The 230,686-nt window shown below is 68.4% G+C and carries 196 protein-coding genes, 1 tRNA gene, 3 rRNA genes, 4 pseudogenes and 3 riboswitches (2 of these 207 only partly in view); of the genes and pseudogenes, 86 read left to right on the top strand and 118 right to left on the bottom strand.

Features of this window, described 5'->3' with window-relative positions:
* The 5 genes from ACQP1O_RS40515 to ACQP1O_RS40535 form a co-directional block, all read left to right on the top strand.
* Window positions 1–109, top strand: the end of a protein-coding gene (locus tag ACQP1O_RS40515; protein WP_433563541.1) for a VOC family protein. Its footprint begins 269 nt before the window's first position; the window shows 109 of its 378 coding nt (coding positions 270–378); its start codon lies beyond the left edge, outside the window; it ends in the stop codon at window positions 107–109.
* A 109-nt stretch (window positions 110–218) separates the two neighbouring features.
* A complete protein-coding gene (locus tag ACQP1O_RS40520; RefSeq protein ID WP_433563542.1) occupies window positions 219–806 on the top strand; it encodes a dihydrofolate reductase family protein in 588 nt (195 codons plus the stop codon).
* 3 nt (window positions 807–809) lie between these two features.
* Complete coding sequence (locus tag ACQP1O_RS40525; RefSeq protein ID WP_433563543.1) at window positions 810–1,166, top strand: YciI family protein; 357 nt, start codon at window positions 810–812, stop codon at window positions 1,164–1,166.
* Between the two features lie 29 nt (window positions 1,167–1,195).
* Complete coding sequence (locus tag ACQP1O_RS40530; RefSeq protein WP_433563544.1) at window positions 1,196–2,416, top strand: RNA polymerase sigma factor; 1,221 nt, start codon at window positions 1,196–1,198, stop codon at window positions 2,414–2,416.
* A gap of 134 nt (window positions 2,417–2,550) precedes the next feature.
* Entirely contained in the window at window positions 2,551–3,042 is a 492-nt protein-coding gene (locus ACQP1O_RS40535; protein ID WP_433563545.1) for a transglycosylase SLT domain-containing protein, read from the top strand.
* A 43-nt stretch (window positions 3,043–3,085) separates the two neighbouring features.
* Here the strand turns inward: ACQP1O_RS40535 and ACQP1O_RS40540 are convergent, their stop codons facing one another.
* Window positions 3,086–3,937 (bottom strand): SDR family oxidoreductase, encoded by an 852-nt coding sequence (locus tag ACQP1O_RS40540; protein ID WP_433563546.1) that lies wholly within the window; start codon window positions 3,935–3,937, stop codon window positions 3,086–3,088.
* A 109-nt stretch (window positions 3,938–4,046) separates the two neighbouring features.
* Here ACQP1O_RS40540 and ACQP1O_RS40545 point away from each other — a divergent pair, with 109 nt between their 5' ends.
* Window positions 4,047–4,445, top strand: a complete 399-nt coding sequence (locus ACQP1O_RS40545) for a winged helix-turn-helix transcriptional regulator (RefSeq protein WP_433563547.1) — start codon at window positions 4,047–4,049, stop codon at window positions 4,443–4,445.
* Between the two features lie 95 nt (window positions 4,446–4,540).
* Entirely contained in the window at window positions 4,541–5,020 is a 480-nt protein-coding gene (locus ACQP1O_RS40550; RefSeq protein ID WP_433563548.1) for a nucleoside deaminase, read from the top strand.
* A gap of 179 nt (window positions 5,021–5,199) precedes the next feature.
* On the opposite strand, the gene lpdA is transcribed toward ACQP1O_RS40550, so the two are convergent.
* Both lpdA and ACQP1O_RS40560 read right to left on the bottom strand, forming a co-directional pair.
* A complete protein-coding gene (lpdA, locus tag ACQP1O_RS40555; RefSeq protein ID WP_433563549.1) occupies window positions 5,200–6,603 on the bottom strand; it encodes a dihydrolipoyl dehydrogenase in 1,404 nt (467 codons plus the stop codon).
* Between the two features lie 176 nt (window positions 6,604–6,779).
* Window positions 6,780–7,781 carry a dipeptidase gene (locus ACQP1O_RS40560; protein WP_433563550.1) on the bottom strand — a complete coding sequence of 334 codons (1,002 nt, stop codon included), beginning with the start codon at window positions 7,779–7,781 and terminating at the stop codon, window positions 6,780–6,782.
* A gap of 115 nt (window positions 7,782–7,896) precedes the next feature.
* Here ACQP1O_RS40560 and ACQP1O_RS40565 point away from each other — a divergent pair, with 115 nt between their 5' ends.
* The 3 genes and pseudogenes from ACQP1O_RS40565 (at window position 7,897) to ACQP1O_RS40575 (ending at window position 11,845) form a co-directional block, all read left to right on the top strand.
* Complete coding sequence (locus ACQP1O_RS40565) at window positions 7,897–9,945, top strand: prolyl oligopeptidase family serine peptidase (protein ID WP_433563551.1); 2,049 nt, start codon at window positions 7,897–7,899, stop codon at window positions 9,943–9,945.
* Window positions 9,946–9,961: 16 nt separating this feature from the next.
* Window positions 9,962–10,303, top strand: a pseudogene (locus ACQP1O_RS40570) (cyclic nucleotide-binding domain-containing protein); the annotation flags it as partial.
* 66 nt (window positions 10,304–10,369) lie between these two features.
* On the top strand, window positions 10,370–11,845 hold the full coding sequence (locus ACQP1O_RS40575) for an aspartate ammonia-lyase (RefSeq protein WP_433567963.1): 1,476 nt from the start codon (window positions 10,370–10,372) through the stop codon (window positions 11,843–11,845).
* A 13-nt stretch (window positions 11,846–11,858) separates the two neighbouring features.
* Here ACQP1O_RS40575 and ACQP1O_RS40580 read toward each other — a convergent pair whose 3' ends face one another.
* From ACQP1O_RS40580 to ACQP1O_RS40620, 9 genes are all read right to left on the bottom strand, one after another.
* Window positions 11,859–12,707, bottom strand: a complete 849-nt coding sequence (locus ACQP1O_RS40580) for an alpha/beta hydrolase family protein (RefSeq protein WP_433563552.1) — start codon at window positions 12,705–12,707, stop codon at window positions 11,859–11,861.
* A gap of 88 nt (window positions 12,708–12,795) precedes the next feature.
* Window positions 12,796–13,428, bottom strand: a complete 633-nt coding sequence (locus tag ACQP1O_RS40585; RefSeq protein WP_245550798.1) for a TetR/AcrR family transcriptional regulator — start codon at window positions 13,426–13,428, stop codon at window positions 12,796–12,798.
* 712 nt (window positions 13,429–14,140) lie between these two features.
* Entirely contained in the window at window positions 14,141–14,749 is a 609-nt protein-coding gene (locus ACQP1O_RS40590; protein WP_433563553.1) for a peroxidase-related enzyme, read from the bottom strand.
* Window positions 14,739–15,302, bottom strand: coding sequence for a hypothetical protein (locus ACQP1O_RS40595; protein ID WP_433563554.1), 564 nt, complete (start codon window positions 15,300–15,302; stop codon window positions 14,739–14,741). The genes ACQP1O_RS40590 and ACQP1O_RS40595 overlap by 11 nt, the downstream gene beginning before the upstream one ends.
* Window positions 15,299–16,315, bottom strand: coding sequence for a putative FMN-dependent luciferase-like monooxygenase (locus ACQP1O_RS40600; RefSeq protein WP_433563555.1), 1,017 nt, complete (start codon window positions 16,313–16,315; stop codon window positions 15,299–15,301). The genes ACQP1O_RS40595 and ACQP1O_RS40600 overlap by 4 nt, the downstream gene beginning before the upstream one ends.
* Window positions 16,312–17,061: an ABC transporter ATP-binding protein gene (locus ACQP1O_RS40605; RefSeq protein ID WP_433563556.1), complete on the bottom strand. Its 750-nt coding sequence runs from the start codon at window positions 17,059–17,061 to the stop codon at window positions 16,312–16,314. The genes ACQP1O_RS40600 and ACQP1O_RS40605 overlap by 4 nt, the downstream gene beginning before the upstream one ends.
* Window positions 17,054–17,923: an ABC transporter ATP-binding protein gene (locus ACQP1O_RS40610; RefSeq protein ID WP_433563557.1), complete on the bottom strand. Its 870-nt coding sequence runs from the start codon at window positions 17,921–17,923 to the stop codon at window positions 17,054–17,056. The genes ACQP1O_RS40605 and ACQP1O_RS40610 overlap by 8 nt, the downstream gene beginning before the upstream one ends.
* A complete protein-coding gene (locus ACQP1O_RS40615) occupies window positions 17,904–19,739 on the bottom strand; it encodes an ABC transporter permease (RefSeq protein ID WP_433563558.1) in 1,836 nt (611 codons plus the stop codon). The genes ACQP1O_RS40610 and ACQP1O_RS40615 overlap by 20 nt, the downstream gene beginning before the upstream one ends.
* Window positions 19,740–20,900 carry an ABC transporter substrate-binding protein gene (locus tag ACQP1O_RS40620; protein ID WP_433563559.1) on the bottom strand — a complete coding sequence of 387 codons (1,161 nt, stop codon included), beginning with the start codon at window positions 20,898–20,900 and terminating at the stop codon, window positions 19,740–19,742.
* Window positions 20,901–21,062: 162 nt separating this feature from the next.
* Window positions 21,063–21,179, bottom strand: a riboswitch (SAM riboswitch).
* Window positions 21,180–21,272: 93 nt separating this feature from the next.
* On the opposite strand from ACQP1O_RS40620, the gene ACQP1O_RS40625 reads away from it, so the two are divergent.
* Window positions 21,273–21,755 carry an LOG family protein gene (locus tag ACQP1O_RS40625; protein ID WP_433563560.1) on the top strand — a complete coding sequence of 161 codons (483 nt, stop codon included), beginning with the start codon at window positions 21,273–21,275 and terminating at the stop codon, window positions 21,753–21,755.
* Between the two features lie 52 nt (window positions 21,756–21,807).
* Here ACQP1O_RS40625 and ACQP1O_RS40630 read toward each other — a convergent pair whose 3' ends face one another.
* Window positions 21,808–22,446: an HAD family hydrolase gene (locus tag ACQP1O_RS40630; RefSeq protein ID WP_433563561.1), complete on the bottom strand. Its 639-nt coding sequence runs from the start codon at window positions 22,444–22,446 to the stop codon at window positions 21,808–21,810.
* 256 nt (window positions 22,447–22,702) lie between these two features.
* Here ACQP1O_RS40630 and ACQP1O_RS40635 point away from each other — a divergent pair, with 256 nt between their 5' ends.
* Window positions 22,703–23,551, top strand: coding sequence for a GNAT family N-acetyltransferase (locus ACQP1O_RS40635; RefSeq protein ID WP_433563562.1), 849 nt, complete (start codon window positions 22,703–22,705; stop codon window positions 23,549–23,551).
* Between the two features lie 20 nt (window positions 23,552–23,571).
* Here ACQP1O_RS40635 and ACQP1O_RS40640 read toward each other — a convergent pair whose 3' ends face one another.
* From ACQP1O_RS40640 to ACQP1O_RS40670, 7 genes are all read right to left on the bottom strand, one after another.
* Window positions 23,572–23,985 carry a MarR family winged helix-turn-helix transcriptional regulator gene (locus tag ACQP1O_RS40640; RefSeq protein WP_433563563.1) on the bottom strand — a complete coding sequence of 138 codons (414 nt, stop codon included), beginning with the start codon at window positions 23,983–23,985 and terminating at the stop codon, window positions 23,572–23,574.
* Window positions 23,986–24,070: 85 nt separating this feature from the next.
* A complete protein-coding gene (locus tag ACQP1O_RS40645) occupies window positions 24,071–24,496 on the bottom strand; it encodes an SRPBCC family protein (RefSeq protein ID WP_357006344.1) in 426 nt (141 codons plus the stop codon).
* 157 nt (window positions 24,497–24,653) lie between these two features.
* A complete protein-coding gene (gene fusA, locus ACQP1O_RS40650; RefSeq protein ID WP_433563564.1) occupies window positions 24,654–26,654 on the bottom strand; it encodes an elongation factor G in 2,001 nt (666 codons plus the stop codon).
* 318 nt (window positions 26,655–26,972) lie between these two features.
* A complete protein-coding gene (locus ACQP1O_RS40655) occupies window positions 26,973–27,320 on the bottom strand; it encodes a YrdB family protein (RefSeq protein WP_433563565.1) in 348 nt (115 codons plus the stop codon).
* 315 nt (window positions 27,321–27,635) lie between these two features.
* Window positions 27,636–27,752, bottom strand: a 5S ribosomal RNA gene (rrf, locus tag ACQP1O_RS40660).
* A 121-nt stretch (window positions 27,753–27,873) separates the two neighbouring features.
* Window positions 27,874–30,979: ribosomal RNA gene (locus tag ACQP1O_RS40665) — 23S ribosomal RNA — on the bottom strand.
* A 321-nt stretch (window positions 30,980–31,300) separates the two neighbouring features.
* Window positions 31,301–32,817 (bottom strand): 16S ribosomal RNA (locus ACQP1O_RS40670).
* The 16S, 23S and 5S rRNA genes sit together here, the layout of an rRNA operon.
* A 604-nt stretch (window positions 32,818–33,421) precedes the next feature.
* Between ACQP1O_RS40670 and ACQP1O_RS40675 the strand changes: the two genes are divergently transcribed.
* The 3 genes from ACQP1O_RS40675 (at window position 33,422) to ACQP1O_RS40685 (ending at window position 36,482) form a co-directional block, all read left to right on the top strand.
* A complete protein-coding gene (locus ACQP1O_RS40675; protein ID WP_433563566.1) occupies window positions 33,422–33,595 on the top strand; it encodes a hypothetical protein in 174 nt (57 codons plus the stop codon).
* A 135-nt stretch (window positions 33,596–33,730) separates the two neighbouring features.
* Window positions 33,731–35,563 carry an ArnT family glycosyltransferase gene (locus ACQP1O_RS40680; protein ID WP_433563567.1) on the top strand — a complete coding sequence of 611 codons (1,833 nt, stop codon included), beginning with the start codon at window positions 33,731–33,733 and terminating at the stop codon, window positions 35,561–35,563.
* Window positions 35,564–35,615: 52 nt separating this feature from the next.
* The gene (locus ACQP1O_RS40685; protein ID WP_433563568.1) at window positions 35,616–36,482 is read left to right on the top strand and encodes an SDR family NAD(P)-dependent oxidoreductase; all 867 of its coding nucleotides are present in this window, start codon (window positions 35,616–35,618) and stop codon (window positions 36,480–36,482) included.
* A gap of 14 nt (window positions 36,483–36,496) precedes the next feature.
* On the opposite strand, the gene ACQP1O_RS40690 is transcribed toward ACQP1O_RS40685, so the two are convergent.
* Window positions 36,497–37,177, bottom strand: coding sequence for a DUF4386 domain-containing protein (locus tag ACQP1O_RS40690; protein ID WP_433563569.1), 681 nt, complete (start codon window positions 37,175–37,177; stop codon window positions 36,497–36,499).
* A gap of 236 nt (window positions 37,178–37,413) precedes the next feature.
* Window positions 37,414–38,364, bottom strand: a complete 951-nt coding sequence (locus ACQP1O_RS40695; protein WP_433563570.1) for an NAD-dependent epimerase/dehydratase family protein — start codon at window positions 38,362–38,364, stop codon at window positions 37,414–37,416.
* Window positions 38,365–38,513: 149 nt separating this feature from the next.
* Between ACQP1O_RS40695 and ACQP1O_RS40700 the strand changes: the two genes are divergently transcribed.
* Window positions 38,514–39,215, top strand: coding sequence for a TetR/AcrR family transcriptional regulator (locus ACQP1O_RS40700; protein WP_433563571.1), 702 nt, complete (start codon window positions 38,514–38,516; stop codon window positions 39,213–39,215).
* Window positions 39,216–39,368: 153 nt separating this feature from the next.
* Here the strand turns inward: ACQP1O_RS40700 and groL are convergent, their stop codons facing one another.
* The 10 genes from groL to ACQP1O_RS40750 all read right to left on the bottom strand — a co-directional run bounded on the left by groL (window position 39,369) and on the right by ACQP1O_RS40750 (window position 49,083).
* Window positions 39,369–40,991, bottom strand: a complete 1,623-nt coding sequence (groL, locus tag ACQP1O_RS40705) for a chaperonin GroEL (RefSeq protein ID WP_433563572.1) — start codon at window positions 40,989–40,991, stop codon at window positions 39,369–39,371.
* A gap of 225 nt (window positions 40,992–41,216) precedes the next feature.
* Window positions 41,217–41,519, bottom strand: a complete 303-nt coding sequence (locus ACQP1O_RS40710) for a hypothetical protein (RefSeq protein ID WP_433563573.1) — start codon at window positions 41,517–41,519, stop codon at window positions 41,217–41,219.
* A gap of 107 nt (window positions 41,520–41,626) precedes the next feature.
* Window positions 41,627–42,382: a Clp protease N-terminal domain-containing protein gene (locus ACQP1O_RS40715; protein WP_433563574.1), complete on the bottom strand. Its 756-nt coding sequence runs from the start codon at window positions 42,380–42,382 to the stop codon at window positions 41,627–41,629.
* A 65-nt stretch (window positions 42,383–42,447) separates the two neighbouring features.
* Entirely contained in the window at window positions 42,448–43,533 is a 1,086-nt protein-coding gene (locus ACQP1O_RS40720; RefSeq protein WP_433563575.1) for an NAD(P)/FAD-dependent oxidoreductase, read from the bottom strand.
* A gap of 125 nt (window positions 43,534–43,658) precedes the next feature.
* Complete coding sequence (locus tag ACQP1O_RS40725) at window positions 43,659–44,558, bottom strand: RNA polymerase sigma-70 factor (RefSeq protein ID WP_433563576.1); 900 nt, start codon at window positions 44,556–44,558, stop codon at window positions 43,659–43,661.
* Window positions 44,559–44,697: 139 nt separating this feature from the next.
* The gene (locus ACQP1O_RS40730) at window positions 44,698–45,132 is read right to left on the bottom strand and encodes a hypothetical protein (RefSeq protein WP_433563577.1); all 435 of its coding nucleotides are present in this window, start codon (window positions 45,130–45,132) and stop codon (window positions 44,698–44,700) included.
* A gap of 114 nt (window positions 45,133–45,246) precedes the next feature.
* Window positions 45,247–45,600 (bottom strand): UBP-type zinc finger domain-containing protein, encoded by a 354-nt coding sequence (locus ACQP1O_RS40735; protein WP_433563578.1) that lies wholly within the window; start codon window positions 45,598–45,600, stop codon window positions 45,247–45,249.
* A gap of 17 nt (window positions 45,601–45,617) precedes the next feature.
* On the bottom strand, window positions 45,618–47,087 hold the full coding sequence (locus ACQP1O_RS40740) for an ATP-binding protein (RefSeq protein ID WP_433563579.1): 1,470 nt from the start codon (window positions 47,085–47,087) through the stop codon (window positions 45,618–45,620).
* 10 nt (window positions 47,088–47,097) lie between these two features.
* Window positions 47,098–48,771, bottom strand: a complete 1,674-nt coding sequence (locus ACQP1O_RS40745; RefSeq protein WP_433563580.1) for an FAD-dependent oxidoreductase — start codon at window positions 48,769–48,771, stop codon at window positions 47,098–47,100.
* Between the two features lie 108 nt (window positions 48,772–48,879).
* Entirely contained in the window at window positions 48,880–49,083 is a 204-nt protein-coding gene (locus ACQP1O_RS40750) for a hypothetical protein (RefSeq protein WP_433563581.1), read from the bottom strand.
* A gap of 259 nt (window positions 49,084–49,342) precedes the next feature.
* Between ACQP1O_RS40750 and ACQP1O_RS40755 the strand changes: the two genes are divergently transcribed.
* Entirely contained in the window at window positions 49,343–49,801 is a 459-nt protein-coding gene (locus ACQP1O_RS40755; RefSeq protein ID WP_433563582.1) for an SRPBCC family protein, read from the top strand.
* Window positions 49,802–49,816: 15 nt separating this feature from the next.
* Window positions 49,817–50,515, top strand: coding sequence for an SIMPL domain-containing protein (locus ACQP1O_RS40760; protein ID WP_433563583.1), 699 nt, complete (start codon window positions 49,817–49,819; stop codon window positions 50,513–50,515).
* A 42-nt stretch (window positions 50,516–50,557) separates the two neighbouring features.
* On the opposite strand, the gene ACQP1O_RS40765 is transcribed toward ACQP1O_RS40760, so the two are convergent.
* On the bottom strand, window positions 50,558–51,586 hold the full coding sequence (locus ACQP1O_RS40765; RefSeq protein WP_433563584.1) for a beta-ketoacyl-ACP synthase III: 1,029 nt from the start codon (window positions 51,584–51,586) through the stop codon (window positions 50,558–50,560).
* Between the two features lie 293 nt (window positions 51,587–51,879).
* Here ACQP1O_RS40765 and ACQP1O_RS40770 point away from each other — a divergent pair, with 293 nt between their 5' ends.
* From ACQP1O_RS40770 to ACQP1O_RS40785, 4 genes are all read left to right on the top strand, one after another.
* Complete coding sequence (locus tag ACQP1O_RS40770) at window positions 51,880–52,596, top strand: phosphatidylserine decarboxylase (RefSeq protein WP_433567964.1); 717 nt, start codon at window positions 51,880–51,882, stop codon at window positions 52,594–52,596.
* Window positions 52,593–53,513 carry a CDP-diacylglycerol--serine O-phosphatidyltransferase gene (gene pssA / locus ACQP1O_RS40775; protein WP_433563585.1) on the top strand — a complete coding sequence of 307 codons (921 nt, stop codon included), beginning with the start codon at window positions 52,593–52,595 and terminating at the stop codon, window positions 53,511–53,513. Before ACQP1O_RS40770 ends, pssA begins: the two co-directional genes overlap by 4 nt.
* A gap of 69 nt (window positions 53,514–53,582) precedes the next feature.
* Entirely contained in the window at window positions 53,583–55,838 is a 2,256-nt protein-coding gene (locus ACQP1O_RS40780; RefSeq protein WP_433563586.1) for an AAA family ATPase, read from the top strand.
* Window positions 55,839–55,988: 150 nt separating this feature from the next.
* Window positions 55,989–57,326 (top strand): hypothetical protein, encoded by a 1,338-nt coding sequence (locus tag ACQP1O_RS40785; RefSeq protein WP_433563587.1) that lies wholly within the window; start codon window positions 55,989–55,991, stop codon window positions 57,324–57,326.
* Window positions 57,327–57,348: 22 nt separating this feature from the next.
* Here ACQP1O_RS40785 and ACQP1O_RS40790 read toward each other — a convergent pair whose 3' ends face one another.
* From ACQP1O_RS40790 to ACQP1O_RS40810, 5 genes are all read right to left on the bottom strand, one after another.
* The gene (locus ACQP1O_RS40790) at window positions 57,349–58,710 is read right to left on the bottom strand and encodes a DUF5933 domain-containing protein (protein WP_433563588.1); all 1,362 of its coding nucleotides are present in this window, start codon (window positions 58,708–58,710) and stop codon (window positions 57,349–57,351) included.
* A gap of 184 nt (window positions 58,711–58,894) precedes the next feature.
* A complete protein-coding gene (locus tag ACQP1O_RS40795) occupies window positions 58,895–60,043 on the bottom strand; it encodes a glutamate--cysteine ligase (protein WP_433563589.1) in 1,149 nt (382 codons plus the stop codon).
* Window positions 60,044–60,061: 18 nt separating this feature from the next.
* The gene (gene sodC, locus ACQP1O_RS40800; protein WP_433563590.1) at window positions 60,062–60,730 is read right to left on the bottom strand and encodes a superoxide dismutase[Cu-Zn]; all 669 of its coding nucleotides are present in this window, start codon (window positions 60,728–60,730) and stop codon (window positions 60,062–60,064) included.
* Between the two features lie 173 nt (window positions 60,731–60,903).
* On the bottom strand, window positions 60,904–61,458 hold the full coding sequence (locus tag ACQP1O_RS40805) for a LytR C-terminal domain-containing protein (protein WP_433563591.1): 555 nt from the start codon (window positions 61,456–61,458) through the stop codon (window positions 60,904–60,906).
* A gap of 91 nt (window positions 61,459–61,549) precedes the next feature.
* On the bottom strand, window positions 61,550–61,867 hold the full coding sequence (locus ACQP1O_RS40810; protein ID WP_433563592.1) for a DUF3263 domain-containing protein: 318 nt from the start codon (window positions 61,865–61,867) through the stop codon (window positions 61,550–61,552).
* Window positions 61,868–62,115: 248 nt separating this feature from the next.
* Between ACQP1O_RS40810 and ACQP1O_RS40815 the strand changes: the two genes are divergently transcribed.
* The 3 genes from ACQP1O_RS40815 to ACQP1O_RS40825 are packed head-to-tail and all read left to right on the top strand — an operon-like array spanning window position 62,116 to window position 64,563.
* The gene (locus tag ACQP1O_RS40815) at window positions 62,116–62,739 is read left to right on the top strand and encodes a peptide deformylase (RefSeq protein ID WP_433563593.1); all 624 of its coding nucleotides are present in this window, start codon (window positions 62,116–62,118) and stop codon (window positions 62,737–62,739) included.
* Between the two features lie 6 nt (window positions 62,740–62,745).
* A complete protein-coding gene (locus ACQP1O_RS40820; RefSeq protein WP_433563594.1) occupies window positions 62,746–63,696 on the top strand; it encodes an N-acetylglutamate synthase, CG3035 family in 951 nt (316 codons plus the stop codon).
* 51 nt (window positions 63,697–63,747) lie between these two features.
* Entirely contained in the window at window positions 63,748–64,563 is an 816-nt protein-coding gene (locus tag ACQP1O_RS40825) for an exodeoxyribonuclease III (RefSeq protein ID WP_433563595.1), read from the top strand.
* On the opposite strand, the gene ACQP1O_RS40830 is transcribed toward ACQP1O_RS40825, so the two are convergent.
* Entirely contained in the window at window positions 64,560–65,198 is a 639-nt protein-coding gene (locus ACQP1O_RS40830) for a hypothetical protein (RefSeq protein ID WP_433563596.1), read from the bottom strand. The two genes, ACQP1O_RS40825 and ACQP1O_RS40830, sit on opposite strands and share 4 nt — an antisense overlap.
* A 497-nt stretch (window positions 65,199–65,695) precedes the next feature.
* Between ACQP1O_RS40830 and ACQP1O_RS40835 the strand changes: the two genes are divergently transcribed.
* Entirely contained in the window at window positions 65,696–65,905 is a 210-nt protein-coding gene (locus ACQP1O_RS40835; protein WP_433563597.1) for a hypothetical protein, read from the top strand.
* Between the two features lie 51 nt (window positions 65,906–65,956).
* Here ACQP1O_RS40835 and ACQP1O_RS40840 read toward each other — a convergent pair whose 3' ends face one another.
* Window positions 65,957–67,783: an acyl-CoA dehydrogenase gene (locus tag ACQP1O_RS40840; protein WP_433563598.1), complete on the bottom strand. Its 1,827-nt coding sequence runs from the start codon at window positions 67,781–67,783 to the stop codon at window positions 65,957–65,959.
* Window positions 67,784–67,961: 178 nt separating this feature from the next.
* A complete protein-coding gene (locus tag ACQP1O_RS40845) occupies window positions 67,962–68,138 on the bottom strand; it encodes a hypothetical protein (RefSeq protein WP_433563599.1) in 177 nt (58 codons plus the stop codon).
* Window positions 68,139–68,294: 156 nt separating this feature from the next.
* Here ACQP1O_RS40845 and ACQP1O_RS40850 point away from each other — a divergent pair, with 156 nt between their 5' ends.
* From ACQP1O_RS40850 to ACQP1O_RS40865, 4 genes are all read left to right on the top strand, one after another.
* On the top strand, window positions 68,295–68,921 hold the full coding sequence (locus ACQP1O_RS40850; protein WP_433563600.1) for a TetR/AcrR family transcriptional regulator: 627 nt from the start codon (window positions 68,295–68,297) through the stop codon (window positions 68,919–68,921).
* A 69-nt stretch (window positions 68,922–68,990) separates the two neighbouring features.
* Window positions 68,991–70,196: a homogentisate 1,2-dioxygenase gene (locus ACQP1O_RS40855; protein ID WP_433563601.1), complete on the top strand. Its 1,206-nt coding sequence runs from the start codon at window positions 68,991–68,993 to the stop codon at window positions 70,194–70,196.
* A gap of 55 nt (window positions 70,197–70,251) precedes the next feature.
* A complete protein-coding gene (gene fahA, locus ACQP1O_RS40860) occupies window positions 70,252–71,430 on the top strand; it encodes a fumarylacetoacetase (protein WP_433563602.1) in 1,179 nt (392 codons plus the stop codon).
* Window positions 71,431–71,532: 102 nt separating this feature from the next.
* The gene (locus ACQP1O_RS40865; RefSeq protein WP_433563603.1) at window positions 71,533–73,899 is read left to right on the top strand and encodes an MMPL family transporter; all 2,367 of its coding nucleotides are present in this window, start codon (window positions 71,533–71,535) and stop codon (window positions 73,897–73,899) included.
* Window positions 73,900–73,938: 39 nt separating this feature from the next.
* Here ACQP1O_RS40865 and ACQP1O_RS40870 read toward each other — a convergent pair.
* Window positions 73,939–75,402, bottom strand: a pseudogene (locus ACQP1O_RS40870) (MFS transporter); the annotation flags it as partial.
* Between ACQP1O_RS40870 and ACQP1O_RS40875 the strand changes: the two are divergent.
* The gene (locus ACQP1O_RS40875) at window positions 75,401–76,333 is read left to right on the top strand and encodes a LysR family transcriptional regulator (protein ID WP_433563604.1); all 933 of its coding nucleotides are present in this window, start codon (window positions 75,401–75,403) and stop codon (window positions 76,331–76,333) included. The pseudogene ACQP1O_RS40870 and the gene ACQP1O_RS40875 sit on opposite strands and share 2 nt — an antisense overlap.
* 21 nt (window positions 76,334–76,354) lie before the next feature.
* Here ACQP1O_RS40875 and ACQP1O_RS40880 read toward each other — a convergent pair whose 3' ends face one another.
* The gene (locus ACQP1O_RS40880; protein ID WP_433563605.1) at window positions 76,355–77,029 is read right to left on the bottom strand and encodes a TetR/AcrR family transcriptional regulator; all 675 of its coding nucleotides are present in this window, start codon (window positions 77,027–77,029) and stop codon (window positions 76,355–76,357) included.
* Between the two features lie 98 nt (window positions 77,030–77,127).
* Between ACQP1O_RS40880 and ACQP1O_RS40885 the strand changes: the two genes are divergently transcribed.
* Both ACQP1O_RS40885 and thiC read left to right on the top strand, forming a co-directional pair.
* Window positions 77,128–78,519 (top strand): lipase family protein, encoded by a 1,392-nt coding sequence (locus ACQP1O_RS40885; protein WP_433563606.1) that lies wholly within the window; start codon window positions 77,128–77,130, stop codon window positions 78,517–78,519.
* Window positions 78,520–78,622: 103 nt separating this feature from the next.
* A riboswitch (TPP riboswitch) is annotated at window positions 78,623–78,733 on the top strand.
* Window positions 78,727–80,388, top strand: a complete 1,662-nt coding sequence (gene thiC / locus ACQP1O_RS40890; RefSeq protein ID WP_433563607.1) for a phosphomethylpyrimidine synthase ThiC — start codon at window positions 78,727–78,729, stop codon at window positions 80,386–80,388. (Overlaps the previous riboswitch by 7 nt.)
* 91 nt (window positions 80,389–80,479) lie before the next feature.
* Here thiC and ACQP1O_RS40895 read toward each other — a convergent pair whose 3' ends face one another.
* Together ACQP1O_RS40895 and ACQP1O_RS40900 are read right to left on the bottom strand one after the other, a co-directional pair.
* A complete protein-coding gene (locus tag ACQP1O_RS40895; protein WP_433563608.1) occupies window positions 80,480–80,884 on the bottom strand; it encodes a VOC family protein in 405 nt (134 codons plus the stop codon).
* A gap of 104 nt (window positions 80,885–80,988) precedes the next feature.
* Window positions 80,989–81,639, bottom strand: a complete 651-nt coding sequence (locus ACQP1O_RS40900; RefSeq protein WP_433563609.1) for a TetR/AcrR family transcriptional regulator — start codon at window positions 81,637–81,639, stop codon at window positions 80,989–80,991.
* Between the two features lie 84 nt (window positions 81,640–81,723).
* Here ACQP1O_RS40900 and ACQP1O_RS40905 point away from each other — a divergent pair, with 84 nt between their 5' ends.
* A complete protein-coding gene (locus tag ACQP1O_RS40905; RefSeq protein ID WP_433563610.1) occupies window positions 81,724–82,863 on the top strand; it encodes an epoxide hydrolase family protein in 1,140 nt (379 codons plus the stop codon).
* A 155-nt stretch (window positions 82,864–83,018) separates the two neighbouring features.
* Complete coding sequence (locus tag ACQP1O_RS40910) at window positions 83,019–83,645, top strand: NAD(P)-dependent oxidoreductase (RefSeq protein ID WP_433563611.1); 627 nt, start codon at window positions 83,019–83,021, stop codon at window positions 83,643–83,645.
* A gap of 16 nt (window positions 83,646–83,661) precedes the next feature.
* On the opposite strand, the gene ACQP1O_RS40915 is transcribed toward ACQP1O_RS40910, so the two are convergent.
* From ACQP1O_RS40915 to thiD, 4 genes are all read right to left on the bottom strand, one after another.
* Window positions 83,662–83,814 (bottom strand): hypothetical protein, encoded by a 153-nt coding sequence (locus ACQP1O_RS40915; RefSeq protein ID WP_433563612.1) that lies wholly within the window; start codon window positions 83,812–83,814, stop codon window positions 83,662–83,664.
* 174 nt (window positions 83,815–83,988) lie between these two features.
* Window positions 83,989–86,079, bottom strand: coding sequence for a glycosyltransferase family 39 protein (locus ACQP1O_RS40920; RefSeq protein ID WP_433563613.1), 2,091 nt, complete (start codon window positions 86,077–86,079; stop codon window positions 83,989–83,991).
* Between the two features lie 157 nt (window positions 86,080–86,236).
* On the bottom strand, window positions 86,237–87,481 hold the full coding sequence (locus tag ACQP1O_RS40925) for a glycosyltransferase (protein ID WP_433563614.1): 1,245 nt from the start codon (window positions 87,479–87,481) through the stop codon (window positions 86,237–86,239).
* A 136-nt stretch (window positions 87,482–87,617) separates the two neighbouring features.
* The gene (thiD, locus tag ACQP1O_RS40930; RefSeq protein WP_433563615.1) at window positions 87,618–88,469 is read right to left on the bottom strand and encodes a bifunctional hydroxymethylpyrimidine kinase/phosphomethylpyrimidine kinase; all 852 of its coding nucleotides are present in this window, start codon (window positions 88,467–88,469) and stop codon (window positions 87,618–87,620) included.
* A 186-nt stretch (window positions 88,470–88,655) separates the two neighbouring features.
* Here thiD and ACQP1O_RS40935 point away from each other — a divergent pair.
* Window positions 88,656–89,768, top strand: a pseudogene (locus ACQP1O_RS40935) (GTP-binding protein); the annotation flags it as partial.
* 9 nt (window positions 89,769–89,777) lie between these two features.
* On the opposite strand, the gene ACQP1O_RS40940 reads toward ACQP1O_RS40935, so the two are convergent.
* From ACQP1O_RS40940 to ACQP1O_RS40975, 8 genes are all read right to left on the bottom strand, one after another.
* A complete protein-coding gene (locus ACQP1O_RS40940; protein ID WP_433563616.1) occupies window positions 89,778–91,700 on the bottom strand; it encodes a peptidase in 1,923 nt (640 codons plus the stop codon).
* Between the two features lie 70 nt (window positions 91,701–91,770).
* Window positions 91,771–92,385 carry a TetR/AcrR family transcriptional regulator gene (locus ACQP1O_RS40945; protein WP_433563617.1) on the bottom strand — a complete coding sequence of 205 codons (615 nt, stop codon included), beginning with the start codon at window positions 92,383–92,385 and terminating at the stop codon, window positions 91,771–91,773.
* Between the two features lie 6 nt (window positions 92,386–92,391).
* Window positions 92,392–93,186 (bottom strand): enoyl-CoA hydratase family protein, encoded by a 795-nt coding sequence (locus ACQP1O_RS40950; RefSeq protein ID WP_433563618.1) that lies wholly within the window; start codon window positions 93,184–93,186, stop codon window positions 92,392–92,394.
* 86 nt (window positions 93,187–93,272) lie between these two features.
* Window positions 93,273–94,436 carry an acyl-CoA dehydrogenase family protein gene (locus ACQP1O_RS40955; protein WP_433563619.1) on the bottom strand — a complete coding sequence of 388 codons (1,164 nt, stop codon included), beginning with the start codon at window positions 94,434–94,436 and terminating at the stop codon, window positions 93,273–93,275.
* A 3-nt stretch (window positions 94,437–94,439) separates the two neighbouring features.
* The gene (locus tag ACQP1O_RS40960; protein WP_433563620.1) at window positions 94,440–96,551 is read right to left on the bottom strand and encodes an acetyl/propionyl/methylcrotonyl-CoA carboxylase subunit alpha; all 2,112 of its coding nucleotides are present in this window, start codon (window positions 96,549–96,551) and stop codon (window positions 94,440–94,442) included.
* Between the two features lie 8 nt (window positions 96,552–96,559).
* Window positions 96,560–98,164 (bottom strand): acyl-CoA carboxylase subunit beta, encoded by a 1,605-nt coding sequence (locus ACQP1O_RS40965; protein ID WP_433563621.1) that lies wholly within the window; start codon window positions 98,162–98,164, stop codon window positions 96,560–96,562.
* On the bottom strand, window positions 98,161–99,324 hold the full coding sequence (locus ACQP1O_RS40970) for an acyl-CoA dehydrogenase family protein (RefSeq protein WP_433563622.1): 1,164 nt from the start codon (window positions 99,322–99,324) through the stop codon (window positions 98,161–98,163). Before ACQP1O_RS40970 ends, ACQP1O_RS40965 begins: the two co-directional genes overlap by 4 nt.
* Window positions 99,325–99,412: 88 nt before the next feature.
* On the bottom strand, window positions 99,413–101,128 hold the full coding sequence (locus ACQP1O_RS40975) for an acyclic terpene utilization AtuA family protein (protein ID WP_433563623.1): 1,716 nt from the start codon (window positions 101,126–101,128) through the stop codon (window positions 99,413–99,415).
* Window positions 101,129–101,307: 179 nt separating this feature from the next.
* Here ACQP1O_RS40975 and ACQP1O_RS40980 point away from each other — a divergent pair, with 179 nt between their 5' ends.
* On the top strand, window positions 101,308–101,466 hold the full coding sequence (locus ACQP1O_RS40980) for a hypothetical protein (RefSeq protein WP_354843480.1): 159 nt from the start codon (window positions 101,308–101,310) through the stop codon (window positions 101,464–101,466).
* A 20-nt stretch (window positions 101,467–101,486) separates the two neighbouring features.
* Here ACQP1O_RS40980 and ACQP1O_RS40985 read toward each other — a convergent pair whose 3' ends face one another.
* The 6 genes from ACQP1O_RS40985 to thiO all read right to left on the bottom strand — a co-directional run bounded on the left by ACQP1O_RS40985 (window position 101,487) and on the right by thiO (window position 106,913).
* Window positions 101,487–102,488 carry an adenylate/guanylate cyclase domain-containing protein gene (locus ACQP1O_RS40985; RefSeq protein ID WP_433563624.1) on the bottom strand — a complete coding sequence of 334 codons (1,002 nt, stop codon included), beginning with the start codon at window positions 102,486–102,488 and terminating at the stop codon, window positions 101,487–101,489.
* A gap of 305 nt (window positions 102,489–102,793) precedes the next feature.
* On the bottom strand, window positions 102,794–103,612 hold the full coding sequence (locus tag ACQP1O_RS40990; RefSeq protein WP_379388622.1) for an ABC transporter permease: 819 nt from the start codon (window positions 103,610–103,612) through the stop codon (window positions 102,794–102,796).
* Window positions 103,612–104,580, bottom strand: a complete 969-nt coding sequence (locus ACQP1O_RS40995) for an ABC transporter ATP-binding protein (protein WP_433563625.1) — start codon at window positions 104,578–104,580, stop codon at window positions 103,612–103,614. Before ACQP1O_RS40995 ends, ACQP1O_RS40990 begins: the two co-directional genes overlap by 1 nt.
* 251 nt (window positions 104,581–104,831) lie before the next feature.
* The gene (locus tag ACQP1O_RS41000; protein ID WP_433567965.1) at window positions 104,832–105,590 is read right to left on the bottom strand and encodes a thiazole synthase; all 759 of its coding nucleotides are present in this window, start codon (window positions 105,588–105,590) and stop codon (window positions 104,832–104,834) included.
* A 28-nt stretch (window positions 105,591–105,618) separates the two neighbouring features.
* Window positions 105,619–105,831: a sulfur carrier protein ThiS gene (gene thiS, locus ACQP1O_RS41005; protein WP_433563626.1), complete on the bottom strand. Its 213-nt coding sequence runs from the start codon at window positions 105,829–105,831 to the stop codon at window positions 105,619–105,621.
* Window positions 105,828–106,913: a glycine oxidase ThiO gene (gene thiO / locus ACQP1O_RS41010; RefSeq protein WP_433563627.1), complete on the bottom strand. Its 1,086-nt coding sequence runs from the start codon at window positions 106,911–106,913 to the stop codon at window positions 105,828–105,830. The genes thiS and thiO overlap by 4 nt, the downstream gene beginning before the upstream one ends.
* Window positions 106,914–107,066: 153 nt before the next feature.
* Here thiO and thiE point away from each other — a divergent pair, with 153 nt between their 5' ends.
* Window positions 107,067–107,768 (top strand): thiamine phosphate synthase, encoded by a 702-nt coding sequence (gene thiE, locus ACQP1O_RS41015; RefSeq protein ID WP_433563628.1) that lies wholly within the window; start codon window positions 107,067–107,069, stop codon window positions 107,766–107,768.
* Here the strand turns inward: thiE and ACQP1O_RS41020 are convergent, their stop codons facing one another.
* Together ACQP1O_RS41020 and ACQP1O_RS41025 are read right to left on the bottom strand one after the other, a co-directional pair.
* Window positions 107,769–109,952 carry a molybdopterin-containing oxidoreductase family protein gene (locus ACQP1O_RS41020; protein WP_433563629.1) on the bottom strand — a complete coding sequence of 728 codons (2,184 nt, stop codon included), beginning with the start codon at window positions 109,950–109,952 and terminating at the stop codon, window positions 107,769–107,771.
* Between the two features lie 3 nt (window positions 109,953–109,955).
* Window positions 109,956–110,630, bottom strand: coding sequence for an NUDIX domain-containing protein (locus tag ACQP1O_RS41025; protein ID WP_433563630.1), 675 nt, complete (start codon window positions 110,628–110,630; stop codon window positions 109,956–109,958).
* A 155-nt stretch (window positions 110,631–110,785) separates the two neighbouring features.
* Between ACQP1O_RS41025 and ACQP1O_RS41030 the strand changes: the two genes are divergently transcribed.
* Genes ACQP1O_RS41030 through ACQP1O_RS41040 form a run of 3 tightly spaced genes read left to right on the top strand, consistent with a single transcriptional unit; the run spans window position 110,786 to window position 115,523 of the window.
* Window positions 110,786–112,117, top strand: a complete 1,332-nt coding sequence (locus ACQP1O_RS41030; protein ID WP_433563631.1) for a hypothetical protein — start codon at window positions 110,786–110,788, stop codon at window positions 112,115–112,117.
* Window positions 112,114–113,100 carry a glutamate ABC transporter substrate-binding protein gene (locus ACQP1O_RS41035; RefSeq protein WP_433563632.1) on the top strand — a complete coding sequence of 329 codons (987 nt, stop codon included), beginning with the start codon at window positions 112,114–112,116 and terminating at the stop codon, window positions 113,098–113,100. Before ACQP1O_RS41030 ends, ACQP1O_RS41035 begins: the two co-directional genes overlap by 4 nt.
* Before the next feature lie 2 nt (window positions 113,101–113,102).
* On the top strand, window positions 113,103–115,523 hold the full coding sequence (locus ACQP1O_RS41040) for a tetratricopeptide repeat protein (RefSeq protein WP_433563633.1): 2,421 nt from the start codon (window positions 113,103–113,105) through the stop codon (window positions 115,521–115,523).
* Between the two features lie 209 nt (window positions 115,524–115,732).
* On the opposite strand, the gene ACQP1O_RS41045 is transcribed toward ACQP1O_RS41040, so the two are convergent.
* From ACQP1O_RS41045 to fgd, 3 genes are all read right to left on the bottom strand, one after another.
* Window positions 115,733–116,929 (bottom strand): acetate kinase, encoded by a 1,197-nt coding sequence (locus tag ACQP1O_RS41045; RefSeq protein ID WP_433563634.1) that lies wholly within the window; start codon window positions 116,927–116,929, stop codon window positions 115,733–115,735.
* Window positions 116,929–119,007, bottom strand: a complete 2,079-nt coding sequence (gene pta / locus ACQP1O_RS41050) for a phosphate acetyltransferase (protein WP_433563635.1) — start codon at window positions 119,005–119,007, stop codon at window positions 116,929–116,931. The genes ACQP1O_RS41045 and pta overlap by 1 nt, the downstream gene beginning before the upstream one ends.
* 123 nt (window positions 119,008–119,130) lie before the next feature.
* Complete coding sequence (gene fgd, locus ACQP1O_RS41055; RefSeq protein ID WP_379388639.1) at window positions 119,131–120,138, bottom strand: glucose-6-phosphate dehydrogenase (coenzyme-F420); 1,008 nt, start codon at window positions 120,136–120,138, stop codon at window positions 119,131–119,133.
* A gap of 298 nt (window positions 120,139–120,436) precedes the next feature.
* On the opposite strand from fgd, the gene ACQP1O_RS41060 reads away from it, so the two are divergent.
* A complete protein-coding gene (locus tag ACQP1O_RS41060) occupies window positions 120,437–121,195 on the top strand; it encodes an HAD-IIA family hydrolase (protein WP_433567966.1) in 759 nt (252 codons plus the stop codon).
* Here ACQP1O_RS41060 and ACQP1O_RS41065 read toward each other — a convergent pair whose 3' ends face one another.
* From ACQP1O_RS41065 to ACQP1O_RS41085, 5 genes are all read right to left on the bottom strand, one after another.
* Complete coding sequence (locus ACQP1O_RS41065) at window positions 121,196–121,657, bottom strand: MarR family winged helix-turn-helix transcriptional regulator (RefSeq protein ID WP_433563636.1); 462 nt, start codon at window positions 121,655–121,657, stop codon at window positions 121,196–121,198.
* Entirely contained in the window at window positions 121,654–122,295 is a 642-nt protein-coding gene (locus ACQP1O_RS41070; protein ID WP_433563637.1) for a type 1 glutamine amidotransferase family protein, read from the bottom strand. The genes ACQP1O_RS41065 and ACQP1O_RS41070 overlap by 4 nt, the downstream gene beginning before the upstream one ends.
* 141 nt (window positions 122,296–122,436) lie before the next feature.
* Window positions 122,437–123,651 carry an O-succinylhomoserine sulfhydrylase gene (locus ACQP1O_RS41075; RefSeq protein ID WP_433563638.1) on the bottom strand — a complete coding sequence of 405 codons (1,215 nt, stop codon included), beginning with the start codon at window positions 123,649–123,651 and terminating at the stop codon, window positions 122,437–122,439.
* 34 nt (window positions 123,652–123,685) lie between these two features.
* On the bottom strand, window positions 123,686–124,108 hold the full coding sequence (locus ACQP1O_RS41080; protein ID WP_433563639.1) for a rhodanese-like domain-containing protein: 423 nt from the start codon (window positions 124,106–124,108) through the stop codon (window positions 123,686–123,688).
* A 14-nt stretch (window positions 124,109–124,122) separates the two neighbouring features.
* A riboswitch (SAM riboswitch) is annotated at window positions 124,123–124,238 on the bottom strand.
* 62 nt (window positions 124,239–124,300) lie between these two features.
* Window positions 124,301–124,747: an Rv0361 family membrane protein gene (locus tag ACQP1O_RS41085; protein WP_433563640.1), complete on the bottom strand. Its 447-nt coding sequence runs from the start codon at window positions 124,745–124,747 to the stop codon at window positions 124,301–124,303.
* 287 nt (window positions 124,748–125,034) lie between these two features.
* Between ACQP1O_RS41085 and ACQP1O_RS41090 the strand changes: the two genes are divergently transcribed.
* From ACQP1O_RS41090 to ACQP1O_RS41100, 3 genes are all read left to right on the top strand, one after another.
* Window positions 125,035–126,426, top strand: a complete 1,392-nt coding sequence (locus ACQP1O_RS41090) for an FAD-dependent oxidoreductase (RefSeq protein WP_433563641.1) — start codon at window positions 125,035–125,037, stop codon at window positions 126,424–126,426.
* A 91-nt stretch (window positions 126,427–126,517) separates the two neighbouring features.
* Window positions 126,518–127,390 carry an amidohydrolase family protein gene (locus ACQP1O_RS41095; RefSeq protein WP_433563642.1) on the top strand — a complete coding sequence of 291 codons (873 nt, stop codon included), beginning with the start codon at window positions 126,518–126,520 and terminating at the stop codon, window positions 127,388–127,390.
* A gap of 108 nt (window positions 127,391–127,498) precedes the next feature.
* Window positions 127,499–128,596 carry a CaiB/BaiF CoA transferase family protein gene (locus ACQP1O_RS41100; RefSeq protein WP_433563643.1) on the top strand — a complete coding sequence of 366 codons (1,098 nt, stop codon included), beginning with the start codon at window positions 127,499–127,501 and terminating at the stop codon, window positions 128,594–128,596.
* Window positions 128,597–128,677: 81 nt separating this feature from the next.
* Here ACQP1O_RS41100 and ACQP1O_RS41105 read toward each other — a convergent pair whose 3' ends face one another.
* Entirely contained in the window at window positions 128,678–129,214 is a 537-nt protein-coding gene (locus ACQP1O_RS41105) for a YceI family protein (RefSeq protein WP_364619874.1), read from the bottom strand.
* Window positions 129,215–129,316: 102 nt separating this feature from the next.
* On the opposite strand from ACQP1O_RS41105, the gene ACQP1O_RS41110 reads away from it, so the two are divergent.
* The 3 genes from ACQP1O_RS41110 (at window position 129,317) to ACQP1O_RS41120 (ending at window position 134,242) form a co-directional block, all read left to right on the top strand.
* A complete protein-coding gene (locus tag ACQP1O_RS41110) occupies window positions 129,317–130,138 on the top strand; it encodes a helix-turn-helix domain-containing protein (RefSeq protein WP_433563644.1) in 822 nt (273 codons plus the stop codon).
* 65 nt (window positions 130,139–130,203) lie between these two features.
* Window positions 130,204–132,825, top strand: a complete 2,622-nt coding sequence (locus ACQP1O_RS41115) for a LuxR C-terminal-related transcriptional regulator (protein ID WP_433563645.1) — start codon at window positions 130,204–130,206, stop codon at window positions 132,823–132,825.
* A gap of 343 nt (window positions 132,826–133,168) precedes the next feature.
* A complete protein-coding gene (locus ACQP1O_RS41120) occupies window positions 133,169–134,242 on the top strand; it encodes a hypothetical protein (RefSeq protein WP_433563646.1) in 1,074 nt (357 codons plus the stop codon).
* Window positions 134,243–134,314: 72 nt separating this feature from the next.
* On the opposite strand, the gene ACQP1O_RS41125 is transcribed toward ACQP1O_RS41120, so the two are convergent.
* Together ACQP1O_RS41125 and ACQP1O_RS41130 are read right to left on the bottom strand one after the other, a co-directional pair.
* Window positions 134,315–134,875 carry a methylated-DNA--[protein]-cysteine S-methyltransferase gene (locus ACQP1O_RS41125; protein WP_433563647.1) on the bottom strand — a complete coding sequence of 187 codons (561 nt, stop codon included), beginning with the start codon at window positions 134,873–134,875 and terminating at the stop codon, window positions 134,315–134,317.
* A gap of 52 nt (window positions 134,876–134,927) precedes the next feature.
* Window positions 134,928–135,230, bottom strand: a complete 303-nt coding sequence (locus tag ACQP1O_RS41130; protein ID WP_433563648.1) for a hypothetical protein — start codon at window positions 135,228–135,230, stop codon at window positions 134,928–134,930.
* A 62-nt stretch (window positions 135,231–135,292) separates the two neighbouring features.
* On the opposite strand from ACQP1O_RS41130, the gene ACQP1O_RS41135 reads away from it, so the two are divergent.
* Complete coding sequence (locus tag ACQP1O_RS41135; RefSeq protein WP_433563649.1) at window positions 135,293–136,786, top strand: PLP-dependent aminotransferase family protein; 1,494 nt, start codon at window positions 135,293–135,295, stop codon at window positions 136,784–136,786.
* Window positions 136,787–137,111: 325 nt separating this feature from the next.
* Here the strand turns inward: ACQP1O_RS41135 and ACQP1O_RS41140 are convergent, their stop codons facing one another.
* Window positions 137,112–138,401 carry an adenylosuccinate synthase gene (locus tag ACQP1O_RS41140; RefSeq protein WP_379388662.1) on the bottom strand — a complete coding sequence of 430 codons (1,290 nt, stop codon included), beginning with the start codon at window positions 138,399–138,401 and terminating at the stop codon, window positions 137,112–137,114.
* A 356-nt stretch (window positions 138,402–138,757) separates the two neighbouring features.
* Here ACQP1O_RS41140 and ACQP1O_RS41145 point away from each other — a divergent pair, with 356 nt between their 5' ends.
* Window positions 138,758–139,417, top strand: coding sequence for a hypothetical protein (locus ACQP1O_RS41145; RefSeq protein ID WP_433563650.1), 660 nt, complete (start codon window positions 138,758–138,760; stop codon window positions 139,415–139,417).
* A gap of 57 nt (window positions 139,418–139,474) precedes the next feature.
* The gene (locus ACQP1O_RS41150; RefSeq protein WP_433563651.1) at window positions 139,475–140,257 is read left to right on the top strand and encodes a site-2 protease family protein; all 783 of its coding nucleotides are present in this window, start codon (window positions 139,475–139,477) and stop codon (window positions 140,255–140,257) included.
* A gap of 282 nt (window positions 140,258–140,539) precedes the next feature.
* Here the strand turns inward: ACQP1O_RS41150 and ACQP1O_RS41155 are convergent, their stop codons facing one another.
* Both ACQP1O_RS41155 and ACQP1O_RS41160 read right to left on the bottom strand, forming a co-directional pair.
* Window positions 140,540–141,634, bottom strand: coding sequence for an FUSC family protein (locus tag ACQP1O_RS41155; RefSeq protein WP_433567967.1), 1,095 nt, complete (start codon window positions 141,632–141,634; stop codon window positions 140,540–140,542).
* A gap of 58 nt (window positions 141,635–141,692) precedes the next feature.
* Window positions 141,693–142,136 (bottom strand): DUF3151 domain-containing protein, encoded by a 444-nt coding sequence (locus ACQP1O_RS41160; RefSeq protein ID WP_433563652.1) that lies wholly within the window; start codon window positions 142,134–142,136, stop codon window positions 141,693–141,695.
* Between the two features lie 83 nt (window positions 142,137–142,219).
* Here ACQP1O_RS41160 and ACQP1O_RS41165 point away from each other — a divergent pair, with 83 nt between their 5' ends.
* The gene (locus ACQP1O_RS41165) at window positions 142,220–144,598 is read left to right on the top strand and encodes an Rv0361 family membrane protein (RefSeq protein WP_433563653.1); all 2,379 of its coding nucleotides are present in this window, start codon (window positions 142,220–142,222) and stop codon (window positions 144,596–144,598) included.
* A gap of 264 nt (window positions 144,599–144,862) precedes the next feature.
* Window positions 144,863–145,933: a fused (3R)-hydroxyacyl-ACP dehydratase subunits HadA/HadB gene (locus ACQP1O_RS41170; protein WP_433563654.1), complete on the top strand. Its 1,071-nt coding sequence runs from the start codon at window positions 144,863–144,865 to the stop codon at window positions 145,931–145,933.
* A gap of 206 nt (window positions 145,934–146,139) precedes the next feature.
* Here the strand turns inward: ACQP1O_RS41170 and ACQP1O_RS41175 are convergent, their stop codons facing one another.
* The 3 genes from ACQP1O_RS41175 to fbaA form a co-directional block, all read right to left on the bottom strand.
* Window positions 146,140–147,600, bottom strand: a complete 1,461-nt coding sequence (locus ACQP1O_RS41175) for a DUF4185 domain-containing protein (protein WP_433563655.1) — start codon at window positions 147,598–147,600, stop codon at window positions 146,140–146,142.
* Window positions 147,601–147,775: 175 nt separating this feature from the next.
* Window positions 147,776–148,894 carry a BTAD domain-containing putative transcriptional regulator gene (locus ACQP1O_RS41180; RefSeq protein WP_433563656.1) on the bottom strand — a complete coding sequence of 373 codons (1,119 nt, stop codon included), beginning with the start codon at window positions 148,892–148,894 and terminating at the stop codon, window positions 147,776–147,778.
* Between the two features lie 90 nt (window positions 148,895–148,984).
* Window positions 148,985–150,022: a class II fructose-bisphosphate aldolase gene (gene fbaA / locus ACQP1O_RS41185; RefSeq protein WP_354843373.1), complete on the bottom strand. Its 1,038-nt coding sequence runs from the start codon at window positions 150,020–150,022 to the stop codon at window positions 148,985–148,987.
* A 226-nt stretch (window positions 150,023–150,248) separates the two neighbouring features.
* Between fbaA and ACQP1O_RS41190 the strand changes: the two genes are divergently transcribed.
* Together ACQP1O_RS41190 and ACQP1O_RS41195 are read left to right on the top strand one after the other, a co-directional pair.
* Entirely contained in the window at window positions 150,249–150,902 is a 654-nt protein-coding gene (locus ACQP1O_RS41190) for a DedA family protein (protein ID WP_433567968.1), read from the top strand.
* A 7-nt stretch (window positions 150,903–150,909) separates the two neighbouring features.
* Window positions 150,910–151,617 carry a DedA family protein gene (locus ACQP1O_RS41195; RefSeq protein ID WP_433563657.1) on the top strand — a complete coding sequence of 236 codons (708 nt, stop codon included), beginning with the start codon at window positions 150,910–150,912 and terminating at the stop codon, window positions 151,615–151,617.
* A 4-nt stretch (window positions 151,618–151,621) separates the two neighbouring features.
* Here the strand turns inward: ACQP1O_RS41195 and ACQP1O_RS41200 are convergent, their stop codons facing one another.
* The 3 genes from ACQP1O_RS41200 to ACQP1O_RS41210 form a co-directional block, all read right to left on the bottom strand.
* Complete coding sequence (locus ACQP1O_RS41200; RefSeq protein WP_433563658.1) at window positions 151,622–152,764, bottom strand: glycoside hydrolase family 76 protein; 1,143 nt, start codon at window positions 152,762–152,764, stop codon at window positions 151,622–151,624.
* 63 nt (window positions 152,765–152,827) lie between these two features.
* A complete protein-coding gene (locus ACQP1O_RS41205) occupies window positions 152,828–153,511 on the bottom strand; it encodes a TrmH family RNA methyltransferase (RefSeq protein ID WP_433563659.1) in 684 nt (227 codons plus the stop codon).
* A gap of 18 nt (window positions 153,512–153,529) precedes the next feature.
* Window positions 153,530–153,937: a DUF4190 domain-containing protein gene (locus ACQP1O_RS41210; protein ID WP_433563660.1), complete on the bottom strand. Its 408-nt coding sequence runs from the start codon at window positions 153,935–153,937 to the stop codon at window positions 153,530–153,532.
* 91 nt (window positions 153,938–154,028) lie between these two features.
* On the opposite strand from ACQP1O_RS41210, the gene ACQP1O_RS41215 reads away from it, so the two are divergent.
* From ACQP1O_RS41215 to ACQP1O_RS41240, 6 genes are all read left to right on the top strand, one after another.
* The gene (locus tag ACQP1O_RS41215; protein WP_433563661.1) at window positions 154,029–155,363 is read left to right on the top strand and encodes a sensor histidine kinase; all 1,335 of its coding nucleotides are present in this window, start codon (window positions 154,029–154,031) and stop codon (window positions 155,361–155,363) included.
* Window positions 155,364–155,416: 53 nt separating this feature from the next.
* On the top strand, window positions 155,417–156,058 hold the full coding sequence (locus ACQP1O_RS41220; RefSeq protein WP_433567969.1) for a LuxR C-terminal-related transcriptional regulator: 642 nt from the start codon (window positions 155,417–155,419) through the stop codon (window positions 156,056–156,058).
* A gap of 225 nt (window positions 156,059–156,283) precedes the next feature.
* The gene (locus ACQP1O_RS41225; protein WP_433563662.1) at window positions 156,284–156,694 is read left to right on the top strand and encodes a hypothetical protein; all 411 of its coding nucleotides are present in this window, start codon (window positions 156,284–156,286) and stop codon (window positions 156,692–156,694) included.
* 54 nt (window positions 156,695–156,748) lie between these two features.
* Window positions 156,749–158,074: a purine-cytosine permease family protein gene (locus tag ACQP1O_RS41230; protein WP_433563663.1), complete on the top strand. Its 1,326-nt coding sequence runs from the start codon at window positions 156,749–156,751 to the stop codon at window positions 158,072–158,074.
* Window positions 158,071–159,183: a phosphotransferase enzyme family protein gene (locus ACQP1O_RS41235; RefSeq protein ID WP_433563664.1), complete on the top strand. Its 1,113-nt coding sequence runs from the start codon at window positions 158,071–158,073 to the stop codon at window positions 159,181–159,183. The genes ACQP1O_RS41230 and ACQP1O_RS41235 overlap by 4 nt, the downstream gene beginning before the upstream one ends.
* 161 nt (window positions 159,184–159,344) lie before the next feature.
* Window positions 159,345–159,866 (top strand): hypothetical protein, encoded by a 522-nt coding sequence (locus ACQP1O_RS41240; protein ID WP_433563665.1) that lies wholly within the window; start codon window positions 159,345–159,347, stop codon window positions 159,864–159,866.
* A gap of 108 nt (window positions 159,867–159,974) precedes the next feature.
* On the opposite strand, the gene ACQP1O_RS41245 is transcribed toward ACQP1O_RS41240, so the two are convergent.
* The 7 genes from ACQP1O_RS41245 to clpB form a co-directional block, all read right to left on the bottom strand.
* Entirely contained in the window at window positions 159,975–160,673 is a 699-nt protein-coding gene (locus ACQP1O_RS41245) for a lysoplasmalogenase (protein ID WP_433563666.1), read from the bottom strand.
* Entirely contained in the window at window positions 160,673–161,731 is a 1,059-nt protein-coding gene (locus tag ACQP1O_RS41250) for a beta-ketoacyl-ACP synthase 3 (protein WP_433563667.1), read from the bottom strand. Before ACQP1O_RS41250 ends, ACQP1O_RS41245 begins: the two co-directional genes overlap by 1 nt.
* A gap of 122 nt (window positions 161,732–161,853) precedes the next feature.
* Complete coding sequence (pyrE, locus tag ACQP1O_RS41255; RefSeq protein WP_433563668.1) at window positions 161,854–162,399, bottom strand: orotate phosphoribosyltransferase; 546 nt, start codon at window positions 162,397–162,399, stop codon at window positions 161,854–161,856.
* Between the two features lie 8 nt (window positions 162,400–162,407).
* Window positions 162,408–163,235 carry an SDR family NAD(P)-dependent oxidoreductase gene (locus ACQP1O_RS41260; protein WP_433563669.1) on the bottom strand — a complete coding sequence of 276 codons (828 nt, stop codon included), beginning with the start codon at window positions 163,233–163,235 and terminating at the stop codon, window positions 162,408–162,410.
* 148 nt (window positions 163,236–163,383) lie between these two features.
* A complete protein-coding gene (locus tag ACQP1O_RS41265; RefSeq protein WP_433563670.1) occupies window positions 163,384–164,511 on the bottom strand; it encodes a hypothetical protein in 1,128 nt (375 codons plus the stop codon).
* Window positions 164,512–164,597: 86 nt separating this feature from the next.
* Window positions 164,598–165,482: a DUF5666 domain-containing protein gene (locus ACQP1O_RS41270; protein ID WP_433563671.1), complete on the bottom strand. Its 885-nt coding sequence runs from the start codon at window positions 165,480–165,482 to the stop codon at window positions 164,598–164,600.
* Between the two features lie 163 nt (window positions 165,483–165,645).
* Entirely contained in the window at window positions 165,646–168,201 is a 2,556-nt protein-coding gene (clpB, locus tag ACQP1O_RS41275; protein WP_433563672.1) for an ATP-dependent chaperone ClpB, read from the bottom strand.
* Between the two features lie 189 nt (window positions 168,202–168,390).
* Here clpB and ACQP1O_RS41280 point away from each other — a divergent pair, with 189 nt between their 5' ends.
* From ACQP1O_RS41280 to ACQP1O_RS41290, 3 genes are all read left to right on the top strand, one after another.
* Window positions 168,391–169,368, top strand: coding sequence for an NADP-dependent oxidoreductase (locus ACQP1O_RS41280; RefSeq protein WP_433563673.1), 978 nt, complete (start codon window positions 168,391–168,393; stop codon window positions 169,366–169,368).
* A gap of 134 nt (window positions 169,369–169,502) precedes the next feature.
* Window positions 169,503–170,663, top strand: a complete 1,161-nt coding sequence (locus ACQP1O_RS41285; RefSeq protein ID WP_433563674.1) for an FAD-binding oxidoreductase — start codon at window positions 169,503–169,505, stop codon at window positions 170,661–170,663.
* A gap of 31 nt (window positions 170,664–170,694) precedes the next feature.
* Window positions 170,695–171,480, top strand: coding sequence for an FAD-binding oxidoreductase (locus ACQP1O_RS41290; RefSeq protein WP_433563675.1), 786 nt, complete (start codon window positions 170,695–170,697; stop codon window positions 171,478–171,480).
* Between the two features lie 14 nt (window positions 171,481–171,494).
* Here ACQP1O_RS41290 and ACQP1O_RS41295 read toward each other — a convergent pair whose 3' ends face one another.
* The 7 genes from ACQP1O_RS41295 to ACQP1O_RS41325 form a co-directional block, all read right to left on the bottom strand.
* Window positions 171,495–172,664 (bottom strand): globin domain-containing protein, encoded by a 1,170-nt coding sequence (locus ACQP1O_RS41295; protein ID WP_433563676.1) that lies wholly within the window; start codon window positions 172,662–172,664, stop codon window positions 171,495–171,497.
* Window positions 172,665–173,330: 666 nt separating this feature from the next.
* On the bottom strand, window positions 173,331–173,723 hold the full coding sequence (locus tag ACQP1O_RS41300; RefSeq protein WP_357005070.1) for a heat shock protein transcriptional repressor HspR: 393 nt from the start codon (window positions 173,721–173,723) through the stop codon (window positions 173,331–173,333).
* Window positions 173,723–174,901, bottom strand: coding sequence for a molecular chaperone DnaJ (gene dnaJ, locus ACQP1O_RS41305; protein ID WP_379388689.1), 1,179 nt, complete (start codon window positions 174,899–174,901; stop codon window positions 173,723–173,725). Before dnaJ ends, ACQP1O_RS41300 begins: the two co-directional genes overlap by 1 nt.
* Window positions 174,902–174,955: 54 nt before the next feature.
* Window positions 174,956–175,540: a nucleotide exchange factor GrpE gene (gene grpE / locus ACQP1O_RS41310; protein ID WP_433567970.1), complete on the bottom strand. Its 585-nt coding sequence runs from the start codon at window positions 175,538–175,540 to the stop codon at window positions 174,956–174,958.
* Between the two features lie 20 nt (window positions 175,541–175,560).
* Complete coding sequence (dnaK, locus tag ACQP1O_RS41315) at window positions 175,561–177,399, bottom strand: molecular chaperone DnaK (protein WP_433563677.1); 1,839 nt, start codon at window positions 177,397–177,399, stop codon at window positions 175,561–175,563.
* A gap of 295 nt (window positions 177,400–177,694) precedes the next feature.
* Window positions 177,695–178,465, bottom strand: coding sequence for a DUF1707 SHOCT-like domain-containing protein (locus ACQP1O_RS41320; protein WP_433563678.1), 771 nt, complete (start codon window positions 178,463–178,465; stop codon window positions 177,695–177,697).
* A gap of 9 nt (window positions 178,466–178,474) precedes the next feature.
* Entirely contained in the window at window positions 178,475–179,545 is a 1,071-nt protein-coding gene (locus tag ACQP1O_RS41325) for a DUF1707 SHOCT-like domain-containing protein (protein ID WP_433563679.1), read from the bottom strand.
* 163 nt (window positions 179,546–179,708) lie between these two features.
* On the opposite strand from ACQP1O_RS41325, the gene ACQP1O_RS41330 reads away from it, so the two are divergent.
* Window positions 179,709–180,602 carry an LLM class flavin-dependent oxidoreductase gene (locus ACQP1O_RS41330; protein ID WP_433563680.1) on the top strand — a complete coding sequence of 298 codons (894 nt, stop codon included), beginning with the start codon at window positions 179,709–179,711 and terminating at the stop codon, window positions 180,600–180,602.
* A gap of 11 nt (window positions 180,603–180,613) precedes the next feature.
* On the opposite strand, the gene ACQP1O_RS41335 is transcribed toward ACQP1O_RS41330, so the two are convergent.
* On the bottom strand, window positions 180,614–181,099 hold the full coding sequence (locus ACQP1O_RS41335) for an SRPBCC family protein (RefSeq protein ID WP_433563681.1): 486 nt from the start codon (window positions 181,097–181,099) through the stop codon (window positions 180,614–180,616).
* A gap of 124 nt (window positions 181,100–181,223) precedes the next feature.
* Here ACQP1O_RS41335 and ACQP1O_RS41340 point away from each other — a divergent pair, with 124 nt between their 5' ends.
* Window positions 181,224–181,706: a winged helix-turn-helix transcriptional regulator gene (locus ACQP1O_RS41340; protein ID WP_433563682.1), complete on the top strand. Its 483-nt coding sequence runs from the start codon at window positions 181,224–181,226 to the stop codon at window positions 181,704–181,706.
* Here ACQP1O_RS41340 and ACQP1O_RS41345 read toward each other — a convergent pair.
* The 3 genes from ACQP1O_RS41345 to ACQP1O_RS41355 form a co-directional block, all read right to left on the bottom strand.
* Window positions 181,695–182,540: an RNA polymerase sigma factor gene (locus tag ACQP1O_RS41345; protein ID WP_433563683.1), complete on the bottom strand. Its 846-nt coding sequence runs from the start codon at window positions 182,538–182,540 to the stop codon at window positions 181,695–181,697. The genes ACQP1O_RS41340 and ACQP1O_RS41345 overlap by 12 nt on opposite strands.
* A 109-nt stretch (window positions 182,541–182,649) precedes the next feature.
* Window positions 182,650–183,537 (bottom strand): haloalkane dehalogenase, encoded by an 888-nt coding sequence (locus ACQP1O_RS41350; RefSeq protein ID WP_433563684.1) that lies wholly within the window; start codon window positions 183,535–183,537, stop codon window positions 182,650–182,652.
* 69 nt (window positions 183,538–183,606) lie between these two features.
* Window positions 183,607–184,122 carry a MarR family winged helix-turn-helix transcriptional regulator gene (locus ACQP1O_RS41355; RefSeq protein ID WP_433563685.1) on the bottom strand — a complete coding sequence of 172 codons (516 nt, stop codon included), beginning with the start codon at window positions 184,120–184,122 and terminating at the stop codon, window positions 183,607–183,609.
* A gap of 114 nt (window positions 184,123–184,236) precedes the next feature.
* Here ACQP1O_RS41355 and ACQP1O_RS41360 point away from each other — a divergent pair, with 114 nt between their 5' ends.
* Entirely contained in the window at window positions 184,237–185,919 is a 1,683-nt protein-coding gene (locus ACQP1O_RS41360; RefSeq protein WP_433563686.1) for an MFS transporter, read from the top strand.
* A 123-nt stretch (window positions 185,920–186,042) separates the two neighbouring features.
* Window positions 186,043–187,203 carry a zinc-binding dehydrogenase gene (locus ACQP1O_RS41365; RefSeq protein WP_433563687.1) on the top strand — a complete coding sequence of 387 codons (1,161 nt, stop codon included), beginning with the start codon at window positions 186,043–186,045 and terminating at the stop codon, window positions 187,201–187,203.
* A gap of 10 nt (window positions 187,204–187,213) precedes the next feature.
* Here the strand turns inward: ACQP1O_RS41365 and ACQP1O_RS41370 are convergent, their stop codons facing one another.
* From ACQP1O_RS41370 to ACQP1O_RS41380, 3 genes are all read right to left on the bottom strand, one after another.
* A complete protein-coding gene (locus ACQP1O_RS41370; RefSeq protein ID WP_433563688.1) occupies window positions 187,214–188,821 on the bottom strand; it encodes a dynamin family protein in 1,608 nt (535 codons plus the stop codon).
* Between the two features lie 403 nt (window positions 188,822–189,224).
* Window positions 189,225–191,072 carry a dynamin family protein gene (locus ACQP1O_RS41375; RefSeq protein ID WP_433567971.1) on the bottom strand — a complete coding sequence of 616 codons (1,848 nt, stop codon included), beginning with the start codon at window positions 191,070–191,072 and terminating at the stop codon, window positions 189,225–189,227.
* 85 nt (window positions 191,073–191,157) lie between these two features.
* On the bottom strand, window positions 191,158–193,230 hold the full coding sequence (locus tag ACQP1O_RS41380; protein WP_433563689.1) for an IniB N-terminal domain-containing protein: 2,073 nt from the start codon (window positions 193,228–193,230) through the stop codon (window positions 191,158–191,160).
* A gap of 312 nt (window positions 193,231–193,542) precedes the next feature.
* Between ACQP1O_RS41380 and ACQP1O_RS41385 the strand changes: the two genes are divergently transcribed.
* The 6 genes from ACQP1O_RS41385 (at window position 193,543) to ACQP1O_RS41410 (ending at window position 203,386) form a co-directional block, all read left to right on the top strand.
* Complete coding sequence (locus ACQP1O_RS41385) at window positions 193,543–195,342, top strand: Hsp70 family protein (protein WP_433563690.1); 1,800 nt, start codon at window positions 193,543–193,545, stop codon at window positions 195,340–195,342.
* A gap of 22 nt (window positions 195,343–195,364) precedes the next feature.
* Complete coding sequence (locus ACQP1O_RS41390) at window positions 195,365–198,241, top strand: LuxR C-terminal-related transcriptional regulator (protein WP_433563691.1); 2,877 nt, start codon at window positions 195,365–195,367, stop codon at window positions 198,239–198,241.
* 46 nt (window positions 198,242–198,287) lie between these two features.
* Window positions 198,288–199,418: a hypothetical protein gene (locus tag ACQP1O_RS41395; protein ID WP_433563692.1), complete on the top strand. Its 1,131-nt coding sequence runs from the start codon at window positions 198,288–198,290 to the stop codon at window positions 199,416–199,418.
* Between the two features lie 117 nt (window positions 199,419–199,535).
* Complete coding sequence (locus ACQP1O_RS41400) at window positions 199,536–200,888, top strand: S1 family peptidase (protein ID WP_433563693.1); 1,353 nt, start codon at window positions 199,536–199,538, stop codon at window positions 200,886–200,888.
* A 150-nt stretch (window positions 200,889–201,038) separates the two neighbouring features.
* Window positions 201,039–202,385 (top strand): S1 family peptidase, encoded by a 1,347-nt coding sequence (locus ACQP1O_RS41405; protein WP_433563694.1) that lies wholly within the window; start codon window positions 201,039–201,041, stop codon window positions 202,383–202,385.
* Between the two features lie 164 nt (window positions 202,386–202,549).
* Window positions 202,550–203,386 (top strand): NRDE family protein, encoded by an 837-nt coding sequence (locus tag ACQP1O_RS41410; protein ID WP_433563695.1) that lies wholly within the window; start codon window positions 202,550–202,552, stop codon window positions 203,384–203,386.
* Between the two features lie 91 nt (window positions 203,387–203,477).
* On the opposite strand, the gene ACQP1O_RS41415 is transcribed toward ACQP1O_RS41410, so the two are convergent.
* A complete protein-coding gene (locus ACQP1O_RS41415; protein WP_354843250.1) occupies window positions 203,478–204,185 on the bottom strand; it encodes a hypothetical protein in 708 nt (235 codons plus the stop codon).
* Between the two features lie 375 nt (window positions 204,186–204,560).
* Here ACQP1O_RS41415 and ACQP1O_RS41420 point away from each other — a divergent pair, with 375 nt between their 5' ends.
* Together ACQP1O_RS41420 and ACQP1O_RS41425 are read left to right on the top strand one after the other, a co-directional pair.
* A complete protein-coding gene (locus ACQP1O_RS41420; RefSeq protein WP_433563696.1) occupies window positions 204,561–207,716 on the top strand; it encodes a heterodisulfide reductase-related iron-sulfur binding cluster in 3,156 nt (1,051 codons plus the stop codon).
* A gap of 205 nt (window positions 207,717–207,921) precedes the next feature.
* Complete coding sequence (locus tag ACQP1O_RS41425) at window positions 207,922–208,683, top strand: copper homeostasis protein CutC (protein WP_433563697.1); 762 nt, start codon at window positions 207,922–207,924, stop codon at window positions 208,681–208,683.
* Between the two features lie 593 nt (window positions 208,684–209,276).
* On the opposite strand, the pseudogene ACQP1O_RS41430 reads toward ACQP1O_RS41425, so the two are convergent.
* From ACQP1O_RS41430 to ACQP1O_RS41440, 3 genes and pseudogenes are all read right to left on the bottom strand, one after another.
* A pseudogene (locus ACQP1O_RS41430) lies at window positions 209,277–210,581 on the bottom strand (YibE/F family protein); the annotation flags it as partial.
* Between the two features lie 563 nt (window positions 210,582–211,144).
* Window positions 211,145–212,404 (bottom strand): pyridoxal phosphate-dependent aminotransferase, encoded by a 1,260-nt coding sequence (locus ACQP1O_RS41435; protein ID WP_433567972.1) that lies wholly within the window; start codon window positions 212,402–212,404, stop codon window positions 211,145–211,147.
* Window positions 212,405–212,472: 68 nt separating this feature from the next.
* Window positions 212,473–213,834, bottom strand: a complete 1,362-nt coding sequence (locus tag ACQP1O_RS41440) for an XRE family transcriptional regulator (protein WP_433563698.1) — start codon at window positions 213,832–213,834, stop codon at window positions 212,473–212,475.
* Between the two features lie 256 nt (window positions 213,835–214,090).
* On the opposite strand from ACQP1O_RS41440, the gene ACQP1O_RS41445 reads away from it, so the two are divergent.
* The gene (locus ACQP1O_RS41445; protein WP_433563699.1) at window positions 214,091–214,540 is read left to right on the top strand and encodes a hypothetical protein; all 450 of its coding nucleotides are present in this window, start codon (window positions 214,091–214,093) and stop codon (window positions 214,538–214,540) included.
* Between the two features lie 184 nt (window positions 214,541–214,724).
* Here the strand turns inward: ACQP1O_RS41445 and ACQP1O_RS41450 are convergent, their stop codons facing one another.
* From ACQP1O_RS41450 to ctaD, 3 genes are all read right to left on the bottom strand, one after another.
* Complete coding sequence (locus ACQP1O_RS41450; protein WP_433563700.1) at window positions 214,725–216,134, bottom strand: Hsp70 family protein; 1,410 nt, start codon at window positions 216,132–216,134, stop codon at window positions 214,725–214,727.
* Window positions 216,135–216,313: 179 nt separating this feature from the next.
* Complete coding sequence (gene dcd, locus ACQP1O_RS41455; RefSeq protein WP_379404272.1) at window positions 216,314–216,886, bottom strand: dCTP deaminase; 573 nt, start codon at window positions 216,884–216,886, stop codon at window positions 216,314–216,316.
* Between the two features lie 128 nt (window positions 216,887–217,014).
* A complete protein-coding gene (gene ctaD / locus ACQP1O_RS41460) occupies window positions 217,015–218,769 on the bottom strand; it encodes an aa3-type cytochrome oxidase subunit I (RefSeq protein ID WP_433563701.1) in 1,755 nt (584 codons plus the stop codon).
* Window positions 218,770–219,068: 299 nt separating this feature from the next.
* On the opposite strand from ctaD, the gene ACQP1O_RS41465 reads away from it, so the two are divergent.
* A tRNA-Gly gene (locus tag ACQP1O_RS41465) sits at window positions 219,069–219,142 on the top strand.
* A gap of 71 nt (window positions 219,143–219,213) precedes the next feature.
* On the opposite strand, the gene ACQP1O_RS41470 is transcribed toward ACQP1O_RS41465, so the two are convergent.
* The 4 genes from ACQP1O_RS41470 to ACQP1O_RS41485 all read right to left on the bottom strand — a co-directional run bounded on the left by ACQP1O_RS41470 (window position 219,214) and on the right by ACQP1O_RS41485 (window position 220,665).
* Window positions 219,214–219,636 (bottom strand): hypothetical protein, encoded by a 423-nt coding sequence (locus ACQP1O_RS41470; RefSeq protein ID WP_433563702.1) that lies wholly within the window; start codon window positions 219,634–219,636, stop codon window positions 219,214–219,216.
* Window positions 219,637–219,774: 138 nt separating this feature from the next.
* The gene (locus tag ACQP1O_RS41475) at window positions 219,775–220,107 is read right to left on the bottom strand and encodes a hypothetical protein (protein WP_433563703.1); all 333 of its coding nucleotides are present in this window, start codon (window positions 220,105–220,107) and stop codon (window positions 219,775–219,777) included.
* A 50-nt stretch (window positions 220,108–220,157) separates the two neighbouring features.
* Window positions 220,158–220,454: a hypothetical protein gene (locus ACQP1O_RS41480; RefSeq protein ID WP_433563704.1), complete on the bottom strand. Its 297-nt coding sequence runs from the start codon at window positions 220,452–220,454 to the stop codon at window positions 220,158–220,160.
* Window positions 220,441–220,665, bottom strand: coding sequence for a hypothetical protein (locus ACQP1O_RS41485; protein ID WP_040862373.1), 225 nt, complete (start codon window positions 220,663–220,665; stop codon window positions 220,441–220,443). The genes ACQP1O_RS41480 and ACQP1O_RS41485 overlap by 14 nt, the downstream gene beginning before the upstream one ends.
* 102 nt (window positions 220,666–220,767) lie before the next feature.
* On the opposite strand from ACQP1O_RS41485, the gene ACQP1O_RS41490 reads away from it, so the two are divergent.
* The 4 genes from ACQP1O_RS41490 (at window position 220,768) to ACQP1O_RS41505 (ending at window position 224,416) form a co-directional block, all read left to right on the top strand.
* The gene (locus ACQP1O_RS41490; RefSeq protein WP_433563705.1) at window positions 220,768–221,547 is read left to right on the top strand and encodes an alpha/beta fold hydrolase; all 780 of its coding nucleotides are present in this window, start codon (window positions 220,768–220,770) and stop codon (window positions 221,545–221,547) included.
* 9 nt (window positions 221,548–221,556) lie between these two features.
* A complete protein-coding gene (locus tag ACQP1O_RS41495; RefSeq protein WP_433563706.1) occupies window positions 221,557–222,315 on the top strand; it encodes a crotonase/enoyl-CoA hydratase family protein in 759 nt (252 codons plus the stop codon).
* Window positions 222,316–222,471: 156 nt separating this feature from the next.
* Complete coding sequence (locus ACQP1O_RS41500) at window positions 222,472–223,578, top strand: DUF4185 domain-containing protein (protein ID WP_433563707.1); 1,107 nt, start codon at window positions 222,472–222,474, stop codon at window positions 223,576–223,578.
* A 100-nt stretch (window positions 223,579–223,678) separates the two neighbouring features.
* Window positions 223,679–224,416 carry a class I SAM-dependent methyltransferase gene (locus ACQP1O_RS41505; protein WP_433563708.1) on the top strand — a complete coding sequence of 246 codons (738 nt, stop codon included), beginning with the start codon at window positions 223,679–223,681 and terminating at the stop codon, window positions 224,414–224,416.
* 46 nt (window positions 224,417–224,462) lie between these two features.
* Here the strand turns inward: ACQP1O_RS41505 and ACQP1O_RS41510 are convergent, their stop codons facing one another.
* Window positions 224,463–225,068 carry an alpha/beta hydrolase family protein gene (locus ACQP1O_RS41510; protein ID WP_433563709.1) on the bottom strand — a complete coding sequence of 202 codons (606 nt, stop codon included), beginning with the start codon at window positions 225,066–225,068 and terminating at the stop codon, window positions 224,463–224,465.
* Between the two features lie 290 nt (window positions 225,069–225,358).
* Between ACQP1O_RS41510 and ACQP1O_RS41515 the strand changes: the two genes are divergently transcribed.
* The 4 genes from ACQP1O_RS41515 to ACQP1O_RS41530 all read left to right on the top strand — a co-directional run.
* Complete coding sequence (locus ACQP1O_RS41515; RefSeq protein ID WP_433567973.1) at window positions 225,359–227,185, top strand: acyl-CoA dehydrogenase; 1,827 nt, start codon at window positions 225,359–225,361, stop codon at window positions 227,183–227,185.
* Between the two features lie 625 nt (window positions 227,186–227,810).
* Complete coding sequence (gene gnd / locus ACQP1O_RS41520; RefSeq protein WP_433563710.1) at window positions 227,811–228,839, top strand: phosphogluconate dehydrogenase (NAD(+)-dependent, decarboxylating); 1,029 nt, start codon at window positions 227,811–227,813, stop codon at window positions 228,837–228,839.
* Window positions 228,840–229,000: 161 nt separating this feature from the next.
* Window positions 229,001–230,170 carry a glycoside hydrolase family 3 N-terminal domain-containing protein gene (locus ACQP1O_RS41525; RefSeq protein ID WP_433563711.1) on the top strand — a complete coding sequence of 390 codons (1,170 nt, stop codon included), beginning with the start codon at window positions 229,001–229,003 and terminating at the stop codon, window positions 230,168–230,170.
* A gap of 174 nt (window positions 230,171–230,344) precedes the next feature.
* A protein-coding gene (locus ACQP1O_RS41530) for a TetR/AcrR family transcriptional regulator (RefSeq protein ID WP_356995924.1) crosses the window boundary here: on the top strand, window positions 230,345–230,686 show its 5' portion. 267 nt of this gene lie beyond the right edge of the window; only the first 342 of its 609 coding nucleotides appear in the window; it begins with the start codon at window positions 230,345–230,347; its stop codon lies off the right edge, out of view.

Below are 230,686 nucleotides of genomic sequence, written 5' to 3' on the forward strand. Positions count from 1 at the left end.
CGAAGGCGTGCCGATCGTGACGCCCATCGAGACCGAGCCGTGGGGCGAGCGCTACTTCCAGGCCCTCGACCCGAATGGGATCGTCATCCAACTGGTCCAGTGGGTCTGACCGGAACCCGCTGAAGATTCCTCCGTCGAACGTGTCGATTCGGGCCGGGCCCGTTCGAGGAGTAGTCGAGGGCCGAACGGCGGCCCGGCACTTCGACGAGAGGAATTCGATGCGAAAAGTGGTGGCTTTCGAGCACATGACCCTCGACGGCTTCGCGGCCTCACACACCGAACTGGGACTGGAATGGACATTCGGCAGCTACAGTCCGGACCTCGCCGCCTTCCACGACGAGCACATCCGGGCTGACATCGGAACCACGATCTACGGCCGCAAGACCTTCGAGGGCATGCGCGATCACTGGTCGAGCGTTCCGGACAATCCGGAGGCCACGGCACACGATCTCGAACACGCCGAATGGGTCACGAATATCGACAAGATCGTCTTCTCGACCACGCTCGAGTCGGCCGGCTGGCGGAACACCCGGATCATCGACGGCGACGGGGCGACCCGCATCTCGGAGCTGAAGGCGGAGGACGGCGGCGCGCTGGTCATCTACGGCAGCCCGACCCTGGTGCACTGGTTCGCCGACGCCGGGCTCGTCGACGAGTACCGCATCGTCATCCATCCGGTGACAATCGGCTCCGGCACCCCTATGTTCCGGGACAAGTCCGAACTGAATCTGAACCTGCTGGAATCGAAGTCGTTCGACGGTGGTGCCCTCTATGTCCGCTATGCAGTCGCCCAGCGAGAGGATTGAGCAATGCGATACCTGGCACTGATTCGCCTGGACCCCGCCCAGATGCCCGAGGAGGGGCCCGGCGACGACCTGATCGCCAAGGTCAACGAGATCATCGAGGAGATGACCAAGGCGGGCGTGCTGCTCGATACCGCGGGCCTGCGCCCGGTCGAGGAGGGCACCCGGATCCGGCAGGCCGGCGGCGTGCAGACCGTCATGGACGGGCCGTACACCGAATCCAAGGAGATCATCGGCGGATACCTGGTGCTGCAGACCCGTTCGCCGGAGGAGGCAGCCGAGTGGGCGTCCCGGTTCCTGCGGGTGCACGGGCCGGAGTGGGACATCGAGGTCGAGGTGCGACAGCTGGACGGCCAGAACTGAATCCGCGACAGGAGCGGACGCGCCGGGCCGTGGAGGCGGCCTGGCGCATCGAATGGCCGCGCCTGGTGGCCGGCCTGACCCGCCTGGTCGGCGATATCGCCACTGCCGAGGAGCTCGCGCAGGACGCCCATGTGGCGGCGCTGGAACAGTGGCCGCGCGACGGCGTCCCGCCGAATCCGGGCGGCTGGCTCATGCTGACGGCGAAACATCGCGCGGTGGACCGCATTCGGCGCGACGTGAACTTCGCGCGGAAGCTGGAGCTGCTCGGCCGTGAGACGCTCACGGCCGAGCAGCCGCCCGGCGAACCGGAACCGGCCATCGCGGACGACCTGCTGCGCATGATCTTCACCGCCTGCCATCCCGTGCTCTCGCCCCCAGCGCGGGCGGCGCTCACCCTGCGCATGGTGGGCGGCCTGACCACGGCCGAGATCGCGCGGGCCCATCTGGTCCCGGAATCGACCGTGGCGCAACGTATCGTGCGCGCCAAGCGCACCATCGCGGCCAAACGGATTCCCTACGAGGTACCCGAGGGTGCGGAGCTGGCCGCGCGGCTGGACTCCGTGCTCGAGGTCATCTACCTGATCTTCAACGAGGGCTATACCGCCACCTCCGGCGAGCGCTGGGTCCGGGCCGAATTGTGCTCGGACGCACTGCGTCTGGCGCGCATCCTGACCGGGCTGCTGCCCGAGGAGCCGGAGGCGCACGGGCTGGCGGCCCTGCTCGAACTGCAGGCTTCCCGCACCACCGCCCGCAGTGACGCGGACAACGCGCTGGTGCTGCTGCCGGATCAGGACCGGTCCCGGTGGAATCGGCTCTCGATCGAACGCGGCCTGACCGCGCTGGGCCGCGCGCACACGCTGAATCGGATGCGGAATCTACCGCCCGGGCGCTACGCGCTCCAGGCCGCCATCGCCTCCGTGCACGCCGTGGCCCCGACCGCCGCCGAGACCGACTGGCGGCGCATCGCCGGACTGTACGCCATACTGGCGCAACGGTTTCCGTCACCGATCGTGGAGTTGAACCGGGCGGTCGCGGTGGCCATGGTGCACGGACCCGCCGCGGGCCTGGAGTTGATCGACGCCATTGCCGCGACCGGGGCGCTCGACGAGTATCACCTGCTGCACGCGGTCCGCGGGGATCTGCTGGCGCGGCAGGGCCGGGATGCGGAGGCGCGGGCCGCTTTTCGGCGCGCGGCCGATCTGACCGGCAATGAGATCGAGCGGGAGTTGCTGCTCGGCCGCGCGCGCTGACCGGCAATCCACTCCGATCAAGCATTTCACCGCGTGTCGCTCACCCCTCCCGGGAAACGACAGGGCGTACGGTCGGCTTCTAGCTGAAGCCAGATGGGTCTGTTTTTTCGTGAACGACACGGAAGGACCAGGCGTTGCCCATTCTCGACAAGCGTCCGCTCCGAGCCACCGTCCTCGGACTGCTCGTGGCGGCCCTCGCCCCGCTCACCGTCGCCGTCGGAACCGCCGACGCGCGCACCGAAATCGCCGACCCCATCGCTCAATCCGCGCTCCCGGCCGCCCTGCCGGTGGACCCGGCGTCCCTGCTGCAGCTGGTCGGCGCGGCCCAGCGGTTCTCCAAACCGGCCTTGCAGACACTGGCACGTTTCATCGTGCCCGGGGACCAGTGGGGGTCGTTCAATCAGATCATCACGCACGAGAGCGACTGGCAGGTCTTCGCCATCAATCCGACCTCCGGCGCCTACGGGCTGGCCCAGGCCCTCCCCGCACACAAGATGTTCAGCGAGGGCCCGGACTGGCTGTTCAACCCGCTCACCCAGCTGCGCTGGGCCTACCGCTACATGGTCGAGCGCTACGGCAGCCCGAACGCCGCCTGGGCTTTCTGGCAGGCCCACAACTGGTACTGAGCCTGCCGGTCCCCGAACTCGATCGGCCCGGTACGTATCTCGATCAGCTCAGCGCGGCCCGGAAGACCTCGGCGACCGGGGTCGACGGGCGGCCCAGCAGCCGCTGCAGGTCACCGGAGTCGACGGCCAGGATGCCGTCGGCGATACCGGCGTCGGCATCGGCCAGGGCGGCGGCATAGCCGGCGTCCAGACCCGCGCCCTGCAACGCCGCGGCGTAGTCGGCCTGCGGCAGGTCCTGGTAGCGGACCGGCTTGCCGGCCACCTCCGAGATCACCTGCGCCAGTTCGGCATACGAGAGCGTCTCGTCGCCGCCGAGTTCGTAGACCTTGCCCTCGTGGCCGTCGGTGGTGAGGACGCGGGCGGCGGCCTCGGCGTAATCGGCACGGGCCGCGCCGGATACCTTGCCCTCGCCCGCCGCGCCGTAGAGCACGCCCGTCTCGATGGCGTGCGCCAGGCCGCCGGTGTAGTTCTCCCAGTACCAGCCGTTGCGCAGCAGCACGGTCGGGATGCTCGCTCCGGCCAGCGCGGCCTCGGTCCCGATGTGCTCCTGGGCCAGGATCAGCGGATTGCGGCCGGCCTGCGGAATGCTGGTGTAGGCCAGCAGTTTCACGCCCGCCCGCTCGGCCGCGCGCAGCACGTTGGTGTGCTGGGCGACGCGCTTGGTGAACTCGTTGCCGGAGACCAGCAGCACGCGGTCGACCCCCTGGAAGGCGCGCTCGAGCGCGTCCGGATCGTCATAGCTCGCCACCCGCACGTCGACACCCCGCGCGGCCAGATCGGCCACCTTGGCGGGATCGCGGACCACCGCCACCACCGGCTGCGATCCGTCCTTCAACAGCGCCTCGACGACCAGGCGACCCAGCTGTCCGCTTGCTCCGGTGACTGCGACGGTCATGACTACCTCCAGGTTTCAGGGAATGAACTGCACCGCTGACATGTACTAACTAATAGTAAGCACATGCTATTCCTGAACCGCTACCCGAAACACAGGTAATCTGAATCTCATGAACGCCCGGCCTCCCGACCGGTCCTACCCGGACGACCCCACCCTGGAAGCCGACGTCTTCGCCCGCAACTGCTCCTCGCGCCCGGTCCTGCAAGACGTCGCCAGTCGCTGGGGTGTGCTCGCCCTGGCCGCCCTGCGTGAGGGCCCCTACCGGTTCTCGGCCCTGCGCCGCCGCGTGGACGGCATCTCCGAGCGCATGCTCTCCCAGACCCTGCAGACCCTGGAACGCGACGGCATGGTCAATCGCGAAGTCCAGCAATCCATCCCGCCGGTCGTCGAGTACACCCTCACCGACCTGGGCGCGCAGGTGGCCGACCAGCTCGTCGGCCTCATCGACATCCTCGAATCCAATATCGCGAAGATCGAAGCGGCCCAGACCGCCTACCACCGCGAGTAAGCAACTCTCGGTGCTCTCAGGAGCTTCGCCCCCGAACCCCCATGAAGGATTTCCCGGGGCAAGCCCCGGACCCCCACACGAGAACAAGGAGCCGCATGTCCGCCGACACCGATCTGCAATATCTCGAACGCTGCGTGGAGCTGGCCGCCGAAGCCCTGGACGCGGGCGACGAGCCGTTCGGGTCATTGCTGGTCGCCGCGGACGGCGCCGTGCTCGCCGAGGATCGCAACCGTGTCTCGGGCGGCGACGCCACCCGCCACCCCGAATTCGAGCTGGCCCGCTGGGCCGCCGAGCACCTCACCCCCGAGGACCGGGCGACGGCCACGGTCTACACCTCCGGCGAACACTGCGTCATGTGCTCGGCCGCGCACGCCTGGGTCGGCCTGGGCCGCATCGTCTACGCCGCCTCCACCGCCCAGCTCACGGAGTGGCTCAACGAGTTCGGCGTCCCCGCGGGCCCGATCCGCCCCCTCGCCATCCAGGAGGTGGCTCCGGGCATCCCGGTCTCCGGCCCCTTCCCGGAACTGACCGATCGCGTCTACGCCCTCCACCGCCGCCTGCACTTGGCGGACTGACCGCTCGGAAGAACGAAAGCGACCCGGTGCCGGCGGAAATCGCCGGCACCGGGCCACTTCAGGGTTTCGGCGACGGAACCCTGCGATTCGCGGGACTCGCCTCCCCTTCCGGGATTTCGGGGGTGGCCCCCGAAATCCCTTGGGGTTTCAGGGGCGAACCCCCGAGAGGTCTTCCAGAGCTAGAAGTTGATCATGTGGCCGGCGAGGCCGTGGATCGCTTCCTGGAGGGCTTCCGACAGAGTCGGGTGGGTGTGGACGTTGCGGGCCAGTTCGTTGACCGTGAGATCCCACTTCTGGGCCAGGGTCAGTTCCGGCAGCAGTTCGGAGACGTCGGGGCCGATGAGGTGGCCGCCGATGAGCTCGCCGTACTTGGCGTCGGAGATGAGCTTGACGAAGCCCTGCGCGTCGCCGAGCCCGTGCGCCTTGCCGTTCGCGGTGAACGGGAAGGTCGCGACCTTCACGTCGTAGCCCTCGTCGCGGGCCTGCTGCTCGGTGAGGCCGAAGGAGGCGACCTGCGGCTGGCAGAAGGTGGCGCGCGGCATCATGCGGTAATCGCCCAGCGACATGGTCTCCGCGCCCGCGATGGTCTCGGCCGCGACCACGCCCTGTGCCTCGGCGACGTGCGCGAGCTGCAGGAGGGCGGTGACGTCACCGATGGCGTAGATGCCGGGGACGTTGGTGCGCATGTACTCGTCGATCGCGATGGCGCCGCGGTCGGTGAGCTGCACGCCGGTGTTCTCCAGGCCGTAGCCCTGCACGCGCGGCGCGAAGCCGACGGCCTGCAGCACCTTGTCCACGGTGACGGTCTCGATCGCGCCGGACTTGTTGTCCTTGATCGACACGGTGACCTTGGAGCCGTCGTCCTCGATGGACTGCACGGCCGCGGAGGTGGTGATGGTGATGCCGAGCTTCTTGTACGCCTTGGTGATCTCCTTGGAGATGTCGGCGTCCTCGTTCGGCAGTGCGCGGTCGAGGAATTCGACGATGCGTACGTCCACACCGTAGTTCTTGAGGACGTAGGCGAACTCCATGCCGATGGCGCCCGCACCCACGATGAGGATGGAACCCGGCAGGTCACGGGTGAGGATCTGCTCCTCGTAGGTGACCACGTTGGCGGACAGCGAGGTGCCCGGCAGCAGCTTGGTCTCGGTGCCCGTGGCGATGATCACGTTGTCGAACGTGATGTCCTCGGTGCCGCCCTTGGTGAGCGCGACCGAGAGCGACTTCGGGCCGGTGAAGGTGCCCTTGCCGTCGAACTCGTCGATCTTGTTCTTCTTCATCAGGAAGTGGACGCCCTTGACCCGGCCGTCCGCGACCTTGCGGCTGCGGTCGAACGCCGCGCCGAAGTCGAAGGTCGCGTTACCCGAGATACCGAAGGTCTTCGCTTCCTTGGTGAAGATATGAGCCAGCTCCGCATTGCGCAGCAGCGCCTTGGACGGAATGCAGCCCACGTTCAGGCACACGCCACCCCAGTATTTCTGCTCGACGATCGCTGTTCGCAGGCCGAGTTGAGCGGCACGGATCGCGGCGACGTAACCGCCGGGACCAGCGCCGAGAACGACGACATCGTAGTGGGAAGTCACGGCATCGAGACTAGACCTGTTGCCGGAGCCTCACTCAGCCATCCCCCGCCCCCGTGAGACGCGGAACACGTGAGAGCGGTCACGCTCGCGGTCTGGATGCGACCGATCAGTCCGTCGCGCCCGGTGGATCGGCCGAGATCTCCGACGGTCCGTTGATCCCACCGGACCCGCCGCGGCTAATCCCGCCAGACCTGCCGCGCCACGCGCGCGAAATTGCCGCCGAAGACGGCCGCCCGGTCGGCGGCGGAGAAGCCGCGCGCGTCCAGCACCTCGTCCAGCCCCCGAACCCCGGACGTGCCGAGCAGGTCTTCCGGTGGCGCCCACTGCAATTGGCCGTAGCGCGTGTACTCCTCGGAGTAGCTGTCCGGATTGCTGGCCAGTTCGGCGTTGAAATCCTCGGCGTCGAAGGAGTAGTCGGAGCCGATCCCGATGTGCTCGATGCCGACCAGTTCCGCGCCGTAGGCGATGTGGTCGGCCATGGCCTCGATGCGCCCGGCCGCGTCCGCGGGCTCGTTGCGGCCCAGGAAGATGCCGACGCCGTTGATGCCGATCACGCCGCCGGTGGCCGCGCACGCCTTGGCCTGGTCGTCGCCGATATTGCGCGGATGCGCCCACAGCGTCGCGAAATTCGAGTGGCTGTAGATCATCGGCACGGTCGTGGTCTCGGCGATGTCGAGTCCCGTGCGCCGCGAGCAGTGCGACCCGTCGGCGAACACGCCGACCTCGTTGAGCGTGCGGATCAGGTCGCGCCCGTAGGCGGTGAGCCCGGTGTCGTCGGTGTCGAGGCACCCGCAGCCGGCCGCGTTGGCATGGTTGTAGGTGGGCAGCAGCGACCGCAGGCCCAGTTCGTGGAACAGCTCGACATTGTCGAGATCGCCCCCCAGCGGCCCGGAGTCCTCCAGGTCGAAGGCCAGCGCGAGAGTGGCGTCGGTCTCCGCGGTGGGGACCTCCGGCCAGGCGTCCTCGATGCTGTGCACCAGGCGGAATCGGCCGTCGGTCAGGGCATCCCGCCGGAACTGGGTGACCAGTTCGAGCGACTCGCGAGTGGATTGCGGCGCGTAGCCGATATTGACCGAGAGGTACGAGCCCAGCGGGTACCGCGTCAGCTCGGTGAGGTCCGCGGTCGGCAGCAGCGGCAGGCAGCAGTGCTGTTCCCACAGCCGGGGCTCATACGACACGCCGAGGCCTCCTGGATCCGATCGGTATCGAAACCGCAATCCTACTGACCCCCCGGCAGGGTGCCCGGCAACACGTTCGCGACCGGCGAACGCGGCCCTCGGCAACAATGAGGGCATGACCGGTGTTGGACAGGACGTGACAGATCCCTACCTGTGGCTCGAAGAGGTCGAGAGCGAACGCGCCCTGGCCTGGGCGGAAGAACGTAATGCGGTGTCCCGCGAGCGGTTCGCGTCCACGGAGCGCTTCACCGACCTCGAGGCGCGCGTGCTCGCCATGCTCGACACCGACACCCGGATCGCCTATCCGGGCCGGCGCGGCCCGTGGCTCTACAACTACTGGCGCGACCGCGAGCACCCGAAGGGCCTGTGGCGGCGCACCACCTTCGCCGAGTACGCGAAGGACGAGCCGGACTGGGAGATCCTCATCGACCTGGACGCGCTGGCGGCCGCCGAGGGCGAGAACTGGGTCTGGGGCGGTGCGGCGGTGAAGCGGCCGGAGCAGCGGCGCGCGCTCATCAGCCTCTCGCGCGGCGGCGCGGACGCCAAGGTGGTCCGCGAATTCGATATCGAGACAAAGGCTTTCATCGCGCCCGAGGACGGCGGCTTCCACCTGCCCGAGGCCAAATCGGACTTCGCCTGGATCGATCACGACACCCTGTACGTGGGCACCGATTTCGGCCCCGGCTCACTGACCGACTCCGGCTATCCGCGGCTGGTGAAGCGCTGGCGGCGCGGAACCCCGCTGGAGGCTGCGGAATTCGTGTACGAGGGCGAGGTCACCGATGTGGCCGTCTCCGCGGGCTACGACCGTACCCCCGGCTACGAGCGGCACTTCCTGAGCCGCGCCACCGACTTCTTCAACGAAGAGGTCTACCTGCTGGAGTCCGACGGCACGCTGCGCTTCATCGATGTGCCCACCGATGCCACCGAGACCTGGTACAAGCGGTGGCTGCTGGTGCGGCTGAAGTCGCCGTGGGAGGTGAACGGCGCCACCTATCCGGCCGGTGCGCTGCTGGCCACCGACTTCGAGGCATTCCTCTCCGGCGCACGCGATTTCGAGGTCCTGTTCACCCCCGACGCGCACACTGCGCTGCACGGCTACGGCTGGACCGAGAACCACCTGCTGCTGGTCACGCTGGAGGATGTGCAGACCAAGCTGTACGTGCTCACCCCCGGCCCCGACGGCTGGGCCCGCGAGCCGCTGGCCGACACCCCGGCCATGGCCAGCACCAGCATCATGAACCTGGACCGCCTGGACGGCGGCGACGAATTCATGCTCTCCACCAGTGGTTTCACCCGCCCGACCACGCTGATGTCGGGGTCGGTGGGCGGCAGCGTGGAGGTGCTCAAGCAGGAGCCGGGTTTCTTCGACACCGACGGCATCGTGACCGAGCAGTTCTTCGCGCAGTCCGACGACGGCACCCAGATCCCGTATTTCGTGATCCGCCACCGCGATCGCCAGGGCTCCCCGGGCCCGACCGTGATGTCCGGTTACGGCGGGTTCGAGGTCTCCCGCACCCCCAGCTACAGCGGCATGGTGGGCATGGGCTGGCTGGAGCGCGGCGGCACCTACGTCATGACCAATATCCGCGGCGGCGGCGAATACGGCCCGGAATGGCACACCTCGGTGCTGAAGGCCAACCGGCACAAGGCCTTCGAGGATTTCGCGGCCGTGGCGCGGGATCTGGTGGCGCGCGGCGTCACCACGCCCGGGCAACTGGGCGCGGTGGGCGGCAGCAATGGCGGCCTGCTCATGGGCGTCATGCTGACCCGGTACCCGGAGCTGTTCGGGGCCATCGTGTGCCAGGTGCCGCTGCTGGACATGAAGCGCTACCACCTGCTGCTGGCGGGCGCGTCCTGGATCGCCGAGTACGGCGACCCGGACAAGCCGGAGGAGTGGGACTACCTCGCGAAGTACTCGCCGTACCAGAACACCAGCCCGGACCGGCAGTATCCGCCGATCCTGCTGACCACCTCCACCCGCGACGACCGCGTGCACCCCGGCCATGCCCGAAAGATGGCCGCGCGCTTGGCATCCGAGGGCCACGACGTCTGGTACTACGAGAACATCGAGGGCGGCCACGGCGGCGCGGCGGACAACAAGCAGTCCGCATTCCAGGCGGCGATAATCTACGAGTTCTTCACCCAGCAGCTGATGGACTGACGCCCCGGGAGTCGATGTGGACCAACTGGACGAGCTGATCGAGACCACCGCCGCCGCGACCGGGCTCGATCCGGACGACGTCCGGTCCTTCACCGCCACCGCCGAGCGACACGAATATCCGGCCGGCGCAACCCTGTTCCACGAGGCCACGCCGCGGGAATGGGCGGGCATCGTGGTCGAGGGCGAGATCCAGATCATCTCGGGCCTCACCGGTCACGAGATCCAGCTCGCGCGCCTGGGCCCCGGCAGCCTGGTCTCCGAGGTCGCGCTGGTGGACGACACCCCGCACACGGCCAGCGGCCGCACCCGCGACGGCGTGGTGGTGCTCGCGGTCCCGCGCGCCACCCTGCGGGAGCTGGCCGAGCAGCACCCGGATCGCTACTACCGCATCGTCGCCCGCGTCGCCGGGCTCATCGCGCATCGCATGCGCACCGTCTCCGAGCGGCTGGCGGCGGCGATCGCGGCCCAGCAGCCGCTGGGCGGCATTCGCACCGAACACGATTCGCTGGGCACCCGGGAACTGCCCGCCGACGCGTACTACGGCGTCCAGACCCTGCGCGCGATCGAGAACTTCCCGATCTCGGGGGTGAAGCTGCGCCGGTTCGGGCACCTGGTGTCCGCGCTGGCCTACGTGAAAAAGGCCGCCGCACTGGCGAACGCGGAATTCGGGTCGATCACGCAGGAGAAGGCGACGGCCATCATCGGAGCCTGCGACGAGCTGCTGGAGCCCGGCAGCCCGGCGGCGGTGCGCCTGCGCGAGGACTTCATGGTCGACATGGTGCAGGGCGGCGCGGGCACCTCGACCAATATGAACGCCAACGAGGTCATCGCCAACCGCGGCCTCGAACTGATGGGGCATCACAAGGGCGAGTACCGCTACCTGCACCCCAATGACGACGTGAACTGCTCTCAGTCCACCAACGACGTCTACCCGACCGCGGTGAAGCTCGGCGTGTACCTGTCCGTCCAGGACGTCGCCGCGGCGCTCACCGAACTGCAGAATGCGCTGCGCGCCAAGGCGGTCGAATTCGGCGACGTCATCAAGATGGGCCGCACCCAGCTGCAGGACGCCGTCCCCATGACGCTGGGCCAGGAGTTCGGCGCGTACGCGGTCATGATCGGCGAGGCCATCAGCCATCTGCGGCGGATCGCGCAGGACCTGCTCTCGGTGAACCTGGGCGGCACCGCCATCGGCACCGGGATCACCAGCCCGCCCGGCTATGCCGAGCTGGTCAACCGGAAACTCGCCGAGATCACCGGGCTGCCCATCCGCGAGGCCGAGAACCTGGTCGAAGCCACCCAGGACTCGGGCGACTTCGTGGCGGTGTCGGGCACCCTCAAGCGCGCGGCGGTTCAGCTGTCCAAGATCTGCAACGACCTGCGCCTGTTGTCCAGCGGCCCGCGCGCCGGACTGGGCGAGATCAACCTGCCCGCGGTGCAACCGGGTTCGTCGATCATGCCGGGCAAGGTCAACCCGGTCATCCCGGAGGTGGTGAACCAGGTCTGCTTCCAGCTGATCGGCTACGACATGACCGTCACCATGGCCGCCGAGGCCAGCCAGCTGGAATTGAACATGGCCGAGCCGATCATGGCCTACGACCTGCTGATGGGCCTGATGATGCTGCGCAATGCGGCCATCACCCTGACCAGCCGCTGCATCACCGGCATCACCGCCAACCGGGAACACTGCCGGGATCTGGTGGCGCACAGCATCGGCCTGGTGACCGCGCTGGTGCCCAAGCTCGGCTACGAGCAGTCGGCGGCGATCGCCAAGGAGGCGTTGCGAACCGGCGGCAGCGTCTACGACCTGGTGCTGGAGCGCGGCGCCCTCAGCAAGGACGAGCTCGACGAGCTGCTGAGCCCGGAGAAGATGACCGCGCCACGATCGCGCACCCTCTGAATCGGCCCGCGAATCAGCGGTCCCGGAGCCACTTTTCGACATAGTCGAGGGTGGACTCGGGATCGCTGATCCAGCCGTTGTGCCCGAGCGGGTCCGGATTGTGCCAGGTGGTGATGTCGGCCTCGGACAGCTTGGCGAGCAGCTGGCGAGCCGACCCGCGCGGGGTCAGCTCATCGCCGGTCATGGTGATCGACAGGACCGGCAGTTTCAGCCGCCCGATGCGCTCCTCGTAGTCGATATCGGCTCCGGCGGGCTGGAATCGGCCGGTGCGGGCCAGGCGCGCCCAGTCGGCGATGAGCGCCTTCGACTGCCGTCCGAAGCCGCCCGCGGTGATGGTGTCGCCGGGCCAGAACCCGGCCAGATTGGCGGTCAGCGACAGCGCCGCGCTGCCCACCGCGGCCAGGCCCGTGTAGCCGCGGAAATGCGGCGTGCCGGAGGCGATGAGGATCAATCCGCCCAGTCGCCCGCGGATCCGGGAGGCGTACATGACGCCGAGCTGGCCACCCATGCTGTGCCCCAGCAGGTATGGCGTGCTCTCGGGGAACCGCTCGCGCACCACCTCGAACATGGCGGGGAAGTCCATGGCCACCAGTTCCTGATAGCCGTGGGTGCTCGGGACGCCGGGTTTCGGTCTGCTCTCGCCGTTTCCGCGGATCTCCAGCAGCGCCACATCGAAACCCCGGTCCGCCAATGGCTTCCCGAACAGGGAGTAGTACTCGCCCGGTACGCCCAGGCCGGGCGCGATCACCACCACCGGCCGGGGGCTGTCGGCCGTAATCGGATGCCGGTGCGGGCCTTTCGCCGGTATCAAGCGCACCGGCACCGTCGTCCCGTCGGGCATCTGGATGGGCACGGTCTCCATGATCGGCACGCTACCCGTAAAGGTCGCGCCCGTCCGCGAGGAGCGGACGGGCGCGAAATCGAGTCGGTTGACGGAGGTTCGGACCGGGTCAGGCGCTGACGGCGCCCATGATGATGCGGCGCAGCACCCGGATCACGTCGTCGAGCGGCTGGCGCGGTTCCGAACCGCTCCAGGCGTCCACCACGTAGTTCACGGCGCCGATGATGGCGAGCACCCGCATTTCGTAGTCACCGGGCGGGATTTCACCGTGCAGGGCGGCATCCTCGGCGGCGCTGGCCAGCAGCGCGCCCCAGGCACGCCGCAGTTCCAGGCGGAACTTCTCCACCTTGGGTCCCGCCCCGACGACTTCGACGAGCGCGACTCTGGCCTTGCGCGGATCTCGCCCGATGGACTCGATATAGGCGCGTACGGCGGCGTCGATGATGTCGATGGCGCTGGCGTCGGAGTGCTCGGCGATGGTGGCCGCCACGGCTTCCCGGGATTCGCGATCGATCTGCTCGTAGAGCTCGAGCAAGAGCGATTCGCGTCCGGTGAACTCCTCGTAGAACTGTCTCGAGGAGAGGCCGGCGTCCTTGCAGATGGCTCCGACAGAACTATTGGCGTATCCATCGCGCGCGAACACCGTGAGCCCGGACTCCAGAAAACGCGCACGACGCTGCCGCTGCCGGTCTTCTACGGGCTGCCCGGCGTACATTCTTCCCGCGTTCGTTTCCTGTGACATTGCGCCAGACAATACCGAAGGGCCCGATCCCCTCGTCATGGATCGGGCCCTTCGTTTGAACCTTCGACTTACCGCGCGATAGCCGAAAGATGGCTCAGTGACTTCGGGCCGGGCGACGCACCCGGGACGGTGGGTATAGGCAGGGGAACCGTCCCGGGTTCGGGACGCGGGTCCGGGGGGAGAGACTCGCGGCCCGATGTCGCATTGACCCGAAAGTCACTGATCGTTTGCCGTTCAACACGATACAGAGCAGGCGAACTGGACGGAATACTTTTCTAGGATCTTTTTAGTATTAATTTGTCGGACCCTCGCGATGCCCGGCCGGACCAGGGCGGAAGCACTCGCTGCGAGCGGAGTACCCAGCGCGATACCCAGCGACACCAGGCGCGAAACCCGTCGACACGGACATAAAAAAGGACCCGATCCCCCCGTCGGAGATCGGGTCCTTCCACATCACCCCGGCTTCCGCGCAGTAGCCGAAAGATGGCGCTCGCGTGGCTACTTGGCGGAAATGCTCGAGGAGCCGGTTGCCAGCAGCTTGAGAATGGTCTGGACGAGAACATCCGAAAGGAAGTTCGCCATGGTGGTGCTCCGATCCGCCGGGGTGCCCGTGCTTTCACTGACTGTTTGCCCTCGGCACGATACCGATCCGGTACCCACGCAGGGAAGATTTCCGATGAACTTTCTAGAACTTTTTTGAGAGAGCCCTAGATTAGGCCGGGACCTCCGGCTCGCCCAGGGTGAGCATGAGCCGGTTGGCCCACGAGAAGGAGGCGGCGGACAGCACCAGATCGTGCAGCTCGGCGGAGTCGAAACCCAGCTCTCGCAGCCGCTTCGGATGATCGGCGGTCGCGCGCGGCGGATTGGCGGCCAGCGCGTCCACGAAATCGATGACGGCGTCCCACCTTTCGTCGATCCGTACCTCGTTGCCCTCGTCCAGCAACCGCTGCACATCCGCGACACGCTTGGACAGCGCAGAAGTGAAACGTGAATGAACGGATGCGCAGTACTCACACCCGTTGTGCCGGGAGGTAACGGTCGCCGCGAGTTCGCGCTCGGCCCGGGTCAATCCCCCTCGACCGTAGAAGATCGCTCGGTCATTCGCGCTGCGGTGCGCCAGCACCTCGGCATTGCGCGCGAGTAGCCGGAAGTAGGGGCCGACACCGCGATCGCCCTCGAGCAGGGGACGCTGCAACTCATCGGCATCGGCCAGCACGATGGGTTCCACCCACGGCACCCAGTCCAGCTGCTCCTGGGTGAATCCACGTGGCCGCCGGGATGTTTCGGCACTGCGCACCTCGCGCCCGGGCTCACTCATCATCCGCTCCGATCAGTCGCAGCCCGGCCAGCAGCCGGACCTGGAAGTGCACGAACCCGATGAGCTGCGCCACCGTCACGATGTCGCGCTCGGAAAGGCCGGCCGCGGCCAGCGCGTCGATGTCCGCGCGGGCGATGGACGCCGGCGCTGAGGTCACCCGGGCGGCGTGCCGCAGAATGGCCGCCAGCACCGGATCGCCCTCCGCCGGAGTGGTTCCCAGCGCCGCGTAGTGCGCCGCCAGCTCCGGCGCGCCGGCCAGCTCGGCGACGGCGACCGCCGCCGCGATCAGCCGCTCCCGTCCGACGCTCGCGGTGGCCGGGCCGTCGAGCAGCGCCTCGAATACACCCTGCGAATGTTCGATAACCTCCGGGCGTGTCGCGCGCACCGCGCGCACCGATTCGGCGCGCGCCCCCAGCACGGCATCGATGACATCGGCGTGGCGGCCCCCTGCGCCGCCGCGCGAGTCGGCCGGCTCGGCGGTGCCGGAAGCAGTCTTTCCAGCCACTTCCGTTGCGGCAGGTGGCGTGTCGTCGTAGGCAGTGGATGCCTCGGTCACCGGGTGATCCTTTCGTCGGGTCGCCAACCCAGTTGCGGCGCGACCTTGGTGGCGATGAGTTCGATGGAGCGCAGGGTGGCGATGTGGCCCGGGTCGACCGGGTGCGCCTGCACGATCAAGTCGGTGGCGTGCCGCAGCACCGCGTCCTCCGACAACCGCGCCACCACCTCGTCCGGGGTGCCGACGTAGATGTCACGCAGCACCTCGTCCACGGATTCCGCCACTTCGGGCCCGCCGTTGCGGCCGAGCTGATCCAGGAACCGGGCCGCGCCGCGCTCGGCGAGGGCGACCGCCTCGTCGTGGTCGTCGGCCACGAAAACGCCCCGGGACGCGCCGATTCGCGGTTCGGCGCCCGCGGGCAGCGCGTCGAGGTAGGAGTCGACCAGCGGCTGCTGGATCTCCCAGAGGGTTGCGTCCGGCGCGGCCGGATCACGCGGCTGGGCCTTCGACAGCAGCAGTCCGTCACCGGCCCGCCCGGCCCGCCCCGCGCCCCCGGCCGAGAAGGTGGCCTGCCACAGGCGGTCACGCAGCCCGGCGGCAGGCGGGTTCAATCCGCGGTCACCGACCAGCGGCGTACCGTCCAGGGCCGCGGTCACCCGCGCGAGCTTGTTCGCGTACACCGACTGCCGATCCGCGCCGGCCAGGTCGAACAGGTCGAAGGCGTGCCGCGACCCGCCCGCGCCGAAGCCCAGCTCGAGCCGCCCGCCCGACAGCTCGTCCAGCACCGCCGCGTCCTCGGCGACCCGGATCGGATCCTCGAGGGCCAGCGTCACGATCGCGGTCCCGAAGCGGATGCGCGGAAAGCGGGCGGCCGCGTGAGCGAGGAACACGAACGGGGACGGCAGCCCGCCCTCGGCCGGATCCAGGTGATGCTGCGCCACCCAGGCGGTGTCGTAGCCGAGCCGTTCGGCCAGCCCGATCTGCTCGAGCGCCTGCCGGTACACCGTGCCCGCGTCCTGCGCCGGATCGGTGCGGACCAGGCGGGTGAAGAAGCCGAGCCGTTGCGGGGTCATGTGGTCACCTTTCCGAGGTAGGCGTCGCGCACCGCCGGATCGCCGACGAGTTCCGCGGCCGGGCCGTGCAGCACGATCCGCCCGCTGCGCAGCACATTGGCGGTGTGCGCGATGCTCAGGGCCAGCTCCGCCTGCTGCTCGACGATCAGGATGGCCAGGCCCAGCTCCCGATTGAGCCGGGCGATCTCCTCCAGCACCCGATCGACGAACAGTGGCGACAATCCCATGGTGGGCTCGTCCATGCAGATGAGGCGCGGTTTGCTCATGAGCGCGCGGGCGAAGGCCAGCATCTGCTGCTCGCCACCGGAGAGCGTGCCCGCCCGCTGGGCGCGCCGCTCGGCCAGCCGCGGGAAGTGGTCGAACAGCTCGGCGGCGCGCGCGGCCAGCACCGTGCGGCGCTCCCGGCGGATGTAGCCGCCGACGAAGAGGTTCTCCTCGACGGTCATGGCCGGGAAGACGCGCCGGGCCTCCGGGACCGAGGCCAGCCCGGCCCGGATCCGCGCCGACGGGGGCGTCCCGCTCACGTCCGTGCCGTCGATGCGCACCGCGCCCGAGGACGGTTTCAGCAGGCCGAGCGCGGTTTTCATGGTGGTCGACTTGCCCGAGGCATTGCCGCCCAGCAGCGAGACGATCTCGCCGGGCCGCACCCGCAGGGAGACCTCGTCGAGCGCCCGGGACGGGCCGTAGTGCACCATCACCCGGTCGAATTCGAGGATCGGAGTGGCGTTCTCGTCGAACTCAGACATCCGCGCCGACCTCCCCGCCGGCCCGGCTGCGCCCGAGGTAGGCCTCGATGACGCGCGGATCCGCCAGCACCTCGGCGGGCGTGCCCTGGGCGATGATGCGCCCCTCGTCGAGCACGAGCACCCGGTCGGACAGGTCGTGGACCAGGTCCATCTTGTGCTCGACCAGCAGCACCGTCTGGCCCTGGGCCTTCAATGTGGCCAGCTGCCTGCCGATTTCGGCGGTCTCGGTCTGGTTCATGCCCGCGGCGGGTTCGTCGAGGAGCAGCAGGCCGGGTTCCGCGGCGAGCGCCCGCGCGATCTCGGTGCGGCGGCGATTGGCATAGGACAGCGTGTAGGCCGGATGGCCGGACCGCGGCACCAGTCGTTCCTCGAACCGCGTGAGCTGCGCGTCGATCCGAGCGGCCGACGCCCGCCGCTCGGTGCGCGCCGCCGGTGTCGGCACCAGCGCCACCGCCAGCTCGGCGAGCAGCGAAATCCATTTCAGCACCGGCACATTCGCCAGCGTGCGCAGAGGCCGTGTGGCGCGCAGAGTGGGCTGCAGGCCGACATCGACGTTCTCGCGGACTGTCATATTGCCGAACACGCGGCCGTTCTGGAAGGTCCGGGCGATGCCCGCCGCGGCGGCCGCCTCCGGGCGGCCCGGGCGAATCCTGCTGCCGTGCACCAGGACTGCTCCGTCATCCGGCTTCAGCACGCCGGAGATCAGATTGACCGTCGTCGACTTCCCGGACCCGTTGGGCCCGATGATCGAGACGAATTCACCCGGTGCGATGGAGAATTCGACCCCGTCCACGGCTCGTACGCCGCCGAAGGAGCGTCGCAGACCGGTGACCGTGAGCACGTCAGGCGTTGACCGGGACACGATTCCTCCTCACCAGAATTCCCTGTGGCCGGAACCGCACCACCAGCAGCAATACCAAGCCGTACAACACGATTCGCCACGACGGCGCCAGCCGCAGCAGCTCCGGCACTCCGATCAGCACCACCGCGCCCAGCACCGCGCCGTAGGGCGAGGCGGTGCCGCCCAGCACCAGGATGGTCACCACCAGCAGCGACATCGGCAGGTTGAAGACCGTCGGGTCGATGTACGAGTACTGGTGGGCCAGCAGCGCGCCGCCGATGCCGGAGAAGAATGCCGCCACCGCGAAGGCCAGCGCCTTGTAATCGCGCACCGGCACCCCGGCCGAGCGGGCGGCCACCTCGTCGGCCCCGATGGCCCGGATGGCGATCCCCAGCCGGGACCGCTGCACGCCGACGATGACCGCCAGCACGATGGCCAGCACCACCAGCTCCAGCCGGAAAATCTGGGTGTGCGTGGTGAATTCGTATCCGAACAGGCTGGGCGCGGGGATCCCGAAGATGCCGTAGCTGCCGCGGGTCACCGGCTCCCAGTTCCGGATGATCGCCACCGTCACGATGCCGATGCCCAGCGTCGCGATGGCCACGTAGTGCCCGCCCAGCCGCCACAGCGGCGCGGCCAGCACCGAGGAGGCCACGGCCGCGACGAGGCCCGCGGCCACGATGGCGGGCAGGAAGGCCCAGCCGTGCGACACCGTCAGCACCGCCGAGGTGTACGCGCCGATGGCGATGGGACCCGCCTGCCCGATGGCCAGCTGTCCCGCCGACCCGGCCACCAGCGTCATGGAGACCGCGATGATGGCGTAGGCCAGGATCTGGGTGCCCACCGAGATGCCGTAGTCGTCCGCGATCAGCGGAATCGCAATGCCCGCAACGGCGAACGCGATCAGGGCGTGCCACCAGCGCACCCGTAGTTCCCGTCCCGACCCGAGGAAGGTGCCGGTCATGGGCTCGGATTCGATGGCCGGCGGCCGGGCGAGCAGGCCGCCGGGCCGCAGCACCAGGAAGATCACCAGCAGACCGAAGGTGATCAGATCCCGGTAGCCGTCACCGAACCAGTAGATGCCGAACGCCTCCACCAGCCCGAGCACGAAACCGCCGATGACCGCGCCCGGAATCGACCCCAGCCCGCCGATGGTGGCGGCCACGAATCCGGTCATGCCGACGATGCCGCCGCTGGTCGGCGAGATATTGGAGTTGTAGAGGCCGACGAAGACACCCGCCAGCCCGCCCAGTCCGGAGGCGATGGCGAAGGCCAGCGACTGCACCCGGCCGACGCCGATGCCCATCTGCGCGGCGGCGTCCGGGTCCTGCGCGGTGGCGCGAATGGCCAGGCCGTGGCGGCTGTAGCGCAGGAAGGCCCACAGTCCCGCCATCACCGTGAGGGTGAGGGCGAACATGACCACATCGGAGGTGCCGAACCGCACCCCGCCGACCCGGAAGTTGTTGGTGGGCAAGACCTGTGGGAAGGGCCGGGTGTCGGGCCCGAACACCAGGGCGACCACGTTCTCGATGATCAGCCCGACCGCCACCGTCGCCAGCAGGGCGGCAATGGCCGGGGCCCGCCGCAGCGGCCGCACCGCCAGGATGTCGATCCCGACGCCGACCAAGGCCGTCGCCGCCACCACCACGATCAACGCGGCCCACCAGGGCACGCCGTGCTGGGCGATCAGCCACCAGCCCAGCACCGAACCGAACGCGAAGATCGAGCCGTGCGCGAAGTTGATGACATTGCTGACCCCGAAGATGAGGGTGATGCCCACGGCGATGAGCGCGTACGCATTGCCGTGCACCAGACCCGCAATGAGCGTGTCGAACATCTATTTGGCGCTTCCGACCGGCACGAATTTGCCGCTGCGCAGTTCCAGCTCGATCGGCTTCACGCCGCTGGGCCGCCGCGTCTGCTGGTCGAAGGCGAAGGTGCCCAGCCCGATTCCGTCGAAGTCCTTGATCTCGCGCAGGCCCTTCAGCACGCCCTCGCGGGTGGCGCCGCCGGTCTTGGCGGCCTTCACCAGCACGTTCAGCGCGTCGTAGGCGTAGACGTTGAAATCGCCCGGGTCCGTATCGAACTTGGCCCGGAACTTGGTGACGAAGCTCTGGATCTTCGGGCTCGGATCCGACGGCGTGAAGACGCCGTTCACGATGTCGCCCTCGGCCGCCGCACCCGCCAGACCGATGAACTGCGGGGTGTTCTGGCCGGCGAAGAGCTGCCCGGTGAACCCGACATCACGCAGCTGCTTGACCACCAGCGCACCGTCCGGGCCGTAACCGAGGTGTACGAAGGCGTCCGGGTTGGCGTCGCGGCCCTTGATCAGCACCGGCCGGAAGTCCTGCGAATCCGGCAGGATGGCCGAGGAGTAGGCGATCTCGATGCCCTTCTCCTTGGCGAACTGTTCGAAGAATTTGAAAGCCTGCTTGCCCCAGTCGGTTTCGAGGTAGACGACGGAGACCTTCTTCGCCTTGGACCGCACCCACTCGGCATTGCGTTCCATGTACACGTCCAGCGTGATGGACGGGCTCCACGAGTAGTCGCCGCCCTTGGTGAAATCCACCGAGGAGTTGGTGAACCCGTACTGCACCAGCTTGCCGCGGTTGTACACCGGCGAAGCCGCGATGGAGGCGGGCGAGGAGAAGTCGCCGAGCTCGGCGATGATCGACTTGTCGCCCACGAACTTGGTGGCGATCGGCACCGTCTGCTTCGGATCCGACTGCGAATCCTCCCATTTCAGCGCGACCTTCTTGCCGTCGATACCGCCCGCCGCATTGATCTCGTCCAGGGCCAGGTCGAAGCCCTGCTGCCAGAGCCGCCCGTACTCGGCCGACCCGCCCGTCTTCGGGCCCGACACTCCGAAGTACACGGTGTCCGACTTGCTGTCCGACGACTCGTTCCCGCACGCCGACAGCAGCCCCGCCACCGCGGTCGCCGCCGCCACACCCACCAAAACCCGGAATCCACGCGACCCGGACCAGTTCCTGCTCATTGCTACCTCTGCACTCGTGCACCGACACCGCGCCGGGGCATGGGGACTCGACCGCGACCGCCGAAGGCGTACGGTGCGGGAAAGAGAATCGCCCGCATGGAATTCGGGCGCTGGGCCTCAGCCGTTGGCCGGGCAGCATCCAGACATGGACCGTGCTCCTTCGACTAGCGCTTGCGGGGTCCGCGTGGACGCCGCCTGGTCGTCACCCGGGGCACCCCACCGCCGCGCGAGGGTTGCCGATCAGCGAGCCGGGGCTCGAACATGCTGATACTCGTGACCGTGGGCAGAACGGTAGCCGCGGCCACCCCGCGCTGACACCATTCGAATCACCCTGATGCCAACGACCCGACCGCACCGAGGAGAGGAAAGCCCTTGCCACCCCTGCAAATTGCCGTCTGCGGCCCCAGTACCTGTACCGACACCGAGTCCACGGCCGCGCGCGAGGTGGGCCGACTGCTGGCCGCGGCGGGTGCGACCGTGCTGTGCGGCGGCGGCTCGGGTGTGATGGCCGCCGTCGCCGAGGGCGCCTCCGGCGCAGGCGGACTCGTCCTCGGCATCCGCCCCGACACGGACCGTGACGCGGCCTGCCCCGGCCTGTCCGCGGCGATCTACACGAATCTGGGCGAGGCCCGCAATGCCATCCTGGTGGCATCGGCCGACGCGGTCATCGTCATCGGCGGCTCGTGGGGCACCCTGTCCGAGCTGGCATTGGCCAACCACCGCGGCATCCCCGTCGTATCACTGCACAGCTGGCAGGTACGCGACGCCGACGGCCACGCGGTCGACGCCTCGATCCCCGCCCTCGACCCCTCGCACGCCGTGGCGCTCGCCCTCGCCCCGCCGATCTATCCGTGAACGCCTGGACCGCGGTCGGCCGGTGCGCCGAGAACGGTTGCGAGTCAACCGGTTACGGGGCGAGGTGGGCGGCCAGCCAACCCGGGAACTCGGTCAGATCGCCGAGCACCACATCCGCGCCCGCGGCCGAGAGTTCCTCGGCCGCATAGGGCCCGGTGGTCACCGCCACCGACACCGCTTCGGCCACCTTGGCCGCCCGCACATCGCCGAGATGGTCCCCCACATAGATCGAGGCCCCACGCTCTCGCAGCACCTCGCCCTTCTCCTCCGCCCAGGCCCCGCCGACCAATTCGTCGACCGCCAGCCCGAGATGATCGAGATGCAATTGCGCGTGCGGCCCGTTCTTCGCCGTGATCACCAGCACCCGCCCACCGGCCCGATGCACCGCCGCCAGCGCGTCGACCACCCCCGGCAGATGCTCCGCCGCATGCACCGCCAGATCCGGATACAACTCCCGGTACATCGCGACGATCCCAGGCACCTCGTGCTCCGGAAACCACTGCGCCGCCTCGTGCGCCAGCGGCGGCCCGAGCCGCGACACCACCAACTCCGAATCGATCGCCACCCCGGTCCTGGCGGCCACCGCATCCCACACCGCCGCAATCCCCGGCCGCGAATCGATCAGCGTCATATCCAGGTCGAACCCGACCACCAGCCCACCGGCGACTGCACCCGAACGATCAACACGCACCCCCAGACCCTACGACCCGCCCCGCCCCACCCGACCACGGCCACCGTCGCACCCACTCAGGACCGTGCGGCTCGACACCCACCGGCCGCGCCGGCGCACCGGTGCAGCCCGGCCGCCGAGGAGGTCCGCACCACTCGCGCTCGCCCGGGCTGCGGCATTCATGGGATCCGGCAGGGCCGTGACGACCTGGGCCGCACGCTCGCCCGGGCGGAAATTCGCGGGCGTGTCCGTCGCGCCCCGAATTAGGCTCGGGCGCATGCCGAGTAATCAGGGAACGCTTTTCTGTGGGACGGAGCTGGCGGCGCGGATCGAGCGGGTCGAAGCGGAGCTCATCGCCAAGGGCAGTGCGGCAGCCGCGGACCGGGCGGGAGTCGATGCGGGGTTCGTACTACCGGTGGCGGGCGGGGTGGCATCCTTCGCCGAGGACGGGTCGCCGCTGAACAAGGTGGCCGGGCTCGGGTTCGCGGGGATACCCGAGGCGTCGGAACTCGACGAGATCGAGCGGTTGTTCGCGGCACGGAAGACGCCGGTGCAGGCCGAGATCTCGCAGCTCGGCGATCCGGGTGTCGGCGAACTCCTCACCGCGCGCGGGTATCTACTGGTGTCGTTCGAGAACGTGCTCGGGCTGGAGCTCGGCGGCGAGCGTGCTGCGGTGGTCGCCGATGGTGTCGATGTGAAGCCCAGCGGCGAGGACGAGTTCGACACCTGGCTCGAGGTGGTCGCGGAGGGTTTCGCGCATCCCGATACCCAGGGTGTGGCGTCGCACGAGGAATTTCCGGCCGATGTCATCGCCCGGGCCATGCGGGATCTCGCCGGGGCGGCGGGGGTGCGGCGGTATCTCGCCCGGCGTGACGGGCGGGTCGCGGGCGGGGCGAGCCTGCGCATGTCCCAGGGCGTCGCCCAACTGACCGGCGCGGCAACCGATCCCCCGCATCGGCGGCACGGTGTGCAGTCGTCGCTGCTGTCGGTGCGCCTCGCCGAGGCGACCGCGGCGGGCTGCGATATCGCGGTGGTGACCACCCAGCCCGGCTCGAAGTCCCAGCAGAACGTGCAACGGCTGGGCTTCGGGCTGCTCTACACACGGGCAATCCTGGTCAAGCCCTGATCGGACCGGTCACTCCCGGATCAACCCGGCAGCCGGTGTGCGGCAATCGGTTTCAGGTGTTCGCGCAGCAGGTCGCCATCGTCGCCGAAGAGCTGGGCGTCGGTATCGACGGCGGTCTGCACACCCTGGCTCACCAGTTCCCGTCCGGCGGAGGCCAGTTCGATGCGCAGGACGCGGGCGTCGGCCGGATCGGCGCGGCGGAGGAGCAGGCCGCGCTCCTCCAACCCCCGAATCACCTTGGACGCCATCATCCGATCCGAACCGGACATGTCGGCCACCTGCTGCTGGGTCGGCAGCTCGCCCTCCCGGCTCAGCCAGCCCGCCGAGGCCAGCAGGTTGAACTGGGTGGGGGTGAGGCCGAGCGGGCGTAGATTGCGCTCCAGCGTCGCCCGCCACTCCAGCGCGGCGTGGTGCAACCAGAAGCCCGGACTCATCAGCGGTCCCCGCGGCACGCCACGCGCCTGCCGCGAAGTTTCCGGCGTCCGCCCCGATGATGTTTCCGGGGCCCGCCCCGATGATTCAGCCACGCCGTAGCGCCTCCTGCTCCAGTGCCGCGAAGGTCAGCGGCATGTCCGCGCGCATGGCCTTCTCCCAGACGAGTTTGAACAAGGGCCCGAACAACCCGTGCACCTCGACATTCTCGGCCACCCGCACGGTGCCGTCGCCGAGGGCCTCGTAGGTGCGGTGGCCGCGCAGCTTCCCGAACGGGATGCCCGCCTCACTGGTCCACGACTGTCCCGGCTCCACGGCCACGATGGTGAACGGCCCCGCCGGCGCCCCCTTCGGCTTGACCCATCCGGTGGTCCCGGCCGCGAACTCGCCATCGATGCGGGACTTCTCCTCGTGCGGGTCCCACTCCGACCAGCGGGCCACATCGGTGGCGACCGCCCAGATCTTGTCGATGTCGCCGGTGATCACGGCCTCTTCGGTGAACGAGTACATCATGACTGCCATCTCCCCTCGGGAATTCTGTTGTTGCGACAACAGTAACCGTAGTCGCGACAACAATCAACCCCTTCGGTCGTTCGGCAGCCGCACCCGACAACGGGGCCCGATGACGGACGGCATCGACATGCCGCCGCCACCGGGCCCCGGTCACCCCCTACGAGGCGAGGGCGTAGCCCAGCGGGCGCGTGGTGAACGTGCCCCGGCCCTGTGTGCGACTGCGCAAACGGGTTGCGTAGCCGAACAATTCGGCCAGCGGCACCGTGGCCGTCACCACCACGACGCCGGGGCGGGCGACCGAACCGGTGACCCGGCCGCGCCGGGCGGCGAGGTCACCGAGCACCGCGCCGACATGGGCCTCCGGCACGGTCACTGTCAGCTCCACCAGCGGCTCGAGCACCGCCATGGTGCTGGCGCGCAGGGCTTCCCGCAGCCCCAGGCGGCCCGCGGTGCGGAACGCCAGCTCCGACGAATCCTTCGAATGCGTCGCGCCATCGGTGAGCGTGACCCGGACCCCGGTGACCGGATGACCCGCGAGCGGACCCTCCGAAAGGGCGTCCCGGCAGCCGGCCTCCACCGCGCGGACGAACTCGGCCGGCACCCGGCCACCGAACACCGTCGACTCGAACTCGAATCCCGTTGCCCCGGGCTCGGATTCACGCAGTGGCTGCACATCGAGCACGATGTGCGCCCACTGCCCGGCCCCGCCGTCCTGCTTGGCGTGCCGGTAGGTCAGGTCCCGGACGCCGCGCACCACGGTCTCCCGGTACGCCACCTGCGGCCTGCCCACGGTCACGCCGAGCCCGCGGTCGCGGCGCAGCTTCTCCACCACGACCTCGAGGTGCAGTTCGCCCAGTCCGGCCAGCAGGGTCTGCCCGGTCTCCGGGTCGGTCCGCACCGTCAGGGACGGGTCCTCCTCGGCCACCCGGGCCAGGGCCACCGCCAGCTTCTCGGAGTCTGCGCTGGTCCGCGCCTCGACCGCCACCGACACCACCGGCTCGGCGGGAGCCGGTGGTTCCAGCAGCACCGGGGCGTCCGGTGCGCACACGGTCGCGCCGACCCGCACGGCCTTCGGGCCGACCAGCGCGACGATGTCGCCCGCCACCGCGGCCTCGACCTCCGCGTGCCGGTCCGCCTGCACCCGCAGGATGCGCGCGACCCGCTCGCGACGACCACCGCCCACGTCCAGCACGGTGTCGCCCTTCCGCAGGACGCCCGAGTAGACGCGCACGAACGTGAGCCGCCCGGTCGGGGTGGCATGCACCTTGAAGGCCAGTGCCGCACAGGGTTCCGCCGGATCGGCGGCGCGCACGGCGTCACCGGCCCCGACCGCGGGCCGGTCCAGCGGCGACGGCAGATACGCGACCACGGCGTCGAGCAGCGGCTCGATGCCGATATCGCGGTAGGCCGCGCCGCACAGCACCGGAACCACCGCGCCGCCGAGGGTGAGCTCCCGCAACGCGGCGGTCAGGGTCTCGGCGGACAGGCCGGAGCGCTCGACGAACTCCTCCAGCGCCGCCGAATTCCGCTCCGCCACCGCCTCTTCCAGTTCCCGTCGGCGTTGCGCCACCTCGTCCGCAAGGCGATCCGGAACCGGGCCCGTCACGAGGCCGTTCTCCCACGTGAGGGCACGCAGGCGAACCAGATCCACCACGCCGGTGAACGAGTCGCCGCTGTACACAGGCAGCTGGACGAGCACCGGAATCGGATGCAGCCGTTCGCGAATCGAGGCGACCGCGGCCGTCAGGTCGGCTCCGGCGCGATCCATCTTGTTGACGAACGCGATCCGGGGCACGCCGTAGCGGTCGGCGCGCCGCCACACCGATTCGCTCTGCGGCTCCACCCCCGCCACGGCGTCGAAAACCGCCACCGCGCCGTCCAATACCCGCAGGGATCGCTCGACCTCATCGGAGAAGTCGACGTGCCCCGGGGTGTCGATGACGCTGAGCCGGTGCCCGGCCCACTCGCAGCTCACGGCCGCCGCGAAGATGGTGATGCCCCGATCCCGTTCCTGTGGATCGAAATCGGTGACGGTGGTGCCGTCGTGCACCTCGCCGCGCTTGTGGGTGATCCCGGTGAGAAACAGCATCCGCTCGGTCACCGTGGTCTTCCCGGCATCCACATGCGCGAGAATCCCGAGATTACGAACGATTGCCAAAGTTTGTCGAGAAATATTGGTACGCACGGTTATACGTCCTTCGTGCTGATCCGGAACAGAACAGCGCGATTCCCCCGGACCGGGCAGACGCCCAGGGGGTACTCAGTACCGGCCGCGCAGCCGGCACCGAGCCGGCGAAGACACCAGGATCACCTCGAAGCGTGGGCGGGCCACGACGACATCGCGATGAACGCGCATGAACGGCCCCTTCCTGCTCTCGAGTTCGGCGGAACTTCCCGTTCCGCCGTGAGACCGTAACAATGCAACGTTTCCGGTGTCGCGTGAATTTCCCAGGGGCCCAGTCGAGCTGGGTCGGCGCTACATCGACAGGTGCCCGACATGGATCACGGCCAGATTCGCGACAACCAGGACCGGGAAGGCGATCGCGGCCGTCCGATGTCCCAGCTGCCAGAGCCCGGCGGCCGCGCCGCCGAACACCACGACCTTGGTGGCCACCGCCGCCACGGGGATCGAGAAACTCGACTGCGGTGCGGCGAACATGCCCCACAGCACCATGGCGGCCAGGGCGACGCCGCCACCGAGCAGCACCTTGGCGACCCGGCCGCGACCGGTGCGCACGCCCCAGTACGCCAGCGCGCCGACGGCGACGAGTTCCAGCACGAAGGCGAGGGTCAGATTGACGGCGGTCCAGGCAGTGGTGATCATGTCTACTCCGAGATCAGTGCTCTCCATTGAGACCAATGATCGCTCAACCGCGGGCACCGAGTCAAGAGCAGTGCTCTCGCTTTGTGATCGGATGCGGAAATGCCAAGGGCCCCGGCAGAGTACCGCGGGCACATTGGAGCGCGAGCTACCGCAGGACAGCGAGGTCGTCGTCACCGAAGGGTGTAGCCCGGCCCGCGAGCGACAAATAGAGCGCCGCACCTCGTCGCCCCGGCCCACCGAATTATGCGCCGGCCGAGAAATGCCCAGAAAACGCAGAAGGCCCCCAGCTGATGCTGGGGGCCTTCGCGAAGGATGTTCCGGCGGTGTCCTACTCTCCCACACCCTGTCGAGTGCAGTACCATCGGCGCAGGTGGCCTTAGCTTCCGGGTTCGGAATGGGACCGGGCGTTTCCCCACCGCTATAGCCGCCGTAACTCTATGAAACTGTCACACAGAGAGCCAGGGCGCGAATCCCGTTGCCGGGCCTCGGTTCCTGTCTTCTCAGTGATCTGTGTGTTGTTTCAGATACTGCACAGTGGACGCGTAGCTTCTTTGTTGGTAAGTCCTCGGCCTATTAGTACCAGTCACCTACATCTGTTACCAGACTTCCAGTTCTGGCCTATCAACCCAATGGTCTGTTGGGGGCCTTACCCCCTCGAGGGGGTGAGAAACCTCATCTTGGAACAGGCTTCCCGCTTAGATGCTTTCAGCGGTTATCCCTTCCGAACGTGGCCAACCAGCCGTGCTCCTGGCGGAACAACTGGCACACCAGAGGTTCGTCCGTCCCGGTCCTCTCGTACTAGGGACAGCCTTCCTCAAGTTTCTAACGCGCGCGGCGGATAGAGACCGAACTGTCTCACGACGTTCTAAACCCAGCTCGCGTGCCGCTTTAATGGGCGAACAGCCCAACCCTTGGGACCTACTCCAGCCCCAGGATGCGACGAGCCGACATCGAGGTGCCAAACCATCCCGTCGATATGGACTCTTGGGGAAGATCAGCCTGTTATCCCCGGGGTACCTTTTATCCGTTGAGCGACACCGCTTCCACTTGCCGGTGCCGGATCACTAGTCCCGACTTTCGTCCCTGCTCGACCTGTCGGTCTCACAGTCAAGCTCCCTTGTGCACTTGCACTCAACACCTGATTGCCAACCAGGCTGAGGGAACCTTTGGGCGCCTCCGTTACATTTTGGGAGGCAACCGCCCCAGTTAAACTACCCACCAGGCACTGTCCCTGAACCCGATCAGGGTCCGAGGTTAGAGGTCCAATACGATCAGAGTGGTATTTCAACGATGACTCCACGAATACTGGCGTACCCGCTTCACAGTCTCCCACCTATCCTACACAAACCGTACCGAACACCAATACCAAGCTATAGTGAAGGTCCCGGGGTCTTTTCGTCCTGCCGCGCGTAACGAGCATCTTTACTCGTACTGCAATTTCGCCGAGTCTGTGGTTGAGACAGCTGAGAAGTCGTTACGCCATTCGTGCAGGTCGGAACTTACCCGACAAGGAATTTCGCTACCTTAGGATGGTTATAGTTACCACCGCCGTTTACCGGGGCTTAAATTCTCAGCTTCGCTCCGAAGAGCTAACCGGTCCTCTTAACCTTCCGGCACCGGGCAGGCGTCAGTCCGTATACATCGTCTTACGACTTCGCACGGACCTGTGTTTTTAGTAAACAGTCGCTTCTCACTGGTCTCTGCGACCCAACCCAGCTCCCACCGCAAGGGTGTTCACCAGACCGGGCCCTCCTTCTCCCGAAGTTACGGAGGTATTTTGCCGAGTTCCTTAACCACAGTTATCTCGATCGCCTTAGTATTCTCTACCTGACCACCTGTGTCGGTTTGGGGTACGGGCCGTGTACCAACTCACTAGAGGCTTTTCTCGGCAGCATAGGATCACTGAATTCGCCTCAATCGGCTACGCATCACCTCTCAGGCTCATGTCCGGCGGATTTGCCTACCAGACGCCCTACAGGCTTACACCAGGTATTCCATCACCTGGCCCAGCTACCTTCCTGCGTCACCCCATCGCTTGACTACTACACCCAGGGTCCCGTGCAGCAATTCTCCCTCTCGCCCGAAGGCTTGATAAGAGAACATTTGGACGGTTAGCACAGATGATTCGCCATTGGGCGCGGATACACGGGTACGGGAATATCAACCCGTTGTCCATCGACTACGCCTGTCGGCCTCGCCTTAGGTCCCGACTCACCCTGGGCGGATTAACCTGGCCCAGGAACCCTTGGTCATTCGGCGGACGAGTTTCTCACTCGTCTTTCGCTACTCATGCCTGCATTCTCACTCGCGCAGCCTCCACGACTGGATCACTCCGCCGCTTCCCTGGCTACACGACGCTCCCCTACCCATCCAGACTCCTGGCTCGAAAGCGGGATAATGTCTGAATGCCGCGGCTTCGGCGGTGTACTTGAGCCCCGCTACATTGTCGGCGCAGAATCACTTGACCAGTGAGCTATTACGCACTCTTTCAAGGGTGGCTGCTTCTAAGCCAACCTCCTGGTTGTCTTCGCGACTCCACATCCTTTTCCACTTAGTACACGCTTAGGGGCCTTAGCCGGCGATCTGGGCTGTTTCCCTCTCGACTATGAAGCTTATCCCCCACAGTCTCACTGCCGCGCTCTCACTCACCGGCATTCGGAGTTTGGCTGACTTCGGTAAGCTTGTGGGCCCCCTAGGCCATCCAGTAGCTCTACCTCCGGCGAGAAACACGCGACGCTGCACCTAAATGCATTTCGGGGAGAACCAGCTATCACGGAGTTTGATTGGCCTTTCACCCCTACCCACAGCTCATCCCCTCAGTTTTCAACCTAAGTGGGTTCGGGCCTCCACGACGTCTTACCGTCGCTTCACCCTGGCCATGGGTAGATCACTCCGCTTCGGGTCCATAGTGTGCGACTACAACGCCCTATTCGGACTCGCTTTCGCTACGGCTCCCCCACACGGGTTAACCTTGCCACACACCGATGACTCGCAGGCTCATTCTTCAAAAGGCACGCCATCACCTTTAACAGCTCTGACGGATTGTAAGCGCACGGTTTCAGGTACTATTTCACTCCCCTCCCGGGGTACTTTTCACCTTTCCCTCACGGTACTAGTCCGCTATCGGTCACCAGGTAGTATTCAGGCTTATCGGGTGGTCCCGACAGATTCACAGCAGATTTCACGGGCCCGCTGCTACTCGGGAGCACTACACGACAGAGAACACGTTTTCGTCTACCGGACTCTCACCGTCTACGGTTGGCCGTCCCAGACCAATTCGACTAACGCGATCTTTTCTGACTGTCGCCTGCTTCGGCAGAAACAGGAAGTAATGTCCCACGACCCCGCATGGACAACGCCTGCCGGCTATCACATCCACACGGTTTAGCCTCTTCCGCTTTCGCTCGCCACTACTCACGGAATCACATGTTGTTTTCTCTTCCTGTGGGTACTGAGATGTTTCACTTCCCCACGTTCCCTCCACACACCCTATATATTCAGGTGCGGGTGACACGACATCACTCGTGCCGGGTTTCCCCATTCGGAAATCCTCGGATCTCAGCTCGTTTGACAGCTCCCCGAGGCTTATCGCAGCCTACTACGTCCTTCATCGGCTCCTGGTGCCAAGGCATCCACCGTACGCTCTTACACACTTACTAACAAAGATGCTCGCGTCCACTGTGCAGTTCTCAAACAACACACAAAACCTTCTCGCTACTGCGGCACCAGCCAGAGAATCTCTGCGGTATGACCGCGAAGAAGATTTCGTCGTTTTTTGCCTGGAAAGAACGTCTGTTCTTTCAGGACCCAACAGTGTGTCGATATATCTTCTCGGCCGGCCACATGGGACCGACACCGATGAGAAGAGGTTGTCAGCGTTCCACCCATGAGCTTCCGCGGTCCCACGATTGGGGACTCAAACGGTCTCTGACACAACCCGATTCGACTCTTCGAATGGTTTGTGTAGAAGTGCTCCTTAGAAAGGAGGTGATCCAGCCGCACCTTCCGGTACGGCTACCTTGTTACGACTTCGTCCCAATCGCCAATCCCACCTTCGACGGCTCCCTCCACAAGGGTTAGGCCACCGGCTTCGGGTGTTACCGACTTTCATGACGTGACGGGCGGTGTGTACAAGGCCCGGGAACGTATTCACCGCAGCGTTGCTGATCTGCGATTACTAGCGACTCCAACTTCACGGGGTCGAGTTGCAGACCCCGATCCGAACTGAGACCGGCTTTAAGGGATTCGCTCCACCTCGCGGTATCGCAGCCCTCTGTACCGGCCATTGTAGCATGTGTGAAGCCCTGGACATAAGGGGCATGATGACTTGACGTCGTCCCCACCTTCCTCCGAGTTGACCCCGGCAGTCTCTCACGAGTCCCCGCCATTACGCGCTGGCAACATAAGATAAGGGTTGCGCTCGTTGCGGGACTTAACCCAACATCTCACGACACGAGCTGACGACAGCCATGCACCACCTGTACACCGACCACAAGGGGGGCCATATCTCTATGGCTTTCCGGTGTATGTCAAACCCAGGTAAGGTTCTTCGCGTTGCATCGAATTAATCCACATGCTCCGCCGCTTGTGCGGGCCCCCGTCAATTCCTTTGAGTTTTAGCCTTGCGGCCGTACTCCCCAGGCGGGGTACTTAATGCGTTAGCTACGGCACGGATCCCGTGGAAGGAAACCCACACCTAGTACCCACCGTTTACGGCGTGGACTACCAGGGTATCTAATCCTGTTCGCTACCCACGCTTTCGCTTCTCAGCGTCAGTTACTGCCCAGAGACCCGCCTTCGCCACCGGTGTTCCTCCTGATATCTGCGCATTTCACCGCTACACCAGGAATTCCAGTCTCCCCTGCAGTACTCTAGTCTGCCCGTATCGACTGCAAGCTTGCAGTTGAGCTGCAAGTTTTCACAATCGACGCGACAGACCGCCTACAAGCTCTTTACGCCCAGTAATTCCGGACAACGCTCGCACCCTACGTATTACCGCGGCTGCTGGCACGTAGTTGGCCGGTGCTTCTTCTACAGGTACCGTCACTTGCGCTTCGTCCCTGTCAAAAGAGGTTTACAACCCGAAGGCCGTCATCCCTCACGCGGCGTCGCTGCATCAGGCTTGCGCCCATTGTGCAATATTCCCCACTGCTGCCTCCCGTAGGAGTCTGGGCCGTGTCTCAGTCCCAGTGTGGCCGGTCACCCTCTCAGGTCGGCTACCCGTCGTCGCCTTGGTGAGCCGTTACCTCACCAACAAGCTGATAGGCCGCGGGCCCATCTCGCACCAGTAAACCTTTCCAACCCGGACCATGCAGTCCAGGCTCATATCCGGTATTAGACCCAGTTTCCCAGGCTTATCCCAGAGTGCAAGGCAGATCACCCACGTGTTACTCACCCGTTCGCCGCTCGTGTACCCCGAAGGGCCTTACCGCTCGACTTGCATGTGTTAAGCACGCCGCTAGCGTTCGTCCTGAGCCAGGATCAAACTCTCCGTTGAAGACTCTAGAAACACCCGAAGGTGAATCAGAAGTATCTCGAACCAGAGTCCGAAAACCTAGCAAAAATAGCCGGCTGGAAATTAGCCGACTTAAATGTCCGACCCTCACACGGGGGGTGAGAATCGGAACCAAATTTCAAAATTTGGCACTGACATTCATCGACACACTATTGAGTTCTCAAAGAACACACGCACACACGATCTCCCGGGCTCTTAGTCCCGCTCGTTCGTGAGGCAACTTTTACAGCTTAGCTCAGCCTTCTCAGCGAAACCAAATCCGCTGGTCAGGTGAAGCTAGTGTGATCATCAGGCGCTCCTCGTCCAACCTCGTTTCCCAGGCCCTTGGGGCTCCGGGTCGGTGTCCGTGTCGCTCTGACCTGGAATAAGTTACGTGTTGCTACGAACAGAAGTCAAATCGGCTGGTCAGAGCGGCAATTCACGCAATTCGCACACTCGCACTCTTGCGACCGGTGGTCGGGTGGACGACCTTGGTGGTGTGTACGTCTGCGATTGGTCGATTACGAGTTCTGTTGTCGACGAGTTCGCGGAACGGGTTCCCGGCCATAAAGAAACCGACTGGCGTGTTAGTTGGCTGCCGGGCCGATTGCTCACCCGCACCCAGGCGCTGGCCGCCATCGAATTGGCCGAACTCCTCTTCGACCCCGCCCGCCCCGCGGGCGCCGACATCCACGCCACCATCGCCGCGACCGCCGAACAGCTCGGCGTGCGGCCCATCGATGTGGCCGTCACCCTCTCGGCACGACACCCCAACCGCTGACCCCGCCGCCGTCCGGCCGCTCCGTCCACCCGTCGGTGGGCCCGGATACGCCGTGCGGACGATTCCCGCCGGAAGCCCTCCGCCCACGGGTGGAAATCCTTTGACACGCACCGGGAACGGGCCGAAATTGGGGCTGTGACAGGGGTAATCACACATCCCGAACCGTCCGGAACCGACTGGTCACGATGGTTGCGGGGGCCGACCGACCAACCACGCTGGGCCCGGCCCGCACTCCTGGGCATCGCCGTCACGGCCGGGGTCCTCTACGCCTGGGGCATCGGCTCGCAGACACCACACCTCTACTACTCGGCCGCCGCCCGCTCGATGAGCATGAGCGGGCACAACTTCTTCTACGCGGCCTTCGACCCGGACGCGACCATCAGCATCGACAAACTGCCGGGCGCGATCTGGATCCAGGCGCTGTCGGTCCGGGTATTCGGGCCGCACACCTGGGCTTATCTCCTGCCGCAGGTCATCGAGGGCGTGCTCACTGTGCTCGTGCTCTACCGCGCCGTGCGGCGACTGTCCGGTCCGTACTCGGCCCTCGTCGCGGCCGCGGTCGCCGCCCTGGCGCCGGCGGTGGTCGCACTCGATCGCGGCAATATCTCCGACACCCTGCTGATCCTGCTGCTCGTGCTGGCCGCGGATCAGGGGGCGGCCGTGATCGTGTCGGGGCGGGTGCGGAATCTGGTGTGGTGCGGACTGTGCATCGGCCTCGCCTTCCAGGCGAAGATGGTGCAGGCCTGGCTGATCGTCCCGGTCCTGGCGGCGGCGCTGCTGCTCGCCGCGCCGAGAACCGAACTGCGGCCACGCATCACGGGTCTGGCCTGGTTCGGTGCGACCGCGCTGGCGGTGTCGCTGAGCTGGATGACCGTGGTCAGCCTGGTGCCCGCCGGGCGCCGGCCGTACGCGGACGGCAGCCACCACAACTCTCTGTTCGAGCAGGTCTTCGTCTACAACGCGGCCAGCCGCACCAATGACGGATTCAGTGTGGGGTCGGCCAACTTCACCACCGGTGGCCGGCGCTCGGGATACCGCGCGGAGCTGGTACTCGGGCCGGACAGCCGATTCGACCATCTCTTCGGGGGCGGCGGCGGTCGCGAGACCGGGTGGTTGATTCCGCTCGCGCTGCTCTGCCTGATCGCCCTGGCCTGGGCGGCCCGGCGGCGGCCACGCACCGACCGCGAGACCGCGGCGCTGGTGCTGTGGGGCGGCTGGCTAGCGGTCCACCTGGCGATCTTCCTGGTGATCGGGACGGTGAACCCCTACTACCTGGCGGTGCTCGCACCCGCGATCGGGGCTCTGATCGGCATGGGGGCCAAGTCCTACCGGCAGGTCGATGACCGCCGGGTGCGCGGGCTCGGGATGGTCGCGGTGGCCGCGACCGCCGGCTACGGCTGGTGGCTGTCGGCGCCCGCGTCCGGGTGGGTGCGGACCGGGCCGGTGGTCCTCGCCGTGCTGCTGATCGTGGCCGCGCTGCTCGTTCGCGAATCATCGGCAACCGCACTGCTACTGGTTGCGGCGCTCGCCACGCCCACGGCGGCCGCGGTGTCGGTGGTCGCGGACGGCTACGGACCGCTCGATACTCCCTATGAATCGGCACAGGCCCGGCAGGTCACGCGCGGGTTCATGGCCTCCGCCCTCACCTCGGCCCGGGAACTCGACGCACAGCTCGCGAAGATGCCCGGCCACGTGAAATATCCGCTGGTCACGTACACCTCCGCACTGGGCTCGCCGTTCATTCTGTCCAGCGGCAGGCAGGTGCCGACCATCGGCGGCTTCACCGGCGCGGCCCCGGTGCCGACCACCGCCGAGATCGTCCGCATGGTCAATGACGGCGAGGTCGGCCTGGTGCTGCTGACTCCCGCGGATGACGACCGCTTGGTCTGGATTCGGCAACACTGCCGCGCACTGCCCGGCGGCGGGGACAGCGCCGCCGTCCTCGCCTACACCTGCGCCCGTCCCTGACACGAATCGGAAACGGTCCCGAATCAGAGTGCGGCACTTAGCATCTCTCACCATGCAGGACATCAGCGGGCTGATCCACAAGATCAAGCACGGCCTCGACACCCAGGTGAGCCTTGCGCGGCTGCGGCGCAACCGCACGCTCGCGGACGCCGCAGCCGGACGCATCGTCCTGATCACCGGGGCCTCCTCCGGTATCGGACGGATCGCCGCCACGAAACTCGGCGCGGCCGGCGCCACCGTTCTCCTGGTCGCGCGCCGCGCCGGTGAGCTCGAACAGGCCGTCGCCGAGATCGGGGCCGAGGGCGGGAAGGCGGTCGCATACCCCTGCGACCTCAATGACTTCGACGCCCTCGACGCCATGGCCGCGAAGGTCCTGGCCGACCACGGTCACGTGGACATCCTCGTGAACAATGCCGGCCGCTCCATCCGCCGCACCCTCGACCAGTCCTACGACCGCTTCCACGACTACGAGCGGACCATGCGGCTCAACTACTTCGCGGCCGTCCGCCTCATCCTCGCGCTGGCGCCCGCCATGCGCGACCGCCACGACGGGCAGATCATCAACATCCTGTCGCTGGCCAACCTCTACGGCGGCCCAGGCTACGGGGCATACGTCGCGTCCAAGGCGGCGCTCGACTCGCTGAGCACCAGCCTGCAAGCCGAAACCCACACCGAGAACGTGCGTTTCACCTCGATCTATCTCCCCCTGGTCCGCACCCCCATGATCGCGCCCAACGCGCTCTACCGGAACGCCACCGCCCTCACACCCGACGAAGGCGGGCAGATCATCTGCGACGCCATCATCGACCGGCCGCGGCGACTCGCCCCTGTTCTGGGACGAGTCACCGCCCTCATCGACAGTGTGCTGCCGGACCGCGCTGACGGCATCCGCAGCGCCCGCTTCCAGCAGGGCATGTGAGCCGGGGGTCGGCGTCACGCTGATCGGCGGCCCCACCGGGCGGCCAGCGCCAGCATCCATACACTCCACAGCACGTATCCGGCGAAATTGACCTGCTGCGCGCCCGGCACCTGCCACGGCGCCGCCACGCCTACCAGAATCAGGGCCGCGGACACCGTGCCGAGCACGGCGAACCAACGCGGGAATCCGTTGCGACGCAGAGCGAATGCCACCAGTACCGTCCACGTGGCAGTCAATGAGTAGCCCAGCGTCTCCCCCAGAGCCGAGCCCAGCAGCCGATTCCAGAGCTCGTATTCGGTTGCCGCGGAAGAGTTTCCGGAAGCCGCCCGGGAAGCGAGCCCCGGTACCAGCAGCGGCCAGCGCAGCAGGCCGATCGCCTGAACCACACCCGCCGCCACACCGGCCCGCACCGCCCAGCGCATCCGTGCAGACGCATCCCCGCGGCCGATCGACACCACGATCGGAATCAACAGCAGAGCACCGCACGCCAGCAGCGAGAACCAGGCGACCACGGCGGATTCGTGCGCCCGGAACAAGGCCAGCACCTCCGCACTCGGCCGCGACAGCACCCGCGGATAGTCGAAAGCCGCACCCAGACCGGTGAATCCGGCATTCATCACGACCACAGCCACTACGACCAGCAGCCGCACCGGCCACGGTCCCCGCAGCCCGGCCGGCCGGGTCGAGGAACTCACCGGCGTCGGTCCCGCCAAAGTCACCGGGGTCTGCGCCGACGACTCAGAGGGCGGCCCCGCCAACGAATCCGGAGGCTGCCCTGCCTTCGGTGTCAGGAGCTTCCCCTCCGGGGGCCGAGCGCCTGGAGAAACTGGCGCGGGCACCGGAACATGGCCGGGTGCATCGACATTCGCCGGGATCGACGCACCGCGACCGGGAGATGCGGAATCACGTATCGAGGACATCGGACCGTCCCCTACCGTGTCGCCGCGGGCTGCGCCCGCCGGCCGCCGGGCATGCCGTCGATGGTCGCGCGCAGCGTGACCTCCAGCGGCGTGGGGTCCAGGGCGAAGCAGGCGGTCGCGTCCGATGAGTCCAGAACGAAGGGGCGGTCGAACTGGTAGCGCAGTTCCCGCATTTCGCGGGCGTCGGGGACGAAGAGGCCGATCGCCCAGAGCAGGCCCGCGGGCATGCGGCCGACGCGGGCGGGCGGCGCGCCGGCCACCGACGCGGTCAGGTCGGCCAGGGCGCGGACCGACAGGGGTGGCGGGGTCGGGACGTGCCAGGCTCGGCCCCAGGCGGTTTCGTCATCCGCGACGGCGATCAGCAGGCGGGCCACGTCCTCGGTGGCGGTCCAGCTGTGCGGGGCGTCCGGGTCGGCCGGGACCAGGGCGCGCTTGCCCGCGAGCACCGCGGGCAGCACCAGCACACTGAAGGCCGAGGTCGCGTTCGGGCCGAGGTAGTCCGAGCCGCGCACCTCGGCGGTGCGGATGCGACCGGCCCGGTGCGCGGCGAGCTGCTCGGACCACATGTCCGCGCGCACCCGGCCCTTCATGGAATTCGGGCGCAACGGATGCGATTCGGTGACCGGACCGTCGAATTCGCCGTAGCCGTAGAGATTTCCGACGGTGATCAGGGCTGCGCCGGAAAGCTCGGCGGCGGTCAGGACGGCCCGATGCAGGGGTGGGAAGTCCTGCGGCCAGCGGTGATACGAGGGCTGGGCGCACTGGTACAGGGTGGTGGCGTCCGCACAGTGGGTGAGCAGGGCTGCCGGGTCGGCGGCGTCGGCGGCGATGCGCTCGATATTCGGGTGGTCGGGGCCGGAGCCGCTACGGGTGACGATGCGGACATGGTCACCTCGGGCGGCGAGCAGTCGCGCGGTGGCCGTGCCCACCGGACCCGCTCCGATGACGACGTGCAGGGACATGGGGTCCTCGATCCTGTCGGATGTGGATGAGTCGAGAACACTGTTCTCGACTATCGACGGTAGAAGTGCACACCGTTTCCAGTCAAGAACACTGTTCTCTCAGTCGCCTGCCGTTCTCCGAACAGTTGCCTGTTCTCTACACTGCGGATATGTCCGCCGGATCCCTGCGCGCCCGCGTCCGCACCGAAATGATCGAGGAGATCAAGACCACCGCGCGCAAGCGGCTGGCCACCGACGGCGCGAACCTGTCCCTGCGCGGCGTCGCCCGCGACATGGGAATCGTGGCCTCCGCGCTCTACCGCTACTTCCCCAGCCGCGACGACCTGCTGACCGCCCTCATCCTGGACAGCTACCGATCCCTGGGCGCGGCCGCCACCGTGGCCCAGGCCGCCGCGCCCGCGAACAACGAACGCGCACAATGGCTTTCGGTGTGCGCATCGGTCCGGGACTGGGCCGTCGCCAACCCCACCGAATACGGACTCCTCTACGGCAGCCCCATCCCCGGCTACGACGCCCCAGAGGACACCGTCGGCCCCGCCGCCACGGTCGTCATGCTGCTCGCCGGTATCGCCGCCCACGCCGCGACCGCCGACCGCCTCCACCCCGCGCCCCTGCCCACTCCCCTCCCCGCCCCGGTGCGCGCGGACCTGCGCACCCTCATCGAACAGCAGTCGTCCGACCTCCCCGAAGAAGTCCTCGACCGCGTATTCTTGGCCTGGACACAGCTTTTCGGCCTGGTCACCTTCGAGATCTTCGGCCGCCTCGACGGCACCATCGAAGCCGTCGCCGACTACTTCGCCCACCACATGAGCCTCATGGCCGACCTCGTCGGCCTCCCCACCGAAAGCTGATCCCACACAAGCGAATCGGCCTGTGCGCCACCATCACACGCCTGGGCCGATCGGTATTCCCCTTCCGATACCTTCCCCATACATGGCCGAGGGCCCGGCCACCGTCAGGTGGCCGGGCCCTCGTTCTTCAGATGTGTTGCCGGAAGGCAGGACTCAGAAGTCCATGCCGCCCATGCCGCCGGTCGGGTCGCCCGCGGGGGCGGCCTTCTCCGGCTTGTCGGCGACGACGGCCTCGGTGGTCAGGAACAGGGCCGCGATGGAGGCCGCGTTCTGCAGGGCCGAGCGGGTGACCTTGACCGGGTCGGCAACGCCGGCGTCCAGCAGGTCGACGTACTCGCCGGACTCGGCGTTCAGGCCGTGGCCCGCCGGGAGGTTCGAGACCTTCTCGGCGACAACGCCCGGCTCCAGGCCGGCGTTGAAGGCGATCTGCTTCAGCGGGGCGGACAGCGCGACGCGGACGATGTTCGCGCCGGTGGCCTCGTCACCCGACAGGGACAGGGCGTCCAGGGCCGGAGCGGCCTGCAGCAGCGCCACGCCACCACCGGCGACGATGCCCTCCTCGACGGCAGCCTTCGCGTTGCGGACGGCGTCCTCGATGCGGTGCTTGCGCTCCTTGAGCTCGACCTCGGTCGCGGCGCCGGCCTTGATCACGGCAACACCGCCGGCCAGCTTGGCCAGGCGCTCCTGCAGCTTCTCACGGTCGTAGTCCGAGTCCGAGTTCTCGATCTCGGTGCGGATCTGCGCGACGCGGCCCTTGATGGCCTCCGGGTCGCCCGCGCCCTCGACGATGGTGGTCTCGTCCTTGGTGATGACGACCTTGCGGGCGGTGCCCAGCAGCTCCAGACCGGCGGTCTCGAGGGAGAGGCCGACCTCTTCGCTGATGACCTCGCCACCGGTCAGGATGGCGATGTCGGCCAGCATGGCCTTGCGGCGGTCACCGAAGCCCGGGGCCTTGACGGCGATGGACTTGAAGGTGCCACGGATCTTGTTGACGACCAGGGTCGACAGGGCCTCGCCCTCGACGTCCTCGGCGATGATCAGCAGCGGCTTGCCGGCCTGGATGACCTTCTCCAGCAGCGGCAGCAGGTCCTTGACGGTCGAGATCTTCGAGCCGACGAGCAGGATGTACGGGTCCTCGAGGACCGCTTCCTGACGCTCCGGGTCGGTCACGAAGTAACCCGAGATGTAGCCCTTGTCGAAGCGCATGCCCTCGGTCAGCTCCAGCTGGAGGCCGAAGGTGTTGCTCTCCTCGACGGTGATGACGCCTTCCTTGCCGACCTTGTCCATGGCCTCGGCGATCAGCTCACCGATGGACGAGTCGCCCGCCGAGATACCGGCGGTGGCAGCGATCTGCTCCTTGGTCTCGACCTCCTTGGCGGTGTCGAGCAGCTTGGCGGTGACGGCCTCGACGGCCTTCTCGATGCCGCGCTTCAGGCCGAGCGGGTTGGCGCCGGCGGCCACGTTGCGCAGGCCCTCACGGACCAGCGCCTGGGCCAGCACGGTGGCGGTGGTGGTGCCGTCACCCGCGACGTCGTCGGTCTTCTTCGCAACTTCCTTGACGAGCTCCGCGCCGATCTTCTCGTACGGGTCCTCGAGCTCGATTTCCTTGGCGATGGAGACACCGTCGTTGGTGATGGTGGGGGCGCCCCACTTCTTCTCCAGCACCACGTTGCGGCCCTTGGGGCCCAGGGTCACCTTGACAGCGTCGGCGAGGCTGTTCAGGCCGCGCTCGAGTCCGCGGCGAGCCTCTTCGTCGTACGCAATTGTCTTGGCCATTGCGTTGAGATCCTCCAGATCAGGGGATTGGCATGATCTGGTCAGGTTCGGTGCCCGCGACGGACGACCCGGCTCATTTGGTCAAATACAGCCCGGTCTCACCGTTTCCGACCTAGCACTCGCAGGTGCGGAGTGCCAAATCCCTTTTTAGCACTCGCCCCAGACGAGTGCAAGGTTGGGGAGATGGCCGCACGAGTCCTCTCGGCGGCCCGGATCCCATGAGGACTACGAGAAGTGGGAGCGGTCGTCTACGCGCAGCAGCAGGGCGATCAGGGCGTCGGTACGACGTTCCTCCGGAGTCCGCGGCTCGCCGTGCTCGACGGTGACGAGCTCGGCATCTTGGAGGAGGAGTTCGGCTTCGATTCGCATGATGGCCCGGATGAACGGCGGTGCGACCTCGGGTGGGAGGTCTCCGTTCACGATGTAGCCGCCGTCCGGCGTGTCCTCGGTGGAGACATAACTGAGCGCGCGCAGCAGATCGGCGCGCTTTTCCCCCGCAACTAGGTCGGAACCCTCGTCGCCCGGCATTCCACAATCGTATCTGCCGCATCATGCACACCAGAGGACCCGGTGACGCGGGGATCATCGCGAGCCCTACATCACCAGGTCGGCAGCATGGTGCAGTGACACGCCGACTACTGCGTGTCGGGCGCGGGACCCGTGACGCCGGGCACCGGCAGCGAGCTCAGCAGGCCCGCGATATCGGCCTGCACCGAGTCCTTGTCCAGACCCAGGCCGGACAGGATGCCGGCGCCGTTCTCCTGGTCCAGCAGGGCGAGCAGCAGGTGCTCGGTGCCGATGTAGTTGTGACCCAGCCGCAAGGCCTCGCGGAAGGTCAGCTCCAGCGCCTTGCGGGCCTGCGCGTCGAACGGGATGAGCGCGGGCACCGGTTCGCCGGTGGCGGCGGGGAGGGCGGCCGTGGCCACCCGGCGGACGGCGTCGGCCGAGACGCCCTTGGCCTCGATGACCTTCACCGCGAGGGATTCCGGCTCGGCGAGCAGGCCCAGGATGAGGTGTTCGGGACGGGTTTCGAGATTGCCGACGGCCCGGGCCTCCTCCTGGGCGGCCATCACCACGTGGCGGGCGCGCTGCGTGAAACGGGCGAACCCGGCATTGGGGTCGAGGGCGGCGGCCTGGCCCGGGTCGGCGGGAGCCTTGGGAACGAAGCGCTTCTGAGCGGCCTGCTTGGTCACGCCCATGCTCTGGCCGATATCGGTCCAGGACGCGCCGGAGCGGCGGGCCTGGTCGACGAAGTGGCCGATCAGATGGTCGGCCACCTCGCCGATGTGGTTGCCGAGGACCACGGCGTCGGAGAGCTGCTCGAGGACGTCGTCGGGACGGGCCTTCTTGATGCCGTCGATCAGATCGTCGAGGCGGATGGAGTTCGTCATGCGTCAACTCTAGGTTGACCACGCCGCAATGGTCAACCTATGGTTGACGAAGTCCGGGCGTGGGCTCAGAGCTTCGCCGCCCGGCCCACGGCCCGCACGATCTGCTCCTTGATCCATGCCGCCTTGCGACCGGTCAGCACCGTGCGGCCATTCGAGTCGTCGGCGTGCATGAACTGGACGACACCGTCGCGACGACCGAGGCTGATGCAGGTCAGCACGAAGCGGACCCGATAGGGCGCCGGCGTCTTCCCGTGCACCCGGGCGGCCACCGCCGCACCGATGTACTTGCCCGCCGGCTGCGCGGCCTGGCAGGACATCCGCGCCTCGCGGCCGTTGTGCCCGAGCATGACCGCCGCGTCACCGACCGCGTACACATCCGGGATGCCCCGCACCTGCAACCGCTCGTCGACCAGGACGCGGTCGCGCGCGTCCACCGGCAGGCCGGAGCGGGCCGCCACCTCCGGCACGGTGAAACCCGTTGTCCAGAGCACGGTTTCGGCGGCGATGTGCTCGCCGTCGACCAGCTCGAGTCCGGCCGCGGTCACCGCCGCCACCTTGGCGACGTGCACGCGGACGCCGAGGCGGTCCAGGACGGCGCGAATGTGCGCGGCCGCCTTGGGGATCAGCCAGCTTCCCGGTTCGTCGGCGCTCACCAGCAGGACCTCGAGGTCGGGCCGGGATTCGGCGAGTTCGGTGGCGGTCTCGATGCCCGTGGGGCCGCCACCCACCACGGCGACCCGGCCGGTGAGCGGCGCGGGGATCCGGCGCACATCCTCGGAAGTCGCCACGGTGTGGGCGAATTCGGTGGCGCCGGGCACCATTCCGAGGTCGGCACGGCTGCCGAGAGCGTAGATCAGCGAGTCGTATTCGACGACTCCGCCGGAAGCCAGTTCGACGCGACGGGCCGCGGTGTCGATACGTTCCGCGCGGCCGGCGACGAACTCGATTCCCTTGGCCTCCAGAGTCTTCCGCAGTTCCCACCGCGGCACGTCCTGACCGGCGGCGACCTGGTGCAGCCGCACCCGGTCGACGAATTCGGTGTGCAGGTCGATCACGGTGACCCGCGCGCCCTTCGCCTGCACGGCCTGCTGTGCCGCTGCCAGCCCCGCATAACCCGCGCCCAGTACGACGATTCGATGCTGCCCGGTCATGAGAGTGCTCCTTACCCGGCCCCCGCTCGGTGGCCGACACCCTCTAGACCGGACAGTCCCGTGATCCCTGACAGATTCCGGGTGTGTCCTGCGTCACCCGCGAATTCGCGGTGCGGAAATAGCGGTTATCCAGCGGTTTCTGTGAGCCGTCGCTCGGCACGCGCGAGATAGGCCAGCTTGTCCGGGTTCACCACGAGCTGGAGCGAGGCGATCGCAGGGCCGTCGAAGTCGGCGGACACGGTGCCGATCACGGTCCCCGCCAGCCGGGCCACGAACGCCGGCGCGGCATTGACCTCCTCGACCGCGAAGGTCGGGCCCGGCATCCTGGTGAACAGACCCACCAGGTAGCGGGCCACGTTCGCGGCGCCGACGATCGGCCGCTTGGCCGCATGGACCTTCGCGCCGCCATCGGCGACGGCCACGATATCGGCGGTGAACATGGCCTCGAGCGCGGCCAGATCACCGGATTTCGCTGCGCTGAGGAACTTTTCGACCAGTTCGCGCGCGTGCGCCGGAGCGGGTTCGAAGCGCGGGCGCTCCTCGTGCACCCGGTGGGAGGCGCGGCGGTACACCTGCTGTGAATTGGCCTCGGTGAGTTCGAGCATGTCGGCGATCTCGCGATGCGCGTAGCCGAAGGCCTCGCGCAGGACGAAGACGGCGCGCTCGGTGGGGCTGAGCCGTTCCGCCAGCGTCAGGAAGGCGATCGACACCAGCTCCCGCTGTTCCGCCGATTCCAGCGGACCGAGTTCGCCGTGCCCGGTCGGGACCGGTTCGGGCAGCCAGGGGCCGACATAGGTCTCGCGGCGGGCGCGAGCCGAATCCAGCCAGGTGCGGCAGAGATTCACCAGGATGGTGGTCAACCAGGCCTCGGCGGAGCGGATTCCGGCGCGATCGGTGCCGTCCCAGCGCAGGTAGGTCTCCTGCACGGCGTCCTCGGCCTCGGCGGCGGAGCCGAGCATCCGGTAGGCGAGCGCGAACAGGCGCGGCCGATGCCGTTCGAATTCGGCCAGCCCGTTCGCGTCCATCAGTGCCCCAGTTCTCGTCGCACGCAATCGTTTGAGGACGATACGCCTGCCACCGCGGGCCACGACGGTGACCACCCGCCACCGGTGCGGTCCGCGCCCGATGAGGTAACCGGCCGCCCGACCGAGAATCGGCGTGAAACTACTTGGGCGCCACCCGGATCGCCACCGCGACCGGCGTATTCGCATACGTCGAGGCCAGGCACGCCAGCTTGGCGGTACCCAGCGCCACGTTCGGGCTGCCGTCCAGGAACGACCCCGGATTCGCGGCCAGGACCTGGTCGATCACCTGCTTCTCGGCATCCTCGGTGAGGTCGCGGAAGTCACCGCAGGTGGTCTGGGCGCCGGCGGGCGCGGCCGTCTTCTTGGCCGCGGTGGCGCTGGTGGGCGCCTCCGCGGGCGGTTGCACCGGGGCCGCGGCGGTGGTGGTGGAAGCGCCCGCGCTGGTGATTCTGGCCGCAGTGGTGGTCCCGGCCTGCTTCAGGCCGTTCGCATCACTGGATTTGTCCGAACCACAGCCGGCGAGGGTCAACGCCATCGCACCGGCGGCGAGGGCGACGATCGAAAGACGCTTCATACCCTGCTTTCCGAACTTTCCCGAGAGTGCCGGCACCGGACCGGCCCGGCGCTCGCAGCAGCGTACCCGGCCCCGGCAACTCCCGGTAGAAAAAGTTCCGACCCGCGGGTTTCGTCAGTGCAGATGCTGCTGCCAGTCCGCGGGCACCCGGCCGCGCGGACCGGGCACCGGCTGGTCCAGCGGATGCGCGTGCGGCGGAGCGAGTTCCGGGCCGCCGTCGTACATCTCCTTGTTCTCGAAGTTGTAGTACCAGTCCTCACCCGGCTCGAAGCTCTGGATGAAGGGGTGCCCGGTGCTCTCGAAGTGCTTGGTGCCGTGCTGGTTCGGCGACATGTCGCAGCAGCCGATGTGCCCGCACTGCGCGCACCGGCGCAGGTGCACCCACCAGCCGCCGGCGGCATCGCATTCGACGCAACCGGATCCGCTGGGCGCGATGCTGGGGTCGATGCCTTCGATCTGTTCGGTCATCAGTTGCCTTCCGTCGTTTACTGCGCTGCTTCGAGAGTGGACTGCGCTGCGTCGGGAGCGGCGCCCTCGAGCGGCAATCGGACGATGAAACGCGTATTCCCGGGCTCGGATTCGACCCGGATGTCGCCGTGATGCTTGTTCACCACGATTCGGAACGAGATGTCCAGCCCGAGCCCGGTGCCCTCGCCGACCGGTTTGGTGGTGAAGAACGGTTCGAAGATGCGGGTGCGGATCTCCTCCGGGATGCCGGGCCCCGTGTCGCCGATTTCCACTGCGGCGCAGTCATTCTCACGATAGGTGCGGACGGTGAGCGTGCCACGCCCGGACATGGCGGAGACCGCGTTGTCGATCAGATTGGTCCACACCTGGTTGAGCTCGGCGGCGAAGCACGGCACCGGCGGCAGCGCCGGATCGTATTCCTTGACCACCGTGATGTCGTCGCCGATCTTGCGGGCCAGCATGACCAGCGTGCTGTCCAGCAGTTCGTGCAGGTCCACCACCTGGAACGGGGCCCGGTCCATCTGCGAGTACTGCTTGGCCGCGTTCACCAGCGAGGAGATGCGGTTGGTCGAGTCGGTGATCTCGTTCATCAGCAGCTCGGTCTCGACCGTGTAGTTGAGCCAGCGCATGGCCGCCTCGAAAACATCTCCGCCACAACCGGACAGGGTGCCGTGCACCTTCTCCATCCAGTCGATGTCGAACCCGGCCTGCACGAAGTTCGGCGCGATGTCCCAGCCATTGGCGACGCCGTGGTCCTCGAGCCAGTCGCCCAGCTCGTCCTCGCGATCGGCGGCCTCCAGCGGCGTCAGCGTCGGGGCCTTGGCGACCTGGGCGGCCGCCTCCTCCTGCAGCTGGGCCAGCGCCTCCATGGTCTCGGAGTTGAACTTGCCGTGCGCCATCATCTTCAGCTTGTGCCGCATGCCCGCGACCCGCTCGCGCAGCGAGGAGGTGGCGCGCACCGCGGCGGCGGCCGGATTGTTCAGCTCGTGAGTGAGGCCCGCCGAGAGGGATCCCAGGGCCAGCAGCCGTTCCCGCTGGCCGATGCGCTCATTGGCATTGCGGTTGCCGAAGAAGACGCCCTCCAGCAGGTGCAGCGCCATCGGGAACCATTCCTGCATCATCTTCGCGAAGGTGCCGGCGTCCAGCACGAAGAACTTCGACGGCCGGGTCACGTAGAACGACGCGGTGTAGGTCTGCTCGACCTTGTCGCCCATGTAGGCCGTCCAGGCGCCCGAGTAGGAGCCGACGTGCTCGGTGCGGACGAGTTCGATCTCCTCGCCGCCCGACATCTTGGTCAGCCGCACCTCGCCGTCCATCAGGACGTAGAAGCAGGTGGCCGGGTCGCCCTCGCGGAAAACCAGTCCGGGCTCGAACATTTCGACCCGGCCGTCCTTGCACAGCCAGGCCAGCTGCTCGTCGTCGAGCTTCTCGAACAGGAACAGCTGCCGCAGTTCGTTCGGGTCGCAGATCAATCGGGTGTTGCCCATTCACCTACTCCTACTGTTTCGCGAGCCAGCGGTGCACCAGCATGACGGCCATGGCGCCCTCGCCGACCGCGGAGGCCACCCGCTTCGCCGATTCCGACCGGACGTCGCCGGCCACGAACACGCCGGGCACGCTGGTCTCCAGATGCTGTGGGGGACGCGGTAGTTCCCAGCCCGCGGGGCGTTCGCCGTCGACCATGAGGTCCGGTCCGGCCAGCACATAGCCCCCGTCGTCGCGCTTGACGGTGCCTTCGAGCCAGTCGGTTTCCGGCGCCGCACCGATGAACAGGAACAAACGCTCGGCGTCCACCTTTTCTTCCGTGCCGGTCTCGTTGTTGCGCAGCACGATCCATTCCAGGTGGTCGTCGCCGTCGGCGGACACCACCTCGGTGCGGGTGTGCACCTTGATGTTCGGGATCTGCGCGATCTGCTGAATCAGGTAGTGCGACATGGACGCTTCCAGCGACGCCCCGCGCACCAGAATGTGCACGGCCCGGGCCCGCCGGGACAGGAACACCGCCGCCTGGCCCGCCGAGTTCGCGCCGCCGACGATGTAGACGTCCTTGTCGGCGCAGTCACTGGCCTCGGTCATGGCCGAGCCGTAGTAGACGCCGCGGCCGGTGTATTCGTCCACGCCGGGCGCCGGGTGGTGGCGGTAGTTGACGCCGGTGGCGATGAGCACCGAGTGCGCCGCGACGCTGCCGCCGTCGGCGAACCGGACCACGCGCGCGGAACCGCAGGCCTCGAGGGCCACCACCTCCCGCGCGGTGATCAGCTCAGCCCCGAATTTCACGGCCTGCCGGCGGGCCCGGTCGGCCAGCTGCGCGCCGGAGAGGCCGTCGGGGAAGCCCAGGTAGTTCTCGATGCGGGAGCTCTGTCCGGCCTGGCCGCCGGTGGCGGTGCGTTCCACCAGCACGGTGCGCAGACCCTCCGACGCGCCGTAGACCGCCGCGCCGAGACCGGCCGGGCCGCCGCCGACCACGATCAGGTCGTAGAAGTCGCTGGAGGCGTCGGTGTTCAGGCCCACGCCCTCGGCCAATTGCGCGTCGGTGGGCATGATCAGCACATCGCCGCCGGAATTGATGATGACCGGACACTGGTCCTCGGTGGCATTGGCGGCGGTCAGCAGCCGCGCCCCCTCCGGCTCGTCCACCTGGTACCAGCGATACGGCAACTGGTTGCGCGCCAGGAACTCCCGTATCTCCGAGCAGCGGGCCGACCAGCGGTGGCCCACCACCTTGGTCTCGGTCACGGGCTTGTGCTCGTCCCCGCGCCAGGCCTCCAGCAGGGCGTCGACGACCGGGTAGAGCTTCTCCTCCGGCGGATCCCACGGCTTGAGCAGGTAGTGGTCCAGGTCGACCACATTGATGGCCTCGATGGCGGCATCGGTGTCCGCGTAGGCGGTCAACAGCACGCGGCGCGCGTACGGGTGCAGGTCCATGGCCTGCTCGAGGAATTCGACGCCGTTCATCCCGGGCATCCGGTAGTCGGCGATCATGACCGCGACCGGCTGGCCGCGCAGTTTCATCTCACGAAGGGCATCGAGAGCGTCGGCGCCGGACTCCGCCCGCAGAATCCGGTAGTCCGCCCCGTACCGGCGGCGCAGGTCCCGCACGACCGCGCGCGAGACGCCGGGATCGTCGTCGACGCTGAGGATGGCCGGCTTCGCGGCAGCTGGTGAAGTCACCTATCGAGTATGGGCTGACGAGGCAAGACCGCGAAGGCCAGACCGTGCCATGTTCGCGTCAGGCGGAACAGACCTGCGACCTTGCTCGAACGTCCCGGGCACACCGATTCAAATCCGGTGATGCTCAATGAAATCCATCTCGGTAGGGGTGAGCAATCGCTCGAGTCGCTCTTCGAGGTCGCCATTGGCCTTGCGGCGGAAGCGTTTCGTAGGTTTGTCGAGCGTCAGGGCCTCAGCATCGATACCGGACTCTTCAGCGGGGAGGAGCGGGACCGTCTTGGTCTCGAGATGCAGGAGCGAACGCAGGTTCACGGCCGATCACCTCACGTTTCCAATCGGAAAGCCGGTGGCAGTGTCTGTTGCTTCGTCTATCCACATTGTGCGCCGAGCATTACATTTCGGACATCAACACCCCCAGAATGTGATCTAGTTGATTTTCAACCGCGGTATGAACCGGCGGCACACGCCATACGTGCAGGTGGGTGTGGTGATCCGCACCACGGATCCGAGGTGATCCACGCCACCCGAACTACGATGCGTGGTACCGATCGTTACGTCCCCGGAGGCAACGTTGCCCAAAACTCTCGAAGCCAGCATCGATATCGCGGCAGCACCCGAGCAGGTCTGGAGTGTTGTCGCCGACCTCAAGCGCATTCCCGAGTTCAGCCCGCAGACCCTGCGCATGCAGCCGCTGGGCCGCGAGGTGCACACCGGCACCTGGACGGTGAACCTCAACAAGGCCAAGGGCTACGTCTACCCGACCACCTCCCGGGTGGTTCGATTCGAGCCGAATCGCGCGATCGCCTTCCGCATGAACGAGAACCGGACCATCTGGAGCTACACGCTCGAGCCCACCGCGGACGGCGGTACCAAGCTGGTCCAGCGGCGCGACGTCCCCAGCGGCAAGCTGCCCCGGTGGCTGCAGTTCACCATCGACAATGTCTTCGGCGGTGAGCAGCCCTTCGAGGGCGCGCTCGAGGACGGCATGCAGGTAACCCTGGGGAAGATCAAGCAAACCGTGGAGCGCTGAGCGTAGGTTCGGCCTATGCGACGACTGACAGCGCTCTGTGCCGCCACGGCCGGTGTCGCGCTCGTGCTCACCGGCTGCGGCAGCTCCGACTCCTCGGGCGACCGCACGGTCACCGTCACCGGTACCGGAAAGGTCCAGGGCACACCGGATGTGCTCAATGCCGATCTGGGTACCGAGGTGAGCGCGGCCGACGTGTCCGCGGCCGTGAACCAGGCCAACGACAAGGCCAAGGCGATCACCGACGCCATGGTCACGGCCGGGGCCAAGCGCGAGGACATCAAGACCAGCGACCTGTCCGTGCAGCCCACCTACGGCACCGACGGCCACAGCATCAGCGGCTATCGCGCCACCAACACCATGCATGTGGCCGTGCGGGACCTGCCGAAGGCCTCGGGCATCCTGTCGGCGGCGGTGCAGGCGGGCGGCAACGACACCCGCATCAACTCGGTTGCCTTCGGGCTGGAGGACAACACCAAGCTGCTGTCCGATGCCCGCGCGCGGGCGTTCGACGACGCCAAGAGCCGCGCCGAACAGTACGCGGGCCTGTCCGGGCTGAAGCTGAAGACGGTCAAGACCATCAGCGAAAACGGCAGCGGCGCAACGCCGACGCCGATGTACCGGGACACCGCCCCGGGCGCCGCACCCAACATCAACCTCGAACCAGGCCAGCAGACGGTCACATTCACCGTGACCGTCGCCTGGGACATGGGATAGCTCGTCCTCCGCGCGCCGCCGGGTGGCGTCGCGCGGAGGCGCTCACTTCCAGTTCGGCAGCTGGACCACCTGCGCCGCCCACGACAACCCCGCACCGAAGGCGATGAGCAGTGCGGTGCCGCCGGGTTTGGCGTCGCCCGCGCGCATCATGGCCTCCATGGCCAGCGGGATCGAAGCCGCCGAGGTATTGCCGGTCTCCTCGATGTCATTGGCCAGGGCGCACCGCTCGGGGAGCTTCAGTACCCGCGCCATGATCTCGATGATGCGACCGTTGGCCTGATGCGGGACCATCGCGTCCAGATCGTCCGTGGTCAGGCCCGCCCGCTCGATGGCCTCGCGGCACACCCGCTCCAAAGAGTGTGCGGCCCAGCGGAAGACGGTCGTTCCCTCCATGGCGAGGTAGGGCCGGACAGCGTCGAGGCCCTTCTCGTCGATCTCGTCGAAGAACTGAAGCCAGTCCTTGTCCTGGCGGATGGCGTGGTGCTGGGTGCCGTCCGATCCCCAGACGGTCGGGCCGATGCCCGGTTCACTGGAGGGGCCGATCACCACGGCGCCGGCGCCGTCGGCGAAGAGGAAGGCGGTGCCACGATCCTTCGGGTTGACCGTGTCGGTCAGTTTTTCCACGCCGATGACCAGCACGTGCCGGGCGGTGCCGCCCTTAACCAGATCCGATGCCATGGCGACCGCGTGGCAGAAGCCGGCGCAACCGGCCGAGACATCGAAGGCGGCCACATTGTTCAGACCCAGTGCAGTGGCGATCTGCGGGCCCGCGGCGGGCGTGAGCAGTAGCCAGGTGGACGTTGCGACGATGACGCAATCGATCTGATTCGCGTCGATCTCCGCTGCTTCGATGGCGTCGCGGGCAGCCGCGGCGCTCATGCTGACGATCGTCTCCTCGGGGGAGGCGAAGCGTCGATTGCGGATGCCGGAACGTGTCCGGATCCACTCGTCACTGGAATCTATCGGCCCCGCCACCTCGTCATTGGTGACGATTCGCTCCGGCCGGTACACGCCGAGCCCGAGCATGGCCGTGTGCTCTGCCCCGTTGATCGAGGCAATTCGAGCAGACATTGGTTCTCTCCTATGTACTGCGTACCGCGCGTCGAACGTGACCTTCACCGGGTTCCTCACCCCCCGCGGACCCACAATGCCGCAGACATGAGGCTCCCTCATCTTAGTCGCGATAGCCTCTCATGCCAGTGCTTCCGATCACAATCGAGGGGTCATTGCCGGGTGGCGCGCCCCCGGTCCGAGAGGCCCGGCCGCGGGTGTTCGGTCACCGAGAACGCGAGCGTCGAACCCACTTCACGTATCGTGTGATCGCGGTCCCTGACCGCATCTACCCGCGCATGAAAGAGGAGCCTGTGGCCCGCCGACCCACCCCGCCCGGCACTCCGGAACAGACCGGCCTCGGTCACGTCGCCGACCTGGTCCGCAAAGCCGTTCCGCCGCTGCATCCGGCAGGTCTGCCGTTCGTGGCCGCACCGCTGGCGGTGGCCACCCTCGGCTATCGGCGAAAGTGGCTGCGCCGCACCGGTTTGCTGGCGGCCGCGGCCTGCGCCACCTTCTTCCGGCACCCGCACCGGGTGCCGCCGAACCGCCCCGACGTCGTGGTGGCCCCCGCCGACGGCGAGGTCGCCCTGGTGGACACCGCGGTGCCGCCGGCCGAACTCGGCCTGGGCGACGCGCCGCTGCCGCGGGTGAGCATCTTCCTGTCGGTGCTGGACGTGCACGTGCAGCGGGTGCCGGTGAGCGGCCTGGTGGAACAGGTCGCCTACCAGAAGGGCAAGTTCCTCTCCGCCGACCTGCCGGAGGCCAGCGACCGCAACGAGCGCAACAGCATGGTCATCGAGACCGCCTCCGGGCAGCGCGTGGTGGTGGTGCAGATCGCCGGGCTGCTGGCGCGCCGCATCATCTGCGAGGCCGAGGCCGGCGACAAGCTGAACATCGGTGACACCTACGGCCTGATCCGGTTCGGTTCGCGCGTGGACACCTACTTCCCGGCCGGGACCAGGCTGCTGGTCACCCCGGGACAGCGCACCATCGGTGCGGAAACGGTGCTGGCCGAACTGGATTCATGATGGAACAACTCGCGCCCGAATCGAACGGGCGTCGCCGTAACCGCACCATCCGACTGCTGCCGAGCATGGTGACCATCCTGGGACTGTGCTCGGGCCTGTCCGCGGTGAAGTTCGGCATGGAGGGCAAGCTGGGGATCGCGCTGGCGCTGGTCGGCGCCGCCGCGGTCTTCGACATGCTGGACGGGCGCATCGCCCGCATGCTGGACGCCACCACCAAGATGGGCGCGGAGCTGGATTCGCTGTCGGACGCCATTGCGTTCGGCGTCACGCCCGCCCTGGTGCTGTACGTGACCTTCCTGCACGCCGACAGCATCGGCTGGATCCTGGCGCTGATGTTCGCGGTCTGCATGGTGTTGCGGCTGGCCCGCTTCAACACGCTGATGGACGACGACAACCGCCCGGATTGGCAGCGTGAGTACTTCACCGGCGTGCCCGCCCCCGCGGGCGCGCTCATCGTGCTGACGCCCATCGCGCTGTCCGAGCAGTTCGGCGACGGCTGGTGGGTGAGCTTCCCGGTGGTGGCGGTGTGGACGGTGCTGACCGCCCTGCTGTGCGTGAGCACGCTGCCCACCCTGGCCGTCAAGTCGGTGTCGGTGGCCCCGCGCACCGCGCCCATCCTGCTGGTGCTGGTCGCGCTGGCCGCCGCGCTGCTGGTCACCTACCCGCTCATCCTGATGATGGCGCTGGTCGTGCTGTACCTCGGCCACATCCCGTTCGCGGTGCACTCCGCGCGCTGGGTCGCGGCCCGGCCCGAGACCTGGAACCACAAGCCCGCCGAGCGCCGCGCCCAGCGCAAGGCACAGCGCCGCCAGCGCCCGCTGGCCGGGCGGGTGCCGCGGGTGTCGGTGTCCACGGCACGGCTGCGCCTGCGCCGCCCGGGTCAGCGCGACCGGGTGGCGAATCGCCCCGGGCGCTGAAACCAACGCCCGGCCGCAATTCGCCGACGCTGCCGTCGGCGGCCGGTCGGCCCGGGCAGAATTGACGGCGTGACCGACTCACAGCCGGGTTTCCAGTTCACCGCTCGCCTGAACACCTCCCCCGCCGACGATCGGCGGGGGGTGGTCCGGTTGCATCCGGACTCGCTGGCGCTGCTGGGCGTGAATCCGTGGGACGTGATCTCGATCGCCGGCGGCAGGCAGACCTCCGCGTTGGTGGCGACACCGGCGAAAGGCAAACCCGTCGGGCGCGGCGAGGCGCTGCTCGACGAGGTGACGATGTCGAACGCGCACATCTCGGCGGGCTCGAAACTGACCATCGCGAAGGTGATTCCGCGCCGGGCCACCCGGATCTCGGTCACGGGCTCACCGGACGTCATGCGCGCCATCGACGAGACGACACTGCGGCACGCCCTGCAGGGCAAGGTGGTGTCCATCCAGGACGCCGTCTCGCTGCGCCCGATGGATCTGAAGCCCGGGGCCGGCCGATCCGGTGTGGCCCAGCAGCTTTCGAGAGCCCTCAATATCGCCTGGACCTCGGAGTTGCTGCGAGTGACGGCGGTCGATCCGCAGCCCGGCCCGGTGGTCATCAGTACCAACAGCGCGGTGGGTTGGGGTTTCGGCGTCGCCGAGACGGACCTGCCCACGGCTCCCCTGGACGACACGGATACCCGCACCGAACTGCGGGTCAGCGCTCCAGCGTCACCGCCGTCGGTGGTGGCGGTGGCCGATCTGGCCGGGGTCCAGACTCAGGCCGCGAAGCTGCGGGAGTGGCTGAGCCTGGCGCTGGACGAGCCGGACCTGCTGAAGAAACTCGGAGCGTCCTCGCATCTGGGGGTCCTGATCACCGGTCCGGCGGGCGTCGGTAAGGCGACACTCGCGCGGGCCGTGACGGGATCGCGGCGGCTGGTGGAGCTGGACGGCCCGGCGGTCGGCGCGACCGACATCGGGCCCAGGCTGCGCGATGTGTCCGAGAAGGTGGCCGAAATCTGTTCCGGTGCAGGCGGAGTGCTGCTGATCACCGATATCGACGCGCTGCTGCCGACACCGGCCGAACCGGTGGCCACGCTGATTCTCGACCAGTTGCGCGCAGCCGTGGCACAGGAGGCGGTCGCGGTGCTGGCCACGACGTCGAATGCGGCGGGCATCGACCCGCGGCTGCGTGCTCCGGAGCTGTGCGATCGGGAGGTATCGCTGCCGCTGCCGACGTCGGGGGTCCGCGCGGCGCTGCTGGAGCAGCTGCTGCGCAATGTCCCTGCCGATGGACTGAAGCTCGATGAGATTTCCTCGCGGACACCGGGTTTCGTCGCGGCGGACCTGACGGCGCTGGTGCGGGAGGCAGCCCTGCGGGCGGCCGCGCGGGCCAGTCGCGAGCAGTCGGATCCGATGCTGCTGCAGGAGGATCTGGCCGGAGCGCTGGAGGTGATCCGCCCGCTGTCGCGTTCCGGGTCCGAGGAACTGGCCATCGGCAGTCTGAGCCTCGCCGACGTCGGCGACATGGCGGAGACCAAGCAGGCCCTCACCGAGGCCGTGCTGTGGCCGCTGAAGCATCCGGATTCGTTCCAGCGGCTGGGTATCGAGCCACCGCGCGGGGTGCTGCTGTACGGGCCGCCGGGGTGCGGCAAGACCTTCCTGGTACGGGCGCTGGCGGGATCGGGGCAGTTGAGTGTGCACGCCGTGAAGGGCGCGGAGCTGATGGACAAGTGGGTCGGCTCCTCGGAGCGGGCGGTGCGCGAGTTGTTCCAGCGCGCACGGGATTCCGCGCCGTCGCTGATCTTCCTGGACGAGGTGGACGCGCTGGCGCCCCGGCGCGGGCAGTCCAGCGATTCGGGCGTCTCGGATCGCATTGTCGCCGCGCTCCTGACCGAACTGGACGGTGTCGAGCCGCTACGGGATGTGGTCGTGATCGGCGCGACCAACCGGCCCGAACTCATCGATCCGGCCCTCACCCGTCCCGGGCGCCTGGAGCGCCTGGTGTTCGTGCCGCCGCCGGATGCCGAGGCCCGCGCGGAAATCCTGGGCACCGCCGCCAAATCCGTGCCGCTGGCCAAGGACGTCAATCTGCGGCGGCTGGCGCGTGAGCTGGAGGGCTACTCGGCGGCGGATTGCTCGGCGCTGCTGCGCGAGGCCGCGCTCGCGGCCATGCGCCGCGATGTCCAGGCCGCAGAGGTGACGGCCGCGGATGTGGGAGCCGCGCGCAAGGCGGTGCGGCCCTCGCTGGATCCGGCCCAGGTGGAGGCCCTGCGGCTGTATGCCGCCCAGCGCGAATCGTCGACTCCACCCGGCGACGTGTCCGGCTACGTCTGAATGCCCCCCACCAGGGCATATGAGACCGATTAGTCTGCTGTGTCGCTGGTTTCGCGGCGCGTTCGCCATGCGCGCCGGTAGCGCGCCGAATCTGTACAAAGTAGGCGAGTCGTACCAATCGGTCCGCCTATCACCGGTAATTTTGCGCTGGTGAGGTCGCATCAGGTCGCCGCCGAGACGATCACGGCGCTGGTCGCAGCAACGGTTGCCGGCCTGGCGCTGGCCCTGCCCATCGACTTCGGCTGGACCTCCGAGACATCGGCCCTGCAGCGGGACCTGCTGGCCTACACCCTGCCCCGCGCCGTGTCGGCGGGCGCGCTCATCGCCATGATCACGGCGGTGCTCATCACCACGCTGGGCAGCCCCGTCGCGGCGTGGGCGACCGCACTGGGCGGGCTGCTGGTACTACTGGCCAATCACGTGTTCGGACATGGCGGCGACCCGAATTCGTCGCTGCCCACCATGAACTTCATCGATTCCCTGGCCGGTGGCCTGATCCTGGGCGCGCTGGGGGCGGCGGTGCTGCACCGTCGGCTGCCCGCCTTCGGCTGGACCCTGGGCGTTCTGATCAGCCTGCTGCTGGGTTCGGTGAATCCGGTGACGCGGATCAGCGGCGGCATCGACGCGACAGCGAGCGACCACTGGCACGCCGGTGATGTGCTGCCCCTCTGGATGCTCGTGCTGGCGCTGGTCCTGGTGGGGTTCGGGTTCCTGACCCATCGGAAACGCGAGGTGGAGGAACGGGTCTCGGCGGAGCTGCCGCTGGCCCCGATCCTGGCGGGCGTGGTGCTGGTACTGGTGACGGTGGCCAGTGCGGAATGGCTGGCCCGGCACGGCGACAGTCATGCGGGCATCAGCCTCGCGGTGGCGACCGCGGTCGGGACCGCCATTGTCGCGGCCATGCTGTTGCCGGGCCGGGACGGCGAAATCGTGCTGCTGGCGGTGGGCCTGGGCGCGGTGGGTGCGGCGACCGTGGCAGCCGAGATGCCGGCCTGGTCGATCCCGGTGCTAGCGGCGGTGACGGCCATCGGCATGTGGGTGGGCAGCCGGGGCGGGGGTGTCACGGTCTCCCTGGCCGCGGGCACGGCGCTCGGGGTGTTCACGGCATTCACGGCCGATTCGACCCGGGCCTGGCTGATCGTGGGCAGTGCGGCGGCCGTGTCCTGGCTCATCGGTTTCGCCCTGCTGTCCACGCGGCCGCACTATGTGCCGAGCCGGGTGCTGGGCACCCTGGTGCTGTTCGTCCCGTCGGCGGTGCTGGGCATGCGCGATTACGTGTCGCGCGGCCACTACGCCACACAATCCGCCGGCAACGCGTCGATGTGCGCGGTGAGCTCCGACAGCACCGCGGCCCTGGGCTGGACGTCGGCGCTGGTGGCCGGAGGCTGTCTGGCCGGGATCTACCTGCTGCGGCGCAGTCGCCCGCGGATCCCGGCGACGACCGACACCGCGCCCGAATCTCCGAACGGCGCGGCCGCCTCCGGCTGACCGCGCGGTGACCGGCGGACGGTCAGGCGCGCACCGCGGATTCCAGCGCGGGGGCCGCGATCACGGCGTCACCGAACCAGGTGCGGTAGAAGGCCGTCACATAACCGGCCACCAGGCCGACCACGACGATGCCCGCGGGCACCGGATGTTCGGCGAAGCCGGTCGACAGGTACCGGTAGGACAGCAGCAGCCCGGCGAAGAGTGCGGCGCCGGCCGACACCAGCTGCACACGGGTGCGATCCCAGCCGCGTTCCGGTGCGCGCAGGGCGGATTCGATGGTCAGGCACAGCACCGCGCCCGCCACCAGATCCGCGCCGTAGTGATAGCCGAAGCCCAGGGTGGCCGACAGGGTGGCGACCAGCCAGAAGGTCCCGCCCCAGCGCAGCCAGCCCGGCGCGGGCGCACCCGTGAAGGGATCGCGGCGGGAGTGGATGAAGATCGACAGCGCCCACGCGGTGTGCAGCGACGGCATGCAGTTGCGCGGGGTGTAGTGATCGAAGGCGATCGAACCCGGCGAGAGATCCACCGGCGGCACGATATTCGGCCAGTAGCTACCCAGGGAGAGGGCGTGTCCGTCCGCGCCGAACGCGAACATCGGCCCGACGACGGGGAATACGACATAGAAGACGGGGCCGATGAGGCCGAGCACCAGGAAGGTGCGCACCAGGTAGTGCCGAGGCCAGTCCCCCGTCGTGACCACATTGCGCAGCTGCCAGATGGTCACGATCATCGCGCCGACGGGCAGTTCGATGTAGACCCAGTGCAGCACGGCGGAGGCGATGGGCCCCAGCCAGTCCAGCAGCTGCCCCATCAGCCAGGAGGGGTCGCCCAGGGCGTGGTCCACCAGCACGATGTGTTCGTCGAGCACCCGGGGCCCGGCCAGCACGGTGATGCCCAGCCAGACGTCGGCGACCTTGCTGGACAGCACCAGCAGGATGCCGAGCGCGGCGGCATGCAGCGCATTGGTGCGGTCCTTGCCCTGCCACTTCCAGCACGCGAGCCCGATGAGGGCGAGCAGCACGAGGACGGGGCCGTTGCCCATGGCCAGTGGTCCACCGGACAACGTCCGAATCGCTTGGTACACAAGGTCGATGCCGAGCGCCGCGCCGGCCGCCAGGAACCGCCGCCGCCAGCTCAGCCCGATGAGCGCGAGCCCGAGCCCGGCCCACGGCACGGTGAAGGATTTGGCATTACCCGCGAAGTCCGCCCAGATGCTTTCGAGCGGGCCGGTGAAGTGGTGGTGCGAGGCCACGACCTGCAGGACGATGAGCAGCGCCGCGCCCACGGACAACGCGGCCGTCAGGCCGGCGCGCGGCGACAACATCCGTAACCCGGTTCGGCGTGTCTCGCCGCCGATTCGGGAGTACGGATCGTCGAGCAGCATCCAGCCATAGTAAACGCCGCATGAACGCCAGCTCGGTGAGTAGTTGAACGCCGCCCATCTCCCCAGATGAACAGGCCCCGGTCAGCGCGGTATCGCTCCTGGCCACGCGTACACCGTACGTATCCGGTCGTAATCGAAATCACAACCGTGCAAGACGATTCGGCGATGCGCGAGTTCGTGGACCTCAGTACTCGAGTTCGTGGACCAGCGAATCGACGACCGCGACCAGATCGCCCTGCGCGGCCGCGGCCACCCGGCGCTGACGCTGATAGGACGCGCCCTTCTTCGGGATGTCGGCGACCATCGCGAGCTCGTTCTCGCAGCCGAGGCTCTTGGCGGTCGGCTCCAGCCGGTTGAGCAGTTCCATCAGGTCGTCGGTAACCAGTCGCTCATTGCTGTCGGCGTCGGTGATGACGATGGCGTCGAGCCCGTAACGCGCTGCGCGCCACTTGTTTTCCTGCACATGCCAGGGCGGCAGGATGGCCGGCATGGTCTCGCCGGATTCGACCCGGCGGTCGAGATCCACCACCAGGCAGTGGATCAGCGCCACGATGGCGGTCAGTTCGGCCTTGGTGGGGGTGCCGTCGCAGACGCGGACCTCGATGGTGCCCCACTTGGGCGCGGGCCGGATGTCCCAGTGCATGCCGCCGAGTTGTTCGATCACACCGGTTTTCATCTGGTCGTGCACGAAACCCTCGAACTGGTCCCAGTTCTCGAACTGGAAGGGCAGTCCGGCGGTGGGCAGCTGCTGGAACATGAGCGCCCGGTTACTGGCGTATCCGGTGTCGACGCCCGCCCACATGGGCGAGGAGGCCGACAGTGCCAGCAGGTGCGGATAGGACGGCAGCAGGCCGTTGAGGATGGGGAAGACCTTGTCCGGGTGGGAGATTCCGACGTGCACGTGCACGCCCCAGATGAGCATCTGGCGACCCCACCACTGGGTGCGCGCGATGAGTTCGTCGTAATGCGCACTGCGCGTGAGCTGTTGGGTGGACCACTGCGCGAAGGGATGGGTGCCGGCGCAGAACAGGTCGACGCCGACCTGGTCGGCGGCGCGGCGCACGGTGTCCTGGGTTGCGCGCAGTTCGTCGACCACCTCGCTCACGGTGTCGTGCTTGCCGGAGACGAGTTCGACGGTGTTCTTCAGCAGTTCCTTGGTGATCTGCGGGGTGCCGTCCCAGGCGCGCAGATCACCGCAGGCTTCGAAAACCGCTGCGGCGGTGTTGGACAGGTCGCGCGTGTGCTTGTCGACGAGCGCGACCTCCCATTCCACGCCGAGCGTGGGCCGGGGCGATGAGTTGAAGGGGACCTTCGTTCTGCCTGCCCCGGCCATGGCTCACCTCGAGAGGGTTCAGGCGACGACGCCGCAGGCGACCCGTGCACCCGCGTCGCCGGTCGCGAGGGTGTCCGCATCAGGTGCGGGCGCGTACCGGGTGGGAATATTGCCGAAGTTGTCGGCGCCGGCGTGGATGATCAGCGCCTTGCCCTTGACCTCGTCGAGGGTGAAGGCGTCGGTGGTGGTGGTCAGCTTGGCGGTGCCGTCCTTGAGCACCTCGAGCGAGGTCAGATCGCCGCTGGCCGGATGGGTGTTCTGGTCGCCGACCTGCAGGTGGCCACCGGCGGAGAGGAAGTCGCCGGGCGCGCCGCCCGCCGGTGCAGTGGAGTTGGGCTCGCACTTGCCGACCTGGTGGACGTGCAGGCCGTGGAAGCCGGGCTTCAGCCCGTGCGCCTCGACGGTGATCTGGAGGTGGTTGCCCACCTTCGCGATGGTGGCGGTACCGACGGTGCCGCCGCTCGGGTCCTTCAGCGTGACGCTGGACGATTCCTCCGGAGCATTGCCGCCCTCGGTCCCCTGCGTGCTGCCGGCGGGGGCCTGCGAGCTGGTGAACACCGGCGGGGTCGTCCCCTTGACGTCGCTCGACTCCTGGCTGTTGGAGCAGGCGGTGAGGCCGAGGGCTGCGACCGCGAGCACCGGAGCAACAGTCCACCAGGACGGGCGACGAGTTGTGGACGAGGCCATCGGGGAACTCCTTTACGAGTCCGAGTTTATCGGGAAAGCAGGGTGGACATACTTCGTACCGGACAAGATGATGCCAGAGACGTGCGCCTGTCCCGTGGAGGGGCCGCACGGTTTCTTTCGAGCGACCTGACAGTGCCTTACCAATAGCGATTCAGTGCCTTGTCAACAGCGATTCAGTTACTGGTGACGATGACGATGACACCGGTGGGCGAGTCCGAGATCCCGGGGAATCGGGGTTCGGCCGAGCAGCCCAGTTGCGCGGCGATGGCCTGGGCCAGCGCCTGCTCCTTGGGCGAACTGCCGTAGTACACGGTGGTTTTCGGAATGACGCCGTTCGCGTAGTTGCCCACCTCGGTGACGTTGTACCCGTCGGAGCTGAGCTGGTCGCCGGTTTTCTTGGCCAGGCCCGGCACGGTGCCGTTGTTGTAAACCCGTACGGGAAGGGTCTTGTCGACGCCTGCCGCCGCGGTGGTGGTCGTCGGCAGCGCCGCCGTGGTGGTGGGCGCGACCGGTGGGGTGGTGGTGGCCTGGGCCGAATTCTGCTGTGCCGCACCGGTGGTGGTCGCGGCGACGCTGGACTGCGAGGTCGAGTCGGCGCTGCTGCTCGAGGAGTCCGAACTCGACAGCGACATCGCGCCCAGCCCGGCGAACACGATGGCCAGCGCGATCAGGACCATCGCCAGGGCCCGCAGCGGCGGGCCGCCGGCCGACGAATTCGGGTTGCTCACGGCGTCGAGCCTAATGGGTGATGGGGCGCCCGCGCGGGATCAAGCGCGTACGCACGCGGTGTTGGCAGCTGCTTCACATTCCGGGTGTGGTTCACACCTGGAAACCGAGACGGCGTGCGGCCCTGGTCTTCTGACGGCTGGCGCGCAGCCGGCGCAGGCGCTTGACCAGCATGGGGTCGGCGGCCAGCGCCTCCGGCTTGTCGACGACCGCGTTCAGGACCTGGTAGTAGCGGGTGGGTGAGAGGTCGAAGAGCTCACGGATGGCTTCTTCTTTCGCGCCGGCGTACTTCCACCACTTGCGCTCGAAGTCGAGAATGTCGAGCTCGCGGCGGGAAAGCCCGTGTGCGCCATCCACGTCGGAAGGGCCGTCCTCGCTTGCGGGAATATCGCGTGCCGCTGCGCTGTCCATACTGCTCCCTCGCCGAGTGGTCACCAGACGAATATGGTGCTTGTGCGTCGCCGATCATTCAACCACGCGGCCGAGTCTTCCCGATGCGCACCGATCGGCGTGTTCTGCGACGCCGCTCCGGCGTGTCGTGCTTGTTCTGCCCCTCCACTTCGCTCCGGGGCAGGGTTCGCGGCCCTGAGGTCTCGAACCTGCGGGCGGGTGTCCAGGGGGTGATCTCTGCAAAATGGCAGCCCAGTAGGCTGCTCAGCATGGCTATTCTCCCGATTCGCATTGTCGGCGACCCGGTTCTGCACCGCGCGACCACTCCGGTCACGCAGACCCCGGAGGAGCTGGCCGAGCTGATCGCGGACATGTACGAGACCATGGACACCGCCAATGGCGTGGGCCTGGCCGCCAACCAGGTCATCATCAAGGACGAGGACGAGGTCTCGCCGCGCATCTTCGTCTACGACTGCCCGGACGACAGCGACGGCGCGAAGATGGTCCGCCGCCGCGGCTGCGTCGTGAATCCCGTGCTGCAGACCTCCGAGATCCCGGAGTCCATGCCGGATCCCGATGATGACGAGGAGGGCTGCCTGTCGGTGCCCGGTGAACAGTTCCCCACCGGCCGCGCCGACTGGGCGAAGGTCACCGGCACCGACGAGCACGGCGAACCGGTCGAGATCGAGGGCCGCGGCTTCTTCGCCCGCATGCTGCAGCACGAGACCGGGCACCTGGACGGCTTCCTCTACGTCGACGTGCTGATCGGGCGCAATGCCCGGGCCGCCAAGAAGTCCATCAAGCGAAACGGCTGGGGCAAGCCGGGTTTGAGCTGGGTGCCGGGCACCGTGCCGGATCCCTTCGGACACGACGACGACGATCTCGACGACTGATCGGGTATGACCGATTCCGAACTCCCGCCGATCGGTAAGCGGGTGGTGGTTCGCTACCGCTTGCCCGCGGGCTATCCGCAACCGCTGACGGATGTGATCGGTGAACTCACCGAGACCGATCCGCTGACCGTGCGCACCGCCGACGGCCAGGTGGTGTCGATCGCCTGGGATCGGGTGGTGGCCTGGAAACCGCTCGGGCCCAGGCCCATTCGGACCAGCGAGATCCGCGCCCTGGAAGCGGCCGCGGCCGACGGCTGGCCGGGCCTGCGGCGGTCCTGGATCGGCGGCTGGCTGCTGCGCGCCGGGGACGGGTACACCAATCGCGCGAATTCCGCGGTGCCGCTGGGCGGTACGGACGGACCCGCCCTGATGGACACCGAGACCCTGCATCGGATCGGCGAGTGGTACACCGCGCACGGCCTGCCCGCACAGTTCCAGCTGCCCGATCGGCTGGCCACCGCGCCCGCGGACTGGCGCAGCTGGAACGAAACCCAGGTGCTGGCGGTCGATATCGAGACCATGGCGCTGCCGTCCGGACCGCCGATGGTGCGCTTCACCCCGGATCCGGACGGGGCCTGGCTGTCCATGCACCGGCATCGCGGCGGGGACGCCGAACTCGGGTCGACCCCGGTGGTGGAGGTGCTGACGGCGGTGCGCGACGGTCAGGTCGCCTTCGCCACGCTGGGTTTGCAGTCGCCGCTGGCGATCGGCCGGGTCGCGGTCACCACGGCCCCGGACGGCCGCTGCTGGGCGGGGCTGACCTGCGTCGCGGTGGCGAACGAGCATCGGCGGCACGGGCTGGGGGCGCTGGTGTGCGCGGAGATGATCCGCTGGGGGCAGTCGCACGGAGCCACGCACGCGTACGTGCAGGTATCGGACGAGAATGAGGCGGCGCTGGCGCTGTACCAGGAGATGGGGTTCGTCGAACACCACCGCTACCGGTACGCCGCGCCCTGATTGCGTGCCGGTCGCTGTCGCAAGACACTAGTTCTGAAAGGTTCACCACTCGTGCGCATCGCTACCTGGAACGTGAATTCGATTCGTACCCGGCAGGATCGGGTGCTGGCGTGGCTGGACCGCGCCGATATCGACGTGCTGGCCATGCAGGAAACCAAGTGCAAGGACGAGCAGTTCCCGTTCGAGGCCTTCGAGGCGGCAGGGTACGAGGTCGCGCACGTCGGCTACAACCAGTGGAACGGGGTGGCCATCGCCTCCCGGGTCGGGATCGAGGATGTCGAGATCGGCTTCCCGGATCAGCCCGGATTCGACAAGGACGCCGCGGAATCGCTGCTCAGCGCGCCGGTGGTGGAGGCCCGCGCGATCGGCGCGACGTGCGGCGGGGTTCGGGTGTGGAGCCTGTACGTGCCCAATGGGCGCGCTCTGGACGATCCGCACTACACCTACAAGCTGGAATGGCTTGCCGCCCTGCGCAGTGCGGGCAGCAAGTGGCTGTCGGAGGATCCGGACGCACAGATCGCGCTGGTGGGTGACTGGAATATCGCGCCGACCGATCTGGATGTCTGGTCGCCGGAATTCTTCGAGGGCAAGACCCACGTGTCCGACCGGGAACGCGACGCCTTCGACGCCTTCGGCGAGGCGGGCTTCAGCGACGTGATGCGGCCCTTCCACCCGGGACCAGGCGTCTACACCTACTGGGACTACACACAGCTGCGCTTCCCCCGGAAGGAGGGCATACGCATCGATTTCATCCTCGGTTCCCCCACCCTGTCGGCCCGGGTCACCGAGGCGAATGTGGACCGCGAGGAGCGAAAGGGCAAGGGCGCCAGCGATCATGCGCCCGTGGTGGCCGAACTCGCCGACTAGACGGACCGGCTCTTGATGGCGTCGCGGGAGATGAAGACGTCGTAGCTGCCCGCAGCGGCGATGACCGCGTTGCCGTAGGCCGAGCGCACGAAAGGCCTTGTGTACCAGGACTGATTCTTCATGTCCTGGAAGAAGTCGGCGTCGCTGCCATTGAGGAAGATCTGATTCTGCCTGGTGGCGATGCCGTCCAACCGCTGGCCGTAGAGCCGGGTCACCTTGTACCCGGAGTTGAAGCCGAGCGCGTTCACCCACGGTTCGAGTTCCACGATATTGGCCTGCAGCACCCACAGGTCGCCCTCGACCTGATAGGTCTTGTGCTGGTCGCCGTGGCCCTTGTCGCCGTAGAGGGTCAGCTCGACGTTCATCATGTGCTCTTGCCCCGCAACGGGTTTGGCCTCGATGTGCGCCGCCTTCACCTCCCCGGTGAGCCCGAGAAAGGTCTGCAGCAGCGTGGTGATCCACAGGATCACGACCCCGACGAGCACCAGCCCGGCCGCACCCGCGCCCCGGCCGACCAGCGCACGCCACCCCACCTTGCGCGCCTCGAGAACGGCCGTGACGAGCAATCCGATCGCCGCGATACCGAGTACCAGCAGCAGCATCTGGATCCAGCCGAAGGTAACCGGGAAGACCATGCCGTAGTTGTACCCGCTGGGGACGACACTTCACGACGCCGTCACACATCGAATGTGCGTGTCACGTCGGCGAGTCGCGGCTCGCCGACAAGACACACAGGAACCCGTTCGGGGCCGGGTGGATCGGGGAGTCTGCGGGCTGATCCACCCGGCCGTCGAGCAACTTTCCGCGCACGGTGCACCACCCGGGTTTGGTGGAGCGTGGGCACCGCGTTCCGGGACCGTCCGGCGACGACCCCGACCGGGTGATCCTGACCGGGGTGCGGCGAGATAACCACTCCCGAGCCCGCCACCATTCCCCACTCAGGTCACCCATAACGGACAGTAGTGCGATCTGGTGCTGGAGCGGCCCAGATGCCACGCCGATGGCACGAATCGAGAGTGCTCGAGGCACGGAAAGTCACAGTTATCTTCAAAGTAGCTACACGTTCGAACATCTCGTGCAGAATGCCGGTCAAAACCCGGTCCCGGCCGGTGGCGGACCTCGGAGGGGCGAGATGAACAATCCGACAGGCTCGAGTGCGCACCAGGTACTCGACGAGATCCTCACGCGCTACGGCAGCCTCGACGCCTTCAGCGCCCACCTACACGCCGTGCTGGACGCACCGACCATCGTGCTCCCCAACCCTGTGGTCGCTCCCCCCGCGGGCGGACGGCACCGACGTCGAGACCCCGCCGACCGGGGACCCACGAGCCGGGTGGCCTGAAGCAAACCGGCCCCGCACCGGACAGATGCGGGGCCGGGGGATGCCGGCAGGTCAGAAAGCGGACTCGTCCAGCTTCATGATGTCGTTGTCGAGGTTCTCGACGACCGCGCGCACGCCGCTGATGAGCGGCAGCTTGTTCTTCGCGAACCAGGACGCCACACCGACCTTGCCGGTGTAGAAGTTCTTGTCCTTGTCGGCCGCACCGGCGTCCAGCGCCGCCTGGGCGATGGTGGCCTGCTCCAGCAGTCGCCAGGAGATGACGAGATCGCCCACGGCGTACAGGAATCGGACCGAGCCCAGGCCGACCTTGTAGATCTCGTCGATCTGCTGCTGCGCGGCCATCAGGTAGCCGGTGAGGGTGGCCGCCATGGCCTGCACGTCGGCCAGCGCCGCGCCGAGCAGCCCGCGCTCGATCTTGAACTGGTCCGGGCCGCCGTCGATGAACTGCTGCATCAGACCCGCGATGTGCGCGAGCGCCACGCCCTTGTCGCGAATGATCTTGCGGAAGAAGAAGTCCTGCGCCTGGATGGCGGTGGTGCCCTCGTACAGCGAGTCGATCTTGCAGTCGCGGATGTACTGCTCGATCGGGTAGTCCTGCAGGTAGCCGGAACCACCCAGGGTCTGCAGCGATTCGGTCAGGCTCTCGTACGCCCGGTCCGAGCCGCAGCCCTTGACGATCGGCAGCAGCAGGTCGTTGACCTTCTCCGCCAGCTCGGCGTCCACCCCGTAATTGGCCTGCGCCACATCGGCGTTCTGGTACGAGGCGCAGTACATGTACAGCCCGCGCAGACCCTCGGCGTACGCCTTCTGAGTGGCCAGCGAACGACGCACGTCCGGGTGGTGGGTGATGGTGACGCGCGGCGCGCTCTTGTCGGCCATCTGGGTCAGATCCGCGCCCTGCACGCGCTGCTTGGCGTACTCCAGGGCGTTCAGGTACCCGGTGGACAGCGCGCCGGTGGCCTTGGTACCCACCATCATTCGCGCGTTCTCGATGACCTTGAACATCTGCGCGATGCCATTGTGCTTGTCACCGACCAGGTAGCCGACGGCCGGAATATCGCCGCCGAAGGTGATCTCACAGGTGGGCGAGGACTTGATGCCCATCTTGTGCTCGACGCCGGTGACCAGCGCGCCGTTCTTGGCGCCGAGTTCCATGGTCTCGGTGTCGAACAGGAAGCGCGGCACCACGAACAGCGACAGGCCCTTGGTGCCCGGGCCGGCGCCCTCGGGGCGGGCCAGCACCAGGTGGAAGATGTTGTCGGCGGTGTCGCCCACGTCGCCGCCGGAGATGAAGCGCTTCACGCCCTCGATGTGCCAGGTGCCGTCGGCCTGCTGGATCGCCTTGGTGCGGCCCATGCCGACATCGGAGCCGGCGTCCGGCTCGGTGAGCACCATGGTGCCGCCCCAGCGGTTCTCCCAGGCGTGGGTGGCCCACTTCTGCTGCTGCTCGGTGCCCTCGTCGAAGAGGACCTTGTGCATGAGCGGACCCATGTTGAAGAACGAGGCCGAGTTGTTCGCGGCGACCAGCATTTCCTGGATGCCCCAGATGAGGGCGTTGGGGGCGGGCACGCCGCCCATCGCCTCGGACATGCCCAGACCGGAGTACCCGGCCTCGTTGACCGCGGCCACGGTCTTCTTCAGCGATTCCGGCACGGTGATGGTGTGCTGGTCCGGAATGAACTCGACCGGGTTGCGATCGGCTTCGACGAACGATTCCGCGATCGGCCCCTCCGCCAGGCGCTTCGCCTCGGCGAGCATCTCCCGCGCGGTGTCGGCGTCCAGGTCGCCATAGGCGCCCTGGTCCAGCAGTTCCCCGATACCCAGTACTTCGAACAAGTTGAACTCGATGTCTCGTAGGTTCGCCTTGTAGTGGGACACGGAAGGGCCTCCTCGGCTGAGTCTGAACTGGTCGAGCGATGTCGAAAGATCTGGTCGAGCATCTCGAAGATCAAGGGGAGGTTGCCGTACGCCTGTCCCGTTACGCAAGCGTAGGTACGCCTCTTAACCCGGAGAGCCCCATCCGACCGGGAACAATCCCGAAAAGTTAACCCCGCCGTTATGCGCTGGACCGGGACCTGCGGCAGTACAGCGCCTTGGCCTGCTGCGGAGTGACGGTGACCGGATTCACGGGAACCGCGGCTCGCATATGTTCCCCGAGCAGACGGTCGGTCGTGCGGCCGATGAAGTGCTCGGCCACCTTCAGCTTCGAACGGTCGTTCCGGAGGGCGGACACGGCCGCACGTTCTCCTCCGGCCGGGGGCGTCCTCGGCTCCTCCGGGTGATTTCCTTCGTGAATGTAGCATTTTTGTTCACAATTGTAGGAAACGATCTTGTTACCGGCTCGGACCAGCGGGTCCACACTCCGCGCGCACTGCTATCGTCGGTGCGCATGGGCATCGATTCGGCGATACGACCACGCCAGCGCGCGCGGCATCTGGGTCCCGAACGGCGTCGCCCGCAGGTCCTCGACACCGCCCTCGAGATCGCCGTCGCCGACGGCATCGCGGCGGTGACCATCGCCGCCGTGGCCGACCGCATGAAGGTCACCCGCCCGGTCGTCTACGCCTGCTTCGCCGATCGTGTGGAGCTCCTCGAAGCACTCATCCGCCGCGAGGAGGACTACCTGGTGCAGGGCGTAATGGACACGCTGCCGCGCCGCCGGGTCGAAGCCGACGAGGCAGTCTTCGTGGAGGGCTTCCGGGCCCTGCTGCACACGGTGTCCCAGCGGCCCGACACCTGGCGCCTGCTGTACGGCAATCCCGATCCGGCCGTGGCGGATTCGTTCGGCAAGGGCCGGCTGCTGGCCGTGGAGCGCTGCACCCGGCGGTTGCGCCCGACCCTGAAGGCCTGGGGTACCGCGCACGCCGAGCGCAAGCTGCCGGCCCTGGTCGAGCTGTGGGTCTCGGCCGGTGAGGGTGCGGTGCGCACCCTGCTCACCGATCCGGGCGAGTGGACCCCCGACACACTGGGCGAGTTCGTCGGCGCGGCGGTGTATCGCGCCCTCCGCCACGCCTGAGAATCCGGGGTCCTGCCGTTATCCGGTGGCTACGATGGGAAAGGGACCATCGGTCAGCGGGAGGCCGCCATGACGTTCTATCGGCAGGTTGGTTCGGTGCCGCCCAAGCGGCACACGCAGCATTGGGACGAGCACGGCGCGCTCTATTACGAAGAGCTGATGGGCGAAGAGGGCTTCTCCGGCGATTCCTCGCTGCTCTATCACCGGGGATTGCCTCCGGCCATTGTGGATTCGTCGGTGTGGATACTGCCCGAGCAGCGGCTCTACCCGAATCATCCACTGCGGCACCGGCATCTGAAGCTGCATGAACTGTTCCTGGGCGACAAGCCGGGCGACAGCGATGTGGTGACCGGGCGGCGGCTGCTGCTGGGCAATGCCGATGTCCGCATCTCCTATGTAGCGGCGCTGCGGGAATCGGCGCTGTACCGCAATGCCGTCGGCGATGAACTCGTCTACATCGAATCCGGTTCGGGGCGAGTGGAAACCGTCTTCGGGACCCTGCCGGTGCGGCAGGGGCATCAGGTGCTGCTGCCGCGCGCCACCACGCATCGCTGGATTCCCGACGGCCCCGAACCCTTGCGCGCCTATGTCATCGAGGGCGCCGGCCACATCACCCCGCCCAAGCGGTATCTCTCGAAATACGGCCAGTTCCTGGAGAACTCGCCCTACTGCGAGCGGGATCTACACGGGCCCACCGAACCGGTACAGGTCGAGGGCGAGGACGTGGAGGTGCTGGTCAAGCACCGCCCCGCCGGTGAGATCGTCGGCACCAGCATGGTGTACGCCCGCCACCCCTTCGACGTGGTGGGCTGGGACGGCTGCCTGTATCCGTTCACCTTCGATATCGCCGACTTCGAACCGATCACCGGCCGCGTGCATCAGCCGCCGCCGGTGCATCAGGCCTTCGAGGGGCAGAACTTCGTGATCTGCAATTTCGTGCCGCGCAAGGTGGACTACCACCCGCTGTCGATACCGGTCCCCTATTACCACTCGAATGTGGACTCCGACGAGATCCTCTTCTACTGCGGCGGAAACTACGAGGCGCGCAAGGGATCCGGGATCGGGCAGGGCTCGGTGTCGGTGCATCCGGGCGGATACGCGCACGGGCCGCAGCCGGGGGCCTACGAACGCAGCATCGGCATAGAGTTCTTCGACGAGCTGGCGGTCATGGTGGACACCTTCCACCCGTTGCAGCTGGGCGAGGGCGCGCTGGCGTGCGAGGACGCGCGGTATGCCTGGACCTGGTCGGGGCGAGGGCCGTCCGAGTGGATCTGAGTCCGAGTGACGCAACGGTGCAGGGGTTGGTGACATGGGATCGGGTGGTGGGGAAATGAGCAGCCGGGTGCGTATCGAGGTGCCCTCGGGTTCCGGATTCGGCCCGGAGCACCTGCCGTACTGCGTGTTCCGCCCGCTGGGCGGGGACCCGCGGGTGGGGGCGCGGCTGGGCGACTCGATCATCGATCTGGCGGTGGCGCTGGATGATCCGATGTTCGCGCAGCCCAGCCTGAACGCCTTCATGACCCAGGGCCCGCAGTGCTGGCGGGAGGTGCGCGAGCAGGTGCGCGCGGTGGCCGACGCGGAACTGCCCGCGGCGGCGGTGCATTCGGTGCGGGCGGTGCGGCTGGACCTGCCGGTGGAGATCGGCGACTACGTCGACTTCTACGCCAGCCTCGATCACGCCACCGCCATGGGCCGGATGCTGCGGCCGGCCGGTGAACCGCTGCTGCCGAATTGGCGGCACCTGCCGGTGGGGTACCACGGGCGCGCGGGCACCGTGGTGGTGTCGGGCACGGATGTCGTCCGGCCACACGGACAGCGCCGGACCGATTCCGGCACACCGGATTTCGGGCCGAGCCGCCGCCTCGACATCGAGGCCGAACTGGGCTTCGTGGTGGGCGCGGGCTCGCGGCTCGGTACGCCCATCGCGACCGGCGAGTTCGCCGAGCACGTCTTCGGGGTGGCGCTGGTGAACGACTGGTCGGCCCGGGATATCCAGGCCTGGGAGGGGCAACCACTGGGCCCGTTCCTCGGCAAGTCCTTCGCGACCAGCCTGTCGGCGTTCGTGACTCCACTCGACGCGCTGGCCGCCGCGCGGATTCCGCTGCCGCCGCAGCATCCGGAGCCGCTGCCGTATCTGCGGGACGACACGTCCTGGGCACTGGACATCACGCTGACCGTCGAGTGGAACGGCCGGGGGATCTCCGCTCCCCCGTTCCGGCGCATGTACTGGTCGGCGCCGCAGATGCTCGCACATCTGACGGTCAACGGCGCGTCGACCCGCACCGGCGATCTGTTCGCCTCGGGCACCATCTCGGGGGCCGATCGTGGCGAGCGTGGGTCGCTGATGGAAATGAGCTGGGGCGGTACCGAACCGATCGAGTTGAACGGGGTGCAGCGGACCTTCCTGCAGGACGGCGACGAGGTGGTCATCACGGCCACCGCACCCGCCATCGGGGGCGGTCACCTGGAGCTGGGTGAGGTGCGCGGGCGCATCGCGAAAGCCGACTGATAGCCGAACCGCATCACCATGAACATCATCACTGACCCTACCGACCGGTAAGTCAGGAACGTTACCGTTCCGAATGTCTGATGACTTCGGAGGGTGGCGTCCATGTTGACCAGTTCTGCCCGGTTCGCCATGGCACGCCCGCGCGCGGTCCTGGTGGCCGCGCTCCTGTTGATGCTCATTTGCGGCGGCTTCGGAGCCACCGTGAAATCCCACATGGTCGGCGGTGGTTATCTCACCGACTCGCTGGAGTCGGTGCGCGCCAATGACTTCATCACGAAGAACTTCCCCGGCGGCAATCCCAACCTCATCGTCATGGTCAGCGGTGACGGGGGCGTCAACAGCCCGCAGGTGCGCGCCGAGGCGCAACGTGTCACCGACGAGCTGAGCCAGGATCCGACGGTGACCGGCGTGCAGTCGTATTGGACCAGCCTCGCCGCCCGGCCCGACCTGGCCGCCGCGCTGAAGAGCAAGGACGGGCAGCGCGGGCTCATCATGGCCACGGTCACCGGCACCGACACCGAGGTGCAGAACCGGGCCGCCGAGCTGTCGAACCAGCTCAATCGGGACAACGACGGCGTGCAGGTCCGGGTCGGCGGCATGGCCGGTTCCTTCGCCGATATCAATCACCAGGTGGAAAAGGACCTGCTGCTGGCCGAGGCCATCGCGGTGCCGGTGTCGGCGCTGCTGCTGGTGCTGGTGTTCGGCAGCGTGGTCGCGGCGCTGCTGCCGGTCGGCGTGGGACTGTTCGCGATCGCCGCGACGCTGGGCATTCTGCGCGGGCTGACCACGGTCATGGATGTCTCCATCTTCGCCCTGAACATGACCAGCGCGCTGGGGCTGGCCCTGGCCATCGACTACAGCCTGTTCATTGTCAGCCGGTATCGCGAGGAGCTGGCCAATGGCCGCGATACCCGGGCGGCCATTCTGCGTTCGGTGCAGACCGCCGGCCGCACCGTGGTGTTCTCCGGCTTGACCGTCGCCCTGGCCCTGGCGGCGCTGGCGGTGTTCCCGCAGCCGTTCTTCAAATCCTTCGCCTACGCCGGTGTCGCCGTCGTCGCAGCGGCCGTGGGCGCGTCGGTACTGCTGCTGCCCGCCGCGCTGGCGCTGCTCGGCGATCGGGTGAACGCCTGGGATCTGCGGAAACCGATGCGCCGCCTGCTGGGTCGCGGCGAGCCCGCGCCCAAGCCGGTCGAGACCACCTTCTGGTACCGGCTGGTGACCGCGGTCATGCGGCGGGCGCTGCCGGTCGCGGTGATCGCGGCGGCGGTGCTGCTGGCGCTCGGATCCCCGTTCCTGAAGGCACATTTCGGCACTCCGGACGATCGCGTGATCGGCACCTTCGCGTCCAGCCGTCAGGTGGGTGACGCGCTGCGGCAGGACTTCAATGCCGACATGGCCTCCAGCGCGGTAATCGTGCTGCCCGGATTCCACGGCGGCGCAGCGGAAATCGGCGCGTACGCCAAGAGCCTCTCGGAGGTGCCGGGCGTCGCGGCGGTGCTGTCCAGCGAGGGTGTCTACCTGGCGACGCCGTCCGCCGAGGGCGTCCCGCCGACCGGCAAGCGGGTGGCGGCCGGCATCCCGCAGATGGTCGGCCCGAACGGGACCTACCTTTCGGTCGGCACCAAGGTCGCGCCCTACTCCGCCGCGGGCAAACAGCAGCTCGCGGCACTTCGGGCGGTTCCGGCTCCCGGCGACGTGCTGTTCGGCGGCGCGGCCGCCCTGAACAAGGACACCATGGACTCGGTCATCAGCCGGATCCCCTTGGCCGCCGCGCTCATCGCCGTCATCACCCTGATCCTGCTGTTCCTGTTCACCGGCAGCGTGGTGCTCCCGGTGAAGGCGCTGCTGCTGAACATGCTGTCGCTGACCGCCACCTTCGGCGCCATGATCTGGGTCTTCGCGCAAGGCCACCTGTCCGGACCACTGGGGTTCGCCCCGACCGGCAGCATCGACCTGTTCATGCCGATCCTCATGTTCTGCCTGGCCTTCGGCATGTCGATGGACTACGAGGTCTTCCTGCTGTCCCGGATTCGGGAGGAGTGGCTGGCCTCGGATCGCGGCCGGGCGGCCAATACCCGCTCGGTGGCCCTCGGGGTGGCCCGCACCGGCCGGATCTTCACCGCCGCAGCGGGTTTGATGGCGGTGGTGCTGCTGGCGGTGGCCACCTCCGAGGTCGCACCCATGAAGTTGTTCGGCATCGGCCTGGCGCTGGCCGTGGTCTCCGACGCCACCATCATTCGCGGCCTGCTGGCCCCGGCCCTCATGCGCCTGATGTCCACGGGCAACTGGTGGGCGCCGAAACCGCTTGCGGCGCTGCACAAGCGGATCGGACTGGAGGAGGAGTCAGTCGCGGCGGTAGCCGAGGGCGACCACACCGGCGGCGAGCAGCACCAGGACGCCGATGACGCCGAGACCGACACCCATGCTGTCGGCGAAGGCGACCGGGTGGGCGCCGTCTCCGGCGTGTGAGGCCATGACGGTGCCGATCACCGCGACGCCGCTGGCGGCGCCGAATTCCCGTGCGGCGGAGTTCAATCCGGCACCCATCCCGGCGCGATCGACCGGCAGGTTCGCCATCACGCCGTGCGTCAGCACAGGCGCGGCGAACCCCATGCCGACGGACAGCACCACCAGATAGACCGCATACAGCGGATACGGGGTGTCCGCGTCCGCGGTCGCGACCGCCAGCAGGCCCGCGCCGATGACGGCGAGCCCGCCCGCGGCCGGAATCAGCGGGCCCAGCCGGGCTTCCAGCCGGACCGCGAAACGGGGCACCAGGATCATGCCGAGGGTGAGCGGCACGATGGCCAGTCCCGCCGCGCCCGCCGAGAAGCCCTTCACGTACTGCAGGTACTGCGAGTTCACGAAGAACAATGCGAACAATCCGAAAAACGTGGTGCCCGTGCCCAGGACGGCCACACTCAATCGCCGGGACCGGAACACCCGCGGATCGATGAGCGGATGCGGCGAACGCAGCGAATGCCGGACCAGCACCGCGAGCAGCACCGCGCCGAGCCCGAATCCGGCCAGTACCTCCGCCGCGCCCCAGCCGTGTGACGGGCCCTCGATGATGCCGTACAGCACTGCGGTCGATCCGGCCGTGAGCAGCACCGCCCCGAGCGGATCCTGATCCGCCTCGCGCCGCGGGGTTTTCGGCGTCACCACCGCCGCCACCGCCAGCAAGGCCAGACCGGCGGGAACCATCACCCAGAACAGAGCCTGCCACGGCAGATACTGCTGCAGCACTCCGCCGCCGATATTGCCCAGTGCGCCACCCAGACCCAGCGACAGGGTCCACGCGGCCAGCGCGCTCGCGCGGGTGCGGGCGTCCGGGCACAACTGCACCACAATCGACAGGGTGGCGGGCATGATGAGCGCCGCGCCCGCACCCGACACCGCCCGGCCCGCGATCAGCACGGCCGCCTGCGGAGCCAGCGCGCTGGTGAGCGCGCCCGCAGCGAACAGTCCGAGCCCGGCCAGCAACGCGCCCTTGCGCCCGTACCGGTCGCCGAGCGCGCCGGCCGGGATGAGCAGGGCAGCGAAGACGATCACATAGGCGTCGACCGCCCACAGCAGTTCCGACGAACTCGGATGCAGCGGAGACGCGGCGAGCAGGGGAATCGAGAGATTGATGGCGGCCACCATGCTCTGCGCCACCATGACGCAGGCGCACAGGACGAGCAGGACCGCGCGCGGCGGTCCGGCGGTTCGGGAGTCGGTGACCGGCACGGCGGACACAACGGTGGACATGCGAGAACTCCTGGAAATCGGGATAAGTGGAAGCGGCGCCACCGCGACGACGTCGCGAAGCGATGCCGGAAGGCATTCCGAGCCGGGCCCTGGCCGGAAATATGTCGCGGCGCACTCCAATCGGCGAACCAGTTCAACGCTTTCGCCCGTGTTCACCGCAACGAATTCAACGGTAGGGCCGGCAAATAAATTACTCAAATGCATCTTTATCATGGAATACATGCGCCAGACGCAACCATCCGACCTTCGCGGCCTGGACCTGAACCTGCTGGTCGCCTTGGACGCTCTGCTCACCGAGCACAGCGTGACCGGGGCGGCCGAACGCCTACGGCTGTCCGAGCCGGCGGTCAGTCGCGCGCTGGGACGCATCCGGCGGACCATCGGGGATCCGATCCTGGTGCGCGCGGGCCGCACCATGGTCCCGACCCCACATGCGCTGGCCATCGAGCCCGAGGTACGCGAGCTGGTCGAGCGCGTGCGGCGCCTCTTCTCGGCCGCTCACAGCACCGACCTTCGCACCGTCAACCGCGATCTCACCGTGCTGGCCCACTACGCCATGGCCGCCGTATTCGGCCCGGCCCTGGTCGAACGCGCCGCCACCGAGGCCCCCGGCATCACGCTGCGCTTCCTCGATGAGGGCCACACCGACGCGCCCATGCTGCGCGACGGCGTGGCCGATCTCGAGATGGGCATCATCGGCGACCGCGCACCGGAAATCCAGGTCGCGCCGGTGTTCGAGGACCGCATGGTCGGCATCGCCCGCCGCGGGCATCCGCTGGTGCGCGGCACCGCGATTCGGCTCGAGGACTACGTGCGCGCCCGCCATCTGGCCGCTTCCCGGCGCGGCCGGCGCTCCGGTCCGATCGACGACGCCCTCGCCCACCAGGGCCTGCGCCGGGAGGTGACCGCCTCGGTCGCCGGCATCACGGGTTCCCTGTTCTTCCTCCGCAACAGCGACCTGCTCGGCAACGTCCCCGCCTGCGCCGCGCCCATGGCCGAGCAACTCGGCCTCACCGTGTTCGACCTACCCATCGAAACCCCGCCGCTGCCATACGCTTTGGCCTGGCATCCCCGCAACGACGCCGACCCCGCCCATGTCTGGCTCCGCGATACCCTGCGCGAGATCATGCTGGCCGCCCGCCCGCGCGACTGAGCGTCCCGGCCGGAGGTTCGCTCAGCGGGCGGCGGTCCGGCCCCCGTCGACCACCGCGACGAAGTGGTTCAGATCGGCGACGAGGGTGTCCACCGAATCCGGTGCGCCGCCGTCGTCGTGGTGGTGCAGCCAGTCGGCGACCAGTTCGAACATGCCGCCGATGGTGGCGAGGGCGAGGGCCAGCAGGTGCGGATCGTCGCGCGGATCAGCCTGCAGCCATTGGTATTTCAGAAATTCGGCGGACCAGCGGCGGTTGGAGCGGCGCATGGCTTCGACGGTGGGTGAGATGCCGCCGGCTTCGCCGAAGGTGACCTTGGCCAGGCGGGGGTCGTCGGCGATGGCGTGGACGAAGGCGGCCAGGACGGTAGCGCGGCGGGTGGGCCAGTCGGCGTCGACGGTTTCGACGGCCACCTCGGCCACCCGTTGCTGGACACCCGTGGTGATCTGTTCCAGCAGGGCGGTGTAGCAGGCTTCCTTGCTGTCGAAGTGGTCGTAGAAGCCCTTGGTTCCGACATAGGCGTGTTGACAGATCTGTTCGATGGAGGTGCCCGAATAGCTCTGCCGGGCAAAGAGTTCGGTGGCGGCGGTGAGCAGCTGACGGCGGCGCTGGGCGCTGCGCTCGTCGGCGTCGAGGCCGCGGATGCGACGCCGCACGGGGGTCCGGTCGGTCGGCGCGGCAGATTTGCTGCGGGACATGCCTAGACGATAGCCAAGCTCGTTTCAGAAAGACATCTTGTTGGTAATCGGATGCCGTGCTGTAATCGCTGTCACGTCGATGAGAAGGGAACGGAGACGTGGCAATCACTGGAGATCGCGGGCGCGGGAAGCGGCTGCTCGCGGCCGCGCTCGCGACGGCACTGGCGGCCGCCTCGGCCGTGCTCCTGGGGGGAGTCACCGCGGGAACCGTTGCCGCGCAGACACTCCCGGTGAACGTCGACCCGTTCTATCGAGCGCCCGACGGGTTCGAATCCACCGATCCGGGCACGATCCTGCGCAGCCGCGAGGTGCAGCTGGCGGTGCTGACCGTGCTGCCGGTGCACGTGCGATCGTGGCAGCTGCTGTACCGCACCACCGACCTGTTCGGGCAGCCGACGGTCGCGGCCACCACGGTGGCGATTCCGGAGGGGGCCAACACTTCTCACGGCCGGCCGCTGGTCTCGCACCAGTTCTTCTACGACAGCACCTCGCCCGCCTGCGCGCCGTCCTACGTGCTGCGGCAGGGTGGCGGACTACCCGCACTGGAGGGCGTGCACTCCACCGTCGAGTACCTGGAGCTCGCGGCCTCCATCAGCCAGGGCTACGCCATCAATGTGCCCGACTACGAGGGCCTGAACGGGCATCTCGCGGTCGCCAAGGAACCCGGGTACCTGGTTCTCGACAGCGTGCGCGCCGCCGAGAGCTTTCAGCCGCTGGGCCTGGACGGGGCGAATACGCCGGTGGCCCTGTGGGGTTACTCCGGGGGCGGCATGGGCAGCGGCTGGGCGGCGGAGATGCAGCCGGGCTACGCGCCGGAGCTGAACATCAAGGGCATCGCCCTGGGCGCGCCGGTTTCGGATGTCGAATCCCTGTTGCACGTCAACGGTTCGATGTTCGCCGGCCTCATCGGCGTGGGTATCGCCTCGCTGCGCAACGCGTACCCCAGGTTCGCCGAGACCACCGAGAGGTACCTGACACCCGAGGGCCGCGCGGTCATGGACCGCACCGCGAACCAGTGCCTGGTACCCAATGTGCTGAACCTGATGTTCACCGACTACCAGCGCATGCTGACCATCCCGATCGCCGACTACCTGGCACTGCCGGAGATCAGGGAGGTCTTCGATTCGACTGTGCTGGGCGGTAATCCGCCGACCGCGCCCATCATGGTCTATCAGGGCATCTACGACGAGGCCGTGCCGTGGTACACCAACGACCGTATGGTCCAGCGGTGGTGCGACGGAGGTGCTTCCGTCCATTACAAGCGCGATCACCTCAGCGAGCACCTGACCCTGACCACCCTCGGCATGGCCGATGCCTTCAACTGGATCAAGTCCCGCCTCGCCCCCGGCGCGTCCGACCCGTCCGGCTGCCGCACCGACGATGTGATCACCATGCTCGGCAGCCTCGACGCCCTCGCCACCCAGACCGAGATCGAGCTGAACGCCGCGTTCGGCGCACTGGGCCGGCCCATCGGCCCGCAGGAGCGCTGAACCTCACGCGGCCGAATCCATCCCCTGAGCAGACCGGATCGTATATTCCGCGGTCTCGGAGCGTGCGTGCCGTGGAGCGCGGTATGGTCGGCTCCGGAAAAGTACGTATGCCAACGGGGGCTCGCACCAGCGGGCTGAGAGGACGGCTAGTGGGCCGTCGACCGTATGAACCTGACCGGGTAATGCCGGCGTAGGGAGGATTCACCCATGTCATCGAGTCGCGTCCCGAGCAACTCTGCGCCCGTCGACACCGTGACGACCGGTCCCATCGAGGGCAGCGTCAAGCACTACGAGCAGGTCGAGGCCGACGGCACGACCCTGCGAGTTCCGGTGCGGCGCATCAATCTCACCAATGGCGAGCACTTCGACGTGTACGACACCTCCGGTCCGTACACCGACGACACCGCCACCATCGATCTCGAGGCGGGGTTGCCCAAGCTCCGCGACACCTGGGACAAGCCGCAGGCCGACGGCCCGCCGACCCAGCTGGCCTGGGCCCGCCAGGGCATCATCACCAACGAGATGCGCTACATCGCGGCGCGCGAGGGCGTCGCGCCCGAGCTGGTGCGCGACGAGGTGGCCGCCGGTCGCGCGGTGATCCCGGCCAACCACCGCCACCCCGAGTCCGAGCCGATGATCATCGGCAAGAAGTTCGCGGTCAAGATCAATGCGAACATCGGCAATTCGGCCGTGAGCTCCTCCATCGCCGAGGAGGTGGAGAAGATGGTGTGGGCCACCCGCTGGGGCGCCGACACCATCATGGATCTGTCCACCGGCAAGAACATTCACGAGACCCGTGAGTGGATCCTGCGCAACTCCCCCGTCCCGGTCGGCACCGTGCCGATCTACCAGGCGCTGGAGAAGGTGAACGGCGATCCCACCAAGCTCACCTGGGAGATCTACCGCGACACCGTGATCGAGCAGGCCGAGCAGGGCGTCGACTACATGACGGTGCACGCCGGCGTGCTGCTGCGCTACGTGCCGCTGACCGCCAAGCGGGTCACCGGCATCGTGTCGCGCGGCGGTTCCATCATGGCGGCATGGTGCCTGGCCCATCACCAGGAATCGTTCCTGTACACCAACTTCGCCGAGCTGTGCGAGATCCTGGCCAAGTACGACATCACCTTCTCGCTGGGTGACGGTCTGCGTCCGGGTTCCATCGCGGACGCCAATGACGAGGCCCAGTTCGCCGAGCTGCGCACCCTGGGCGAGCTCACCAAGATCGCGAAATCCTATGGCGTGCAGGTGATGATCGAGGGCCCGGGTCACGTGCCCATGCACAAGATCGTCGAGAACGTGAAGCTGGAGGAGGAGCTCTGCGAGGAGGCTCCCTTCTACACGCTCGGCCCGCTGGCCACCGATATCGCGCCGGCCTACGACCACATCACCTCGGCCATCGGCGCGGCCATCATCGCGCAGGCGGGCACCGCCATGCTCTGCTACGTGACGCCCAAGGAGCACCTGGGCCTGCCCAACCGGGACGACGTGAAGGTCGGCGTGATCACCTACAAGATCGCCGCCCACTCTGCCGACCTGGCCAAGCAGCACCCGCGCGCCCAGGACCGCGACAACGCACTGTCCAAGGCGCGCTTCGAGTTCCGCTGGACCGACCAGTTCAACCTCTCGCTGGACCCCGACACCGCCCGCGAGTACCACGACGAGACCCTCCCGGCCGAGCCCGCCAAGACCGCGCACTTCTGCTCCATGTGCGGCCCGAAGTTCTGCTCCATGCGCATCTCGCAGGACGTGCGCGACTACGCCGAGAAGCAGGGCCTCACCGATATCGCCGCCATCGAAGCGGGCATGGCGGAGAAGTCCGCCGAGTTCGCCTCCACCGGCAACCAGGTGTACCTGCCGGTCGTGTCCTAGGACCGCATCCGGTAGCCGGCGAATCCGATTCGGGGCGGGCGGCTTTCGAGCCGCTCGCCCCGAATCGTGTTTCCGGCCCGGTCTCGTCGCCTCAGGCCCGGCTCGAGATCTGCTGGACGGCCCAGCTGTTGCCGTCCGGATCGTCGAAGAAGATGAACCCGCTGTTGTCCAGCGGGTCGCCCGCGGACGGCGGCCCCGGCAGCACCTGGATGTCGCTGACCTCGACTCCACGCTCGACCAGTTCAGCGTGGGCACGCTTCAGATCCGGCACCACCAGCTGCAGCCCTTTGAGAAATCCCGGCTCCATCTTCGGCACCACGCCCTCGCCGATGACGATCGAACAGCCCGACCCCGGCGGCGTGAGCTGACAGATCCGCGTCCCCTCCACGGGCCGGACATCGTGGTCCACATGGAACCCGAGCTTCGTGCTGTAGAAGTCCTTGGCGCGGTCCACGTCCGACACGGGGACGATGACCACTTCGAGTGTCCAGTTCATGACAGTTCCTTCCGATTCGAGTGCTCTTGCGGAAGTCGGAGCCGAGCCGCGGAATTCGTCATGGTTCGGGGAACGAATGTCGGCCCGCCCGCGAACGCTACCGTTCACTGGTCACGGCGCTGCCAGCGTTGGGCGAATTCGCCTGGAACCGGTGGCGGGCCGGGCAGGTCGCCGGTGGCGGTGAGGCCGTCGATCAGCAGGGCCAGAACCCGGCGGCGCAGCTGGGCGGTGCGTTCGGGATCGGGCAGTGCAATCGTCGCGCAGGCTTCGAGGATCAGGCCGAAGTCGGCGACGCTGACCCCGGGTCGCAGCCGCCCCGATTCCCGGGCCCGGCGCAGGAGTTCGTCATTGAGTGCGGCCGAGCGCTGGACGTCCGGGAGGATCGATTCGTCCGGGGTGAAGGTCCCGGCCAGATGCACGGTCAGCGAGTGCACATCGGCGTCGACCACGCGGTGCAGGAAGTCGACCAGCGCCGCCCAGCCGTCGGAATTCTCCAGGGCCGCTTCGGCTTCCGCGTTGTAGCGGCGCAGTCCGTCGTAGCAGAGGGTGCGCAGCAGCTCCTCCTTGCTCGGATAGCGGCGGTAGAGCGCGCTGATCCCCACCCCCGCACGCTCGGCGACGGCCGAGATCGGGGCCTTGGGTTCGGCCAGGAACACGTCCCGAGCGGCGGCCAGGATGAGTTCGTCATTGCGGGCGGCCTGCGCCTTGCGACCGGGTAGGGCGCGCTGAGCTGCGGGTCCGGCTGTCTTCGGCATGAATCCGAGCTTACCACTTGAACGGAATGATCCGTTCCGTTATGGTTTGAACAGAACGAAGCATTCCGTTCCACCAAGGAGAGAATGATGAACGCCATCCGCCCCTTCCGCATCGACGTCCCCCAGGCCCAGCTGGACGATCTGGCCGACCGCCTGCGCAAGGCGCTGTGGCCGAACGAGCTGCCGGGAGTGGGCGACGCGTACGGCGTCCCGAACGCGCGCATCCGCGAGCTCGCGCAGTACTGGCTGGAGGAATTCGACTGGCGGGCACTGGAATCCAAGCTGAACGCCTACCCCCAGTTCACCACCGAGATCGAGGGTGAGGACATCCACTTCCTGCACGTGCGGTCGGCGCGAGAGGATGCCACCCCGGTGATCCTCACCCACGGCTGGCCGGGCTCGGTCCTCGAGTACGTGGATCTCATCGCGCCGCTCACCGCACCCGAGGACGCGGACGCCCCGGCCTTCCATGTGGTCATCCCGTCGCTGCCGGGCTACGGATTCTCCGGCCCGACCCGCTCCACCGGCTGGAACCGCTACCGCACCGCCCGCGCCTGGGTGGAGCTCATGGACCGGCTCGGCTACACCCGGTTCGGCGCGATCGGCAATGACGCCGGCTCGATGATCGCGCCGGAAATGGGCCGGATCGCGCCGGATCGAGTGCTGGGAGTCCATGTGACGCAGCTGTTCTCGTTCCCGTCGGGCGACCCGGCCGAGATGGCCGGCCTGTCGGAGGAGGACATGGCCGCGCTGGCGCACCTGCAGTGGTTCTACGACAACAAGTTCGCGTTCAATACGCTGTCGAGCCAGCAGCCGCACACCCTGGCCTTCGCATTGTCGGACTCGCCGCTGGGCCTGCTGGGCTGGAACTCGCAGCTCTTCCCCGAGAGCCTCGACGCGGAATTCGTGATCGGCAATATGGCCATCTACTGGCTCACCGGTACCGCCGGATCGTCCATCCGCTTCTACTACGAGGACGCCCACGCCACCGAGCAGCCCACCGGACCGACCACCGTCCCCACCGCGCTGGCCATGTTCGCCGGCGATTTCCAGTCCATCCGCCCCTTCGCCGAACGCGATCACAAGAACATCGTGAGCTGGCACGCCTACGACGTGAACTCGGGCTCGACCAGCGCCAATGATGCCGCGGGACACTACGCCGCGCACGAGGCAACCGATGTGCTGGTCGCGGATATTCGCGAATTCTTCGCCGGGCTGGGCTGATACACCTGGTTCTGTGCGAAGGCCGGCCTGGTTCATCCCACAGGCCGGCCTGGATCCTCCCGCATGTTCGCGAGACGCGCGGCGATGGTTCCCGGAGACTCTCGCTGATGTACTGAATTCATCATCGCAACAACGAATTACACGAGGTGAGAGCCATGAATGTCGCCATTTTCGGAGCCACCGGAACCGTCGGTCGCCACGTCGTCGCCCGTGCCCTCGCGGCCGGGCATCAGGTCACCGTACTGACCCGCGATCCCGCCAACCTGAACACCGCACCCCACGAGCGGCTGCGAGTCGAGGTCGGCGATGTGCTGGACCCGGCCGCGGTGGAGCGCACCGTGATCGGGCAGGACGCGGTGATCGTCACCCTCGGCGCGGGCCGCAAGGGCGTGGTGCGCGCCGAGGGCACCCGCCACATCATCGAGGCCATGGCTCGGACTGGGGTGAAGCGGCTGATCTGCCAGTCCTCGCTGGGTGTCGGCGACAGCCGCGGCAATCTGAACTTCGTCTGGAAGTACGTCATGTTCGGCATGCTGCTGCGGCAGGCCTACGCCGATCACGTGCGGCAGGAGGAGTACGTGCTGGCCAGTGGTCTGGACTGGACCATCGTGCGGCCCAGCGCCTTCACCGACGGACCGGCCACCGGGAACTACCGCCGGGATTTCCCGGCCACGGAAACCGGCCTGTCGCTGAAGATCTCACGCGCCGACATCGCCGAGTTCCTCGTCGAACAGCTCACCGACGGCACCTACATCCGTCGCACCCCGGGCATCTCGAACTGACCCGGTGCGCCGCTGATCAGAAGCCGAAAACCTCTGCCAGGGAGATGGATTCGTCGTCCCAGCGGCGTTCTATGGCCGCGCGCTCGGCATCCGGGAGGTACGGATCCCATCCGGCCCTGCGCCAGAAGGCTTCTCGATGCTCATCGCTGAGGGGATGCGGCGTGCTCATGGCGGATTCCCTGGATCATGACGACCGTCACATCGATTCTAACGACGGGGTAGATCACTTGCGGCCGAGTCGCAGTGCCAATTGCGCCGGTTGCGTACGGCGGAAAGAACCGAGCGCTCGTCCCCCATCGGGTACGAGCGCTCAGCCCTGTTGTGGCGGTGGCAAGCCCGCCGGTCAGGTGGTCTTCGGCGCGGTCAGGTCGTAGAGGGTGATGCCGTCCACCTCCTGCGAGTTGAAGTGCTCCTTCACCCACGCCGTGATCTGCGAGCTCTGGCTCTGGTTGTCGCCGTTGCCGCCACGGCCGCCGCCCATCTGATTGCCGCTGATGAAGTAGTGGATCCGGCCGACCTGCACGTACTCCTGGAACTGGGGCAGTGACGGCGAGGGGTCGCTGCCGTTGAAGCCACCGATCGGCATAACCGGCAGCTGGGTAGCCAGCTGGAATCCGGCCGCCGAGTTGGAGCTGACCGTCGCCGCCACCCAGGTGTACTCGGAGCCGTCGGCCTTCAGCAGCGCGGTGACCTTGTCACTCGGGTTGCTCGCCATCATCATGTTGCCCGCGCCGCCGCCGAATCCGCCTGGACCGCCCTCGGTTCCACCGGGTCCGCCGGTCGCGGTGTCACCGTGGTTCATCCCCATGCCGTGCTGACCGCCACCCGGCTGCCCGCCGGGCATGCCGTTGCCAGGTCCGGCATTGCCATTGCCCGGTCCACCGTTTCCGGTGCGGCCGTTCGGCATGCCGTGGTCGCCGCCGCGCGGCCCGCCCGGACCCCAGGCGCCACGCACCGCGGGTCCGCCCGAGGGCATCGGCCCCTGGTGTGCGGTGGCGATGCCGTCCACGGCGTAGGCGGTGGGACCGACCAGACCGACCAGCACCGCGGCCGCCGCGACGACCGGACCGGCGTTGCGGGGCAGGCGAATCAGCAGGAGCACGGTGGCGACAATGCCGCCCACCAGGACCACCCAGCGCAGCCACGGCACGAAGGACGTGCTGCGGGACAGGATGATCCACGCCGTGGTCGCGGTCAGGCCCATGGCGAGAACGGCGGCCAGGCGCACCCAAAGCCGATCGCGGTGCCGCCAGGCGAGCACCGAGCCCGCGCCGATCACCGCGGCCACAGCCGGGGCCAGCGCCACCGTGTAGTACGGGTGGAAGATGCCCTTCATGAGGCTGAACACCAGCCCGGTGCCCACCAGCCAGCCCCCGAACAGGATGAGCGTGGCACGCTCGGGATCGGTGCGGGTCAGCTTGCCGCGCAGGGCGATTCCCGCCACCAGCAGCACCAGGGCAGCCGGGATGAGCCAGGCGATCTGACCGGCCTGTGCCGGTTCGAACAGCCGCCCGATGCCGGGCGTGCCCCACATGCCGCCACCGCCGGTCGGCAGCTGGTCGCCGCCGCCGAAACCGCCGACGCTGCCGCGCTCATTGCCGTCGAGGCGGCCCAGGCCGTTGTAGCCGAGGGTGAGTTCGATGATCGAATTGTGCTGCGAACCACCGAAGTACGGGCGATCCGAGGCCGGCCACAGCTCGGCCAGCAGCACCCACCAGCCCGCGCCCGCCACCATGGCCGCGGCCGCGCCGAACAGCTGCGCTATGCGCTTGCCCAGCTCGGGCGGGCCCGCGATCAGGTAGGTCAGCGCCAGTGCGGGCACCACCAGCAGCACCTGCAACTGCTTGGCCAGGAAGCCGAGTCCGATGAACGCGCCGGTGAGCAGCACCCAGCGCCAGCGGCCGTCGGCGACCGCGCGCGTCATGGCCCAGGCCGCAGCCAGCATGAGGAACACCAGCATGGCGTCGGGGTTGTTGAACCGGAACATCACGGCGGCAATCGGAGTCAGCGCCAGCACCAGGCCGGCCAGCAGTCCGGCGCTCGCGCCGAAGGTTCGGCGCACGATGGCCCACAGCAGCGCCACCGAGGCCACGCCGAGCAGGGCCTGCGGCAGTAGCATGCTCCAGCTGTGCAGGCCGAAGATCCGCACCGAGATCTCCATGGGCCACAACGACAGTGGCGTCTTGTCCACGGTGATGGAGTTGGCCGCGTCGGAGGAGCCGAAGAACATGGCCTTCCACGACACCGAACCCGCCTGCACGGCGGCCGCGTAGAAGGAGTTGGCCCAGCCGTTGGCGGACAGGTTCCAGATGTAGGCGATGGCGGTGCCGATCAGCAGGGCCGCCGGCGCCAGGTACTCCCGGCGGCCGGTGCGGGCCGCGGGCGGCTCGGCCGGGGGTGGAGCGAGCCCGGGCTCGGTCAGTGTCGCGGTCATCGGTCGCCTCCTCGGTCAGCTCGATCAGTGCGGGTGTCGGGCGGGGTGGTCCAGTACGGCAGGTCGCCGTGTTCGGGGTGGCATCGGCCGGGGAAGTCCACTCGCACCAACCGGAAGCCGTCGTTCGGAAGCGCCTGTGACGCAGGGCGGATCGTGGTCACCGGACCGCCTCGGGCACGGGATGCCGTCCGGCATTGCGGAAGACCCACCGCAGACCGACGAAGCGCAGCAGGGTGGCGACCAGGTTGGCGATCACCAGTACCAGCAGTTCCAGGTGCACCGCCGCATCCGGGGCCCAGTGGTGCAGGGTGTAGAGCGAACCACTGGTCAGCGCCAGGCCGACGCCGAAGATGACCAGACCCTGGAAGTGGTGCGACACCGCCTGATTGGACCCGCGCACCCCGAAGGTGAAGGCGCGGTTGGCAGCGGTATTGCCGATCGCGGTGACCAGCAGGGCCAGGAAGTTGGCGGCCTGCGCGCCCGTGACGCCCTGCAGCAGGACGTAGAGCAGCAGGTAGGCCAGGGTCGAGGTGATGCCGACGATGCCGAAGCGGACCAGCTGCCCGACCATGCCCAGCGGCACGCCCTCGACCAGCGGCTCGCGGCCGATGGCGGCGCGCAGCTCGTTGATGGGCAACCGGCCGGTGGTCAGCGCGCGGCCGACCCGCCAGACGCCGAGCAGGTCCTTGCGGGCCGTGTCGATGATGTCCACCCGGGAGTCCGGGTCGTCGATCCAGTCCACCGGCACCTCGTGGATGCGCAGCCCGATGCGCTCGGCCAGCACCAGCAGTTCGGTGTCGAAGAACCATTCACCGTCTTCGACGAGCGGCAGCACCAGCTTGGCCACCTCGCCGCGCATGGCCTTGAAACCGCACTGCGCATCGGAGAACTTGGCCTGCAGCGAGGCCCGCAGGATCAGGTTGTAGCAGCGGGAGATGATCTCGCGCTTGGGCCCGCGCACCACCCGTGAGGAGGAGGCCAGCCGGGTGCCGATGGCGACGTCGGAGTGCCCGGACACCAGCGGCGCGACCAGCGGCAGCAGCGCATTGAGGTCGGTGGACAGGTCCACGTCCATGTAGGCGACGACCTGGGCGTCGGAGGCCTGCCAGACCTCGCGCAACGCGCGGCCGCGGCCCTTGCGGTCCAGGTGCACCACCCGCACGCCGTCCATCTGGCCGGCCAGCTGCCGGGCCACCTCGAGGGTGCTGTCGGTGGAGGCGTTGTCGGCGATGGTGATTCGCGCCGTGAAGGGGAAGTTCAGCGTGAGGAACGCGTGCAGTCTGCGCACGCAGGGGCCGAGGTCGACCTCTTCGTTGTAGACCGGAACGACCACGTCCACGACGGGCGCGGTCACTGCATCTGCGGGTTCCGCCGCCCGCACGGCGGTCACGGTGTCGCTCATGCAGACCAATCTCGATCACCAGACTCACATCAGTCTGCGGCCTGCCTGGGAGGTTCCTGGGAGCCGCTTGCCTCGCGTCGATTTCGTGTGATGCGCGACCCCGGATCGAGATCGCCCGGACCCCGACGTGATCGCGCTAGCTCGGTCCGAGATGCAGCCGCCACAGCGGGGAAACCGGCCCGTGTCCTTTGCCCAGGTCGTACGACGCTTCCAGGCAGCGGAAGGTCCATTCCTTGGCGAAGGCGACGGCGTCGGGGACCGAGTAGCCGTGGGCCAGCGCGCAGCAGATGGACGCGGCCAGGGTGTCGCCGCCGCCGTGATCGTTGCCGGTGGACAGGCGCTGGGCGGGGAGCTCGTGAAAGGTGTCGCCGTCGAAGAGCAGGTCGGTGGACTGCTCGGAGGTGCGCAGGTGGCCGCCCTTGACGATGGCCCACTGCGGGCCCAGCGCGATGAGCGCCTCGGCGGCCTTGCGGGCGGAAGCGTCGTCGACCACGTCGATGCCGGTGATCAGGCGGACCTCGTCGAGGTTCGGGGTGACCACGGTGGCCAGCGGGATCAGGGTGTGGCGCACCGCGTCCAGGGCCTCGGCGTGCAGCAGTGCGTCGCCGTGCATGGAGGCGGCGACCGGATCGACCACCAGCGGGATGCTGCCCTGGCGTCCGATGCCGACCTCGCGGCAGACCCCCGCCACGGCCTCGATGATGGCGGTGGAGGCCAGCATGCCGGTCTTGGCCGCGCCGATTCCGATGTCGCCGACCACGGTTCGCACCTGGTCGGCCACGATCTGCGGCGGGATCTCGTGGAAACCGCTGACGCCGAGGGTGTTCTGCACGGTCACCGCGGCGACCGCCACGCACGCGTGTACACCGCACAGGGCCATGGTGCGGGAGTCGGCCTGGATGCCCGCGCCGCCGCCGGAATCGGTGCCCGCGATGGTGAGGGCGCGGACCGGGGTGGTGCCGTTCGGAGCAAGCGGTAGGAGTTGCACGGCGCCTATTTTGCCCTCCGCTTCGCTCCGGGCGGGTTCGCGGCCCTGGAGGTCTCGTTCTTCCCTCCCTCCGCCTCCTCCGCCTCCTCCGCTTCGCTCCCCCGGCTCCGCTCAGTCCAGAACGAGACGGGCCGCGAACCTTGGGGGCGATCGATCGCTTCTATTGAAAACCATTATCATTAATGGATGACTTCGACTCAGCTGCCTGTGACCGTGCTGTCCGGGTTCCTCGGTGCGGGCAAGACGACCCTGCTCAACCACATCCTGGCCAACCGGGAGGGCCGCCGGGTGGCGGTCATCGTCAATGACATGAGCGAGGTGAACATCGACGCGGCGCTGGTCGCGGGGCAGGGGCACCTGGACCGCACCGAGGAGAAACTGGTCGAGCTCACCAACGGATGCATCTGCTGCACTTTGCGCGAGGACCTCATCGAATCGGTGGGAAAACTGGCCCGGGAGGGGCGCTTCGACCAGCTGGTCATCGAATCCACCGGGATCTCCGAGCCGATGCCGGTGGCGGCCACCTTCGAGTGGGAGTTCGAGGACGGCTTTCAGCTCGGTGAACTCGCGCGTCTGGACACCATGGTGACGGTCGTGGACTGCTCCACCTTCCTCGCCGAAGTAGTGACGGGGCAGGCCCTGGCCGAGCGGAATCTGCAAGCGGGAGAAGGGGATGCGCGCACCATTGCCGACCTGCTGATCGATCAGGTCGAGTTCGCGAACGTGCTGGTGCTCAACAAGACCGACCTGGTGAGCGCGAATGCCCTCGGAACCGTGGAGGCCACGATCCGGCGGTTGAACCCGGGCGCGCGGATCCTGCGCGCCGCACACGGCGTCGTCGATCTCACGGAAGTCCTCGACACCGGCCGCTACAACCCCGACCTCGCCGCCCAATTCGAGGGCTGGGACGAGGAATTGGCGGGCGGCCACACCCCCGAAACCGAGGAGTACGGCATCAGCAGTCTCACCTTCACCGCCGACCGTCCCTTCCACCCCGAACGCCTCGACGCCGCCCTCGCCCAACTACGGAGACTGCTCCGCAGCAAAGGCTTCTTCTGGCTGGCGAGCCGCCCCCATCTGGCCGCCATCTGGTCCCAGGCCGGCCCGAACCTGACCTTCGAAGCCGGCGCCTACTGGGACGCCCTCGACATGCAGCCCGGCCAGGAAATCGTCTTCATCGGGATCGGACTCGACCGCCCCCACGTCCACGACCTCCTGACCTCGGCCCTCCTCACCGACGCCGAACTCGCTGCGGGCCAACAGGAATGGCTCACCTACCCCGACCCCTTCCCCTCGTGGGGGCCGGGTTCAGAGCCGTACGCGTTCCCAGAGACGGACATAGGACTCGGCGCCGTGGAACATGTCGGTCATGAGCTCAGGGCCGCCGAGGGTGTGGATGGCTTCGAGCCAGTCGGCGTAGGCGCCGTAGGTGGCGACGCCGTTGGTGTCGATATCGAAAGTTCTTGTGCCCCAGCGTTCTTTATCGAAGGTGACCTGGCCGTCGTGGGAGGTGAACGGGTAGTGGACGGTGTTGCCGCCGAGGGGGCCGCCCTGGGGGCCCAGACCGTTCATGTCGGAGCCGTAGCCGAAGCCGAAGAATGGTGATGGGCGGGGCATTTCGCGGGCCTGGCGCCAGTTTGCGACGAAGGCGGTGGGGCTGCCCGCATACGGGGTGACGAAACCGCCTGCGGCCATGATGCGTTCGGTGGTGCGCGTGGAGTCCCAGCCGTGGGAGGACAGGACGCCCGGGTAGTGGCGTTGTTCGATGATGGCGAGGGCTTGGTCGGCGGTTTCCTCGTCCATGTGGTCGATCTCGAGGAGGAAACCCTGGTCGATCATCTTGTTGATCAGGTATCTGCCGAGGTCGGTGAGGCCCCGGGCATTGCATTGGGCGCTCGCCGGGTAGAACGGCAGCGGGGCGCCGCCGAGCGCGGGACCGGTGAGGGCGCCGAGGAACTGATTGACGTCACCTGCGATCGGGACGGGGAGTTGGGGTTTGTCGTGGTCGGGGCCGGAGCAGGGCTGCACATTCCAGAATGTGCCGGTCTGGATGAAGTTGCCGATGTTCGACAGCAGGCCGGTGGTGCCGCTGTCCATCTTGGTGCCGCCGAAGGCATCGTCGAACTTGTGCACAGGAAAGAAGCTGCTGACGCCGATCGCCCGCAGTTCGGTCAGCCAGCGGTCGACACCGGCCTCGTCACATTTGGGTTGGCCGAGGAAGACGCCGCAGCCCATGGGGTCGGACAACTCCATACCGATGACCACGGCCAGCTTGCCGGAGGCGGCGACCCGGCGCGCCTCGGCAGGGTCGGTGACGATCCGGAAGAAGCCGCGACCCGGGCCACCGGCACGAGCGTCGATGTAGTCCTGGAGCGCGTACAGGTCGGCGGCCTGGGTGCGGACGGAAGTCATATCGTCACAAGGGTTTCGACGGTCGATCATCAGGTCGCACAGTGACTCGTTGTCGACCAGATCGATGGTCATCACACGCAGTCCGGCCAGCCAGGCCCGCTCGATGCCGGTCCAGTAGGCGCCCTCGGTGGAGAGCTTGGACGGTCCGGGCCAATCGTGGAAGTCGGGCCAGCCACGGGTGTCGGAGGCGTGCGCAGGCGTCCCGTAGTCGAGGAAGTTCGCGATCAGGCCGTTCGTCCCGGTCCGGTAGGGCGCGCAATCCGGTAGCGCGAAGGTCACCCCATAGGGGTGCCAAGGCCGGCCGCAGTGGAAGTCGCCACCGAGGAATTCGTATGCGGTGACGTGCACATGCGCGTCGATCGTGCCCACGATCGAACCGTCCGCGTCGACGCCGGGTCCGGGAGTACCGCTGGCACCGACTTCGGCCTCGGGGTAGTCCGCGCACCCGGAGGCCGGCGTGAACGTGGCGGGCTCACTCGTCGCGGTGGCGGCATCGGTGATCGTGAATCCCGCTGCGCCGGAACCGTCTACGCGCCACACCGAAGTGGGCGACGGCACATCCACCGGATGGATCGAACCCCCAGCAGCGTCGAGCACGGTCCGCTGTCTTCCGTACAGCAGGTACTCACCGAGCGCCGTGGCCTGCATCCGGTACGGACCGTCTTCCGGGCGCAACGGCCCGGCAGGCGTGGCGATCTCATAACAGCCGTCCACCAGCGAATAGCGAGTCTGCGCCGGGTCGGCCGCAGCGACACCGGGTTCGACGAGAGCGGTAGCCAGAGCGGCAATCGCAAGCACGGCGCGGAGAGTGGGCAACACACTGGAAGGCTACGGTTCGGCGGGCGAAATCATCCGGATCACACCGAATTTCGCGCCACCGGCCGGATGGTCAGTGCCGGGCGGCCAGGGCGGTGTGGAGGGTGGCGGCCCACTGCTGCACGATTTCCTTGCGGCGCAGGGAGTCGTCGGTGAGGACATCGGCGAGCCCCAGGCCGCGGGCCAGGTCGAGGGTGGCCTGTACGAGGTGGTGCGCGACCGGGTCCGAGTCGTCCACACCCAGCGCCTCGACCGCCATCCGATGCGAGATGCGGCCGAACCGGGCTTCCATGGGGACGATTCGTTCACGCAGGGCCGGGTCGGCGGCCGCGTGGGTCCACACCTGCAGCGCCGCCTTGAACAGCGGGCTGGTGTAGGACTCGACCAGGCGGGCCACCACCGCCTCGGTGCGCGCGACGCCCTCGGCGACGTCGGCGATCGCGAGGGCGTCGGCCTTGGCCTGGTCCATCCGGGTGTCGAACATGTACTCCAGTGCGGCGGTGATCAGATCCTCACGGGTGGGGAAGTGATGCTGGGCCGCACCGCGCGACACCCCGGCCCGTTCGGCCACCACGGCGACCGTGGCGGCCGCCCAGCCCGTCTGGGCCAGGCAGTCGATGGTCGCCTCCAGCAGCCGCTGCCGGGTGGCCCGGCTGCGGTCCTGCTTGGGTTCGTGGGGTGTCGCCATGGTTGCCTATTCTGCCCAGCTGGGCGGGCGGCGCTGCATGAAGGCCGTGATGCCCTCGATCACCTCGGGGGTGCCGAAGAAGCTCGCGGAGCGTTTGGCCAGGTCCTCGGCCGCGCGGTCGAAGGCCGTGAGCAGGTCCGCGTTGACGAGCTGCTTGGCTTCGGCCAGGCCCTGCGGTGAGCCCTTGCGGAGCTCACCGAGCAGGCGCGCGGTCTCGGCCGCCGGGTCGTCGGCGGCGACGGTGACGAGGCCGATGCGTTCGGCCTCGGCCGCGTCGAAGGTCTCGCCGGTCTGGAAGTAGCGGGCCGCCGAGCGACCGGTCATGCGCGGCAGCAGGGTCAGCGAGATCATGAACGGGGCCAGCCCGATCCGCACCTCGGTCAGCGCGAAGCTGCTGCTCCGCCCGGCGACCACGAGGTCGCAGGCGGCGATGATGCCCATGCCGCCCGCCCGCACATTGCCGTCCACCCTGGCCACCACGGGCTTGGGCATGGCGAGGATGTCACGCAGCACCGAGATCATCCAGCGGGTGCGGATGTCGGCGGCCGCCGCCGGGTCGGCGTCCACCGCCTCCTTGAGATCCGCGCCCGCGCAGAAGGTGTTGCCGGTGTGGGTGAGCACCACCCCGCGCACCGCGTCATCCCCGGTCGCCCGCTCCAGGCCCGCCAGCAGTTCGGTGACCAGCCGGGAGGACAGGGCGTTGCGATTGTGCGGGGAGTCCAGGGTCAGTACCGCGAATCCGTCGCGCACCTCGTAGCGCACGAACGGCGCGTCCGCGGCGGCACCGGCTGTGTCGGTCATCGAATACTCCTGCTGCTGTGTGGCTTTCGGGTGCGGGAGGAACGAGTGGCGGTGGCCGCGCACACCGCCGCCACTCGTCGCCCCGGTCAGTAGGACCGGGGCAGGCCCAGCGAGTGCTGGGCCACGAAATTGAGGATCATCTCGCGGCTGACCGGGGCCACCCGGGCGATGCGTGCGGCGGCCAGCATGCCCGCCAGGCCCACATCCGAGGTCAGGCCGGAACCGCCGTGGGTCTGGATGGCCTGGTCGAGAGCCTTGATGCTGGCCTCGGCCGCAGCGTATTTCGCCATATTGGCGGCCTCGGCCGCGCCGAAGTCGTCACCGGAGTCGTAGAGGAACGCGGCCTTCTGCATCATGACCTTGGCCAGTTCCAGCTCGATCTTCACCTGCGCCAGCGGGTGCGAGATGCCCTGGTGCGAGCCGATCGGCGCGCCCTTCCACACCGCGCGCTCCTTGGCGTAGGCCACGGCCCGGTCGATGGCGTAGCGGCCCATGCCGACCGCCATGGCCGCGCCCATGATGCGCTCCGGGTTCAGGCCCGCGAACAGCTGCGCGATGGCGGCGTCCTCCTGGCCGACCAGGGCGGTGGCGGGCAGCCGCACATCGTCGAGGAACAGAGTGAACTGGTTGTCCGGCTCCAGGATGTCCATCTCCTGCTTCGTCTTCACGAAGCCGGGGGTGTCGGTGGGGACGATGAACAGGGCGGGCTGCAGGTTGCCGGTCTTGGCGTTCTCGGAGCGGGCCACGATGAGCACCGCCTCGGCCTGGTCCACGCCGGAGATGAAGATCTTGCGGCCGTTGAGGATCCAGTCCTCGCCGTCGCGGCGGGCGGTGGTGGTGATCTTGTGCGAGTTGGAACCGGCGTCCGGCTCGGTGATGCCGAACACCATCTTCGACGAGCCGTCGGCCAGCTTGGTCAGCCAATGCTGCTTCTGCGCCTCGGTGCCGTACTTGGTGATGATGGTGCCGCAGATGGCGGGCGAGACCACCATGAGCAGCAGACCGCAGCCCTGCGCCGCCAATTCCTCTTGGACCAGCGCGAGTTCGTAGATGCCCGCGCCACCGCCGCCGTACTCCTCGGGCAGGTTCACGCCCAGGAAGCCGAGCTTTCCGGCCTCCTCCCACAGCTCGTCGAAGGGCTCGTTGCGACGGGCCTTGGGGCCGGCATAGTCGCGGAAGTTGTACTTGGCGGCCAGCTTGGCCACCGCGGCCCGCAGCGCCTTCTGCTCGTCGGTCTCGATGAAACTCATTGCCTACTCCTGATCTTCGCTGTGGACCACGGCGAGAACCGCGCCGACCTCGACCTGCTGGCCGGCGGAAACGTTCAATTCGGTGAGCACGCCGGCGGTGGGTGCGGCAATGGTGTGCTCCATCTTCATCGCCTCCAGCCACAGGATGGGCTGGCCCTTCTCGAGCCGGTCGCCGACCGCCGCGCCCAGGCGGATGACCGCGCCCGGCATCGGGGCCAGCAGCGAGCCCTCGGCCACCTGGTCGGCCGGGTCCTCGAAGCGCGGCAGACGGCGCACGGCCACCGGGCCGAGCGGGGAATCCACCGCGACCAGATCGCCGTAGCGGGCGATCTCGAAGCGACGGCGCACCGGGCCGCGCTCCCCCGGAACCTGGAGCACCACGAGATCCGGTGTGGCCTCCAGCAATTCGAGCCCGTCGTGGCCCTCGACCTCGACACCCGCGCGGGTCAGGCGGTAGCGCACCTCGTGCTTGCCGGTCAGGCGCGACTCGTAGGACTTGGACTGCGGCTGCGACGGCAGATTGCGCCAGCCGCTGGGCAGGCCGCTGCCGACCCGGGCCACCCGCCGGTTGGCGGCGGCATCGGCGAGCGCGGCGGCCACCATGGACAGCTGCTCGTCGGCCTCGGAAACCAGTGGCGCCGAGAGCTTCTCGAGATCGTGGGTGGCGAAGAACGCCGTGTCGGTGTCGCCTGCCAGGAATGCCGGATGCCGCAGCACCCGCACCAGCAGGTCGCGGTTGGTGACCAGGCCGTGAATCTTGGCCCGCTGCAACGCGCTCGCCAGCAGATGCGCCGCCTCGTCCCGGGTCTCGGCGAAGGAGATGACCTTCGACAGCATGGGGTCGTAGTGCACGCCCACCGCCGAGCCGTCCACCACGCCGGTGTCCAGGCGCACCCCCGGCTCGGTCAGCACGGTGAATTCGCCCAGGGTGCCGGGGATGTCGAGCTTGTGGACCGGGCCGGACTGCGGCTGCCAGTCGTGGGCCGGATCCTCGGCGTACAGGCGCACTTCGATGGAGTGGCCGCGCATCTCCGGCTGCCGCGCGGGCAGCGCGCGACCGGCGGCCACCTGCAGCTGCAGGCGCACCAGGTCGAGGCCGGTGACCTGCTCGGTGACCGGATGCTCCACCTGCAGACGGGTATTCATCTCCAGGAAGAAGAAGTCGCCCTTCTCGTCGGCCAGGAACTCGACGGTGCCCGCGCCCTCGTACCCGATGGCCTCCGACGCCAGCCGCGCCGCCTCGAACAGCCGCGCCCGCATGCTCTGCCCATCGGCCATGCGCGCGGGCTCTCCGTGGTTGCGCTGCGCTACCGCCTCCGAGCCTGACGCGCGCATGGCGTCGATCTTCTCGACCAGCGGTGACGGCGCTTCCTCGACGACCTTCTGATGGCGGCGCTGGATCGAGCACTCGCGCTCGCCGACCGCCCACACGGTGCCGTGGGTGTCGGCCATGACCTGCACCTCGATGTGGCGGCCGGTCTCCAGGTAGCGCTCACAGAAGACGGTCGGATCACCGAAGGCGGACTGGGCTTCCCGCTGCGCGGCCTCGATCTGACCGGTCAGCTCGGACAGTTCGCGCACCACGCGCATGCCGCGACCGCCACCACCGGCGGACGCCTTGATCAGCACCGGCAGCATGTCGGCGGTGACCTCGGCCGGATCCAGCTGCTTCAGCACCGGGACACCAGCGGCGTCCATCATCTTCTTGGACTCGACCTTGGAGCCCATCTGCTCGATGGCCGCGACCGGCGGGCCGATCCAGATGAGGCCGGCGGCCTGCACGGCCTTGGCGAATTCGGCGTTCTCGGAAAGGAATCCGTAGCCGGGGTGGATGGCGTCGGCACCGGCGGCCAGGGCGGCCTCGATGATCAGCTCGGAGCGTAGGTAGGTCTCGCCGGGGGTGTTGCCCGGCAGGCGGATTGCCGCATCGGCCTCGGCCACGTGCGGGGCATTCGCATCGGCATCCGAATAGACGGCAGTGGTCGCGATACCCATGCGACGGCAGGTGGCGAACACCCGTCGTGCGATCTCGCCACGGTTGGCGACCAGAACATTGGTGAGCCCACGCGTCGCCCCGCCGCCACCCCAGTGGGAATCGCTTCGCGATACTGTCATTTTTGGCCTCACATCCGGAAGACGCCGAAGCCCTCGGCGCCCTTGATCGGGGAATTGTGGATGGCGGACAACGCCATTCCCAAGACCGTGCGGGTGTCACGCGGGTCGATGACGCCGTCGTCGTAGAGACGGCCCGACATGAACATGGGCAGCGATTCGGCCTCGATCTGCGCCTCGATCATGGCGCGCAATCCGGCGTCCTGCTCCTCGTTGAACGGAATACCGCGCGCCTCGTTGGCGGCCCGGCCCACGATGGAGATGACGCCCGCCAGCTGCGCACCGCCCATGACGGCGGATTTCGCACTCGGCCAGGCGAATACGAAGCGCGGGTCATAGGCGCGCCCGCACATGCCGTAGTGGCCCGCGCCATAGGAAGCACCCATCAGCAGCGAGATGTGCGGCACCTTCGAATTCGACACCGCGTTGATCATCATCGCGCCGTGCTTGATGATGCCCTTCTGCTCGTACTCCTTGCCGACCATGTAACCGGTGGTGTTGTGCAGGAACAGCAGTGGCGTGTTCGACTGGTTCGCCAGCTGGATGAACTGAGTGGCCTTCTGCGCTTCCTCGGAGAACAGCACGCCGCGCGCATTGGCGAGAATGCCGACCGGGTAGCCGTGCAGCTCCGCCCAGCCGGTGACCAGGCTGGAACCGTAGAGCGGCTTGAACTCGTCGAAATCGGAGCCGTCCACCACGCGAGCGATGACCTCGCGCGGGTCGAACGGGATCTTGAGGTCACCCGGCACGATGCCGAGCAGTTCTTCCTGGTCGTACAGCGGTTCGATGATCTGATCGACCGGGCGGGCCGCCGGACCCTGCTTCTGCCAGTTCAGGCGCTTCACGATGGACCGGCCCAGGCGGATCGCGTCCTGCTCGTCCACGGCCAGGTAGTCGGCCAGACCCGAAATGCGGGCGTGCATTTCGGCGCCGCCCAGCGACTCGTCGTCGGACTCCTCACCCGTGGCCATCTTCACCAGCGGCGGGCCGCCCAGGAACACCTTGGAGCGCTCCTTGATCATGACCGTGTAGTCGGACATGCCCGGGACGTACGCGCCGCCGGCGGTGGAGTTTCCGAAAACCAGTGCGATGGTGGGGATTCCGGCCGCCGACAGCCGGGTCAGGTCCCGGAACATGCGGCCGCCGGGGACGAAGACCTCTTTCTGCGTCGGCAGATCCGCGCCGCCGGACTCGACCAGGCCGATCACCGGCAGCCGGTTCTCCAGCGCGATGTCGTTCATGCGCAGGTTCTTGCGCAGCGTCCACGGATTCGACGTACCGCCGCGCACGGTCGGATCCGGCGCCACGATCATGCACTCGACGCCCTCGACAATGCCGATGCCCGCGATCACGCTGGCGCCCACATGGAAGTCGCTGCCCCAGGCCGCGAGCGGGGCCAGCTCCAGGAACGGCGAATCCTCGTCGATGAGCAGTTCGATGCGCTCACGCGCGGTCAGCTTGCCGCGTTTGCGGTGCCGGGCCATCTTGTCCGGGCCACCGCCCGCGATGTTCTTGGCGTACTCGGCCTCCACCTCGGCCAGTTTGGCCGTCATGGCCTCGGCGGCGGCCTGATAGTCCGCCGAATTCGGGTCTACGGACGTGCGCAGAATACTCAAGACTGGAACCCCAATCGCTTGGCCGCGAGGCTGGTCAGGATCTCGTTGGTGCCGCCGCCGATGCCGAGGATGCGGACATCGCGGTAGTGGCGCTCGACTTCGGACTCACGCATGTAGCCGAGGCCGCCGAAGAGCTGCACCGCCTGGTGGGCAACCCATTCCGCGGTCTCCACGGCGGTGTTCTTGGCGAAGCACACCTCGGCGATCAGATCGGTCTCACCGCGGGCGGCGCGCTCGGCCACACTGTGGGTATACACGCGCGCGACATCGATGCGGCGTGCCATCTCCGACAGCGTGTTCTGCACGGCCTGGCGGCTGATCAGCGGGCGGCCGAAGGTCTCCCGGTCCCGGCACCACCGCAGCGTCAGGTCCAGGCAGCGCTGGGCGTGCCCGTACCCCTGCACGGCCAGCCCCACCCGCTCGCTCACGAAAGCCTGTGCGATCTGGGCGAATCCGCTGTTCTCCGGGCCCACCAGGTTCGAGACCGGAACTCGCACATCGACATACGACAGTTCGGCGGTGTCCGAGCACAGCCAGCCCATCTTCTCCAGCTTCCGGCTGACGGTGAACCCGGGCGTGCCCTTCTCCACCACCAGCAGCGACACGCCCGCCGCGCCCGGACCGCCCGTACGCACCGCGGTCAACACGAAATCGGCGCGCACACCGGAGGTGATGAAGGTCTTGGAGCCGTTCACGATGAAGTCGTCGCCGTCCCGGACCGCCGTGGTCCGCAGATGCCCGACATCCGAACCGCCGCCCGGCTCCGTGATGGCCAGCGACCCGATCTTCTCGCCCGCCAGCGTCGGCCGTACCCAGCGCTCGATGTGCTCGGCATTGCCCGAGGCGATGAGGTGGGGCACCGCGATACCGCAGGTGAACAGGGAGGCGAACAGACCACCCGAACAACCCGCGTAATGCAGCTCCTCGGCCACGATCGCGGCGTCGATGCCGTCTCCGCCGGAACCGCCGGCGGATTCCGGGAACTGGATGCCCAGCAGCCCCAGCGCACCCGCCTTCTTGTGCAGCTCACGCGGGATCTCGCCGTTGCGCTCCCACTCGTCCAGATATGGCAGCACCTCCCGCTCCGCGAAACCGCGCACGGTGGCGCGCAATTCGCGGCGTTCGGGCGTCTGCCACGGGTCTGCATATCCGGCGCTCATGCCGCCTCGTTCCCTTCCGCGAGGCCGAACCCTCGCCTGTCACCGCCGCGGCCGCTCCACGGCCGCAACGCAGGTCCGCCGCGCCGCCTCACGGCAGCAACTCCGCGGGAATGTCCAGATACCGGGCGCGCAGCCATTCGCCGAGCCCCTTGGCCTGCGGATCGAAACGGGCCTGATAGGCCACGCCCTCGCCGAGCAGACCCTCGACAATGAAGTTCAGCGCCCGCAGATTCGGCAGCACGTGCCGGGTGACCGGCAGCGCGGCGGTCTCGGGCAGTAGCCGGCGCAGCTCGTCGACGGTCAGCGTGTGCACCAGCCAGCGCCACTGCTCCTCGGTACGCACCCAGACGCCGATATTGGCATTGCCACCCTTGTCGCCACTGCGGGCCAGGGCGATCGCGCCCAGCGGGGCGCGGGTGGTGGCTCCGGCCGGAAGCGGCTGCGGCAGTTCGGGTTCCACGACCGCATCCAGCTCCAGGGTTTCCCCGGCCGGCGCGATCGCCACCTCGGTGCCGTCCGCCAGCACCGCCGTGTGCGGAATCTCCTTGGAATCCACGTATCCCGGCGTGAACACCCCGTACGGACCGCCGTTGCCGGGCGGGGCCGTCAGCGAGAAGCCGGGGAAGCTGGCCAGGGCCAATTCCACGGCGACACTGGAGAACGCGCGTCCCACCTTGTTCGGATCCGGGTCCCGGACCACACAGCGCAGCAGGGCGCTGGCCTGCTCCTCGGTGTCGGCGTCGGGCCGATCCAGCCGCGCCAGGGTCCACTCCAGCTGGGCGGGCCGCGCCGGCAGCCAGGACTCCAGCTGCCGTTGCGCCAGTTCGGCTTTGGCCTCGATATCCAGGCCGGTGAGGATGAACTCCATCTCGTTGCGGAATCCGCCGATGGTGTTGGTCGACACCTTGGTCTGCGGCGGCGGGGCCTCACCGGTCACGCCACTGATCAGCACCCGGTCGGGGCCCTCCTGGCTCACCTGGATGGTGTCGAGTCGCGTCGTGACATCCGGCCCGGCGTAGCGCGCGCTCTGGATCTCGTACATGAGCTGGGCTTTCACCGTGTCCACGGTGACCGCGCCGCCGGTGCCCGCATGCTTGGTGATGACACTGCTGCCATCGCGCCGCACCTCGGCGATCGGGAAGCCGGGCCGCCCCAGATCGGCGATCTCGGTGAAGAAGGCGAAATTGCCGCCGGTGGCCTGGGTGCTGCACTCGATGACGTGTCCCGCCACCACCGCACCGGCCAGCGCGTCGTAATCGGTTCGGCCCCAGCCGAAATGCGCGGCCGCGGGACCGACCACCACCGAGGCGTCGGTGACCCGCCCGGTCACCACGATGTCCGCGCCCGCGGTCAGGCATTCGGCGATGCCCCACGCGCCGAGGTAGGCGTTCGCGGTGAGCGGCGTGCCCAGTCCCAGCTCTCCGGCCCGCGCCAGCAGATCGTCCCCGGTCACGTACGCGACCTTCGGCGCGAGACCGAGCTTTTCGGCCACCTCCCGCACCCGCTGGGCCAGCCCGGCCGGATTCAGCCCGCCCGCATTGGCGACGATCTTCACCCCGGACTCGAGGGCCAGGCCGAGGCTGCCCTCCAGCTGCTTCACGAATGTTTTGGCGTAGCCGAGGCTCGGGTCCTTCATGCGATCGCGGCCCAGGATCAGCATGGTGAGCTCGGCCAGATAGTCGCCGGTGAGCACGTCGAGCTGCCCGCCCTCGAGCATCTCCCGCATGGCGCTGAGGCGATCGCCGTAGAACCCGGAACAGTTGCCGATCCGAATCAGATCCGGAGTGTCGGCGAGCTGACTCATGGCGGGCCTCCCTGTACACCTGCGCTGTCACAGCGCGGTCGGCGCAGCCTCGGTGCTGCGATCGCTTACAGGGTCACATCGCGCCCCTAAAAAATCAAGCCTGCGTGCTTGTTATTTTCCAGAATCCCAGGTCGGGGCCGGTCTCCGGTGCGCAGGCAACCTTCAGGCACACTGAACAGGTGTCCTCAGACGTCACCGTGATCGTCCTGCTCGCCCTCGCCGGATTCCTGCTCGGCGGGGCGTACTCGCTGTTCAAGACCTCGCGCCCACTGGCCATCGGGCTAGCCGTCTGCGGCGTGCTCGCGGCCGTGGGCGCGGTGCTCTGGATGACGAACTGACTCTCGGGCCCAGCGGACCGTCACTCGGCTTCGAGGCGGAAGATACGGAGGTCTTCCGGGACACCGCTCAGGGGAGCCGCGAAAAAGCTACGGCGATAGGGCTTTACGCCCAGGCCGAGCTCCTCGAGCGTCTCGGGGCGCAGCGAGTCCAGCGTCACGCCCGAGAGCATGGTGTTGCCATTGCCGCCCGCCTCCATGACGCGGGCCGCGATGTTCACATCGATGCCGAGCCAGTCGCCGCCGATCTCGCGCGGGCTGCCGGTGTGCAGCCCCAGGCGCATCTGCGGGCGATAGCCGTCCACCGACACCGCCGACAGGTTCTCCTTGGCCGCCACCGCCGCCCGCACCGCCCGGTCGGCGGACGGGAACACGGCCATCACGCCGTCGCCCATGCGCTTGACCACCTGGCCGCCGCGATCCACGATGGGCGGCTCGATGGCCTTGGCCACCCGCCGCAGCAGGTCCAGGGTCACCTCGTCCCCCGCGGCCAGGGACCAACTGGAGAAGGCCACCAGATCGGTGAACATGATGGTGATCTCGTGCGGGCCGCGGCCCTTGCCCATTCGCTCCAGCACGGCCTGCCAGACCTGCAGCGCACCCAGTCCCAATTCGCGTGCGGCGCTGGGGGAATCACCGACCAGCTTGTCCGCCGCGCGGGCCACCGCGCGCGCACCACCGGGTCCGGAGACCGAGAGCGGATCGCCGAAGGCCGGATCACCGGGCAGGTTCTCGCGGGCCTTGCGGATGGCATCGATGATGTCGCCGCGCTGATTGGCGGCACTGACCATGGCCGAGAGCTGCCCGGGGAAACGGCCGCGTCGCCGGCCCTGCTCCGACTCGGTTTCGTCGGGGTCCTCGGAAAGTTCCGCGGGAATCAAGGGGATGACCACATCCGGGTCGATGCGGGGTTGCCGCGCCCGGCTGCCGGGCGCTTCGCGGGACCGGCTGCGATCGGTTCCCAGTCCGTCCGTACGGTTCGCGTCGGAGGCGCGTTCACCGCCGTCGGAGGGTCGTTCGCTCACGCCCAGAGCGTATCTCAGCGTTCCGTCGTGGAATGGATCAATGATTGCCACCTGACACCTCCCGATCGGTGCTAGCGGCCACATCATTGGACCCGCCGAAGGTTTGAGTGTTTGGTTGCTGTTTCGATGCTACCGACCGTCCAGTACGACGGCCAACCGATCCATGCCGACAGGAAAAGTTAGCTGGCACACACTTTGGCTCGTCATGACATCGGCCCGATACGGAGAATCCGTATCGGGCCGATGCTCGCCGCCGTGCCGGGCAGTGGCCGGCGGCCCCTAGGGCAGGGTCTGTGCGCCGCGCTCTACGCGTCGCGCTTATTTACCACGAACAACGCGGCTGCGAAGATCAATCCCACGAAGACCGCGAAGTAGACCAGGCCACCCCACGGACCCCAGTGCCAGTATGACGACTTGGCGTCCACGGTACCCAGGAACAGGCCCGCGTTCTGGAACGGCAGCAGCACCTGGATCTCCCGGCCGATCTTGCCGAATGCGCCGACCATGGGCTCGAGGATGACCGGCCACACGATCAGCAGCGACAGCGCGCCCGCCGACTGCCGGATCAGCGTGCCCACACCGACCGCCAGGAAGACCACCAGCAGGATGAACAGCGGCACGGCGTAGAAAACCCGCAGATCGCCACTGCTCAGGCTCAGGTGGCTGCCCGCGTCGTGGTTCACCATGACCTTGAAGATGAAGAAGCCGAGGAAGGTCAGCGCCGCACTCAGCAACGCCATAGCAACCCCGATGACACCGGCCTTCGTGAGCAGCACGGTGGTCCGGCCGGGAACCGCGAGGAAGGTGGTCTTGATGGTGCCGAAGCGGTATTCACTGGTGACGGCCAGCGCCGCCAGGATCATGACCATCAGGTAGCCGAAACCCGGAATGCCCTGGGCCAGGCCGGTGATACCCAGGCCCGCCACCGAATTCTCCGCGTACGGCGCATCGGCCGGGGTCATCTTGCCCTGGGCCAGCTGATCCTCGAATACCCGCCAGGACGCGTTCAGGGCCAGGCTGAACAGCGCCGCGATACCCAGCGCGAACACCACCAGCAGCGCCGTGCACCAGACCGGGGACTTGGTCGAGGTGAGCTTGATTCGTTCCGCCGCGAGCACTCCCATCAGAGCGCACCTCCCATAACCTGATCGAAGCCTTCGCCGTGGTACTGCACCGCGCCACCGGTCATGCGCATGAACGCCTCCTCCAGCGAGGCGCGCTGCGGCGAGAGCTCGTAGAGCGTGATGTCGTTGGCGCCGGCCAGTTTTCCGACCGCGTCGCTGGTGACGCCCGCGACCACCAGGGCCTGGCCGTCCGCCTCTGCAGGTTCTTTACCGGCCGGCCGGGCGCCGTCCTCGCGCACCGTCATGCCGTTCGAGGTGAGCAGGCTGCGCAGCTGATCCAACTGCGGACTGCGCACGCGCACAGACTGTTCCGAGGCCTTCTCGATGAAATCCTTTGTGGTGGTGTCGGCAATGAGTCGGCCCCGGCCGATCACGACGAGATGCTCCGCGGTCTGCGCCATTTCGGAGAGCAGATGGCTCGACACCAGCACGGTGCGGCCCTCACCCGCCAGCCGCTGCATGAAACGGCGGATCCACAGAATGCCCTCGGGATCCAGGCCGTTCACCGGTTCGTCGAACAGCAGCACCTGCGGGTCGCCGAGCAGGGCTCCGGCCAGGCCGAGCCGCTGCGACATGCCCAGGGAGAAACCACCGGCGCTCTTGTTGGCGACCTCGGACAGGCCGACCAGGCGCAGCACCTCCTCCACCCGCGACTGCGGAATGTCATTGGAGGCGGCCATCCACCGCAGGTGCGAGCGCGCGGAACGATTGGGATGCACCCACTTCGCGTCCAGCAGCGCGCCGACGGTGTCGAGCGGACGCTTCAGGTCGTGGTACGGCTTACCGTCGATGAGGGCGGTGCCGGAGGTCGGCGTGTCCAACCCCAGGATCATCCGCATGGTGGTCGACTTGCCCGCCCCGTTCGGGCCCAGGAAGCCGGTCACCTGCCCCGGACGGACCGTGAACGACAGGTCCGACACCGCGACGGTCTGGCCGTAGTGCTTGGTCAGGCCTCTCAGTTCGATCATGGCGACCAGTCTTCCCCATGTATGGAGCGCGCACTATCGCTAAATGGTCGCGCGCCGCTCATCCCTCAGGATGACTGTTCCCTCAGGATGACTGTGTCCAATTTGCCCTCCGCTTCGCTACGGGCGGGTTCGCGGCGCTGAAGGTCTCGTTCTTCCCTCCTCCGCTCCTCCGCTTCGCTCCCCCGCTCCAAGGCGGAGGTCTATTCCAGCCGCAGTCCAGAACGAGACGCGCCGCGAACCAGAGCGCGGCTTCAGAATCCGGGTGAGGACGCCTGGGCCCAGAAGCGCTTGGGGATTCGCCCGGCCTGCCGCGCCAGCCGGCCGCCCTCGACCGCGCGGGCCATGGCGGCGGCCATCAGCGCGGGCTGCCGGGCGCGGGTGACCGCGGTGGCCAGCAGGACCGCCGAGCAGCCGAGTTCCATTGCCAGCGCGGCATCACTGGCCGTGCCGATGCCCGCGTCGAGGATGACCGGCACACCCGCGGCGGCCACGATCATCTCGATATTGTGCGGATTGCCGATGCCCAGACCGGTGCCGATCGGCGAGCCCAGGGGCATGACCGCGGCGCAGCCGGTGTCCTCGAGGCGCTTGGCCAGCACCGGGTCGTCGGTGGTGTAGGGCAGCACGGTGAAGCCGTCGTCCACCAATTGCTCTGCGGCGGCGACCAATTCGATGGCGTCGGGCAGCAGGGTGCGCTCGTCGGCGATGACTTCCAGCTTCACCCAATCGGTTTCGAGAGCCTCGCGGGCCAGCTGGGCGGTGAGCACCGCCTCGGCGGCCGTGCGGCAGCCGGCGGTATTGGGCAGCGGGGCGATCTCCAGCCGCTCGAGCAGGTCCAGTACGCCGGTGCCGCCCGCAGCGTCCACCCGGCGCATGGCAACCGTGGTCAGCTCGGTGCCCGAGGCGACCAGGGCCTCCTCCAGCACGGCCAGGTTCTCCGCGCCGCCGGTGCCCATGATGAGCCGAGAGCCGAACTCGCGGCCCGCGATGACCAGCGGTTCGGTGACCAGCGATTCGGTGACCAGCGGTTCGGTCGCGCTAACCACCCTGCACCGCCGTCAGCACCTCGATCTCCCAGCCGCGGCCGACCGGCTCGTCCCAGCGGGATTTGGGGAACACCGCGCCGTCGATGGCCAGCGCCACGCCCTGGCACGGCAGGCTCAGGCGTTCCAGCAGCTGCCGGATGGTGAGCTCGTCGGGGAAAACATGATCCTCACCATTGACGGTGACGCCGACCGGGATTGCGGTCATCGAACTCCTCCTGGGTGAAACGGTGCGGCGGTGGTGAACCGGCGCGGGTCCGCGACGCGCGCCTCGGGCAGCTCGGTGTCGGCGAGCAACGCCAGGACGGCGTCGGCGGTGACCGGGGTGTCGAGAATGCCGTTGCGGCCGTGTCCCGCGGCCACGATCACCTGCTCGTCCAGGTAACCGATCAGCGGCAGATTGTCGGGCGAACCCGGGCGCGAACCCGCGATGGCCTCGGCGAATTCGTACTCGCCGATGCCCGGCAGCACGGCCTCGGCATCGGTGACCAGGTCGCGGACACCGGCGACGGTGACGGCATTGTCGAACCCGACTTCGTATTGTGTTGCACCCAGCACGATTCCGTCACGCCTCGGCACAAGATATATGGGGCGGCCGTGCACCCGGGCCCGGATCACGCGGGCGGGCACGAGCGGGGCGCTGGGGCGGCGGCGCAGGCGCAGTATCTCGCCCTTCACCGGGCGGACCGGCAGACCGGGCCACAGGTCGGCGGCCGCGGCGCCGGTGGCGAGCACGATGCGATCGTGCGGCAGGCCCGCCGGCGACTCCACCCGCTCCGCGCGGAACTCGACTCCGGCCGCGGCACAGGCGGTTCGGAGCGCGGTCACCAGGGCGCGATTGTCCACGGCGGGTTCGGCGACGGCGAGCAGTCCGGCGCGCACGCCGCGGCCCAGCCCGGGTTCGGCGGCACGCACCCCGGCGCGGTCCAGCAGGCGCAGCTCGTGGCCGCGGGCATTCACCCAGTCGGCGATGGTGCGCAGGTCGGCGGCATCGGCGCCGTCCAGGGCGACGGTCAGGGTCTGATCGGCGACGAAGACATCGGTGCCGGTGACGGCCCGCAGCTCGGCGGCGAAACCGGGCCAGCGGATCAGGGAGGCGGCGCCGAAGGCGAGAGCGGCGTCCTCACCGGGCCAGCCCTCCGAGAGCGGGGCGAGCATGCCGCCCGCCACCCACGAGGATCCGGAGCCCACGGCCGGGTCGAAGAGGGTGACGGTCCAGCCCGCTCCGGCGGCACGCCAGGCTATCGAAAGTCCGATCACACCGCCGCCGACGACGGCCAGAGTCCGCATGTGAATCCACCTAACTCATCCCGGCATCCGCGGGACCTGCATATATATCGCTCGAAACAGTGGACTCGGCGGGAGTGTCGCGCACCGGTACGCCGGATGCGCTCCCTCGGGTCGTTTCGACTCGAACACCGTAGCGCGACTACCGTCGAAGCTGTGCAACCCTCCCACCCGAACCGGCCCGCCACCCCACGGGAACGCCTCGTCACCGCGCGGCTCTACCTGTGCACCGACGCCCGCCGGGAACGCGGTGACCTGGCGGAGTTCGCCGAGGCGGCCCTGGCCGGCGGCGTCGACATCATCCAGCTGCGGGACAAGGGCTCGCCCGGGGAGAAGCAGTTCGGGCCGCTCGAGGCCAAGGCCGAACTGGGTGCGCTGGCCGAGCTGAAGGCCGCCGCCCGCCGCCACGGCGCCCTGGTCGCGTGCAACGACCGCGCCGATATCGCGCTCGCGGCCGGGGTGGACGTGCTGCACCTGGGGCAGGGCGACCTGCCGCCCTGGTACGCGCGGCAGATCCTGGGCGGCGAGGTGGTGCTGGGCCGTTCCACGCACAATCGCGCGCAGGCCGGGCTGGCCGCGGTGGACGAGCACATCGACTACTTCTGCACCGGGCCGGTGTACGCCACCCCGACCAAGCCGGGCCGCACCCCCGCGGGCATCGACCTGGTCCGGTCCACCGCCGATTCGCACACCCAGCGGCCGTGGTTCGCCATCGGCGGCATCGACGCCCGCAGCCTGCCCGAGGTGCTGGACGCGGGCGCGACGCGAATCGTGGTGGTGCGGGCCATTACCGAGGCCGACGATCCGGAGGCCGCCGCCCGCGGCATCAAGCAGCGGATCCTGGAGAACGACCGCTAGCTAGCCGACCGGGTCGAGGCGGATCGGGACGCCGTTCAGATTCGACATGCCCGCGAGGCGTTCCACATCGGCGAGATCGGTCGACATCAGGTCGTTCACGTTCGCGCCCCCGGCGGCATTGGCGCGCTGCCAGCCGCCGTCATGACCCCAGCCGTGCGGAATGGCCACGGTGCCCTCGGTCATGTCCTCGGTGAGCCGGGCGGTCACCTCGATGGCGCCGTGCGCGGAGGTGACCCGGCAGCGGTCGCCGTCGGAAATGCCCGCCACCGCCGCGTCTTTGGGGTTGATGCGGGCGGCATGCTCGCGATCGCCGCGCATGAGCGGCTCGGCATTGTGCATCCACGAGTTGTGGGATTTGAGTTCGCGCAGGCCGATGACGCGCAGCGGATAGGCGGGATCGGCCGGCCGCGCGCCGAGCGTGCGCAGTTCGCCGATGATCTCGTCCGGATCCAGCCGCACGCGACCCCCCTTGTGCCGCACCACGTTCCGCAGCACCCCGGTGGCGATGCTGTCGGCGAGCACCACCCCGTGCGGGTGACGGCGCAGCATGCGCAGGCTGAGGCCATTGCGGCGCAGGCCGAATCGGTCGCCGTAGGGGCCGGTGCGCAGGGCCAGGTCGGCCAGCAGGGTCGGGGTGGGACGGGCGGAGCCGAGGCCGGGGACGTGGCGGCGCAGGGCGCTCAGCAGCCGACCGGCCGGGCGGGCCGGACCGACGGCGAAGGGCTGCACGCCGATCCGGGTCGCGATGGCGTCGATGATCCGCCATTCCTCGCGAGCCTCCCCGTACGGTTCGACGACCCGCTCGGTGTACTGGGTGTACGGCGTCGGGGAGAACGCGGTGAACGGCAGCGGAATATCGTCGCGCTCCAGGAAGGTGGTCGCCGGGAGGATGTAGTCGGCGGCCCGGTTGGTGTCGTTGACATATATGTCTATGGAAACGAACAGGTCCAGTTCGGTGAGCGCGGCGGCCAGTTCGCGGCCGTTGGGCACCGAGGAGACCGGATTGCCCGCCGAGGTGAACAGGGCGCGCAGCCGCCCCGGGCCGGGCGTGGTGATCTCCTTGGCCATGATGGCGGCCGGGAAGGTGCCCAGCACGTCCGGGAATCCGCCGATGCGGGAATGGTTCTTGCCGTAGCCGGCGAAACCGAGGCGGGCGCTCAGCTCGGAGACCGCCACCAGCTCCTTGCCGAAGACCGAACCGCCCGGCCTGTCGAGGTTTCCGGTCACCAGGGACAGGACGTCGATGAGGAAGGCCACCAGGGTCGCGTGCCTGCCCAGGCAGGTGCCGGTGCGGCCGTAGACCGCGGCGGATTCGGCGCGGGCCAGATCGCGGGCCAGGGCGCGCACCCGATCGGGCTCGAGGCCGGTGACCTCGGCGGTGTATTCGGGTGTGAAACGCGCTACGGCATCCCGCAATTCACGTGCTCCGCCGGCCTGGCGGCGCAGCGCCCCGGTGTCTTCCAGACCCTCGTCGAAGATCACCTGCAACAGGGCGGCCAGCAACCAGGCGTCACCGTCCGGTCGCACGCCGACGTGCTCGAACAGCTTGGCGGTCTCGGTGTTTCGCGGGTCGACCACCACCACACGCCCGCCCCGCTTCGTGATGGCGGTGAGCTTCTCTCGGATACGCGGCGCGCTCAGCACACTGCCGTGCGAGACAAGGGGATTCGCGCCCAGCATGAGCAGGAAATCGGTGCGGTCCAGATCGGGCACCGGCACGGTGGTGAGGGAGCCGTAGAGCAGCTCGCTGGCCACGAAGCGGTTGTTGACGTCCTGGGAACCCGCCGAATACACGTGCTTCAGCCCGGCGGCCAGCTGGAAACCCACCATCCACAGGGTGTGTGAATAGGAGAACGAGCACGGATTGCCGAAATACCAGCCGAGACTCTCGATTCCGTGCTCGCGGATGAGCTCGCGCAGACGCTCGCCGATCTCATCCAGCGCCGTGTCCCAGGAGACCCGCTCGAACTCGCCGGAGGCCGTGCGCCGCAAGGGATACAGCACCCGGTCGGGATCGTTCTGGATCTCGGTGAAGGCGATGCCCTTGGGGCAGGCGTTGCCGCGGGAGAGCGGATGGTCCTTGTCGGCGCGCAGGCGCACCAGCTTTCCGTCCTCGACGGTGGCGATCAGCCCGCAGAGGGGCTCACAGATCCGGCAGTAGGTGGGGAGCTCGCGCGTTGTCACGCCTCAAGACAACACCTGGTCCAGAGTGAGGAACAACACATTTCCGGCCAAATCGATCTGGTCCGTGACCGATTCGGGCGCGCCGATGCGGGCGGTGCGGCCGACCCCGTCACCATTCGAATGCAGCCAGAGGAATCCCTGCCCGGCCAGATCCAGGGTGCGCGGCAACGCGGCCGCCACCGCGCCGGTATCGGCGATTCCCTCGAGTCTGATCAGGGTGGGCGTGGCGCGCAGGGCGGGCCAGGCGGCGGCGAATCCGGGGTGCAGCGGCCGGTCCTCGACCTCGTCCTCGGGCACCCAGATCAGGTCCTGGCTCTCCTTGTTGCCGCGGGTGCGCAGCTGATCGGCGGCATCGGCGATGACGGTGGTGTAGGTCCAGCCACTGGGCGCGGTCGCGGTCACGCGGGATCCGCGCACCCGGATCGAGCCGGGCGCGATACCCGCTTCCTCCTCGGCCTCGCGGACGGCCGCGTGCACGCTGGTCTCGTGGGAATCGCGGGCTCCGCCGGGAAGCGCCCAGGTGCCGCCCTGATGGGTCCAGGCGGCCCGATGATGCATCAGGACTGCAGATCCGCCGCCGGCCAGCGGGGCGCGCAGCAACAGTCCGGCAGCGCCGAAACGACCCCACTGGCGGGTGCCATCCGGACTCTCCGCCCACCCGTCCCCATCACCACGCATCTTCGCAATCCCATCGTCCGACCACACTGCCGTGCACAGCCCCGCTCGGCGGAGCACACCGCCGGGATTCCCGCGTCACAGCGGCGGTACGTCCACAATAAGCTCATCCGGCAGCAACAAGTCGGTCGTTCGATATCGGTCGGTAGGAGGTGAGGATGGCTCGCACCGAGGAATTGCGGCTCGCGGAGCTGTCCCCCCGCAACGCCGCGGCGGCCTGGCGCGAACGCTTCGCGACCACCGAACTGCGCAGTTTCGCCCAGTCCTCCCCGGCCAAACTGATCGCCATCGGGCTGGTCCTGCTGAGCCTGTGCGTGGCGGCCGGCATCGTGACCGCCACCGCGGTGACCAACCGGCAACACGCCCTGGACGTCCTGCTGGATCAGTCGGAGCCCGATGCCTATTCGGCGCAGCGGCTCTACACCTCGCTGTCGGTGGCCGACGCCTCGGCCGGTGCCGCCTTCATTTCCGGTGGGCTGGAACCGAAGCCGGTGCGCGACCGGTACAACCAGGCGGTCGGCGAGGCCGCGGCCGAACTGGTGACCCAGTCCAATCTCAGTGACGGGGACACGGATACGCAGCTGCGCAGCGGCATCGCCACCGGACTGCCGGTGTACACCGGTGTCATCGAGACCGCGCGGGCCAACAACCGCGCCGGGGAGCCGGTGGGCGCGGCCTATCTGAGCGAGGCGTCCAACCTCATGCAGGGGACGCTGCTGCCGATGGCGCAGGAACTGCAGGAGCACCGGTCCACCGCCATCACCTCCACCCAGCACACGCACCTGCGCCCGCCCTGGCCCGCCATCCTGCTGCCGCTGCTGGTGGTGGCAGCGCTGATCGCGGCACAGCTGTTCCTGTACCGGCGCTGGCACCGGGTGCTGAATCTCGGGCTGCTGCTGGCCACCGGGACCATGGTGGCGCTGCTGGCCTGGACGGTGATCGCGGGATTCATCTCCGCGGTGGACACCACCCACGCCCGCGACGAGGGCAGCACCCCCACCGCGGCGCTCACCCAGAGCCGCATCCTGGCCCAGCAGGCTCGCACCGCGGAAACCCTCAAGCTGGTGCGCCGCGACACCAGCGCGGACTACGACAAGGCCTACGACCAGGCCATCGACAAACTGCGAAATATCCTGTCCGGCTATCGAACCGACGCGCCCGGGGCGAGCGACGTGCAGACCGCGGCGGCCGCCCTGGACCGCTGGCGGGCCGCGCACCAGCGCATGAACGACGCCCTGTCCAAGGGCGACTTCGTCGGCGCGGCCGCGGTCGCCACCGGGCCGGGCGCCAACGAGGCCACCGCCCAGACCGAGGCGCTGGACCGCGCCCTCGGCGACGGCATCGCCGACACCCGGGACATGCTGCGCACCGACACCTCGCACGCCGCCCGCACGTTGGACCTGCTCGGCCCCGGGGCGCTGGTGCTGAGCACCGCCGCCGCCGTGCTGATCGCGGCCGGGCTCTGGCCCCGATTGCGGGAGTACCGATGACCCGAAGACCCGTCCGCTCCCTGACTCTCGCGGCCCTGGCCGCGGCCGTGGCCTGCACGGCCGCCTGCGGGGACACCAATCCCCCGCCACCCGCGCCCTCGACCCGGGTGCCCAGCTATATCGAGCCGCCACTGCCGTCGGGAGCCGTTGCGGCACAGACCCAGAGCGCGCCGCCGCCGGAGGTGGCCGACTGCGGTGACCCGACCGCGAGCCTGCGGCCCAACGGCACCAGGAGCGGACCGGACATCGACGCCATCCGGACGCGGGGGCGGCTGCTGGTGGGCCTGGACCCGGGCAGCAATCTGTTCAGCTTCCGGGATCCGACCACCGGCACGCTCGCCGGATTCGATGTGGAGATCGCCCGCGAGCTGGCCCGGGACCTGCTGGGCGATCCGGCGGCGCTGGAGTTCCGGATCCTCGGCTCCGCCGACCGCGAGCGGGCGCTACAGGAGCACACCGTGGACGTGGTGGTGAAGACCATGACCATCAATTGTCAACGGCGGCAGACGGTTACCTTCTCCACCTCGTATCTGCAGGCGCATCAGCGCGTGCTTGCCGTGCGCAACTCGGGCATCAACGGCCTGGCCGATCTGGCGGGCAAACGGCTGTGCGTGGTCAACGGCACCACCTCCCTGGACCTGATCCGGCGCTCGCAGCCCGCCGCGTCCATCCTCACCGTGCCCAGCTGGGCCGACTGTCTGGTGGTGCTGCAGCAGCGGCAGGTGGACGCGGTCAGCACCGACGACACCGTGCTGGCCGGGCTGGCCGAGCAGGATCCGGCCACCGAGGTGGTCGGGCCCGACCTGAGCACCGAGCAGTACGGGATCGGCATCTCCAAGGGCGCTGACGATCTGGTCCGCTTCGTCAACGGCACCCTGGAACGCATTCGCGCGGACGGGACCTGGAACCGGCTCTATCGCCGCTGGCTGGTGACCGAGCTCGGCGACGCCGCCATTCCGCCGCCCCCGAGGTATCAGGACTGACGATGACCACACCGGAGCAGCCCGAGGGGACTCAGGCCGTCGCTCGCACCGAGATGACCGTGGGGCCGTACTGGCCCGCCCGGACCGAGCTGACGACGCGGCACGCACCGGCCGGCGACGACGACGCGGGCACCCGACCCGCCCCACGCACCGAGCCGACGCCCCGCGCGGACTCCCCCGGCACGGAGCCGACCGTCGTGGAACCGGAAAAACCGGTGGCGCCTAATGTTTCGAGCGTCGAGGGCGAGCCGCGCACCCCGACCCGGCCCTCCCAGCGCACCGCCCGCATGACCCGCCCGCGCCCCGTGGTGCGGCGGCTCGGGGCCGGACTGGTGCCGATCCCGGCGGTGGAGCCGGTGGATCCGGAAGCCGCCGTGCTCGACGATCCGGTGGTGGCCGAGGGGCGGCGGTTCTGCTGGCGGTGCGGCAAGCCGGTCGGGCGGGCCACCCCGACCCAGGTGTCCACCACCGCGGGCACCTGCCAGACCTGCGGCGCGCCTTACGATTTCCGGCCCTCGCTGTATCCCGGCGACCGGGTGGCGGGCCAGTACGAGATCCAGGGCTGTATCGCGCACGGCGGACTGGGCTGGATCTACCTGGCCATCGACCGCAATGTGAGCGACCGCTGGGTGGTGCTCAAGGGCCTGTTGCACGCCGGTGACGCCGAGGCGCAGGCGGTCGCGCTGGCGGAGCGGCAGTTCCTGGCCGAGGTCGTGCACCCGAGCATCGTGAAGATCCACAACTTCGTGGAGCACCCGGGGCCGGACGGGACGCCGATCGGCTACATCGTCATGGAGTACGTGGGCGGGCATTCGCTGCGCGATCTGCTCGATCACCATGCGCCCGACCGCATGCCGGTCGCCGAGGCCATCGCCTACCTGCTGGAAATCCTTCCGGCCCTGGACTATCTGCATTCGGTGGGACTGGCCTACAACGATCTCAAGCCCGACAACATCATGATCACCACCGACCGGGTGGAGCTCATCGACCTGGGCGCGGTCACCCAGTTCGAGGCGTACGGAAACCTGTACGGCACCAGGGGATTCCAGGCGCCCGAGATCGCGCACACGGGGCCGACGGTGGCCTCCGACATCTACACCGTGGGCCGCACGCTGGCCGTGCTCACCCTGCACCTGCCGATGGAGCGCGGCGCCTACGTCGACGGCATCCCGGATCCGAACGAGCAGCCGGTGCTGGCCCGGCACCCGTTCCTCTACCGGCTGCTGTTGCGCGCCACCCACCCGGACCCGGAGCGCCGCTTCCCTTCCGCGCGCCTGCTGGCCACCCAGCTCACCGGCGTGCTGCGGGAGATCCTGGCCGTCGAGACCGGCAATGAGCATCCACAGCTGTCCACCCTGTTCAGCCCGCCGCGCACCAGTTTCGGCACCGGCGAGCTCATCGCGCAGACCGATGGCATCATCGACGGCATCGCCCGCGACACCCTGCTGCAGCCCGGCGACGTGGTGGCGGCGCTGCCGGTGCCCATCATCGATCCGGGCGACCCGTCCGCGCCGCTGCTGGCCGGGGCCGCGCATCCCGAACCCCGGCACTCCCTCGACGAACTGCGGCACGCCCGCCAGCGCGCGGCAGCCGAACCCGGCGGCGCACCGGAGACTTTCGAACTGGAGGTGACGCTGGCCGAGGCCCGCGCCCACCTGGACCTCGACGAGCCCGCGGCCGCCCGCATGCTGCTGGCCCGGCTCACCGGCGAGCCGCTGCCGCCGGCCCCGGACTGGCGCATCGACTGGTACCTGGGTCTGACCGAGCTGCTGGAACTGGAGTACGAGCGCGCTTTCGCCCGCTTCGACGCCGTGCTGGAGGCGCTGCCCGGCGAGATCGCACCCAAGCTGGCGCTGGCCGCCACCGCGGAACTCATTCTCCAGCACTGGGATTCGCCAGATCCCGAGGAGTGGCGGTCCTACGCCGAGAATTACTACGCCACCGTGTGGCGTACCGATCGGGGCGTGGTGAGCGCGGCCTTCGGCCTGGCCCGCCAGCTGGCCGCGGCCGGGAACATCACCGCCGCCGTGCACGCGCTGGATCAGGTGCCGCCCGCCTCACGGCATTACGCGGAGGCCCGGATGACGGCTGTTCTCATGCTGCTGACCTGCGCGCCCGCCGCGGAACTGGACGAGTCGACGCTGCGGGTGGCGGCGGCGCGGGTGCAGGATCTGCCGCCCGGCGAGGGACGCGCGGCCCAACTGCGGATTCTCACCCTGGGGATCGCGCTGGGCTGGGTGCAGGCCGGGAAGCAGCCGAAATCGGTCGGCTCCAAGCTGTTCGGGTCACCGTTCACCGAGCGGGATCTGCGGCGCGGCATCGAGACCGGCCTGCGCGGCCTGGCCCGCTCCGCGCCCGAACGCACCCACCGGTACGCGCTGGTGGATCTGGCCAACGCGGTGCGTGCCAAGTCCTGGTTCTGAGGAACCGGAAGAGCCCCGTGTCGCCCGCGGCGGTCACAGAGGCAGTCTGCGAACCGCGGGACCGGCGAGGGAATTTCGGCCCCTACCACGGTTGTGCGTGGTGCGACACGGGTTCCGGTGGACCGGGCGAACCGGATCCGGTGACCACCATGCCAGGCCCATCATGATGTTTTCGTGAAGTCCGAATCGCTCTGCGGGTGCCGTGGCGCTCAGCCGACCAGATCGGCGGCGGCGCGGGCGATGGCGAGTTCCTCGTTGGTCGGGACAACCAGCACCGACACGTCCGAGTCGTCGGTCGAGATGCGCCGGGCCGTACGGTCTTTCGCGGCGTTCCGGTCGGCGTCGATGCGAATCCCGTACCGCTCCAGTCCCGCCAGCGACTCGGCGCGCACCTTGGCGTCGTTCTCACCGACACCGGCTGTGAAGGTGATGGCGTCCGCCTTCCCAAGCTCGACAAGGTACGCGCCGATGTAGCGGCGCAACCGGTGGATGTAGACGTCGAACGCCAATTTCGCTGTCGGATGGCCGGTTTCGATGAGACGGCCGAGCTCCCGGAAGTCATTGACACCGGAGATGCCCTTGATCCCGGAGTTCCGGTTGAGCAGGGCGTCCACATCGTTCACATCCATGTCCGCGGTGCGGATGAGGTGGAAGATGATCCCCGGATCCAGATCCCCGGACCGGGTTCCCATGACCAGGCCCTCCAGCGGCGTCAGGCCCATGGAGGTGTCCACCGCCTGCCCGGCCCGAATGGCCGAGGCCGACGCACCGTTGCCGAGGTGCAGCACGATCTGGTTGAGCTCGGTTCGGTCCTTCCCGAGGAAGGCCGCGGCCTGGCCGGACACGTAATCGTGCGAGGTGCCGTGAAAACCGTACTTGCGAACACCGTGCGCCGCCGCGATTTCCGCGTCGATGGCGTAGGTCTTCGCCGCGGCGGGCAGATTGTGGAAGAACGCGGTGTCGAACACCGCGACCTGCGGCACGTCCGGCAGCAGCGCGCGCGCCGACTCGATGCCGATGACATTGGGCGGATTGTGCAGCGGCGCAAGGGAGGACAGGTCGACGATGGCCTGCACCACCGCGTCGGTGATGAGTGTCGGCTGGTAGAAGACCTCACCGCCGTGCACCACCCGGTGCCCGACCGCGGCCAGATCCGCGTGCGCCAGATCCTGGCCGCTCGCGATGAACAGATCGAACACCACCCGCAGGCCCTGCGCGTGATCGGTGATGGGCCCCTGATATTCGAAAGTCTTCTCGCCCGAGGTGTGTTCGACGGTCACCGCATCCGGCTCGACCGCCTCGCCGATGCGCTGCACCACGCCCTGCGCGCACACATCGGCGGTCGCCGGATCGAGCAGCTGATATTTGATGGACGAGGATCCGGAATTGATCACCAGAACCTTCATCACGCCTCCTGCTGAGCCTGAATCGCGGTGATCGCGACGGTGTTCACGATGTCCGCGACCAGCGCGCCCCGCGACAGATCATTGACCGGCTTGCGCAGACCCTGCAGCACCGGGCCGATGGCGACGGCCCCCGCGCTGCGCTGCACCGCCTTGTAGGTGTTGTTGCCGGTATTGAGGTCCGGGAAGATGAAGACCGTCGCCTGGCCCGCCACTTCGGAATTCGGCAGCTTGGTCTTGGCCACCGTGGGCTCGATCGCGGCGTCGTATTGAATCGGCCCCTCCACCAGCAGTTCCGGCGCCCGATCGTGCACCAGCTTGGTGGCGGCGCGCACCTTGTCGACGTCCGCGCCGGACCCCGACTCGCCCGTGGAGTAGGAGAGCATGGCCACGCGCGGATCGATGCCGAACTGGACGGCGGTGCGGGCGGAGGAGATGGCGATATCGGCCAGCTGGTCGGAGGTCGGGTCCGGCACCACGGCGCAGTCGCCATACACCAGCACCCGGTCGGCCAGGCACATGAGGAAGACGCTGGACACCGTGGACACGCCCGGCTCGGTCTTGATGATCTCGAAGGACGGGCGGATGGTGTGCGCGGTGGTGTGCGCCGCGCCCGACACCATGCCGTCGGCGACCCCCATGTGCACCATCATGGTGCCGAAATAGGAGATGTCGCTCATGAATTCGCGGGCGCGGTCCACCGTCATGCCCTTGTGGGCACGCAGGCGGGCGTACTCCTCGGCGAATTCGTCGCGCAGCGGGCAGGTCTTGGGATCGAGCACCTCGGCGGCCTCGATGTCCACGCCGAGCTCGGCGGCGCGGCCGCGCACCGATGCCTCGTCGCCGAGGATGGTGAGGTCGGCGATCTTGCGCTGCAGCACCCGGCCGGCCGCGCGCAGAATGCGGTCGTCGTCGCCCTCGGGCAGCACGATGCGCTTGCGGTCGTTGCGGGCACGGTCGATGAGCTGGTACTCGAACATCTGCGGGGTGACGACGTTCGGGATGGGAATCTCGATCTGCCGCAGCAGTTCCCGCGGATCGACCCGCTGCTCCATGAGGGCCAGCGCGGTGTCCACCTTGCGGATGCTGGACAGCGAGACGCGGCCGCGGGTGAGCGCGGTGGCCTTGGCGGTCTCGAAGGTGCCGAGGTCGGTGGCGAGGATGGGCAGCTTGGGTTTGAGGCCCGCCATCAGTCGCGCGATGGACGACTCGGGCAGCATGCCGCCGTTCATGATGATGCCGGCCAGCGACGGAAAGCCCTCCGCCTCATGGGCGTTCACCAGCGCGAGCAGCACATCGGAGCGGTCACCGGGGGTGATGACGGCGACGCCGTCGGTGAGGCGTTCCAGAATGTGCTCGGCGGTCATGCCGCCGACGATCACCTCGAGCGCCTCGCGCTGCATGAGTTCCGGGTCGCCGCTGTAGAGTTCGCCGCCGATGGCCTCGCGCAGCTCCTCCATGGTGGGCGCCTGCAGCAGCGGCACCTCGGGCAGCGCCCAGGACGGCACGGCGCAGGCCTGCTTCAGGGCGGCGGCATCGGCTTCCAGCTGCCCGGGCTCGCACCGGTTGGCGATCACCGCCACCAGCTTGGCGTGCTCGGCCGCCAGCTCGGCGCGGCACAGCTCCACCAGCTGGCCCAATTCCTCAGGGGTCCGGCCCATTCCGCGCACCACCAGCAGCACGGGCGCGCCGAGGTTCACCGCGATTCGGGCGTTGTAGCGCAGTTCGCTGGGGCTGGCGACATCGGTGTAGTCCGAGCCGACGATGAGCACCGCGTCGCACTGCTTGGCGACCGCGTGGTACCGCATGACGATCTCGCTGATCGCCGCGTCCGGATCCTCGTGCACCTGTTCGTAGGTGACGCCGATGGCCTGGTCGTAGTCGACATCGGAGGTGGAGTGCTCGAGCAGCAGCTCGAGAATGTAGTCGCGCCCGATCGCGGACCTGGTGATCGGCCGGAACACGCCCACCCGCGGCGTGGTGGCCGCGAGGGCCTGCAGGACACCGAGCGCCACCGTCGACTTGCCGGTGTCGCCCTCGGGGGACGCGATGTACACACTGGAAACCGGTGTGGCAGCCATGGGCGAAAGCCTACCGACCGTTATGGGCTGATTTCCGCGCCTACCCGGTTACCCGGCCGCGAATATTCGGGGACGGACTACCGCAAGGGTCGCCCGTCCCCGTGTGCCGCTGCGTGAACCGGCTCAGAGGGCGCGCAGGCGGGGCGCCAGATCGCGCTGGAACAGATCCAGGAACCGGCGCTGATCATGGCCGGGCGCGTGGAAGACCAGGTGGTTCAGGCCCGCGTCCAGGTACGGCTTGATCTGCTCGACCGCCTGATCCGGATCGCTGGCCACGATCCAGCGCTTGGCGATCTGCTCGATCGGCAGCGCGTCGGCGGCCGCCTCCATCTCGATGGGATCGGTGATGGAGTGCTTCTGCTCCGCGGTCAGCGAGAGCGGGGCCCAGAAGCGGGTGTTCTCCAGTGCCAGAACGGGATCGGTGTCGTAGGAGATCTTGATCTCGATCATGCGGTCGATGTCGTCGACGGAACGGCCGGCCTTGGCGGCGCCCTCCGCGACGGCGGGCATCAGCTTCTCGGTGTAGAGATCCATGCCCTTGCCGGAGGTGCAGATGAAACCGTCACCCGCGCGGCCGGCATAGCGGGCCACCAGCGGGCCGCCTGCGGCGATGTAGACCGGGATGCCGCCCTTGGGCACGTCGTAGATCGAGGCGCCGACGGTCTTGTAGTACTGGCCGTCGAAGTCCACCCGCTCGCCCGTCCACAGCGCGCGCATCAGGTCCACCGACTCGCGCAGCCGCGCGAAACGCTCCTTGAACTCCGGCCATTCGCCCTGGAATCCGGTGGCGATCTCGTTCAGCGCCTCACCCGAGCCGACGCCGAGCATGATGCGATCCGGGTACAGGCAGCCCATGGTGGCGAAGGCCTGCGCGATGACCGCGGGATTGTAGCGGAAGGTCGGGGTCAGCACCGAGGTGCCGAGCTGAATGCGCTTGGTGCGCTCGCCCACCGCGGCCAGGAAGGCCAGCGAGAACGGGGCGTGCCCGCCATTGTGCCGCCACGGCTGGAAATGGTCGGAGACGGTGGCGCTGTCGAGGCCGTGCGCCTCCGCCTCCACCGCGAGCTCCACCAGTTCGCGGGGGCCGAACTGTTCCGCGGACGCCTTGTAACCGAGCTTGAGGTCTTTCACCTGGGCACTCCTGTCGCCATGCTGCGCTCGAGCTGTGCGGGCCAACCTCCCGCACGACCGCCGCGACACCGGGCATCGCGAACGGTCTTACCTCGCACGATAGGTCAGCGGTGAAACGTGGTGCGGCAGGGGTCACACCCAAGGGATCGAACCCCGGGTCGGCGGACGGTATTCCGAGGATGAAACCGGTCAGACGGTCGACTAGAGCAGGAATATATGAGCGTTCGGTCCCGGGATAGCGGAGAATGTGCGCGTGACCAACTCGAGCGCTGAACCGATCCTCTCCTATCTGACCGACATGGACGGCGTCCTCGTGCACGAGAATCACATGGTGCCCGGGGCCGATCAGTTCCTCGCCGAACTGCGCGACAACGACATTCCGTTCCTGGTGCTCACCAACAATTCGATCTACACCGCGCGCGACCTGCAGGCCAGGCTCGCGCACACCGGCCTCGACATTCCGGCGGAATCGATCTGGACCTCCGCGCTGGCCACCGCGACCTTCCTCAAGGACCAGCGGCCCGAGGGCACCGCCTACGTGGTCGGCGAATCCGGCCTCACCACCGCGCTGCACGAAATCGGTTACGTCCTCACCGATTCCGACCCGGACTACGTGGTCCTCGGCGAAACCCGCACCTACTCTTTCGAAGCGATCACCCGCGCCATCCGGCTCATTGCGGGGGGCGCGCGCTTCATCGCCACCAACCCGGACGCCACCGGACCCTCGCGCGAGGGCATCCTCCCGGCCACCGGCTCGGTCGCGGCCCTCATCACCCAGGCCACCGGCAAGCAGCCGTACTACGTGGGCAAGCCCAACTCGCTCATGATGCGCTCGGCGCTGCGCCGCCTCGGCGCGCACTCGCAGTCCACCGTCATGATCGGCGACCGGATGGACACCGACGTCATCGCGGGCCTGGAGGCGGGCATGCGGACCATCCTGGTCACCACCGGTATCTCCACCCCGGCCCTGGTCGAGCAGTTCCCGTACCGCCCGACCACCATCCTGCCCTCGGTGGCCGCCCTGGTCGGCAAGACCAAGGACCCGTTCGCGCTGTAGTCAGGCCGCGCCCGTCGCGTCGCCCTCGAGTGCGTCGAGGGCGGCCGACAGGGTCGTCAGCGCGTCCACGATGTGGGCGAGCTGCTCGATACCCAGGTGCGCGACAAGCCGTTTCGCCATGGCCGCGTGCTGCGGGTCGATCCGCCGCACCGCGTCGTGACCCGCCTCGGTGATGGCCACCAGCTTCGCGCGCCGGTGCGCCGGATTGGGGCGGTATTCCACGAATCCCTTGTCCGCCAGCACATCCGCGATGCGCTGCACACTCTGGCGGGTGATACCCATTTCGCGGGCGATACCGGCCACCGGGAGCGGTTCGTGCAGAATCGCGCCGAGCACCTGCCACCACGCGACCGTGATCCCGGACGGCTTGGCCAATTCCTCCGCGATCGAGAGGAATTGGCCGTTCAGCTTGAACGATGTGACGGCCGCGGCCCCGAACAGCTGCTGGGCGGTGCGGGTCATTGCGCGGCCGCCGCGCGCTGCTGCTCGTACTCGAACAACGCGTAGAAGCCTGCGGGATCATTGTTTCCGTACAGCTGGTACCAGGACTCCAGCACGTGCGGCTCGTAGATACCCAGGCGCGCGAAGATCTCGCGGGCGAAATCGACCGGCCGGGTGCCGGTCGCGGTGATCAGGTCACCGTCGGTGACCGCGGGCGCCCGAACATAGTGCTCGCCACCCGAATATCCGCTGTAGGCAAGGTATCCCGCGTCATTGCTGGTGTGCCGCCGACCGTCCAGCAGGCCCTCCTGCGCCAGCCCGAAGGTCGCGCCGCAGATCGCCGCCACCGGAACCCCGGCCGCCAGAAACTCCCGGGCCTTGCGCGCGAAGGCCGCCGGTGTCTCGGGATGCTGCTCGTTTTCGAGTCCCGGCAGGATCAGCATGGCGCTGTCGGCGGGCTTCAGATCATCGAGAATCAGATCGGGCAGGACCCGCATGCCGCCCATCGAGGTGATCGGCTCGGCGCCGAGGGCGACCGTCTTCACCTGCCAGGTTCCCGGCTCGCGGTGCCAGAGTTCGCGATTGATGTGTGCGGTCGCATGCCCGACCTCCCAGTCCGAGAAGGTGTCGTACACGGCCATGTGGACTGTCTTCATCATGACAGCATGCTGTCATATTTGACAGCATGCTGTCAATCAACGCTGGATGACTCTCAGGGGCTGTTCCCGGACCCCTCGACCCCCTGAGCACGAAAAGGGCCGGAACCCAATGGGTTCCGGCCCGGTCGAATACTCGCCGGATCAGCTCAGCGCCTGGTCCAGGTCATTGAGCAGGTCCTCCACATCCTCGAGCCCGATGGAGATGCGCAGCACGCCATCGGTAATCCCCACGGCCGCACGGCCTTCCGGGCCCATCGCCCGGTGGGTGGTGGTGGCCGGATGCGTGATCAGCGTCTTCGCATCGCCGAGGTTGTTGGAGATGTCGACGATGCGCAGGCGGTTGAGCACCTCGAAAGCCCGCTTCTTGGCCTCGTTCTCCGCGGCCTTCAGCTCGAAGGTGATCACCGTGCCGCCGCCGGACATCTGACGCTTCGCCAGCTCGTACTGCGGGTGCGAGGACAGGAACGGGTACTTCACCCACGCCACCGCGGGATGGGTCTCCAGGAACCCGGCGATCTTCAGCGCGGAGTCCACCGACTGGCGCAGACGCAGCGGCATGGTCTCCAGGCCCTTGAGCAGCGTCCACGCATTGAAGGGGCTCATCGCCGGACCGGTGTGGCGCATCAGGTTCTTGACCGGGCCGTCGATGTAGTCCCGCGGTCCGAGGATCGCGCCGCCGAGCACCCGGCCCTGTCCGTCGATGTGCTTGGTGCCCGAGTACACGGTGATGTCCGCGCCCAGGTCGAAGCCGCGCTGCAGCAGCGGGGTGGCGAAGACGTTGTCCAGCACCACCTTCGCGCCCGCCGCGTGCGCGAGATCGGAGACCGCGCGCACATCGGTGAGGGTCTGCATGGGATTGGAGGGGGTCTCGAAGAAGACCGCCTGGGTCGGCACCGACAGCGCCTGCTCCCACTGGTCCAGATCCTCGCCGTCCACGAAGACGGTCTCCACGCCCCAGCGCGGCAGGATCTCGTTGGCCACCACGAAGCAGGAGCCGAACAGGCTGCGCGCCGCCACCAGGCGGTCACCCGCCGAGAGCAGCGCACCCAGCGCGGTGAACACCGCGGACATGCCGGAGGCGGTCGCGAAACAGGCCTCCGCGCCGTCGATCAGGCGCAGCCGCTCCTCGAACATGGCGACCGTGGGGTTGCCGTAGCGGGAGTAGACGAAGTGCTCGATATCGCCGGTGAAGGACGCCTCGGCCGCCTCGGCGCTCTCGTAGACGAAACCCGAATTGAGGAACAGCGCCTCGGAGGTCTCGTCGAACCCGGAGCGCCGGATGCCGCCGCGCACGGCCTGCGTGGCCGGGCCGACGCCCTCGGGAAGCGGTTTGTCGAAGGAACCACCGGTGATCATGACTGCCTCCCTGCGATCCGGTCGGACACGAAACTCATGACTGACGCCAGGGCAGGCCGTCGGCGCGCCAGCCGGTGCCGCCGCGATGCCCCTGACCGTCGAGCGCACCCTCGAAGCCATCGACCACATTGAAGGACGGGGCGATGCCCAGGGTGGTGGCGGCGGTGGCCGCGCCGATGGAGCGCTGACCGGAGCGACAGATGAAGATGACCGGCGCGGCCGAGTCGTGGCCGCGATCGCCGAGCGCCTGCTTCAGCTGGTCGGTGAAACGGGTATTGGGCGTGCCGGAGACGTCCACCCACTCGATCAGCGCGGTGGGTCGGCCGATACCGCTGGTGTCGGGCACCCCGACGAACCGCCACTCGGCTTCGGTGCGCACATCCACCAGCACCGCATCGGGGTTGTCGCGCAACAGTTCCCACGCCTGCTTCGGCGTGATGTCACCCGCGTAGCTCACTTGTACCTCCTGTGAATCCGCACTTGCCGCACCGCTGTCCGATGCGAGGCCAGGTCGTCACCCGGAGCACCCCACCGCGGAGGAGGGTTGCCGACCAGCCAGCCGGGGCTTGACGCTGGTACTCATGACCTGGGTTGAGACTGCCGAAAAAATGGGCCCACTGTCAAACCCCGGCCGCGACTTCGGCCGTTGTCACGAATTGCAGACCAACCAGCGGGAATTCTCCCGGGTGAAGTGCCAGATCGAGGTGGATTGGGCGCCGGCAACAGTGAAAGTGACCTGCGCCGTGGCCTTCTCACCGTCGACGGCCGGGTCGGCCAGCTTGTCGAACGTGATGGTCCCCCCGGCCGCGACCGCGCTCTTCAGCGGCGAGGCGTTCTCGTCGAATCCCTTGCAGGACAGGGCCGGATCGTACTTGCCGGTCTCGCTACGGGACTTGATGAAGTTGCCCGCGGCCACCGAGAGCCGATCGGAATCTGTGACATTCTTCTCAACCGGCGAGACCAGCGTCGCGATCACGATGCCCAGGATCACGACCGCGATGACTCCCGCCGCGACCAGGAACGGCCACATGCTCCGGGCCTCGTTCTGATCGATCGGAACCGATGTCTCCCCGACTGTCTCCTCGGCGTCGCTCATGGGTAGATCATGCCTGGTCGCCGCCGTTCGCCCGCCACGGCATTCCCACGGTTCGGGCCTCGACATTCCCACAGTTCACGGCCCTGCGCGTGAAGGGCCTCGTGCGCCATCGATAGAATCAGCAGAATTTCCGCCCCAGGCGCGGGAATAGCAAGACTACGCAGCAACGCTGCAGCGTCGGGGGCCAACGGCGGTCACCGAAGCCAGGGCGTCAACTTAGCCTAAGCTAAGAACGACGGCTGAGTTTTGACGACAAGTTAGTTTCGACCCAAAGGGTGCGCGGAAGAATGACCGAACAGAGTGCAGCGACCCGCCCGCTACGCATTGCGATCGTGGGCGCAGGCCCGGCCGGTATTTACGCCGCCGATGCCTTGATGAAGTCCGATGCCGAGGTGAGCATCGACCTCTACGAGCGCATGCCCGCGCCCTTCGGCCTCATCCGCTACGGCGTCGCGCCCGACCATCCGCGCATCAAGGGCATCATCACCGCCCTGCACAAGGTCCTCGACAAGCCGCAGGTCCGCCTGCTCGGCAATATCGACTACGGCGTCGACATCACCCTCGAGGACCTGCGTGAGTTCTACGACGCGGTCATCTTCTCCACCGGCGCCAACGCCGACCGCGCCCTCGAGGTGCCGGGCATCGATCTCGACGGCTCCTACGGCGCCGCCGACTTCGTGTCCTGGTACGACGGCCACCCGGACGTCCCGCGCACCTGGCCGCTGGACGCGGAGAAGGTCGCCGTCCTCGGTGTCGGCAACGTCGCCCTCGACGTGGCCCGCGTGCTCGCCAAGACCGGCGACGAACTGCTGCCCACCGAGATCCCGCCGAACGTCTACGAGGGCCTGCAGGACAACAAGGCCCTCGAGGTCCACGTCTTCGGCCGCCGCGGCCCGGCCCAGGCCAAGTTCACCCCGCTCGAGCTGCGCGAACTCGACCACTCGCCGACCATCGAGGTCATCGTCGACCCCGAGGACATCGACTACGACGAGGGCTCCGAGGCCGCGCGCCGCCACTCCAAGCAGGTCGACATGATCTGCAATACGTTGGAGCAGTGGGCCATCCGCGATGTCGGCGACCGCCCGCACAAGCTGTTCCTGCACTTCTTCGAGAACCCGTCGGAGATCCTCGGCGCGGACGGCAAGGTCGTGGGCCTGCGCACCGAGCGCACCCAGCTCGACGGCACCGGAAACTGCAAGGGCACCGGCGAATTCAAGGACTGGGACATCCAGGCCGTGTACCGCGCGGTCGGCTACCTGTCGCAGAACATCCCGCTGCTGCCCTTCGACGACCAGGCCGGCACCGTGCCCAACGAGGCCGGGCGCGTGCTGGTCGACGAGGACGCTGACGGCGCGGCTCGCTACATGCCCGCTACCTACGTGACCGGCTGGATCAAGCGCGGCCCGGTCGGCCTCATCGGCCACACCAAGGGCGACGCCAACGAGACCATCGCCTGCCTGCTCGACGACGCCGCGAACTTCACCCCGGCCCCCAGGCCCGAGCTCGACGCCGTGACCGAGTTCCTCGAGAGCAAGGGCATCCCGTTCACCACCTGGGCCGGCTGGTACCGCCTCGACGCGCACGAGCGCGCCCTGGGCGAGCCGCAGGGCCGCGAGCGGGTCAAGGTCGTCGAGCGGGACGAGATGCTCGCCGCCTCCGAACCCGGCAAGGTCTCCTGACCAGCTCCGGGCAAGGTGTCCTGACCAGCGCCAATCCGCCTGCCGGACAAGGTTGTCCACACATGTCACCGTTCTGAGGCATGCTGATCACGTGTTCGATGCCCATCTCCACATCTTCGATCCGCGGTTCCCGCTGGTCGAGAACGAGGGCTACCTGCCCGACCCGTACACCATCGCCGCCTATCGGAAGCGCATGTCCCGCTTCGATATCGACGGTGGCGCCGTGGTCAGCGGGTCGTTCCAGGGCACCGATCAGAGCTATCTGCTGGCCGCCCTCGCCGAACTCGGCGAGGGCTGGGTCGGTGTCACCAATCTGCACGTGGACGCCACCGACGCCGAGATTCTCGAGCTGAACCGGGCCGGGGTGCGGGCCATCCGGTTCAACCTCAAGCGCGCGGGCGGCGACATCGTCGGGCTCACCATGCTGGCGCTGCGGGCCTACGAACTGGCCGGCTGGCATGTGGAGCTCTATATCGACGGGTCCATGCTGGGTTCGCTGGAACCGGTCATCACCAAGCTGCCCAAGCTGTCCATCGACCATCTGGGCATGTCCGACGACTGCCTGCCCTACCTGCTCAACCTGGTCGACCGCGGGGCCAAGGTGAAGGCCTCCGGCTTCGGGCGGGTGGCGATGAATGTGGGCTCGGCCCTGCGCAAGATCCACACCGTCAACCCCGAGGCCCTGATGTTCGGCACCGACCTGCCGGGCACCCGGGCCGGACGGCCGTTCCGCGACGCCGATATCTCGCTGCTCGCCGACGCCGTGGGCTCCGATCTGCACCGGGTGCTCGAGGACAATGCCCGCGCGTTCTACGGGCTGCCCGCCAAGGAACGCCTGTTCGAGGACCCGAACCCGACCATGCGCCTGGCCGCGGGCGAAGCGCCCACCCTGCGGCTGCCGCGTTCCGAGCTCCCCGGACCCCCGCCCCCGGACACCCTGCCGCTGCCGATCATCGATCGCTAGCGCAACGGGCCACCCGCTGAGGGCCGCGCAGACTTCGCGTTATTGTCATACCGTCAACACCGGCGTGTGAGCCGGTGCGCAGGATTCGACGACGAACCGAGGTAGGGCGTGAGCACTCCATCCACCGCCAAGCAGGGCCCGCTCGCGGGCATCCGGGTTGTTGAACTGGCCGGCATCGGCCCCGGTCCGCACGCGGCACTGCTGCTCGCCGACCTCGGCGCCGACGTGGTGCGGGTGCAGCGGCCCGGCATGCTGCCCGGCTTCATGGAGCGTCCGCAGTGGCGCGGCCGCACCATCGTCGAGGCGAACCTGAAGGATCCCGCCGACATCGAGCAGGTGCTCGGGCTCATCGAGAAGGCCGACGTGCTGCTCGAGGGCTTCCGGCCCGGCGTGACCGAGCGCATGGGACTGGGCCCCGACGCGGCGCTGGAACGCAATCCGCGCCTGATCTACGGCCGCATGACCGGCTGGGGCCAGTACGGCCCGATGGCCGACCGCGCCGGACACGACATCAACTACATCTCGCTCACCGGTGTGCTGAACGCCATCGGCCGCAAGGGCGAACGCCCCGTGCCGCCGCTGAACATGGTCGGCGACTTCGGTGGCGGTTCCATGTTCCTGGTCTTCGGCATCCTGGCCGCGCTGGTGGAACGCCAGAACTCCGGCAGGGGCCAGGTCATCGACGCCGCCATGATCGATGGCGCACTCGCCCTCTCGCACATGATCTGGGGTATGAAGGGCGTCGGCCTGTGGTCCGATGAACGCGGTACCAACCTGCTCGACACCGGCATGGCCTTCTACGACACCTACGAGACCTCCGACGGCAAGTACATGGCCGTGGGCTGCATCGAGCCCCAGTTCTACGCGGAGCTGCTGCAGGGCCTGGGTATCTCGCCCGAGGGCCTCCCCAACCAGCTCGACCCCAACGGCCAGGACCAGCTGCGCAAGCTGTTCACCGAGAAGTTCAAGACCAAGACCCGCGACGAGTGGTGGGCGATCTTCGAGCACACCGACGCCTGCACCACCCCGGTCCTGACCTTCACCGAGGCCGAACAGAATCCGCACATCCAGGCCCGCACCGGCCTGATCGACATCGACGGCGTCGTGCAGCACGCCCCGGCCCCGCGCTTCTCGCGGACACCGGCGGGCGTCCCCACCCCGCCGCCGAACGAGGGCACCCCGATCGAAACGGTCTGGGCGGACTGACCTTCCGCGCACGGCCGAACGCCCCCGGTGGAATTCCACAGGGGGCGTTGACTTTTCCGATGCGGCGGGTAGCTCCCGGAATTACGGGGCGACGAGCTGGATGTCGAGCTCGATGGCGATCTTGTCGCTCAGCATGGCATTGGGCATGCCCGGGGCGACGTCGAACTCGCTGCGCTTGATGGTGCCGGAGGCGGTGAAGCCGGCGTGCTCCTTGTTGTCCTGCGGGAAGACCTGCACACCGCCCCACTCGACCTCGAGGGTGACGGGCTTGGTGATGCCGCCGATGGTGGCCTCACCGGTGACCTCGAACTCCTCGCTCAGGGCGACGGGCTCGGGGACGCGGAAGGTCAGGTGCGGGCGGTTGGCGACATCGAGGATGTCGGCGCTGCGGACGTGGCCGTCGCGCATCTCGTTGCCGGTGTCGAAGGAGTCGAAGTAGATGGTGGCTTCGATGGCGGCCTCGCCGGCCTCGTTGACCACGAAGCCGGTCTCGAAGCGGTTGAAGCGGCCGCGGACCTTGGAGATGCCCAGGTGCTTCACGGTGAAGTTGACCGAGGAGTGGGCGGCGTCCAGGGTCCAGGAACCGGGGGCGAGGGTGGTCTGCTCGGAAGTCGTCATGTCAACCAGCTTAAGTGGACTTCGGTCCGCTTATCCACACCGTGATTATCCGGGGACTGCCAGGGCGCGGATAACGGAACCAGGACCAGGCAGTATGGAAGGGTGTCCCGTTCCGAATTCGCCGAGTTCCTGATCGCCCGCCGCGCGCAACTGCAGCCCGAGGACGTCGGACTGCCGGCCGGCCGGCGACGGCGCACACCCGGCCTGCGCCGCGAGGAGGTGGCCGCGCTCGCCGGTGTCAGCGCAGACTACCTGGCCCGCCTGGAACAGGGACGCGACACCAACCCCTCCACCGCCGTGCTGGCCGCCCTCGCGGAAGCCTTGCGGCTCAACGAGATCGAGAAGCACCACTTCGGCAAGCTGGCGCTCGGGCTGGAACAGAAGGCCAGCTGCCCCGCCTCCGGGCAGGCTCGGGAACAGGTCTCCGAGACCATTCAGGCGGTCATCGACGCCCTGCAGCCGACGCCCGCGCTGGTGCTCGGCCGCTGGCTGAACCTGCTGGCCGGAAACCCCTCCTTCCGCGCCTTCGCCGAACCCCTCGGCATGTTCGAGGCGGAGGCGCACGGCAATTTCGCCCTCTACGTCTACGCCCACCCGGCCGCCCAGCAGACCTTCCTGAACTGGCCCGAAGCCGCCGATATGGTCGCCTCGTCGCTGCGCGCCGCCGCCACCCGGTTCCCCGACGACCCGTCGGTCGAGGCCGTCGTCACCACCCTGAGCCGCTACCCGGAGTTCGAGCGACGCTGGCGCGAGCACCGGCTCACCGATTTCCGATCCCTCGTGCTGAAGATTCAGCACCCCGCGCGGGGTGCGGTCGAGGTGGAGGTCGAGACCTTGGATCCGGCCGCCGACCAGACCGTCATGGTCTGGCTGGTCGACCGCCGCCAGGCCCGTACGCCCGGATTACGGCTGGTCAACGAATAAAAGCCGCAGGCTCCGGAGGTTTCGTTCCCACTGCCGGGGCGGGTCGGGCCATCTACAGTTGAGCCATGGCTCGGAACTGGCCGATGGTCGAGCGGAAGAAAGAACTCGAATCGATCAGGTCGGCACTCATCGGCGACGAGGTCGTCGGGGCGGTGCTCACCGGTGACGCGGGGGTCGGCAAGACCACGCTGGCGCGGCAGGCCACCGCCGCCGTCGGCGGCAATATCCGCTGGGTCGCGGGCACCGAATCCGCCCGCAGCATTCCGCTCGGGGTCTTCGCGCACATGGTGGGGGTGTACACCGCCCACGATCCGGTGACCTTCATGGCGGCCGCGCGGGAGGCGCTGCTCGCCGACGGGCACACCATCATCGGCGTCGACGACGCCCATCTGCTCGACCAGCTCTCGGCCACCCTGCTGCTGCAGCTGGCCCTCGACAAGGCCGCCCACATCGTGTGCACCGTACGCAGCGGGGTGCAGGTGCCCGACGCGGTTACCTCGCTGTGGAAGGACGGGCACCTGCTGCGCATCGACCTGAAGCCGTTCACCCAGCGCCAGAGCGTGGAACTGGTGGAGTCCATGCTGGGCGGGCAGCTGGAGGGCTTCACCGCCAATCTGATGTGGGAATCCTCCGGCGGCAACGCACTGTTCCTGCGGCACCTGGTCGAGGGCGCGCTGGAGGCCGGGACGCTGCGGCAGGTCAGCGGGGTGTGGCAACTTCGCGGGCGCGCGGCCGTGACCTCGGAATTGGCTGCGCTGCTGGAGGATCGGGTCGAGCAACTGCCCGAGTCGGTGCTGCGGGTGCTGGAACTGCTCACCTTCTGCGAGCCCATCGACCTGGACGTGCTCTCCGAACTCGCGGGCGAGGAAGCGGTGGAATCCGCCGAATCACGCGGTCTCATCAGAATTGTCGAGAACAGCCATCAGCTGCTGGTGCGCTACAACCATCCGCTGTTCGGTGAGGTGATCCGGCGGCGGCTGGGCATCGCGTCGGCGCGGCGGCTGCGCGGGCGGCTGTACTCCTCGCTCCGGGACCGGCCCATCAACTCCGCGTCCGAGCGCATCCGACTGGCCGAATTGGCGTTGGACAGTGACAAATCCGCGGATCTCGAGCTGTTCCTGGCGGCGGCCGCGGATGCCATCGCGCTGGCGAATCTGCCTCTGGGCGAACGGTTCGCGCGCGCGGCGGTGGAACGCCAGGGCGGTGTGGAGGCCGCCGACCTGCTGGCCCGCGCACTGTTGTGGCAAGGGCATCGCATAGAGGCCGAGCGCACACTGGCCGGATTCGATCCGGACGAGATGAACGAGGTGCAGCTGGCACGCTGGGGCAGCACCCGGGTGTCGAACCTGTTCTGGTCCATGGGCGACGCGGATCGCGCCGAGACCGTGCTGGAATCGGTGCGCAACCGGGTCACACATCCGAAAATTGTTGCGGCACTGGATGGTCTGGCCTCCGCGTGCGCGGTCAACGAGAACCGGATCGACGACGCGTTCGCCCTCGCCGAGCCGGTCATGTCCACCCCGGACGCCCCACCGTGGGCGGTGTTCTGGGCCGCATTCGGTGGCGGACTGGCCCTCGCGCTCATGGGACGCGGTGAAGCGGCCCGGCAGTACGCGGCCCGCTCACACGCCGTGGAGTCCCACATCGACGGATTGAACCGATTCATGTCCACGCACGCGGAAGTGCTGGCCCTCACCTTCACCGGCGAGCTGGAAGCCGCGCGCCGATGTGCCAATACGCCGTACCCGTTCTCCTCCCCCGGGCAATATCTGGCCTGGGGCATGGCCAAGATCCTGCAGGGCACCGTGGACGTGGCGCAGGGCCAGTTCCCGCAGGGCATCGACAATCTCGAGCAGGCGCTCGCGGCGCTCACCACCGAGGGCAAGGCGGCCTGGATGTTCCCCGCCCAGCTGCGGCTGGCGGAGGCGTACTCGGCGCTCGGGCGGCCCACCGAAGCGGCGGAAGCCATTGCGGCGGCGACCCTCCGGGGCGGGCGGCACAGCGCCGTCTACGAACCGCTGCTCGAACTCGCGCGGGCCATGCAGGCGGCCGCCGAGGGCACCGCGACGCCGGCCGTACGGCTCGCGCTGGGGGCGGCGGATCTGGCCGCACGCACCCACCAGCACGCCATCGAGGCCATGGCGCTGCACGCCGCCGCCCGCTTCGGCGATCAGTCGGTCGCCGAGCGGTTGGCGGATCTTGCGGCCCGCATCGACGGGCGGCTGGTGCAGGTGCAGGCGCGGCACGCGATGGCGGTCGCGGCCCACGACGGACCCGGATTGGACACCGCCGCAGCGGCATTCGAGGCAATCGGGGCGCTGCTCTCGGCGGCGGACGCGGCCGCGCAGGCCGCCTCCGCGCACGAGCGGGCGGGTGACCGCCGGCGACTGCTGGAATCCGCGGCGACCGCCAATCGGCTGGCGGCCGCCTGCGGCGGCGCGTCGACCCCGGCGCTGCGGCAGTCCGCGCAACCGCTGCCGCTGACCGCGCGCGAACGGGAGATCGCGAATCTGGTGGCGGCCGGGCTGTCCAACCGGCAGATCGCGGATCGGCTGACGGTCTCGGTGCGAACGGTGGAGGGGCACCTGTACCGGGCCTGCATCAAACTCGATGTGACCGATCGGGAGGCCCTGGCGGAATTGATGCGCGGAGGGACACCTTCGGGCAAATCAGCGAAACTGACCTGATCCGGATCGAGCAATGAATACCGGCGTGCTCCGCCACGCCCTCCTTCGGCCGCCGGCGTCCTGCCGCCGGCCCTGACCATCGCCTGCACGGCCACCGCGGGCATAGGTGCGGCCATCGGCTGCGCCTTCCAGCCGCTTCCCCACTCGATTTCCCCGACAGAGTGGAAACTTCGCACCCCCAATCCGAAGCGCTGATCTGCGTCGATGTGGACAGGGCCGGTGCACGGGCAAGCCGAGGCGGGGATCCCCGCGAATAACCGGTATTCATGGCCGGTCTCGGGACCGGTGCAACGAAATATGTTCGGAAGGCAGGTGTTTCGGCGTGCTCCGTCGGCATCGTGAAGTGAAGAGCATCGTGGCTCGGCAGGTGATCGTCATGGGCGCCATTCCACTGGCGCTGGCCGTGGCCTGCTCGAATACGAATGACCACCCGGCCAAGTCGGCGCAGGGCACCTCGGCCCAGGCCGCCGCGCAGCCGAATGGCACCCGCACCCCGGGCAATACCGCTGCCCCGGAAGCGAATCCGCAGCCGGGTGCGGCGGCCCCCGAAGCCGCGGGCATCGCCGGCACGCCAAGCTCCGTCCAGTCCGCCCCGCGCCCGGGCTCCGCCCAGCCGGGCGTAGCCCTCCCGGCCCGTGACCAGGATCGCCCCGGCCCGCGTCCGAGCCTCGCGCAGCCCGGCATCACCGTGCCGAAACACCCACTGCCGCCACCACAGTCGCCGCCGCAGGCCGACTACCCAATTCCCGCGAACTTCCGCCCCATCCCGGATCACGAAGCGGCGCCGGCGGTCGACTTCCAAACCCTGCACGCCCCGACGGTGGTGGACCCGGTCCTGCCGATCGCCCCACCCCCGCGCACCGTCCGCATCGGCGACTTCACCACCCCCGCCCCGGACCAGCTGCCCGACAACATCCTCGACACCGTCAACGGCGCAGCCGCCGACACCGAAGCGGGTCTGGCCACCGGCCTCAACTCCATCGGCGTCAATCCGACCCGCTCCGACAAGATCGCCGCGGGCACCCTCGGCGGCGCGGCGATCGGCACTGTCGGCGGCGCGCTCGCGGCCGGTGCGCCGATGGCCGTGGTGGGCGGCGTCCCAGGCGCCGCGGTCGGAGCACTGGTCGGTCTCGGCGCCGGTGCGGCCGTCGGCACCGTGGTCGCGGGCGGCCTCACCGCAGGCGCAGTTGCCGCAGCGGTGGCCACCGGAGGCGTCGGCGGTGGACTGCTCGCCATCCAGAGCGCTTCCGCCGCACCGGAGGTCGCGGGTTTCGCGGGCGGCGGCGCGCTCATCGGCGCAGCCGCCGGTGGTGCCGCAGGCGCTGCCGCACTGGGCATTCCGGCCGCGGTACTCGGCGGTGCCGCCGGTGGGGTCGGCGGTGCCGCGGTCGGCGGCTTCCTGGGCGGCACGCTCTAACTCACACCTTCCCGGGGATGCGGGGCATCCGCACCAGGCCTTCGGTGCGGATCCCTTCTCATCTGGCGGTGGTCAGAAGAGGGTGGGTTCGCCGAAACCGGGGGTGCGTTCGATTTCCAGGAGGCGCTGTTTGGTGGTGAGACCGCCGGGGGCGGAGAAGCCGTGCAGGGCGTGGTCGGCGGCCAGTACGCGGTGGCAGGGGATGATCAGGGGGATCGGGTTGCGGCCCAGGGATTGTCCGACGGCCTGGGCGCCGCCGGGGGCGCCGATGCGGTTCGCGACCGCGCCGTAGTTCAGGGTGTGGCCCGGGTCGATGGCGCGGGTCACCTCGTAGACGGCGCGGTCGAAGTCGTTGAAAGCGCTGGTGTCCAGGGGAATCCAGCGGAGGTCGTCCAGATCGCCGGTGAGGTGCGCGCGGATGCGGTCGACGGCCGTGGCCAGGTCGGCGGTGGGCTCGGCCTCGTGAATGTCGGCCAGGCGGTGGCGGCGCAGGATGTGGGAGCGGGTGGCCGCGGGGTCGCGGTCGGGAAGGGCGAAGCGCAGGACGCCGGTGGCGCTCCAGGCGATGGCGCACACGCCGATCGCGGTATCGAAGAGCGCCGCCGACGCCAGGGGTCGGGCCGGGGCGGACATGAGGCCAGTGTGCACGGTGGCACCGACAAAGTCCTGATAACAGTCCAGTTTGCTAGAACTGGACTGATTCCCCTCGGCACGGAATGGTGGACAGGGCGGCCACCGCCGGAGCGCTGCGACGGAATCGCCGCGCGGCAGCCGGCGGGCAGGCATCCGGACGGAGCGACGCGATGGCCGCCAGGTCCGAATACTGCCGGGACGCTTCAAATTCGGCGACCGACCAGTCCGACATGGGAGCATGCGGGCGATACCGCTCCAGCAGCTCACCCCAGCGCTCGCCGGGCTTGGGCGCGTACCGGTACACGAGACCGGCGAAAGCGGCGACGATCAGAATGGAGACCAGCAGAGCGACCATGAGCCCATAGTGGCTCCGGCCCGGACTTGAAGAAAATATCCAGTACCCCGATACTGGCCTGTATGGCGACACGAGTGATCGGCGCGGCCAGCCTGACGCGCGACCTGGGCCGTTGGCGGAACGACGAACCGGGCGCCCCCGCCGACAATGGCAAGCGTTCGACGCGGCCCGCCTACGTGGCGCTGGCGGAGAGCATCCGCCTGCTCATTCACGACGGCCGCGCGCCCCTCGGCGTCGCACTGCCCAGTGAGCGCGATCTGGCCACCGCCCTCGCGGTCAGCCGCACCACCGTCACCTCCGCGTATTCCCTGCTGCGCGAGCACGGCTACCTGATCAGCCGCCAGGGCTCACGCAGCACCGTGGCGCTGCCGCCGACCGTGGTGCACGACGGCGCGAAGCCCGCGCGCAGCATCCTGGCCATGATGGCGCAGCCCGAGCTGCCGACCATCGACATGACCTACGCCGCCATGGCCGCCCCGCCGCAGATGACCGAGGCGTACTCCTTTGCCCTGCAAGGGCTTCCGACCTATCTCGGCACGCACGGCATGGATCCGGTGGGTGTGCTCATGCTGCGCGAGGCGCTGGCCCGCCGCTACACCGAGCGCGGGCTGCCCACCGAGCCGGACCAGATCCTCATCACCCTGGGCGCGCAGCACGGTCTGCGGCTGCTGCTCAATGTGCTCACCACGCCGGCCGAACGCGTGCTCATCGAGCACCCCACCTACCCGAACGCCATCGAGGCGATTCGCGATGTGGGTGCGCGCCCGGTGCCGGTGCCCATGCGCCCGGACGGCTGGGATCTGGACGGAATCCGCAGTGCCGCACGGCAGACCGCGGCCAGCGTCGCCTACCTGATTCCGGACTTCAACAATCCGACCGGTCACCTGCTCGACGCCGAGGGCCGGGCGGAGCTGGCGACGATCGCCCGTGAGACCCGCATGACGGTGATCGTCGACGAATCCATGGTGGATCTGAACCTCACCGACCTCGAATCCCCGCCCCCCGCCGCCGCTTTCGCCCGCAATTCGGAGATCGTCACCATCGGTTCGGCCTCCAAGTCCTTCTGGGGCGGCCTGCGCGTCGGCTGGGTCCGCGCCAACCAGGCCCTCATCACCAAACTCCTGGGCACCCGTTCCACCGTCGACCTCGGCACCCCCGTCATGGACCAGCTGGCCACCGTCCACCTGCTCCGCAATGCCGACGAAATCCTCACCACCCGCCGTGACCAGCTCCGCTCCCGCCGCGCGGTCCTGCTCGAAACCCTCGCCGAGGAACTCCCCGACTGGCGCGTCACCGAGGGCGTCGGCGGTATGTCCGTGTGGGCCCAACTCCCCGCCCCGGTCTCCACCGCCCTGGCCGCCACCGCCCCCAACCACGGCGTATTGCTCGCCGCCGGACCGCGTTTCGGCGTCCAGGGCGCCTTCGAACGCTTCATCCGCCTCCCCTTCACGCACGAGGAATCCGACCTGCGAGTCGCCGTGAAGTCCATCGCGGCGGCCTCCGCCGCCCTCACCCCGCACGCCGCCGACCCACTCGCCCCACTGATCACCTACTGACACCACCCAGCAAGGCGGTGCAGTACCGCCCTGAGACCCGCAATACGCCCGAAACGACTCGCGCCCGCCGCAAAAGCGGCAGGCGCGTGTTTCCGCTCAGCGACAACTGATTTCGCAAGATGCGGTTAACTCATCGGGTACGACCAAAATCGGTTCGGCACCCATCCGCACGCACGGATGCAGAACCTGCAACGGCACTCAGCCGCCCGCTGGAGTCTCGGAGAGGCGGGTCAGCACTCAGCCGCCCGCTGAAGTCATGGAGAGGCGGGTCAGCACTCAGCCCGCCCGCTGAAGTCTCGGAGAGGCGGTCAAGAGGGCGGAGAGCTCACCCCAGGATGTCGTGGCGAACGATGGTCTGGTCGCGGCCGGGGCCGACGCCGATGCACGAAACCCGTGCTCCCGACAGTTCTTCCAGGCGCTCGACGTAGGCCCGGGCGTTGGCGGGGAGCTCCTCGAAGGTGCGGGCGCCGGAGATGTCCTCCCACCAGCCGGGCATTTCCTCGTAAATCGGCTTGGCGTGGTGGAATTCGGTCTGAGTGGTGGGCATCTGCTCGACCCGCTCGCCGTCGATCTCGTAGGCGACACAGATCGGGACGGTGTCCAGGCTGGAGAGCACGTCCAGCTTGGTGAGGAAGTAGTCGGTGATGCCGTTGACGCGGGTGGCGTAGCGGGCGATCACGGCGTCGAACCAGCCGGTGCGGCGGGCGCGGCCGGTGGTGACGCCGACCTCGCCGCCGGTCTTGGCCAGGTAGGTGCCGGACTCGTCGAAGAGTTCGGTCGGGAACGGGCCGGAGCCGACGCGGGTGGTGTACGCCTTCAGGATGCCGAGCACCGTGGTGATCTTGTTCGGGCCGACGCCCGCGCCCACCGCCGCGCCACCCGCGGTCGGGTTGGAGGAGGTGACGTACGGGTAGGTGCCGTGGTCGACGTCCAGCAGGGTGCCCTGCGAACCCTCCAGCAGCACAATCTCATCGCGCTCCAGCGCCTGGTTGAGCAGCAGCCGGCTGTCGGCGATGCGGTGCTTGAAGCCCTCGGCCTTCTCGAGCACCTCGTCCACCACCTGCTGCGGGTCCAGCGCGCGGCGGTTGTAGATCTTCACCAGCACCTGGTTCTTGAATTCCAGTGCGGCCTCGACCTTCTGGGTGAGGATCTTCTCGTCCAGCACGTCGGCCACGCGGACGCCGACGCGGGCGACCTTGTCCTGGTAGCAGGGACCGATGCCGCGGCCGGTGGTGCCGATCTTCTTGTTGCCCAGGAAACGTTCGGTGACCTTATCGATGGCCACGTGGTACGGCATGATCAGGTGGGCGTCGGCCGAGAGCAGCAGGCGGGAGGTGTCCACACCGCGCTCTTCCAGACCGGCGAGTTCGGCCAGCAGCACACCCGGATCCACCACCACGCCATTGCCGATGACGTTGGTCACATCGGGGGTGAGGATGCCTGACGGGATCAGATGCAGCGCGAAGCTCTCACCATTGGGCAGCACCACGGTGTGACCCGCGTTGTTGCCGCCCTGGTATCGAACTACCCACTGGACCCGATCGCCGAGCAGATCGGTTGCCTTGCCCTTGCCCTCGTCGCCCCACTGGGCGCCGATCAGCACGATTGCCGGCATGTGAGTGTCTCCTACGGGTTCGACGCGCAGCCCCTCTGGTGCTGCAGCTACTCGCCGTCAGAAGGCGGTGGCCGTAGGCACACTTTACGGGATGACCCATAAGTCCCCGGGGCGGTATACCCGCAGTTCGCACCCCGGGACGGCATACTCGCAGTTCGCGGCCCGGCTCGGTCCGGACCGCGGCTGGAATGGACCTCCGCCTGGGAGCGGGGAGCGAAACGGAGGGCAATCAGACACAGCACAGCGCGGCAAATGAGACAGGGCTATGGTGGCACGGGGAGAGGGACCGGCGGGGGTCCATCGGATACGCAGCGAGGCGGACAGGTGTTGGCAAGCCAGAGGAGGGTGTTCGGCAGTTGAGTACCCATGTTCTCCGCTGCGAAGGCGCGCCCGTTCCCATCGCGCTGGCATCACTGCCCCTCACCCAGACCTCCGCCATTCCCGCTACCGGCGCTCTGGACGAGTTGCTCCCGGTCATGGCCGCCGACAGCCTGCCCCGGCTCATCGTGCTCGGTGAGGACGCCGGATTGGCCGCGGTCCTCACCCATCTGATGCGCACCGAACGCCTCGGCGTCGAAATCGGTTATGTGCCCATCGATCGCACCTACGGCTCCCGTGCCTACGAGACCGGTACCGGCTCCGCCGCCGCCAAGCGCGCACTGGAGGGCAAGGCAATCGCGACCCCGCTGATTCGCGACGACACCGGCAAGGTGCTGATCGGCCGCGCCACCCTGGTCGGCGAGGCGGGCGCGAAGCTCCAGGGCGAGGCCTACGTCGACGACACCCGGCTGTTCACGGGAAAGGTCGCGGCACTGCATGTTTCGCCCATGCTGGAGATGCCCGGCCTGCGCGCCACCGTGCAGCGCGGCCTGCGCAAGAAGCGCTGGGTCGAGGGGCGCGCCATGCAGCTGGGCACCAGCGGCGCCGTCGTCACCCGCGACGGGATCACCACCGATCGGGTGGTGAAGCGCTCCACGTTCTATCGGCACCACGAGCCCTGGCTGCTGGTTCGCTGATCCACCCCCAGAATGGGTAGCGGCGGAACAGAAGAGCCGACCAGTTGGGAGTATCAGGTGAATTACCCGCGCGCGGTGGGCCGGGCATCCGGAGCGGTCCGGCCCAGTCCGGTGTTCCTACTGGTCGTGGTGATCACGGTGGCGGGCGGAGCGCTCGCCTGGGACGCCGACTACGGTTCGCGCCAGGCCCAATTCGGCGTTTTCATCCTGGTGGTGGCCGGCTGGATCGTGTCCATCTGCCTGCACGAATTCGCGCACGCGTATGTGGCGTGGCGGGCCGGGGACCGCGAAGTGGAGATGCGCGGATACCTGACCCTCAATCCGCTCAAGTACAGCCATCCGCTGCTGTCGATCGCGCTGCCGGTGGTGTTCATCGCGCTCGGCGGGTTCGCGCTGCCCGGTGGCGCCGTGTACGTACACTCGCACAACTTCAGCCCGCGGGTACAGCGGATCCTGAGTGGCGCCGGGCCCGCGGTGAACGCGCTGTGCGCGATCGTGCTGCTGGTGATCGTACGGTTCTACGGCAGCACCCATTCGCACGCGGCCTTCTGGTTCGGGCTCAGTTACCTTGCGTTCCTGCAGATTACGGCGACGGTGCTGAACCTCATCCCGATTCCCGGCACCGACGGGTACGGGATTCTGGAGCCGTCGCTGAGCTATCAGACGCGGCGGTCGCTGGATCAGATCAAGCCGTTCGGCATCCTGATCCTGTTCGCGCTGCTGTTCACGCCGGAACTCAACCGGCTCTTCTTCGACGCGATCAACGCGCTGTTCGAATTGTCCGGGCTGCCGGGCGGCTGGTGGTCGGCGGGCAGCGCCCTGACGCGCTTCTGGCTCTGAGACGCGCTTCTGGCTCTGACCCGGGTAGGCCGCCCGGACGACCCGGTGGCCGGGCGGCCCATCGCAACGACATCGGTCGGCAGGGACCGTCGCCACCCTTCGCTGCGAGTCCGGAACCGGACTACCCCTCGTAAATCCGGCCTGGTACGAACGGTAGAGGGACGCAAGCGGTTCGACACGAGTAGCGGGCTACCCGAAGATCGAGAGCAGGCCCCCGCAGACGAATCGGGCATACCCGCAATCCGGTCTCGGACCTACCTGTGATCGGGGCGCAGGCACGGATCAGTCGATCGGCGTGACGTAGGGATGCGGGACGGTCGGCGGCAGCAGCGCCATGGCGGAGAGCCTTCGTATCCCGCACACCTGCATGAGATCCACGACGATGGAACGCAATTGGGCGAAGACCACGTGGGCGGACAGGCCCGCCCCGGTCACCAGATCCTTGGTCGCGCCCTTGCCGACCGAGCGCAGCACGCGGGTCGCCTCGGCGGGATCGGGCTTCTCGTCCGGGTCGGCCAGCATCATGCGGCGCACCACATCCACGGCCTGACCGAGCTTCTCGACCTCCGCGACGAGGCCCGGATTCAGCACCTCGTCGTCGCGCACCGAGGTGAGCGCGCGGCGCAGCAGTACGCGGGTATTGCGGACCGCGTTGTCGAGCGGGTCGGCGGCCTGCCGCAGGCGCTGCAGGCGGGAGCGAGAGTTCCAGTACAGCGGGGAGATTCGAATGATCTCCCTGCTGCCCTCGAGGGTGTTGCGCATGGCGTCGATCGCACCCTGGGTGCCGCGCACGGTCTCGAGCGCCGTCTTGATCTTGCCGGCATCCTGCTCGAGCAGGCCGTCCGCGCACTCGGTGAGGGCATTGCCCATCACCTCGAGAATCCCGGCGGCCTGCTCCCGGGCACGGCGGACCGGATGCAACGGGATCGCCGCCACCACCACGATGCCGACCAGACCACCCACCAGCGCGTCGATCATGCGCAGCGACGCACCACCCTGACCGGGCGGATAGAGCGTGGCCACCAGTACCGCGGAACTGGCCGCCTGCATGGTGATGACCGGGCCGCCGTCGAGGAAGACGGCGGTGCACATGGCGATCACCACCAGCAGCACGATCTGCCAGCCGCCGGTGCCCACCCGGGAGACGAACAGGTCGCCGACCCCGATGCCGACGGCCACGCCGACGATCAACTCGACCGACCGGCGCAGCCGCGCACCGAACGACAGGCCGATGGAGATCATGGCGGCCATGGGCGCGAAGAACGGGCGCTCGTGCCCGATCACATTGTGGGCGATGAGCCAGGCCACGCCCGCGCCGATCGCGCACTGCACGATCGGCAGCAGCGAGGACCGGACGCGCCCCGCGGCCCTGCGCATGCGGGTGACGCTGCTCTCCCGGGCAGCGTCGAAGGTTTCGCCCAGGCCGCTGCTCAATTCAGTCGAGGCCGAGCTCGGCGGCCGCGCGCGGGTCGCAGTCCTCGAGCAGGTCCAGGCAGCGCGCGTATTCGTCGGTCTCGCCGATGGCCCGGGCTGCCTTCGCCAGCGCGCCGACGCTGCGCAGGAAGCCCCGGTTGGGCTCGTGGCTCCACGGCACCGGGCCGAAGCCCTTCCAGCCGTTGCGGCGCAGGAGGTCCAGGCCGCGGTGGTAGCCGGTGCGCGCGAAGGCGTAGGCGGCGACGATGTCGTAGTTGATCTCGCCCTCGGCGGTTTCGCCCCGCTCCAGCGCGGCCTCGGCCAGATGGGCCCAGGCGATGGAGGCGGTCGGATGCGCCGCGGCGACCTGCGCCGGGTCCTGTTTCTGGAGCAGCGCGTCCTCAGCGTCGATGTTTTCCGGGAGGAGGACCGGCTGCGGTCCGAGTAGATCGCCGAAGGAGGTCATGCCGATCATTCTGCACCGCCGTCCGGAATGCTCAGTAGGCTGACCGTCGAATCACAGTTCCGCCGAAGCAAGGGGTGTAGCGCGTGTCCGACCCGAAAGACGACCAGCAGCCGCAGGGTCCTGCCAACCCGGCATCCGGCGCCGAGGACACCGCCACCCCCAAGACTCCGACCGACCAGTCCGCGTCCCGGCCCAGCGGCCCCGCCCCGAGCAACCCCGCGAAGGGCCCCGGCGCACCGAGCGATGCCGCCGCAGACAACGCTCCCCAGACCGCGGCCACGGAAGTGATTCCCACCGCCGACTCCCGCACCGAGGAGATCCGCACCGGCGCAGCCGAACCCGCATCGGCCGCCTCGAACCCGGCCCCCGGCCAAGGCAAGCCGGCCAACCCGCCCGCCAAGTCCGGCACGGCCGGTTTCGCCACCATCCACTACGAAACCCCCAAGTCCGCCGGAGCCGGCCGCGTCCAACCCACCACTCCGCCGAGCACCCCCGGCGGTCGGCCCCCGGCCGCCGCTCGCCAGGCTTCGGGCGAATTCGTACCTCAGAACGCTCCGAGCGGCCGGCCCGCAGCCCCCGGCGCAGCCGGCAAGCAGAACCCGCCCGGCACACAACCCGCTGCCGCCCGGCAATCCGCCTCCGGCGGACAGGCTCCCGCCGCGGGCGCTGGGCAGCGACCGGCTACCCCGCCGACCGCCGAACCCGCAGCGGGACAGACAACCCGGCAGGACTCGAATGCGCCGACGCCTTCGAACGCGGCCGCCGAGAAGCCCACTGGCGCTGGACAATCCGGATCTGGCGCCGGGCCGCAGGGCGCGGGCGATGCGCAACGCCCGGACGCGTCCTCGACCTCCGGAGCGACCAAGGGGCAGACCGCCCCGGCCGAGCCCGAGGGTTCGAGCGCACCCGCGCGACAGAACGCCGGTGGAAAGCCGACCGGCGCCGAGCAGTCCGGCCCTGGCCGACAGGCGGCGACGGACGATGCTCCTACACAGTTCATTCCGATTCAGCGGCCGGGCGGGGAGAAATCTGCCGCGGACGGGCAGGCCGCTGCCGCTGCTGCGGCGGATGCGACCACGCAGTTGATTCGGATTCAGCGCCCCGGGCAGGCGGCGAGCAGCGGGGCCGCGAAGGCCGGATCCGCGCCCGCGGCTGCCGAGAAGCCGGGTGGAGCCGCGAGCAATGCGGCGCAGGGGAAGCCTGCGCCGCAGGATGTTCCCACCGAGGGGATGCCGCAGGCGGATTCGGGGCCGGAGGGCGGCAAGGCCGCCGCGGACGCCGGTGCGGCGAAGGATGCCGGTAAGGCGAAGGACGGTGGCGCTGCGGCCGAGCAGGCCGGCGGGGCAGGCGATTCCGCGGCGAAGCCGGACGGCGATTCCGGCGACGCTACAGGCGGGGACGCGAAAACCGTTGTGATCAAGAAGGTTCCGAGTCCCGCGGATGACGCGACGACGGCGTTGCCGATCGTCTCCGGGGAGCAGGGAACCGAGAAGATCCGGGTTTCGGGGCCGCAGGGACGGGCGGTCAGCAAGCCGCCACAGACGCCGCGGGTGAACGCGGGCCCGCGGAATGTGGGACCGAAGGGCAACGCGCCGGCGCCTGACGCGCCGGTCGAGGAGACGCGGCCGTCGCCGCCGCGGCCGCCGATGGGACCGCGCCGGCCCGCGACCGCGCCGTCGCCGGCGGATATGCAGCCGACCATGCCGGGCCGGCCGATCGGCGGGCCGCGCATCGCGACGCCGCAGCGGGTCGGGGCGGGCGCCCCGCCGCAGGGTCCGCGCGGACCGCAGGGACCGGGTGCGCAGGGACCCGGCGCGCCCCAGGGACCCAACGCACCCCAGGGACCCAACGCGCCGCAGGGTCCCGGTGCACCTCAGGGACCGAACCCGAACGCGCCGCAGGGCCCGGTGCAGGGTGGGCCGGGACAGGCCAGGCCGCAGGACGTCCAGGGGGATGGACCGCGAATCCTGGCGCAGCCCCAGCGGGTTCCGGCGGCCGACGGGGCCGCGGCGGCGCCGGGCGGGTCGAAGAAGAAGCTGTGGATCATCGTTGCGGCGGCCGTGATCGTGGTGATCGCGATCGTCGGTGTGGTGGCCGGGGTGACGAAGCACAACAGCGACAACTCGCCGGAAGCCAAGGTGCAGCAGACGATCACCGTCTACACCGATGCGCTGAAGTCCGGGAACCTGGATGCGCTGCGGGCGGTGACCTGCGGTGCGCAGCACGACTTCTACCAGAAGATTTCGGCCGACCAGTTCTCCAGTGTGTACAAGACGTCGCAGGATCAGAAGAGCATCCCGCAGGTGAAGAGCGTCGACGCGATTCGGATCACCGGCGACGCCGCGCTCGCGCAGGCGACCGTGTACACCGCCGCGGACCCGTCGAAGACGTCCGCGCGGACCTTCGATCTGCGCAACGAAGGTGGCTCGTGGAAGGTGTGCGACCCGCAGAACGGCCACTGATCGGCTCCCGGAAATTCACCGCAGCCCCTGCGACCGAAGTCACTGAAGCATTTGCGGCTCCGGTCGCGATGAACATCACAAAGACCTGGTCAACAGTCCGACACGTGGGTACTGTGTGCCGGATTGTTCGGGCCGGCCGTTTCGGCATACCGGCACTTCAGCGGTTGTACACCGTCCAGGAACACTGTCCGATATCCGTCCGGGACAGTGCCCTCAGAAGTGGTGCGGGCCCACCGGGTTTCGATTTGCAGGGAGCTGAACACCATGCCGGAAACGGCAGAGGCTACTCGAGCCACCGCGACCGAACTGGTCGGACGACACTTCCGTGTCCGTGATCACTACGACGTCGGCCGCGAGAAGATCCGCGAGTTCGCGCGTTCGGTGCGCAACGAACACCCCGGTCATCACACCGAGGCCGCCGCCGCGGCGCTCGGCTACGGCGGCCTGCTCGCCTCGCCGACCTTCGCGTCGGTGATCGGCGCGGCCACCACCCGCTCGCTGATCGGGTCCGTGCTCACCGAGTACGACGTCTCGCAGATCCTGCAGACCGATCAGATCTTCGAGTACTACCGCCCGATCCTGGCCGAGGACCGCCTCGGGGTGGACGTCGTCGTCGAGAACATCCGCAGCTTCGGCGACAACGACTTCATCACCGTCAAGGTCACCCTCACCGATGCCGACGCGCTGCCGGTGCTGGTCGCCACGACCACCATCGTGGCCCGCAAGGGCGTCGAGATCGATCCGGCCACGGTCGAGACCGTCTCGGGCGTGGTCATGCACGGCCACGTGGTCGAGCCCGGCGAATTCGACGGCGACCCGACCGGTCTGGTGCTGCTGGCCCCCGACGAGGTCGCCGAGCTGGCCGCCCCCGCCCCGCCGCAGCCGGTCCACACCATCCCCACCGCCGCCACCCTGACCGCCGGCACCGAGCTGCCCGCCACCAAGGTGCCGGTCACCCGCGGCGACCTGGTCAACTACGCGGGCGTCTCCGGGGACCCGAACCCCATCCACTTCAGCGACACCGCCGCCACCCTGGTCGGCCTGCCCACCGTGGTGGCGCACGGCATGCTCACCATGGGCCTGACCGCCGGCTACCTGGTGGACTGGCTGGGCGATCCGTCGGCGCTGAGCAAGTTCAGCGTCCGCTTCTCCGGCTTCGTGCCGGTCGAGCCGACCGCCCCGACCATCGTCGAGTTCACCGGCAAGGTGAAGTCGGTGGACGCCGCCAAAGGCGCGGCCACCGTAGTGCTGGGCGCGACCTCCGACGGCAAGAAGCTGTTCGGCCGCGCCGTCGCCGAGATCCGGCTGTCCCGCCTCCCCGAGACTCACAGCTGAGAGCTTCCCCCGCCTCCCCGTAACTTCAGCGCCCGGCATAGAGCCGTCGCCCGCCGTGCACGCGTGCCGGCGGGCGGGTACCGAATCTATTTCGGGCGTACCCCAGGAGTTACCCCGACCGTTACGAAATCAGTTGCTGCGGTTGGCAACCGAACAACAAGAAACGGATGCGCCGCACCTGCCTCGCAGCGCACTCGCTTCGAGTGCTAGTCCACTGTGGCGTGCATCAGGTAGACGTTGTAGTCGCTCCAGGTCGACATGGTGAAGTACATGTCGTTGCCGGTGGACCACGGATGGATGAAGCCGCCGTACAGCTCCGGGAATTGCAAGGCGCTCACCGTCACCGCGCTGTCGGACCACGCGCCCTGCGGCGTATCCGATTCCCGCACAACGAGTGCCGCCTTGGCGGTGTCCAGGTAGCTCATCTGCCACACCTTGCGGCTCTCGTCGTAGCGCACCGACAGCTCACCGGCGGGCGCGTCGACAATCGGTGTGACCGTGACCGATCCGTTCGTCTCGGGTATCCAGGAGCCGCTGTTCCAGTACTGATAGGCCGTCGGGTTGAGCACCTGATCCTTCGGCACCCGGGCCAGGCCCACCCCGCCGAGCCGCGAGTTGGGGATACCGAACATGTAGACCCAGTCCCCCTGCGGCACCATGGCCGCCACCTGGAAGTTGGAGAGGCCGAAGATGTTCTCCCACTTGGCGTACGGGTCCTTGGTCCAGTGCTCGCCGTGGTCGTCGGAGTAGGCGATGCCGCCGTAGTTGGTGTACCAGGTTCCGGGCACGCTGTTCCAGGTGCGGATCGACATGTAGCTCAGGTACTGCCGGTCCCCGATGGCGAAGCCCGAGGTCGGGATGGTGGTGATCTCGATATTGTCCAGCTTGCGGCTGCTCAGCAGTTCGGCGGCGTGGCAGCGGCCGTCGGTGACCATGCGGTCGAACACGACACCGTTCTCCAGATCCCGGTTCTTGCTGAAGGCCAGCAGGTTCGAGCGCCAGTCCTCACCCATGCCGCCCGGCGGGTGGAAGTCGCGGCCGACGGTGTCGCCGAAGGCGATGGCGATCTCGTCCGGCGCGCTCTGCCACATGATGCCCAGGTCGGTGCCCTGTACCTGCCAGCGCTTGTCGGTGCGGTTGACCGAGCCGGCGCCGGTCAGCTTGGACACCTCGCGTACGTCGGAGACCCGCGGCGTCGGCCGGGCGGGCACCTGGGCGGCGGCCTCCACCGGGGGGTGCGCCGGATCGGGACCGGGCGGTAGCGCCGGCGGATTCGGGTTGGGGAACGCGAAATTGAACGGTTGCGGCCGCACGATCAGCCTGGGGAGGCCGAGCTGTTCGGCGAGTCCCGGTGGCGGAGCGGGAGTGTCGGTGAGGTCCGGGCACGGGTTCACGCACGGATCCGGCGGCAGCTCCATCGCCACGCGCTCGGTGTTCTCCGGTAGCGGTCCGGTGTCGACCGTGACCACCGGATAGGGCACGGGCACCTCGACGGTCTTCGGGATCAGCGACTCGTGTCCGGGCTGGGCGTCGGTGCTGCAGGACCCGGTACCCGGAACGGCCGGTGCCGCACCCGGATCCGCCGCCGCGACCGGTCCGCCCATTCCGGCGAGTACGCCCGCCCCGACGATCACCGCCCCCGCAGCTGCCACCAGCCGCTTGGCCATGCACTCAACCTTCCGATAAACGGGCTCTCCGGACGTTTCCGGGCAGAGACCCTACCCCCGGAACAGGGCGAACCGCCGGTACTCGACCGATCTCGATCGAATCGAGACCCGTGGGCCTACCGCCGCCGCACCGCGAACCGAAACCGACAGTGCAGCAGCGTAATACAGCGACGGCTCAGCGCAAGGCCTGGAAGGTGAGCACGGTGGTGCCGATCCGGATGGCGTCCCCGTCGGCCAGCACGGCGGCCGATTCGATGGACTCCTCGTTGATGTAGATGCCGTTGGCGGAGTGCAGGTCCTTGATGAGCAGCCCGGCCCGGCTCGGGGTGATCTGCGCGTGGTACCGGCTGGCCTTCGGATCGTCGAGCACCAGGTCGTTGTCCGTCATGCGGCCGATCTTCATGCCGTTCGAGCCGATCGGCACCACCCGGCCGTCGGACAGCCGCAACTGCCCGGCGCGCACGGCGCGCGGTAGCTCGGTGACGGTCTCCGTCATGGCCTTGGCCATGCGCTCGACCTCGTGAATCTGCCCGGTGCTCAACGGTTCCTGACGCAGCACCTTCTGTTCCAGCGCGATGAGCGCGGGACCGGGATCGATGCCGAGCTCGTCGGCGAGCACGGTGCGCACCCGGCGGCAGGCGTCGAGCGCGTCGGCCTGTCGGCCGGACAGGTAGAGGGCGGTGATGAGCTGCGCCCACAGCGGCTCCCGCAGCGGATGCACGCTGGTCATCGACACCAGCTCACCGACCACGGAAGAGGCTCGGCCCAAAGCGATTTCGGAGTCGATGCGGGCGGAGGCGACCAGCAGCCGCTCCTCGTCCATGGCGGTGGCGAAGCTCTCCGCGAAGCCGAGGCCGGAGAGATCGTCCAGGGCGCGGCCGCTCCATTCCGCCAGCGCCTCGCCGAAGAGCCGGGACGCGGCGGTGGGGTCGCCGATCGAGGCGGCCTCCGAACCCTCGCGGCGCAGCGTCTCGAAGCGCCCGAGATCGCACTCGTCGTCCTCGATCTCCAGCCGGTAGCCGGAGGATTCGGTGCGCAACAGCGCCACCGGGTCTACCCCGGCAGTGCGCAGGGACTTACGGATATTCGAGACGAACACCTGCAGACTCGCCTGATAGGAATCCGGTGGATCGTCGTTCCAGACAATGTCGGCCAGCGCCTGGGAAGACACCGCGCGCCGCCGGTTCACGGCCAGAGCCGCCAGCAGCGCACGCGGCTTGGGACCGCCGACCGGCACGGACCGACCGGCGACCAAGAGCTGCACGGGGCCCAGGACCCGCACATCGACAGTCATGCCACCTGCCTCGATAGAGACCGCGGCGCGCCCGCCGCTCGAAAATTGCCCGGGATTCCGCTCGTCTCAGCGGAATCCCGACCGTTGAGCTTACTTGGCGCTGATCGAACGTCCCGCAGAGTTCAGGTCGTTGCAGGCCTCGACGACGCGTGCGGCCATCGAGGTCTCGGCCTTCTTGAGGTAGCTGCGCGGGTCGTACACCTTCTTGTTGCCGACCTCGCCGTCGATCTTCAGGACACCGTCGTAGTTGCCGAACATGTGGCCGGCGACCGGGCGGGTGAAGGCGTACTGGGTGTCGGTGTCGACGTTCATCTTCACCACGCCGAAGCGCAGCGAGTCCTCGATCTCCGACTTCAGCGAGCCCGAACCGCCGTGGAAGACGAAGTCGAACGGCTGCGCGTCCGCGCCCAGACCCAGCTTGGCGGCGGCCACCCGCTGGCCCTCGGCCAGCACCTCGGGTTTGAGCACCACATTGCCCGGCTTGTACACGCCGTGCACATTGCCGAAGGTGGCGGCCAGCAGGTACTGGCCGTTCTCCCCGGAGCCCAGCGCGTCGATGGTCTTCTCGAAGTCCTCGGGCGAGGTGTACAGCTTCTCGTTGATCTCGGCCTCGACGCCGTCCTCTTCACCGCCGACGACGCCGATCTCGACCTCGAGGATGATGTTCGCCGCGTGCGCCTGCTTCAGCAGTTCCTTGGCGATCTCCAGGTTCTCGTCGATCGGGATCGCGGAACCGTCCCACATGTGCGACTGGAACAGCGGGTTCAGGCCGTTCTTCACGCGCTCGGCCGAGATGGCCAGCAGCGGGCGCACGAAGGTGTCCAGCTTGTCCTTCGGGCAGTGGTCGGTATGCAGCGCGATGGTCACGTCGTATTTGGCCGCAACCACATTGGCGAATTCGGCCAGCGCGACCGCGCCGGTCACCATGTCCTTCACACCCAGGCCGGAACCGAATTCCGCGCCGCCGGTGGAGAACTGGATGATGCCGTCACTGCCGGCGTCCGCGAAGCCCTTGATGGCCGCGTTGATGGTCTCCGACGAGGTGCAGTTGATGGCGGGGAACGCGAAGGAGTTCTGCTTGGCCCGAGCAATCATCTCGGCGTAGATCTCCGGAGTCGCGATGGGCACAGTGACCTCCGTGTTGTGTGTGGTGCGTACGACAAATTCTGTCAGCTGACACGATAGGACAGCCCCTTTTCTCCGGGGCAATGGCCTCACATACCCCACAAGTTTGTGAGGTTGCTTCGACGTTCGGTGTGATGTGTGCGGTACCGGTACTGTGGTGGCCGTGACCTTGCTGGCCGTATCCGATGCCGTGACGACCAATGCGGCCTTGCCCGCGATCTTGGACCCCATGCACCTCCTGACGGAGACATGGCTCTCGCACGCGGTGCTCCCGGCGATCTTGGCGATCGTCTTCATCGAGACCGGCCTGCTGTTCCCGATCCTCCCCGGCGACTCGCTGCTGTTCACTGGCGGTCTGCTGGCGGCCCAGGCGCACCCGCCCGCCGGAATGAACATCTGGTGGCTGGTCCCGGCGACCGCGTTGGTGGCCTGGCTGGGCGATCAGAGCGGCTACTGGATCGGCCGGACCATCGGGCCCGCGCTGTTCAAGAAGGAAGACACCCGCTTCTTCAAGCAGCACTACATCACCGAGACGCACGCGTTCTTCGAGAAGCACGGCCCGAAGACCATCGTGCTCGCCCGCTTCGTGCCCATCGTGCGCACGTTCATGCCGGTGCTGGCCGGTGTCTCGAAGATGGACTACCGCAAGTTCGCCCTGGTCGACATCATCGGCGCGGTAGCGTGGGGCGGCGGCGTCACGGTGCTCGGTTACTTTCTCGGCAATGTCGAATTCATCCGCAAGAACGTCGAGGCGATCTTCCTGCTGATCGTGTTCGTGTCCATCCTCCCGGGCATCATCACCGTCGCGAAGAATCTGCTGCACCGCGGCCAGGCCCCGGAACAGGCCGAGTACGCCACCTCGACGAACGAGCCGACCCACTGAGCCTTTGGTGTCGACCACCCCGCTAACTCTTGCCTCCGGCGGCTTCGGCCCGCTCGAGACCGCCGGGCCGGTGCTCGTCTGGACCATTGTTCTCACCTTTGTGTTCCTGGAGTGCGCGCTCATCATCGGGCTGTTCCTGCCGGGTGACTCCATGCTCATCACCGCCGGTGTGGTGATGGCCTCGCAAGTCGGCGAGACGCACGTGTGGGCGCTGTCGATCGGCACCATGATCGCGGCCATAGCCGGCAACCAGGTGGGATATGTCTTCGGCCAGCGCGCCGGGCACCATCTCGTGGCGCGCAAGAACGGGAAGTACATCAATACCCGCAATCTGGCCCGGGTTTCGGACATGCTGCACAAGCACGGATTCCTGGCGGTGCTGGTGGCCCGCTGGATTCCGTGGGTGCGCACGCTGTGCCCCCTGGTCGCGGGCGCGGCGGGCATGGATCACCGCAAGTACACCGTCGCCTCGACCGTCGGCGCGGTCATCTGGGCGCCGGTCATCCTGCTGGCCAGCTACTACGCGGGCAGCTTCCTGGAGAACATGTCCTGGCTCATGCCCGCGGTCATCGGCACCCTGGTGGTCGGGCTGATTCTCGGCACCTTCCTGGGCGTGCGGCAGTACCGGGTCGAAATGGCGCGTCCCGCCGAGGAATTCGACGTCGACCTGGAAGAGGCCGCGACCGTGCCGCTGCCCCAGGTGCCTCGCGCCTGAGCGATTACAGCCCGGCGGCCGTCACCGTGTGCGCGGCCTCCATCAGCTTCCAACCCGAAAGCTGCACCGACAGATCGCGTTCCGGGCTGCGCGAGGCGGCCACCGAGCCGCCCTCGAAACCGCCCGCGCCCGCGATGCCCGGAAGCCGTGCGGGCTGCCGCCAATCCGCGCCGAACAGCGGCTCACCCTCCACATCCAGGCGGTGCTCCCAGGCCGCGGTCGCGGACGCGCGCACCATCGCGGCGGCCTTGCGGCGCGCGGTGGCCTGGGCGGGTTCGTCGCCGGGCAGCATGAGGGCGGTCAGCGCCAGGTAGCGGATGAGAATGCCGTTGAACAGGCCGCCGTCCCCGCCGCCGTCGCCGACCACCACGCCGTCCGCGGTCAGATGTTCCTCGACCGCGTCCACCAGCCGGACCGCGCGCTCGGCGTGCCTGGGTTCGCCGGTGTGCACCGCGAGTTCGGTTTCCAGGCCGAGCGCCACGCCCTGGCAGTAGCTGTAGACCGGCTTCTCGACCTCGCCGGAGGGTAGGTGGATGCCGTCGAAGATCAGGCCGGTCTCCTTGTCGCGCAGGTTGGCGTCGAGGAAGTCGGCCAGTTCCTGCGCCAGGTGGTAGCGGCCCAGCCGCGCCATGGCGATGCCCGCCGGGCCGTTGGCCGGGGCGTTGTAGAAGTCGGAGCCCTTACGCCAGGGGACCGCGCCGAACTCCGGATCGAACCCGTTGACCAGCGTCTTCTCCAGAGTGAGCAGCGCGCCCCGCACCTCGGCGACGCCCTGGGTGCGTTCGGCCCGCTCCAAAGCGATTGTCAGCCAAGCCATGTCGTCGTAGTAGTTGTTGGTCCAGCCGGTGATATTGCGCAGGCGCGAGGCGTGGGCGATGGACCAGAGACGGCGCTGCCGGGCGGGGGTCGGCGCGCGATTGGCGGCGTCGACCGCGCAATCGATCAGGTGGGCCTGCCACCAGTAGTGCCAGAAGGCGAAAGCCCGCTCACCCTTGGTGGCGGGCCAGCCCACCACGCCGAGCTGGGTGCCGGGACAGCCCCACAACTTGCGTAGGTGACGCGAGAGGATCGCGGACTCCGCCAGGTCGGCTCGCTCCGACCAGAGGGCAGCGGTCGGCTCGATATTGCGTCCGGTCCGCGAAGTCATGGGACTTATCGTGCCAGTCGGGCACTGCGCTCGTGGCTGATTTGTTACCGAGAGTCGTCCAGCTCACCACGCGGTGGTGAGGTCGGCGTGCTGCCGGATCCAGGCGTGCATGGCGATACCCGCGGCGACACCGGCATTGATGCTGCGGGTCGAGCCGAACTGCGCGATCGAAACGGTCAGCAACGCGCCCGCTTTCGCGGCCTCGGTCACGCCCGGGCCCTCCTGGCCGAAGAGCAGCAGGCACTCGCGCGGCAGCGCCGCGGTCTCCAGCGGCACCGCGCCGGGGACGTTGTCCACCGCCACCACCGTCAGTCCCTCGCCGGCCGCGAAACGCAGCAGCTCATCGATGTCGGCGTGATGGTGAATGTGCTGGTAGCGGTCGGTGACCATGGCCCCGCGGCGATTCCACCGCTTACGCCCGACAATGTGCACGGCCGCCGCCGCGAAGGCATTGGCCGTGCGCACCACCGTGCCGATATTGGCGTCGTGCCCGAAGTTCTCGATGGCCACATGGAACGGATGCCGGCGACTGTCGATGTCGGCGACGATGGCCTCGCGCCGCCAATACCGGTAGGCATCGACCACATTGCGCCGGTCGCCGTGCTCGACCAGGTCCGGGTCCAGGCGCGGATCGTCCGGCGGCTCGGTGCCGAACTCCTCGCGCCACGGTCCGACGCCGTGCGGATGCTCACCCCATTCGGTCGGTCCGGGGGTCGGCGGTTCGTGGGCGGTCGGGACGGAACTCACCCCGGCGATGGTAGTTGCCTAGTGCGACGAGCCGACCGCGCCCACGATGATGGCCAACACGATGAACAGGATGACCAGGACCATCAGCGCGGTGGCGACGATGCCGCAGATCCAGCCGGCCGTCACCATGCCGCTGCCGCCGATCATGCCGTTCGACTCGTTGATCTCCCGGCGGGCCTTGCCGCCCATGATCCAGGCCACCGGCCCGAGCAGCTGGCAGAACACCAGGCTCATGATGCCGAGGACCAGCACGACCACGGCCTGCGGATGATCCGGCGCGGGTGCGCCGTAGTAGCCGGGCGGGTAGTAGCCGGGCGCCTGCGGTGGGTAGTCCTGGGGGTAGCCGGGCTGCTGGTTGTAGCCCGGCTGCGGCTGGTAGCCCTGGGACTGCGGATCCCAGCCCGGCGGGGGCGCGTCGTAGGTCATGGCTGAATGCTAGGTGGTGGTGCTGGCTACACCGAATATTTTCTGGGCTGCTCCCTCGTCACCGCACCCCGCCGCCCGCGACGATGAAGCCATGAGCGATTCGGCCGCCCTGCCCAGCACTGTGCTGCGGACCTTCCTGACGACGCCGTTCCGGGCGCGCACCTGGAAGGAATTCGCCTATCTGATCATCGTTTTCGGACTGGGCTGCATCGCGGCGGTCCATCTGTTCGCGGGAATCGGTGGCAGCCTGTATCTCTCGCTGTTCGTGGTTGGCATTCCGGTGCTGGCGGCCATGATTCTGGGCGGCCGGGTGTGGGGCCGCATCCATCGGGTGCTGGTCGCGGTGCTGCTGGACGCGGCGCTGCCCGAGCCGCCGGCGTTCACGTTCACGCCCGGGCCGATCGGCTGGCTGCGCAGCGCCTTCACCGACCGGACCTCGTACCGGGCCCTGCTGTTCCTGATCGTCGAGGGCCTGCTGGGCGTGGTGATCGGTTACGGGGTGCTGGTGACCGTGGCCGTGACCGGTTTCGTTGCGCTGTCGCCGATTCCGTGGGCCCTGGGAAATCCGAGCAATGTGGACGAACGGGGCGTGTCGCACCATTCGATGATCCAGTTCGGCGACTACTACCTCGACACCTGGCCGCGCGTCCTGGGTTTCGCGGCGCTCGGCGTGCTCGGCTGCTTCCTGCTGCCGTGGCTGATCCGCGGCGTCTGCTTCCTGCACCGCGCGCTCGCGCTGTGGCTGCTGACCCCGACTGCCCGCGATCTCGAGCTGGCCGGCCTGCGCGAGAGCCGCCGGGCCGCGGTCGACGACTCCGCCGCCACCCTGCGCCGACTGGAACGCGACCTGCACGACGGCACCCAGGCGCGGCTGGTCAGCATCGCCATGATGCTGGGGCGCGCCGAGGAGCGGATCGCGACGGGCGGCGACGCCGCCGAGCTGATCGCCCAGGCCCGGACCGGATCCAAGGAGGCACTGACCGAACTGCGGGAACTGGTGCGCGGCATTCATCCGCCCGCCCTCGAACTCGGGCTGGAACCGGCGCTGGAGACCCTGGCCGCCCGCTGCGCGCTGCCGGTGGAGCTGCGGGTGCTGCTGCCGCTGCGGCCCAGCCCGGCCATCGAGGCCATCGCCTATTTCTCGGTCGCGGAACTGCTTACGAATGTGGTGAAACATGCTGCCGCGAACCGGATCTGGGTGGCGGTGCTGCCGGCGGGGACGGATGCGCTGGCGGTGAGCGTGCGAGACAACGGCCAGGGCGGCGCGCTGCAACCGGTGGGCGGACCCGGCGAAGGTGTTGTGGTGGGCGGGCTTTCGGGGCTGGCGCAGCGGGCGCGCGCGGTGGATGGCACGCTCACGGTGGACAGCCCCATCGGTGGCCCGACCGTGGTCACGCTGGTGCTGCCGCTGGCCGGGCCGCAATGATCGAGGGTGTGAACACTCCGAACAGCGAGGACGTGAACACCGCGAACCAGCCGCTGCGGGTGGTCATCGCGGAGGATAATGCCATCCTGCGCGACGGCCTCACCGCGTTGCTGGCGGAGCGCGGGTTCGAGGTGGTGGCCGCGGTGAGCGACGCGACCGGCCTGCACGCCGCGGTCGCCGACCACGAGCCGGACGTCGCCGTGGTGGACGTCCGCATGCCGCCCAGCTTCACCGACGAGGGCCTGCTGGCCGCGCTCGCGCTGCGCCGCAGCCATCCCGGCACCGGTGTGCTGGTGTTCTCGCAGTGGATCGAAACCCGTTATGCCACCGAGTTACTGGCCGCCGGTGCGGGCGGCGTCGGCTACCTGCTCAAGGACCGCGTGGCCGACGTCGGCGATTTCACCGAGGCGCTGCGCCGCGTCGCCACCGGCGGCACCGCGCTGGATCCGGAGGTGGTCGGCCAGCTCATGGGCGCTGCCCGGCAACAGGATTCGCTGGCCCGGCTCACCCCGCGCGAGCGTGAAGTGCTGGAATCCATGGCCCAGGGACTGTCGAACGCGGCCATCGCCCGAGCCCTGTCGGTGACCGAACGCGGCGTGGAGAAACACATCGGCAACATCTTCTCCAAGCTGGAATTGCCGCCCTCGGATCTGCATCATCGGCGAGTGCTCGCCGTTCTGCGGTTACGGGGTTGAAACATTGCTGCACGGTTGCCGGGCGTGGAAGACTTGGCCCATGACTCGATCGAGTTCCGCGGTGCGGCCGGGGGATGTGCGGGCGGCCGTCGAGATCGTGTCGCCGGGTTCGCGCCGGGTGGATCGGCCCACACGGAACTAGCTTCAGGACTATCCTGGAATTCTGATAGGCCGTGGTTGGAGGGTGTCATGGACCACGCGCGTATAGCTCGTACGGTGCTCGGAGTGACGGCGGCATACCTCGTCGCACTCGGGTTGTGGCTGGGGTGGCTGGTCCCGCTCACCCCGCCGGGTACCGTGCCGGTCCAGATCGTCACACTGGTCGGTCTGTTCGGAACGTTCCTGGGCCTCGGCATGCTGTTCGCCCAGCGCCCCAGCCGCTCCGACCGCAAACTACGCCGGCACGGGCTCGAGGGCTGGGCGAACATCGAAGCGGTGCACCCCTTGCAGCGCACCGACCACTGCACCGAGATCACCGAACTAGATCTCGAACTCGTGGTGCCGGGCTCGGAGACCTACTACGGCAGCATCGTCTTCGACGTCGAACCGGTGGTGAAACCGAGAATCGCTGTGGGCGGCACGATTTCGATCCGCGTCGACCCGCAGAACCGGGACCGGATCATCCTCTGCCTCTGATATATATCCAGCTCAGTGCCGGATTCACACGATTCGGGCCGTAGGCTCCTGGGCATGACGATCGCCGAAAAACCCGACCGCAGGGAAGCGCCGCTGGTGCTCGACACCCAGCCGCCGCGCACGCTGGGGTTCACGGATCAGGCGGCGTTCTGGCTCAATCTCGGCGTCAGTCTCATCGGCTTCAGTGGCGCCGCGTACGTGCTCTTCCCGACCGGGAACCCGCCGCTCCCGCTGGCCGGGGCGCTGCTGGCGACCGTCCTGGGCACCGTGGTCGGCGCGGCCATGGTGGCCGGACCGGGCGCCGTCGGAGCCCGCACCGGCGCGCCGGCCATGGCGGTGCTGCGCGGCCTGTTCGGGACGCGGCTGTCGTACCTGCCGACGGTCGCCAATATCGTGCAGTGCATCGGCTGGGGTGTGTACGAGCTGACCGTGATCGCGCTCGGCGTCTCGGCGCTCACCCACGATTGGGTGCCGCACTGGATGGTGATCGTCGCAGCGGGCACGCTGTCCACCACCATGGCCATCTGGCCGCTGTCCGCGGTGCGGGCGCTCCGCAAATACGTCTCGGTGGCAGTGGCCATCGCCATGCTCTACTTCACGATTCAGCTACTGCGGCAACCGATTCCGGTGCAGCAAGACACCAGCTGGAGCGGGTTCTGGCCCGCCGTCGACACCACCCTGGCCGTATCCATCTCGTTCGTTCCGCTGGCCGCCGACTACACCCGGCACTCCCGCTCGGCGAAGACCGCCGCCGGGGCCACCGTGGCGGGCTACTCGATCGCCCAGGTGTGGTGCTACCTGCTGGGCATCATCGCCATCCTGCAGGCGGGCGGCGATGCCGACCACGTTTTCGACTCCTTCCTGGGCGTGACCGCGGGCTGGGTCTTCTTCGCCGTACTGGTGCTGCGCGAGTCCGACCAGTCCTTCGCCAATGTGTATTCGACGGCCATGTCCATCCAGAATCTGCTGCCGCGGGTGGATCGGCGACTGCTGGCCGGATTGGTCGGTGTGGCGGTGACACTGCTGGCGCTGCCGGTGCGCGACTTCAGCAGCTACGCGAATTTCCTCTATCTGATCGGCTCGGTCTTCGTGCCGCTGTGCGCGGTGCTCATCGTCGACTATTTCCTCGGTCAGGGCCGTCGCGACTGGAATCTGGCGCAGAACGCGCCCGCCCGGCCGCTCATGCTGCTGCCGTGGGCCATCGGCTTCGTGGTGTACCAGCTGTTCAATCCCGGCTCCATCAGTTGGTGGGCGACATTCTGGACCCGGGCACAGGACGCGCTCGGCATCCATCCGGGCTGGTGGTCCTCGGCCTCGCTCTACTCGTTCCTGGCGGCCGCGGCGGTGACCGCGCTCCTGGTGCGGGTCCGGCGGGGATGACCGACGGCCGCGTCTACGGCATGGGTTTCGACCCGCTGGTCGAACCCGATTGGCCCGCACTGACTTCCGCCGAGGTGAACGCGGTGCTGGGCACGGACGCGGCGATCGTGTGGCGCAGCCCGAGACCACTGTCGGCGACCGCCCGGGTACGCCCGGCGGACGGGCGCGACCTCATCGTCAAACGCCTCCCCCGGGCCCTGCGCGACGCCGCCGCGCTCGGCGAGGAGCACCGCTTCATGGATCACCTGCGCTCGCATGGAATTCCGGTGCCCCGCGTACTGCACACGGTCGACCTGGGCGATTTCGCCTACGAGGTCCAGGAATCGGGTGACGGGCGAGACGAGTACGAGGGCGTCTTCTCCTGGACGCCGTACCGCTCCCTCGACGGTGCGGCCGCGGCCGGGCGCCTGCTGGCCCGCCTGCACCTGGCCGCCGCGGGATACCAGGCGCCACGCCGCCCGCCCCGGCCGCTACTGGCAAGCTTCACCCTCTTCGCCTCCGCCGATCCCCTTGCGGCCGTGGCGGATCGGGCGGCGGAACGCCCGGCCATCGGCGTGTTCCTCGCCGAGCGCGACTGGCGGGCGGACCTGGAACGCGTCCACCTCCCGGCCTACGAGCGGCTCCGGCCCCTGCTCGCGGACCTGGAACCGCTGTGGACACACAATGATTGGCACGGCACGAACCTGCTCTGGCGCGACCGCGACGTCACCTCCGTCATCGACTTCGGCCTGTGCGATCGGACCACCGCCGTCCACGATCTCGCCACCGCCATCGAACGCAGTGCCGTGGACTGGATTTCGATCCGCGACGGCGGACCGGCGAAGGTGCGGTTCGACCAGGTGCGCGTCCTGCTCCAGGGCTACGAATCGGTGCGGCCGCTGACCGCCGCCGAGCGGCGCGCCCTCCCGGCGCTGCTCCCCCTCGTGCATTGCGAGTACGAGCTGTCCGAGATCGACTACTTCCTCGGCGTCGTCCCCGGCGGCAATGCGAAGAACGCCGAAATCGCCTACGACGAGTACTTTCTCGGCCATACCGCATGGTGGACGGAATCCGGCGCGGGCCGTGAACTGCTGTCCGCAATCCCCGGAATGGCACGCATCACCGAATAGTGGCGGCGAGCACAATTCCACGGATCCCGAATGGCGGCAGCGGGACTTGATTCCGCGTCCGCGATCGGATAAAACTTGTTCCGTTGCCATCGGCAACGCGAATCGTTCTGCACGCCATCTGAGTTCAGCGTGCTGCGGGGGTCGGGAGGACAGGAAAAATCATGCGTCGCACCATTCGTAATTTCGGTCGTAAGGCAATCGTCGCGGCACTGCCGCTGGCCGTCGCCGCGACTTTCGCAAGCGCGGGAACGGCTTCCGCCACCGCCCCGGCCGACGCCGCGCAGTCGGCTCCGGTCGTGCAGATGGTCACGGCTCCGGTCGCGGCCGCCATCGCGCAGACCATCGCGCCGGAGGCGGTCTCCGTCGCGCCGGAGGCCGCGCAGCCGGTCACCTCGGATGTCGAGCAGCCCGCTGCGCCCGAGGTCGCGCAGCCGGCGGCCGAGATTTCTCAGCCGCAGGACATCGCCACCGATCCCAATGCCAAGAACCACGACCCGATGGCCAATGCCGCGGTGGTGGGCGCGGGTGTCGGTGCCGTGATCGGCGCCGTCATCTGCGCCGTCACCGTGGTCGGCATTCCGCTCATCCCGCTGTGCGCCCTCGGCCCGGCGCTCCAGGGCGCCCTGATCGGCCTGCTCGTCGGCGCGATCGACCCGGATGCCATTCCCCAGGTCCTGCCCTGATGGGATAAAACACCGGAACCCCATCCCGAAACTCGGGATGGGGTTCTTGTCGATTCGAATTCGATGACCGGCAGCGGTTGTCGATGACGGATACGGTTACCTATTCGGTTACCGATATTGCTGACGATGTGCGCGGGGATCCGCGAGCAGGTATTGCGCGGCGGCATACGTGCCGAGAATGACACCCTCGCTGATCCGCCGTGACTTCTCGCCGCGCGCGAAAATGCGCCGCAGCACGATCAATCCGTCGGACAGCGTGAACAACAGCGCACCCACGCCCAATCGGCTGCGCGGGTCCGCATTCGGAATGTTCACGCCCGCAATATTCTTCGTGTCCCGGGCCAGTTCCGGATCGGACGCCAGCGTGGCCGCCGTGCCGAGGGTCGCGCCGTAGACGGTGAGCGGCACCGCGATCGCCGGGGCCTTGAACCGCATCAGCGTCGCCGCGCCCAGCCAGGCCGCCAGGCGCGGAGCCGCGATCTGCGCGCGCGGCCAGCCGCCGCGCCGGAACCACAACCACGAGTACCCGGTCTGCATGACCGCGAAAGACGAAGCGCCGGCGATCAATCGGCGATCGTCATCGGGGTCGATGAGCAACACGTCGCCGACCATGGCCGCGGCCAGTGACCCGAGCAGTACCGTGCGATCGGCGCGATGCAGGGCTGCGCCGTTCACCGCGACATCGGCCGCCAGCAGCGGCATCAGCAAAGGCTTTGCGGCCCACTGCAATTTCTCGCGACCGGTGACGGCGCCGAACACAGTCACCGCCGCGGCGCCGACGAACGCGGCGCGGAACGGGCGGGCCATCAGAAGCTGGGTTCGGCCGGCGCGGGCGGCAGCACCGCGACCTGACCGGCGTAGGACAGGCCGGCGCCGAAGCCGAGCAGCAGCGCCAGCTGACCGCCCTTGGCCTTGCCGGTCACCAGCATCTCCTCCATGGCCAGCGGAATCGAGGCCGCGGAGGTGTTGCCGGTGTTCTCGATGTCATTGGCCATCGGGATGTCGTCGGCGAGCCCGAGGTTCTTCTTCATGAGCTCGTTGATGCGGGCATTGGCCTGGTGCGGGATGAACACCTCGATGTCCTCCTTGTGCACGCCGGACTGCTCGATGGCATTCGACAGCGCGCGCGGCAGGGTGACCGCGGCCCAGCGGAAGACCTTGGGGCCCTCCATGTGCAGCGACATACGGCCCACCGGCTCGACGGCCGGGTCGGTGCCCTGCAGGCGCTGCGCCTTGTTCATGAACTCCAGGAAATCGACGTCCTGCGCGATGGCCTCGGCGTTCTCGCCGTCGGAGCCCCACACGGTCGGCGAGATGCCGTTCTCCTCGCTGGGCCCGACCACGACCGCGCCCGCACCGTCGCCGAAGATCATGGCGGTGCCGCGATCCTTCGGATCCAGGCCCACGGTCATCGTCTCCGCGCCGATCACCAGGATGTATTCGGCCGAGCCGGAGCGGATCATGTCGGTGGCGACACCCAGGCCGTAACCGAACCCGCCGCAGCCGGAGGTCAGGTCGAAGGCCGGGATGCCGTTCATACCGAGGTCGGCGGCGACGCTCGGCGCACCGTGCGGGGTCAGCTTGAGCCAGCTGGAGGTGCAGAAGAGGAGCGCGCCGATCTTGGACCGGTCGATGCCGGTGTTGTTCAGCGCCCGGTTGCCCGCCGCCACCGCCATGGTGCGCAGGGTCTCGTCACCGGAGATCCAGCGCCGGTTGTGGATGCCGGTGCGCTCGAAGATCCACTCCGGGGTGGAGTCCAGGACCTCGCACACTTCGGCGTTGCTGACCACGCGCTGGGGCCGGTAGGCGCCGATGCCGAGCATCGCAACATTTTGATGACCCTTGTTGATTGCAATGCTCACCACTGGTGACTCACACGACCCTTCACAACACCTTTGTCGGACGTAAGACCAGCAACAGGCTAACCCAGAGCAAGGGTTCAGCCCAGAGCAAAGTCTTGTTAACCCTTCGGTAAGGACCTAAGTCCTCACCCCAGCGCGAGGTCCTTCAGATCCAGGATCGACCGGTACTCCAGACCCTCGGCCGCGATGATGTCGTCGGCGCCGGTCTCACGGTCCACCACGGTGGCCACACCGACCACGATGGCGCCCGCCTCACGCAGCGCGCGCACCGCGGTGAGCGGGGAGTTTCCGGTCGTGGTGGTGTCCTCGACCACCAGCACCCGCTTGCCCACGATGTCCGGGCCCTCGATCTGACGCTGCATGCCGTGCGCCTTGGCGGCCTTGCGGACCACGAAGGCGTCGATGGCCCGGCCGGGCGCGTGCATGACCGCCGCCGCCACCGGGTCCGCGCCCATGGTGAGCCCGCCCACCGCGTCGAAGTCCCAGTCCGCCACGAGTTCGCGCAGTAGCTTGCCGATGAGCGGGGCCGCCTCGTGGTGCAGGGTGGCGCGGCGCAGGTCCACGTAGTAGTCGGCTTCCTTGCCCGAGGACAGGGTCACCCGGCCGTGCACCACGGCGAGGTCGCGCACCAGAGCCGCGAGTCTGTCCCGGTCGGTGGTCGTTACCTGCATTGCTTTCTCTATGTCCTTCCGCGTGCGTTGAACAGGCCCCGGTTCAGGCGGGTCACCAGGGATCGTGGGATGAACCCGGCGATCGCGACGATCGCTTTGTACTGCATTCCGGGCACACTGATCACCCGGTCTCTCTCCAGATCATGCAGCGAACCCGCCACCACCTCGTCCACGCTCAACCACAACGGTCGTGGTAGCGAGGCCATGTCGATTCCGGCCCGCTCATGGAATTCGGTGCGGACGAATCCCGGGCACAAGGCCTGCACCCGGACTCCGGTTCCGGCCAGCCCGCCGGCCAGCCCCTGGGAAAAGGATACGACGTACGCCTTGGAGGCCGAATAGGTCGAACCCCGTCCGGGTATCAGGCCCGCGGTGCTGGCCACATTGACCACCGTGCCCTTGGCCGCGTGCAGCATGGGCGGCAGGGCCGCCCGGGTCAGCTGTACGACAGCGGTGACATTCACATCCAGTTGCTGCTGCAGGGCGTCCGGCTCCAGCGTCCAGAACTCGCCCGACATGCCGAATCCCGCGTTGTTGACCAGGAATTCGACGCCCTGTGCCAGGCGTTCGGCCACCCGGCCGAGGTCGGCGGAGCGCCCCAGGTCCGCGGGCAGCGTCTCGGCTCGCGCGCCGAAACGCACCCGCACATCGTGTGCCAGCGCGGCCAGCCGATCCTCATCCCGCGCCACCAGCACCAGGTCGTAGCCGAGCGCGGCGAGCCGCGTCGCGTACGCCTTGCCGATGCCGGAGGTCGGCCCCGTGATCAAGGCCACCGGGCGGTGGGCGCCCGGCAGGCGCGGGGCGCCCGCCTGACAATCAGGGGAACTCTCGGTCATCGGCGGCCCATCACTCGCACGACTGGGGAGCGGTCGGCAGTGACCGGAACTGCGCCCCCATTCTGATCCCTGACCGACCCACCCGCGGCGAATTCGCGCAGACACCACGTGGCTGCGGCGTGCCGCGCGCGGACACGGCCGGGGTGGGTCACCTCGGCGTGGGTCCCTGGAAGGGGCGGAACCCCGGATGGAACGGGCCGCCGGGCGGGGCGCTGCGACCCTGGTCCCTGCGCCAGCCCTCCTCGGGCTCGCGGTCGGACTCGGATTCGTCGCGCCAATCCTCGGATTCCGGTTCCGCCCAGCGGTCTTCGTCCCGGGGGCGACGCCGATCGTCCTCGTCGTATCGGTCCGGCTCCTCCCCCTCGGGGGCGGGCGGCCAGTTGCGGCGCGGGCGGTTGCGCGGGTCCGGCACGACTTTCAGTGCGGGACGCCAGTTTTCGGGCTCGTCGTCCGGTTCGCTCGCGCCGGCGATATCGCTGACCAGTGGGGACTCGTAGTCGTCGGCTTCCTCGGCGCGCGGGCGGGCCGGGCGGTCCTGGCCGCGCGGGCGATCGCGGTCGTCGTTGCCGAAGTCGCCGAATTCGTCGTGGCCGTCGTAGTCGTCGTCCTCGGGAACCGGGTGCGAGCGACCGGGTTCGGGGAGTTCGTCGCGGCCGCGCTCGGCACTGATGACCGGCGGCAGCACGTGCAGCAGGCCCGACAGCCGCAGCACCGCGTCGATGGCCATCTCCCAGTCCTTGGCCACGGCCCCGACCGGCAGCATGCCCAGGGTCCAGTTGCCCTCGGACCACAGCTGCTGCACGGTGTCGGGCAGCGACTCGATGAACGCCACCATGCGCTGATCCACCGCGTGCCGGGCGACGTCCGGGTTGGTGGCGAAGACCACCCGGTCGCCGATGGCGCCGAGCAGCTCCAGATCGTGATCCTTCGGCGGCGCCGCGGTTTTCAGCCGCAGGTCGATGTCGATGTCCGAGCCGATCTGCCGGCGCACCGCGACCAGGGTGGCGGCGTCCTCCAGATCGAAGAGCACGAACTTCTCACCCTTGCGGTTGCCCGACACCACGTCCACCGCGGACAGGTAGCCGAGCTTGGCCAGGGCGCCGCGCCGCCAGGTGGAGGCGAGCGCGGGCTCCACCGAAACATAGGTGTAGCCCTGGGATTTCGCCCAGACCTGTCGCACGTGCCCGGTGCGCTGCCGCTGCAGCCGATCGAAATAGAGCAGCACGATCGCACCCACGAGCGCGATCGCCGCCAGCCCGAACCATATCGCCGTCATCGCCGCCTACCCTATCCACACTGTGTCCAATTTGCCGTCCGCTTCGCTCCGGGCGGGTTCGGCGATCGCCGAGAGCTCGCGGGGGTTCATCGGGTCCCGCTCGGCATCGAGGTGCTGATGATCAGCTTCGCCTGGATGGATCCGTCGGCGTTCTTGTCGCCCTGGACCATGATCACCTCGCCGACCGGCAAGTCCGAAACCTTGGTGCTGCCCAGGGAAATCACCTGTGTCTTGTTGTCGGTCTTCACGGTCGCCGTGCCACCGGACAGGGTGGTGATGGTGAGGGTGGAACCGTCGTTGTTCGAGATGGTGCCCATGTTCGCACCCAGCTCGTCCAGATCGCCCAGGCCCGGGATGGTGGGAATGCCGCTGGGCAGGGGTAGGGCCGAGGAGTTGCCGGGCAGGCTCGGCGCCGGGTACCCGGAGGTCCTGACGCTGCTGGTCGCGGCGGCGCTGTTCGACGAATCATTGTTCGACAGCAGGGTTCCCGCCGCCACGCCGACAATGGCGACCACGATGACCGCGGCGATGGCCAGCGCGATCCACATGGTGGTCCGGCGGGGCGGCGGGGGCGGGACGGGATGCTGTGGGAAGCCCGCGGGCTGATATCCACCGGTCGGCATTCCCGGACCACCCGGGTAACCGGGCCCGCCCGCGGCGGGCGGGTAACCGGGTGCGCCGTAGCTACTCGTGGGGGCATACCCGGGCTGGCCCGGGTAGACGGCGGTCGGCTCGTAGCCACCGCCGGTCTCGTATCCACCCCACTGCGCGTCCGCCGGCGGCAGCACGCGGGTGGCGTCGGGCACCGGAGGCTGCCCGAAATAATCGACTGGACCGGCCGGTATGGCCTCGGTGGGTCCGTAGCCCGCGGCGCTATCCGAGGGGTAGCCACCCGGTGCGGCCTGCTCGGCGGGCCCCTCTCCCGGGCCCGGCTCCGGCCGCCGCGACCATGGATCGCTCGGATTGGTCATGGCCTCCAGGGTAGGCGGCCGATCCCGCCCGAGCCGCGAACTCGACCGGACGGTTCCCAATCCGCGGACCGTTCACACCTCGAAATGGGCAAGGCTCGGTCGCCCGGGACGAGCAAGGCCCCTGCCGAGCCGAAGCTCGCGCGGGGGCCTGCGGTCCGCTGGGTCAGCGGCCGACGATGAGGGTGTCGCCGTCGGGGGTGACGTTGACCTTCACCGTGTCACCGTCCTGCACCTCCCCGGCCAGCAGTTCCTTGGCGAGCGAATCGCCGATGGCCTGCTGGATGAGGCGGCGCAGCGGGCGCGCGCCGTAGGCCGGGTCGTAGCCGCGCACGGCCAGCCAGAAGCGGGCCGAGTCGGACACGTCCAGCTTCAGGCGGCGCTGGGACAGACGCTTCTGCAGCTGGTTCAGCTGGATGTCGACGATCCGTTCCAGCTGTTCCTCGTCGAGCGCGTGGAACATGACCACGTCGTCGAGCCGGTTCAGGAACTCCGGCTTGAAGGCGCGGCGCACCGCGTTCATGACCGCGTCCTTGTCACCGCCCGCACCCAGATTGGAGGTCAGGATGAGGATGGTGTTGCGGAAGTCGACCGTGCGGCCCTGGCTGTCGGTCAGCCGGCCCTCGTCGAGCACCTGCAGCAGGATGTCGAAGACGTCCGGGTGGGCCTTCTCGATCTCGTCGAACAGCACCACCGTGTACGGGCGTCGCCGCACCGCCTCGGTGAGCTGGCCGCCCTGGTCGTAGCCGACGTAGCCGGGGGGCGCACCGACCAGGCGGGCCACCGAGTGCTTCTCGCTGTACTCGCTCATGTCGATGCGGACCATGGCGCGCTCGTCGTCGAACAGGAAGTCCGCCAACGCCTTCGCGAGTTCGGTCTTACCGACACCGGTCGGGCCGACGAACATGAACGAGCCGGTGGGCCGGTTGGGGTCGGCGACCCCGGCCCGGGCGCGGCGCACGGCATCCGAAACCGCCTGCACGGCTTCCTGTTGCCCGACGACCCGGTTGCCCAGCTCGTCCTCCATGCGCAGCAGCTTCTGGGTCTCGCCCTCCATCATCTTGCCCACGGGGACACCGGTCCACGACGACACCACCTCGGCGATATCGTCCGGCCCGACCTCCTCCTTGAGCATGACGTCGCCGTCGGCGGCGGTCTTCGCCTTGGACTCGGCCTCGGCGAGTTCCTTCTCCAGCTTGGGGATTCGCCCGTACCGGAGTTCGGCGGCCTTGTTGTAGTCGCCGTCGCGCTCGGCCCGCTCGGATTCGCCCTTGAGCGATTCCAGCTCCTCCTTGAGCACGCTCACCGCGTCGATGGCCTGCTTCTCGTTCTGCCAGCGGGTCATCAGCTGGTTGAGCTTCTCGCGGTCGTCGGCAAGCTCCTGGCGCAGCTTCTCCAGCCGCTGCTTGGACGCCTCGTCGGTCTCCTTGGCCAGTGCGACCTCTTCGATCTCGAGGCGCCGCACGACGCGCTCGATCTCGTCGATTTCCACCGGGCGGGAATCGATTTCCATACGCAGCCGCGAGGCCGACTCGTCGACCAGGTCGATGGCCTTGTCCGGCAGGAACCGGGAGGTGATGTAGCGGTCGGACAGGGTCGCCGCGGCCACCAGCGCGGAGTCGGTGATCCGCACGTGGTGGTGGTTCTCGTAGCGCTCCTTGAGCCCGCGCAGGATGCCGACGGTGTCCTCCACCGACGGCTCGCCCACCAGCACCTGCTGGAACCGGCGTTCCAGGGCCGGGTCCTTCTCGATGTGCTGCCGGTATTCGTCGAGGGTGGTGGCGCCGACCAGCCGCAGCTCGCCGCGGGCCAGCATGGGCTTGATCATGTTGCCCGCGTCCATGGCGGATTCGCCGGTGGCGCCGGCGCCCACGATGGTGTGCAGCTCGTCGATGAACGTGATGATCTGTCCGGCAGAGGATTTGATCTCCTCCAGCACGGCCTTCAACCGCTCCTCGAACTCACCGCGGTACTTGGCGCCGGCCACCATCGCGCCCAGGTCGAGCGAGACGAGCTTCTTGCCGCGCAGCGATTCCGGGACGTCACCCGCCACGATGCGCTGGGCCAGGCCCTCGACGATGGCGGTCTTGCCGACGCCTGGCTCGCCGATCAGCACCGGGTTGTTCTTGGTGCGGCGGCTCAAAACCTGTACGACACGGCGGATTTCGGTATCGCGGCCGATGACCGGGTCCAGCTTGCCCTCGCGGGCGGCGGCGGTCAGGTCGGTGGAGTACTTCTCCAGCGCCTGGTACGAGCCCTCCGGATCCGGCGAGGTGACACGGGCGTTGCCGCGCACGGCGGTGAAGGCCTCGCGCAGGGCGTCGGCGGTCGCGCCGTACTTCAGCAGCAATTGCTGAACGTCGGAGTCGCCGGCGGCCAGGCCGTAGACCAGGTGCTCGGTGGAGACGTATTCGTCGCCCAGCTCGGTGGCCAGCCGCTGCGCGGAGCTGAGCGCCGCGATGGCTTCGCGCCCGAGGTTGGGGGTGGTGGTGGCGCCGGTGGCCCGGGGCAACCGGTCCACGATCTCCTGGGCCTCACGCCGCACCGTCGCCGGGTCGACTGCGACGGCCTTGAGCAGCGGTGCGGCGATGCCGTCGATCTGATCCAGCAACGCCACCAGCAAGTGCGCCGGACGGATTTCCGGGTTTCCGGCCACGGCGGCCGCCTGTTGCGCGGCGGTCAGGGCCGCCTGGGTCTTGGTGGTGGGATTGAACGAGTCCACTGTCACCTTCCTACTTGTCGTTGCTCTCTACAACGCGGTAGAAGTTGAGTCTGTTCCGCTCAAGTCTTACCAGTTTTCGACGCCAGGTCCAGTCCGAGGCCGGTTCCTACGCTACGCGTACGATGACTCCATTCGTTGACGCATCACACCAGCTCATCCATCCCGGTTTCCGAATGAATGGAGCAGCAAATGCGCGCGATCGTCGTCCGTGAATTCGGCGGCCGCCCCGAGCCCGCCGACATGCCCACCCCCGAGGCCGGACCGGGCCAGATCCAGATCAAGCTCGAGGCCGCCGGGGTCAACCCGTTCGACCAGCGGATCATCGACGGCTTCCTGGACGGCCAACTGCCGCACGACTTTCCGCTGATCCCAGGCATCGATGGCGCGGGCACGATCACCACGGTGGGCGCGGGGGTGGACGACTTCGAGGTCGGGGAGCGGGTGGTCGGGAAGTTCCTGATCCCGCCGGTCGGGCACGGCACCTTCGCCGAGTACATCGTGGCGCCGCACGACGGCACCCTCGCCAAGCTGCCGGAAGAGGTCTCCGCCATTCGCGGCGCCGCCCTGCCGACCGCGGGCATCACGGCCCTGGACCTCATGCACGCCGCCGGGGTCACCCGCAACCAGAAGGTGCTGGTCGTGGGCGCCTCGGGTGGCGTCGGCTCCTATCTGGTGCAGCTCGCGGCGCTCGCGGGCGCGCACGTCATCGCCACCGCCCGCCCCGACGACACCGATCGGATGATCCGGCTGGGCGCGACCGAGGTGGTGAACTACGGCCGGATCACCGTCACCGACTCCCCCACCCACGCCCAGGGCTCGGAGCTGTCGGTCGCCGATTCGGTGCGGATCACCGATCCCGGCGGCATCGACGTCCTGTTCGATCTGGTCAGCCCGCCGCCCGTTTTCGCCGACAACGCGAGCCTGGTCAAGTCCGGCGGTTCGGCCTATTCGACCATCTGGTCCGCCGACGAGGCGGATCTGCAGGCCCGTGGCGTGCGCGGCGGCAACCTCCAATCCCAAGGCGGCGCAGCCGAATTGCGCGAGCTACTGCGACTGGTCGGCGACGGCGACCTGATGGTCCCGATCAGCGCCATGCCGCCGCTGGCCGAGGCCCCCGGCGTGATCGGCGCACCCGGCGCACGCGGCAAGATCGTCCTGGTGATCTGAACTCCGGGTTACGCAAATCGATCGGCCTCCGGCTATATCCGTGCGACCACCGCGTTTTAAGGGATACTTGACGCGGAGGGCCGCCTGGCAGCAGGCGTTCCGGGGTAGCAGCACAGGAAGGAAAGCTCGACGTCGTGGATGCGCGTTCGGCAGCGCTGGTCCGCGCAAACTTTCGGACAGTCGTCGAGGCCCCCAACGGGCCGGAACGGCTGATCAGCGCGTTCTACGGTCATCTTTTCGCAGAGATTCCCGCCCTGCGGGAACTGTTCCCCTCCGCCATGGACATGCAGCCGAAACGGTTGGTCACGGCCATCTCGTTCGTGCTCGACAATCTGGAGGACTGGGATCGCGCGCAACGCTTCCTGGAGCAACTCGCGCGCGACCATCGCAAGTACGGGGTGGAGGCGGCGCACTACGACATCGCCGGGCGCGCCCTGCTCCACGCCTTCCGCAGCTACAACGGCACCGCCCACTGGAGCCGGCAGCTGGAGGCGGGCTGGCGCGACATCACCATCCTGATCTCGGCGTCCATGGCCATCGGCGCCAATTCGGATAAGTCGCAACCGTATTGGGAGGCGACGGTGGTAGGGCACCGGCGGGTGGTGGACGATCTGGCCATCGTCCGCCTGCAGACCGACACCCCGATCCCCTATCAGGCCGGGCAGTACGTGCCGGTGGCCATTCCGCAGCGGCCCAAGATGTGGCGCTACCTGTCGCCGGCCATCCCCACCAACCCATACGGCGAGATCGAGTTCCATGTGCGGAAGGTGCGCACCGGCTGGGTGAGCCCGGGCATCGTGAACGAGACCCAGGTCGGCGACCGGTGGATGATCGCCGCTCCGCTGGGCGGTCTGCACGTGGATCTGAGCCGCCGCAAGGACGTGCTCATGATCGGGTCGGGCACCGGCATCGCCCCGCTGCGGGCACAGCTCATCGAGATGGGCCGGCGCGGCATCAATCCGCGCGTGCACCTGTTCATGGGCGGGCGCTACCCGTGTGACCTCTACGACGTGGAGAACATGTGGCAGCTCTCGCAATCCAATCCGTGGCTCACGGTGGTCCCGGTCTGCGAGAACGAGACCAACCCGTGGTGGCACCCCTATCCGCCCGCCGAGACGCCGTTCGGCATGCATCGGCGGCTGATCGGCAATCTGGGCGCGGTGGTGGCCAGCTTCGGCGCCTGGGCCGATCGCCAGATCCAGATAGCCGGCTCGGCCCGCATGATCGCCGACACCAGGCGCGCCCTGCTCGCGGTGGGCACGCCGACGTCGGCGATAAGCTCGGATCCGGTGTAGTGCACAGCCTTTCGACAATCAGGAGTTATCGGTGACGCTCGGCCCGGACGAGACCGGAGAGCTCGCGCTCGGCGCGCAGACGGAGTGGAACGCCACGGTGGTGGGTGCGCACCGGCTGCGCGAGGACACCACGGTGGTGCGGCTGATCGGCGAGTTCGTGCCGTTCGCGGCGGGCCAGTCGGTGGAGGTGCGCACGCCGCAGCACCCGAACATGGTGCGCCGGCTGTATTCCGCGCTGCCGCCCTCGCTGGACGGCAAGCTGGAGTTCCATGTGCGTACGGTGCCGGGCGGCTGGTGCAGCGGATCCATCGTCGCCGACTCGCACCCGGGCGACGAATGGCGGATCAGCGCGCCCGCGGGCTGGCTGGCCGTGGAACCGGAGGCCACCGAGGTGGTCATGATCGCCGACGGGGTCGGGCTCGCGCCGATGCGCGCGCTGCTGCTGGATCTGTCGCGCCGGGAGCAGCCGCCGCGCACCCACCTGTTCGTGGGCGGGCGCTACCCGCGCGACCTCTACGCCTCCGACATGCTCTACCTGCTGACCGGTGAATTGCCGTGGCTCACGGTCGTTCCCGTGGTGCAGAACGAGTACGACCCGGATTTCGCCGACGCCTGGTACGAGCAGTGCCGGGTGGACATCGGCTTCCGCCCGGAGGAGATGATGCCGGGCACCATCGCCGACATCCCGGAACGCTTCGGCCCGCTGGACCACCACCAGATCCTGGTCTGCGGCGGCGCGGCCATGGTCCGCAACACCATCGACCAGCTGGTCGCCATCGGCGCGCCCGCGGAAGCCATTCGCTACGAAGGCTTCTGAGGGTTCCGCCGCGCTCAGAACAAGGGGTCGTGGCGGATGTTCTCGGTGGGCGTGCCGGCGGCCATGAGGCGGAACTTGGTGGTCTGCACCATGGACGGCGCACCGACGATCTGCACGTCCCGGTCGTACCAGGAGCCGTGGCTCGCCACGATCTTGCCGATCTGACCGACCACCCGCGGCTGCAGGCCCGGATACTCGCGGGCCCCGTCGGAGTCGTCGAAGTGCCACCACGGGTTCTCGGTGGACTCGGTGACCGGGTGCACGGTGAGCCACTTGTTGGCGCAGGCCAATTGGCTCAGCACCTCGAGATCGTAGAGATCGCACGGGTAGTGGCCGCCGACGAACACATCCACCTTCGGGTTGGAGCGCCGCGCGGTCATGGCCATGAGCTGGGCACGCAGCGGGGCGATGCCGGTGCCGCAGCCGATCATGAGCAGCTTGCGGCGGGTGTTGCGAGGCACGCCGAGGCCGCCCAGCGGTGAGCCGATCAACCACTGTTCGCCGACCCGGCTGTGCCCGACCATGGCCGGGCTGACCCAGCCGCCGGTGACGCCGCGGATGTGGAATTCCAGTTCGCCGCCGGCATTCGCGGGGATGGCCGGGGACAGGTAGCGCCACATGCGCGGGCGGGACGGGATCTGCACGCTCATGTACTGACCGGCCGCGTACTGCATGGGCTGGTCCAGCCGCAGGCGCACGACGGCCAGGTTGCGCAGTACTTCCCGGTGCTCGATGACGGTCCCGGTCCACACCGGCGGGGTGGTCTCCTGCTCGGCCGCGTTGATCATGGTGTCGGCGATGACCCCGATGCCCTCGTCCCAGGCACGCCCGATCTCGTCGGTCCAGATCTCGGTGCCGGCATAGGCCTCCAGCGCGCTCTTGAGCGAATTTCCCACGGCCTCATAGTGTTCGGCCACCACCCCGTACTTGCGGTGATCACGGCCGAGCTGGGCCAGGAAGGGCAGCAACCGGTCCGGCTCCTCCAGCCGGTCGACCACGTACGCGATGGCCTTGACCAGCCGGTCGCGCTGGGCGTCCAGGGCGGCGGGGAAGTGGTCGCGAACGTGGGGGTACTCCGTGAAGAGGATGGCGTAGAACGACCGCGCGAGTTTCTCGGGGCCACCGTCTTCCGCAGCAACCGCCTTGAACGTTGTTCTTATCAATGCGACGGTGCGCGAATCCATGTGTGTCACAACCCCATTTCGCAATCGAACGCAGGCGTGACCGGCGAGTGAAGTGCTGCGGGACACTCGACAGCAGCCGCTGCCAAGCCAGTGTAGGCGAGGTCAGCCAGCAACGGAACGAGACGTTTCAATAACACGGCCTTTATTCCTCGAAAACGTGAACGTTGCGGGGCATCCGAGCCGAAAACAGACTGTTCAACCGGAACACGCCGTGAGACACAGGCTTTCGGACGGCAGACCTGCCTGATCCGTTTTGCAAGACTCAGGAAAACAGCGATCCTGCCGCAACTGCGCCGGTCCTTGAATTCCCTTGCAGCATACGGACAAAACTCATGATTGGCGTCTTTTATAACGTACCGGTCTGTTTGTAATTAACCGGAACCAAGAACTTCGCCAATCCCACAGTCCCCATAGGGAACTCAGCACATTGTCCGCAACAATCACAACCGGGCGAACACTCGTCCTCATCCGCAAAGCCTGATACAGCAAGGAAGGGCCGGGAGCAACGCTCCCGACCCCTCCCCGTTCCCCAAACGGGACAACTGATTTCGCGAGATGCGGGTAACTCCCGGGGTACGCCCGAAATCGGTTCGGCTCCCGACCGCCGGCACGCGTGCGAAGCCGGCGACGGCTCCCGAGCCGGGCGCTGAAGTCCCGGGGAGGCGGCTACTGCTTACGCCGGTTTCGAGGCTGCCACACCACGAGAGCGGTGCTGCGCTGCGGCGGGGTCAGATCGGGGCGGTACCCCGACCGGAGCCTTTCCACCTCGGCGGTCAACTCGCTCACCCGCTGCTGCAACTCCTCCACCTGGTTGGTGAGTTCGATGATCCGTTTGATGCCGGCCAGGTTCACGCCCTCGTCCTGGGACAGGCGCTGCACCTCGCGGAGCAGCTCCACATCCCGGTCCGAGTAGCGCCGCCCGCCGCCCGAGGTGCGTTGCGGCGAAACCAGACCCAGCCGGTCATAGGTGCGCAGCGTCTGGGCGTGCATGCCCGCCAGCTGCGCGGCCACCGAGATCAGGAAGTACTGGGCCTCGGTCTTCTTCGGATCGGAACTCATTACGCACCCGCCCATCCCGCACGTGGATCGAACCCGCTGGTCTTCTCCGCCTCCGCGTAGCGCCGCAGCGCCTCGGCGGCATTGTCGTCCAGCTTCTGCGGTACCGCGACCTTCACCGTGACCAGCAGGTCACCGGCGCCGCCGTCGCGCTTGGGCACACCGCGCCCGCGCACCCGCAGGGTCCGGCCGTCGGCGGTGCCCGGCGGCACCTTGACGCCGACACGGCCGTCCAGCGTGGGCACGGAAACCGTGGTGCCCAGCACCAGTTCGGCGTACGAGACCGGCAGCACCAGGGTCAGGTCGTCGCCATTGCGGCCGAAGACCTTGTCCTGGCTGACGTGCACGGTGACGTACAGGTCGCCCGGAGGCGCGCCGCGCAGGCCCGCCTCGCCCTGACCGGCAAGCCGGATCCGCTGCCCGTCGCGCACACCGGGGGGTATGCGCACGGTGATGGTGCGGGTCCGGTTCTGGATGCCGCTGCCGCGGCAGTCGACACACGGGTCGTCGATGATCGACCCGGTGCCCCGGCAGTCCTCGCACGGCTCGCTGAAGCCGAACGCGCCCTGGTTCCGGCTGACCACGCCGGTGCCATTGCAGTGCGGGCAGACTCGCGGGCTGGTGCCCGGCTTGGCGCCACTGCCGTGGCAGGTGGTGCAGGCGGCCGGGCTGGTCATGCGCAGCGGGACGGTCACGCCCTGGGCGGCCTCGCGGAAGCCGAGGGTGGTCTCGGTCTCCACATCCGAACCGCGCCGGGGACGCGACGAGGTCCGGGTGCCACCGCGATTGAACAGCCCGCCCAGCAGATCGCCCAGGCCGCCGTCGGCGCCACCGGCTCCGGCGCCCGCGCCGAAGATGTCGCCGAGGTTGAACTCGCCGGAGAACCCGCCGCCGGGCTGGCCGTAGCCACCCCCGGGCGAGAACCCGCCGCGGCCGAAACCGCCGCCGGCGAACAGCTTCCGGGCCTCGTCATACTCCTTGCGCTTCTCCGGATCCGACAGCACAGCATTCGCCTCGCTGACGGCCTTGAACCGCTCCTCGGCCGTGCTGTCCCCGGGGTTCTTGTCCGGGTGCAGGTCACGGGCCAGCTTGCGGTAGGCCTTCTTGATCTCGTCCTGGGTGGCGCCGGAGGAAACACCCAGATCCTTGTAGAAATCCTTCTCGAGCCACTCTCGATTCACCGGGCATCTCCTCCTTTCCGTGTTGTCGGTGACGCCGGGGGCGTCTGTGCGTTGTTAATCAGTGCCAGCGGCATCGGTGCCAGCGTTCGTCGTATCCGGCTGCGCCGCAGCCAGATCCGCTACACCGTCGGTGACGCCGACCAGCGCGTGCCGCAGCACGCGATCGCCGAAGCGGTAGCCCTTGCGCATCACCATGCCGAGGACCGGGTCCGCGCCACTGCCCTCGTGCTGCACGGCCTCGTGCAGGGTCGGGTCGAAAGGCTCACCCTCCGAACCGAATTCCTCGAGGCCCTGCTTCTGCAGAGCGGTGACCAGCTTGTCCGCGACCGACTTGAGCGGTCCGTTGTCGAGGTCACCGTGCGCGCGGGCGCGATCCAGATCGTCGAGCACCGGGAGCAGTTCGCCCACGACCGCGGCCTTGGCGGTGTCGATGGCGGCCTTGCGGTCGCGCTCGACGCGGCGGCGGTAGTTGGCGTACTCCGCGGTCAGACGCTGCAGATCGGCGGTGCGCTCGGCCAATTCGGCCGTGATCGCGTCGGCGAGGGCGTCCTCGCTGACCTCGGGAGTCCCCTCGGCCCCGAGGGCCGCGGCGGTGTCCGCCGCGGCCTCGAAGACCTCACCCGTGGCCGAGTCGACCATGTTTTCCGGGTTCTGGTTCGTCACTTCTTCTCCGGCTCCTCGACGACCTCGGCGTCCACGACGGTGTCATCGGACTGCGGCGCGCCCGACCCGTTGCCCTGGGCGGCCTGGTCCGCGGCCGAGGCCTCGTAGATGGCCTGGCCCAGCGCCTGCGACTCGGTGGCGAGCTTCTCCACCGCGGTCTTGATGACCGAGATGTCGGTGCCCTCGAGCGCCTCGTTCGCCTCCGCGATGGCCGCCTCGACCTTGGTCTTGACGTCCGCCGGGACCTTGTCCTCGTTGTCCTTGATGAACTTCTCGGTCTGGTGCACCAGCGACTCGGCCTGGTTGCGGGTCTCCGCCTCCTCGCGACGCGCCTTGTCCTCGGCCGCGTGCGCCTCGGCGTCCTTCACCATGCGGTCGATCTCCTCCTTGGACAGGCCGGAGCCGTCCTGGATCTTGATCGTGTTCTCCTTGCCGGTGCCCTTGTCCTTGGCGGTGACGTGGACGATGCCGTTGGCGTCGATGTCGAAGGTGACCTCGATCTGCGGCACGCCGCGCGGGGCCGGCGGGATGCCGGTCAGCTCGAACGATCCGAGCAGCTTGTTGTGCGAGGCGATCTCGCGCTCACCCTGGAAGACCTGGATCTGCACGGACGGCTGGTTGTCGTCGGCCGTGGTGAAGGTCTCCGACCGCTTGGTCGGAATGGTGGTGTTGCGCTCGATCAGCTTGGTCATCACGCCGCCCTTGGTCTCGATGCCCAGCGACAGCGGGGTGACATCGAGCAGCAGGACGTCCTTGACCTCACCCTTGAGCACACCGGCCTGCAGGGCGGCGCCGACGGCGACGACCTCGTCCGGGTTCACGCCCTTGTTGGGCTCCTTGCCGCCGGTCAGTTCCTTGACCAGGTCGGACACGGCGGGCATACGGGTCGAACCACCGACGAGCACAACGTGATCGATGTCGCCGACCGAGATGCCGGCGTCCTTGATGACCGACTGGAACGGCTTGCGGGTGCGGTCCAGCAGATCCGAGGTGATCTTCTGGAACTCGGCGCGGGTCAGCTGCTCGTCGAGGAACAGCGGGTTCTTGTCCGCGTCCACCGTGATGTAGGGCAGGTTGATCGAGGTCGACTGCGAGGACGACAGCTCGATCTTGGCCTTCTCGGCGGCCTCACGCAGGCGCTGCATGGCCATCTTGTCCTTGGTCAGGTCGATGCCCGAGGTGCCCTTGAACTTGTCGACCAGCCAGCCGACGATGCGCTCGTCCCAGTCGTCGCCACCGAGGTGGTTGTCACCGGAGGTGGCGCGGACCTCGACGACGCCCTCACCGATCTCCAGCAGCGAGACGTCGAAGGTGCCGCCACCGAGGTCGAAGACCAGGATGGTCTGTTCCTTGTCGCCCTTGTCGAGGCCGTATGCCAGCGCGGCAGCCGTGGGCTCGTTGACGATGCGAAGCACGTTCATGCCCGCGATCTGGCCGGCCTCCTTGGTGGCCTGGCGCTGCGCGTCCTCGAAGTAGGCGGGGACGGTGATCACGGCGTCGGTGATCTCTTCACCCAGGTAGGCCTCGGCGTCGCGCTTCAGCTTCATCAGCACGCGCGCGGAGATCTCCTGCGGGGTGTACTTCTTGCCGTCGATGTCGACAGACCAGTCCTCGCCCATGTGGCGCTTGACGGACCGGATGGTGCGGTCGACGTTGGTGACGGCCTGGTTCTTGGCGGGCTGACCGACGAGCACCTCACCGTTCTTGGCGAAAGCGACGATCGACGGCGTGGTGCGCGATCCTTCCGAGTTGGCCACGACGACCGGTTCGCCGCCTTCGAGAACGGCGATGACAGAGTTCGTGGTCCCGAGGTCGATACCGACCGCACGAGCCATGGTGTTTCCTCCTAGTTGACGTACCTGAGCGCCCCGGAATCCTCTCCGAGCGACTCCGGCGCACTGCAATCCCAGTAACACTGAGCGTGGTCGGCTCAATCCTGCACCCGCCGGCGGCGGCGCGCAACTTTAACTTGAGTCCAACTCGCTCAACCTTGCTGACCTGTCCCAACGGGCGCCGCACGTCATCTATTCCACGCGGCACAAAAAATTCTTCGCGGGCAGGCGCGACCGGCCGCCCCTTGTGTCCACACCGGTCGGTTTGCAACTACCGATGGGCCGGGACCGTGATCGATCAGCTGGGCGGGTAGATCGCTATCGGCTCGCCGGTGGCGGTGACCTTGAAATAGCCGTGCTGGGAGCCGTCGTCGACGTAGACGGTCACCACCGGACTGCCATCGGCGCCCCGGACGATCTCGACGTGGCCGATCCGGCCGTTGGGCACGCCCGCCGACTGCGGAGCCCCGGCGAGCAGACCCGCGATCTTCTTCAGATCCAGGACCGACATGTCGAAGATGTCCATGCCCACAGACCGGGCGATGTCGTCATAGGAGTGGAAGCTGCCGTCGTAACGGATGTGCGCGTCACGTTGCGCCGACGGATCCCGACGGCGCTCGATGATCACGTAGGTGGGATAGAGGAGAACCTGGTCGGCCTTGGCGTCGCCGAAGTGGTCCTGGTAGGCCGCGACGAAACTGGCCAGGCCCGGGCCCGTGGTCGGGTCCGGCAGAGCGGGTTTCGGTGCGGCCGTGCGCGAGACGCAACCCGCGAACGCGCCGAGCAGGGCCGCGGCCACCAGGATCGCGGCGGCGACCCGCATGCGAGTGGAGGGACCGCGCCGATTCGCCCGCACCACAGGCGAATTCACCAGATTGGCGGAAATCTGCAGATCCTCCAGCACCGCGTCCAGTTCGCCGAAGGTCTTGGCCGCCATGGCCTTCGCGGTCCGGTGGGTGTATTCGGCCGCGGTGAGCTCGCCGGCGTCCCGGGCGGTGTCGAGCAGGGTGCAGGCGTCCACGCGATCGGTGTCGCGGGCCCGCAATCCCTGGGAGCGTGCATCAGCCATGATCTCGACCTATCCCCCGAACGCCAGGGTCCGCACGATCCGGCCGTCGAGGGTCGCCTCGAGGTAGCCGTTCTCATTGGCCTTGTTGCCCACATAGATACGAACGATCGGCCCGCTGCCGGACCCCTCGATGTCGAGGTAGCTGACCGTGCCCTGATCCACCTTGGTGAGGGCCGGGGCCCGGGCGGCGAGCGCGGCGATGGCCGGCACGTTCAGCGCGGACAGATCCGCGGTCGGCGTCTGCGGCGACCGGGTCTGCGGCTGGTCACCCTGGTCGAAGCCACCGCGATAGGTGTAGCGGACCTTGCGGTTGGCCTGGCTGCCGCGGGTGACCGTCGCATAGTCGGGGAACAGGTCGACCTCGTCGACAATGGTGTCGCCGAACTTGGCGCGATAGGCGTCCCGGAAGTAGCCGATGCCCTCGGCCTCGGTGAGTTTCGGCCGGGGCAGCACCATCGGTCCGATCACACCCAGGTCGACCGCGGGCGGTCCGGCGGCCGGGGTGGCGGGACGATCCACGGCCACGAACGTGCCCACCGCGACCGCGATGCTCAGGGCCGCGATGCCCGCGGCGAACCAGTTCTCGCGCCGCGACTTCGGCGGGGCGGGATCCGGCGGGGTGTCGCCGGACCGCTGCAGATCGTCGGTGAGCTGGGCCAGTTCACCCAATGTCTTCGCCTCGCCGGCGAGTTCGGTGAGGGTGCGATGGTCGGCGGCGTTCAGCTGTCCGTCCGCGCGGGCGGCGTCGAGCAGGGTGCAGGTGGCCTGGCGGTCGCTGTCGCGGGCCCGGGTGCGGGGCGGATAGCCGCCCGCGGACGCCCGTCGTGCCCGCCGGCCGACGGGCGCGAGGTCGGCGGTCTTGGTGCTCGGCTGCAGGTCGCCGATGAGTCGTTGCAGTTCGCCGAGGGTCTGTGCGGTCTGCGCCTGCTCGGACCGCTGGTGGTACTCCTCGACCGCGAGCTCGCCCTCCTCGAAGGCGGCGTCCAGCAGCGCCCGTGCGTTGACGCGGTCGATGTCCCGCGCCCGCATCCGCCCGGCCACGGGCGAATCCCCGGGCGATCCGGACGATTTCGAGCTCACGCGGGGATCGTAAACGGAACCCGGCCGGACCGCGCGGTTTCCGGCAGCGCGGTGAACAGGGGCGAGACACGCCCGGGATGCGCGCCGACGTCCGAAATGCCGGTGTTGCACGCAACCGCCCACGAAGATCGGGAGCGTCGATTTCCGCTGGTGAGGAGGCTCGATGCAGGCAAGGTTCGGTATTTCGATCCCGCCCGTCGCGGCCGCGCTGCCGGACGTCATCGATATGGCCGTGGCCGCCGACGCCGAGGGGCTGGATCTGGTGGCCATCCAGGACCATCCCTACAACGCGCAGTTCGGCGACACCTTCGCGGTAATCGGCGCCTGCCTGGCGGCCACCGGCCGGGTCAGCCTCTATCCGGGAGTGGCGAATCTGCCGCTGCGCACGCCCGCCATGATCGCCAAGCAGGCCGCCACCTTCGACCTGCTCAGCGGTGGGCGCTTCGAATTGGGTTTGGGGGCGGGCGCTTTCGAGAGCGGCGTGGTGGCCATGGGCGGGCCCGCCCGCAAGGGCCGGTCGGCGCTCATGGCCCTGGCCGAGAGCATCGCCATCATCCGGGCGGAGTGGCGGCCCGGGCAGCTGGTGTCCGTGGTGGGCACCGAATACACGGTGCAGGGCATCGAGGGCGGGCCGGCGCCCGCGCACAATATCGGGATCTGGCTGGGGGCCATGGGCCCGCACGCACTGGACCTGATCGGCTCGGCGGCCGACGGATGGGTTGCGCCGCTGCCGAATTGGATGCCCTGGGAGCAGTGGGCCGGCGCCAATGCCCGCATCGATGCGGTGGCGCGCTCGCTCGGGCGGGATCCGCGCACCATCACCCGGCTGGCGGCGCTGCCCGGCGTGGTGAGCGACCGGTCGCTGCACCCGGATCCCCATGGCTCCGACCCGATTCACGGCTCCCCGGAGGAGTGGGCGGACATCATCGTCCGTCTGGCCCGCGACGCCGGATTCGACACCTTCATCTACTGGCCGCCGGGTTTCGACGTCGACCAGGTGCAGCGTTTCGCGCGACAGGTGGTGCCCATCGCGCGAAAGCTCCTGGGCGACAGCTGAACCCGCCGAGGTTACCGCGCCGCCTTCGCGGCCTCGACCGCCTCGATCTCGGCGGGAAGTCCACCGGGCTGACCGACGCCGGTGGTGACCAGGTCGCGCAGGCTCTCGGTGATGTAGAACGTCCACGCCGGGGAGCAGGCGTCGTAGCACTCGTAGTCGGGAACGAGCCCGACGTGGGTGAAGCGGAGTTCGGTGCCGCCGTCGGTTTCGGTGATGTCGAAATGGATTTCGGTATTCACCCATTCGGTCTTGTCCTGGACGAAGGACATCCAGTTGTCCTTGACACGCCAGACCACGCGGCGGTTCGGCACCACCTCGGTCAGCTCGATATCGCTGCGGTGGACGCCGGGGACCTCGAAGACGAAAGTGTCGCCCGGGCGCTCGGTGCCGCCGGTAATGCCCTTCCCCCACCACCCGCGGGCGTTCAGGACGGCGGCGAAGACCTCGGCGGGGGTGCGGTCGACGGTGATGGTGGTGGTGAAGTTCTGATCAGTCATGGCAGGTCCCATTTCTTTCCTGAACACACAGGACGGGTCGGAGTGGACTGTCTCGCGAGAACTTACTTGCATCACGATAGTGACATTACTTGCATCACACAAGCGGATGGGTCAATCTGGATACATGTTGGGACGCACGTACGACGAGGAGGTGTGCTCGGCCGCGCGCACGCTGGAGATCGTGGGCGAGCGCTGGAGCCTGCTCATCGTGCGCAATGCCATGTTCGCCGGGATGACCCGGTTCACCGAGTTCCAGCGCTCGCTCGGCATCGCCCCGAACATCCTCACCAAGCGGCTCGCCGAATTCGTCGAGGCCGGAATCTTCGAGCAGCGCAGCAGCACCGGCAGCGGCCACCCCGAATACCTGCTCACCGCAAAGGGACTCGACCTGAAACCGGTCATCCTCGCGCTCACCGACTGGGGCGACCGCTGGGCGGCGCCGGACGGACCGCCGGTCACCTATCGGCACACCGGGTGCGGCGGGAAAGTCGATGTGCGCCTGGAGTGTTCGGACTGCGACGCCAGCCCCGACCTGGCAGCGGTGACGGCCGAACTCGCGCCGTGGGCGTACGAGAAGAAGTACGGGACGCCCGCGTCACTCCAGTAGCGGGAACCGCCCCGAACGCAGCAGCCCGGCGATGGCCTCCAGCTTCGCCTGCGGCGCCGCGTAATCCGGATGCGCGCCGAGCACGGCGGCGGCATCGTGCAGGCGCACCATCTGCCGCTCCGCCTCCTCCACACTGCGCCCACCCGGCGTGATCGGGTGCGCGGCGAAGGCGGGGCGGCGCGGATCCACCCGGCCCAGCTCGACGGCCTTCTCCACCCGCCGTGAGCACCGGCAGAACGCCTGGGGATTCGCCAGGCCGCAGGTGGACTGCAGGAAGTTCCCTAGCCGTTTCTTGGCCCGCTCCACCCGTTTCCGATAAGCGGCGGGTGTCGCGCCGACGATCCAGGCGGCCTCCTCCGAGCTCACCTCGAAGACGTCGGACAGCACGTACGCGACGCGTTCGTCGCGACCCAGGCACTGCAGCATGGCCTGGCTGCAGTTGAGCCGGACCTCGTGGGTGAGCAGCGTGGACTCCGGGCCGCGGTAATCCTCATCGGCCAGGCCGTCTTTCAGTCCCTCGCCGAACTGGTCGAGGCTGAGCTGCTGCGCTTCCTGCGGCGTCTGCCGCTTCAGATTCAGCAGGTAGTTGACGCCGATGCGGTAGGCCCAGGTGGTGAGCCGGGCCTCGCCGCGCCAGGTCGCGAGATTGCCGACCACCCGCAGCAGGATCTCCTGGGTGGCGTCCTCGGCGTCGGCGGGCCGCCACACCATGCGCAACGCCAGCCGGTAGAGCGGATCCTGCAGCATCCGAACGACATCCGAGACGGCGGCGCGATCGCCCTCGACGGCCCGTGCGACGAGCGCGCGCTCGTCGATGTCCGATCCGGTGTCCATATCGCCAGCATAGGGATCGCGAAGCGCACCATGGTGCGCCCCGCGATCAGCCCTGCCACGGCGAAACCAGGCTAACCGGTCGAACCGCCCGGCCGCGCGACCCGCCGGATCAGGCCACGGCCGGAGTGGCGGTGAGGGCGTGGCGGTGTATCCACTGCGCGACCGCCCGCCCGATGGCATCGGGCTGATCCTCGGGGCAGTGATGCCCCGCCGGTCCGATATTCGCGACCTCGGCGGCGGCGAAGGTCCGCTGCGCCCACTCGATCACCTCCGGCGAGCCGAGGCCGACACCGTCCTCGACGTGCATGATCAGCTTCGGCACCTCGGGGCTCGTGGCCATCCACCGGTCGTAGTTCTCGATGATGGCGACCACGTCGGCCGGCTCGCCCTCCAGCGGGAATTCGCGCGGCCACGCCAGCATCGGCCGGCGGGACTCCGGGGTCGGGTAGGGCGTGCGGTAGGCGTCCAGGGCCTCGGCGGTCAGATTCCGGGTGGCGGCGGGCAGGTTGAATTCGATGAACATATTGCGTTCGAGCACCATCTCCTCGCCCTCGGGGGAACGGAAGCGGCGGAACAGTTCCGCGCCCTGCGGCGGCATCTCCGACCAGCGCAGCGGCCGCAGGAAGGTCTCCACCACGGCGATACCGCGCACCCGCTCGGGATGCCGTGCGGCCCAGTCCATTCCGAGTGCGCCGCCCCAGTCGTGGCCCACGATCACGACCTGCTCCAGGCCCAGGGCGTCGAACCAGGCGTCCAGGTAGCGGGCGTGATCGACGAAGCGGTAGTCGCTGTCCGGCTTGCCCGAGGCGCCCATGCCGATGAGATCCGGTGCCAGGGCGCGGGTCGGTGCATCGGACACGGTGCCGGTGACGTGCGGGATCACATTGCGCCAGAGGTAGGAGGAGGTGGGGTTGCCGTGCAGGAACACGACGGGCACCGCACCGCTGCCGGTGTCGGTGTAGTTGATGAACGAGTCCAGAACGTCGATGGTGGCCATCGTCGGTGTCCTTCCGGGTGAGTTGCCTACACCTGGTTGGACACGCGCCGGCCCGGCCTGTGACAGCGCCTAGGTGTGATCTGGGCCATACATGGGCACGCTGCCCGGTGCGACGGTCAGGCCGGGATGGACACCCGGTGTCAGGCCGTTGCCGATCGCCGTCCGCTGCAGCAGCGCGAGCAGCCGCGGCCGGTCCTCGGGGTCGAGCGCGGCGAGCAATTCCGCATTGAGCCCATCGGCGATCGCGGCCGCGCGGGCGATCATCTCGCGCCCGGCGGGCTGCAGATGCACGGCGTGGGCGCGGCGATCGACCGGATGCTTGCGGCGCTCGACCAGGCCGCGCTTCTCCAGGTCGTCGATCAGGCTGACCATGACATTCCGGTGGATACCCAGGGCATCGCACAGCTGCTGCTGGGTCCGGCCGTCATTGGCCTCGAGCAGGCGCAGCGTGCCGTATTGCGGCGGCCTGATCCCCAGGGGCACGAGCAGCGCGTCGAAGCGGTACGCGGAATGCGATCCCAATTGCCCCAGCAGGAATGCGGCGCTCTCGAACAGCGGTGAGTACTGGGGATCGGCGTCGGTCACCTATACAGACTACAGCAATGCCCGAACCGTGATTGCACTCTTGCTTGATAATCACTTCAGGTGCATAGTTTTGGAGAGTCGATCCAACCCCCGATAGCGAAGAGAGCTCGCCCCATGGATACCGACCATCCCCCCACCCTCGATCCACGCCGCTGGATCGCCTTCGCCGTCGTGCTGGCCGCCGGATTCATGGACCTGCTCGACGTCACCATCGTCAATGTGGCCGTACCGAGCATCCAGAAGGACCTGGGCGCGGCCTACTCGCAGATCGAATGGATCATCGCCGCGTACGTGCTGTCCTTCGCGGCCGTACTCATCACCGGCGGGCGGCTCGGCGACATCTACGGCCGCAAACGCCTGTTCCTGTTCGGCATGGCCGGATTCACCGCGGCCTCACTGGCCTGCGGCCTGGCCTCCTCACCCACACTGCTCATCGGCTCGCGGTTCGTCCAGGGCGCGATGGCCGGGCTCATGGTGCCGCAGATCCTCGCCATCATTCGCGTCACCTTCCCGAAGGATGAGCGCGCCAAGGCCATTGCCATCTACAGCGGCGTCGGCGGATCCGCGTCAGCTGTCGGGCTGTCCCTGGGCGGGCTGCTGGTGCAGTGGAATCTCTTCGATCTGGGCTGGCGGCCCATCTTCCTGGTGAACGTGCCGGTCGGCCTGATCGCGCTGGCCGCCGCGGCCCTGGTGATGCGGGATTCACGGTCCGCGCACGCGCCGCGCCTGGACATCGTCGGCATGGTGCTCGCCATTTCCGCGGTGCTGCTGCTGGTGTATCCGCTCACCGAGGGCCGTCGATTGGACTGGCCCGCCTGGACTTTCGTCATGATGGGCGCGGCGGCCGTGGCCTTCGCCGCCTTCGTGGTCTACGAACGGTGGCGCAGCCGCAATGGCGAATCACCGCTGATCGACCTGGACCTGTTCCGGTCGCGGCCGTTCACCGTCGGCCTGGCGAGCTGGCTGCTGTTCTGGATCGGCTTCGGCGGGTTCTTCCTGATCTGGACGCTGTTCATGCAGGCCGGGCTGGGCTGGTCGCCCATGCGGGCCGGCCTCACCTCGGTGTTCTTCGCGGTCGGCGCGGGCATCGGAGCGGGCGTGTCGGTCAGCGTGCTGGCGCCGCGGTTCGGCAAGTGGGTGCTGCTCGCGGGCGGACTGGTGACGGCGGGCGGGTTCGCGCTGTACGGCGCGATGGCCGCCCACTACGAATCCGATTTCGCCTCCTGGCAGATGGTGCTGCCGCTCATCGTGACCGGCATCGGATTCGGCATCGTGGTCGCGCCGACCATCGACATGCTGCTCGGGCAGATTCCCGACCGCGAGGCCGGGGCGGCATCCGGGTTGCTGAACACCGGCCAGCAGCTGGGGATGGCACTGGGCGTGGCACTGGTCGGCATTCTGTTCTTCGCGCAGCTGGATCATGATTCGCTACGCGGCGTGGATTCCGTCGCCGCGCAGACCCGCACCGAGCTGGCGACGGCCGGGGTACCCGGGCCCGCGCAGGAGCAGATCCTCGCGAACTTCCGGGCCTGTGTGCGGGATCGCTCCGCCGAGGTGGATCCTTCCGTCGTCCCGGCGAGCTGCCAGTCTCCGGCCGCGAATCCGGCTGTCGGCCAGGCCCTCGCGCATGCGGGTGAACAGGCCAATGCGGTCAACTTCGCGCATACCTTCGACTACACGCTGGTGTGGGGCATCGGGCTGATGGCGCTGGTGTGCCTCGGATTCCTGGCGCTGCCGCGCGACACCCGGCTCGAGCAGCACGAGGTGGAGGCCGAGGAGGAACTCGTGGGAGTCTGACCCCACCGGCGGGATCCTGACACGGAGTCCGACAAAACGGCCGCGGGTTCGGTGATTCACCGGACCCGCGGTCCGTTCCGGTGAAGAATCCACAGTGTCACCGGCATTCGACAGGAGTCAGGCATGCGCGCGACCGTGGTCAGCAAGGGCGAATTCCGGATCGAGGACCTGCCCACCCCCGTACCCGGGCCCGGTCAGGTACTGCTGTCAGTCACCCGCTGCGGTATCTGCGGCTCCGACCTGCACGCCCGCCTGCACTGCGACGAACTCGCCGACCTGGCCGCCGCCACCGGCTACGACCACTTCATGCGCTCCGACCAGCGGATCGTCATGGGACACGAATTCACCGGCGAGATCGCCGAATACGGTCCCGGTACCCGCCGCCGCTGGAAGCCCGGCACCCCGGTGGTGGCGCTGCCCATCCTGCGCACCGGCCGGCAGCCCGAACTCACCGGACTGTCCGCCAACGCGCCCGGCGGCTACGCCGAGCAGGTGCTGGTGCAGGAACCCATGACCTTCCCGGTCCCCAACGGCCTGTCCCCCGACCACGCCGCTCTCACCGAACCGATGGCGGTGGGCTGGCACGCGGTCCGCCGCAGCCGGATCAGCAAGGGACAGACCGCGTTCGTCGTCGGGTGCGGTCCCATCGGGCTGGCCGTCATCTCCATGCTGAAGGCGGCGGGCGTGCGCACCGTGATCGCCAGCGACTTCTCGCCGCGCCGCCGCGAACTCGCGGGCCGGTGCGGGGCCGATGTGGTGGTCGACCCCACCGTCGAATCACCGTGGGAGGCAACGCCGAAGAAGCCGCGGATCACCGGCGCCTCCGACATCCTCAATCTGGGTTTCGACGCCATGGAACGACTGCGGCGGATCCCGAACTTCCCGTGGTGGTACCTGTTCCGCGTCGTGCACACCCTCGACCGCGGTCCGTCGGGGCCCGTCGTCTTCGAATGCGTCGGCGTGCCCGGCATCATCGACCAGATCCTCACCGCCGCACCGCCATTGACCCGCGTGGTGGTCGTGGGGGTGTGCATGCAGCAGGATGCCTTCCATCCCGCCACCGCCATCAACAAGGAGATCGAGCTGCGATTCGTCCTCGGCTACGACCCGGGCGAATTCCGCGACACCCTCCATATGATCGCGGACGGGAAGGTGGATCCCAGCCCCTTGATCACCGGGACCGTCGGCCTCGACGGGATCGACGCGGCGTTCACCACCCTGGCCTCACCCGAGCACCACGCCAAGATCCTGATCGACCCGCGCAGCGACCGCACCGCCCCCTGACGCCGAGCGCCTAGCGGCCGGGCCGCCGCAGCGCCGGGAATGGCGTGGTCGGGGGCTCGTGCAGGATGTCCAGCAGGCCCTCGGCGCTGCGGGCCGCGGTCAGGCAGGCGCTCGCGGTGAACTGATCGGCCAGCGGGTGGCGGGCCCGGGCACGCCATTTCTGGACCGCGGCCAGGGCCGCATCGCGCTGGGTGGCGAGATCGGTGTGGGCGGACAGGCCCAGACGCAGTGTAGGGGCCACGCCCGTGCCGCCGATGAGGCGGTTCAGTTCGGCCAGATCGTCCGGGGGCAGGGGCAATTCGTCCGAGCGCAGGTGTGCCAGCAGGCGGAGTTCGGCGAAGCCGTGCACATCGGCGAGCAGGGTGCGCACCCGCGGGAGCAGGGCATCGGCCGCCGAACCGGGGTTGGCGGTGAGAATGCGGGCCAGGGCGGTGAGGGCCGAGTGGGCCTTCAATTCGTCGGCGCGCTGGGCGAATTGGACGTCCAGGACGGTGCGGAGTTCGTCGAGGCCACTGCGGCTGGACAATTCGGCCGCCAGGGCCTGCGAGCCGCGGACACCGAGCCGGATCAGGGTGACGGCCAGTCGGATTCCGAACAAACCGAAGCGGGCCGTCAGGTGGGCACGCAATTCGGCCGGGACCGGCAGCGGCAGCGGCAGATCGGGATGGGCGAAGCGGTCGGCCGACAGCAGGGCCGCGGTCAGCTCGTCCACCGGGATGGCGGCCAGCGCCTCGAAGGCATCGTATTCACGCTGGCGCAGCGTGGCGGCGGCGAAGGCGAGCAGGCCCGCCACCGGAATCACGGACTGGCACAGGCCGGTTCGCTCCAGCTCGGTCGCGAAGCGGGCGGCCACATCGCGGGCGGAATGCAGGGCGTCGATGCGCCCGGCGCCGATCTCGTCGGCCCGCGACACCACGCCCACCACGCCCAGCGGACCCGAGAAGGACTGCGGTGCACCGGTACTCGCGCTGGGCCCGGCGCCGATGCGCTCCAGGAAATCCACATCGGCGGCGTCGAGACGACGCAGCAGATAAAGGACGGCATCGGCCGGCGGCAGCGCCGGGCCCGGGCCGCCCGGCGTGAGCAGCCGCGACGTGCGCGCCGACACCTCCCGCGACAGCGAGGAGATGCCGGGCGTATCGATGATGGTGGTCTGCGCCAGCTCGGCCGACGGCCACTCCACCGCCAGGTGGTCCACCTCGCGCGGTGCGGGGGCATTCCAGCGCAGCGCCGACAGATCGAAGGTGAGCCCGTGTGCGCCCGGCAGCCCCTCGGCCCCGCGGCCGCGCCGCACCACCACATCGGCGCGCGCCCCGTCCAGGCTGAACGCGGTCACCCGCGGCGCGGTCCCATTGCGGTACCAGGTGACCAGCCGCGTGCACTCGGTCGCGTCGGTCGGCGCGATGTCCTGCCCGACCAGCGCGTTCAACAGCGTCGACTTACCGGCCTTGAGCTGACCCGCCAACGCGACCCGCAGCGGCTCGTCCAGCCGCCGCGCGCACTCGTCCAGCTGACCGCGCACCCGCGGCCGTTCGCCCAGCGCCCGCCGCGCCGCCGCCACCAGCCCGCGTGTCTCCGGCACCAGCCCATACCCGACACCGCTCGCGTCGTCCCTCATAGGCTCCCGATTCCGAAGCACACCGCACCTCCACGCATCGCAAGGCATTCGCCCGGCCACGCCGAATCGTTATCAGAACCGCCCAGCTCTCACAGCCGATTCCCAGTTCCGAGAGGCAGCTCACCACACCGCGAACCCGGCCACCCAACCCTGATCTTGCCCTCCCGCTACTGGATTGCCCCGCCTGCGCCCCGGTGCGCCGCACCCAACCTCCTGTCATCGGCCGGCGGCCGGGTCGGCCACCGGCGGATCGGCGTATCGCCACGACCACGGGCGAGCGCCTGCCCTGCGAAGCGGCCCGAGGGCTCGCAGGTGATCCGCCCCAGGTGTGGGGCGACCGCGGCCGGGTCGCGAGCGGTATGGCGACCTGGTCAGCTCCGGGCGGGCCCCCGGACTCGCGTCCTCAGTGGGTGACGCCCGGGAGTTGCGGCTGGGCGGCGGGAGCCAGGGCGGCCGTGGGTTCCGGGCCGAGGAGGGTACTGGCGTGGCGGCGGAGTTCGGCCACGACGCGCAGGCGGCGTTCGAGTTCGGCGGCGCGTTCGGTGCGGCGGGCGGCCTCCAGGTTGGCGGCCTCCTGGGCGGCGCGCAGGGATTCGTCGATGGAGCGCAGGGTGCGGTCGGCGATGGCGGTGAAGTGGTCGCGCAGCAGGCGGTGGATGCGATGCAGGCGGTCCTTGGTCTCCTTGCCGGTGTGGAAGGCGATGTCGTCGAGGTAGCGGCGCACCGCCATCTTGGCGTCGGCACGACGCTTGGCCAGGCGGGCCTTCTTGTCGTCGCTGAACGCCTTGCCGCCCAGCAGAACTCCCGCACCCAGCGAGAGCGGGTTGATCAGGGCCAGCCCGGCCATGGTGCCGACCATGCCCGCCATCACCACGCCGCCGTAGGAGCCGCGCACACCCACCAGCAGCTTGTGGCCCAGGCCCAGGTCGGGCTCCAGATCGGAGAGGGTGCAGGACTCGGCGCGGGAGTCGTCGTCGAGGGTGTCGCGTACCTCGGGCAGATCCACCGCGCCGAGATCGTCGAAGTGGGTGGCGACCCGCTCGGCCAGCTTCACCGCGCGGGTGCCGGTCCACACCAGGTTGTCGCCGACCGCGGAACCCACGGTGGCCGTGAGCCATTCGTCCATGCTGTCCCAGTGCCGGCCTGGATCGTGCTGGTCGATCCAGTCCTCGGCGGTGCGGGCGATATCGCGCAGGCGGTTGCGCAGATCGTGGTCGATATCCCCCGCCAGATCGGTGATGCCGTCACCCAGCGTCTGCTGCCAGGCAGCGGTGTGGCGGTGCAGTTTCTCCGCCTCGGCCTTGGCGGCGTGCAGCTCCCGGATGGCCGCCGCGCCCCGCTCGGGATCACGCAGCGCTACCAGCTCGCTGCCCAGGGCCAGCGCCAGATGCTCGGCGGCGGAGGAGATGTCGAGAGCGACCGCGCGCTGCATTGCCGCCTGATCCCGGGCCACCACCTGCTCGCGCAGGAACTGGAACACCAGCCCGAATCCGGACTCGCGGCCCAGGCCCTCGTCCTGCAGGCGCATGGCGTGCGCGCGCAGCACCGCCGACACCGGCAGCATGGGCATCTCGATCCCATTGGCGTGCAGGTGCTTCCGGTTCGCCTCGAACACCTGCCGCCAATGCGGATACAGGTCGATCTTGGTGACCAGCACCGCTACCGCCGGGCACAGCTCCCGCACCTGCCGCAGGAAATCCACCTCGGTCTCGGTGAGCTCGGTGGAGGCGTCGGTGAGCACCAGCACCGCGTCCGCGGCCGGGGCCTGCGCGAGAATGCCTGCCGCGCCGGTGGTTCCGTGCGCGCCCAGTCCCGGCGTATCCACCACGACGATGCCGTCGGCCAGCAGCCGGCTCGGGGCCTCCAGCTCGAGCCGCAGCACGGCCCGGCCCTGCGGACTGCGCGCGGTGAGGGCAGGGACCGCCTCGAACGGCACCGGCTCCCGGGTGTTCTCGCCGCCGTCGGCGCCCGCCGCGACCACGGTCGCCCGCGGTTGCTCACCGTAGGACAGCACCGTGGTGACCGCCGTGGTCGCATCGTCGGCGACCGGGCACACATCCATGTTGATCAGCGCGTTGACGAACCGGCTCTTGCCCTGATTGCCCAGACCGGCCACCAGGATCCGCCGCCGCGGATCGCGCGCCTTGCCCGCGACCGTCTCCAGCCGCGCGACCAGATCCCCGCGTTGCGCGGCCTTCGCCACCGCGATGGTCTCCGACACCATCGTCAACAGTGGATTCGCCGCCACCATGCCTGTCACAGCCTGCTCACCGAACCTATTCCAGCCGTTTGTGTTCCGACAGGTCGTCGCTCACCGCGGCGAGCGACCCTTCGATCTACGAGTGCAGCACGTCGCCGACGATCTCCCCGCCCGGGTGCGTTCCGAGATCCATCCCGGTGTGCGCCCCACCATTCCCGAACAGCGACGCGTCCGCGCCCGGAGCATGCACTCCGCCGCCGAACGCCTGCGAAACATCCACACCCGCCCACGGATTCGTACCGGCACCGTGCAACCCGGCATCGACCGCGGTCCCACCGTGCACCCCGGCATCGAGCCCACTTCCCACCTGCACGCCCCCGCCGGCCTGCGTCCCCAACCCGGCATCCAACCCGCCGCCTACCCCGGCGACCGCATTCCCCACCCCGGTCAGACCGGTATCCACGCCCCCGCCCAGCTGCGTCCCCGCATCCAGCGCCGAATGCACACCGGCGTCCAAACCACTCCCGACCTGGGTCCCGAGCCCGGCACCGGCATTCGCGGCCCCGCCGAGCCCGGTCTCCAAACCGGTCCCGACCTGAGTCCCGGCACCCACCGCGGTGTTGAGCCCCGCATCGAGCCCAGTGCCCACGTGAGCACCCAGGTTCGCGCCGGTATCCAGTCCGGTATGCACTCCCGCGTCGAGCCCCGCGCCCAGCTGGTTGCCCACGCCGACCGCAGTATCGATCCCGGTCCCGAGACCACCCTGCACGCCCGCGCCGATCCCGGTCGCCGCGTTACCCACGCCGGAAATGCCCGTCTCCAAGCCACTTCCGAGCTGCGCACCCAGATCCGCACCCGTGTGCAGGCCGCCATCGAGCCCCGCGCCCAGCTGTGTCCCGGCACCCGCCAGCGTGTCGGCCGTACCGGAAAGCCCGGTCTCCAGGCCGGCTCCGACCTGCGTGCCCAGGCCGGCGCCGACGTTCGCGGCGCCACCGATGCCGGTCTGCAGTCCCGCGCCCGCCTGGGTACCCGCGCCCAGCAGAGTGTTGATTCCGGCGTCGAGACCCGCGCCCACCTGGGCACCGGTGTTCAGACCGCCCGTGAGTCCACCGTTCAGGTCGCCGCCGAGCCGGCTGCCGACCCCGACCACGGTGTCGGCCGCTCCGGAAAGCCCGGTCTCCAGACCACTTCCGAGCTGCGCGCCCACATTCGCCGCACCATTGAGGCCGGTCTGTACGCCCAGCCCTGCATCGAGTGCGCTGTCGATTCCGGTGGAAAGCCCGGCGCCGAGGCCGGCCGCCGCATTCACCGCGCCATCGAGACCCGTCTGCACGCCCGCGCCCACTCCGGCGGCAGTGTTCAGCGCGCCGGTGAGGCCCAGGCCGACGCCCGCAGCGGAGTCGAGGGCGCCGGTCAGACCGGTCTGAAGGCCCGCGCTCACATCGGTGGCGGCGTCGACGGCGCCGGAAAGGTTCGCGCCGAGGCCGGTTTCGAGGGCGCCGGCGGTGGAGAGAGCTCCGGTCAGGCCGGTGGTGAGGTCCGCGCCGACCTGAGTGACGGTGTCGAGGGCGCCCTGGAGGCCGGTCTGGAGACCGGCGCCGGCGGTCAGGCCGCCGGTCAGGGCCGAGGTCAGGTCAGCGGCGGCCTGCGCGCCGAGCACGCCACCGAGGTCGGTCTCCACGCCGGTGGCGACGTCACCGGCCACGCCGAGCGCGCCGCCGAGTCCGGCGGACAGACCCGCGCCGAGGTCGGCGGCCGCACCGACGACCGCGCCGATGCCATCGGACAGGCCCAGCTCGAGGCCGGTGCCGGTGTCGCCGGACAGGCACACCTGGGTGGCGGTGGCAGCGGTGGTGCCCAAATTCACACCCGCGGAGTCGCCGATTGCGGCCGAGCCGCCCACGCCGCCATTGACGCCGGCGCCGGCTCCGAGACCGGTGTCGGCTCCCAGCCCGGCGGAGCCGCCCAGCCCGGTGTCGGTGCCCAGGCCGGTCGCCCCGCCCGCGGCAATGATGTCGGACAACTGCGAACCTCCCGCAACCAGTGCCGACTCGGCCACCATGGGCGCCACGGCGGCGATGTCCTCGGGGGTCACATTCTCCAGCCCGGCGGCGGCCAGCGCCCCGCCCGGGTTGTTGCAATAGCTGACCGCGGCCTCGTGGTCACGCAGCAGATTGAGGATGAACTCGAGAATTGCGTTGGGGCTCATGGCGAATCGTCTCCCTGGATGGGCGGGCCCCGCTGACCCGCGCTGCTCGAATTTCCTTTCACGTTAGGAAGGCAACTCGTTACGCGTAACGGGGTGAACTCCCCCAAGTTCCACAGAGGTCACCTAGGGGGCAGGCGAACATTAGGGGAATTTCCCCAAACCTGCGGGGGAATCGGTAACGGGATCCCCTCAGCTACCGACAGGCGGGGTGGGCCACCCGGCCTAACCCGAGATTTTTCGTACAAATCGGACCGAAGAGCTTTCGGCACGCGATCCACCGGTCGCGCGTTGGGTAATGACAGGGGAACTCGAATGAGTCAGGGGCTGGCGCTCGGCATCACCGTCGGGTCGTCGAATACGGTTGCCGTGACGACTTCGGGGGGACAACACACAGTACGTACGCGGCCCAGCATGCAGGGCGCCGAGCCGGAGGTTCCGGACAGTTTCCTGGCCCGGGTCGGGGATCCCGTGGACATCAGAACCCGTGACGGATCCACCGTCCGCGCCGCCGACCTGGTGGCGGCTGCCATCGGCCACGCGGTGGACGGCATGGGCCCGGCCGCGGCCACGATCGCCTGCTACCCGGCGTGGTGGTCGCAGCACACCGTGGAGGTGCAGCGGACCGCCCTGGACGCGGCCGGCCTGGACGCGGTGGCCCTGGTCCCGGAGCCGACGGCGGCCATGCGCTGGCTGCAGGAGGTGCACGAGTCCAGCCACGACGGCGCGATGGTGGTGTACGACCTGGGGGCCACCGGCCTGACCGTTTCGGTGGCGCGTACGGGGGCCATGTCGGGCCTGCTGGGCGAACCGGTACGGACCACCGAGGTGGCCGGGTCGGAATTCGATCTGCTGACAATGCGTTTCGTGCTCGCATATGCGGTCGGCGAAAAGGATTTCGATCCTTTCGACCCTTTGGTGGAACAAGAATTAGCGGCACTCCGCATTCGCTGCAAAATTGCGAAAGAAGCTCTATCCACAAATACCGCCACCATGGTGCCCGTGCGTTTGCCCGCCATGAGCGAAGTGGACGTACGACTGGTTCGCGACGATATCGAGGAACTGGTGCGGGGTCCGCTCCTCGGTTCGACCGACCTGGTCCGTGAGGCCCTGCGCCGGGCGGGAGTCACCGCGGCCGATCTCGACGGCTTCCTGGTCATCGGCGGCGGCGCGAGCATCCCGCTGGTAACCGAACTGCTGTCCACCGAATTCGGCATCCCGGTCGCGGCCGCCGCCGACCCGGCCCACCTCAGCGCGCACGGCGCCGCCCTGCTGGCCGCCGACCTGCTCGCCGACGCCACCGACACCGAGGCGCATCCGGCGATCGCGGTCGGCGGCCCGGGCCTCGCCGAGGCCGACGGCGGCCCGGCCCTCGCCCCAGGTCGCCCCGCGGCCGGGCTCCCCGAGCGTCCCCGGGGCGGCTCCCCGGCCGGGCCCGTGGACCCCGAACCACCGGGCCCGGCCGGCGATTCCGGCCGAACGGCGGCGGACGACACCACGCGTATGACGGAATCACCTGCGGCCCAGCGCATTCCGCTGCTGCCCGACCTCCCGGTCGAGGAACCCGCCGGCGGCTTCCGGCACTGGAAGCGCCTCGCGGTGATCGGCGCGGCCGCGGTCGTGGTGGCCGCCATCGCCACCGGGACCCTGGCCATGGGCACCGGCGGACAGTCCACGCCCGCGAATCCCGCCGGCACACAGTCCCCCTCGACCTCCGCCGTGGCGCTCGATTCCCCGGCGCCGACGGGCGGGGCCACCACCTCCGGCGCCCCGGCGCCGGCGGCCGGGAGCCCGGTCTCCGCGACCAAGCCCGGGTCGCAGCCGGGGGCGGCCAAGCCCGGCAGCCCTGCCACCACCGGCGCCGCGGCCCCCGCACCGGCCGCCGCCGACCCGACCACCCCGGCCGCGCAGGCGGATACCCCGGCGCCGCAACAGAATCCGGCGAGCCCCCAACCGCCGCAACAGCAGCAGCAACAACCGGTCCAGATGCCGACGGTGCCGCAGATCCAGCCGCCGACGGTACCCAGCGTGACGCTCCCCACGGGCGCACTGAACAATGCAGTCGATCAGCTCGGCAACGCCGTTCCACCGGTCGTTCCGCACACCGGCCGCTGAGAGTTGGTTCCTCGTGACAGGCATGACCCCCGTCGCACTGGATTCCATCCCGTGCGCCCGTGAGATCTTCCGGGACCTGGATTCCGACGATTCCGCCTCGGTGCTCTACCTCGTCCGGGGCCGTTCCGGCACCGGAAAGTCCACCCTGCTGGGCGCCCTCCGGGCGCGGTTGCGCGCCCGGGGCGTCCAGCACACCGACAATCCGGCGCACGCGTTGCGCGCGTCGGCCCCGGCCCGCGCGGACGGCAACAACAGCCGCGCCCGCTGCGCCCTCATCGTCGACGACGCCCACGCGCTGAGCCCGGCCGAATTCGAGTTGCTGTGCGCCGCGGCCGAATCCGGGGAGTACCCGGTGGTGATCGCGCTGCGCCCGCGCCCGCACGATCCCCGGCTGCGGGGCCTCACCGATCTGGTGGCCCGCCGTGGCCGGGTGGTCGATCTGCGCGCCCTGGGCGCCACCGAGATCGCCCCGTTCGCCCGCGAACTGGGCATGATGGTGCCGCGCGGGCTCGCCCAGCACATCCACCGCCAGACCGGCGGCATCCACGGCGGTGTGGTGGCCGCGCTGACCGCCGCCTGCGCCACCCGCCTGGACGCGGGCGTGACCGCGGTGGACCAGGCGGTGACGGCCTGGGCGCGAGCGCGTCTCGACGACGCCGACCCGGACCTGCTGGACGCCCTGGTGGTGGCGGCCATCGGCGCGGGCCTCGATACCGGCGAGCTCACCGAGGTGCTCGACGTCGCCCCGCCGGCCGCCCAGGATCTGGTGGACCGGGCCCGGGGCAGCGCCCTGGTCACCGATGCCGATCTGCTGCTGGCCCCGGCCGTCCCGCCGTTGCGCACCCTGGTCGGCGACCGCCGCTTCCTGACCGTCGCCCGCCGCCTGCTGCACGCGCGCCTGGACGCCGGACTGCTGCGCGACCACACCGCACTGCTGCTCGCCGAATCGGGCGTCCGCGACGAGCGGCTGGCCGAATTCCTGTGTGCCGCAGCGGAACGCGCCGGTGACGAGGCTGTCCGGCACTACGCGGCCGCGGCCGCCGCCGGTGCGGATCCGGAGGCCCTGGCCGTGCGCTGGGCCGATGCCGCCGCCCGGGCCGGGGACGGCGACACCGCCCTGCGCCTGGCCGAACCCACCCTGGCCAATCCGGCGATCCCGATCGCGGATCTGGCTGCCGCCGTGCGCATCTGCGCCGGTGTGTGGACCCGGCGCGGCCTGGCCGGCCGAGCCGCCCAGCTCTACACCTGGCTCGGACCGACCCGGGTCGGTCCGGACTGGGCGGTCGCCGCCACGGTGCTCTCGCTGTCCGGTGACGCCCAGGGCGCACAGGCGCTGTCGGTCAATGCCGCCCAGTGGCCGCCGACCGAGGCCACCGCGCGCGCGGCCTCGATCGCCAATGCCCTGTTCGACACGATCGGATCGACCAGAGCCCCCGGCGATTTCAGCGCGGCGACACGCACCGATCGCGGGAACGGCCACACCGGCACCCCATTCCCGCCGCCGCCCAGGACTTTTGCCCCGCCGGCCGCCGGAGCCGGCGCACCGGCCCGGGCCGCGAGTCCCGCGGCCCGGCCCGCCGGCGACCGACCGCGCCCCGACGACACCGCACCGGCGAGACCCGCTGCGAACGCGGCGAGTACCTTCGGAGCCGGCTCGGCCCCGACCGGTTTCACCGCCGAGATGCGGGCCATCGCGCCGACAACCCTTGCCGTGCAGCGCTTCACCAGCCCCGCACAGGCGCGACGCGGCGCGGCCGTCACGGCGGCGTCCGCGCTCATCCACGCCGCGCACTCCGGTCCGGCCCCCACCGATGACGGCGGCGATCGCTTCCTGCCGTGCTCGGCGGTGTCGATCGCGGTGCTGCTGTGCCTGAGCATGGGCAATCCGCGCCGGGCCGCGGACGCGCTACGGCAGGGCTCCCAGGACCGCGGCCCCAGCCGTGATCCGCAGAGCCTGGTGCTGGGCGCGTGGGTCGCCATGCTGGGCGGCGACGAGCATTCGGCGGCCACCCTCATGTCGGAAGTCCGGCTGACGGAACTGGATCCGCGCGATCGGCTGCTCGCGCACGGCGTGATCGTCGGCCTGGCGCGGCGCAGCGGCGATCACGCGGCGCTGGCCATGGCCTGGCAGCAGGCCTTCCCGCTGTTCGACGAGGTCGGCGCGGATCTGCTGGCGCTGCTCCCCATCGGCGAGCTGTGGCTGGCCGGCATTCGCCTGCGTGACGAGGCCCGGATGACCGCGCTGGTGACCGGCGCCGACGAACTGCTGCGCCGGCTCGGTGAGCCGCCCGCCTGGTCGAATGCCTTCCACTGGTATGCGATTCAGGCCGCCATCGCCCAGGAGAGCCCTGAAGCCCTGCTGCCGCACGCACATCGGCTCAAGACCTCCGCCGCGGCGGGCGATCCACAGGCCGCGGTGCTGGCGGACGCGGGCCGCACCTGGGTGCTGGTGCTGCGCGGTCAGGTGGTGCGTGAGCAGGTGGAGGGCGCGGTGGCCCGGCTGGCCGGGCTCGGCCTGCGCTGGGACGCGGCCCGGCTGGCCAGTGAGGCCGCGCTGGCGGCGGGTGATTCCGCCACCGCGACAGCGCTGCTCAAGCTGGCGCGCACGGTGCGCGCGCAGTCCCGGCCGCCGGAGTCTCCGGTGCGCGCGCCCGAGCCCGCGGCCCCGCAGCCGCGCCCGGAACCGATCACCGATACCGTGCTGAGCGAACGCGAGCGTGAGGTTGCCGAACTGGTCCTACTGGGCTTGACATACCGGGAGATCGGGGCCCGTCTCTACATTTCGGCCAAAACCGTGGAACATCACGTGGCTCGGATGAGACGTCGAATCGGTGCCGGCTCGCGTTCGGAGTTATTGTCAATGCTTCGCGCCATGGGTCACGGTTCACTCCTCGTCTGACCTCGGCGCGGAGAGCACCCGGACGCATCGAGCGAGGTAGAAGAGGATGGCCACTGGGGTGGGCCTGCGGATCGCGGACGACGAATCCGTCGTTGCCGTGGTGACAGGCGATGACGCCACACTCCCGGTGCACTACACCGTGCGCGAGTCGGTGCTGCACATGTCCGAGGACGGCGACGCCGTGCTCGGCGGCGACGCACCGGAGGGCTACAGCCATTCCATCCGGGGCTTCGTGGGCGCGGTCGGGGATCCGGCCGGGCTCGCGGTGGACGACGGTGAGGCGTACCGCGCCGAGGACCTGATGGCCACGGCGGTCTTCTGCCTGATCAGTCAGGCCGCCGAACATCTCAACGGTCCCGCCGAGTTCTATCTGGCCCACCCGACCGGCTGGCCCGACGCCCACGTGCGATCCCTGCGCGAGGCGCTGGACTATCTGGGCCTGAAATCGGTGGTGCTGGTCAGCGAGCGGGACCTGCCCCAGGCGGACGCGGAGACCGGGAAGACCCTGGCCTACAACGCGGCCCGCGCGGCGCTGGCGGCGGTGCTGTCCACCCCGGCCGGCCTCACGCCGCCCGATGCCACCGCGGCCGCCGAGAACGCCGCCGACGTCACCGACGTGCTGCCCGCACTCAAGTCCTCCGAACTGGCCCAGGCGTATTCGGCCGCGGTCCCGGCCGTCACCGCCGCCGAGCCGGCCGTCACCCGCGCGACCTCGGCGGTCACGGTCACCCACGCGCCGCGCGCCAACCGTGGCCCGTACATCATCGCCGCGGCGGCCGCCCTGATCGGTTTGCTGCTCGGTGGCGTCGGGGTGGCGGCCGTGTTGCGCACCGACGACTCCACCCCGGGCCCGCCGCGCGGCGAGGTGCGTTCGGAGCCGGTGGCCACCGCGGGCGTGGCCCCGCCGCTGCTGCCGCCGACCGGTTCGGACAATCCGACCGCGGCCGCGCCGCCCGCCGATGCCGCGGACGTCCCGGTCACCACGGACCCCCCGACCACACCGCCGCCGCCGACCACGCCGGACCCGCCGGCCACCACACCGAGCCCCACGCCGCACACCACGCCGCCCACGACGACACGCCCGTATCCGCCGATCTACCAGTATCCGCCGGTGCCGACCTTCGAGCTGCCGCAAGCACCGGTGCTGCAGGATCCGTGGGGACAGAATCCGCGCTGATTTCGTAGAGACCTTCGGTGGTTGATGCCCTAAAGTGGTGCGCTGACCGACCTTCCGGAAGGTAACCGGATCCGGGCCCGGGACATCGGTCTGCTGGTGCACTTACGAAGGGACTCCATGCGCAAGTTCATGGCGCGTCGCGCCACGGTTCGAGCAGCCACCGTCGCGTTCGCCTCGACCGTCCTCATCGGTCCCTTGCTCAGCACCGCCACCGCCGACCCGGCGTCCCCGGATCAGCTTGCCGCCGACAAACTTCCGGCCGAGCTGGTCACCGCCATCCAGCGCGATCTGAAGATGACGCCCGCCGAATATCTGGACCGGGCCGGCCAGGCCCAGCAATTGCGGGACTACGCAACGACTTTCCGCAGCCAGCGTCCCGACGATTTCGCGGGCGCGTGGCTGGGCACCGACGGCAAGCCCGTCATGGCCGTCACCTCGCTCGATGCCGCCAAGATCGCCGCCGCCGACGGCTACCAGACCCGGCTGGCCCCGATCAGCGCCGACAACCTCGAGAGTTCGGCCGATCAGCTGAACATGTGGATCACCAGCCTGCCGCGCGATCTGTCCAATGCCATCAACTCGGTCGCCATCGACTTCCTCAACAGCCAGCTGGTGCTCAGCGTGGCGAACACCCCGGCCGGGCATTTGCTGAATCTGCCCACGCTGATCGCGAATATCAAGGTGATGCTGTCCCCGGATTCCGGCGGCCCGGTGGAACGGCGCCCCATGGGCGGTGACACCTACATCACCGCGCCGACCGCGCTCAGCGATTCGTCGCTGCGCAGCGTCGATGTGTGCTCGTTCGGCTTCAACAGTGTGGATTCCGCCGGAAACGCCCTGAACATCAGTGCCGGACACTGCAATCCGAATGTGGACAAGGGCACCAGCGCCGATGTCTACATTCCGAATGTGAAAAACCTGGTGTCGAGCCCGAAGGCCGGCAGCTTCGTCTCCTCGAATCTGGGCGGCCGCAGCGCACTCGACTATTCGGTCATCAAGCTGAACGACGACGCGGTGCGGGCCGGCATGGATCAGCCGTCGGTGCGCGGCGCCAACGGGACCACCCTGACCATCACCGGGGTGGCCGACCCGATCACCGGCGCGCCGGTCTGCAAGTCCGGTCAATCCTCCACCTTCACTTGTGGTTTCGTGGTGGCCGACCGGGTCGAGACCCAGTTGTTCACCGCCGAGGGCCAGTCGAAGACGGTGCGCGGCTTCGCCTCCAGCGCCTGCACCCTGGGTGGCGACAGCGGCGGCGCGATCGTGACCGGCACGCTGGCGCTGGGCATCACCAGCGGTTCGAATGCGGCCGACGCACCGAACTGCAACGAGGCCAATACCGCGCTGGCGCAGTATGGTGGTACCGCGTCGCTGGGCATCCCGGTGCGCGCGATCCTCACCGAAATCGACGCCAATTCCGGCGGCGGCGTCGGCAGCGGAATTCAGGTCCGGACGCGTTCCAACGCGTGATGATTCGCGGCCCGTTCCAGCGGGCCGCGAAAATCGGACACGCTTCTCAATGAGTGTGTTTGAGACGCGCCCGCTGTTTGCCCGCCGAATACCGAAACGTCATCTCACAATAAGTAGGCATAACCGGCCCGACACCATATAGTCGGGGCCATGCTCCTGCCACGTATGCGCTTCTCCATGCCTGCCGTGGGCCGCCGCCCACGGTCCCTCGTCCGTACTGCGGCGATCGCGGCCACCACTGTGCTCGTCGCCGGACCCTTGGCGGCGAGTGCGCACGCGGAGCCCGCGACCCCCGCGGCCCCGGATCTGCCGGCCGAGCTGGTCACCGCCATCACCCGCGACCTGAAGATCTCCCCGCAGGACTACCTGCAGCGCGCCGACACCGCGCAGAAGGTGGCCACCTTCGCCACCACCGCCCAGCGGCAGTTCCCGGGCGTCTTCGGTGGCGCCTGGCTGGACGAGACCGGCAAGGCCATCGTGGCGCTGGCCCCCGGCGACAGCCTGGACCAGGCCCGCAAGGCCGTGGCGGACGCCGGCTTCACCGCCAAGGACGTCGCCAAGAGCGAGACCACGCTGCGCGGTGAGAAGAACGCCTTCCAGCAGTGGCTCAAGGACCAGCCGGAGTCCGTGTCCAAGGCCATCCGGGGCGTGGCCATCGACACCCTGAACAACAGCATCGCGGTGCGGGTGGACAAGCCCGACCTGCCGCTGCCCGGCTTCGTGGACCCGGCCCGTGTCATCGTCATGACCGCCCCGCCGGTCGGCGGCGAGGGCCAGGACGTCCCGAAGGCCTCCGACATCGCCGGTGCCGGCCCGCAGACCATGTCCGCCGGCCAGGCCTACGCCTCGGTGGCCGGCCGCATGTCGCTGCGCTGCTCGCTCGGCTTCAACGGCACGGACGGCAACGGCAACGTCGTGAACATCACCGCGGGCCACTGCAACCCCAACATCTCGGCCACCCCCGGCGCCAACTCGCCGGGCGTCTACCAGATGGTCGGCGGTGAGAGCCTGGGCCCGCAGGTCGGCGTGTTCCAGAAGTCGGTGCTGGGCAACCAGGACTACTCGATCATCGGGATCAGCGACCAGTACCGGGACGCCTTCTCCAACCCGCTGGTGAACGTCCCGGGCGCGGCCCCGGTCAACATCACCGGCGTGGCCGTGCCGGTGGTCGGCGCCCCGGTCTGCAAGTCGGGTGCGCGCACCGGCTTCAGCTGCGGCGTGGTGAACGCCGTCGACCAGACCGTCCAGGTCGGCGACCGCATGCTCACCCAGTCGTTCTCCGCCAATATCTGCGCCCTGCCCGGTGATTCGGGCGGCCCGCTGGTGACCGGCACCCTGGCCCTGGGCATCTCCAGCGCCTCCTCGGTCGCCGACTACCCGGTCTGCGAGATCCCGAACCTGATCGGTCTCATCACCGGCAACACCCCGCAGCTGTTCGCGCAGCCGGTGAGCACCGTGCTCTCCGACAACCCGGGCCTGCGCGTGCGTACCCTCTGATCACAGCACCCTCGAAAAGGCCGGTAGCCCAACCGCTACCGGCCTTTTCGCATTCCGGGGTACCCGGGTGTGCCCTCGGGTGGCAGCGCAGGGGCGGCGGGCGGCAGCGGGCGGGGAGCGATCGGGCGTGGTCGCGGCGAGCCCCGGTCGGGCATGCTGGGGTTATGTGTTTGGTGTTGCTCGGCTGGCGGGCGCATCCGGAGTACCGGTTGATCGTGGCCGCCAATCGGGACGAATTCTTCACCCGCCCAACGGAATCACTGCGGCCCTGGGACGAGGTGCCCGGTCTGCTGGCGGGCCGCGATCTGGGTGCGGCGGGCCCGGTGCCGGGCACCTGGCTGGGCCTGCTGTCCGATCGGCACCGCTTCGCGACGGTCACCAATGTGCGCCGGCCCGGCGACTTCCGCCCCGATGCCCGCTCCCGGGGCGCGCTGCTGATGGATTTCCTGCGCGGCGATCCGCTGCCGGAGAAGTTCGTGCGCGGCGTCGCGGCCGCACCCGACGACTACAACGGCCACAACCTGGTGGTCTCGGATCTGGAAACGCTGTGGTGGCACAGCAATCGGAGCGACCGGACCCCGCGCGAACTCGCGCCGGGCTTTCACGGCCTGTCCAACAATGCGCTCGTGGGATCCCTCGAACCCGACGGCAGCATATCGACCGGCACCGACGATCCGGCCTGGCCCAAGGTCCGCGAGGGCGTGCGCGCGCTGGCCGCCGTGGCCGCGGCCGATCCTGGCGATATCGAGAGCTATCTGGCCGTCCTGGCCGACCGCACCCCCGCCGCCCCTTCCGAGTTGCCGGAGACCGGACTGGACCGCCTCACCGAACGTGCGGCCTCCGCGCGCTTCGTCGATCATCCCGTGCACGGAACCCGATGCAGCACAGTTCTTCTGGTGCGTGAGGACGGTAGCTACGTGATGACCGAGCACACTTTCGCCCGGTTCGCCCGCCGCAGCGGCACGGCGTCGTTCGATGGCCGGCTGGAGCTACCGGCGTGAGTCGGCCCGCGAACGCGTTCGGCCCGCCTGCGACGAGCGCGGGCGGGCCGAACGGGTTCAGCGTGCCGGGGCTCGGAACCCCGGCGGTGGTTCAGTTCTGGGTGACCTGAGCAGGCTTGCTGGTCGTGGCCCACTGGGTGGTGCCGTCCGGAGCCTGCAGGGTCTGCAGCAGGCCGATGCCCGCGGCGACCAGGGTCGGGCCACCCGCGGCGATGGTGCCGAGGATGCCGCCGATGCCGGCGCCGGCCACCAGGCCCGGCACGCATCCGGCCACGATGGTCACGACGCAACCGATCATCGCGCCGAGTGCCGTGCCCACGAAGCTGCCGATGCCGATGGCAAGGCCGAACTGGGTGGAGAAGTTGCTCATCGCCTTCTGGTTCTCGTCCGCCGAGGCGATCGGCTTGGCGGCGAGCACGGTGGTGCCGGGTTGGTAGCCCTCCGGCTTCTCCGGGACCACCTCGAGCACCTTGCCGTCGTCCTTGACCTCGGACTTCACGGGGATGTCGGTGCCGTCGGCGTCGAACTTGAGCGGGAACGAGATTGCGGTCGCACCCTGCTGGTCCTTGACGTTCACCACCGTGACCTTCGGGTCCTCGGGCGTCGCGCCGTCCTGCTGCGCGAGCTCGAAGGTGCCGTTCTTCAGGGTGGAAACGATCGTCTTGCCGTCGACCAGCTTGGTGGAGTAGTTGATTCCAGCAGGCTGTGCGGGAGCATCGTCGGCGTGGGCGGTCGTCATTCCGATGGTCATTGCGCCGATGACCAGGGCAGCAGCCGCAGTGGTACTGCGAAGCTTCATTCGGTTGGTATCCAATCCGTCATGAGTTGATCCGCTGTGCGTCGCTTCGCCACGCGAGGCCCGGCTTCCCTCGGGCCATGCCACGCGCTAGGACGAGTCCTCCCCGAGCATGTGAAGACGCGCACAGCTGTCGGACAGCGTGAGCCTAGTCGATCACCCTACGATTTGCGAGATCCGTTTCTCTCTGCCGGACACCGTGTTTCGCGAGTAAGCCTGCCCTTGGTTACCGCACCGATTTGCCGGGATTTACGGTGTGGGAAACCCTGGACAGCTAAGTTACCGGCGGGTAACTTACCGTCCATTAGGATACGAGCAGCTCGAGGTGGAACCAGGCTGCCTCGCAAGACGCTCGTAGAACGTAAGAGAGGTCGCGACATGAATGCCCTGACAGTGACGCTGGGCACGATTGGGGCGGTGTTCACAGTCTTCTGTTGGGCATCGTTCATCGGAGGTGTGCGGAATATCGCGCGCACCGTGATGGTCGGGCAATCAGCACCCGATCGCTGGCGGCCGTTCTTCCCCCGCTTCAAGACCATGATCGTGGAATTCCTCGCGCACACGCGCATGAACAAATTCCGCACGGTCGGCTGGGCCCACTGGCTCGTCATGATCGGCTTCCTCGCCGGGTTCATCCTGTGGTTCGAGGCGTACGGCCAGATCTTCGACCCCGAATTCCACTGGCCCATCGTCGGATCCTGGGGCATCTACCACCTGGTGGACGAGATCCTCGGCATCGGAACGGTGATCGGCATTCTGGTGCTGATCGTCATCCGCCAGCTGAATCACCCGCGCGTGCCGCAGCGGCTGTCCCGGTTCAGCGGTTCCCGGTTCGCACCCGCGTACGTCATCGAGGCGATCGTCCTCGTCGAGGGCCTGGGCATGACCTTCGTGAAGGCGGGCAAGATCGCCACCTACCACGAATCCCACACCTGGAGCGACTTCTTCACCGAGCAAGTGGCCAAGCTGCTGCCCGATTCGGTGATCATGGTCTCGATCTTCGCGTTCATCAAGCTGGTCTCCGGCGCGACCTTCCTGCTGCTGGTCGGCCGCAATGTCACCTGGGGTGTCGCCTGGCACCGGTTCGCTGCCTTCCCGAACATCTATTTCAAGCGTGAGGCTGATGGTGGTGTCGCTCTGGGTGCGGCGAAGCCGATGATGTCGGGCGGTAAGCCGATCGAGATGGAGACCGCGGATCCGGACAATGACACTTTCGGTGTGGGTAGGTTCGAGGACTTCTCGTGGAAGGACATCCTCGATGTCACCACGTGTACCGAGTGTGGTCGTTGTCAGTCGCAGTGCCCGGCCTGGAATACGGGTAAGCCGCTCTCGCCGAAGTTGTTGATCATGTCGTTGCGTGATCATGGTTACGCCAAGGCCCCGTATCTGCTGGCGGGTGGCCGTAAGGATATGGGTGGCGAGGAGATCGGTCTGGTCGACGCCGAGGGTAGGCCGGATGAGCGTGCGCTGGCGAAGATTTCGGAGGCTGCGCGTGCGGAGGCGGAGCGTCCGCTGGTCGGTGGTGAGGATGTCGATGGCATCATCGATCCGGAGGTGTTGTGGTCGTGCACGACCTGTGGTGCGTGTGTGGAGCAGTGCCCGGTCGATATCGAGCATGTCGATCACATCATCGATATGCGCCGTTATCAGGTGCTGATCGAGTCGGAGTTCCCGTCGGAGTTGGCGGGGTTGTTCAAGAATCTGGAGAACAAGGGCAACCCGTGGGGTCAGAACGCCAAGGACCGGTTGAACTGGATCTCCGAGGTCGATTTCGAGATCCCGGTGTTCGGTAGGGATGCTGATTCCTTCGACGGGTACGAGTATCTGTTCTGGGTCGGTTGTGCGGGTGCGTATGAGGATCGTGCGAAGAAGACCACCAAGGCTGTCGCGGAGTTGTTGGCGACCGCGGGTGTGAAGTTCATGGTGTTGGGTCAGGAGGAGACCTGCACCGGTGACTCGGCGCGTCGTGCGGGTAACGAGTTCTTGTTCCAGCAGTTGGCGATGCAGAACATCGAGTTGTTGAACTCGGTGTTCGATGGTGTGGAGCAGGCCAAGAAGAAGATCGTGGTCACGTGTGCGCACTGTTTCAACGCGCTCAACAATGAGTACCCGCAGGTCGGCGGCACCTATGAGGTGGTGCATCACACCCAGTTGCTCAATCGTCTGGTGCGTGGCAAGGCGTTGGTGCCGGTGTCGCCGGTGGCGCAGAACGTGACCTATCACGACCCGTGTTATCTGGGCCGGCACAACAAGATCTACAACGCGCCGCGGGAGTTGATGCAGGCTTCGGGTTCGACGTTGGTCGAGATGCCGCGTCATGCCGAGCGTTCCATGTGCTGTGGTGCCGGTGGTGCGCGGATGTGGATGGAGGAACAGCTCGGTAAGCGCATCAATATCGACCGGGTCGACGAGGCCCTCGACACGTTGAACGGTGGTAACGAGCCGTCGATGATCGCGACGGGTTGCCCGTTCTGCCGGGTCATGCTGACCGATGGTGTCACCGCCCGCAAGGATGGTGGTGAGGTCGGTCAGGGTGTCGAGGTCGTGGATGTGGCGCAGCTGATGCTGCAGTCGATCAACCGTGTCGAGGCCGCGACCCTGACCGAGAACCTGCGCGTTGTGCAGCAGCCGAAGGCCGAAGAGCCCGAACCGGTTTCGGTGCCCGAGCCGGTCGAGGCCGAGGCCGCGGTCGAGGCTCCCGTCGAGGCTGCGCCGGCTGGTGGCGGTCTGGGGATGAAGGGTGGTGCGAAGGCTCCCGGTGGTAAGGGTCTGGCCATGAAGGGCGGCCTGAAGGCGCCGGGCGCGAAGGCCGCCGCTCCGGCCGCCGACGCTCCTGCTGCCGAGGTCGTGTCCGAGGCGACCGCGGCTCCGGCTGCGGCCAAGGGCCTGGCCATGAAGGGCCCGGCCAAGGCCCCCGGCAAGGGTTTGCAGATGAAGGGCGGTCTGAAGGCGCCGGGCGCGAAGGCTCCCGCCACCGAATCCGCTTCCACCGCAGCCGCTCCCACCGCAGCCGCGCCCGCTGAGGCTCCCGCGGCCCCGGCGGCCCCGGCGGCCAAGCCGGGTGGGCTTGCCATGAAGGGCGGGCTCAAGGCCCCCGGCGGCAAGGGCCTGCAGATGAAGGGTGCCGCCAAGGCTCCAGGTGCCAAGCCCGCCGCCGAGGCCGCCGCGCCGGCCGAGACCACCGCGCCGGCCGCGTCGGCCGTCGAGGCTTCGGCTCCGGCTGCTGAGGCCAAGCCGTCCATCGCGCCCAAGGGCCTGGCCATGAAGTCCGGCCTCAAGCGCCCCGGCCCGAAGGCTCCCGCCGCTGCGGCCCCGGCTGCCGCTGCGGCTCCGGAAGTGCCTGCGGCCGTAGTGGATTCGGCTCCGGCCGAGGCCGCTCCGGTTCCGGCCGCCGAGCCCGCCGCTGCGGCCGAACCGGCCGCGGCGGACAGCAATGGCACGTCGGAGGGCAATGGCGCGGCCAAGCCCCCGGCCGCCAAGCCGGGTGGCCTCGGCTTCAAGTCGGGCATGAAGGCTCCGGGCCGGAAGAACTAGGCCCGGCCCGAAACAGCGGGCAGCCGAACCTGATCGACGCGGGCGGCGCTACCAACCCGGTAGCGCCGCCCTCGTCGTTCCCGACGCCTACCAGCCCGTTCGCGCCGATTCGGCGGGGCGCTGCGGTGGCAATTCACGGGGCATTCGCAGCCCGTTGGCTAATCTCAGGCAACACGACGGGCCGGAGTTCGCCATACTGCAAGGTATGACGGATGCGCGGGCGGTGCGGGTCGAGATCGGGGTGGAGTCCCTGAGCGGGGTCCGGATCGCCGAACAGGCGGGGGCCGCACGGGTGGAATTGTGTACGGGGCTGACGGTCGGGGGACTCACACCCGGGCCGGCGCTCATCGAGGCGGCGGTGCAGGCCGCGGGGCATACCCGGGTGCATGTGCTGATCCGGCCGCGACCGGGCGACTTCCGCTACTCGGCCGACGAGGTGGCGCTGATGCGCACCGATATCGAGCGGGTGCGGGCGGCGGGCGCGCACGGGGTGGTGATCGGCGTCCTGGACGAGGACGGCCATGTCGATCCGGCCGCCAATACCGAGCTGCTGGCCGCCGCGGACGAGTTGGAGGTCACCTTCCACCGCGCGTTCGATGTGTGCGCGGATCCGTACGCGGGTTTCGACCAATTGCTGGAGCTGGGCTTCACCCGGTTGCTCACCTCGGGCCGCCAGGAGTCGGTGCTCGACGGCGCAGCCCTGATCGGCCGGCTGGTGACGCTGGCCGACGGCCGCATCGACGTGATGGCCTGTGGCGGCCTGCGGGCCGACAATGCCCGCCGGGTGATCGAGCTGACCGGAACCCGTGATCTACATGCGGCCGTGCGCATTCCGGTGCCCGGCCGCCCGCAGTCCGACTCCGAGGTCTCCTTCGCCGAATACGGAGTGCCCAGTGGCTTCGATCATTTCGCCACCGACGCCGACGGCGTATCGGCGCTCTGCGAGGCGGCGCGGAACACACACTGACAGTCGTCGCGAATGCGGTTCCGCCGCTCGGTTTTTCCCGCTACTACGAACAGGGGCGTGTTCCCGTTGGGAACAAGCCCCTCGCAGTCTCTTCCGCGGCATCAGGGCCGGGAGTGCCGTCCGCCACGCGGTGGCTCGGGCGGCCACCCCTGATCATCGGAGAAGCCCTGATCCTGCTGCCACCCCTGATCCTGCTGCCGGGCCTGGCCCCGCGTTCCCGAATCCGACCACGGTTCGCTCGGATTGAACCACGACGACGTCGTGTACTGCCGCTCCTCCGGCGGATTCGGATTCGGCTGCACCACACCGGTTCTCGGCACGGTCGGCGACTCGCTTCTACCGGACACACCGGGCTGCGCACCGGTCCGAGTCACGGGCTGCTCATCGGTCCACGAATCCCGCTGTCGCACACCGGTTCTCGGCACGGCCTGTTGCTCCCCGCTGTACGGTGCGCCCTGCTGACCACCTCGGCGCACCACCGGTTGCGATCCCGAGGGGTACTCGCCGGTGCGCGGATCACCGGCACGACGCGTCGCGGGCTGGGATCCGGTGCGCGGCCCACCCGCACGACGCGGCGTATTCCGTTGCGCCCCCGTACTTCGCGTCCGCTTGGCGCCCGCACCCGCGCGCACCTCGACCGGCTTGGCGCCCAGCGGCCGGGCCAACAGCACCGCGATGGCGGTGGTCAGCGGCACCGACAGGGCCAGCGCGATACCGCCGACCGCCGACCGCGCGATCTCGATGCCCACCGCGTCACCGGTCAGCACATCCCGCATGGGCCGTCCGGCCACGCTGAACAGCAGCAGCAGCGGCAGCGCCCCGCCGGCGTAGGCGAGCACCAGGGTGTAGACGGTACTGGCGATATGGTCCCGGCCGACCCGCATCGCCGCGGAGAAAATGCTGCGGCGGTTGGCCTTCTGGTCCAGCGCCGCCAGCTCGAACGCGGCCGAGGCCTGGGTGATGGTGACATCGTTGAGCACACCGAGCGAGCCGATGATGAATCCGGCCAGCAGCAGCCCGGTAATGCTCACGTGCTGGATATACGCGGCGACATTGGTGTTCTGCTCTTCGGACAACCCGGTGAGATGGGTGACCTTCAACGACACCCACGCCAGCACCGCCGCGAGCACCATCGAGGTCAGCGTCCCCAGCAATGCCGAACTGGTGCGCAGATTCACCCCGTGTGCCAGATACAACACGGAGTAGAGGATCACCGCCCCCGCGACCAGCGCCACCGGTATCGCCGGTTTTCCGTCCAGCAGCGCGGGCAGCAGGAACATCACCAGCACCCCGAACGCGATGACGAGTCCGATCAGCGCCCGCAGCCCGCGCCATCGCGCCACCGCGATGATGACCACCGCGAACACGATCCCGATGATGCTCAACGGCAATCCACGCGCGAAGTCGTCGAACGAATAGAGGGTTGACCCGCTCGGATCCTGCGGAGTCTTCGGCGCCGCCTGCGGCACAATCCGAATCTTGTCCCCCACACTCAAATTCGGCTGGTCCGGCGTAGGCGAATTGACGAAGACCGTCCAACTCCCCTTGTCCGCCCCCGAATCGATCGAGATCACACTGCGCGCACACTGCCGCTGCGCCGCCGCGAGCAACTCCGGCTCAACAGTGAATACCTTCCCGTTCGACACATCCCCACAGGGCCCGAGATCCTGCTTGACCACCGTCCCCGCCTCGGAGTGCACCGCACCCCCGCCCCCGTTCTGCATGGGCAACGGAATATCGACATGCTGAGTACTCGGCCAGAGCCAAACCAGCCCCACAACGACCGCCACCCCGATCGCCGCCAATAGCCCGACGACAACCCGGGCCGCATTAGTCCCGATAGCAATAGGCCCGGAGTGGTCATGATGATGGTGATGAGAGTGCTGGTGATCGCTCACCCGCCGAGCCTAAACGAAAACCATTACTGACATGCTGAGAGGTTCTCCTCAGACCGTCGGGCAAAGAATTCTTCCCGATCCCCAAGGCGACAACTGATCTCGCAACGTTCGGGGTAACTCACCGGGTACCCCCGAAATCATCTCGGCTCCCAACGCAGGCACGGATGCAAATCCGGCAACGGCTCTCAGCCGTCCGCTGAAGGCCCGGGGATGCGGGATTGCGGGAGGGGCGGCGGAGAGCAGGGGGATGTCTCCGCCGCCCGGGTCAGCGGCCCAGGGGGGGTAGGCCGGCTAACCAGGGCCGGACGGCCCAGGGGGGGTAGGCGGTCCGGCCGGGCACTCTGAGTGCCGAGGACCACTGTACACAAAAGACGGTTCTTTGCGCTAGCTAAGTCTCTAAAAACCCAACTTTTTCGAACCTACGGTCTGTTTTAGCCAGGGTCTCACCTGTGCCACAGCCCCCAGAGCCCGTGTCCGCGACCGGACAAAGCGACATAGGCGCAGGTCAGCAAGGTTCACGGGAATCCCCATGAACCTTACCGTCAAATATTTCCGACCGGAAGTTACTGCCGGTAGCCGGCCAGGAAGTTGCCGAACCGTTCGATGGCGACCGACAGGTCCCGCGCCCACGGCAGCGTGACGATGCGCAGATGGTCGTGGTGCGGCCAGTTGAACCCGGTCCCCTGCACCATCAGGATCTTCTCCTGCAGCAGCAGATCCAGCACCAGCTTCGAATCGTCGTGGATCTCATGGACTTCCGGGTCCAGCCGCGGGAACGCGTACAGGGCGCCCGTGGGCTTCACGCACGAGACGCCCGGAATCGTATTGAGCTTCTCCCAGGCCACATCCCGCTGTTCGAGCAGCCGCCCGCCCGGCAGCACCAGGTCGTCGATGCTCTGATGTCCGCCCAGCGCCACCTGAATGGCATGCTGTGCGGGCACATTCGGGCACAGCCGGGTGGAGGCCAGCAGGTCGATGCCCTCCAGGAAGCCGCCCGCATGATCCTTGGGACCGGTGATGACCAGCCAGCCCGAGCGGTAGCCGGCCACCCGGTACGCCTTGGACAGGCCGTTGAAGGTGAGGCACAGCAGGTCCGGGGCGAGCGTCGCCAGCGAGACGTGCTTGGCGCCGTCGTAGAGGATCTTGTCGTAGATCTCGTCGGCCAGCAGCAGCAACTGATGCTTGCGGGCCAGGTCCACCACCTGCTGCAGCACCTCGGCGGAGTACACCGCGCCGGTGGGGTTGTTGGGGTTGATCACGACAATCGCCTTGGTCTTGTCGGTGATCTTGGATTCCATGTCGGCGATGTCCGGCTGCCAGTCATTGGACTCGTCGCACAGGTAGTGCACCGGGGTGCCGCCCGCGAGCGAGGTCATGGCCGTCCACAGCGGATAGTCCGGCGCGGGAATGAGCACCTCGTCGCCATTGTCGAGCAGCGCCTGCATGACGATGGTGATCAGCTCGGAGACGCCGTTGCCCAGGTAGACATCGTCCACATCGAATTCCGGGAAGCCGGGCACCAATTCGTAGCGGGTGAAGATGGCCCGCCGTGCCGGCAGGATGCCCTTGGACTCCGAGTAGCCCTGCGCGTAGGGCAGCGCCGCGATCATGTCGCGCATGATGACGTCGGGCGCGTCGAATCCGAACGGCGCGGGATTGCCGATGTTCAGCTTCAGGATCCGGTGCCCCTCGGCCTCCAACCGTGCCGCGTGTGCGTGTACCGGACCCCGGATCTCGTAGAGCACGTTCTGGAGTTTGGTGGACTGTTCCAGGACGCGGGGGGACCGATGCGGAAGGTGACTCGATGGGCTCACCCCGTCAATGGTGCCATTCGCCCGCAACCAGCTTTCTTCGTGTCCAGCTCGGGGCCACTCGGACGGTAGCGTGGCGGCTACCTCGCGGTATCGGGGGGCAGCACGCTTCTGGCAGCCGTGGAGCCGCAGAAGTCCTCGATCCTCTCGTCCAGGTCCTGCGCTTCACCGGAGTCCCGGAACTCCGGGCCGGCCAGCCGCCGGCGCACCGCGCTGAGCCGTTCCTCCAACTGTGCGATCCGCTTGTCCTCGTCCAGGTCCAGCACCGGCTCCAGGGCCGCGGCGGCGCCGTCGAGGCTGCCGTTGATCAGGTGAGCGGCCGCATTGTCCACCCGGGCCAGCGACTCCGCGCCGTAGGAGCGCTTGTCGGTCGGGCCGTTCACGTACAGGTCGATGGCCCGGCTGGTGGCGTCCAGGGCAGGCTCGGCCTGGCCCAGATGGATATACGTGGCGCCGGCGTAGTAGTGGCTCTTGGGCTGGTTGAACCCGAACACGCCGCCGACGTCGTCGTGCAGGTTGTCGCTGGATTCGCCGTCACGGGCGTCGTCGGCGGCGCGGATGCAGCGCTCGGTGTCGGCGGTGCTGCCCAGCCGCGACCAGATGCGCGCCTCGATGTTCAGCAGCCGCACCCGCGAGGTCGCGGATTCGGCGTAGCGCTGGCCGCTCTGGGCCAGCAGAACCGCCCGGCGCGGCCGCTCGGACCGGTACTCGATGAGCGCCTGCATGCCGCGGGTCCAGGCGCGCAGCGGATCGTGCTCGCACAGTTCGGCGTAAGCCCAAGCGGCCCTTGCCTGTTCACCGGCCGCGTCGAAATAGCCCAGATCCGTGCTGGCATTCGCCAGCAGACCGGACAGGGTGCCCGCCAACAGATACAGGTGCGCCGTATCGGACGGACGCTGATGGCCTTCCAGTAACCGGTACACCCGACGCCGTACCCGCAGCATCTCCACCATCATCGGCACCGGCGGCATGTGTACGTAATCGTTGGCGATGCGCGTGACATCCGCGTCGAGCTGTTCCAGCAGGGTCGCACCCACATTGGTGCCCTCGGCCCTCCCCGCGTGCTCGCTTGCTTCGTGAGCAGCCGCCATGATCAGATCCCTCTCCGAAATCGCCGCTAACGCGTCGCCCCTCATCGCACCCGTATCGACGAGTGCCAGCAGTTCCGCGTCGCTGGAATACCTGGCCTGCGCCGGCATCCCGCTCCGGAACTCGGAACCGCCTTGGCGCACATCGAAACCGGGAACGGCGGGGCGGTCGATCAAGGGCTGGTCGATCAAGGCCGCGAACCGTGCCCGCACAACATCGTCGGACCTGGCAAGGGACGTATCGAGGGCGGCCTGATTGATGGGGCGGGGATGCACCCGATCGCCCCCGGCCTCCCATTTCGAGACCAGTCGTTCGTGCACACCCAGGTGGGCGGCGAACTCCCGGATACTCATGCGTTTGGCATCGCGGAGGGCCCGGGCCTCTTTGCCTGACCAGTGCCGGACCACGCTGCCATCCCTTCCGAACGAACTCCGAACTCCAGGGTACGAGCGGAAAGTGGCGGCGACCACATCCGAAACCTTCTCGGTACCAGGCGTTATACGCACCGGTAATAGTGGCGGCGGAAAGGCAGCGGAAGGCGGGTGTTCGGGCGTTCTCTCAGTGGCCCCCGGCACGCGACCCTGGTGGCTGGGGCAAGGAGGCGGGGACGTGAACGCGGACAGGCTCAGAACAGTCGAAGACTGGGTTTCCCACTACCGGTACGAGTTCGGGCTGCCGGTCATCGAACGCGGCGGATTCGTCATGCTTCCCGTCACCGCACAGATCGGGGTGGTGCAACTACCGGTCGCTCGGGCCGAAATGGTACGCGGCGCATTGCAACAGCGGTGCTGTGGCGGGCCCACGCTGGCCCGGCAGATTCGCTGGAGCTTTCTGGCCGAACCGGATTCGCGGCCCGGCGAACAGATCATGGCGGCGCTCAACCGGCTCGATGTCGGCATTCCGGCCGTCGGCAGCGCGGTCATGCTCCCCACCGGCCTCGGCCGCTGGACGCGCGAGGGCTGCCACTGGGTGACGCCACCCGCACGTGATTCCGAACTCCCACCCCTGTCGGCGATCATCACGACAGCTCTGGCGGTGGGAGCGGAGAGCGAGGACTGAACGCAGCCGGTCCTCGCACCACCGAGTCCGCCCCTCCTGGCAGTCGACGGGGCGGACTCGGCTCTTTTCAACTCTCGAAACTCTCAGAGGCGGGTGCCAGGCTCGTTCCCGCCCCCGGTCGGCGACGAACAGCCGATGGGTCTGGCCCACAACGGCTTTCGGGCTCGCCGGGTAGCGAAGGACGTCAGCGCGCTTGCTGGGGCGGGGCAGGTGGGAAGAGCGGGGGGAGGGTGGGGACGACCACGGGCGGAAGGCCCGGGATGATCGTGATCGTGTTCGGGCCGGGCGTGGTGGTGGGGGCCTCGGTGGTGGTGGTGGAGTAGGTGTGGGGCTGGGGTGCGGCCAGGGACTCGTTGGTGGCGTCGGTGGTGGTGGGCGACGCGACCGCGGGTTCGTTGGAGGGGCGGGTGGTGCTGGCCGGGACCGAGCTGGTGACGGCGTCCTGGCGCTGCGAATCATGGGTCAGGACTTGGGGTCCCCAGCCGAGAGTGATGCCGATGGCGGCCACCACGACGAGCGCGCCGACGGCGACGCCGGCCAGGCTGACCTCGCGGCGGCGGCCGAATTTCTCCGCCGTACCCGGGGGAACAGGCCAGGACTGGCTGGGCTCCGGAGGTGTGGGTACGGCGTCCTTGCGTGGGGCGGCGGGGAAGGGCGCGGGTGCGGGCCGGTGCAGGACCGGGCGGGCCAGCATGGCCGCGCCGCGGGTGACCACGGTGTCCGGAGCGGCCGGGACGATGACGGGGACGCCCAGCCAGCGTCGCAAAACCTTTGCCACCAGCGGAATCTGGGCGCAGCCGCCGAGCAGGGCGACCGCCTGCACGGGCTGCTCGGAGCGCAGGATGACATCGCGCGTCATGCGGGCGGAGGATTCCACGGCCAGCATGATGAGGGCCTCGAAGTTCTCCTGCGACAGCAGCACCAGGCCCTCGGTGGAGGGCAGCGCCACCGCGCTGCTGCTGGAGAGCTGCTCCTTGGCCTCGCGGCAGAGCTTGTCGAGCGCGGTGAGCCCGGTGTGATCCGGCGGATGAGCGATTCGTCCGGAGGCGATCTGCTGTTCGCGGATCAGCGCGTCCAGGTAATCACCGCTGATATCACTGGTGCGTTCGCTGAAGCAGACCTGCCGGGTGCCGGTATCGACCACCGTCACCGACAACCCCGACGCGCCCAGGTCATAGAGCGCTACGGTGCCGAAACCCTGCAGCTCCCCGGAGTATTCGAGGAATTCCAGCGCCGCCACCACGTCGGGCACCAGCTCGTAATTGGTGAACTGCCGCCGCGCCAGCTCGGCCCGGATGGCCCGCGCGTGATTCTCGTCCCGGTAGGCGATGGCGGTGGCGCTGATCCGCGAATCCGCGGCGAGCACCGCCCCGACGGCATCGGCGACCAGCTCGTCGACCCGGCGTTCACCGACCGGCACCGCCTGCACGTCGAATGCGTCCGGCGGGCCGTCGAATCCGCTGCGGGCCCGGGCGTATCGCTGCTGCGGGGGCGCGCCCAAATTGCGTGCGGCCTGTTCGGCGGAATCGCCGGTGAACGGACGTGCGACGCGAACCGCACCCGCCCCCACCGAAACTCCCAGAACCGAACTCATCGCTGCCCATCTCGTCGCACACACCTACCGTCGCCACCTTACGACGTACCGGGCCATCCGTACACCCGCTGTACCCGCCCATCGGACGGCGTATTAGCGCCACTGACGACGGTCAACTCTCCAGGCAGCGGCCGAATTACGCCGAGCGCCGGGTCGAAACCGCTACCCCGTAATGCAACTCACTTGGACACGGGAAAATTCAGATAGGCCCGCGACGGTGTCGGCCCCCGCTGACCCTGATATTTCGAGCCGGCCGCGGCACTGCCGTACGGGTGCTCGGCCGGACTGGTGAGCCGGATAAGACACAGCTGCCCGATTTTCATGCCGGGCCACAGGGTGATCGGCAGGTTCGCCACATTCGACAGTTCCAGCGTGATGTGCCCGCTGAATCCGGGGTCGATGAAGCCCGCGGTGGAGTGCGTCAGCAGGCCCAGACGCCCCAGACTGGACTTGCCCTCCAGCCGGCCGGCCAGATCGTCGGGCAGCGAACACACCTCGAGCGTGGAGCCGAGCACGAATTCGCCGGGATGCAGCACGAACGGCTCCCCCGCGGCGGGTTCCACCAGGGTGGTCAGCTCGTCCTGCCGCTGCGCCGGATCGATATGCGTGTAGCGGGTGTTGTTGAACACCCGGAAGAGACTGTCCAGCCGCACATCGATACTCGACGGCTGCACCAGCTTCTCGTCGAACGGCTCGACCCCGAGACGTCCATTGGCGATTTCCTTGCGGATGTCGCGATCACTAAGCAGCACTGTGCCATTTTGCCCTCCGCTTCGCTCCGGGCGGTTCGCGGCCCCCAAGGTCTCGTTCTTCCCTCCCTCCGCTCCTCCGCTTCGCTCCGTCGCTCCGCTCGGTCCAGAACGAGAAGGGCCGCGAACTTTCAGTGCTCTACCGGCGGGTTTTCCGGCGTGGAGACCTCGATCACCTGTTTCGGTTTACGCAGTCCCCAGGTGGCGTGGGCCTCGGCGCGCATGCGGGGGACCATGTGCGGGTAATGCAGTTCGAATGCCGGGCGCTCGGAGCGGATGCGCGGCAGTTCGTAGAAGTTGTGCCGGGGCGGCGGGCAGGTGGTGGCCCATTCCAGGGAATTGCCGTAACCCCACGGGTCGTCGACGGTCACCACTTCGCCGTAGCGGTAGCTCTTGAAGACATTCCACACGAACGTGACCATCGAGAATCCGAGAATGAACGAGCCGATGGTGGAAATGGTATTGAGCGTGGCGAATCCGTCGCTCGGCAGGTAATCCGCGTAGCGGCGCGGCATGCCCTGGTTACCCAGCCAGTGCTGCACCAGGAACGTGGTGTGGAAACCCAGGAACGTGGTCCAGAAATGCAGTTTCCCGAGCCGTTCGTCCAGCAGCCGCCCGGTCATCTTGGGGAACCAGAAGTAGATACCGGCGAAGGTGGCGAACACGATGGTGCCGAACAGCACGTAATGGAAATGCGCCACAACGAAATACGTGTCGGAGACGTGGAAGTCCAGCGGCGGCGAGGCCAGGATGACGCCCGAGAGCCCGCCGAACAGGAATGTCACCAGGAAGCCCACCGAGAACAGCATGGGTGTCTCGAAGGTCAGCTGCCCGCGCCACATGGTGCCGACCCAGTTGAAGAACTTCACTCCCGTCGGCACCGCGATGAGAAAGGTCATGAACGAGAAGAACGGCAGCAGCACCGATCCCGTCGCGTACATGTGGTGCGCCCACACCGCGATGGACAGCGCGCCGATGGCCAGCGTCGCGTACACCAGCGTGGTGTAGCCGAACAGCGGTTTGCGGCTGAACACCGGGAAGATCTCGGTCACGATGCCGAAGAACGGCAGCGCCACGATATAGACCTCGGGATGCCCGAAGAACCAGAACAGATGCTGGTACAGGATGACCCCGCCATTGGACGAGTCGTAGATGTGCCCGCCCAGGTGCCGGTCCACCTCCAGGCCCATGAGCGCTGCGGTGAGAATCGGAAACGCCAGCAGCACAAGCACACTCGTGACCAGGATGTTCCAGGTGAAGATGGGCATGCGCCACATGGTCATGCCGGGACAGCGCAGGCAGATGACCGTGGTGATCATATTGACCCCGCCCAGGATGGTGCCGACGCCGGACACCGCGACGCCCATGATCCACAGGTCCGCGCCCACGCCCGGTGCGTGTTCGGCCAGGCTGAGCGGGGTGTAGGCGGTCCAGCCGAAGTCCGCGGCGCCGCCCGGCGTGACGAATCCGGCGGTCGCCATGGTGGCCCCGAACAGGTAGAGCCAGTAGCTGAGCGCGTTCAGCCGCGGGAAGGCGACATCCGGCGCGCCGATCTGGAGCGGCAGCACCGCATTGGCGAATCCGAAGACGATGGGCGTCGCATAGAACAGCAGCATGATGGTGCCGTGCATGGTGAACAGCTGGTTGAACTGTTCCGGCGTCAGGAACTGCATGCCCGGCCGTGCCAGCTCCGCCCGCATCAGCAGCGCCATCAGGCCGCCGACCAGGAAGAACGCCATGGCCGTGAACAGGTACATGTTCCCGAGCATTTTGGGATCGGTGGTGGTGATGGCCTTCCACAGATACGACCCCCGGGGTCCCATCCGCCGTGGAAATGGCCGCACGGGTTCGAGCTCGGGAACTTCACGAGCGGGCACCGCGGTCATACGTCCTCCTCGACCGCCGAGCAGGAGCACCGAGCGCACGCTTCAGCTAACGTTCAGCGCATCCAAACTTCCTGTGGTGGACGGGTTTTCGACCCTGCGGGCGAGTCTACGACCCCCCGTAGGCGTAACCAGCTGCTTCTGCGAAAGAGCTCCGCGATCTTCGGCGCGTCGTCCACGACACGGGGAACCCCGGGACCGGACACACCCGCGCTCACCCCGCCCGCGACCTGCGAGTAGATCCGAGAAGTTGCACCGGGCGAGAAGTGGTCTGATAGAGTCGCGTGCGCAAGCAGGACCGCGCCGGTGTGGTGTAGTGGCAACACGCTACCTTCCCAAGGTCGAATTGCGGGTTCGATTCCCGTCACCGGCTCCACGTGAAAGGCCCCGTCCATCGGACGGGGCCTTTCCGCATTGTCACAGCGGGACTTCCCGCATGTCACCGCACTACTTGACGCACTCCGTGGCGATTCGCTTGGTGGCCTTGCCCGCCTTGATCAGATCCTCGGTCCCGAGGCTGACCTTGGCCGGGTTGGTGCCGTTGGCGCTGTCGATGATCTTCTGGATGCCGCTGTCGGACAGGCCTTCCTGAAGGTAGATATCGGCGACGCAGTCCGCGGTCTGCTGACCGAGTTTGCCCTTGTCCTGCAAGGCTTTCGAGATCTGCGCGGCGGTCAGCGCGCTGCCGCCCGGGCCGGTGGTCGCCGCCGCCGAGGTGGTGGGCGCCCCGGACACGCTGGTCGCGGCCGCCGAGGTGGCCGTCGCCGCGGGCGCGGTCGTGGTGACGGGGTTGGCCGATTGCTGGTCATTGCTGCACGCGGACAGCAGCGGCAGCGCCAGCAGCGCCACCACGACGACGTATTTCCGCATTTGTGATCCCTCCCGGACACCGGGTCGATCCCGGTCGATTCTGAGATTGCACACCGGCACCCGGGAGTTAACAAGCGGAGATCGAAAACCGCGGGCCGCCAGGGCCGCTGGCGATCGCGCTACCGCGGTGACCCGGCGCTACTGCGCCGCCTGCATGCAGGCGGTGACGATCTTGGTGGCCGCGGCCTGTGCCTTGTCCGTGTCGTCCTTGCTCATGCCGGCCGACTCCATGTCCGTCACATTGCCGGACTTGGCGTCGTTCTTGATCATGCGACGCAGTCCGTCCTGCGAAATACCCTGGTCCACGAAGACTTTCGCGGCGCAGTCGGCGAACTTGGCTTCGAGACCACCGGCCTGCAGCGATTTGGACACATCAGCCTGGGTGACATCGGCGGGCTTGTCGCCGCTGCCGCCGCACGCGGCCAGCAGGGGAAGCGCGACGAGCGCGGCGGCCAACAAGGAAATGCGCACTGGTGCCTCTACTCTCGAGGATCGACGGGAGAACTGCCGCAGGCACCCTCTCACAGATCCATGGCGGCGCGCAGCGCTGTGTCGATTCGCTCGGCCGTTTCGGTGTCGACTTCGGCGATGCGACGGTCCAACCAGCCACGATAGATACGGCCCAGATTGCCGGCATGGACCCAGCCGTGACCGGGAATGGGCACGGCCAGAATGTCGCGGGGATCCCCGGCCTCGACCTCGGCGGCGATCAGCCAGGGGCGCGGCGACTCGTTGATGCCGTCGCTCGAGATGAGGATGATGGTGCGGGTTCGGGTGGTGCCGTGCGGGTGGTAGACCCAGAGTTCACCCCTGCGCACGCAGCTCCTTTTCGGCGGCGAGCTTTTCCGCCTCGTCGGCCGCGGCGAGTTCGACCGGGTCCGGCACCGGGCCGCACCCCAGCCGCACGGCTTCGCGGCGCGCGGCGCGGGAAATCCACGCCGACGGCGACATGCCCGCGCGGGCGGCGGCATCCTGTGCATAGGACCAGGCCGCCTCGTCCAGCGACAGTGTCACTTTCCGGGTTGCCATACCTTTTATCGTACCGCCGGAGCGGAATTCTCCCGCCTGTTGGCGACACGTCAACGACTGTAGGGTGAGACTCGCAGGGATCAGGACAGGGGAGAGTCGCGCATGACGAAGTTGAACCATTACCGGACCGGCAGCGGCGACCCCCTGGTGCTCGTGCACGGCGTCGGCAGCCGCTGGCAGGTATGGGAGCCGATCATCGGCGCCCTGGCCGAATCCTTCGACGTGATCGCGGTCGACCTGCCCGGATTCGGCGACAGCGCACCGCTCGAGCACACCACCGTCTCCACCCTCACCGATGCCCTGGTCGATTTCCTCGCCGCCGAGGGCATCGAGAATCCGCATCTGGCAGGCAATTCCATGGGCGGCGGCATCGTGCTGGATCTGGCCGCGCGGGGCCTGGCGCGCTCGGTCACCGCCTACTCCCCCATCGCGTTCTGGGACACCGCGGGCCGCGTCTGGTGCCAGCAGGCGCTGGGCCGCGCCAAACAGCTCTCCAGGGTGCTGCATCCGGCCGTGCCCGCGGTGCTCGGAAACATCGTCGGCCGTTCCGCCTTCCTCGGTCTGGTGTTCGGCAAGCCCTGGGCGATCGACGCCCGGGTGGCCGTGGACACCGTCGAGGGCCTGCTCGGCGCGGCGGGCTTCGATGCCGCGCTGGCCTCCTTCACCGATTTCCGGCTCCCCGACCGCACCGCCTTCGGCGACATCCCGATCACCATCGCCTGGGGCAACCGTGACATTCTGCTCACGTACGCCACGCAGTCCCGGCGCGCCCGCGCGGAACTGCCCGGCGCGCGGCACGTCACCCTGCACGGCAGCGGCCATACGCCCTTCTTCGATGATCCGGCCGGCTGCGCGCGCCTGCTCCTGGACCAGCTCGGATAAGGAAAGACCGTGAGCCACAACGTTTCCCTCACCTTCGACGGCGACCGGGCGTACGTGGCCCTGGACCGGCCGGACAAGCACAACGGCCTGACCATCGACATGCTGAACGAGCTGGTCCGGGTCGCCGGGATCATCGGCAAGCGCTCCGACATTCGCGCCGTCATCCTCTCCGGCAACGGACCCAGCTTCAGCTCCGGCCTGGATATCGCCAAGGCCATGGGCAACCCGCTGGACGTGGTGCGCAACTTCGTCCCGCTGCCGTGGCGCGGCACCAATACCTTCCAGGAGGCCTGCTGGGCCTGGCGGCGACTGCCGCAGCCGGTGATCGCCGTGGTGCACGGGCGCTGCTACGGCGGCGGACTGCAGATCGCGCTGGCCGCCGATTTCCGGTTCGTCACACCGGATTCGGAGTTCGCGGTCATGGAGGCCAAGCACGGGCTGATCCCGGACATGACCGGCGCGGCCACCCTGTCCCGGCTCATCGGCCTCGATCAGGCGCTGCTGCTCACCATGACCGCCGACCCGGTAAACGCCGCCTACGCCGAGCGCATCGGCCTGGTCACCGAGGTCACCGCCGACCCGCGCGCGGCCGCCGAGAAACTGGCCGACCGCATCGCCGCCCGCTCCCCGCAGGCCGTGGCGAGCGCCAAGAAGCTGTTCGACCGCTCCTGGCACGCGTCGGTGCGCCGGACCCTGGCCGTGGAACGCGCCACCCAGCTGCCGCTGATCCTGAAGCAGGCGCTCGACCGTGGTAGGAATAAAAAGTAAGCCAATTCACGGCAAATATCCCGGTTTGCAAGCCCCCGAATTCGGGTATCGCTGTTAGCATTTTCACACTTTGTCAACGAGTCGAACGCATTGTGCGGCCCGTCACATACCGTGTGGTCCGCACATTATTCGGCGAGACCCGGAGGAAGCACCGCATTGACCAAGACCGCCCCGCTGCTGCTTTCCGCGATAGCAGGTGCCACGGCCTTGCTCCTTACCGTGACCATGCCGGCTGCAGCCAATCCGAATGCAATCAACCCGATTCCGGTGCTGAACGGCTCGAACGGTTTGCCGCAGCTGCCGGGCCGCACCAAGGCGGTCTTCCAGGTCACCGGAATGGCCAGCCCCAACAACACCCAGAGCTACAACGTGCTCGGGACCGACCTGGGCATCATGTGGGACGACGGAAACGGCGAGATGCTCACCGCATTCGGTGACACCGCCGGCCTGGGCCTGCCGAACCTGCTGGTCGGTAGCACCTGGGCGTGGCGTTCGAACATCCTGCTGCGCTCGCACACCCAGGACCCCGCGAACGGCATCTACTTCGACTCGGTGGTGCGCGACATCTTCGGCCAGGCGCGGGATCTGATCCCCAGCCCGAAGATCCCGTTCATCGAGATCAGCCGCATCCCCACCGCGGGCATCTCGGTCGGCGGCACCCAGATCATGAGCCTGATGTCGGTGAAGAGCTGGGACGACGTGGGCGAGTGGACCACCAACTACTCCAGCCTCGCGGTGTCCGGCGACAACGGCGAGAACTGGGTGGAGCTGCCCGCCACCCGCCGCCCCGACGACGGCGGCAACGCGAACTTCCAGATGAACGCCTTCGTCAAGCGTGACGGGTTCCTCTACGAGTTCGGCACCGCATCCGGCCGCAACCACCCGGCATACGTCGCCCGCGTCCCCGAGGCGGCGGTCACCGATATGGACGCGTACGAGTATTGGGACGGCGGCAAGTGGCAGAAGGACGTCAATGCGGCGCAGCCGGTGATCGGCGGCGGCATGGCGGAGATGTCGGTGCAGTGGAACGACTACCTGGGCCAGTACGTCATGCTCACCACGGATCCGTGGAACTCGGTGGTCATGTACACCTCGCCGAGCCCCGAGGGACCGTGGAGCCCACCGTCGGTGCTCATCGACACGCGGGAACTGCCGACGGCGTACGCGCCGTACATCTTCCCGTACCAGACCGGGCGTGACCTGTACTTCCTCACCACGGTCCACAGCCAGTACAACGTGCTGCTGATGCACACCACACTGTAGAAAACCCGATACTCGGGAATCCCGTTGAGACACTCGGCCGCGAACGCCTCCGCGTTCGCGGCCGAACTCGTCTCGGCACACAGCTCATAGACTCGTCCCCATGGATGCCGCCGAATGGGACGAGCACTACGCCAGTACCGAATTGGTGTGGGGCGCGCCTCCGAATGCCACGGTGGTCGAACAGGTCTTCGGGCTGGAGCGGCGGGCGCCGGTCGGCGGGATCGATGAGCCGCGGCCGGAGCTGCCGCGGGTGCTGGACCTGGGGTGCGGTGAGGGCCGGAACGCACTGTGGCTGGCCACCCACGGCTGGCGCGTGGACGCCGTCGACTTCTCCCAGACCGGCATCGACAAGGGCCGGACCGTCGCCTCGCGGCTGTCGCGCTCGGTGCGCGGGCGCATCCACTGGATCCACGCGAATGTCATGCAGCTGGACGCCGCCGGCATCACCGGACCCTACGAGCTCATCCTGGTCGCCTTCCTGCACCTGCCCGCCGCGGACCGCCGCGCCCTGCTGCTGCACGCGACCGAGATGCTCTCCCCCGAGGGCACCCTGCTGGTGATCGGCAATGACACCCTGAACCTGGCGGAAGGCTATGGTGGCGAACAGGATCCGGCCCGGACCTTCACCCCGGCCGACATCCTCGCCGACCTCTCCCCCGCCGAGCCCGACATCCGCATCCGCATCGCCGACCGCGTGCACCGCCCCACCGAGGACCGCGACGCCATCGACGCCCTGGTGGTGGCGACCAGGCTCGCACCGGAACTCCGGGACGAGCCCCTCGCCCTCGAAGCCCCGCAACCGCCGGCGCTCGACTCTTCCGACGGCACCCCGCGCTAGTTGCGGACAGCCGTTCCGGTGAGCCGGGCGCGGACCGACGTGGCGTTCAGCTCGCGGACCAGCGCTCCAGCCACGGCATGAGCACGGCGACGATCTCCTCGAATCCCGCCCGATACGAATGTGCCTGTCCCGCAACGACATGCACCTCGGTCGCGTCGGCGGCCTCCGGGATACCGAACGGGTCGCGGGCGCCGTTGACCACGACGACCTCGATATCGCCGGGAGCGAGCAGCTCCTCGCGCCGCGACTTCTCGGGCTTGCCCGGCGGATGCAGGGGGAACGAGAGCGCGACCACGCCCCGCGCCCCGGCCGCCCGCGCGGTCCGGCACGCCACCCGCGCGCCATTGCTGCGCCCACCCTGGACCAGCGGCACCCCGCGGACCTTCTTCCGCAGCGCCGCAATGATTTCCAGCCACGCCGCGTCCTGCACGTCGGCCTTGCCCGGCGCGCGCCGCCCCGCCACCCGGTACGGCTGGGTCACCAGCGCCACCGCGCCGCCCATTCCCACCGCCGAATCCCGCAGGGCCAGTATGTCTTTCGCATCGACGCCGCCGCCGGCGCCATGGGTGAGCACGAGCAGGAACCGCGGCTTCGCCCGCCCGCGCCGCTCGATCTCCACCTCCGCCGGTCCGGCACTCGTCTCGATGCGCATGTAGGCACCGTAATCAGCCACGCGGAGCGCGTTCGCGCGGCACACCGGCGGACCACACCGCCGCCACCGGACCTCGATCGACCAGCCCTGCAACCCCGGGTCCCGGCAACTCGCGTGCTTTCAGTCACATTCGGCCGTGATGACCTTGGCGCACCTCTTACCGGTCGGTAACATGACGCATAAGTTACCCGCCAGTAGCGCTGCTTTACGGTGTCTACCCGGTGGAGACCTAACGGGCGGGAACGGCACACACCGAACCGCACCCATCTCAATGGAGAGTGAGTACGACCATGGGTCACTACAAGAGCAACGTTCGCGACCTCGAGTTCAACCTCTTCGAGTTCCTCGGCATCCAGAAGCTGCTCGACGCGGGCGCCTACGGCGACCTCGACGCCGACACCGTCAAGGAGATGCTGAACGAGGTCCGTCGTCTGGCCGAGGGCCCGCTGGCGGATTCGTTCGTCGACGGCGACCGCAACCCGCCGACCTTCGACCCGGAGACCCACACGGTCACCCTCCCCGACTCCTTCAAGAAGTCCTACCGCGCCCTCGAGGACGGCGGCTGGTCCAAGGTTCCGGTCCGCGAGGAGCTCGGTGGCCTCGGCGCCCCGTCCGTCGTCGGCTGGGCCCTGGGCGAGATGGTCCTCGGCGCCAACCCGCCGGCCCAGATGTACGCCGCCGGTGCGGGTTTCGCGCAGGTCTTCTACAACAACGGCACAGATGAGCAGAAGAAGTGGGCTCAGAAGATCGCCGACCGCAACTGGGGCGCCACCATGGTGCTGACCGAGCCCGACGCGGGCTCCGACGTCGGCGCCGGCCGCACCAAGGCGATCCAGCAGGAGGACGGCTCCTGGCACATCGAGGGCGTCAAGCGCTTCATCACCTCGGGCGACTCCGACGACCTGTTCGAGAACATCATGCACCTGGTGCTGGCCCGCCCCGAGGGCGCCGGCCCGGGCACCAAGGGCCTGTCGCTGTTCTACGTGCCGAAGTTCCACTTCGACTTCGACACCGACACCATGGGTGAGCGCAACGGCGTGTTCGTCACCAATGTCGAGCACAAGATGGGCATCAAGGTCTCGGCCACCTGTGAGGTCACCTTCGGCGGCCACGGCGTTCCGGCCAAGGGCTGGCTGGTGGGCGAGGTCCACAACGGCATCGCGCAGATGTTCGACGTCATCGAGAACGCGCGAATGATGGTGGGCACCAAGGCCATCGCCACCCTGTCGACCGGTTACCTGAACGCGCTCGAGTACGCCAAGACTCGCGTGCAGGGCGCCGACCTGACCCAGATGACCGACAAGAGCGCCCCGCGCGTCACCATCACCCACCACCCGGACGTGCGTCGTTCGCTGGCCATGCAGAAGGCGTACGCCGAGGGCCTGCGCGCCGTATACCTGTACACCGCCGCGCACCAGAACGCCGACATCGCCGAGCTGGTCTCGGGTGCCGACAAGGACACCGCGTTCCGCGTCAACGACCTGCTGCTGCCGATCGTCAAGGGTGTCGGTTCCGAGCGGGCCTACCAGTACCTGACCGACTCGCTGCAGACCTTCGGTGGCTCCGGCTTCCTGCAGGACTACCCGATCGAGCAGTACATCCGCGACGCCAAGATCGACTCGCTGTACGAGGGCACCACCGCCATCCAGGCGCAGGACTTCTTCTTCCGCAAGATCGCCCGCGACCGCGGTGTGGCGCTGGCCCACGTGGCCGGCCAGGTGCAGCAGTTCATCGAGCGCGAGGGTGGCAACGGCCGCCTGAAGGCCGAGCGCAAGCTGCTGGCCACCGCCCTCGAGGACGTGCAGGGCATGGCCGCCACCCTGACCGGGCACCTGATGGGCGCCCAGCAGGACCCGAAGGAGCTCTACAAGGTCGGCCTGGGCTCGGTCCGCTTCCTGCTGGCCGTCGGCGACCTGATCATCGGCTGGCTGCTGCTGGCCCAGGCCGAGGTCGCCATCAACGCCCTCGACAACGGCTCGAACGAGCCGTTCTACCAGGGCAAGATCGCCACCGCGCAGTTCTTCGCCCGCAATGTGCTGCCGGAGCTGACCTCGATCCGCACCGTCCTGTCCAACCTGGACAACGACATCATGGAGCTGGACGAAGCGGCCTTCTGACGCCGGGTCCCGGGGGCTCCGCCCCCGAACCCCCAGTACCAAGCGATGCGGCCCGGAATCTTCCGGGCCGCATCGCTTTTGGCGTTTGTTCGCAGGCGGCCTACCAGTGCTCACCCGAGGCGGAGGCGGAGATGGTGCTGATGAAGCCGAGGATGAAGTGAGCCAGCCAGTCCATGGGGTACCCGTCTGTCGTACTGAAGAATGATTGCCTCAGAACGCTATCCACAACCGATGCCGAACGGTTGCCCCGAACTTCCCGGGCATGGCCCTCGCGGGTGCTCGCTTCATGAGGCATCGGCCCCCTGCCACGGCCAGCAGCACACCGGCGGCGATCTCAGCGCGGCGGGCATTTTCGGGTCCAGAAGTTGGCGAACGCCAGGACTTCCACAGCTCACAACCATCTTCCCCAGCCGTCAGCAAATCTTCTGCAACGATAACTGGGGGCAAAAATAGAGCTCCGTGCGGTTGCCGGGTCGGGGGTCTGGCAACAGCACGGAGCCATCCCTTCTATCGACACCCATTCCAGGGCGTTACACACCCGTTCCGCCCGAATGGAAAAAACTTCGCAACCCACCGCTGGGACAATCGGGACGGATCGGAACCGTACGACGCGAGGAGACCACTCATGGAGCTCGGAATGATCGGACTCGGCCGGATGGGCGCGAATATCGTGCGCCGGATCGTGCGGGACGGGCATACGGCCGTCGGCTACGAACGCCACCCGGAGCACATCGAGGAACTCTCCGCCGAACTCGGCGACAGCTTCCGGGGCAGCACCGAACTCCCCAAGTTCGTGGCCATGCTCACCGCCCCGCGCGTGGTGTGGGTCATGATCCCCGCGGGCGCCACCGGCGCGGTCATCGACACGCTGGCCGGGCTGCTGGAACCCGGCGACATCATCATCGACGGGGGCAACAGCCGCTACCACGAGGACATCGCGCGGGCGAAGGCCCTGCGACCCAGGGGCATCCACTACGTGGACATCGGCACCTCGGGCGGCGTATTCGGGCTCGAGCGCGGCTTCTGCCTGATGATCGGCGGCGAGAACGACACCGTCGCCCACCTGGACCCGCTGCTGCGGTCGATCGCGCCCGGCGTGGACGCCGCGCCGCGCACCCCCGGCCGCACCGGCACACCCTCCACCGCCGAACAGGGCTATCTGCACTGCGGTCCCGCGGGTGCGGGGCACTTCGTGAAGATGGTGCACAACGGGATCGAGTACGGCGCGATGGCCGCGTACGCGGAGGGCCTCAACATCCTCCACCGGGCCGATGTCGGCGAGCACCAGGACGGCGAGCACTCCGCGGAGATCACCCCGCTCGAAAATCCCGAGTACTACCGCTACGACATCGACGTGCCCGAGGTCACCGAGGTGTGGCGGCGCGGTTCTGTGGTCGCCTCCTGGCTGCTCGATCTCACCGCCGCCGAGCTCTACGCCGACCCGAACCTCGATTCCTTCGGAGGCCGCGTCTCCGATTCGGGCGAGGGTCGCTGGACCCTCGATGCCGCCATCGACGAGGGTGTGCCCGCCCCCGTCCTGTCCGCGGCGCTGTTCCAGCGCTTTTCCTCCCGCGGCGAGGGGCTCTACGCCGACAAGGTTCTTTCGGCCATGCGCCAAGCCTTCGGCGGGCATCACGAATTGCCGAAATCATGACTGGGATACGAAGGGCGACAACTGATCTCGCAACTTCGGGTAACTCGCCGGGTACACCCGGAATCGGTTCGGCACCCGATCGCCGGCACGGGTGCGAAACCGGCAACGTCCGTCGGCGGGCCGCCAAGGTCGCGGGGAGGCGGACGAGCTACCGTCGGGGCATGCGCCTTCTACCGGGAATCGTCGTCGCGGTAACCGCACTCGTGTTGTCCGGCTGTTCCAGCGGAGACAACTCGTCCACCCAATCCGCGCAGACCAGCAGCGGATCCCCGAGCAGCACCACCACCATCGCACCGCCGACCACGGTTCCCGCGCAGCAGGACTGCGCGGCCGGCTATCTGTCGCAGTTCACGCTGCGGCAGAAGCTGGCGCAGCTGCTCACCGTCGGCGTCACCGGCGAGGCCGATGCCGAGAACGTGGTGCGGACCGAGCAGATCGGCGGCATCTTCGTCGGCAGCTGGACCGACAAGGCCATGCTGGCCCAGCATCAGGTGGACGCGGTCCAGAAGGCCTCGCGGACACCGCTGATGGTGACCATCGACGAGGAGGGCGGGCGGGTCTCGCGCGCCAAGGATCTGATCGGGGCCGCGCCCTCGTCCCGAGTGGTCGCACAGACCATGAGCCCGGACGAGTTCTACACCTTCAGCCTGGACCGGGCGCAGAAGCTCAAGGCGCTGGGCGTGACCGTGGACTTCGCGCCCGACGTCGATGTCAGCAGCCAGCCCGACGATTCGGTGATCGGCGACCGCTCCTTCTCCGACGACCCGGACGTGGTGGTGCAGTACGCGGGCGCGTTCATCCGGGCCTTCAAGGACGCCGGGGTGGGCAGCGTCATGAAGCACTTCCCGGGCCACGGTTCGGGCTCGGGCGACTCGCACACCGGCGCGGTGCAGACCCCGCCGCTGGATCAGCTGCAGAACAAGGACCTGGTGCCGTTCCGGCAGCTGGTGGATTCGGGCGCGGCGGTCATGGTCGGCCACCTGGATGTGCCCGGGCTCACCACCCCGAATGTGCCGGCCAGCATCAGCCCGCAGGCCATGGCGCTGCTGCGGCAGGGCACCGGCTACGGCGCAGCACCCTTCGACGGTGTCATCTTCACCGACGATCTGGGCGGCATGGCGGCCATCAGCAATCGCATGAGCATCGAGGACGCGGTGGAGGCCGCCCTGGTCTCGGGCGCCGACAATGCGCTGTGGATCACCACGGACGCGGTGCCGAAGGTGCTCGACCGGCTCGTCGACGCGGTCAACGGCGGCCGCTTACCGGGAGCCCAGGTGGATGCCTCGGTGCTTCGCATGGCAAAGTTCAAGGGCTCCGCGCCGCACTGCTGAGCAAACTTCCGGTTTCGAGAACATCTCGCGGATCGGCCCGCCGCGGCGCGAAAGCGCTGTCGAGCGCGGCATTGGCGAAGGTCCGGCAATTCACGCTCGTGGAACTTACCATGGAGTAAGATAAGGACTTCGACGCTCGTCGAGAGCGTCGACTGTCCGGTTTTAGGAGAGTGAATGGCAGGCGGAACGAAACGGCTTCCTCGCGCGGTGCGCGAGCAGCAGATGCTCGACGCCGCCGTGGAGGTCTTCTCGCGCAAGGGGTACCACGACACCTCCATGGACGCCATCGCCGCCGAGGCGAAGATCTCCAAGCCGATGCTGTACCTCTACTACGGGTCGAAGGACGAGCTCTTCCGCGCCTGCATCCACCGCGAGAGCATGCGGTTCATCGAGGCGGTCGCGGTCGCGGGCAACCCCAAGCTCACCCCGCACGAGCAGCTGCGCGCGGGCCTGGAGGCCTTCCTGTCCTACGTGGACCAGAACCGGCTGTCCTGGCAGGTCCTCTACCGGCAGGCG

Origin of the sequence: Nocardia sp. CA-151230 (assembly GCF_050942175.1) — a bacterium.
GTDB lineage: Bacteria > Actinomycetota > Actinomycetes > Mycobacteriales > Mycobacteriaceae > Nocardia.

Coding starts and splice junctions, on each gene's coding strand:
- ACQP1O_RS41340 (WP_433563682.1), top strand. CDS start 181,224: ATGTTGGGACGCACGTACGACGAGGAGGTGTGCTCGGCCGCGCGCACG.
- ACQP1O_RS40715 (WP_433563574.1), bottom strand. CDS start 42,382: ATGACGAACTCCATCCGCCTCGACGATCTGATCGACGGCATCAAGAAG.
- thiO (WP_433563627.1), bottom strand. CDS start 106,913: ATGCGGACTCTGGCCGTCGTCGGCGGCGGTGTGATCGGACTTTCGATA.
- thiS (WP_433563626.1), bottom strand. CDS start 105,831: ATGACCGCAATCCCGGTCGGCGTCACCGTCAATGGTGAGGATCATGTT.
- pyrE (WP_433563668.1), bottom strand. CDS start 162,399: ATGCAGGTAACGACCACCGACCGGGACAGACTCGCGGCTCTGGTGCGC.
- ACQP1O_RS41525 (WP_433563711.1), top strand. CDS start 229,001: ATGCGCCTTCTACCGGGAATCGTCGTCGCGGTAACCGCACTCGTGTTG.
- ACQP1O_RS40585 (WP_245550798.1), bottom strand. CDS start 13,428: ATGTCACAGGAAACGAACGCGGGAAGAATGTACGCCGGGCAGCCCGTA.
- ACQP1O_RS41515 (WP_433567973.1), top strand. CDS start 225,359: ATGGGTCACTACAAGAGCAACGTTCGCGACCTCGAGTTCAACCTCTTC.
- ACQP1O_RS41240 (WP_433563665.1), top strand. CDS start 159,345: ATGCGTCGCACCATTCGTAATTTCGGTCGTAAGGCAATCGTCGCGGCA.
- ACQP1O_RS41060 (WP_433567966.1), top strand. CDS start 120,437: ATGGACGGCGTCCTCGTGCACGAGAATCACATGGTGCCCGGGGCCGAT.
- ACQP1O_RS41135 (WP_433563649.1), top strand. CDS start 135,293: ATGGCGACACGAGTGATCGGCGCGGCCAGCCTGACGCGCGACCTGGGC.
- ACQP1O_RS40730 (WP_433563577.1), bottom strand. CDS start 45,132: ATGAAGCGTCTTTCGATCGTCGCCCTCGCCGCCGGTGCGATGGCGTTG.
- ACQP1O_RS40915 (WP_433563612.1), bottom strand. CDS start 83,814: ATGAGCACGCCGCATCCCCTCAGCGATGAGCATCGAGAAGCCTTCTGG.
- ACQP1O_RS40760 (WP_433563583.1), top strand. CDS start 49,817: ATGCGACGACTGACAGCGCTCTGTGCCGCCACGGCCGGTGTCGCGCTC.
- ACQP1O_RS40790 (WP_433563588.1), bottom strand. CDS start 58,710: ATGCTGCTCGACGATCCGTACTCCCGAATCGGCGGCGAGACACGCCGA.
- dnaK (WP_433563677.1), bottom strand. CDS start 177,399: ATGGCTCGTGCGGTCGGTATCGACCTCGGGACCACGAACTCTGTCATC.
- ACQP1O_RS40655 (WP_433563565.1), bottom strand. CDS start 27,320: ATGATCACCACTGCCTGGACCGCCGTCAATCTGACCCTCGCCTTCGTG.
- ACQP1O_RS41330 (WP_433563680.1), top strand. CDS start 179,709: ATGCAGGCAAGGTTCGGTATTTCGATCCCGCCCGTCGCGGCCGCGCTG.
- ACQP1O_RS41395 (WP_433563692.1), top strand. CDS start 198,288: ATGGCCACTGGGGTGGGCCTGCGGATCGCGGACGACGAATCCGTCGTT.
- ACQP1O_RS41105 (WP_364619874.1), bottom strand. CDS start 129,214: ATGACGACTTCCGAGCAGACCACCCTCGCCCCCGGTTCCTGGACCCTG.
- ACQP1O_RS41065 (WP_433563636.1), bottom strand. CDS start 121,657: ATGACCCGCACCGCCCAGCAGCTGTTCGGGGCCGCGGCCGTCACATCG.
- pssA (WP_433563585.1), top strand. CDS start 52,593: ATGATGGAACAACTCGCGCCCGAATCGAACGGGCGTCGCCGTAACCGC.
- ACQP1O_RS40990 (WP_379388622.1), bottom strand. CDS start 103,612: ATGGGAGTGCTCGCGGCGGAACGAATCAAGCTCACCTCGACCAAGTCC.
- thiC (WP_433563607.1), top strand. CDS start 78,727: ATGTCATCGAGTCGCGTCCCGAGCAACTCTGCGCCCGTCGACACCGTG.
- ACQP1O_RS40645 (WP_357006344.1), bottom strand. CDS start 24,496: ATGATGTACTCGTTCACCGAAGAGGCCGTGATCACCGGCGACATCGAC.
- ACQP1O_RS40550 (WP_433563548.1), top strand. CDS start 4,541: ATGTCCGCCGACACCGATCTGCAATATCTCGAACGCTGCGTGGAGCTG.
- ACQP1O_RS41175 (WP_433563655.1), bottom strand. CDS start 147,600: ATGGCCAAGCGGCTGGTGGCAGCTGCGGGGGCGGTGATCGTCGGGGCG.
- ACQP1O_RS41030 (WP_433563631.1), top strand. CDS start 110,786: ATGGCTCGCACCGAGGAATTGCGGCTCGCGGAGCTGTCCCCCCGCAAC.
- ACQP1O_RS40895 (WP_433563608.1), bottom strand. CDS start 80,884: ATGAACTGGACACTCGAAGTGGTCATCGTCCCCGTGTCGGACGTGGAC.
- ACQP1O_RS41300 (WP_357005070.1), bottom strand. CDS start 173,723: ATGAGTTCCGATCCGAAGAAGACCGAGGCCCAGTACTTCCTGATCTCG.
- ACQP1O_RS41160 (WP_433563652.1), bottom strand. CDS start 142,136: ATGACCTCCTTCGGCGATCTACTCGGACCGCAGCCGGTCCTCCTCCCG.
- ACQP1O_RS41270 (WP_433563671.1), bottom strand. CDS start 165,482: ATGACCAATCCGAGCGATCCATGGTCGCGGCGGCCGGAGCCGGGCCCG.
- ACQP1O_RS40685 (WP_433563568.1), top strand. CDS start 35,616: ATGCAGGACATCAGCGGGCTGATCCACAAGATCAAGCACGGCCTCGAC.
- ACQP1O_RS41400 (WP_433563693.1), top strand. CDS start 199,536: ATGCGCAAGTTCATGGCGCGTCGCGCCACGGTTCGAGCAGCCACCGTC.
- fahA (WP_433563602.1), top strand. CDS start 70,252: ATGAGCAGCCGGGTGCGTATCGAGGTGCCCTCGGGTTCCGGATTCGGC.
- ACQP1O_RS41425 (WP_433563697.1), top strand. CDS start 207,922: ATGACGGATGCGCGGGCGGTGCGGGTCGAGATCGGGGTGGAGTCCCTG.
- ACQP1O_RS40710 (WP_433563573.1), bottom strand. CDS start 41,519: ATGCCGGGCGACGAGGGTTCCGACCTAGTTGCGGGGGAAAAGCGCGCC.
- ACQP1O_RS40835 (WP_433563597.1), top strand. CDS start 65,696: ATGAACAATCCGACAGGCTCGAGTGCGCACCAGGTACTCGACGAGATC.
- ACQP1O_RS40865 (WP_433563603.1), top strand. CDS start 71,533: ATGTTGACCAGTTCTGCCCGGTTCGCCATGGCACGCCCGCGCGCGGTC.
- ACQP1O_RS40975 (WP_433563623.1), bottom strand. CDS start 101,128: ATGAGTCAGCTCGCCGACACTCCGGATCTGATTCGGATCGGCAACTGT.
- groL (WP_433563572.1), bottom strand. CDS start 40,991: ATGGCCAAGACAATTGCGTACGACGAAGAGGCTCGCCGCGGACTCGAG.
- ACQP1O_RS40910 (WP_433563611.1), top strand. CDS start 83,019: ATGAATGTCGCCATTTTCGGAGCCACCGGAACCGTCGGTCGCCACGTC.
- ACQP1O_RS40575 (WP_433567963.1), top strand. CDS start 10,370: ATGCGCACCGTCTCCGAGCGGCTGGCGGCGGCGATCGCGGCCCAGCAG.
- ACQP1O_RS40545 (WP_433563547.1), top strand. CDS start 4,047: ATGAACGCCCGGCCTCCCGACCGGTCCTACCCGGACGACCCCACCCTG.
- ACQP1O_RS40635 (WP_433563562.1), top strand. CDS start 22,703: ATGCCGAGTAATCAGGGAACGCTTTTCTGTGGGACGGAGCTGGCGGCG.
- sodC (WP_433563590.1), bottom strand. CDS start 60,730: ATGGCCTCGTCCACAACTCGTCGCCCGTCCTGGTGGACTGTTGCTCCG.
- ACQP1O_RS40900 (WP_433563609.1), bottom strand. CDS start 81,639: ATGCCGAAGACAGCCGGACCCGCAGCTCAGCGCGCCCTACCCGGTCGC.
- ACQP1O_RS41265 (WP_433563670.1), bottom strand. CDS start 164,511: ATGACGGCGATATGGTTCGGGCTGGCGGCGATCGCGCTCGTGGGTGCG.
- ACQP1O_RS40905 (WP_433563610.1), top strand. CDS start 81,724: ATGATGAACGCCATCCGCCCCTTCCGCATCGACGTCCCCCAGGCCCAG.
- ACQP1O_RS41035 (WP_433563632.1), top strand. CDS start 112,114: ATGACCCGAAGACCCGTCCGCTCCCTGACTCTCGCGGCCCTGGCCGCG.
- ACQP1O_RS40735 (WP_433563578.1), bottom strand. CDS start 45,600: ATGACCGAACAGATCGAAGGCATCGACCCCAGCATCGCGCCCAGCGGA.
- ACQP1O_RS40945 (WP_433563617.1), bottom strand. CDS start 92,385: ATGGCGACACCCCACGAACCCAAGCAGGACCGCAGCCGGGCCACCCGG.
- grpE (WP_433567970.1), bottom strand. CDS start 175,540: ATGGTCGACTCGGCCACGGGTGAGGTCTTCGAGGCCGCGGCGGACACC.
- ACQP1O_RS41320 (WP_433563678.1), bottom strand. CDS start 178,465: ATGGCTGATGCACGCTCCCAGGGATTGCGGGCCCGCGACACCGATCGC.
- ACQP1O_RS40960 (WP_433563620.1), bottom strand. CDS start 96,551: ATGACAGTATCGCGAAGCGATTCCCACTGGGGTGGCGGCGGGGCGACG.
- ACQP1O_RS41370 (WP_433563688.1), bottom strand. CDS start 188,821: ATGAGGGACGACGCGAGCGGTGTCGGGTATGGGCTGGTGCCGGAGACA.
- ACQP1O_RS40540 (WP_433563546.1), bottom strand. CDS start 3,937: ATGACCGTCGCAGTCACCGGAGCAAGCGGACAGCTGGGTCGCCTGGTC.
- ACQP1O_RS41360 (WP_433563686.1), top strand. CDS start 184,237: ATGGATACCGACCATCCCCCCACCCTCGATCCACGCCGCTGGATCGCC.
- ACQP1O_RS41505 (WP_433563708.1), top strand. CDS start 223,679: ATGGATGCCGCCGAATGGGACGAGCACTACGCCAGTACCGAATTGGTG.
- ACQP1O_RS40615 (WP_433563558.1), bottom strand. CDS start 19,739: ATGTTCGACACGCTCATTGCGGGTCTGGTGCACGGCAATGCGTACGCG.
- ACQP1O_RS41075 (WP_433563638.1), bottom strand. CDS start 123,651: ATGATCACCGGTGGTTCCTTCGACAAACCGCTTCCCGAGGGCGTCGGC.
- ACQP1O_RS41345 (WP_433563683.1), bottom strand. CDS start 182,540: ATGGACACCGGATCGGACATCGACGAGCGCGCGCTCGTCGCACGGGCC.
- ACQP1O_RS40600 (WP_433563555.1), bottom strand. CDS start 16,315: ATGACCCCGCAACGGCTCGGCTTCTTCACCCGCCTGGTCCGCACCGAT.
- ACQP1O_RS40695 (WP_433563570.1), bottom strand. CDS start 38,364: ATGTCCCTGCACGTCGTCATCGGAGCGGGTCCGGTGGGCACGGCCACC.
- ACQP1O_RS41070 (WP_433563637.1), bottom strand. CDS start 122,295: ATGATGAAGACAGTCCACATGGCCGTGTACGACACCTTCTCGGACTGG.
- ACQP1O_RS41115 (WP_433563645.1), top strand. CDS start 130,204: ATGGCTCGGAACTGGCCGATGGTCGAGCGGAAGAAAGAACTCGAATCG.
- ACQP1O_RS40700 (WP_433563571.1), top strand. CDS start 38,514: ATGTCCGCCGGATCCCTGCGCGCCCGCGTCCGCACCGAAATGATCGAG.
- ACQP1O_RS41450 (WP_433563700.1), bottom strand. CDS start 216,134: ATGAGTTCGGTTCTGGGAGTTTCGGTGGGGGCGGGTGCGGTTCGCGTC.
- ACQP1O_RS40795 (WP_433563589.1), bottom strand. CDS start 60,043: ATGGCCGGGGCAGGCAGAACGAAGGTCCCCTTCAACTCATCGCCCCGG.
- ACQP1O_RS40970 (WP_433563622.1), bottom strand. CDS start 99,324: ATGAGCGCCGGATATGCAGACCCGTGGCAGACGCCCGAACGCCGCGAA.
- ACQP1O_RS41375 (WP_433567971.1), bottom strand. CDS start 191,072: ATGGTGGCGGCGAATCCACTGTTGACGATGGTGTCGGAGACCATCGCG.
- ACQP1O_RS41040 (WP_433563633.1), top strand. CDS start 113,103: ATGACCACACCGGAGCAGCCCGAGGGGACTCAGGCCGTCGCTCGCACC.
- ACQP1O_RS41385 (WP_433563690.1), top strand. CDS start 193,543: ATGAGTCAGGGGCTGGCGCTCGGCATCACCGTCGGGTCGTCGAATACG.
- ACQP1O_RS40565 (WP_433563551.1), top strand. CDS start 7,897: ATGACCGGTGTTGGACAGGACGTGACAGATCCCTACCTGTGGCTCGAA.
- ACQP1O_RS40810 (WP_433563592.1), bottom strand. CDS start 61,867: ATGGACAGCGCAGCGGCACGCGATATTCCCGCAAGCGAGGACGGCCCT.
- ACQP1O_RS41365 (WP_433563687.1), top strand. CDS start 186,043: ATGCGCGCGACCGTGGTCAGCAAGGGCGAATTCCGGATCGAGGACCTG.
- ACQP1O_RS40850 (WP_433563600.1), top strand. CDS start 68,295: ATGGGCATCGATTCGGCGATACGACCACGCCAGCGCGCGCGGCATCTG.
- ACQP1O_RS41380 (WP_433563689.1), bottom strand. CDS start 193,230: ATGAGCCCCAACGCAATTCTCGAGTTCATCCTCAATCTGCTGCGTGAC.
- ACQP1O_RS41085 (WP_433563640.1), bottom strand. CDS start 124,747: ATGAGCGACGCCGAGGAGACAGTCGGGGAGACATCGGTTCCGATCGAT.
- ACQP1O_RS40855 (WP_433563601.1), top strand. CDS start 68,991: ATGACGTTCTATCGGCAGGTTGGTTCGGTGCCGCCCAAGCGGCACACG.
- ACQP1O_RS40955 (WP_433563619.1), bottom strand. CDS start 94,436: ATGAGTTTCATCGAGACCGACGAGCAGAAGGCGCTGCGGGCCGCGGTG.
- ACQP1O_RS41190 (WP_433567968.1), top strand. CDS start 150,249: ATGCACCTCCTGACGGAGACATGGCTCTCGCACGCGGTGCTCCCGGCG.
- ACQP1O_RS41420 (WP_433563696.1), top strand. CDS start 204,561: ATGAATGCCCTGACAGTGACGCTGGGCACGATTGGGGCGGTGTTCACA.
- ACQP1O_RS41295 (WP_433563676.1), bottom strand. CDS start 172,664: ATGGATTCGCGCACCGTCGCATTGATAAGAACAACGTTCAAGGCGGTT.
- ACQP1O_RS40640 (WP_433563563.1), bottom strand. CDS start 23,985: ATGAGTCCGGGCTTCTGGTTGCACCACGCCGCGCTGGAGTGGCGGGCG.
- gnd (WP_433563710.1), top strand. CDS start 227,811: ATGGAGCTCGGAATGATCGGACTCGGCCGGATGGGCGCGAATATCGTG.
- ACQP1O_RS40830 (WP_433563596.1), bottom strand. CDS start 65,198: ATGGTCTTCCCGGTTACCTTCGGCTGGATCCAGATGCTGCTGCTGGTA.
- ACQP1O_RS41025 (WP_433563630.1), bottom strand. CDS start 110,630: ATGCGTGGTGATGGGGACGGGTGGGCGGAGAGTCCGGATGGCACCCGC.
- ACQP1O_RS41180 (WP_433563656.1), bottom strand. CDS start 148,894: ATGACTGTCGATGTGCGGGTCCTGGGCCCCGTGCAGCTCTTGGTCGCC.
- ACQP1O_RS40950 (WP_433563618.1), bottom strand. CDS start 93,186: ATGACCGACACAGCCGGTGCCGCCGCGGACGCGCCGTTCGTGCGCTAC.
- ACQP1O_RS40605 (WP_433563556.1), bottom strand. CDS start 17,061: ATGTCTGAGTTCGACGAGAACGCCACTCCGATCCTCGAATTCGACCGG.
- ACQP1O_RS41215 (WP_433563661.1), top strand. CDS start 154,029: ATGAGCGATTCGGCCGCCCTGCCCAGCACTGTGCTGCGGACCTTCCTG.
- ACQP1O_RS40580 (WP_433563552.1), bottom strand. CDS start 12,707: ATGGAGACCGTGCCCATCCAGATGCCCGACGGGACGACGGTGCCGGTG.
- ACQP1O_RS40995 (WP_433563625.1), bottom strand. CDS start 104,580: ATGATCGAACTGAGAGGCCTGACCAAGCACTACGGCCAGACCGTCGCG.
- ACQP1O_RS41470 (WP_433563702.1), bottom strand. CDS start 219,636: ATGCGGAAATACGTCGTCGTGGTGGCGCTGCTGGCGCTGCCGCTGCTG.
- ACQP1O_RS41260 (WP_433563669.1), bottom strand. CDS start 163,235: ATGACCGAGAGTTCCCCTGATTGTCAGGCGGGCGCCCCGCGCCTGCCG.
- ACQP1O_RS40925 (WP_433563614.1), bottom strand. CDS start 87,481: ATGAGCGACACCGTGACCGCCGTGCGGGCGGCGGAACCCGCAGATGCA.
- ACQP1O_RS40725 (WP_433563576.1), bottom strand. CDS start 44,558: ATGGACGCGAACGGGCTGGCCGAATTCGAACGGCATCGGCCGCGCCTG.
- ACQP1O_RS41245 (WP_433563666.1), bottom strand. CDS start 160,673: ATGGCCCGCCCGTTCCGCGCCGCGTTCGTCGGCGCCGCGGCGGTGACT.
- ACQP1O_RS41410 (WP_433563695.1), top strand. CDS start 202,550: ATGTGTTTGGTGTTGCTCGGCTGGCGGGCGCATCCGGAGTACCGGTTG.
- ACQP1O_RS40765 (WP_433563584.1), bottom strand. CDS start 51,586: ATGTCTGCTCGAATTGCCTCGATCAACGGGGCAGAGCACACGGCCATG.
- ACQP1O_RS41350 (WP_433563684.1), bottom strand. CDS start 183,537: ATGGCCACCATCGACGTTCTGGACTCGTTCATCAACTACACCGACACC.
- ACQP1O_RS41140 (WP_379388662.1), bottom strand. CDS start 138,401: ATGCCGGCAATCGTGCTGATCGGCGCCCAGTGGGGCGACGAGGGCAAG.
- ACQP1O_RS40815 (WP_433563593.1), top strand. CDS start 62,116: ATGGCTATTCTCCCGATTCGCATTGTCGGCGACCCGGTTCTGCACCGC.
- ACQP1O_RS41490 (WP_433563705.1), top strand. CDS start 220,768: ATGACGAAGTTGAACCATTACCGGACCGGCAGCGGCGACCCCCTGGTG.
- ACQP1O_RS41130 (WP_433563648.1), bottom strand. CDS start 135,230: ATGGTCGCTCTGCTGGTCTCCATTCTGATCGTCGCCGCTTTCGCCGGT.
- ACQP1O_RS41235 (WP_433563664.1), top strand. CDS start 158,071: ATGACCGACGGCCGCGTCTACGGCATGGGTTTCGACCCGCTGGTCGAA.
- ACQP1O_RS40820 (WP_433563594.1), top strand. CDS start 62,746: ATGACCGATTCCGAACTCCCGCCGATCGGTAAGCGGGTGGTGGTTCGC.
- ACQP1O_RS40590 (WP_433563553.1), bottom strand. CDS start 14,749: ATGATGAGTGAGCCCGGGCGCGAGGTGCGCAGTGCCGAAACATCCCGG.
- ACQP1O_RS41335 (WP_433563681.1), bottom strand. CDS start 181,099: ATGACTGATCAGAACTTCACCACCACCATCACCGTCGACCGCACCCCC.
- ACQP1O_RS41280 (WP_433563673.1), top strand. CDS start 168,391: ATGCGCGCGATCGTCGTCCGTGAATTCGGCGGCCGCCCCGAGCCCGCC.
- pta (WP_433563635.1), bottom strand. CDS start 119,007: ATGGCTGCCACACCGGTTTCCAGTGTGTACATCGCGTCCCCCGAGGGC.
- ACQP1O_RS41405 (WP_433563694.1), top strand. CDS start 201,039: ATGCTCCTGCCACGTATGCGCTTCTCCATGCCTGCCGTGGGCCGCCGC.
- ACQP1O_RS41440 (WP_433563698.1), bottom strand. CDS start 213,834: ATGAGTATCCGGGAGTTCGCCGCCCACCTGGGTGTGCACGAACGACTG.
- ACQP1O_RS40620 (WP_433563559.1), bottom strand. CDS start 20,900: ATGAGCAGGAACTGGTCCGGGTCGCGTGGATTCCGGGTTTTGGTGGGT.
- ACQP1O_RS41390 (WP_433563691.1), top strand. CDS start 195,365: ATGACCCCCGTCGCACTGGATTCCATCCCGTGCGCCCGTGAGATCTTC.
- ACQP1O_RS41510 (WP_433563709.1), bottom strand. CDS start 225,068: ATGCGCATCGAGACGAGTGCCGGACCGGCGGAGGTGGAGATCGAGCGG.
- ACQP1O_RS40720 (WP_433563575.1), bottom strand. CDS start 43,533: ATGACCGGGCAGCATCGAATCGTCGTACTGGGCGCGGGTTATGCGGGG.
- ACQP1O_RS41155 (WP_433567967.1), bottom strand. CDS start 141,634: ATGCGCAGGGCCGCGGGGCGCGTCCGGTCCTCGCTGCTGCCGATCGTG.
- ACQP1O_RS41170 (WP_433563654.1), top strand. CDS start 144,863: ATGCCGGAAACGGCAGAGGCTACTCGAGCCACCGCGACCGAACTGGTC.
- ACQP1O_RS40520 (WP_433563542.1), top strand. CDS start 219: ATGCGAAAAGTGGTGGCTTTCGAGCACATGACCCTCGACGGCTTCGCG.
- ACQP1O_RS40740 (WP_433563579.1), bottom strand. CDS start 47,087: ATGGGCAACACCCGATTGATCTGCGACCCGAACGAACTGCGGCAGCTG.
- ACQP1O_RS40525 (WP_433563543.1), top strand. CDS start 810: ATGCGATACCTGGCACTGATTCGCCTGGACCCCGCCCAGATGCCCGAG.
- ACQP1O_RS40920 (WP_433563613.1), bottom strand. CDS start 86,079: ATGACCGCGACACTGACCGAGCCCGGGCTCGCTCCACCCCCGGCCGAG.
- ACQP1O_RS40875 (WP_433563604.1), top strand. CDS start 75,401: ATGCGCCAGACGCAACCATCCGACCTTCGCGGCCTGGACCTGAACCTG.
- ACQP1O_RS41485 (WP_040862373.1), bottom strand. CDS start 220,665: ATGGCAACCCGGAAAGTGACACTGTCGCTGGACGAGGCGGCCTGGTCC.
- ACQP1O_RS41230 (WP_433563663.1), top strand. CDS start 156,749: ATGACGATCGCCGAAAAACCCGACCGCAGGGAAGCGCCGCTGGTGCTC.
- ACQP1O_RS41210 (WP_433563660.1), bottom strand. CDS start 153,937: ATGACCTACGACGCGCCCCCGCCGGGCTGGGATCCGCAGTCCCAGGGC.
- ACQP1O_RS41200 (WP_433563658.1), bottom strand. CDS start 152,764: ATGACTTCGCGGACCGGACGCAATATCGAGCCGACCGCTGCCCTCTGG.
- ctaD (WP_433563701.1), bottom strand. CDS start 218,769: ATGACCGCGGTGCCCGCTCGTGAAGTTCCCGAGCTCGAACCCGTGCGG.
- ACQP1O_RS41415 (WP_354843250.1), bottom strand. CDS start 204,185: ATGAAGCTTCGCAGTACCACTGCGGCTGCTGCCCTGGTCATCGGCGCA.
- ACQP1O_RS41045 (WP_433563634.1), bottom strand. CDS start 116,929: ATGAAGGTTCTGGTGATCAATTCCGGATCCTCGTCCATCAAATATCAG.
- ACQP1O_RS40880 (WP_433563605.1), bottom strand. CDS start 77,029: ATGTCCCGCAGCAAATCTGCCGCGCCGACCGACCGGACCCCCGTGCGG.
- ACQP1O_RS41090 (WP_433563641.1), top strand. CDS start 125,035: ATGACCGAACAGAGTGCAGCGACCCGCCCGCTACGCATTGCGATCGTG.
- ACQP1O_RS41125 (WP_433563647.1), bottom strand. CDS start 134,875: ATGTCCGCCCCGGCCCGACCCCTGGCGTCGGCGGCGCTCTTCGATACC.